This window comes from Rhodovulum sp. MB263 (assembly GCF_002073975.1).
GTDB lineage: Bacteria > Pseudomonadota > Alphaproteobacteria > Rhodobacterales > Rhodobacteraceae > Rhodovulum.
The window spans coordinates 2593565-2822040 of the sequence record NZ_CP020384.1 but is presented as its reverse complement, the minus strand read 5'-3'; the positions used below and the strand labels follow the sequence as shown (position 1 = coordinate 2822040).

Genomic DNA, 228476 nt, shown 5'->3' with positions numbered 1-228476 from the left:
GCACCGGCTGGCCGAGCTCGATGAAAAGGTCCGCGCGGGCTATGACGCCTATGACTTCCAGGGCGTGTTCCAGGCGCTGTTCAACTTCTGCACCGTGGATCTGTCGGCCTTCTATTTCGACATCCGCAAGGACGCGCTTTACTGCGATGCGGCCGACTCGCCCACCCGGCGGGCGGCGCGGACCGTGCTCGACATCCTGTTCCACCGGCTGACGACCTGGCTTGCGCCGATCCTCGTCTTCACCATGGAGGATGTGTGGCTCTCGCGCTTCCCCGAGGATGAGGGCTCGGTCCATCTGCAGGACATTCCCGACACGCCCGCCGACTGGCGCGACGAGGCGCTGGCGGCGAAATGGGCCGATATCCGTCAGGTGCGCCGCGTGGTGACCGCCGCGCTCGAGCTGCAGCGCAAGGACAAGGTGATCGGCGCCAGCCTCGAGGCCGCGCCGGTGGTGCATGTGCGCGATGCCGAGGTGCTGAAAGCGCTGAAATCGGTCGATTTCGCCGATATCTGCATCACCTCGGCGGTGCAGCTCAGCGGCGATCCGCGCCCGCAAGAGGCGTTCCGGCTGCCAGATATCGATGGCGTCGGCGTGGTCTTCGAGAAGGCCGATGGCGAGAAATGCGGCCGCTGCTGGAAGATCCTGCCCGATGTGGGCCAGCACGCGCATCCGCAGACCTGCGGGCGCTGCAGCGCGGCCCTGGGCTGAGACGATGGGGGCCGGGTCGATCCGGCCCCCTTCTTCCTTGTGCTGGATCAGGCCTTGTCGCGGGATCAGGCAGCGGCCCCCGAGAACAGCGCCTGGGCGTTCTGGAAGGTGGCGATGCCGGTCTGGAGCGCGAGCTGGTCCTTGAAGTCCGAGGGGTCGAACGAGCTGTCGGTCCGGAATTCGCCCTGAAGCTGGCCGGTGGCGGAGCCCGTCGGCATCTGCGCGCTGGCCTGGTCGTCCGGCCGGAGCGTCGCCGGTCCGTCATGGCTGCCCGAAACCGCCCGGCTGTCCGGATCGGGATAATCGGCGATCTGGCTCGTGGCGCGGTCCTGAGACAAGGCCCCACCGGTCCCGCTCGGATCGCTCGGGGAGGCGGCCTGTTGCCAGGGCTCCGCGGTGCCGGCTGCGATCTCCATCATGCTTTTCACGAGGTTCTCGGTCGCGTTTGACGTCCCGGCGCCGTCTCTGCGCCCCCCGGGATCCGACAGGGTCAGGGAACCCTCGTCCTGTCCCTCGGCCTTTGGTCTTGCATCGCGGTCGATCAGGTCGGTCAGGCCGGCCGTCGCGACATCGGCATAGGACAGGCCGGCAGGCTTGTCCTTCTCGGGCTGGCCCGGGATGTCCCGGGCGGAGTGTGCCGGACCGGATGGGGACGCCCCCGGCGGGCGCCCTTCGATATTCAGCGCCTTGCGGGCGGCGGCGAAGCCCCAGGCGGAAAAATCGCCTGCATTTGCTACGGTCATGGTCTCTCCTTCTGAGCAGACAGGTGGAGCCCCATGCTCGGAAGAAGTCCTTGGCCAAAGCTGAACGGGACCGTTGGGGCAACCTCGCTTGACGCGGGTTTTTCCAGAGGATTTTTCAGGATTTGAAAGTATTGGGGCGAAGGAGCCCGGGCGTACAGGGCGCTTTCGGGCCAGGGCCCCGGCATCCCCGGGGGGCGGCGTGTCAGGGGCAAAACGCCGACGCCCTCCGACCCCCGGCCGTCAAGCCAGGGGGGAGGAAGGGGGTGTCAAGGGGTAGGGCGCAGCCCGGGTCAGGCGGCGCTTTCCGTCAGCATCCGTTGCATCGCAGTGTACAGCGCTTCGGCCTGGGTCGTGGCCTGATCCGCCGAAGAGCCGGTATCGCTCAGGCTCGAGATGATGCCCTGCATGATCGATTCGGTCTGGCTGGGCGGCGGCGGGGGCGGCGGCGCATCATTGGCAACCTCGCTCCGCAGGTTCAGCGCGGCCGATGCGTCGGTCTCGCGGGTGGTTTCCGAGGTGTCGTCGGAGCGTGCCAGCGACAGCGTGGAGGTCGCGGTATCCTTGCTGTCTTGCGCCTCGAGGCGGTCGAGACGCTTTTCTTCGGCGCGCTGCGAGGTCCTGTCGGCGACCTCCGGGGGCGGAGACGCCGGCGGAGGGCTTTGCCGCGCAGCGCCAAGCCCGGTAAGTGCCGAGCTGGTCATCGAGATATTCATGGCGGTCCTTTCCAGCAGTCGCAATGGGCCGGCGCCGTGTCGGGGGATGTCGGGGGACACGATCCGGGCCCTGCCATTGAACAGCGGAAAGGTGGATCAAATTGGACATGATCGGGGCATCTATGTGCCGATGCGCCGATACGTGCCGGGCTCCGGTCCGCGGATGCCCGCCGCTCAGGCCTTGGGATGGGCGGCCTCGTATATCTCCATCAGCCGGGCCGTATCGACCGCGGTATAGGCCTGCGTCGTCGACAGCGAGGCATGGCCCAGAAGCTGCTGGATGGTGCGGAGATCGCCGCCCGCCGCCAGCAGATGCGTGGCAAAGCTGTGACGCAGCGCATGCGGTGTGGCCGAGGCGGGCAGACCCAGCCGGATGCGCGCGCCTTCCATCGCCCGGGCCACCAGCCGCGGGTTCAGCGCCCCGCCGCGGGCGCCGCGGAACAGGGGCGCCTCGGGGGTCTTCTCGAACGGGCAGAGCCCGAGATAGGCCTCGACCGCCTGGCGCGCCACCGGCAGCACCGGCACCAGCCGCTCCTTGCCGCCCTTGCCGCGGATCCGCAGCACCTCGGGCAGCGGCGCATCGCGCCCCCTCAGCCCCAGCGCCTCGGAAATCCGGAGCCCCGAGCCATAAAGCAGCGTCGCGACCGCCGCGTCGCGCGCCGCGATCCAGGGTGCGGCCGGGGTCGTGCCGAGATCGGCGATCACCTCGCGGGCGGCCTCCTCGGCCAGCGGGCGGGGCAACTTGCGGGTGAATTTCGGCGCGCGGACCGACAGCACCGCGGTCGGCTCGAAGCCCTCGCGCCTGCCGAACCAGCGGAAGAACCCCTTCACCGCCGACAGCGCCCGCGCCAGCGAGCGCGGCCCGAGCCCGCGGCCGCGCTCATGCGCCATCCAGGCCCGCAGATCGCGCAGCCCGACCTGTTTCAGCCGGGCCGGACCGGCGGGCGCGCCGTCATATTCGGCGAGAAAGCCCAGAAATCCGCGCAGATCGGTGGCATAGGCCCGGATCGTGGCCTCGGAGGCGCCGTCCAGGGCGCGCTCTTCGGCCAGCCAGGCCTCGAGCGCGTCGCGCAGCGCCGGGCTGAGCGCGAGGCTCACGCCAGCCAGCGCCGCAGCACCCGCTCGACGGTGCCGGCGAAGAAATCCATCAGGTCGGTGCCCTGATTGGGGGTGAATTGCTGCGGATCGGCCGAGCCCAGCGCCAGCAACGCGGGCCGCCGCTCCGGCCCCAGATCGAGCGTCAGCAGCGCCTCGGAGCGCAACGCGCCCGCCTCGGAGCCGTAGACCTGTTCGCAATGCGGGCCGGTGCGGCGCAGCACCACCCGGCGGGGCGGCCGGCTGGTGCCGTTGCCGGCATAGCCGCGGGCAAAGCCCGGGCCCATCATCCGCAATGCCTCGCCGGGCACGGCCGGCGCCGCCCCGGCCTGGTCGCCGTCGGTCTCAAGGACAAGCCGCACGCAATCGACGCGCAGGGTCGCGGCCAGATCGTCGTCGAGAAGCCCCAGCAGGGTCTCGAAATCGGGCGCCTCCAGAAGCCGCAGCACGGCGCGGTGGATCTGGTTGGTGCCCGCGAGATTCTCGTAGGCCGCCGCGATGACCGAGCGGTGGGTCTCTTCGAGCTGGTCGAGCCGCGCCTCGAGCCGGTCCATCGCGATGCCGCGCAGATCGACGATATTGGCGCCCATCATCTTGTCATTGGCCGCGACCAGGGCGCGCATCACGTCCGGGTCGTCGAGGATCACCGTGGGTTCGTTGATGATCCTCGCGCGAAGATCGTCCGCTATCGCGGCATTGCTGCTCATGTTTCCTGCCTCATGGGATCGTGTTTTGAGGCAGGATACACCAGGCTCAGAGGATTTTCTGCCCCGTTTTTTGCCAGTCGGCCATGAAGGCGGCGAGACCCTTGTCGGTCAGCGGATGCGCGGCCATCTGCTTGAGGACCGAGGGCGGCGCGGTCACGACATCGGCGCCGATCTTGGCGGCCTCGCTGATATGGTTGACCGAGCGGATCGAGGCGGCGAGGATCTCGGTCCTGAAATCGTAGTTGTTGTAGATCGTGCGGATATCGGCGATCAGGTCCAGACCGTCGAGGTTGATGTCGTCGAGACGCCCGATGAAGGGCGAGATGAAGGTGGCACCGGCCTTGGCGGCAAGGATCGCCTGCGCGGCGGAGAAACACAGCGTGACATTGACCATGTGCCCTTCGCCGGAAAGCGTCTTGCAGGCCTTCAGCCCGTCCCATGTCAGCGGCACCTTGACCGCGATGTTGGGCGCGATCTTCGCGAGCTTGCGGCCTTCCTCGATCATCGCGGCGGCCTCGGTCGCCACCACCTCGGCCGAGACCGGGCCCGCGACCAGATCGCAGATCTCCTTCGTGACCTCTAGGATGTCGCGGCCCGATTTCAGGATCAGCGACGGGTTGGTGGTCACGCCATCCACGATCCCGAGATCGTGGAGTTCGCGGATCGCCTCGATATCGGCGGTATCGACGAAGAATTTCATGGAAGAAGCCTCCCCGGGCCTTGCTGCAATCTGTCGCGCCGGTGATAGCCGATGCCGGGCCGGGCCGAAACCCCGCCCGGCACACGGGCTGAACCTCCGATCGGGCGGGGCGGCGCGATGAGGGAGGACTTTCCCGAGGGCGCGCGGGTGGGCGTGCTGACCGCGCAGCCGCTGGGCCGGGTGCTCGACTATCTGGCGCCCGAGGGCGGCTGCGGGCCTGGCGATTATGTCGAGGTGCCGCTGGGCCCGCGCCGGGTGATGGGCGTCGTGTGGGGGCCGGGCGAGGGCAGCTTCGATGCCGCCAAGCTGCGCCGGGTCGGCCGGGTTCTCGATGCCGTCCCGATGCGGGACGAGATGCGGGCCTTCCTGACCCGGGCGGCCGATTACACGCTGACGCCCTTGCCGCTGATGCTGCGGCTTGCGACCCGGACGCCGGGGCTGGGCGAGGCGCCGGGGGCGCTGCGCGTCTATCGCCGGGGCGAGGGCCAGCCCGAGCGGATGACCGTCCCGCGCGAGCGGGTGCTGGAGGTGCTCGAGGCCTCCGGCGGGCTCTCTTTCACCCTGTCCGAGCTGGCGACCGAGGCCGGGGTCTCGCCCGGCGTGATCAAGGGGCTCCTGCCCTCGGGCGCGGTGCTGGAAGAGGATCTGCCGCGCGACCGGCCCTATCCCGGGCTCGACCCGACGCGGCCCGGCAAGGCGCTGGCGGGCGATCAGGCCCTGGCCGCGCAGGCGCTTCGTGACGGCGTCGCCTCGGGGGGCTATGGCACGACGCTGCTGAAGGGGGTGACCGGCTCGGGCAAGACCGAGGTCTATCTCGAGGCCGTCGCCGCCTGCCTGCGGCAGGGCCGTCAGGCGCTGGTGCTTCTGCCCGAGATCGCGCTGACCGCCGAGTTCCTGACCCGGGTCGAGGCCCGTTTCGGCGCGCGCCCCGCCGAATGGCATTCGGGCGTGACCTCGGTCGAGCGGCGCAGGCTCTGGCGGATGGCGGGCGAGGGCGGGGTGCAGCTTGTGGTGGGCGCGCGCTCTGCGCTGTTCCTGCCCTATCGCGATCTGGGCCTCATCGTCGTCGACGAGGAGCATGACAGCTCCTACAAGCAGGAGGAGGGCGTTCTGTATAACGCCCGCGACATGGCGGTGCTGCGGGCCTCGCTTTGTTCCGCGCAGGTGGTTCTGGCCTCGGCCACGCCCTCGCTGGAAAGCTGGGCCAATGCCGATGCCGGGAAATATGCCCGGCTCGACCTGTCCTCGCGCTTCGGCACCGCAACCCTGCCCGAGATGAAGACCATCGACATGCGCGCCGAGGATACGGGCCCCGGGCGCTGGATCTCGCCCGCGCTCGAGGCCGAGGTGCGGGCGCGGCTGGGGGCATCGCGGCAGTCGCTTCTGTTCCTGAACCGGCGGGGCTATGCGCCCCTGACGGTCTGCCGCGCCTGCGGCCACATGATCGGCTGCGAGCATTGCGATGCGCGGATGGTCGAGCATCGCTTCCAACATCGCCTGGTCTGCCATCAATGCGGCGAGAGCCGTCCGATCCCCGAAGCCTGCCCGTCCTGCGGGGTCGAGGGCAAGCTGGCGCCGGTCGGACCGGGGGTCGAGCGGCTGGCCGAAGAGGCGGTGGCGCTTTTCCCCGAGGCGCGGGTCGCGGTGCTGTCCTCGGACCTGTTCGGCTCGGCCCGAGCGCTCAAGGCCCAGATCGAGGCCATCGCGGGGGGCGAGGCCGATATCGTCATCGGCACCCAGCTGGTGGCCAAGGGCCACAACTTTCCGCTGCTGACGCTGGTCGGCGTGATCGATGCCGATCTGGGCCTGCAGGGGTCTGACCTGCGCGCGGCCGAGCGCACCTTCCAGCTGATGCGCCAGGTCGCGGGGCGGGCCGGGCGCGGGGCCGAGCGGGGGCTGGCGCTTTTGCAGACCTATCAGCCCGATCATCCGGTGATCCGTGCGATCCTGACCGGCGACGAGGAGGGCTTCTGGCGTGCCGAGGCCGAGGCGCGCCGCGCGGCGGGCGTGCCGCCCTATGGACGGATGGCGGGGATCATCCTGTCGGCGCCCGAGGCGAAACCCGCCTTCGATCTGGGCATCTGGCTTGCCCGCAATGACGGCGCGCTTCGCCGGGTGGGGGCGCAGGTCTTCGGCCCGGCGCCCGCGCCGGTCGCGCGCATCCGCGGGCGCCACCGGGTCCGGCTTCTGGTCAAGGCGCCGAAGGGTGCGCCGCTGCAGGCCGCCATCTCCGACTGGATCGCGCCGGTCAAGCTGCCGCCGAACCTGCGGCTCGCGGTCGATATCGACCCGCAAAGCTTCATGTAAGGCCCAGACATGTAAGGTTCAGACGGGTCGGGCTCAGACTGGTCGCGCGGCGCCGGTCGGCCGGTCGAGCAGGTAATCGGTCGCCATCGCGCCGATCCACATGCTGAACAGCGCCAGCCAGGCGGTGCCCGCGAAGATCGAGCTGCCGGTCACGCCCGCCCCGATCGAGCAGCCGCCTGCCAGCATGCCGCCGAACCCCATCAGCGCCGCCCCGATCATCGCCTTGCGCATGTTGACCTCGGATTCGAAGCCCTGCAGCCGCAGATCGCCCCCGATCCAGGCGGCGGCGAAGGCACCGAGGAAGACGCCCGGCACCAGCCCGATGTCGAATTGCAGAAGCGCCGGGCGTTCGAGAAAGAACATCAGCATGTTGGCCGAGGGGCCGGTGAAGGTCAGGCTTTGCACCTGGACCGGGTCGAAGGCCACCTGCGACAGCCCGAAGGTCAGCACCCAGCCGACCGCGACGGCAAAGCCCACCCCCGCCCCGAAGACCAGCCTGCCACGCGAGATCCGGTTGCGCCGTGCCAGATACAGCGCCAGCACCGCGATCATGAGGCCAAGTCCCAGCCCGCTTTCGCGCGGCAGCCCCAGCTCGCGCAGCAGATCGCTGTTGCGCCCGCCCGCGGTCACCCAGAGCGCCGCGATCCGGTCGCGCAAGGGCGCCAGCCAGCCATGCAGGCTCATCTGTCCGACGACGGCGAAGATCAGCCCCGAGACGACCGAGCGCAGGTTGCCGGTCGCGGCCAGCACCAGCAGCCGCCCGGCGCAGCCCCGCGCCAGCACCATGCCGATGCCGAAGAGCAGCCCCCCCGCGATGGCCCCCGACCACGAGCCCGGCACCGCCATGATCCGCGCATCCCCCGAGCGCATCAGCCCCGACAGCTCGGCCGCCTGCACCCAGACCAGCGCGGTCGAGAAGCACAGGAGCCAGACCGACAGCCGCGCGCCCAATTGGCCGCGCGCGACCTCGACCGTCGCCGCGCGCAGGCAGAAGGCCGAGCGTTGCGCGGCGACCCCGAAGATCGCGCCGGCGATCAGGCCGAACAGCGCGGCCGTCGGCCCCTCGCCGAACCGCTCCACCAGCTGGACCATATCCATGCGCTTCTCCTCTCTCCCTCAGGCGCTTGTCTGCGTGGGTCCGGCCTGTCCCGCCTTGATCTGGGTCAGGGCAGGCGACGGCGGGAATCGTCTCGCCAAGCCGGGATTTCGCGGATAATGGAACGTCATGGCCCTGCATTTTCGACCTGTCCGTCTTGCTGACGCCGGAACCCTGCCGTTCTGGCGCCGCCCGGTTTCGCTTCTGTTCGTGATGGCCTTTGCCATGCCGGTGGGCTTCGCCACCTGGTCGGCGCTTCTGAACAATTTCGTCATCGAGGCCGCGGGCTTCACCGGGGTCGAGATCGGCTGGCTGCATACCGTGCGCGAGGTGCCGGGCTTTCTGGCGATCGGGGTGATCGCGCTGATCATGTTCATGCGCGAGCAGGTGCTGGGGCTGGTCGCGCTTCTGCTTCTGGGGGCGGCGACGGCCGTGACCGCCTGGTTTCCCTCGCTCGGCGGCATCCTCACCATCACCATGCTCAGCTCGATCGGGTTCCACTATTACGAGACGGTGAACCAGTCGCTGCAGCTGCAATGGATCGAGAAGGACCGGGCGCCGCAAACGCTGGGCTGGCTGATGGCGGCGGGCTCGGCCGCCTCGCTTCTGGCCTATGGGCTGCTGGTCGTCACCTGGAAGACCTTCGATCTGTCCTACAATTTCGTCTATCTCGCCTCGGGCGGGTTCACCGCCGCGGCCGCGCTGTTCTGCCTTCTTGCCTATCCGCAATTCGAGGCGCCGAACCCGCAGCTCAAGCGGCTGGTGCTGCGCCGCCGCTACTGGCTTTACTACCTTCTGCAATTCATGTCGGGCGCGCGGCGGCAGATCTTCACCGTCTTCGCGGCCTTCATGATGGTCGAGCGGTTCGGCTTCGAGGTGCATGAGGTCACGGCACTTTTCCTCATCAACTTCCTGGCCAACATGCTCTTCGCGCCGCTGCTGGGGAAGGCGGTCGCACGCTGGGGCGAGCGGCGGGCGCTGGCCTTCGAATATGTCGGGCTGATCTGCGTCTTCCTCGCCTATGGCGGGATCTACTACCTGGGCTGGGGCGTGGTGCTGGCCGCCACGCTTTACGTGATCGACCACATGTTCTTCGCGCTTGCCTTCGCGCTCAAGACCTATTTCCAGAAGATCGCCGATCCGGGCGACATCGCCCCCACCGCCGCCGTGGCCTTCACCATCAACCACATCGCGGCGGTCTTCCTGCCAGCGGCGCTGGGCTATCTCTGGGTCACCTCGCCGGGCGGAGTGTTCCTGCTGGCGGCCGGCATGGCGGCGACATCGCTGGCGCTGGCGCTGATGATCCCGCGCCATCCCGCGCCCGGCAACGAGACTGTGTTCTCGCGGCTGATGCCCGCTCCGGCCGAATAGGCCCCGCGGCCCAGAGGGGCTCCGTGGCAGTGCGATCTCTCTGGAGGGGCAGGGCTGTCGGGGCCCGCGCATGGATGCAGAAGAACCGGGCTTCAGGCCATGGCGCGGCGCTGGCGCCGGACGTCAGAGCCGGAGAGAGGCGTCTCTCCGGCCCGATCCGCCCGCCGATGTCCTAGGCGGCGGGCTTTTGCATGCACAGCGTCGTCCAGTCGCCGATCTGCTCGGAGCCCTGCAGGCCGAGGCCGCAGGCGGCATAGGCCGCGGCCACATCTTCGGCCTGTTCGTTCAATAGCCCCGACAGGATCGCGATGCCGCCGGGCGCCAGTCGCGCGGCGATTTCGGGGGCCAGCTCGATCAGCGGCGCCTTCAGGATATTGGCGAAGATCAGACCGAACGGCGCCTCGGCCGCCAGCGCGGGATGATCGAACCCGGTCGCCTCGAGGCAGCGGATGCGCCCGGACAGCCCGTTGGCCGCGACATTGGCCTCGGCCACCTCGACGGCCACCGGATCGATGTCTGAGGCAAGGACCGGCACCTGCCACAGATGCGCCGCCGCCATCGCCAGAACCGCCGTGCCGCAGCCGATATCGGCCACCGCGCGCGGCGCGAAGCCCGCCTCGGCCAGCCGGTCGACGGCGCAGAGGCAGCCCAGCGTGGTGCCGTGATGCCCGGTGCCGAAGGCCATCGAGGCCTCGATCAGAAGCGGCACCGGCCCCTCGGGGACGCGGTCGGCATCGTGGCTGCCATACAGGAAGAACCGTCCGGCCTCTACGGGGGCGAGATCGCGCCGGACCTTGGCCACCCAGTCGGTCTCGGGCACTTCGGACACCATGAAGGGGCGTGCGCCGTGAAGCGCCGCCAGGAGCGCCAGCCCGGCCTCGTCGGGCGGCTCGGTGAAGAAGGCGCCAAGTTCCCACAGCCCCGAGCCATCCTCGATCTCGAAGACGCCCACGCCCATGGGCTCGGGATCGAGCCGCTCCTCGATGGCCTCGGCCAGCGCCTCGGCGGCCTCCTGGGCGGTCAGCGTGGTCAGCGCGGAATAGGTGGGCATCGGGGCGGCCTTTCGGGTGGTCGGAAAACAGGACCCAGCGCCTAGGCCGCGCCGACGGTCTGGTCAAGCGCCGCGATCGCCGCCTCGACCAGCGCCTCGGGCGGTTCGGAGGCGTCGAACCGGATCACCGGACAGGGCAGCTCTCCGAGCCAGAGCTCGTGCTTGCGCCGGGTGCGCCCGGTGAAGTCGGGGAAATCGTAGCCCATCGCATAATCCATGAAGGCCTGATGAGGCTCTGCCCTGGGCCCGCCCGGCAGGATCGCATCGCCATAGCGCAGATGCTCGCGCCGCCTGAGCCGCGCCAGCCGCCGCGCGGGCGGCAGGGCCAGGAAAACGACATGGGTGAAGCGGGGGGCAAGCCGGTCGCCCCAGCCCAGCATGGACCCCGCCAGGATCCAGTCGGGACGCGGCAGGAACACGTCCTGCATCAGGGCCAGCCGCTCCTCGGGCGGGCGTTTGCGGGTGAAGGGCGGATCGGAGGGATGCCAGTAGAAATCGTCCGTGTCGAAACATTGCGAGGCCAGCCGGATGGCCAGCCCCCGCGCCAGCGTCGAACAGCCCGCGCCGCTGGCGCCGGTGATGTGAATGCGTAGCCCCATGGTCTTTGCCGATGGCCCCTCGGATCAGGCGTCCTTCCCCCCGGGACAAGTTACCCCGGTGCCGCCGAGCCCGCAATAACCGCCCGGATTCTTGGCAAGGTATTGCTGGTGATAGGCTTCGGCATAAAAGAAGGGCGGTGCGGCCCGGATCTCGGTGGTGATCGCGCGGTAGCCCGCCGCCCGCAGCCGCTCCTGATAGGTGGCGAGACTGGCCTCGGCGGCGGCCCTTTGCGCCTCGGTCAGGGTGAAGATCGCCGAGCGGTACTGGGTGCCCCGGTCATTGCCCTGGCGCATGCCCTGGGTCGGGTCATGGCCCTCCCAGAAGGCGGCCAGAAGCCGCCCGAGCGAAATCTCTGCCGGGGCATGGACGACGCGCACCACCTCGGCATGACCGGTGCGCCCGGTGCAGATCTCCTCATAGGTCGGGTTCGGGGTGAAGCCCCCGGCATAGCCTGCCGCGGTCATCCAGACCCCCGGCAGCTTCCAGAACAGCCGCTCGACGCCCCAGAAACAGCCCATGCCGAAGACGATCTCCTGCATTCCCTCGGGAACCGGGGCCTTGAGCGGGCGCCCGAAGACGTAATGGGTCTCGGCGGTCGCGATCGGCTCGGCGCGGCCTTTCAGCGCCTCGTCTTCGCGGACCATCTCTGTCTTGCGTCCCGTCAGGGAAAACATGCGCCACCTCCATCGCTTGAGTTGACGATGCATATAGGTGCCCCGCGCGGCCCGCCCATGCCCGGCATCTGGAATTGATCGAATTCCGGCCCGGACTGTCCCGGGCCGCGAGGGAGCGTCCGGTGCACGGGGCGGGACGACGGCACTGGACGACGGCCTCGGCCGAGAAACGGGTGGGCCGGTCCGGCCTTGCCAAAGGTCAGGGCTGTTCGCCCGGCTTGGCGCGTGGCCGCGCCGGCACATCGGGACGGTCAGGCTCGGCGCGCTCAGATCCCGGTTGCGCGCAGGCCGCGGCCAGCTTGGAAGGGCGGACGATCCGCCCGTGCCGAAGGCGCGGCCGAAAATCCGGCTGCCCGGACCCGGTCCTTCTGCGCGGCCGGGCCTGGCTGCGACCATCGGTCCCGAGGCAGGGCGCCGCCGGATAGCGTCCGGGACTGGCGCCCGGTCGCGATCGGGCGCCGAAGCGGTGCCGCGATCCGGCTCGGGCTGACGGTTCAATCTGGCACAGGCCGGCACGCGGCGGGGAATGGGCCTCCCCGGTGGCTGATGCCGGGAGGGAAAAGGCGCAGGATCTCGCCCGAGCCCCGCACGGTTGCGGCCTCTCCTCCCGAGCCATGTAGCCCCGGAGCGGTCGCCCCATGACCGATGCGCAAGAATCCATCCGCGATACCGGGCTGCGGTGGGCGCATGGGCGTGCAGAGGTGCCGTTCGACCGGTCGGGGCCCTGACAGCCGTCGCGACGGGGGCGGGAACATGCGGCACAGGATCGGCGAGCCGCGCGCACGCCGCAACGCGCCAGGCTTGCGGCGACAGGAGATGTCGTTGGAATCAACCGCTCAGGCTGCAGGGTGCAGAGTGCAAGGGGAGGCGGCATGCCCGGCCCCGGGGCGCTGCCCGCGCCCCGCTTTGCGCGGCCGGGAAATGTCGGCTGCTTCTCGATGTGTCGCTGGACGTATTGCGCCAGGCCTGCGGTCGGAGGGGCTTTCCCTGCCCGCGCCGGAGACCGCGACCCCTTCTGCAAGAAACTCGTGATGAAGACGCTGAAGATCACCGGGATCAAGGCCGGGCCATCTCTTTTAGGTCCTGCCCGGAGAGATCGGGTGGGTGGGACGTGCCGGGTAACGCTGCGTCATCTTGTGGCGCGTGGCTTTTTCCTTTTGAACCGTTCCGGTTTTCAGAGAACATTTTTCCGGTCCTTTCGATTGCGGACGAAGGACGGCGCCTGCATCGGCAGAATTGAAGCCGGGGCCGGTTGCCGTTTCCCGTTCTTTTTCGGGGGTTCGGTAATTTTTGCCAAATTGAAGCTGACATTTTTAAATCGAAGGTTGAAACCAGATGCGCATTGCAATTGTCGATCTCAATAATTTTTCCCGTTATCCAACGCTTTCGGTCGGCCAGATCGCCGCCATCCTGCGCCGGGCAGGGCATGAGGTCGAGGTGATCTCTCCCTTTGCGGTGGGGGTCGGCAGCTACCGGCGTGTGACGCGGCCGCATGCGCTGGGCTATTACGAATCGGTCCTGCGCCATGCCACGGCGGTCAGCGGAGCCCGGGCGGTGCGCGAGCTGCGCCGGAAGGTCGCCGCTGCCCGCAGTCCCGCCCGCGCCCGCAGCCAGGCCGCGACCCTGGCCGAGGTGCAGGGCGCGCTCGGGCGCGGCACCGATCTTCTGCTGATCTCGGCCTACAGCATGTATCGCGAGGTGTGCGGGGCGATTGCCGCCAAGGCGGCGCGCCGGGGCGTGCCGGTGGTCGTCGGCGGGCCGATGTTCGGCATGCCCGAGATTGCGGCGCACTGGCTCGAGCTGCCGGGGATCTCCGGCGTCTTCGCCGGCGAGGCCGAGGGCCATCTGCTGGATCTCGTCGACAGCGTCATGGGAGGCGGTCACCCGGTGCCCGGGCTGGCCACGCCCGGGCGGCCCGAGCTTGTCCCGGCGGCGCCCTTCGCCGATTTCGACGCGCTGCCCTTTCCCGACTATGCCGACTTTCCCTGGGACCGCTATCCCAACCGGATCGTGCCGATGATGACCGGCCGGGGCTGCGGCTGGGGGGTGTGCACCTTCTGCAGCGATGTGCGGACGAGCGCGGGCCGCACCTTCCGCAGCCGCTCCTTTCCGAATGTGCGCGACGAGATGGCCTGGCAAAGCCGCCGCCACCGGACCGGGATCTTCACCTTTCTCGACCTCAAGCTGAATTCGGACCTCGCGGTCTGGCACGGGCTGATCGACGAGGCCCAGAGCGTGGCGCCGGGCTGCGAATGGACGGCCTCGGTCCATGTTCAGGCCAATGGTGGGAACGGGCTGGAGCCGGACGTGCTGAAGGCGGCGCGCCGTGCCGGGCTGTCGCGCATCACCACCGGGCTCGAATCCGCGGCGCAGGGGGTGCTGAACGCGATGGGGCGGGGCACCAATGCCGAGGCGCTGTCGCGCTTCGTGCGCCAGGCTTCCGAGGCCGGGATCAGCGTGCGGATGACCTCGATCCTGGGCTATCCGGGGGAGACCGCCGAGGATGTGCGGCTGACGGCCCGGTTCCTGGCCGAGCACCGGCCCTATATCGACCGCGTCGTGGTCAACCGGCTGGCCATTGTCGGCGACACGCCGCTGGGTCAGGCGATCCGGCGCAATCCGGCGCGCTATCCGCAGATCGGCGCGCTGGCGCAGAATCTCGAGACCGGGCTGATGGACCACGAAAACGCGACCTTCCGCAGCCCCGGGCATCTCTCTGCCGCGATGCGGATGCTGCGCGAGGTGCACAGGATCAACCGCAAGCCGCTGAAGGGCGCGTCTCTGACCTTCGAAGGGGTGATGTAGCCCGTCTGGCCCTGCGCCGCGCGGCCATCGAAGGGGCGAGAGCCGGTCTGTCGCCCCTCAGTCGGCGGGTCAGTCGGCGGGCAGCGGCGCGCTGGGGGCCTCGGGGCGCGCGGCCGCGTCCTCGGGCCCGGTCGTCAGCATCCCGTTGGTCCAGGTGCCCGAGCGGATCTCGCCATCCGAGTATTTCATCACGCCCTTGCCCTCGTAGCGGCCCTCCGCGAACATGCCTTCATAGACGTCGCCATTGGCATAGGTGGCGCGGCCCTTGCCGTCGAACTTGCCCGCCTTCCAGCCGCCGGTATAGCTGAACCCGTCGGGCATGGTGATGGTGCCCTGACCTTCGCGCTGGCCCTTGACGAAGCCGCCCGAATAGACCGAGCCGTCGGCATAGGTCGCGGTGCCCTCGCCATGGCGAAGCCCGCCCTTCCAGTCGCCGGTATAGCTGTAACCGCCGGCATGGGTCATCGTGCCCTTGCCGTTATAGGCGGCGTCCTTGAACTGGCCTTCATAGACCAGCCCGTCGGGGAAGGTCGCGCGGCCCGCCCCGCCGATCACGCCGCCGGTCCATTCGCCCTCATAGGTCGAGCCGTCGGCATAGGTGACCTTGCCCGTGCCATCGGGCATGTCGGCGCGGAACTGGCCCTCGTAGACCGCGCCGTCGGGATAGGTGAGCCGGCCCTCGCCCTCGATCCGGCCCGCGACCCAGTCGCCCTCGTAGCGGTAGCCGTCGGCCCCGATCAGCGTGCCCTTGCCGTGGCGCTTGTCGTTGCGGTACTCGCCCTCGTAGACATCGCCATTGGCGAAGGTGACCTTGCCGCTGCCATGCCGCTCGCCATTGACGAACTGGCCCTCGTAGATGTCGCCATTGGGCTGGGTCAGGGTGCCGAGACCGTTCATCTCGCCATCCTTCCACATGCCGGCATAGCTCAGCCCCTCGGGCGTGGTCAGCGTACCCTTGCCCGAGCGCTGGTTCTGGGACATCTCGCCCTGATAGACGCGCCCGCCCGGATAGGTGATCCTGCCCTTGCCGTCCTTGACGCCGTTGACCCAGCTGCCCTCGTAGACATAGCCGTTTGGGCTGGTCATCTTGCCGATGCCGTGATGGACCGCATTGCGGAATTCGCCCTCGTAGCGCACCCCGTTGGCATAGACCGCGACCCCGGTGCCGGTGATCTTGCCATCCTGCCAGTCGCCCTCGTAGGTGCCGCCATCGGCGAAGGTGATCTTGCCGGTGCCGTCGGGCTTGCCATCGGTGAACCCGCCCTCGTAGACCGAGCCGTTGACCAGCCGCGCGACGCCCTTGCCCTCGATCCGGCCATCGACCCACTGGCCCGAATATTCATAGCCGTTGGGCAGCCGGTAGGTGCCGGTGCCGTCCTGCTTGCCGTTCTTGAAGGTGCCTTCGTAGATCCCGCCATTGTCATATTGCCGGGTCACGACATTGCCGTCGTCCTGGGCGAGTGCAGCCCCGCCCGCCGCCAGCGCCGCAACCAGAGCCAGACGCGCCGTCATCCTGCCTGTTTTCTGCACCAAAGCCCCCATCGCCCTGACTTGCCGCGGTTCTTTTTGAAAGCGCGGAAACCCTAGTGGAGCCTCGGCGGGCTTACAACGGTTTTCGCCACCGGACGGCTTTCACTTGCCTGTCAGTCTGCTAAGAGGCGGGGCAGGATGCGACGAGGAATGCCATGGCCGACGACCGGTTCCGCCTCACCCTTGCCCAGTTCGACCCGACGGTCGGGGCGCTGGAGGACAATGCCGCCAAGGCGCGTGCCGCCTGGGCGGCGGGGCGCGATGCGGGGGCCGACATGGTGGCGCTGCCCGAGATGTTCCTGAGCGGCTACCAGCTGCAGGACCTGGCGCTGCGGCCCGCCTTCCTGGTCGATGTCGCGGCCCGGCTCGAGGCGCTGGCCCGGGACTGCGCCGATGGCCCGGCGCTCGGGATCGGGGCGCCGGTTCTCGAGGACGGATGCCATCACAACGCCTATTTCGTGCTGCACCGGGGCCGGGTGCTGGCACGGGTCTGCAAGCATCACCTGCCCAATGACGAGGTGTTCGACGAGAAGCGGGTCTTCGACGGTGGCCCGATCGACGGGCCGGTGCGGGTTGGCCCGCTCCGGATCGGGATGCCGGTCTGCGAGGATGCCTGGTACGAGGACGTGGCCGAGGCGCTGGCCGAGACCGGGGCCGAGATCCTCCTGGTGCCGAACGGCTCGCCCTATCACCGCGGCAAGCACGATACCCGCATGACCATCATGGTCTCGCGCGTGGTCGAGACCGGGCTGCCGCTGGTCTATCTCAATCTGGTCGGCGGGCAGGACGATCAGGTCTTCGACGGCGGGTCGTTCGTGCTCAATCCGGGCGGCGCGCTCGCGCTGCAGATGCCGGTGCTGGAAGAGGGCCTTGCCCATGTCGATTTCCGCCGCACGCCTGAAGGCTGGCGTGCCGATCCGGGCGCGCGCGCGGTCCCGCCCGATGCCTGGGAGCAGGACTACCGGGTGATGGTGACGGCGCTGCAGGCCTATGTCGCGAAATCGGGCTTCTCGAAGGTGGTGCTGGGGCTGTCGGGCGGCGTCGACTCGGCTCTGGTGGCGGCGATCGCGGCAGACGCGCTGGGGCCGGAGAACGTGCATTGCGTGATGCTGCCTTCGGACTTCACCTCGGCCGGGTCGCTCGAGGATGCGGCGGCGGTGGCCAGGGCGCTTGGCTGCCGGCTCGACGAGGTGCCGATTTCGGGGCCGCAGGCGGCCGCGACCGAGGCCCTGGCGCCGCTTTTCGCGGGGACCGAGACGGGCGTCACCGAGGAGAACCTGCAATCGCGGTTGCGCGGGCTTCTCCTGATGGCGATCTCGAACAAGTTCGGCGAGATGCTCCTGACCACCGGCAACAAGTCGGAAGTGGCCGTCGGCTATGCCACGATCTATGGCGACATGGCGGGCGGCTACAATCCGATCAAGGATCTCTACAAGACCCGAGTCTTCGAGACCTGCCGCTGGCGCAATGCTCATCACCGGCCCTGGATGAAAGGCCCCGCAGGCGAGGTGATCCCGTCCCGGGTGATCGAGAAACCGCCCTCGGCGGAACTTCGCGCGGACCAGAAGGACGAGGACAGCCTGCCGCCCTATCCGGTGCTCGACCGGATCCTCAAGGGGCTGGTCGATGACGCGCGTCCGGTCGCGGATCTGGTGGCCGAGGGGTTTGATCGGGACATGGTGAAACGCGTCGAACATCTGATCTATGTCAGCGAATACAAGCGCTTCCAGTCGGCGCCCGGGGCCCGGCTGACACAGCGGGCATTCTGGCTCGACCGCCGCTATCCGATCGTCAACCGCTGGCGCGACCCGTCCTGAGCGGGGCGGCGATTTTTCGGCGAAAAATCGGGTCCGGCCGCACCGTGCCGCGCCGCTGACCGGTCCGGGCGACTGGACCGCGCCGGTCCGGGCCATATCTCAGGCAGAGCCGAAACCCGAACGAGGTATCTGCCATGACCAAACCCAAACTCGCCGTCATTTTCTATTCGACCTACGGAACCAATCACCAGATCGCCGAAGCCGCAGCCGGGGCCGCCACCGAGGCCGGCGCCGAGGTCCGCCTTCGGCGCGTGGCCGAGACTGCGCCCGAGGATGTCGTGAAGGGCCAGCCAGACTGGGCCGCGCAGCTCGAGAAGATGGCCGACATCCCGGTCGCCACGCCCGAGGACATGGCCTGGGCCGATGGCTATTTCTTCTCGGCGCCGACCCGGTTCGGGGTCGTGGCCAGCCAGATGCGGGCGTTCATCGACACGCTGGGCCCGGTCTGGCAGGACGGCAAGCTTGCCGGCAAACCCGTGACCGCCACCACCAGCGCGATGAATGTGCATGGCGGACAGGAAGCCACGCTGCTCACGCTTTATCCGACCTTCATGCATTGGGGCTCGATCCTGGTGCCGCCGGGCTATACCGATCAGACGATCTTCGAGGCCGGCGGCAATCCCTATGGCTATTCCGCCAAGGCCGGGGAGTTCGACGACAAGGGCAGGGCGGCCGTCGCCCATCAGGCCCGGCTCCTGGTCGAGATCGCCGGAAAGCTGATCGCCTGACGACAGCCGGGCGGGGGGCAGGAGGGTCCCCTCCTGCCTCAGAGTTCCGTCACCGCGCAGCGTTCGAGAAGCGCCTCGGTATCCTCGCGGGTGCAGAGCGCGGTGGCATCCGTCATCACCGCCGCGCTGGCCGCCGCCGCGCCCCATTGCAGCGCCCGGGCGAGGCCCTCATCCCGCGCCAGCGCCAGCACGAAGGCGCCGACGAAACTGTCGCCCGCCCCCACCAGCGAGCGCACCGGCACCCTGGCCGCCGCCACATGCAGCCTGAGCCCCTCGGCGGCCAGCACATTGCCCTCGGCGCCCCGCGCGATCACCACCACCTGGGCCACGCCCCGCGCCACCAGCTCGGAGGCGAAATCGACGCTGTCCCTGCGGTCGGGCAAGGCGCGCCCGGCCAGGTCCTCGGCCTCGAGCCCGTCCATCCTGAGCACATAGGGCACCGCGTCGCGAGCCTCGGCCAGCCGGGTCAGCGCGGGCCCCGAGGTATCGGCGATGACACGCGCGCCGCGCGCCCCGATCTTGGCACAGACCCGTTCGGTGAGATCCTCGGGCAGTCCGCGCGGCAGGCTGCCCGAGACCACCACATAGCCTGCCTCGGGCACCGCCGTCGTCACCGCGGCCAGCGTGGCCTTCAGCCCGGCCTCGTTCCAGATCGGTCCCGGCAGCACGAAGCGGAACTGCTCTCCGGTGGCACTGTCGGTGACGGCAAGGCTCATCCGGGTCTCGCCCGGCGCCACCAGCGGAATGAGCCGGATGCCCTCATGTTCCAGCAGCGCGCGCAGCTTGTCGCCGTTATGGCCACCCAGCGCCACCAGCGCGAGGCTTTCGCCGCCCAGCAGCCGGATCGCGCGCGAGACATTGATGCCGCCTCCGCCCGGATCGGTCACCGGCGGGGCGCAGCGCAGCTTGTCGCCGGGCACGACATGGGCGACCGAAGTGGACAGATCCACGGTCGGGTTGAGCGTGACGGTCAGGATATCGTGCATGAGTGGGGGGTCCTTGGCATTCGCGGGGCGACACTGCCACCCCGGCCGCCCGAGGCCAAGCCCGTTTCCGCCCGGCCGCGGGGGATCGGGCCGGCCGCGCCGGGGCGGCTGCCTTCTTCGCCCCGGCCTCGCCGATTATTCGAGCATCATCTGGTAACTGGCAGGCAGGTAGCGATAGCCGTCCCCTTGCGTCTCGACATAGCCCAGCGCCGGGAACGGCATGTGATAGCCGATGAAGGGCATCCGCTCGGTCGCGAGCATGTCCAGAAGCCGGCGCCGCGTGGCCGCCGCCGCTTCCTTGTCGCGGTCATAGAGCACCTCCCAGTCGGGATGGGCCAGCGACCAGACATAGTGATTGGCGAAATCGGCGCCGATCAGAAGCACCTTGCCGCCGCTTTCCAGCCGGTAGGCCATGTGCCCGGGCGTATGGCCGAAGGCGGCGACGGCGGTCACGCCCGGCGCGGCCTCGCCGCCATCGTCGAGAAAACGCGTCTTCTCGGCCAGCGGGCGCATCTTCTTTTCGAACCCCTCGTCGCCCGACATGTCCCAGGCATCGAACTCGACCGCGCCGGTGACATAACGGGCCCCGGAAAAGGTCTCGGTCCCGTTCTCCATCAGCCCGCCGATATGGTCGCCATGCATATGTGTGATGACGACGGTGTCGATCTGGTCGGGGCTATAGCCCGCAGCCTCCAGCGCGGCGACGGTGCCCTCGGGCGCCAGCCCGGTATCGAAGAGGATCAGCTCGGCTCCGGTATTGACCACGGTCGGGGTGAAGAAGAACTGCGCCTTGTCGGCCGGGATCATCGCCGCCCGGGACGCGGCGGCGAATCGCTCGGGGGCGACATTCAGTCCGAAGATCGTCTGCGGGTCGGGCACGGTGCGGTTGCCCGCAAGGATCGTCGTCACCTCGAAGCGTCCCAGCATGAAGCGGTTGAAGACCGGCCGGGCCGGGCCCATCATCGGCGCCGCGGCCCGGGCCGGACGGGCGAGGGCGGCGGCCAGCGGCAGCGCGGCCCCGGCCAGAAGCGCGTGGCGGCGGGTCATCTCGGTCATGGCAGGTCTCCCTTTGCTGACCCGGCCCCGGGGCCGGATCTTCCCCGCGCGGAAGGATAGCGGCGATCCGCGGGCCTGCCATTTCACGAGGGCGCGAGGCGGGACCTTTCCCCGGACCGTCCCATGGGCCGGTCCGTCAGGCGGGCCGGGGAGGGGGGACATGGCGCCTCATTCCCACCAGCGGTCGATCGAGGCGATGTCCTCGTCGGACCAGCCGAAATGATGCGCGATCTCGTGGATCAGCACATGGGTCACCAGGTCGGCCAGGGTGACCTCCTCGCGCTCGACCCATTCATCCAGCAGCGCCCGGCGGAACAGCCAGACCGTATCGGGCCGCTCGGGCTGGTCCATCACCGATTTCTCGGTCAGCGGGATGCCGTCGTAAAGCCCGGTCAGCTCGAACGGGTTCTCCATCCCGAGATCGTCCAGCATCTCGTCAGGGGCCAGATCCTCGACCCGGATCGCGACCTCGGAGGCCGGGCCGCGGAACGGCTCGGGCAGGGCGGCGCGGGCGGCGGCTGCGAGATCGGCGATGTCGTCGAGCGATGGCGGAAGGCGATGGCGGTTCGGGTCGGTCATGGGCTCGATATGGACAAAACCGCGCCGTTGTGGAAGAGCGGGCGCGCAAGGAGAATACCCATGACGACCGTCACCCGTTTCGCTCCGTCGCCCACCGGATACCTGCATGTGGGCAATCTGCGCACCGCGCTGTTCAACTACCTGATCGCCCGCAAGGCCGGCGGGACCTTCATCCTGCGCCTCGACGACACCGATCCGGAACGCTCCAAGCAGGAATATGCCGACGGGATCCGGGAAGACCTGGAATGGCTGGGTCTGACCTGGGATCGCGAAGAGCGGCAATCGGCCCGGCTCGACCGCTATGCCGAGGTTGCCGCCGAGCTGCGCGCCTCGGGCAGGCTCTACGAGTGTTTCGAGACCCCGACCGAGCTGGACCTGAAGCGCAAGAAGCAGCTCAACATGGGCAAGCCGCCGGTCTATGACCGCGCCGCGCTCGAGCTGTCCGAGGACGAGAAGGCCGCGCTTCGGGCCGGGCGGCCCGGGCATTGGCGCTTCCTGCTCGACCGTGAGCGGATCGAGTGGACCGACGGCATTCTCGGCGACATCTCGATCGACGCGGCCAGCGTGTCGGACCCGGTGCTGATCCGGGGCGACGGGCAGGTGCTGTATACCTTCGCCTCGGTGGTCGACGATGTCGACATGGGCGTGAGCTATATCGTGCGCGGCTCGGATCACGTCACCAATACCGCGACCCAGATCCAGATCATCGGGGCGGTCGGCGGCACGGTGCCGCGCTTTGCCCACCATTCGCTGCTGACCGGGCCCCAGGGCGAGGCGCTGTCCAAGCGGCTGGGGCATCTGTCGCTGCGCGATCTGCGCAAGCAGGGGGTCGAACCGATGGCGCTCCTGTCGCTGATGGCGCGGCTCGGCTCGTCGCAGCCGGTCGAGCTCATCGAGAGCCTCGACGAGCTGATCGAGAGCTTCGATATCGGCACGTTCGGCGCGGCGCCGACCAAGTTCGACGAACAAGACCTGTTCCCGTTGACCGCCCGGCATCTGCACGGGCTGCCCTTCGGCGCGGTCAGGGACGAGATCGCGGCGCTGGGCGTGCCGGACGATCAGGCCGAGAGGTTCTGGCTGGCGGTGCACGAGAACATCGTCACCCGCCACGATCTGGCCGGCTGGTGGGCGCTTTGCCGCGACGGCGCGGAACCGCTGGTGGAGGACGAGGACCGCGACTTCATCGCCGAGGCGCTGTCGATGCTGCCCGAGCCGCCCTATGACGAGAACAGCTGGTCGGCCTGGACCCAGGCGGTGAAGGAAAAGACCGGCCGCAAGGGCCGCAAGCTGTTCATGCCGCTGCGCAAGGCCGTCACCGGCCGCGAGCGCGGCCCGGAACTGGGCGACCTGCTGCCCTTGTTCCAGAAGAAGCCGGGCTGAGCCCCGGACCTCTGCGCCATCCTGCCGGGCGGCGGCCCTCCGCCTTGCCGCCCGGCTCTCCCCCGCAGCCGCTCTTCCTGCCCTTTCCGGGCCTTCCGGGAGGCGCAGGCCCGGCTGAGGGGCATGTGCATGCGATGGGCCGGCACGGGGCGCGCGGTGACGTCATCCGGTGACGTCATCCGGCGGGCGCAGCTCCCTTCGACCCTCCGGCAGAAACCACCTGCTCCGGCTAGCCGGTCCCGCCCGTTCCGGTCCCTTCGCAGACAGGTTCAAGGGGCAGGGGCCCGCGCGGGGCTGTGCAAGCCCTTGCCCGTTCTTCGCCCATGATCTAGATCAAGCGCCAACCGTCCACGGGAGAATCCGGCCGCAAGGCCGGTGCCGAAGGAGCAACCGCCCCGGTAAACTCTCAGGCCGCAGGACCGCGGACGGGCACAGACTCTGGAGAGAGGCGCGCAAGGCGTCCGCCGAAGGGATAGCGATCTCAGGCAAAGGGACAGAGGGGGCATCGGAAGGGACGTCCATCGGGGGCGTCCGCGATGCCGAGATGCATGCACGCATCCGGCCAGGGGAACGGGTTGCCATGTCGGGCTTGCAGCGCACTGCGCTTTACGATCTGCATCTGGAACTGGGCGCGAAGATGGTGCCTTTCGCGGGCTACGAGATGCCCGTGCAATACGGCCTCGGCGTGATGAAGGAACACCTGCATTGCCGGGCGCGTGCGGGGCTGTTCGATGTCAGCCATATGGGCCAGGTCAGCCTGCGCCCGAAATCGGGCGTCGTCGAGCATGCGGCCATCGCGCTGGAACATCTGGTGCCGGTGGATCTGGTCGGGCTGAAGCTCGGCCGTCAGCGCTATGCGATGTTCACCAACGAGGCCGGCGGCATTCTCGACGACCTGATGGTGGCGCGGCGCTGCGACGATCTGTTCGTCGTGCTCAACGCCGCCTGCAAGACAGGGGACATCGCCCATCTGCACGCCTCCATCGGCTGCGATTGCGACATCGTCGAACTGACCGACCGCGCGCTTCTGGCGCTGCAGGGGCCTGAGGCCGAGGCGGTGCTGGAAACCCTGGCGCCCGGCGTTTCCGACATGCGCTTCATGGATGTGGCGATCATCGACACGGCCGATGGCCCGCTCTGGGTGTCGCGCTCGGGCTATACCGGCGAGGACGGGTTCGAGATCTCGGTGCCGGTCGAGCGCGCCGAGGCGCTGGCCCGGCAGCTTCTGGCCCATGAGGCGGTCGAGCCGATCGGGCTTGGCGCCCGCGACAGCCTGCGGCTCGAGGCCGGGCTCTGCCTCTACGGCCATGACATCGACACCGAAACCACGCCGGTCGAGGCCGATCTGGCCTGGGCGATCCAGAAGGCCCGCCGTACCGGCGGCGCGCGCGAGGGCGGTTTTCCGGGGGCTGAGCGCATCCTTGGCGAGCTCGCCACCGGCGCGGCGCGCCAGCGGGTGGGGCTCTGCCCCGAAGGCCGCGCGCCGATGCGCGAGGGCACGCCGCTTTTCGCGACCGAGACCGGTGGCGATCCTGTCGGCACGGTGACCTCGGGCGGGTTCGGCCCGTCGGTCGGGGCGCCGGTCTCCATGGGCTACGTGCCCGTCGATCTTGCCCTGGAAGGGGCCAAACTCTGGGGCGAGGTGCGCGGCAAACGCCTGCCGGCCGAAATCGTGCGCCTGCCGTTCCGCCCGTCGACCTACAAGCGCTGAGGGACAATAGCGATGAAATTCACCGAACAGCACGAATGGCTCCGCGTCGAGGACGATCTCGTCGTCGTGGGCATCACCGATCATGCCGCCGAACAGCTTGGCGACGTGGTCTTCGTCGATCTGCCCGAAGAGGGCAAGACGGTCTCGAAGGATGACGAGGTCGTGGTGATCGAAAGCGTCAAGGCCGCTTCCGACATCCTTGCGCCCCTGGATGGCGAGATCGTCGAGGTCAACCAGGCGCTGACCGACGCGCCCGCCAAGGTCAACGAGGACCCGACCGGCGATGGCTGGTTCTTCAAGATGAAGATCGCGGATCTCTCGGAGCTCGACGCGTTCATGGACGAAGCCGCCTACCGCGCCTTCATCGACTGATTTCGGGACAGCCATGACCTATACCCCCAGCACCTACCTGCCTTACGATTTCGCGAACCGCCGCCATATCGGCCCCTCTCCGGAGGAGATGACCGAGATGCTGGAGGTGCTGGGGCTTGACAGCCTCGAGGCCCTGATCGCCGAAACCGTGCCCGACAGCATCCTGCAGGCCGAGCCGCTCGATTTCGGCAAGCCCAAATCCGAACGCGAGATGCTGTGGTCGATGCGCCAGATCGCCCAGAAGAACAGCGCCTTCACCACGTTGATCGGGCAGGGCTATTACGGCACCGTCACCCCGCCCGCGATCCAGCGCAACATCCTGGAAAACCCGGCCTGGTACACCGCCTACACGCCCTATCAGCCGGAAATCAGCCAGGGTCGGCTCGAGGCGCTGCTGAACTACCAGACGATGGTGTCGGACCTCACCGGCCTTGAAATCGCCAATGCCTCGCTTCTGGACGAGGCCACCGCCTGCGCCGAGGCCATGACCATGGCCCAGCGGGTGGCGAAATCGAAGGCGGGCGCGATCTTCGTCGACCGCGACTGCCATCCGCAGAACATCGCGGTGATCCGGACCCGGGCCGAGCCGCTGGGCATCGAGGTGATCGTCGGCGATCCCTTCGCCGATCTCGAGCCCGAAAAGGTCTTTGCCGGCATCTTCCAGTATCCCGGCACCTATGGCCATATCCATGACTTCACCGGCCCGATCGCCGATCTGCACGCGGCCCAGGCGCTGGGCATCGTCGTGGCCGATCCGATGGCGCTTGTCGTGCTGAAGGAGCCGGGCGCGATGGGGGCCGACATTGCCGTGGGCTCGACCCAGCGCTTCGGCGTGCCGATGGGCTTTGGCGGCCCCCATGCCGCCTACATGGCCTGCCGCGGCGCCTACAAGCGCGCCATGCCTGGCCGGATCGTCGGCGTCTCGGTCGATGCGCGCGGCAACAAGGCCTACCGCCTGGCGCTCCAGACCCGCGAGCAGCATATCCGCCGCGAGAAGGCGACCTCGAATGTCTGCACCGCCCAGGCTCTGCTTGCGGTGATGGCAGGCTTCTATGCCGTCTTCCACGGGCCCAAGGGGCTCAAGGCCATCGCCCAGCGCATCCACCGCAAGGCCGTGCGCACCGCACGCGGGCTGCAGGAGGCGGGGTTCACCGTCGAACCGGCCGAATTCTTCGACACCTTCTCCGTCGAGGTCGGCCCGATGCAGGGTGTGATCTACAACGCGGCGCTGGCCGAGAAGATCAACCTGCGCCGGATCGGCAAGACCAAGCTCGGCATCGCGCTGGACGAGACCACCCGGCCCGCGTCCATCGAGGCGCTCTGGCGCGCCTTCGGGATCGAACGCAAGGACAAGGGCGGCGACGGCGAATACCGCTTCCCCGAGGGCATGATCCGCGAGAGCGATTTCCTGACCCATCCGGTCTTTCAGATGAACCGGGCCGAGACCGAGATGATGCGCTACATGCGCCGTCTGGCCGACCGCGATCTGGCGCTCGACCGGGCGATGATCCCTCTGGGGTCCTGCACCATGAAGCTGAATGCCGCGGTCGAGATGATGCCGATCACCTGGCCGGAATTTGCCAATGTCCACCCGCTGGTGCCGGCCGATCAGGTCCGGGGCTATACCGAGATGCTGGAGGATCTGTCCGACAAGCTGTGCCGGATCACCGGTTATGACGCGATGTCGTTCCAGCCCAATTCGGGGGCCTCGGGCGAATATGCCGGGCTCTTGACCATCGCCGCCTATCACCGCGCACAGGGCGAGGGGCACCGGAATATCTGCCTGATCCCGACCTCGGCCCATGGGACCAACCCGGCCTCGGCGCAGATGGCGGGGATGAAGGTCGTCGCGGTCAAATCGGCAGAGAACGGCGATATCGACCTCGAGGATTTCCGCGCCAAGGCCGAGGCCGCGGGCGGCGATCTGGCGGCCTGCATGATCACCTATCCCTCGACCCATGGCGTCTTCGAGGAGACCGTGCGCGAGGTCTGCGAGATCACCCATGCCCATGGCGGCCAGGTCTATCTGGACGGGGCCAACCTGAACGCGCTGGTCGGGCTCGTCCGGCCGGGCGAGATCGGCTCGGATGTCAGCCACCTCAACCTGCACAAGACCTTCTGCATCCCGCATGGCGGCGGCGGTCCGGGCATGGGCCCGATCGGGGTCAAGGCGCATCTGGCGCCCTTCCTGCCCTCGGATCCGGTGACGGGCGAGGCGGGCGCGGTCAGCGCGGCGATGAACGGCTCTGCCTCGATCCTGCCGATCAGCTATGCCTATGTGCTGCTGATGGGCGGCGCGGGGCTGACCCAGGCGACCAAGGCCGCAATCCTGAACGCCAATTACATCGCCAAGCGGCTCGAGGGCGCCTATGACGTGCTGTTCAAGGGCCGCAACGGCCGGGTCGCGCATGAATGCATCATCGATACCCGCGATTTCGTGGAAACGGCGGGGGTCACGGTCGATGACATCGCCAAGCGGCTGGTCGATTGCGGCTTCCATGCGCCGACAATGAGCTGGCCGGTGGCGGGCACGCTGATGATCGAGCCGACCGAGTCCGAGACCAAGGCCGAGCTCGACCGCTTCATCACCGCGATGCTGGCGATCCGCGACGAGATCCGCGAGATCGCCGAGGGCCGGATCGAGAAGGGCAACAACCCGCTGAAGAAGGCGCCGCATACGGTCGAGGATCTGGTCGCCGACTGGGACCGCCCCTATTCCCGCGAGCAGGGCTGTTTCCCGCCCGGCGCGTTCCGGGTCGACAAGTACTGGCCGCCGGTCGGGCGCGTCGACAATGCCTATGGCGACCGCAACCTGATCTGCACCTGCCCGCCGGTCGAAGAGGTGGCCGACGCCGCCGAATAGGCCCGCTCGGGTCATGGAAACGGCCCCGGCTTCTGTCCGGGGCCGTTTTCATGAGCAGCACCTGATGGTTCGGCCCGTTTGGTCAGAAGCCTGGCCTTCCGGCGGGCGCTCTGTGCCGAACCGGCCTTCCGGCGCGACGCGGGCGTCAGACATGCGGACCGAAGTGGACCCTGGCGCTCACTTGGCCAACGTCCGCTTCTTGCGCCTCAGAGTTTGTTGATCGAGTTTCCGCCATCCGCGATCATTGCGCTCCCGGTCACGAAAGACGCATGATCGGACAGAAGGAAGAGAGCCGCCCGCGCGATCTCAGACGGTTCAGCCATGCGCTTAAGCGCATGGAAGCCTCGCACGACCTCGTGAAAACCAGTATCTTCTCCTGCCATCGGTGTCATAGTTCCCCCCGGCAAAAGCGCGTTGACACGAATGTTCTCAGCCCCGTGTTCCGCTGCGAGAACCTGGGTCAAACCAATCAGTCCCGCTTTTGCCGCGGCGTAGGCTCCCATGCCGGGCAGACCGATCGTGTGCCCTACGAAGGAGGACGTGAAGACAATCGAGCCACCGCCGCGTTTGCGCATGGCCGGTATCTGGTATTTGGCAGCGTGGAATCCGCTGTTGAGATTCACCGCCATCACCTTGTGCCAGTTGCTTTCATCCATGTCGGGGATCGGACCCATTTCTCCGGTCACGCCAGCATTGTTGAACGAACCATCAAGACCACCGAATCTCGTTTCTGCGCGTCGAACCAGCTCTTTCGCGTATCCACTCTCCTCGACGTCCCCTGCCACATAGTCGGCTTCGCCACCATCGGCCAAAATCTCGTTGGTAATTTCGTCGAGCCGTTCGGCACGACGCGCCCCGAGGACCAGTCTGGCGCCCTCCGCCGCGAAAATCTTCGCCGCTGCTGCCCCGATGCCACTGCTTGCGCCAGTAATGATGATAGTCTTTCCGTCCAGAAGCATTCCCGTCTCCGTTTGCTGAAGTGTCGGAAAATTCCTAGTCAAATGGCGCCGTTCGACCGACCCGTTTCTTGCGCAAACACACCCTGTCGAGGGGCCTAAGCAATCATGCGTTTAGGTCGCAGCATCGGCGACACTGGGCTCGGCGTTGTCGTTCTCCGCTTTCCGGCTGAACGGCTGCGCCGAGCGTGCCCGTGAGGGGCAGACATTTCTGAGGGCAAAGCCAGTTCCGGCCCCGCGCCGAGATTTCACCGCCCTGTTTCCAGACGACATTTTTCCTCCGGGAGGCCGGTCTTCGAACCCCGCGCCAGCTCGCTTGCGCCTAGATCTCGGCCAGACGACGGAGCGCGGCCTTGTCCTCCTCGATGACCAGCGCGGCCTCGGCATGGGCCAGCGCCCGCCGGGTCATCGCCTCGGCGGCCCGGGCGAGGCCCGGATCGTCGCCCTGGCGCAGCGTGTTCAGCGCATGGATCAGCCGGCGGGCCACCTCGCGCATCGGCGCGCCGTCGCGGGCGATGGCGGCGAAGGCATCCTCGACCAGGTCTTCGTCCCGCAGCGCCGGGGCATGGAGCTTCGGGTAGCGGATCTCGTCGCCCGGGGGGGGGCATTCGGCCAGCAGCCGTTCCAGCCGCCCGAGGACGTCTATGGCGGTGCCGGGGTCGTTCAGCCCCGGCGAAAGCGCCCGCGAGGCGATTTCCGACAGCACGATCAGCGCGAAACGGACATCCTGCTCGAAGCTGCGGATCGGTTTGATCTCGAAGGCGGCCGACACCCGCGCAGTGTCGAGCGCGCCCGGCGGATGGATATGGGCCAGCGCCCGCCCGGCGACGAGAAAGCAGCCGGGCACGGCCGTGATCCAGATCTGGGCCCCGGCCTTCTCGGCCTGCTCGGACAGCGCCGCCATGTCGACAAGCTGCACATAGCCGCCCTGCGGCGCGGGCACGGGCTCGGCGCCGTCGGGTGGGGGCGCGCCATCGGGCAGGGGGGTGGCCAGCAGGCTCGGGGCGGCACGGGCAACGGCAAGGGTTTCGCGGGCGCGAGTGGCGGCCTGGGCAATGGTCTCGTCCATGCTGCCCAGCCGCGACAGATGGTCGATCCAGCGCAGGATCGCCACCACGACCAGCACCACCACCAGCACGGTGAAGGCAAACAGCACGAAGGCGGAGGCGCCGGTATAGGCACCGGCCCGGAACAAGATTATCGAGACCAGCGCGAAGATGAAGGCGCCAATGAAGGTCGCCAGCACGGTCTGGGTCGTGGTGTCCTCCAGAAGCAGCCGGTGCGAGCGCGGCGTCACCTGCGACGAGGCCTGGTGATGCGTCGTGACCATGATCGACAGCGAGAAGGTCGTGACCGCCAGCATCGACGAGGCCAGCACGTCGAGCACCGGCATCACGGCGTCCTTGCCCAGCCGGTCGGCCAGCTCTTGCGGAATGACCGGCCCCAGCAGCGCCGCCGCCCCCGCCGCGACGATCCCGAGCACCGCGATCAGGCTGGTGCGCACCCAGAGCCGACGCGACAGGCGCAGAACCTGCCAGAGCCGAAGCGATCTCATCCTTGGGTCTCCCGCTGCCGCTGCATCCGTTCGATCCTAGCCCGTGGCGCGGAGGGGTAAAGCCGGTTGCGGCCCAGAGGCGCGGGAGGCCTCTCGCCCGGACGGGTGGATTCGTTCCGGTGCCTGCGCAATACGGAAAGCCGTGGCTGGCCCCCGGGGGCGATGCGCCGCAACCGACAAGCCCTCTCTTTCTGCCCGCGGGCTGGTTGGGGCTGGCCTCGGAATAGGGGCCGGGGCGTTGGGGCGTACGCATGGGCGCGGGGCGGGCCGAAAGGACGATCGGCCGCGTCCGGTCGGTATCGGGGAGGGCTGCTGGCAGGCCTGCCGGATGAGGCCGTTGCAGGTCCCAGGGATCTCGGATCGTACCTTCTGCGGCCCCCGGAGCGACAGGAGGGCGGACCGCGTCGGCGCCTGTCTGCGAGGGGGCGAGCTTTTGCTTGGTTGGTCCCGGCGCGGCCGCTGCTGAAGATTGCGAAATTTCTGCATCATCATATGGGGCAGACCGCTTGACATCCCCCGCGCCATACTGCAAATGACCGCTCACCGGGGCCGTAGCTCAGTTGGGAGAGCGCGTCGTTCGCAATGACGAGGTCAGGGGTTCGATCCCCCTCGGCTCCACCAGATATACTTGTGCAAATGTGAAATAACTGTGCGTTTTGAACGCATAAGCGTGCCGAACGCTTTTCAGCATGTTTGATGACATAAAGCGGCCGGTCTGGTGGGTTTTCCCGTGAACCTGTCGTCTTCGGGTGCCGAGCTGCGATCCATGGATTTTTGCCCGTCATCAGGTGTGATCCGCACGACACGGAGGTCCCGTCGCATCGAAGGATAGGGCAGGGCCGCCCTTGGGGTATTTTGTCCCGTATCACGCAGGACGACGACGATGGCCGGCAAACCAGAGAAGCCCTAAATCACCCTCATGAATCTGTGGCAGTTCCACGTGCTGCGAGCTCGGGGAGTGAAGATTGCCGACGTGGTTCGGCAGATCGGCGTGGGCGCCCCGCTCGAAGAAGGGGCGATAGGGTGCGCCGTGTTTGACCACGGCGTGTACGGTGCGCGCCATCTTTGCCGCGATTGCGGTGTAGGCTTCACGGCGAAGACGGCCTCGGGAAAGTAGAGCGGCAGGTAATGCGTCGGAATGCGGTGCCAGAGCTCGGTCTTCGAACGCGAGACGATCTCATGCGTCTTCGACAGCTCCTGAATGTCGGCGATCCCGACGACCAGGGGATCATGAAAGAACTGCACGGCGCCGTTCTCCAGCATGTGCAGGATGACCTGGGCGTCCTTCGGGTCGTTCTTGTCCCAGCTGTCGTGCAGGGCCTCGCGCGTTCGAGCCAGGCCGACAGAAGAGACGAGCTTCAACTCGAATCCGGCCTGGCCGGGATGATGTGCCAGAGGCCGGTGATCGGTGCCGGTGGCCTCAGACCCGAGCAGCAGTACTCAACGCGTCTACTCAACCTTCTTTCCATGCCATTCTGGAGAAGCAGGCCTCCGCCAGTGATAGGGCACCGGTCCCGATCCACCAGATGAGGGGAGTGAACGCCCAGGCAGGAGGGTGGGGACAGTGTGGAATGAGATATGAGCGACCAAGGAATCTCGATTTTGGCCTTGTTTCTCCTGTCCCGGATCTCTAAACGAGGCGGCGGAGACGTGGCCGAGTGGTCGAAGGCGCTCCCCTGCTAAGGGAGTAGGCGGGAAACCGTCTCGTGGGTTCGAATCCCATCGTCTCCGCCATAAAACTCAATAAAAGCAAAAAGATACAGCGGGGCCGGCGCCGTTGATCTAGGCTCTTGTTTCTCCCTAGATTCCCAGAACATCGCAGGAACTCACACGGTATTCTGGCAAAGAAATGGCAAGGTGGAATCAACCAAGTTAGAGGGAAGGAAAGGGCTCGCGATCAGGCTTGCCGCACCTGTCCGCCGAAGGACGGCACTGGCTACCGCCTCACGCGCTCGCACTTCGGCCCAGATCCAGGTGGGGTCTATGCGATCCGCGTGAACTGAGCCGACCCGCAGCCCCGGCAGCCCCGCAGAAGCAGAATATCACCATCTGCATCTGGTGCCCGGGCAGACGTCCAAGATCGGGTCGCAGGCGTAGATTTCCACACCGTGATTAAACACATCTGTTGACTTAAACAGATGTGTTGACTATGTTATATCCATGAACAGCAAAGAACTCGAAAAGCTCCTGCGCTCCAAAGGCTGCACCTTCGAAACCCACAAAGGGGGCAGCGGCCACAAGACTGTTCGATTGGGCGACAGGAAAAGCCAGATCCCGATGCACGGGGCCCGCAAGGAACTCGGTACGGGGTTGGTGAACAAGATACTCAAGGATCTCGGCCTCAAGTGAGGCCGGGATCTCCCGAAGGAGGCGATCCCCTGATGCTGGCCTATCCCGTAGACCTGACCCCTGACGACAACGGTACCTTTTTGGTGACCTGCCCGGATCTGCCGGAGGTGACCAGCTTCGGCGAAACCGAAGTCGAAGCCCTGAGCATGGCCAAAGGAGCGATCTCCGAAGCGCTGGCATCACGCCTATCGGGTTTCGAGGACATCCCGCGGCCGAGCGACGGCCCGCGCCTCGTGGCGGTTCCGCTGCAGCTCCAGATCAAGGTCCTGCTGTTCTGGGCCCTGTCAGATGCGGACAAGACCCGCGCCGATCTGGTCCGGGATCTCGGCTGGCATCGGCCCCAGGTAGATCGGCTGTTCGATCCGAACCATGCTACCCGGCTGGAGCAATACGATGCGGCGTTCGCTGCGTTGGGACAGGCTCCCGGGTTCGCGTTGGAAGCTGCGGCTTGAGGCGCAGAATGTGATAGCGCAACGACGCCGGGTCCGGTCCACTGCGCCGCTAGGGCATCATCTCCTGCCTCAGCGCGCACACCGCGCAGATGGCCGCCGTCTGGTTGGCATCTGCCGATAGCCGACGTTGAGCGCCTCAAGCCCGAGCAGCCAAAAAAATACGGAAGCGGTCATTCGTGGAAAGCCACGTGAGCACAGGTGAACCAATTTCCGATATCGGCTCTGTAGGTTCTGGAAGCTGTCCCTGATCGCTTTCCTGACAGTGTCCACTCCAGCACCTTCCATTGCTTTGCAGCATTCTGCAAATCGGCATGATACTGCCAATAGCCAAGCGTCCCTGAAGGTAAGGGGATGCCTGGGGTTGCCATGACGCGCGGGGACTTACTACCTTCGCGGCAATTCAAGAGGGTGTTTCATGAGAGGCTTTTTCAATCAGGAGCTCCGGATTGGCCGGATTTCCTCCGCCCTAGGCGAGGGCGCCTTGGCGCTCTGCCACTTCGAGAGCGCTGACCAACTGAACGTATTTTCCGCGTCACGCTCCGGCGACCGGATGCGCCACGCAGCCGCCGGGACGGCCTTGTATGCTGGCCTACGCAGTCGCAGCGGGCCTTCTGGCATGGACCTTTTAAAATGACGGCCGATTTCTGGATGGACCTTTCCGGAGGTAAACCGGGTGGACAGATGTCCTCGGACGGCCTGTCGGCCCTTCACATCGAGACTCTCACGAATTTCAGGCCGCTCGACAGCCAGTTCGGAAAATGGCCGACAAGGACGGTTCCCGAGGACCTGATGCCGCATCTGTTCCCGGCTGGGGATGACGGCGATAGCGTCCTTGCGTTGATAGATGCGGCCCGGATGCCGATGCTTCCCGAGGTTCTGGAAGCGTCGGGTCTGGACCATAGATGCCTTTTCAAGGGGGACGCACGCGACGAATGGGGAGACGCCGCGCCATGGCTCGTCCGTCTGGAACAGGAGTCCGACCTGACCCGGAAGCTGTTCACCGGGGGAAAGTCTGCCGGCCAATATTGGAACAATGCCGCAGCGATCTTCATCAGGAGCAGTCGGTCGCTGGACATGATCTGGTCCCATCTCCGGAAGTTCACAAAATTTCAGGACGCGGGAGGAAGGTGGATCTTTTTCCGCTTCTGGGCGCCGCCTTATCTGGCGCGCTATCTGAAGGGCCATGACGAAGCCGCGACACCGTTCCTGGAACACTTCCTTCTGGACATGACCTTCATACTGCCCGAACCGGTAAGGGGGATGGTGTCGATCGCCCACGTGTCGCATCCGGACCTGCGCCGGGACATTCGGACGGGAAACTCTCCGGGCAGATGGCCCGGTTTCCGGCGCGACATTGCACGCATCCGCCTTGACCTGTTCGTCGAGAAACTCGACCGGAAACTGACAAAGGTCATACCTTCCACGACCAGCGTGTCCGAAGACAGGAGGCTGACCAGTCTTCACCGCATGGCAAGATCGGCAATCTCTCTGGGATTGCGCGAGGAGCGCGCGGTCGAAAGATATTGCCTGAGTAGGCTCATGCTCGGCTTTCCGCCGGAACAGGACCGGCGATTCGACGGCATCCTTCAAGGCTCTGCTCATGATCTCGACAGGTCCAGGGATATGCTTGCCCTCGCGATCTCGATCGGGAAGGAGGCGTAAGTGACGACGGTAAACTGCGACGACCCGCTGGCGCGATGCGAGATGGGGAACCTGTTTCGGGTAAACTCGCCGTCCGGTGGCCTGCTGATGGAAGGCGTCGTCAATGGCGAAGCTACCGGCATTCTGCCAAGCGGCGAGCGCATGATCCTGCCCAATACGCTTACGGGCACGACAAACAGACTCGACGTCATCCTGAATGGCACCACGTATCCTGTCTGCTCGAGGCTTCAGGAGTTCACCTATTCACGCCCGCAGGATCTGGGGGTTCTGCTCAGCGAGATCGACGAGAACGCCAAAGCGGGAGGGCAAAGGCCTGAACAGGAAATTCTGGTGCTTCAGGCCCCGCCTTCGCTGTCTTTGGACGAGGGCGAAATAGATGTCGATACCGCGCCGGATGACGTCTTGCTGGCGATTGCAAGGGCAATTCTCGTCACCCTGGAGATTATTGACGAAATCTCGGGCGCGCAGGACCTTTACGAAAGCTCCGGACATGACATCGACCTGAGAATGACCGGAACGGACGGTGCGCCCGCAATTGCCGAAGTGGTCGCTGCCGTACGGAGCATGAACGGACGGAGGGCGATCAGGGCGCTTGTCGACGGAGGCAAGGGCGCGCTGCGCGTCGCGCGCGACAGTTCGGGGGCCCTCGTGATCGTCGCCCGGATGAAGCCGGGTATCGGCCGACAGCTGATGACGGGGGTCGTTGCGGCGATGACGCGCTCGCGGTTGGCACAGGTCGTCACCGCCACCCGCGGAAATCTGAGAACTGCGGCCGTACCCTCTGCAGAAGGTGCGGCAAGCAAACTTCCCGTCGTCGGCTGGTTCATCGTCGGCACGATCGATTTCGTCGAGTGGTACGGCAATCCGCAATCCCGAGGAGACTGGAGCCTGTTGCTGAGCACCCTGACCGTCGACGGTATCGCGTTGGGGATCTCGGCCATCGCAGCGGAAGCGGTCATTTCGGCGGTCGCAATCGCTTTCGGTGGCGCTGCCGCGCTGACCCTCGGGACGGCCGCGATTGTCGTCGCGGCCGGCATCGGTACCGGACTGGCCGTCGGAATGGTGCTGACCTGGATCGCCAACCGATGGGATCTGGGGACCAAATGCGACCAGCTCTACACCGCCATCGGGAACGGGCTGGAGGCGATCGCACAGGGTGCCGTCGAGGTGACGGGAGATTTCGCCGACTATCTGATGCTCAAGTATGACGCCGCCCGGCAATGGGCCGGCGACACGGCGGCTGAAGCAGGCCGACAGATGGAGCGCGCGGCGGACTGGACTGCGAAAAAGGCCGGAGAAGCCGCCGACTGGGCATCCGAAGCCGCGCAGGATACTGCCGACTGGGCCTCCGAGAGCGCGCATGATGTGGCCGACTGGGCGGTGGAAACTGCCGAAGGGGTAGAGGATTGGGCGAATGAAACGGCGGACGATATACGGGAAGGCTGGAATGTCCTGCAAAACAGGGCAGCGAAAGCGGTTCCCGAAGGATGGTTCTGATGTCGGTGCTGCGTAATCTCTGGTCGGTGCGCCTGGTACTGGGATCTGCACCGGAATGCTGGGACGGAAAACTGCGCAGCGCGGCTCTTCTGGGCGCGGTCCTGTTCGGGGTTTTCTACTTTGCCGCGCTGCTTCAACTCAACGACCCGCTCGCCCTGTTCCGGCCCGAGGCCGTTTCCTGGCGCGCCTGGGTCAGTTGGGCCGCGATCTGTCTGCCCGCTACGATTTTCCTTTCCAGCTGGCTGCTTGTCGTCTTGCGTCGCGCTGTCGGCTACATCGTCTTTTCCGTCTCGATGATCTATCTCGGCCCCATGGTAACCGCAGTCGCGATTTCGCTGGTGGCCTTCGAGACGATGCGGATGGCACTGGGAACGGCGGCCTTGATCTGCATCTCGCTGGCCTCCCTTTCGCTTGCGGTCTGGAATGCCAGACATGATCGCATGGTGGTCCTGGCGCAGGAACGAATAGGAACCGCGGAAGGTGTGCCGTATTTGCGGCCGGTCTCTTTGGCCGCCGAACCGGTCGACCTGCTGCCGCCGCCCAATCTTGCCGTCACCTTTCTGGAATACGGCATGGTCGTCCTGATTCTGGTCTTCGGCCCCGGCTTCTGGATCGCCGCGATCACCGACGACCTGTCCGAGCAAGGGCTGGCCTCGTCGCTGATCTGGTTCGTGATGGTCGCGCTCTTCCTTGCCTCGCGGCGATCAGTTGCGCGAACCCTGCTGTTGGCCAGGGCAATGGCGCTTAACACGCCTGCGGTCGGCTGTCCTGCTGCCGGTTCTCTGGACACGGGGATAAGATCGAGGCCGTGACGCAGGTGCGGGAATGCCGCGTCACTGTGGTTCAACCCAGCAGGGCTCTCGAGGTCGCAGAAAGTGTCTGCGACGATTGATCAGGGAAATCAACGCAGCTCTTGCTTCAGCCTTACCGGGCAATCGGCTGCAATGCGCGGAGCTGGTCTGGTCTGCCCCTATCGGGTGGTCCGGTTTCAGCCTTAGTGCATGACGGGTCTCGGTGCCAAGGTAGATGCATGCGGCGGGGCTGATCCCGGAGCTCGAAACGGTGCCCAGTGAACGGCCTCCGGCGCTGGTGGCCGATAGCCCAGGGACGAGTGAGGCCGCGCGGTGTTGTAATGGACCCGCCACGCCTCGATCACCACGCGTGCCTCGGCCAGCGAGTAGAAGATCTCGCCGTTCAGCAACTCGTCCCTGAGCTTCGAGTTGAAGCTCTCGCAGTAGCCGTTCTCCCAAGGACTACCCGGTTCGATGAACGCGGTGTTAGCGCCCACCGCGTCGATCCAGTGCCGCACGGCCTTGGCGATGAACTCGGGGCCGTTATCGGATCGGACGTGGCAGGGCACACCTCGCAGGATAAACAGGTCGGTCATGTGCGATGTCGATGTGGAAACTGCGGAGTATCATGAGCTACGTGTGCAGCTGCTTCGCGAATTCGTTCGTTTACGGGCTGGACAGAACCTGCTCGAACGCCTGCGACCGATCCAAGATCAGGTTGACCGCATGGGAGCGCGAGACCCTGATTTTGATCTCAAGAGCTTCTTGGATGACGGTTGGGAGTAGCAAGCGAAGGCGGTTCGTCGCGTCGTCCCTGGACGGCACGAAATCGCAGAAACCTGTCTTTGCGACGTCGAGCGCGCGCTGATCCGCCTGAACCGCAGCACATACTGGCAGCGGAAGCCCGGATCCGGCGGCAACCAGTCGAGCGGCCCGCGCGCGCCCTTGGAGCGGTTCGCCGACGCGCTGACCGGCAGCAGGTTGCCTGCAGCGCAGAGCGACTGACCAGCTCGGCCCGCTTGAAAGCGCGAGGCCCGCGGTGAGCTACACCATCTCTCGGGACATCATCGTTTCCGGCTTGGATGTCCAGATGGGGTCAAGGACCGCTTCTATGTCGTCTTGGTGTATCTCGGAAACGGCCAGGTTGCCCAGCGTTGGGAAGGAGTATGTTTCGAGCGTCCGAATCCGCTGCGCGATATGCTTGCCGTTGTTGGCGTTGTCCTTGTACTTCCTTTCGTGAACTTTCCGGGCAAGCTCCTCGAATGTCGTTGCCTTATCTCAACCCTCATTCTGTCACACATTTTCTGCGGGAGGATTGGGGCCAGATGTTGATGAGAACCTGTCAAAAACCAGTAAATGTGGGCTGTTTTGGTGCCCACCCCGGAAGAAACCGGGAAATCTGGCGGAGGGGACGGGACCGGGATCCAACGTTCTCCAGGTCTGTCGGGCTGGCTGCGATTCAGATTTTATCCAGAAATTCCATTTTTGGACAAAGGCTTAACCGAAATCCTCCTTGAAGCGGTCCATCTGATGCATCCGCTCGTGAAGGATTGTGACGATGCCGATGTCGCCATTTGACAGCCGTCGCCAGTACACGAAATGCCGCTCGTAGCGGAAGAAGTACCCTTTCACGCCGAACTCGGCCGGTACGGGTCTCGACATGACACCGCGTGTGTCGATCTGCTCGAAGGCGGCGAACAGACCGGTGATGTAGGTTTCGGCCTGTGCCTCGCCCCACCGGTCGCGGGTGTATCGGTAGATCTCGTCGAGGCGGATCGAAGCCGCCTCCTGGATCCGGATTGCCATGCGGTCAGGTCCGGTTCCGAGCGATCACATCGGCGGCGGTCAGCGGCTTGTAGGTGTCCTCGGGCGCAGCGAAGGCTCGGTTCAGTTCGGCCCTCAATCGGTCGAAAGCCTCGTGCTCCGCGCGCTCCTTGTCGCGACGGATCAGGTCCCGGATGTATTCGCTGACGTTCTCGTAGGCGCCGTCTTCGCCGACATTGGTTGCGACGAACTCGCTCAGGGCGCCGCTGACGCGGACGGTCATGGTGGTGGTGCGAGGCATGACGCTCTCCCTTCTCGGTACGTATTCAAGATAACCAAAAACGAACACGAGACAAGGGTGCGCTTTCCACGCCCCGCCTTCACCTGTCAGCGCTCCCGGTTCTCGGCATCATCCAGGATCAACCGGTCCGACAGCGCAAGCAGCGCGGTCAGAACGGCATCCGAATGACGCGCGAGCGACACGAGGTGCTCGCCGCTCGGTCCCCGCTCGCCTGCGAACCAGTATTTCACGGTCCGCTCGCTGGCGCCGGTCCACCGCATGGCGGACTTGATCGCCCGGTGGGTCGATCCGAGCTCCGCTTGCAATGCCATGGCCATGGCGGCGCGATAGTTAGCCGGAACGTCCTCGGGGTGCACAACTGTGCCCATCTTCACGCGCATCTTCATGTTTCTCTCCGTTAAATCTTTGGAGAGCCATGAAAACGGCAGAATCCATTTGTTCCCGCGGTGGTCTTGTTCGGCCGCCTGTGGGAACCGACCATTCACTTGAAGGTGGCCGATATGAACTGCGAAACGGGACCGCAGATTATCAAGCGCGTGGACGGCCGCGCGCCGCAGGCGATCCGCCAATGCGCCGGGCATGGAAAGGGATTGCCCTTTTTCGGAAACGACTTTCAGGCGCTCGCATGCTCGAATGATCGCGGCAGCATGCGCAACGGTCCGGACCGTCCCGACCGGATTGCTGCGACGTGAACCGGAGCCGGGCAGATGCAAGGGCGTGAGGCAAGCAGGGAGACTGGCGCCAGCCCATCAGAGCCCGACGTGCCCGCTGTCGCCTACGTCCGGATGTCGACAGACCACCAGAAGTATTCCACCGAGAACCAGCTGGACGTCATTCGGAACTACGCCGCTGCGCGGGGCTTGCAGATCCTGCGCGTGTTCGAGGATTCCGGGCGATCCGGGCTGCGGCTCGACGGCCGCGAGGCGTTGCAGAACCTCATGGCCGAGGTTCAATCCGGCAACGCCGACTTCAAGGCCATCCTCGTCTACGACGTCAGCCGTTGGGGCCGGTTTCAGGATGCCGACGAAGGCGCCTATCATGAGCACGTCTGCTCACGCGCCGGCATCCGGGTCCACTACTGCGGCGAGCAGTTCGAGAACGACGGCAGCATCGGCTCGAACCTCCTGAAGACCGTGAAACGCGTGATGGCCGGCGAGTACAGCCGCGAGTTGTCGGTGAAGGTCTTCGCCGGGCAATGCCGCCTCGTGGAGCTGGGCTATCGCCAGGGCGGCGCGGCAGGATACGGGTTGCGGCGGGTGCTGATCGACGAGCATGGCAATCCGAAGGGCGAGCTGTCGCGCGGCGAGCAGAAGAGCCTCCAGACCGACCGCGTGATCCTGGTCCCCGGACCGGAGGAGGAACAGCGGGTCGTCCAGCGCATGTACAAGATGTTCGTTAACGAGGGGCGCACGGAGCGCGAGATTGCGGATGTCTTGAACGCCGAAGGACACTGGACCGATCTCGACCGGCCGTGGACCCGGGCAACGGTGCATCAGGTGCTGACCAACGAAAAATACATCGGGAACAATGTCTTCGCGAAGGTGTCGTTCAAGCTGAAGCAGCGCCGCGTGGTGAACCCGCGCGAAATGTGGATCCGCGCGGAGGGCGCCTATCCCGCCATCGTCGATCAGGCGCTCTTCATGCGTGCGCGAGAGATCGTGGATGCCCGCAGCCGCCATTTCTCGGACGAGGAACTGCTCGACGCGCTGCGCGCGATCCTCCAGCGACAGGGCATGCTGTCGGGCCTGATTATCGACGAGGAGGACGACCTGCCATCCTCCAGCGCCTATCGCAGCCGCTTCGGCAGTCTCCTGCGCGCCTACCGGCTGATCGGCTACGAGCCGGATCGCGACTACAGTTACATCGAGGTGAACCGGGCGCTGCGGCAGGCGCATCTGCAGGTCGTGGCCGAAATCATCGCCGGCATCACCCGGCACGGCGGGTCGGCCGTACAGGACCCAGACACCGACCTGGTGCGCGTCAACGACGAGTTCACTGTGTCCATCGTTCTGGCCCGCTGCACCGCGACGGGGGCAGGGTCGCTGCGCTGGCGCATCCGCCTCGACACTGGCTTGGTGCCGGACATCACCATCGCCGTGCGCATGGACGAGGTGAACGAGGCGCCGCGCGACTATTACGTGCTTCCCAGCATCGACATGACCTTCAGTAAACTGAAACTCGCCGAGCAGAACGGGCTCGCGCTCGATGCTTACCGGTTCGATACGCTCGATTTCTTCTACGCGCTCGCTTCGCGGGCCAGGAACCCGGAGGTGGCGTGATGCCCGAAGACATGGAGCCGACCAGCCAGAAGCAGGTGATGCTGATCCCGACCGACAGGATCCGGGTCCTCAATCCCCGCGTCCGCAACCGTCGCACTTTCGAGGCGATGGTCGACAACATCGCCCGCATCGGCCTGAAGCGGCCGATCACCGTGGCGCCGCGTGCGGGGACCGCCCCGCAGGACTACGACCTGGTCTGCGGTCAGGGCCGCCTCGAGGCCTTCATCGAGCTCAAGCAGGGCCTCATCCCCGCCATCGTGATCGAGGCCGACGAAAGCGATTGCCTCGTGATGAGCCTCGTGGAGAACTGCGCGCGCCGGCAGCACAACCCCATCGACCTGATGCGCGAGATCGGTGCGCTCCGCCAGCGCGGCTATAACGACCGCCAGATCGGAGAGAAAATCGGGGTCTCGACCGAATATGTGAACATGATCGCCGGCCTGTTGGAGAAGGGCGAAGAGCGCCTGGTCTCGGCCGTGGAGACCGGGGTTCTTCCGCTGAACCTGGCTATCCAGATATCCAAGACGGACGCGAAGGGCGCGCAGAAGGCGCTGATGGACGCCTACACGCAGAACAAGCTGCGGGGACGGAAGCTGGCTCTCGTTCGCCGCCTGATCCAGCAACGCGAACTGCGCGGTCCGCAACTCCACAGCAATCCGCTCGGGCGCAAGCCTCCAAAACGTGCCCTAACAAGCGAGGGGCTTGTCCGGGCGTATCAGCAGGAAGCCACGCGCCAGAAGCTTCTGATCAAGAAGGCCGAGCTCACCCAGAGCCGGCTGATGTTCGTGCGCGAGGCCTTCCGAAAGCTCTGCGCGGATGCGCATTTCATGACCCTGCTCAGCGCGGAGGGTCTCGAGACGATGCCCGCTGATCTCGCGCGGTCCGTGGCTGACGGAGCACCGGCATGAAGCGCGACGCACGCGACACCCCGAAGAGCGTCACGCTCGGGTTCGAGGACGACTGCGTGACTCTCCCCTTAGACGCGATCCTGCCGCTCCGCGCCCTCGGCAAGTCCGCGAAATCGGGCCGTAAGTACCGGCAGATCGTGGCCTCTATCGCCCAGATCGGGATCGTCGAGCCGCCCGTTGTCGTCCGAAACCCCGACAAGTCCGCGACCTGGTTGCTGCTGGACGGCCACCTGCGGATCGAGGCGTTGAAGGACGCGGGCGAGAGCGAAGTGGAATGTCTCGTTTCCACGGACGACGAGGCTTTCACCTACAATCGGCAGGTCAGCCGCCTCGCGCCGATCCAGGAACACAAGATGATCCGCAAGGCGATCGAGCGCGGCGTGCCTGAAGAGAAGATCGCGCTCGCCCTCGACCTCAACATGAGCAGCATCCGGCGCAAGGCGCGCCTTCTGGACGGCATCTGCGAAGAAGCCGTCGCGATCCTGAAAGACAAGCCGTGCACGAACGCCGTGTTCGATGCGCTGCGCAAGATGAAGACCATGCGCCAGATCGAGGCGGCCGAGCTTCTGCTCAACGTGAACAACTATTCCGTCGCCTACGTGAATGCGATCCTGGCAGGAACGCCGCAGGCCCAACTGGTCGAGTCCTCCAAGCCGAAGAAGGTCAAGGGCATCACGCCCGAGGCGATGGCGCGCATGGAACAGGAACTGGCCCGGCTGCAGGAGGGGATCGACTCGATCCAGGACACCTACGGGCAGGATCACCTGCACCTGACCGTGATCAAGGGCTATGTCGGCAAGTTGCTCGGGAACGCCCGGGTCGTGCGCTACCTGGCGCAGAACCATCCCGAGTTCCTCGGCGAGTTCCAGACCATCACCGAGATCGCGCCGGCCGAGGCCGCCGACGCCGGGTAGCCGTTCGCGGCGAATGAAGGGGACCCGGACCCGATAAGCGCGGGGACCGCAGGAGACGCCGGACTGTGGGCCGGATCGAGCGCGGCGGTGGGGATGGCGGCGAACCCGCTCGGAGCCCACCAGGCTGGCTTGAGTTTTCGCCGGCCGCGCGGTCGCGCAGGCGGCCGCGTTCCATTCGGGGCGTGTCGGAGACGGGGCCACTTCGGCACGCCCACTTGGCCCATTGCAAAACATGGTGAATCCGCGTCGACTTACCACGAAACTTCGTCAGGGATTGATCTCCTCAAACCGACGGCACTCGGTCAGGAGACTGACCGCCGTTTCAAGCCGATCAGGTGTGGGCTGGGGCGGATTTCCCATCGTTGTCGTGCCGGGGGTCAATGTCCAACCGCCTTCATCCATAATGATGCGCAGACGCATGATCTGCTTCCCACGGGTTCTTGCATCGGCAAGGCCCCTCCTGACCGACCAATAGGCATGTTGAGCCATGATCCAGTTCTCGATCACCCGAATAAGAAATTCCCCTGGAGCCAGATGTTTCCAGGAATCGGCGTCTTTTCGAGCGCGCGCCAACGGGAGCCTGTCTGAGCTTTCAAACTGATGCGCCTCTCTCGGTGCCTCGGCTAAGCTGAATGCCAAGCCGTGAATAAGAGCCGCAACAAGTTGCGTAGGATCACGTGGTCGTCTTTGCAGTTTAGTCTGGATGTCTCGCAGGAGTGTTACCGGATTTCCGGCAAGCCCGGTCCCGGGCACCCAACTTACTGCTGATTTTGGGAGGTCAGAACCTGCGCTGAGCTCATCGAGGAACGAACGCGCAATCTGTCGCGTTGTCATCGGCCCTTTCACCAACGTGCCGACCTTCCAGAAAAACAAACCTTCGAGAGTGAGGCGAAACAGCTGTCTGACCTGGAGTTCTCGCCATTGCGTCGATATCTCCGGACGAAGCGCCGCCTCGCGCCAAGACGCCGGCAGGTCCGCCATCCGAGTGCGCAATGCGTCAGCAGTCGGCGCGGCCTCCGCCAGGTCCTTATGCGCGGCTATAATCAGGGCAATTCCCTTGCGGCGGACGCTCGACGCGCGAGCGCCACCCAAACGAGCAAACGCGACCTCTTCGTGTCCACTTAACCTTCTTTCCATGCTATTTTGGGAAAGGAGGAGCCCGCCATGGATGGAACACCAAAAGCGACGAAACCCAAGGCTCGTGACGCGAAGACCAAGATCGCGCAAACCCGCATGAGCGTTCTGGAACTGGCGAAAGAACTCGGCAACGTGGCCGAGGCCTGTCGCCAGCGCGGCATGGACCGCACCAGCTTCTACGAGTGGAAACGTCGGTTTTGGGTTTGAGGGACCGTGGCGCCGGTGGCGCCGCGTAAGCCCGAGAACGGGCTTCGAGGGGCTGAAGGACCTGCCGCCGATCCACAAGACCCACCCGCAAACGACCCCGCCGGAGACGGTCGAGCGGATCAAGGCGCTGGCGCTCGAACATCCGGCCTATGGCTGCAACCGCTTCGAGGCGATGCTGGCGCTCGAGGGCGTGCGGGTCTCCTCGATCACCATCCAGAAGATCCTGAACGGTCGCCAGCGTGGCGCCACCGGTTCGAGCCCGCTGGCGACGGCCTGGGCACGCGCTACGACCGCTGGCTGGCGCTCGAGGACGCCCATGCGGGCCAGACCATCGAGATCACTGCCGAACAGGCCGCCTTCCTCGAGAAGCAGAACCCGTGCTTCCGGGAACGACACGTGGAATCAGGCACTCCCGGCGAGCTGCTCTCGGCCGACACGTTCTTCGTCGGCACGCTGAAGGGGATCGGCAAGGTCTATCTGCACGCGGTCGTCGATACCTTCGGCAGCTACGCCTTCGGCTTCCTGCACGTTTCCAAGCAGCCCGAGGCGGCGGTCGCAGTCCTGCACAACGACGTGCTGCCCTTCTACCGCGCCCTGGACCTGCCGGTGAAGGCGGTGCTGACCGAGCGAGCCATTGAAGGCGCCATTGGTTCGAGCCCAATGGCGAGCGGCCGCGAATTCTGCGGCACCGAGCGTCACCCCTACGAGCTCTATCTCGACCTCAACGCCATCGAGCATCGCCGCACCAAGGTCCGCACGCCGAAGGCCAACGGCTTCGTCGAGCGGTTCAATGGCACGGTGCTGGAGGAGTTCTTCCGCGTGAAGATGCGCGAGACCTTCTACGAGACCGTCGAGGCGCTCCAGGCCGATCTCGACGCTTGGCTCGTCCACTACAACACCGAGCGCCCGCATCTGGGTTGCCGAAACATGGGGCGACGTCCCATCGAAACCGTAATGTCATTCGTTAGCCAAGAAGGTTAAGTGGACAGGTGTAGGGCGAAGACCGCGTACATAGAGCCGGGGTCACCTTGGGAGAACGGCTATTGCGAGAGCTTCAACAGCAGGTTCAGGGACGAGCTCCTGAATGGCGAGGTCTTCTACTCGTTGAGGGAGGCGCAAATTCTCATCGAAAGATGGCGAAAACACTACAACATGGACCGGCCGCATAGTGCCCTCGGATATCGGCCACCAGCGCCCAAGGTCTTCATTCCAGTAGATCGAAGGCCGACCATGCTTTAGCAGTTAACCCGGACCACTCGCTGGGGTCAGCTCAGAAACTTATTCGGCCTCCATTCCGAGAATTCCGATCGACACCGCTGCCCGAGCGGTTCACGAGCGTCGAACCGAGTTTCCGCCAGCGATGATCGTGTTGATCAATTCGGCGACGGCCCGGTGGTTTTCCATTTCGAGTTCGGTGCCAACGGCATTCTCGTGGGCCGCCGCGGCATCGCGAAGAACCTCCACGATCTCGTGCTCCGGCAGCAACCCGCGATCGTTCATGGCAAGCAGGAGCGCCTCGCAGATTGACAGGGCGGCCTGGCCTGCATGTTCGCTCGCGGTCGACATCTGGCGTCCCTTCCTTGGCATCGTGATCCCCGTGGAACACGAGTTTCAGATACATCCGTACTTCTCGCAGGAAATTGCCTATGCTGGGCTGATCCAGAGCAGTGTCCGGGCCGATTTCCGCTATTCGGTCACGACACGACGCGAGGCCCCGTGACATCAGTTGAACACAGCCCCCTGACCCGCAAGCTTTCGGCCTTTGTCGCCTTGTCTGATGTCGAGCTGGCCATACTTGAAAGTCTGCATCAGCGTCGCCGCTTCTTTGTTCCGGGACGCGACATGGTGCATCAGGGGCAAGTCGATCAAGCCGCGTATATCCTCTCAGACGGTTGGGTCTGTTCCTACAAGCTTCAACCTGACGGAACGCGCCAGATCGTCGATTTCCAGGTGCCGGGGGATTTTCTGGGATTGCGCAGCGTCCTGCTGCGCACGTCGGACCACAGCTTCGAACCCATCGTCAACATCGAGGCCGCCGAAGTGCTGGCGAGCGACCTTCTCGATGCCTTCGCGCGGACGCCGCGCCTTGCGACCGCCATCCTCTGGGCGGCGTCAAGGGACGAGGCGATGGTGGTGGAACATCTCGTCGGGATCGGCCGGCGCGATGCGGAGGCCCGCATGGCGCATTTCCTGCTGGAGCTGGGATCGAGGCTTGCGCTGGTCGGCATCGGCAGCAGGGAAGGTTTCGACTGCCCGCTGACGCAGTTCCACCTCGCCGATACGCTGGGGCTGAGCGCGGTTCATGTGAACCGCGTCCTGCGGCAGCTCCGCGAGAGCGGACTGGTCACCTTTCGGGACGGCCGCGTGACGTTTCACGACCATGGCGGGCTGGTGGACCTTGCCGAGTTCGATCCGGCATATCTGGACCAGACCGGGCCGCTCCTGAAGTGAGAGGGGCCGCCCTCCTTTGCTCGGCAGGCGGCCCCGTGTTCACGTCAGATGCCGGAGGTTACGCAAGGGCGTTGGTCGCCGCATCGAGTTCCTGGTCGGTCTCGGCTTCGTTCTTTGCCGTATGTGCCTTCTCGGCTGCATGGTAATGCCTCATCGCCGTATCCTTCTTGGATCCGGCAGGGGCGTTCACGCAGGCGGCCTTCACGGATTTCATCTTGTCGGCGGTCTTGATCTGTTCGGGTGTCATTGGAATTATCCTTTCTGGACTATCCGAGAATAAGAAGCGTGCCGACATGCCGATCTTTTGGGGAACGGTACGCCCACACGCTTCTCGGGTACTCGGAAAAATGCACCACCAAGTATTCGGCGGGCAGGTCTAACCTAACAGGCATCTGCGCGACACCGCACTTACGCAGATTAGTCCCGGCGCCTGCGGCAGGTCGTATGCCTCTGCGCTTCTCAAGTCACAACAGTTTGCTGGTGGGAAATCCTCAGCCATCTTTCGTCATCGTTGAGGTAGGTAGAGGCACAGAGGGCCTTGTAGATCGGCACATCGGCCTTCTCCGACGAGACGCGATAGGTGAGAATGGCGATGTCATGACACCGCATTACGCGCCGTTCGGCCATGACGACGGAGCGCCAGCCAGTCCTTTCACGAAGGTGGGTCCAGATCTGGTCACCCTGGAGGATGCCGGGCGGATAGGGGAAGACCATGACGGCGTTGGTCGCAGTCGTTGCCCGCGCGTTGTCGGCGCCACTGGTCCAGAAGTGCTCCTCCATGTCCCACAGAACGCTCTGTTCGCGCGGCGATAGCGTGCCGGACTTGTGTGCGGCATGGGGCGGTGTCCTTGCGGTCGCGGTTGAGACGGTCATTCGCCTGCCCCCGACCCGCCAATCATGAACATCTGAAACAGAGCAAAGACGATCGCCAGCACCACCCAGATCGCTCCGCTTGTTCCCGGGCGGCCGCCGGCCACTGTGGAGGCAGCGCGCTGCAGGGCACCTGACGTCGGTCCTTCGGGGAGCAGCTGGCTCAGGTCTCGTGCGATCCTGCCGTGATCGCTGGCGAGCGCAGGAACGTCCCGAAAACGAGCAAGCAGTGTCCCCAATCGCGCCCGCGCGGCGTCGCGCCCCAGCGTGACCAGTTCAGCTGTTTCCTTCCATGGATCGAGGCCAAGCCGCGCAAGCGCGGAGAGCACGGTCACGGCAAAGCCGTTCCGGTCCTCGCCGACGGATGCATGGAGAAACCGATCGAACTCGGGCGGGTGCGGGTCGAGAACATTGGGGGCGGCCATCGCCAATCCTTTCAAGAGTTGCAGGAACGCAGATCATCCCTGTTTCCCAAAGGATACGCGCAGGCCGGTCTCGCCGCCCTTGCACAGGTCAGTGCTGGCGACTGCCCCCCCCAAGGGAAGGCCGCAACGGGTTCTGCGCCCAAGGCTAACATGCGTCAGCGCCGGTCGGACGATCCCGAGGTACAAGGCACGCTATCGTTCGACTGGTCCGTCCCGCACTCCAAGGGGCCGTCACCCGTGGTGAGCGACGGATCTGCCAACATCGCGGAGACCAGAGATGAACATGCGGTCGACCAGATCGACGGTGACATTTTCGAACCCGTTCACGTTGCCGGGACACCCGGGAGATTTGCCCGCGGGCGACTACGAGGTTCTTGTCGAAGAAGAGCTTCTCCAGGGGCTCAGCTTCGAGGCGTATCGCCGGACGGCGACCTACCTGAAGGTGCGCGGAAGGGGCGGTCATGCGGGACGTACAGAGTTACGGGCGATTTCCGACAGCGACCTGAAAGAGGCGCTGAGCCGGGATCAGACCGCGACCGAGGCCAAGAAGGGCTACAGCGATGCGGCGCTTTCCCCGCAGGAGGACAGAACATGAACACTCCCGAATGGCTCAAACCCGGCATTTATGGCGCACTGATCGGCGCGGTCTGCGTCGGTGTCGTCGGATTCACGTGGGGCGGCTGGGTGACCGGCGGAACCGCAAACGAGAGGGCGATGGCGATGTCCCAAGACGATGTCGTCGCCTCCATGGTGCCGGTTTGCCTCGACATGGCGCGGTCGGATCCGGCGCGGGCGGAAAAGATGGCAACGATCAAGGTCGCCTCGACCTATCAGCGGCGCGACGCGCTCATGACGGCCGGCTGGGCGACAATGCCGGGAACCGATGCCCCCAACCGAGACATTGCGGAAGCCTGCCTGAAGGAACTGGATCTGTGAGGGCAGGGCGCAGGACGTTCCCCGCGCATGTCGATTTGGGCCGATAGCTTCGTGACCAAGGGCCGCAATCATGAATAGAGCGCATCAAGCGGGAGCGGCAGCGGTCGACAGGGCGGTGCCCCTGAAGGAAGACGACGGGGCAGGGCGTGGCGAAAGGCTGTTTGCCCTGGGTCTGTTCCACTTCATCGAGCGTCTGTTGCTGGTTGTGATCGTGGCCATGACCCTCCTCGCCGTCGCCTTCGAAATCGTGGCCATCTATCGCCTTGGCACAATCCTGCTGGCCGATATTCTGCTGATGTTTCTCTATCTTGAAGTGATCGGAATGGTTGCGGTGTATTACGCCAAACGCAATTCCGTTTTCGTGTATCCAATTTTTATTGCGATCACTGCGGTCGGACGGCTGGTCGTCCTGCAGGGCAAGGAAATGGCCCCGGAAAACATACTGATCGAGGCGGCCGCCATTCTCCTCCTGTCATTGTCCGCGCTCGTAATCATCTGGGCGATCGGCAAGCAGGCAGCATGATTACGCCCAGGCAAGGTCCTGCGCAGTTCCTTTGGGTGGGCTCTGGTTTTGGTAATGAACACCTATTCTCCAATGAAGGCTGACGGCCATAGTCATGGCCGGGGCACCTTAATGACACTTGGACTGCCAAGGCCGGCTTCTTTCCGCTTCCGAGCAAGACACGCCCACTTTATTTCCGTTCCCTTAACCTGCGTCAGCACCCGATGTCCGCCTGACTGGTAGGTGGATGGCAAGACCTGGATCGCGATGAGGCGAGAGCTGGCCCGCCGACGCCCGAGCACTCGACATCCAGCGTCGCATCACGCAGCGTGAAGGACGATACGCCATGACATCAGTGGAATATCTTACCAAGACGGCAGCAGAGACGACCGATCTCGAACGGCGCGTGCTGGCCCATGAACGGATTCTGCAGGCTCTGATCGCCTACATGGCCCGTACCGAGCCGCGTTTCGCCGACCACCTGCGAGAACGGTTCGTAGAGCCGATGAAATTGACGCAGCGCGAACACGACCACCGTGGGACCGACGAGTACGCGGAAGAATTCATTCGCGCCGTGATGCTTCTCGGAGAAGCGCGCGCGCCCGACGCGAAGGAGCCGGAAATGACCAACGTGAAAACCGTGCCGCCGAAAAGCAGAGGTGCAAAGGATTCTTCCATGAACCGGCCGGCGCAGCGCGGTGGGGTTCAGGTACGCGAAAGAAACGGCATCTGGGAGGTGCAAGTCGATGGCAAGTTTCGCGGCGACTACCATCAGAAGGAAAATGCCCTTGCGGCTGCGGCCTTGCTCAAGCTGTCCCTCCGATGACCAGCAGCACCCGCCCGACAGTCCCGACGGACTTCTCGATCCATGTGACCGAGAACGAAGGCATGCCAACGAGATCGAATTCCAGGGTCTCCCCGCTACCGGCCGCGCCCACTCGACGGCTGACAGGAACGCTCACGCTTGGCCTATCGAGGACTCATGAGGCAACCGGCGGACACTGGTCCGCCAGGGAGCAAGTTGCGATGAGAAATCCCTTGGCGAGGCTGATCGCGAGGACGGCCGTCATAGCCGGTGTGATCGCCTCCTTCGCCTTCCCCGTGCTTGCGCAGGATGGCACCGGCCCAATGCCGGAGAACGCCCATCCGCGCAGCTATGGCGGCGGATGGGTGTGCGACCTAGGTTACCGGGTAGAGGCCGCTGAATGCCTGGCTCTCAACATCCCCGAGCATGCCTATCCAACCGGGCGCTCCTACGGGACGGGGTGGGAGTGCGACCGTGGGTATGAAGAGGTAAACGGGATATCCTGCAATCGCATCCCGGTGCCCGCCAATGCCTTCCTCCGGTCTTCCGGTTACGATTGGCAATGCGAACGCGGGTTCCGGCAGGAGGACGAGACATGCGTGCCCATCGTTCTTCCCGAGCATGCCTACCTGACGGACGATCACTCGGGGGCCGGATGGACCTGTGATCGTGGCTATGAGGCTGTTGCAGGGACATGTTCGCCGATTGCCGTGCCAGAGAACGCTTATCTGACCAACGCAGACTACGGCGCCGCCTGGGCTTGTGAGAGAGGCTTCGTCAAGATCGACAACCGATGCGACGCCGTTGTCGTGCCATCGAATGCCTATCTGGACGAGGCATCCTATGGACTGGGATGGAGTTGCGAGCGCGGATACGAGCTGCTGAATGGCGCCTGCGTCGCCATCGATCTGCCAGAGAACGCCTATCTCGACCGATCCGGCAACCGGTGGAGCTGCAATCGAGGCTTCCGGCTCTCTGACGGGATGTGCATCCTTGGACGGTAATGCGGATGTTTCTCGTCGTGGCGCGTCTGGCATGCGCGTCAGTATCGGGTGCCGGCTGCGATACAGCTTCCCGCAACCGACGCCGCTGATTGCGATGCTGAACGTCCACTACTCGCGCTTCGGCGATCTGGAGCGTGCCGACTATCTCGTGACCTCGCCGAGCGTGCCGCTTGAAAGCTACCGTGACGGTTTCGGCAACTGGTGCACGCGTCTCGTGGCTCCGGCGGGCGACTTCTGCCTGTCGACGGATGGCATCTTCCGCGACACGGGCCAGCCTGATCCCTCCATTGCCGGCGCGCGGCAGCACGCGGTCCAGGATCTTCCTTTCGAGACGCTCGTGTTTCTTCAGGGCAGCCGGTATTGCGACACCGACCTTCTGTCGGAGGAGGCGTGGCGCCTTTTCGAGGCCGCGGATCCCGGATGGTCACGCGTCCAGGCGATCTGCGATTTCGTGCATGGACATGTCCGCTTCGACTATATGCAGGCGAAGGCGACGCGTACCGCATCGCAGACCCTCGCCGAGCGACAGGGCGTATGCCGCGACTTTGCCCATCTCGCCATCGCGCTGTGTCGTTGCATGAACATTCCGACCCGCTACTGCACCGGATATCTGAGCGACATCGGTGAACCTCTGCCTCATCCGCCAGGGGATTTTGCCGCGTGGATGGAGGTATTCCTTGACGGAGAATGGCACATGTTCGACCCGCGGAACAACAAGCCGAGGTTTGCGAGAATCCTGATCGCGCGCGGTCGCGATGCCGCGGATGTCCCTTTGACCCAGACATTCGGCCAGAACACTTTGGTGGAATTCAACGTCTGGACGGATGAATTGACCTGACTGACCTTGGCTTTCTTTTAGATGCGCCATCGTAAATCGGGTCGGCAATCCCCATATGGTTTGTACTGGTGCCAGGCATCCCGGTCCGACATGGACGAGGAGTTGGCGTCGGCAATCAAAGGATCGATGACATGTCCTTCAAGGATCTGACCGCAAGGGCTGCGGCCGCGTTAAAGCCGAAGCCGGCGAAGACAGCGACGCCCCCCGCCAAGGAGACCGAGCCCAAGGTCGCTGGCAAGGAAGCAGCCGCGAAGTCCAAGACATCTTGAGACCGACACAGGTTACGCGCCTCATTCCAGTGAGGGGCGCGAACCATCCACAGCAACAAGGGAAGGGAACGCGCCGATGGAAGATCTGACGTGCAAGACCATTGCGGTTTTTTCCCGACCCTTCACCGTTCCGGGCTTTGACGAGACTCTCCCGGCGGGAGAGTATGAGATCGAAACCGAGATGGCTTCGCCCCCTGATCAACGGGATCCCGCAACCTGGAAGGCCTCTGTCCTGGTGAAACTTCATCCCAGGATATCTCATCCGGGACTTGCGCGGATTCTGACCGTTTCCCTTGCCGACCTCGATCAAGCACGCGCCAGGGACAAGCTGACGAGAAGGGAGTTGGCCGACTTCTTCCTTGAAGAAATGCTGGCTGATCCGATGGTACAGCTATTGATGAAGGCCGACGGGGTTTCCGAGGCACACCTGCGACATCGCTATTCCGGGTCTGGGACGTCTGATCCGAACCTGGGCGCGCCGTCTTCGAAGATGACCGCCAGAAGAGCGCGGGACGAAGAGTCGATCCGGGCCGCCGAAAACGAAGGCATGCCTGCGCGACCGGACACGCCGCCGCCCTTGCGCACCGGTCTGGCCGCGGAGCAAACGTGATGGCGGACAAGGCCATTGCCGAAGCTGCTGTTCCGGACATCAAGACCGCGAAGGCTTTGGGCGATGTTGCGCAAGAACGCCGATGCCTGCGATGCGAAACGTCGTTCTGGAGCGAAGGCTTCGGAGAACGGATTTGCCGGCGCTGCAAGGGGTTGAATGCCTGGCGGAACGCCGTGGCCGCTGGCCCGGGCGCATCTCGCCGCCGTTGATCCCCACAGACGCGCGCCGTCTTCCTCGAACCGTACTGGAACACAATTCTGGCCTGTCTGGACATCGTTCACACCACAACCTACCGATACCGTAACGCGGTCTCTCTCGGACCGCACAGGTTGATGGTGCGTCCCCGAGAAACGCGGGACCTGCGACTACTTGCGCATGTCCTCTCCATTTCTCCGACGGCAACGGTAACCTGGGCGCATGATGTGGCCGGTAACGCCGTCGCCACCGCCGTCTTTGACGGCCTGACAGATCATCTGGTGATCGAGAGCCGCGCCACCGTGGAACTCACCGCGCCAGCGTGGCCGGTCTTTGCCATTGCTGCCTTGGCCGCCCAGTATCCCTTTGTCTACGCCGCAGATGAGTGGACGGATCTGGGGGCATTGACAGTACCACAATACTGCGACCCAGACGGGCGGCTTTCCCGATGGGTCGAGGACTTTGTCATGGCGCGTCCGACCGACACCCTGTCTCTGCTGAAGGACATCAGCAATGGTGTGTTCACCCAGATTTCCTACCAGAGCCGCGACACTGAAGGCACCCAGGCACCGATCGAGACGCTCGACCGGCGATGGGGCTCGTGCCGTGATCTTGCGGTCCTGCTCGCCGAAGCCGCGCGCACACTTGGACTCGGTTCCCGCATCGTATCCGGCTATCTGTCAGATGCGGAAGAATGCCTTTTGGGGTCTGCGGGTTCCGGGTCCACCCATGCCTGGGTCGAGATATTTGTACCCGGTGCCGGATGGATTGCCTTCGATCCCACGAACCGAAGCTTCGGGTCTCGGAACCTGATACCACTCGCTGTGGCCCGAAACATCGCACAGGTGACCCCGGTGGCAGGCAACTTTATCGGAACGAACGTCGATTTGCTCTCGATGGAGGTATTCGTAAGAGTGGAGAGTGATCCCGCTCAAGACAACTCGCTCCTGGCCCCGAGAGGCGGGGCGGACATCGCGCTTGTCTGATGGCGCTTCGGTGGGGCAGGCTTGCGGCTTCTGGTTTAAGCATTTTAATAACAATGTCTTAACGGCTGGATAAGGTTCGGCATCGGACCCATCTCCTCCGCCACTTTCCTCACCGAAGGCGCTCTCCCGATCCGGCCGCGGCCGGATTTTTCCGTTGTTTTCGAGGGTTGTAGGGGAGGAGGCGGAGCGCCGCCCCCAGGGCCAGGTGACGCGATGATCCTCCCCAAGGTTAAGGGGATGCGCAGGTAGAATTTTCTCGGCAAGATGAACGAGGAGATTCTGATGAAGAAGAGCCGTTTCTCCGCGATGTGTCCGGCTTTTCCCTTGCCTTCTCCTGCTCGAGAGCGTTGACGAGTTCGATGGCCGAGAAGAAGCGCACCTTCCGGCGACGATGCTCGATGGCATGGATGCCGGGCGCGGTTGCAACGTGGGTCTTCCCGGTAGCGATTGCGCTCGAAGCTTATCAGTCAGGTCGGTGACATGCGCTTGCTCTGCTCGACAAAGCCGTCGAAGGCGGGTGACAACTGCATGAGCGCCGCTTGCTCCGAGCCCCAGGCATCCGCGAGGGTGGCATGGGGGATTTCGCGCCAGAACTCCATGCAGCGCCGTTCCAGTCATGCGTTCAGCGCACCAAGGTCGGCGACGTTCGGCATCGACTGCCACAAGCGCGGTTGGTCGTCCTGGACGTTCTTTTCGATCTGACCCTTTTCCCAGCCGGCCGCTGGAGTGCAGAACTCCGGCTCGAACACGTAGTGGTTTATACCATAGCCGGGAAGCGCATGTTCACCTGGCGCTCTTTTCCGCGGCCAACCCGGTCAGACCAGCTTCACAGATCATGTCGAAACGCATCTGCCGAAAACTGGCGGATCTATGGTGTCCGCAAGGTCCGGAGGCAGAACATGCAGTCTTGAGCGCCTCAGGAAGCTTGATGCGGTCCGGTCCGGACACGTCCTGCGACGACTGGATATTGGCGGCTTCCTGAAAACAATGGGCCCTGAACCGCACTCGCCGCGCCGTCTGGGGCGATGCCATTGAAGGCCTCTCTTCGCCGGATCGCGCCAGGTCGCCAGACTCTCCGGCCGGGTCGTTCTCCGATGTCGCGCGATGCAGTCCCGGCCGGACATGTCGGTCCTCCCAGGCGCCCAACAGCATCTTCGGGGGCTATCGCGCGCGGGCCGGTCGACGTCGCCATGCCATCTCTCGGCCGGGACCGCCCGGCAGCACGGCCGGTGCCGGGATGCAGCGCAAGGGGGCCGTGCGGACCGGCTGGCTCGGTACAGGGCAGGGCAGGGCGGGGCAGGGCGCGCCGTGGCGGTTGCCGCGTTCGTCACGGATCTGCGGCATCGGCGCGGCATGCGCTTCGGCTGTTGGATGCCGATGGGAGGGGCGCTTTGCGCCTTGTTCCGCTCATCCGGCGCGCGGGTCGGCTCGTGGCTTTGTCGCGAGGCGATTCCTGTGCTTATCTGCCAGAGGTTCGTCCGGCGCTGGCCTCCCCTCGCCCGCAGGACAGGCCGGGGCGTAACCTGGGTGCGCCTCGTTTGTTGGACGAGTGGCCGTGACGTTTCTTCCCCTAGCTACCCTGGATCGCAAGCCATGACACACCGTTCCCCGAACGGCGGCGCCGTGGTGCCCCCATGCCATGAAGCGGTGCTCGAAGCGGTTGCCGCGATCCGCGCCGCCGGGGTGCTGGGGCGCAGTCCCCGCCGTGCCAGACTGCTGGAATACCTCGTCGACCGCGAGCTTTCCGGTCATGGCGACGAAATTAAGCCGCATGCCATCGCGGTCGAGGTCTTCGATCGCGACCCGGGGGGCGAGCCCGGCCGCGCAGGTCTCGTGCGGAGCGAGATCGGCCGGCTGCGCGAGGCGCTGGCCCGGTTCTACGCCCTGGCCGATCCCGAACTGCCGGTGATCGAAATTCCCAAAGGCAGCTGCCGTCCGACCCTGCGTCCCGGACCCGGCGAGGCGGGGCCGCCGCCATCGCCCGGGCTGTGGCGGGGGGTGCTTCTTGCGGGGCTCGTGCTGCTGCTGATCCTGCCCGTTCTCTGGCGGGCGCATCTCCGACACGACCGGGACGAGATCATCGCGGCCGCCGCGCGGCCCATCGAAGAGGCGCCCTATCGCGTGTTGCGGGTGGCGGTGTTGCCGATGCGGGCCGAGGGACAACTGAGCGGGCTGGAGGATCTTGCCTTCGGCCTCGGGGCCGAGATCGCAACCGATCTCGCCGCCCGTTCCTGGATCGCGGTCAGTGCCCCGTCCGATGCGGAGCGGGCGGCGGAAACCGCCGATTATCTGCTCAGGGGGCGCCTGATGTGGCGCAGCGACGCCCTGCTGGCCCAGTTCGAGCTGATTTCCTTTCCCCAGCGGCGCACGGTCTGGACCATGTTCCAGCGTGTCGGCGACAGCGCCGAGGCGGTGCAGGCGGCCCGGCGTGACGCTGTCGGCCAGATCCTCCGGCGGCTCGGCGCGGCGCATCACAGGGCGCCCGAACAGGCCTCGCCGCCCGCGTCCGGCTATGGCGGTGTCGGTTTGCCGGAACTCTCCTGCCTGATGGGGATTCACCGCTATCTGGTCAGGCCCGGGGGCCCTGCCCATGCCGAACTGGGAGCATGCCTCGGCCGGCTCGTCGACCGCCATCCGGGGCTTGGCGAGGCCTGGGCGGCGCTGGCGCTCGTGCATCTCGACGAGGCGCGGTTCGGGCGCAATCTGAGGCCCGGCCCCGACGCGGTTGCCGCAGCCTGGTCCGATGCGGCGGGGGCCAGCGCTCAGGCGATGCGGCTTGCGCCGCGCGGTCTGATGACGCTGCAGGCGGCGGCGATGCTCGCGATCGAGGGGCCGGCGCACGATCCGGAAAGCTTCCGCAGCCATGCGGCGCGGCTGCTCGAGCTGTATCCGCACCACCCGCCGAGCCTTGCGCTGATCGGCTCGCGCATCGCCGCCTTCGAGGGGCGCTGGACAGAGGGGCTGGCGCTGGTGGCGCAGGCGCTGCGGCTCGAGCCGGATCCGCCGGGCTGGTTTCATGTCGCGCCGGCCTTCCATGCGCTGATGGGGGCGGATGCGGTCGCGGCCCGGGAGGCGGTGCGTCCGCTCGATCCGTCGGGCTCGCCGGTCGAGCGGCTGCTGGTCGGTCTTGCGGCGGCCCGCGATCCGGTCGCGCCGCCCGAGCCGGTGACGGGGCTTGTCGCATGGACCGAGCCGGGGCGGCTCGCAAGGGTGGCCGAGCTTGGTGCCGGGGCGGCGGCCTTCGTCCGGAGCCGCGGCTACGCGCCCGCCCTCGAGGCCGAGATCCTGCGCCAGATCGCGGTTGCGGGTCCGATCGCGCCCGCGCCCTGAGCCGTAAGCCCCGGGCTTTACGCCCTGAGGCCTGTGGGCCGGAGCGCGACCGATGCGCCGACACATGTCGGCGTCGTCCGTGAGCCCCGTCCCTGGTGAGGCAAGGAGGCTGCATGCCGCGTTCCAGCGGCGCTGCGGCGCATTGAACTCGGCAATTGTTTGCCTATTAATCTCCCGCTATGGCAGAGTCCTGCGTATCCGGTGTATGGCAAGCACCGGAAACCTGCCTGTGGTTCGGTCGGAGGAATTGCCGCCATTGGCAGATGCTCCAGTTTCTGCGCAAGCATCGGGTTCTTCCGGCATGTTTCTGCCATGCTGCACGTGCAGGGTGCATCGGGTCGGGACAAATGGAGGGCCAGGTGGCAATCAAGAATGACGAGCCTTGCTTAAGGGGTCCATCAATGTTTCCAGACAGTTCGAGTTCTTCGGTGGGTATCGGAGAGACCGGTCCCTCCCGTCGTCGCCTGCTGGCGGCTCTGGCTGGCTCTGCCGCGGTGGCGGCGCTGGGCCTGCCTCGCCATGCTGCGGCGCAGGATACGGCGGCCGAAGCCGAGCCGTCTGCACCGGCACCCGAGGTCGTGGCTGAACCGGCGCCCGAACCGGTTCCGTTCTCCTTCGACGTGCTGAGCGACCGGATGCAGGCGCTCTCGAAAGAGGCTTACAAGCCCGTGGCCCTGCCGGGCGGGCCGCTGTCCGGGCTCGATTACGATGCCTATCGCGCGATCCGCTTCCGGCCCGATCATTCGCGCTGGGCCGATGAGGGCGGGTTCTTCCGTCTGCAGGCCTTCCATCCGGGCTGGCTCTACAAGGAGCCGGTCGAGATCTACGAGCTGGTCGAGGGCATCGCCGAGCCGATGCATTTCTCGGCCGCCGATTTCGAGTATGACGGCAAGGCCGCCGAGCTGATCCCGCCCGATTTCGAGATGCCGGGTGTTGCGGGCTTCCGGCTGCATGCGCCCTTCAACCGCGCCGATACCTTCGACGAGGTCGTCGTCTTCCAGGGCGCAAGCTATTTCCGGGCGCTCGGGCAGGGCAATGTCTACGGGCTCAGCGCCCGTGGTCTTGCGGTCAACACCGCCTCGGGCAAGACCGAGGAATTCCCGCGCTTCAGTGCCTTCTGGCTGGAACGTCCGGCGCCCGGCGCGACGTCGATGACGATCTATGCCGCGCTGGACAGCAAGTCGCTGACCGGCGCCTACCGCTTCATCGTCACGCCGGGAGCGACCACGGTGATGGACGTGACCGCGCGACTGTTCCTGCGCGAGGATGTCGATCAGCTGGGTATCGCGCCGCTGACCTCGATGTTCCTGCTGGGCGATAACGACCGCGGCGATTTCGACGATTTCCGCCATCGGGTGCATGACAGCGAGATGCTGATCATGAATACACGCGAAGGCGAGACCTTCGTGCGGCCCTTGAAAAACCCGCCGCGGCTTGCCAGCTCCTATCTCGGGGCGCAGGATCCGGTCAGCTTCGGTCTGATCCAGCGCAACCGGAGCTTCGACGACTATCTCGATGCGGGGGCGCATTACGAACGCCGTCCCTCGCTGATCGTCGAGCCGGTCGGCAATTGGGGACGCGGCACGGTGCGGCTGGTGGAGATCCCGTCCGATCTGGAGGCCAACGACAATATCGTCGCCTTCTGGGTGCCCGAGCAACGGGCGCGCAAGGGCGACGCGATGGAATACGATTACCGTCTGCACTGGGGCACCAATCCCCCCGGTGCCGTCGGGACGCGCGCCCATGTGGTGCGCACGCTGGTCGGGCGGGGCGGTGTCGCCGGCGCCGCCGGTAGCCCTGGACTGCGAAAATTCGTGGTCGATTTCGAAGGCGGCACTCTCGGGGAACTTCCGGCCGACGCGGACGTTACTGCCGAGGTGTACGCAAGCACGGGCCGAATGGAGAAACCCGTGTTCAGCCGTATCCCGGATACGAAGACATGGCGCCTTGTCGTCGACATAACCGCCGATACCGGCGCTCTGGTCGAACTCAAGGCTGAAATAACGGGGTACGGGCAAAACCTGACCGAAACCTGGCTCTACCAATGGATCAACGAATGAGTGCAGATACCACCTTCGATGCGCAGAACGCGATTGCGGTAGAAGGCCCTCACTGGGCTCCTCCGGTCGCTCCGATGGACATGCCCCAGCAGGTGCTGGAGGCGCGGCGGGAGCTGCGTCTGCCGATCTGGCTGGCCCGCCTGCTGCGACCGCTGCAACTGGGCTGACGGCAAGCCAGATGTCCCGCATCCTTGCGTCCGGTTTCCGGACCCGCCTGCTGCGCGGGCTGGCGATCGGCTTTTCCCTCGCCGCGGCCTCCGTGGCAGCGTCCCTTCTGGCCGAGGCCTCTGCACAGGATGGCGTCGATCCCTGGGACTTGGCCCGGACCACACTGATCTTCATCACCACGGCCTGGCTGGCCTGGGGCGCGGCCGGGGCCTTTATTGGTCTTCTCGGCCATCTGCGCCGGACCCCCGAGCCGCAGCTGAAGCTGCCGCATCAGCCGACCGTGGTGCTGGTGCCGATCTGCAACGAGGATCCGCTGACAACCTTTGCCCGGATCGCGGCCATGGACGGCTCGATCCAGGCGGTCGGCCTGCGCTGCGACATCGCGGTGCTGTCCGATACCCGCGACCCGGAAAATGCGGTGCGCGAGCGCGACGCCTTCGCGCGGCTTCTGGCCGAGACAGGCGGGGCAGGGCGCATCTTCTACCGTCGCCGCACCGACAATCGCGGCCGCAAGGCGGGCAATATCGAGGATTTCATCCAGAGCTCGGGCGGCGCCTACGAATTCGCCCTGATCCTCGATGCCGACAGCCTGATGGAGGGCGTGACCATCCGCCGGATGATCGCGCGGATGCAGGCCGACCCGAGGCTCGGGCTGTTGCAGACCCTGCCCAAGATCATCGGCGCGGGCTCGCTGTTCGGCCGCGCGATGCAGTTCTCGGCAAGCTTCCATTCGCCGGTCTTCGCGCGGGGCCTGGCGCGGCTGCAGGGCAATACCGGCCCGTTCTGGGGCCATAACGCCATGGTGCGGGTGCGCGCTTTCGCCGAAAGCTGCGGCCTGCCCGCGCTGCAGGGCAAGCCGCCCTTCGGCGGTCATATCCTCAGCCATGACTATGTCGAGGCGGCGCTTCTGGCGCGGGCCGGCTGGCGCGTGAAACTCGACGAGACCATCGAGGGCTCGTTCGAGGAGGGCCCCGACAACATCCTTGCCTATGCCAAGCGCGACCGCCGCTGGTGCCAGGGCAACCTTCAACACATGCGCCTTTTGCTGGCGCCGGGGCTTGCCGGCTGGAGCCGCTTCGTCTTCCTGCAGGGCATCTTCGCCTATCTGGTGTCGCTGCTCTGGGGCGCCTTCCTGATCGCCTCGCTGCTGGCCACCGTCTTCGCGCCCGCGCCCGATTATTTCCCCGAACCCTATCAGCTTTTCCCGGTCTTCCCGTCGGACCGCACGAAAGAGATCATCACTCTTCTGATCGGCATCTGCGGGCTGCTTCTGCTGCCCAAGCTGTCGATCCTCATCGGTGCGGTGCTGTCGCGGCGGGCGAAGGGCTTCGGCGGCGGCAGGCGGGCCGCAGCTTCGGTCCTGACCGAGATCCTGCTGACCTCGCTGCTGGCGCCGCTGATGCTGATGTATCAGTCGCGCGCGGTTCTGCAGGTGCTGTCGGGGCGCGATGGCGGCTGGCCCGCGAACCAGCGCGGCGAGGGCAAGCTGAGCTTGTTGCAGGGGCTGCGCGCCGGGCTCTGGATCACCCTGACCGGGGCGGCGGCGCTGGCGATTGTCACCCGGATCGCACCCGATCTGACGATCTGGCTGCTGCCCGTATGCCTGCCGATGCTGATCGCACCGCTGCTGATCGCCTGGACCTCGCGGCCGCTGACCCACAGCCTGTTCGCCGTTCCGCAGGAAGCCGATGCCGCCCCCGTCATCCGGGCCTATCGCGATCTGGTCCGGCGCTGGATGGCGGAAGATGCCAGCAAGGAGGCGGTCGATGTCGCGGCCTGAGCCCGTATCCGTTCCCGTCAAGCGTCCGCGCGATCCCCGGATCGACGCGTTCCGCGGCCTCGCACTGGTGATGATCTTCATCGACCATGTGCCCGGCAATCCCTATGAACACTGGACGATCCGCAATTTCGGCTTTTCCGATGCGGCCGAGGCCTTCTTCGTGATGTCGGGTATCGCCGCCGGGCTGGCCTATTCCGGTCGCTTCGCCGCGCCGCAGATCCGGCTGAACGGGCTCTGGGCCGCGATCCGTCCGATCTGGGGGCGGTCCTGGACGCTTTACATCGTCCATGTGCTGCTGAGCGCCTGGGCCATCGCGATCTTCGCCTGGGGGGCGATGGCGCTGGGCGTGCCCGAGCTGCTGACCAAGATCAACCTCCGGCAGGTGTTCGAGAATACCGCCGAGGCGCTGATCGGCATTCCGCTCCTGACCCACCAGTTCGGCTATGTGAACATCCTGCCTGCCTATTCGGTGCTGCTGCTCTTCGCCCCGCTGGCGATCTTCATCGGGATGCGGGCGCCGCGGCTGATGGTCTCGGTCGCGATCGCGATCTGGTTCGTCGCCGGGATGTGGCGGCTCGATCTGCCGAACTATCCCAATCCGGGCGGCTGGTTCTTCAACCCGCTCTCTTGGCAGATCATCTTCGTGCTGGGGCTTCTGACCGGCATCCATATGCGCCGGGGCGAGCGCTTCGTTGCGCGGCGGCGCTGGCTGTTCTGGTTGGCCGTGGCCTTTCTCGGGGGCGTCTTCCTCTGGGCGCAGATCCCCGCGCTGGGCCAGCAGATGAACGCACTGATGCGGCAGGCAGGCCAGGCGGGGCTGCCATTCCACCTGGTAGGCTTCGACAAGACCTATGTCTCGCTGCCGCGGATGCTGCATGTGCTGGCGCTGTTTTATGTTCTGTCCTGCCTGCCTGCGGTCGTCCGGCTCGCGGGCAGCCGGGTGGCGGCGCCGCTGCGGCTGATGGGCCGGCACGGGCTTCTGGTCTTCTCCTTCGGCACTGCGGTCTCGCTGCTGTTCCAGGTGCTGATGGCGGGCTATCCCGATCTGGCGCTGCTGCCCTGGCTGCTGCCGCCGCTGGGCGTGGCCGCGATGCTGGTCGCGGCGATGCTGGCCCAGGCCGCCCGACGCGAGCCTCGCCGCGTGCCGCTGCCCGTGGCCCAGCCCGTGACCGATCCGGTGCCCGAGCCGCTGACCGACCCGGTGACGGCGCCTGCCGGTCCGCTACCCGAGGCGGCGGCGGTCGCGGCGGCCGTTCCCTGTCCGGACTGCTCTGCCGATCCGCTTCCGGCGACGGTGCTGCCCTCCGGGGGGCGGGCGCCGGGGCTGCAACCGGCCGAATAGAAGACCGCCCCCGGGCCGCCCTGAGAGGGCAGAGCGTCTGACCCCGCCCGGGGGGCTGTTCTTCCCGGTACGGCGATTTGCCCGTCGACCCCGGCGCTCCGGTTCCGGGCGTGGCCCGGGACCCGAGGCAGGCATACGTATTGCCGGCGGCATCGGCCCGGGGTCCGGCAGAGGCCGGAGTGAACCGCTCAGCCGCCCAGAGCGCCTGGCAGCCAAAGCACCAGCGCCGGAAAGGCCAGCAGGAGGCCGACGCGGAAAAGCTCGGCCAGGAAGAAGGGCAACACGCCCCGGAAGGTCTCGGCCATCGGCACGTCGCGGGCGAGCGACGAGATCACGAAGACATTCATGCCGACGGGCGGGGTGATCAGACCCAGCTCGACCACGATCAGCGCGAGGATGCCGAACCAGATCTTCAGATCCTCGGTGCCCATGCCGAAGCCCGCGCCCTCGGCCATCTGGTAAAGCCCGCCATTGACCTCGACCAGCACCGGCCAGAAGAACGGGATCACCAGCAGGATCATCGACAGGCTGTCCATCAGGCAACCCAGCACGATCAGCGCGGCCAGCACCAGCACCAGCACCGCGAGCGGCGCAAGCCCCGCGCCCGCGATCCATTCGGCGCCCGCCTGCGGCAGGCCCGCGCGGGACATGAAGATCTTCATCAGTTCGGCGCCCAGCAGGATCAGGTAGATCATGCCCGAGGTCGCGGCGGTCTCGAGCACCGAGGCGCGGAGCGCGCCAAGGCCGAGCCGTCCGCGGAGCGTGCCATAGGCCCAGACCAGCGCGACACCCACGCCCCCCCCCGGCGTGGGGTTGTAAAGCCCCAGATAGATGCCGCCCAGCACCAGCGCGAAGATGCCCAGCACCGGCAGCACGCCAAGGGTCGCGGCGCGGAACTCGGCCCGCCCGGCCGGGGCATGGGCGGGACCTGCGCCGGGGCGGAGCGCGACATAGCCCGCGATGGTCAGAAGGAACAGCAGGACCGCCAGTGCGCCCGGCACGAGGGCTGCCATGAACATGGTGACGACATTGGCCTCGACCAGGACCGCATAGAGGATCAGCACCACCGAGGGCGGGATCAGGATGCCGAGCGTACCGCCCGCAGCCAGCGTGCCGGTCGCCAGCGCGCCCGAATAGTTCTGGCGGCGCAGCTCGGGCAGGGCGACCTTGCCCATGGTCGAGGCGGTGGCCAGCGACGAGCCGCAGACCGCGCCGAAGCCCGCGCAGGCGGCAATGGCGGCCATCGCGGTGCCGCCCCGCATCCAGCCGAGCCAGGCCGCCCCGGCCCGGAACAGCGCGGCCGACAGTCCAGCCCGCCCGGCAAGCGCCCCCATCAGCACGAAGAGCGGCACGACCGTCAGATCGTAGATCGAGAACTGGCCCCAGGCCAGCGTCTTGAGCTGGTTCAGCAAAAGCGCCGGGCCGTTCAGCGCGGCGATGCCCGCGCCGCCTACGAGGATCATCGCATAGGCGATGGGCATCCGCCCCGCGATCAAGAGGACCAGCGCGCCAAGCCCGGTCAGGCCCAGCATCATCGGGTCAGGCATGCCCCCTCCCGCGCGCGGCGGCGGCATCTTCGGTCAGCGTCGCCACCGCCGCCAGCGCCAGCAGCGCGAGCGAGGCCAGCACCGGCAGGAAACAGGGCCAGAGCGGGATCTGCAGGATCGCGGTGGTGTAGCCATAGGCCTGCTGATCGCCGAGCCCGAGGCTCATGCGCCAGAGCAGGACCCCGGCCACGGCAAGGGCGGCCAGCGATCCGGCAAGGCTCATCCGCGCGGCCCAGATCCGCGAGGCGCCCATGGTGAAGACATCGGCGGTGACATTGGCGCGGGTCAGCTGGCACCAGGGCAGGAAGGCGAAGACGGCGATGGCGGTGCCGATCTCGGTCAGCTCGAAATCGCCCGGGACCGGATGGCCGAGCAGCCCGCCGAGGATCGAGATCACGTTGAGCGCGACCACGCCCGCAAGCACCAGTCCGCCGAGGATCGCCCAGAACGCGACCGCAGCGGCCAGCGCGCGCCGCAGCCTCATCGGCTGGCATGGGCCGCGATCGCGGCGCGGGCGCGGGCGACCAGACCCGCGCCGTCGATGCCACGACGGTCGGCATCCTCGATCCAGCGCGCGACCACGGGCTCGAGCGCGGTCCGGAAGGTTTCGGTTTCCTCGGGGCTCAGAACCTGATGGGCCTTGCCCGCGGCGGTGGTGATCGCGACCCCGGTCTCTTCGGTGCCGCGCCAGATCCGGCCGAGCTCGGCCAGCCAGTCGGGGCCCGAGGCCTCGCGGAACGCGGTCCGGATCTCGGGCGGCAGACTGTCCCAGCGCGCCTTGTTCATCGAAAGCTGGAAGGTGGTGGTGCCGAAGCGGGTATTGCGGTCGCCCTCGATCAGCCGGTCGGTCTGGTCCTGCAGCTTCAGCGCGGGCACGATCTCGAAGGGCACCAGCGCACCGTCGACCACGCCCTTCTGCAGCGCCTGCGGCAGCTCGGGCACCGGCATCGCCACCGGCACCGCGCCCAGCGCCTCGAGCACCCAGGCCCCCGTGCGCGACGGGATCCGCATCTTGCGGCCGGCCAGATCGGCCGGGGCGTGCACCTCGGGGCCGCGCAGCGCGATGCCGTTGCCGGCATGGACATGCAGGAACATCACCTCGAGGCCCTTGTAATCGGGTTTGAGGTCGGTCTCGAACAGATCGGCCAGCGCCAGATTGGCCGCCCCCGGATCGTTCACATAGACATTCGGCAGCTCCATCACCTCGGTCCGCGGAAACAGGCCCGGCGTGTAGCCGTTCACGACCCAGATAAGGTCGACCACCCCGTCGCGGGCCTGGGTCACCAGTTCGGGCGGGCGTCCGCCCAGCGTCATCGAGGGGTAGATCTCGATCCTGACCCTGCCGCCCGAGCGTGCCTCGACCGCGCGGGCCCAGGGCTCGAGCGTCTCGGTCTGGGTGGGCGAGGTCGCAGGCAGGAAATGGTGCAGCTTGAAGGTATAGTCCTGCGCCAGTGCCGCGCCCGCGGTCCAGATCGCGGCCGTTGCCGCGGTAACTGCGCCGAGCAGCCTTGCGATCGGTGTTCCGGCCAGCCGTCCTGCTCTGCGTTCCGCTGCCATTCCGTTCTCCCCCCGTCTGCGGCCGCGCGCCGCCGATTGTCCCGGGCCTACACCGGGAAGGGGAAACCGGTCAACGTTGTGGGCAGGGAGAGGACGGGGCAGCCCTTGCCGGTGTAGGCCCGCCGCGCGGATACGGAGCGTTGACAGCTCTTTGACGCAAGGCTGCGAAGATCGAACGGTCGGGGCGACATGACGGTATCGTGAGGCCATGTGATCCCGCCTGTGAAACAGGACCGCTCGGCGATGCGTTGTCCCCATGCCGAGCAGAAAGGCAGAAAAGGAGATCCGGATGAGCCGCAAGAGCGACAACGAGCAGAGCGCGCGCCGCGCGCCGAAGCCCGCGAATGACCGGGGCATGCCAAGCGCGCCGACCACCTGGCGCTTTACCGACTGGGCCATGATCTGAACCGAAAAACCCCGCGGCAGGTGCCGCGGGGTCGGATATTTCAAAGCTGTGACGCGGTCGGGCCGGGCGCTATCGGAGCGCCGCCAGCCCGTCTGGCCTCAGATCTCGGCCAGTTTGGTCGCCGATTCACGGCCGTCGCGGCCGGCTTCGATTTCGAACGACACTTTTTGACCGTCTTGCAGGCCGGCCAGGCCAGAACGTTCGACGGCAGAGATGTGCACGAACACGTCTTTCTTGCCGCCGTCGGGAGCGATGAAGCCGAAGCCTTTGGTGCTGTTGAACCATTTCACGGTGCCGGTAGCCATCCCGTGTGTCTCCTCAAGTAGTGCCGCTCGCGGAAGTGCAGCGGCTTGGCTCGTCAGGTATCGATCGATGAACTGACAGCCGCGTAAGGGAAGACAGTGGTCGATAGAGATAACGTCGCGAACCGCTCTATGCGGCTTTTCCCGAGTCGCTGCAAGAAAAATTCGCGGCCTGGCGGGGGGCGGGACGGCCTGTCGCAGTGGCGGCCCGCAGCAAGGGCCGCCACTGCGGTTGCCCGACATTGCCCGCGAACCGGACGGGACCGGCAGGCGCCGGGACGGAACGCGGAGAAAACCGCGCCGGTGCCGCCTGTTATTCTGGCCATCGCTTCCTAATTAAAGGACATTGCGGCCGGATGAACCGGCAAGACGCGCGAACGGGAAGGTGCATGGCACGGCAAATAGGTCTCTCCGTCCTGCTTCTGGCTGGCACGCTTGCGCTTTGGGTTGTCTTCGTTCCGGGGGCACGACCCTGGCTCGACCGGATCGGTATCGGTGCCCTGCTGGGGCTGGCGCCTTCCGCACCCGAGGCGGGGACGGGCCCCTCGGGGCCGCGTGCCGGGCCTGTGGCCGTCACCGTCGAGGAGGTCGCGGAAGGTCGTATCCGGGACCGGGTGGCCGCCATCGGCGACGGCCGCGCGCTGCGCTCGGTCATGCTGCGTTCGAAGGTCACGGGCGAGGTGGTCGCGATCGGTATCCGCGACGGCGATCGGGTGGCGGCGGGCGATCTGATCGTGCAGCTCGACGACGAGGCCGAGCGGATCGCGGTCGACCGCGCGCAACTGGTTCTGGAGGATGCCCGCGACGAGGCCCAGAGGGTGAGGCGCCTGGAAACCACCGGGGCCGTCACCGAGGTCCGGCGCCGCGAGGCCGATCTGGCGCTTAGAACGGCCGAGCTGGAGCTGCGCCAGGCCGAATTCGATCTGTCCGAACGCACCGTTCGCGCGCCCTTTGCGGGCTGGGCGGGGGTGCTCGACATCGCTGTCGGCGACCGGGTTTCGAGTCAGGACGCGCTGGCCAGCATCGTCGACCGCAGCCGCATCCTGATCGACTTTCACGTCCCCGAGCGGGTGGTCGGAGAGGTCAGGGAGGGGCTGGCCCTGAGCGCGCGGCCGCTGGGCATGCCGGGCCGGGTGCTGGAGGGGCGCGTCCATGCCGTCGACAATGCCGTCGACCCGGCCAGCCGCACGCTGCGGGTGCAGGGCGAGCTGGACAATGCCGACGATCTTCTGCGCGGCGGCATGTCCTTCGAGGTGGTGCTGAATTTCGAGGGCGAACCGCTGCCCATGGTCGATCCGCTGGCGGTGCAATGGTCGAGTTCGGGCGCCTATGTCTGGGCGCTGCGCGAGGGCCGCGCGGCGCGGGTGCCGGTGGCGATCCGTCAGCGCAATGCCGACAGCGTGCTGGTCGAGGCCGATCTGGCGGTCGGCGAGCCGGTAGTGGTCGAGGGGCTGCAGACGCTGCGCGAGGGCGCCGAACTGCGCGTCGTCGGGCCGCAGGCGGGGCGGGCCCTGCCGCGTACGGCGCGCGACGCGGGCTAGGGAGGGGGCCATGCTGCAGGAAGCGCTCCGCGAGGCCGAATCCGGCGGTACGTCGCTTTTCGTAAGGCGTCCGGTCCTGGCCCTCGTGCTCAGCGCGCTGATCGTGCTGGCCGGGCTGGCGGCCCTGTTCGGGGTCGAGATCCGCGAGCTTCCCAATGTCGACCGCCCGGTCGTCACCGTCACCACCGAGTTCACCGGGGCCGCGCCCGAGACCATCGATCAGGAGATCACCAGCCGGATCGAGGGCGCGGTCGGCCGGGTCTCGGGCATCCGCTCGATCGAGTCGAATTCGCGCTTCGGCCGCAGCCGGGTGACGCTGGAATTCGCCGAGGATGTCGATATCGACGTCGCCGCGACCGATACCCGCGATGCGGTTGCCCGGATCCAGCGCGAGCTGCCCGACGAGGCCGAGGATCCGCGCGTGGTCAAGGCCGATGCCGATGCCCAGCCGGTGATGCGGGTCGCGGTGACCTCGTCCCGGCGCTCGGCCGAGGCGCTGACCGAGATCGTCGAGGACCGGATCGAGGATCGGCTGGTCTCGTTGCCGGGCGTGGCCGATGTGCAGGTCTATGGCGACCGGGCGCCGATCTTCCGGGTCGATGTCGATCAGGCGCGGCTTGCCAGCCGCGGGCTGACGCTGGCCGACTTGGCAGAGGCGCTGTCCGATGCGGGCTTCAACGCCGCGGCGGGTGATCTCGAGGGCGGGCGGCAGAGCCTCAGCGTGCGCACCACCGCCATGGTCGTCTCGGCCGAGGCCTTCGAGGATCTGCGCATTGCCCCCAACGTCTTCCTGCGCGACGTGGCGCGGGTCGATCTGGGCCCCGAGCCCAACACTTCGGTCCTGCGCGCCAATGGCCGGACCGGGATCGGCATGGGCGTGATCCGGCAGGCGGGCAGCAACACGCTCGACATCTCGCGCGAGGTGCGCCGGACCGTGGCCGAGCTCGACCAGAGCCTGCCCGACGACATCTCGATCTTCGTCACCTCGGATGACGCGGTCTTCATCAAGGGCGCCATCGCCGAGGTGTTGAAGACGCTGGGGCTTGCCGTTGCCATCGTGGTTCTGGTGATCTTCTTGTTCCTGCGCGATCTGCGCGCGACGCTGATCCCGGCGCTGACCATGCCGGTCTCGCTGATCGGCACACTGGCCGCGATCTATCTGGCGGGCTTCTCGGTCAATATCCTGACGCTTTTGGCGCTGGTGCTGGCCACCGGCATGGTGGTCGACGATGCCATCGTGGTGCTGGAGAACATCGTCCGCCGCCGGGCCGAGGGCATGGGGCCGCGCGCGGCCGCCGTGCTTGGCGCCAAGCAGGTCTTCTTTGCGGTCGTCACCACCACCGCGACGCTGGCCGCGGTCTTCGTGCCGCTCTCGTTCCTGCCGGGGCAGGCGGGGGGCTTGTTCCGCGAATTCGGCTTTACCCTCGCGATTGCGGTCGGGATCTCTTCGGTCGTGGCGCTGACGCTTTGTCCGGTGCTGGCCAGCCGCATGCTGGCGCGCACGCCCGGCACCGGGACCGGCGCCATGGCCCGGCTCGGCGCGGCGCTGGCCGGGTTCTACCGCCGGAGTCTTGCCGGCGCGCTGGCGCTGCCCGTTGTGGTGGTGACGGCGGCGCTCCTGTTCGCCGCGACCGCCCTGCTTGTGGCGGGGGGCGTGCGGCAGGAACTGACGCCGCAGGAGGACCGCTCGGTCGCGCTTCTGAGCATCCGGGCGCCGCAGGGCGTGTCGCTCGACTATACCCAGTCCAAGATGGCCGAGATCGAGGACGCCATCGCGCCGCTGCGCGAGGCGGGCGAGATCGTCAACCTCTTCTCGATCGCGGGCTCGGGCGGTTCGGACAGTCGCGGCTTCATGGTCTTCACCCTCGCCCCCTGGGAGGCGCGAGACCGCAGCCAGAACGAGATCGTGACCGATATCAACACCCGGTTGCAAGACGTGATCGGGGTGCGCGCCTTCGCGATCCAGCCCAATTCGCTGGGCATTCGCGGCGCGGGCAGCGGCATCAGCGTCGCATTGACCGGCGAAAGCTATGACCGGCTGGCCGAGACCGCCCAGGCGCTGGTCGAACGGATGCGGGATGACGGCGCCTTCGGCGAGGTGCGGCTCGATTTCGAGCGTACCCAGCCCGAGCTGTTCGTCGAGGTCGACCGCACCCGCGCCGCCGATCTGGGGATCGACATCTCGGGTCTGGGCGATGCATTGAGGGCCTTCCTGAACGGGCGCAGCGTCGTGTCGGTCTTCGTCGGCGACCAGAATTACGACGTGCAGCTTGTCTCGTCGGCCGAGACGGTCGATGACCCGGGCGATCTCGAGAACATCTTCGTGAAAAGCGCGGGCGGGCGGATGGTGCCGATCTCGACCTTCGTGCGGCTCGAGGAACGCCCCGTCGCGCCCGATCTCGACCGGCTGGATCAAAGCCGCGCGGTCTCGATCTCGGCCGATCTGGGGCCGGGGCAGTCGCTGGGCGGCGCCTATGAGCGGATCGTCCAGCTGTCGGACGGGCTTCTGTCCGAGGATAACCGCATCCTGCCCAAGGGCGCCGCGGCCACCATGGGCGAGACCAATTCCGGGCTGTTGCTGATCTTCGGCTTCGCCATCGCGGTGGTGTTTCTGGTGCTGGCTGCGCAGTTCGAAAGTTTCATCTCGGCCATCGTGGTGATGGCGACGGTGCCGCTGGGGCTGGCCTGCGCGATCTTCGCGCTGCTCGTGACCGGGCAAAGCCTCAATGTCTACAGCCAGATCGGGCTGGTGATGCTGGTCGGCATCATGGCCAAGAACGGCATCCTGATCGTCGAATTCGCCAATCAGTTGCGCGACGGGGGCGCGACGGTGCGCGACGCCATCTTCGACGCGGCGACGATCCGGTTGCGCCCGGTGATGATGACCATGGTCTCGACCGTGCTGGGCGGCGTGCCGCTGATCCTGTCCTCGGGGGCGGGGGCAGAGGCCCGCGAGGCGCTGGGCTGGGTCATCGTCGGCGGGCTGGGACTGGCCACGCTCTCGACGCTTTACCTGACGCCGGTCGCCTATCTGCTGCTGGCGCGGTTCTCGCCGCCCCGGGCTGAGGAAAAGCAGCGTCTCGTGCGCGAACTGGAGGAGGCACTGGCAGGATGAGAGTGCGGGCAGGGTCTTGGTCCCGAAAACATGAGGCCCGGGCGGGGGTAGACGCCCGGGCCGTGTCAGCGGCGGGAGGCGCCGGTGAGGGAGCCGGCCAGAGGGGGGGCTTCGAACCTCGCCGATCCGCTGTCATCCATGGTGGAACGCGTCAGAACGCCGCGGGTTCCGGTGGCTGTGCGACATTGTCTCCGGGTCCGGCCCGGATCCGGCGGAGCTGCGGGGCCCGTTGGGGCCGGGCATCGGGCGCATCGGGCCGACGCTTCCCGTCGTCCCCTGGCCATGGTCTTTCCGGCGGTGCCCGTGCTGGCCGCCGGAGCCGCCGATGATGGGCGGCTGGGGCGAATTCGCGGCCGCCTATGCGGCGTTCCTGCTGTCGCATGCGCTGCCGGTCCGGCCCGGGGTGCAGGCCCGGCTGAGGCGCTGGCTGGGGCGGCGGGGTTATCTGGCGGCCTATGTCGCGGTGTCGCTGGCGGCCTTGGGCTGGCTGATCGTGGCCTCGGGCCGGGCGCCCTTCATTCCGCTCTGGGCGCCTCTGCCCTGGCAGCTCGGGCTGCCGGTTCTGGTCATGCCCTTCGTCTGCCTGCTGATCGCGGCGACGCTTGGCGCCCCCAATCCGCTGAGCTTCGGCGGCGCGGGGAATGCGCGCTTCGACCCCGAGCGGCCGGGCATCGTCGGGCTGACGCGGCATCCGCTGCCGGTGGCGCTGACGCTCTGGGCGCTGGCCCATGCCCTGGCCAATCCCGATCTGGCGCATCTGCTGATGTTCGGCGGCTTTGCGGTCTTCGCGATGACGGGCAGCCGGGCCATCGACCGGCGCAACCGCCGCCTGATGGGGGCAGAGTGGGACCGGCGTGCCGCCCGCACCGCGACCCTGCCTTTCGCGGCACTTCTGAGCGGGCGCTGGCGCCCCTCGGGGCCGCCGCCGCTTTGGCGGATTGCCCTGGGCCTTGCGCTCTGGGCAGGGCTTCTTGCCGCCCATCGCCCGGTGATCGGGGTCTCGCCATTTCCGTTCTGACCTGCGTCGTCCGGTCTCTGCCGGACGATGCGTCGATCACGGCCGAGGGCGCGGGAACCGATGGCGTCATCACTGTCCTGATAGGAAGTCCCCTGGAGCGGGCGATGAGATTCGAACTCACGACCCTTACCTTGGCAAGGTAATGCTCTACCCCTGAGCTACGCCCGCATCCATTGGGTAGGCGGGATGTATAAACTCTGGCCGGGGGCTGCAAGTGGAAAAATAACCTCTCGCCTGCGGCGAGATTGCCGACAGGAGGGATCGCGCGCCAGGACGCGCCTCCGGCCAGAGGCCGGTTCCAGTCATCGGTGCTGTTCGAGAAAAATTGGAGCGGGCGATGAGATTCGAACTCACGACCCTTACCTTGGCAAGGTAATGCTCTACCCCTGAGCTACGCCCGCATCCATTGGGTAGGCGCGATGTATAAATTCCGGCCGGGGGCTGCAAGTGGAAAAAGCGGCCCGGGACGGAAAAATTGCTTTCGGGGATTTGGAAGGCCTGTGGGCAGATCCCGGGCACGGATAAGGTCGTGCGGGATATGCGCAGGCAGGGGCTGTCCGCGCGCTCCGAGATGGCCGGTCGCGCGGGGCTAGAGCCGGAAGGTCTCCGACCTGAGGCGGCGCAGGCGATCCATGATCTTGAGCTTGCCCATCGCGTTCGCCTGTTCCGGCTTCTTCCAGGACTTGCGTTTGGGTTTTACGTGCGCCTTGCGGATCACTCCGGTCGGGTCGATCGTGCTTTCTAGGTCGGGCGCCTGCAGGAAGAGGCCGGGTTCGGAGAACAGGAGATGCTCCTGGCTTCGGTTCCTGAAATGATCGGCCAGCGTCCTGATCGGGGTCTCGGCCGCAACGGTGCGCCGCGCGGCTTCGCGCGAGATGACATAGGCATGAGCACGCCAGATATTGTGATCCTTCCCGGCATCGCGCACGATCCAGCGGTGCCGGAAGCCGACGCCGCATCCGGCCAGAACGCGGTTGACGTTCCTGGGGCGCCGTCGCCGCTTGACGCCGAGATGCAGGATGAAGGATGCGCCCTGTCGGCCATGTTCGACAACGGGCTTGAGGAGGTCCGGCAGCACGTCAAATGCCCGCGGGTCGGCGGGGCGGGCATCATCCTCGAAGATCAGGGCGAGAGGATGGTCCGAATTCGCGAGCCATTCCAGGACGCGCCTGTGGGACAGCGCGCATCCGATTTCGCTGGGAAGGGGCCTGCGCCCGATCGACCTGGCAAAGTAGTCCATATCCGCGATCCGGCCAGCTCGGCCTCATCGGCCTTGCGCAGATCCGATGCCGGCCAATAGCCCCCGACCAGGTCCGGGGGAAAGCCCGCCTGTCTGAGATGGTCGCGACGCCCGGTTGCATCGTCGAGCGAGATCAGCGCGACAGGGATGATATCGGTCTGGGGGCTGTCGCGCGCGGCTTCCGCGTCCCGCCAGCTGGCGAGACGCGGCCGGTTCTTGCTCTTTGTCATTCGAACTCTATCAAGAGGTCCTTGGCATCGATCTGCTGGCCCGGCGCGACATGGACGGCCTTGATCCTGCCGTCGCGTTCCGCGTGCAGGCCGGTTTCCATCTTCATCGCCTCGATGGTCAGCAGCAGATCGCCCTCCTTGACCTCCTGCCCGGCGGCCACGGCGACGGTCGCCACCGCCCCCGGCATCGGCGCGCCGACATGGGCCGGGTTGCCGAGCTCGGCCTTGGGACGGCGGGCGACGCTGGCCTTGGCCCTGCGGTTCGGCACCCGGATCACCCTGGGCTGGCCGTTCAGCTCGAAGAAGACCCGCGCCTCGCCATCCTCGGCGGTCTCGCCCACCGCCTGCAGCCGGATCACCAGGGTCTTGCCTGGGTCGATCTCGGCCTCGATCTCCTCGCCCGGCTCCATCCCGTAGAAGAAGGTGCGGGTGGGCAGGGTGCGCACCGGCCCGTATTGCAGGTGCCGCGTGGCATAATCGGTGAAGACCTTGGGATACATCAGATAGCCGTTCAGGTCCTCGTTGTCGAAGGTCAGGTCCTCGAACTGGGCCTCGATCTCGGCGCGGATCTTGCCGATATCGGCCGCGGGCACATGCTTGCCGGGCCGGTCGGTGAAGGGTTCCTCGCCCTTGAGCACCTTCCGGCGGATCGCCTCGGGGAAGCCGCCCGGGGGCTGGCCGAGATTGCCGCGCATCATGTCGATCACGGAATCGGGGAAGGCCACGTCATGCGACGGGTCCTCGACCTCGGCCCGGGTCAGGCCCTGACTGACCATCATCAGCGCCATGTCGCCCACCACCTTCGAGGAGGGCGTCACCTTCACGATATCGCCGAACATCTGGTTCACCTCGGCATAGGTCTCGGCGACCTCGTGCCAGCGCTCCTCGAGCCCGAGGCTGCGGGCCTGGGCCTTGAGATTGGTGAACTGCCCGCCGGGCATCTCGTGCAGGTAGACCTCGGAGGCGGGCGCGGACAGGCCCGATTCGAAGGCCGCATATTGCTGGCGCACGGCCTCCCAATAGGCCGAGATCTCGCGCACCGCGCCCATGTCGATGCCGGTCTCGCGCGGGGTGTTGCGCAGCGCCTCGACGATCGAGCCGAGGCAGGGCTGCGAGGTGCCGCCCGAGAAGGCGTCCATGGCGGCATCGACCGCATCGACGCCGGCCTCGGCCGCGGCAAGGATCGTGGCGGCCGAGATGCCCGAGGTGTCATGGGTGTGGAAATGGATCGGCAGCCCGACCTCGTCCTTCAGCGCCTTGATCAGCACCGTCGCCGAGGCGGGTTTCAGGAGCCCGGCCATGTCCTTGAGCCCCAGGATATGGGCGCCCGCGGCCTTCAGCTCACGGCCCATGGCGACGTAATATTGCAGGTCGTATTTGGCCCGGGCCGGGTCGAGGATGTCGCCGGTATAGCAGATCGTGCCTTCGCAGAGCTTGCCGGTCTCGAGCACCGCATCCATCGCGACGCGCATGTTCTCGACCCAGTTCAGGCTGTCGAAGACGCGGAAGACGTCGACCCCGGTCTCGGCGGCCTGCTTGACGAAGCCCTGCACGACATTGTCGGGATAGATGGTGTAGCCGACGCCATTGGCGCCCCTCAGCAGCATCTGCGTCATCACGTTCGGCATCGCCGCGCGCAGGTCGCGCAGCCGCTGCCATGGGCATTCCTGCAAAAACCGGTAGGCCACGTCGAAGGTCGCGCCGCCCCAGCATTCGACACTGAAGAGCTGCGGCAGGTTGTGGGCATAGGCGGGCGCCACGCGGATCATGTCGATCGAGCGCATCCGGGTGGCCAGCAGCGACTGGTGGCCGTCGCGCATCGTGGTGTCGGTCAGCAGCAGCTGTTTCTGCGCCGCCATCCATTCGGCCAGCCCCTCGGGGCCCGACTGTTCCAGGATCTGCCGCGTGCCGGGCGCGTAGCTTTCGCGCCGGGCAAGCGGCGGGCGCGGGTCGCGCGCCTCGGCCGGGGGCTTGGCCCGGCCCGTCGTCTCGGGATGCCCGTTGACGGTGATGTCGGCGATATAGGTCAGGATGCGGGTCGCCCGGTCGCGCCGTTTCTCGAAGCTGAACAGCTCGGGCGTCTCGTCGATGAAGCGGGTCGAATACTCGTTGTTCAGGAAGGTCGGGTGCTTCAGCAGGTTCTCGACGAAGGCGATGTTGGTCGAGACGCCCCGGATGCGGAATTCGCGCAGCGCCCGGTCCATCCGGGCGATGGCGGCCTCGGGCGTCGGTGCCCAGGCGGTGACCTTCTCCAGCAGCGAGTCGTAATAGCGGGTGATGACCGCGCCCGAATAGGCGGTGCCGCCATCCAGCCGGATGCCCATGCCGGTCGCGCCGCGATAGGCGGTGATGCGGCCATAGTCGGGGATGAAGTTGTTCAGCGGGTCTTCGGTCGTGATCCGGCATTGCAGGGCATGGCCGCTCAGATCGACATCATACTGGCTGGCCACGCCAGTCGCCTCGACCAGGCTTTTCCCTTCGGCGATCAGGATCTGGGCGCGGACGATGTCGATGCCGGTCACCTCTTCGGTGACGGTATGCTCGACCTGGACGCGGGGATTGACCTCAATGAAGTAGAAATTGCCCGTCTCCATGTCCATCAGGAACTCGACGGTACCGGCGCATTCGTAATTCACCGCCTCGGCGATCTTCTTGCCGAGATTGCACAGATGCTCGCGCTGGGCGGCCGACAGATAGGGGGCGGGGGCGCGCTCGACGACCTTCTGGTTGCGGCGCTGGACCGAGCAGTCGCGCTCCCACAGATGGTAGATCGTGCCATGCTTGTCGCCGAGGATCTGCACCTCGACATGGCGGGCGCGGGTGATCATCTTTTCAAGATAGCCCTCGCCATTGCCGAAGGCGGCCTCGGCCTCGCGCCGGCCCTCGCGGACCTTCTCGGCCAGTTCCTCGGGGCCGTGGATCGGTCGCATGCCGCGCCCGCCGCCGCCCCAGGAGGCCTTGAGCATCAGCGGATAGCCGATCTCCTCGGCCTGGCTGGCGATGGCCTCCATGTCGTCGCCCAGCACCTCGGTCGCGGGAATGACCGGTACGCCGGCCGCGATCGCGACCTTGCGGGCGCTGGCCTTGTCGCCGAGCGCGCGCATGGTCTCGGCCTTCGGACCGATGAAGGCGATGCCCTCGGCGGCGCAGGCCTCGACGAAGGCGGGGTTTTCCGACAGAAGCCCGTAGCCCGGATGGATCGCGTCGGCGCCCGACATCTTGGCGACGCGGATGATTTCCTCGATCGAGAGATAGGCCTGGACCGGGCCCAGCCCCTCGCCGATCTTGTAGGCCTCGTCGGCCTTGAACCGGTGCAACCCCAGCTTGTCTTCTTCGGCATAGACCGCGACGGTGCGCTTGCCCAGCTCGTTGGCGGCGCGCATCACGCGGATGGCGATCTCGCCTCGGTTGGCGACGAGAACCTTGTTGAAGTCGGTCAAGTTGGGGCCTCCCTGGGGTCGTTTCGGGCCGTGACATCGGATCGCGGCTGATTTCTGTCGGTATAAAGCTGCGTTGCGGCGAAGCAAGTGTGAACGGGGCTGTAGACCATGATGGGACCGGTCGCTTGACCTCCGGGGCGGGCAGGGTATCGGTTCCGCATGCCCAGCGAAGTCGAACTTGCCGCGATCCTCTGTGCGCTCGTCCTCGGGGGCGAGACCGAGACCCGCCACGGCTATGTCGTCGCGGGCGAGGCGCGCCATGTCCGGGTCGATTGCGAGACCCCGACCCATGTGATCGAGGTTGGGCTCGACGGGCGCCGCTCCGCCTACGATTCGCTGCATCAGTCGCTGTTCGCGGCGCATCTGACCGGCAAGCTGCCGATGATCGTGATGATCGACACCGATGGCCGCGAGGAACCGGCCGAATTCCAGGTTCGCACGGTGGCAGGGATGGCGGGGGTCAGCTACCTGGCGCTCGATGCCGGTTTCCTGCTGCGCTGGCAGCGAGAGCGGCCTGGGCGCAAGGGCCCGGACCTGCCGGTCCTTCGCGACGGCGCCACTTCAGGACATTGACAGCGGGGTGACGGTGAGGACGCGGCCGTCGCGGGTGGTCTGACAGCGCCAGGTGCCGTCGCGTCCGGCCATCTTCATGTCGATCCAGAACCCGGCGGCGGTGCGGCCGCTGCCGATCCGGAAGATGCCCGCTTCGGGCTGATGGAAACGGGCGGCCATCTCGGCGGTGCAGGCGGGGGCCGAAGCCTCGGGCGGCTGCGGCAGCATTTCGGGGGTGATGACCTTCGGAACGCCGTTTTCCGGCCGTTCCGGCGTGCCGCAGGCGGCCAGAGCGGCCAGTGCCAAGCCTGACAGAAGGATGCGGTATCGACTCATTCTCTTTTTCGCCCCTGTTTGTTCCGACTATTCGCCTTATGCGCGAAATTGCAACGACGGCGGCAAAAAATGCCCGAAAACAGGAACGGAATGGGAACACTTCTTTAACTCATCGCCGGGCCGCGCTAGATTGGTCGCCATGTGCCCGATCGACGACTCCGACGCTTTCGAAACCGCCGCTGAGGCGCCCCTTTCCGTTCGTGCCTCCGTTCGCGGCATGGCCGCGCGCGCGGCGCCCTATCTCGACGGGCTGAACCCGGCGCAGCGCCAGGCGGTCGAGACTCTGGACGGCCCGGTCCTGATGCTGGCGGGCGCGGGCACCGGCAAGACCCGGGCGCTGACCGCGCGGATCGCGCATCTGCTCTGCACCGGCGCGGCCCGGCCGAACGAGATCCTGGCGGTGACCTTCACCAACAAGGCCGCGCGCGAGATGAAGGAGCGGGTCGGGCGGCTGATGGGCGAGACCGTCGAGGGCATGCCCTGGCTCGGCACCTTCCATGCGATCTGCGTCCGGCTTCTGCGCCGCCATGCCGAGCTGGTGGGGCTCAAGTCGAATTTCACCATCCTCGATACCGACGACCAGATCCGGCTGCTGAAACAGGTGATCGCGGCCGCGAATATCGACGAGAAACGCTGGCCCGCGCGGCAGCTGGCCGGGCTGATCGACCACTGGAAGAACCGCGCCTGGACCCCCGAGACCGTGCCGGCCTCGGAAAGCTCGGGCTTCGATGGCCGGGGCGTCAGGCTCTATGCCGCCTATCAGGACCGTCTGAAGACCCTGAACGCGGCCGATTTCGGCGATCTGCTGCTGCATGTGGTGACCATATTCCAGGCCCATCCCGACCTTCTGGAGCAGTACCGGCGCTGGTTCCGCTATATCATGGTCGACGAATACCAGGACACCAACGTGGCGCAGTATCTGTGGCTGCGGCTTCTGGCGGGCGGGCACAGGAACATCTGCTGCGTCGGCGACGACGATCAGTCGATCTATGGCTGGCGCGGCGCCGAGGTCGGCAACATCCTGCGCTTCGAGAAGGATTTTCCCGGCGCCGCGGTGATCCGGCTGGAACAGAATTACCGCTCGACCCCGCATATCCTCGCCGCCGCCTCGGGGCTGATCGCGGCCAACAAGGGGCGGCTTGGCAAGACGCTCTGGACCGAGGCCGAGGCGGGCGAGAAGGTCCGGCTGATCGGTCACTGGGATGGCGAGGAAGAGGCCCGCTGGATCGGCGAGGAGGCTGAGACGCTGCAGGGCGGCAGCCGCGGGATGCGGCCCTTCTCGCTGGATGACATGGCGATTCTCGTGCGCGCCAGCCACCAGATGCGTGCCTTCGAGGATCGTTTCCTGACCATCGGTCTGCCGTACCGGGTGATCGGCGGGCCGCGTTTCTACGAGCGGATGGAGATCCGCGATGCGATGGCCTATTTCCGCCTCGCCGTCAGCCCCGCCGACGATCTGGCCTTCGAGCGGATCGTGAACACCCCCAAGCGCGGCCTCGGCGACAAGGCCCGGCAGAAGATCCAGGCCATGGCCCGGGCCGAAGGCGTGCCGCTGGTCGAGGGTGCCCGGATGCTGCTGGAAAGCGGCGGGCTAGGCGGCAAGGGCGGGGCCGAGCTGCGCAGGCTGATCGAGGCGATCTGGCGCTGGCATGGCGAGGTGCTGGACACGGCGCCGACGGTGGTGGCGGGCGACGACGCCATGCTGATCGACGACGAGGCCGTGCCGCTGGAGGCGGGGCAGGGGGCTCTGAGCCATGTCGGGCTGGCCGAGCGCATTCTGGATGAGGCGGGCTACACGGCGATGTGGCAGGCCGACAAGACGCCCGAGGCGCCGGGGCGGCTGGAGAACCTCAAGGAACTGGTCAAGGCGCTGGAGGAATTCGACAATCTTCAGGGCTTTCTCGAACATGTCGCGCTGATCATGGACAATGACAGCGAGGCGACCGGGGCCAAGATCTCGGTGATGACGCTGCATGCCGCCAAGGGGCTGGAATTTCCGGTGGTGTTCCTGCCGGGCTGGGAGGACGGGCTTTTCCCCAGTCAGCGCGCAATGGACGAGACCGGGCTGAAGGGGCTCGAGGAGGAACGGCGGCTTGGCTATGTCGGGCTGACCCGGGCCGAAGAGCTTTGCACCGTGTCCTTCGCCGCCAATCGCCGGGTCTACGGGAAATGGCAGTCGCAACTGCCCTCGCGCTTCATCGACGAGCTTCCCGCTGCCCATGTCGAGGTGCTGACGCCTCCCGGACTGTATGGCGGGGGCTATGGCGCGGCGGCGCCGCAGGTGGCGGTCTCGGATATCGAGGCGCGGGCCTCGCGCGCCGATGTCTATAATTCGCCGGGCTGGCAGCGGCTGCAAAGCCGCACCGCCGGTCGGTCAGGCTCCACGCCGTCGCACGGCGCCCGTGGCATCACGATCGATGCCGAGGCGCTGCCGGCCTTCGAGCTCGGTGCGCGGGTGTTCCACCAGAAATTCGGCTATGGCACGGTGACCGGGATCGAGGGCGACAAGCTCGACATCGCCTTCGACAAGGCCGGGGCCAAGAAGGTCGTGGCCCGGTTCGTGGTGGCGGCCGCCAGTGCCGGCGATGTTCCCTTCTAGAGGCCGGGCCGTTCAGGCGCGGCCTTTCCCCGATAAAGCCCCTTCCGGAATCTGACGACAGGCGCTCGGCGTCGGTCGTGGCATTGCGCCGCCCGGCTGGCGTCTGCCTGCGGATCTGTCTTCGGGGCTGTTCGGGAAAAGAGAAACGGCGACGCCAGGGAGGAGGGGGCGCCGCCGTTCTGCACAACGGCAGTGTCAGGGAGGAGGAGACATACTGCCGTATCCGGTGGGGCCGAAGCCCCGTATGAAAAGTGCGGCGGCACCTGGGAGGAGGTAGGTGCCGCCGCGAGATGAGGAAACCCAGGGAGGAGGAGGGGTTTCCTTTCTCTGGGCGGTGGGTTGCCGGTCGATGCCGTTGCGTCCCGTCCGCGCCGTTGGTCCTATAAATACCCTTTTGCTGCAGTTGCACAATGGCTCGCGGCCGAATTGCTGCCATGCGGAAACTGCATAAGTCATTCTGACATAGTTTTGGGCGGGTTCTGCCCGGATGGCGCGGGAATGGGCGGGGAAGAAACGACTCTTGCCCTTTTGGGGCATACGGCCAAGTAAGAGGACAGGTCTCGCGCGAAACGGAGTCTCTGATGCCTCTTTCCAATGATGTGATTTTAGCCGAACTGTCCCGAATCGCAGTGCCGGGCGGCGGCGATCTGGTCTCGCGCGATCTGGTCCGCGCGCTCTCTGTCGAGGGTGATACGGTGCGCTTCGTGATCGAGGCCGAAACCGCCGAGGCGGCCCGGGCGATGGAGCCGGTGCGGGCGGCTGCCCAGGCCGCGGTCGAGGCGATTGCGGGCGTTGCGCGGGCCTCGATCGTACTGACGGCGCATGGCGGGGCGGGGGCGGCGCAGAAATCGGCGCCGCAACCGGGGCCGCAGGCGGGGGCGCAGCCGGGCCCCCGGATCGGCCGCCACCCCACCCCCGATGACGGGCCACGCAATCCGTCGGGGGTCGACCGCATCCTGGCTGTGGCCTCGGGCAAGGGCGGCGTCGGCAAGTCGACGGTGGCCAGCAATCTCGCGGTGGCGCTGGCCCGTCAGGGGCGCCGGGTCGGGCTGCTCGATGCCGATATCTACGGTCCGTCTCTGCCCAGGATGATGGGCGCGACCCGTCGCCCCGCCTCGCCCGACGGCAAGATCATCGAGCCGGTCTCGGCGCATGGCGTGACGATGATGTCGATCGGCCTGCTGCTGAAGGAAGACGAGGCGGTGGTCTGGCGCGGTCCGATGCTGATGGGCGCGCTTCAGCAATTGTTGGGCCAGGTCAACTGGGGGCGGCTCGACGTGCTGGTGGTCGATCTGCCGCCGGGCACGGGCGACATCCAGCTGACGCTGTGCCAGCGGACGAAACTGACCGGGGCCCTGGTGGTCTCGACACCTCAGGATGTGGCACTGCTGGATGCGCGCAAGGCGCTCGACATGTTCGCCAAGCTCCAGACTCCGGTACTCGGGCTGATCGAGAACATGTCCACCTATATCTGCCCCAATTGCGGGCATGAGGCGCATATCTTCGGCCATGGCGGGGTCGAGGCCGAGGCGCAGAAGCTGGGGGTGCCCTTCCTCGGCGCGCTGCCCCTGGCGCTCGAGGTACGCGAGGCGGGAGATGCCGGGCGTCCGGTGGCGCTGGGCGAGGGGGCCATCGCCGAGGCCTATGCGCAGATCGCTGTCCGGCTGATCGGCGGCGGCATGGCCTGAGCCGCGAGGCGGAACGGGCAGGGGTGGTCCCGCCCCCGCGCTCACGGGAATTCATGGTCAAATTTGGGTCGGAGGCTCCGGATCGGTGATTCGGGGCCTTTTTCTTGCCGGTTCCGACGGCACCTGTTCACGCGCATTCGGCGAGATCATCCTTTCCGAGAAAATTTTTATCAGATGCACTCAAGGGGTGCATTCTGTCTGGTGTCTACGATATGTGGGGTTTTTATAAAATTTCAGCACAAATTGAGGTGCCTGCATCCCAATCCGGTGTCGATTTCCGGGTGGATTCCCGCCTCGACGGCGTGATCTCTTCAACACATTCCCGCCAAATTCAGTTGATCTCCATGAATTCCCATGTCATAAGGGTCCTACAAGGGCGATGGCGGACGATACGGATTAAGGGGCGCATAAAGAGACCCCGGAAAAACCAAAACGGTTTCATACAGGCACCCGCCACAGCCCCCATACGAGATCCGGCGCGCGAGCGAGCAAACATCCCCCAGGTGGTGCGCGCAGCCGGGCAACCCGGAACGGGACGAGGGCGGCGGATTGGGCGGTGGCAGCAGCTCAGTCCGCCGTTTTCGTCGGAGCGGTCTCAGAACCGGTCGTTGGCGAAGACGGTGAGGGTAAAGGAGCGTCGGGCAGGTGGCGCGCAGGTTCAGAGGCGAAAGCCAGCACAAGGTGGATGCCAAGGGTAGGGTCTCGATCCCGGCCCTGTTTCGCCGTGTGCTCGAGGCTTGCGACCCGGACTGGACCGAGGGGCTCCGCCCGCAACTGGTCATCGTCTATGGCGATCACCGCCGCAAATATCTGGAATGCTATACCATCGAGGCCATCGACGAGGTCGATGAGAAGATCGCGGCGCTGCCGCGCGGCTCGATGCAGCGGCGGATGCTGGAACGGATGTTCCACGGCCAGTCGCATCCGACCGAGGTCGACAATGACGGCCGGCTGACCCTGCCGCAGAAGCTGCGCGACAAGATCGGGCTCGAGGGCGAGGCCTTCTTCATCGCCTCGGGCGATACCTTCCAGATCTGGAAACCCGAGACCTACGAGACCGAGGAACTGGCCAAGACCGAGGCCTGGCTCGACGAACTTCCCGACGATGTCGATCCGCTGAGCTTCCTCGACGGGGCCGTGGCGGGCGTCGGTCTCGCCGGGGACGGCTAGGCCATGGCTGCTGCGGACCGTTCCGCCCCTGCCGACCCGCCGCATATCCCGGTCCTGCTGCGCCCCCTGCTTGGGGCGGTGGCGCCGGTCTCGGGGCTGTGGCTCGACGGCACCTTCGGCGCGGGCGGCTACAGTCGCGGGCTGCTGGAAGCCGGGGCCGACCGGGTGATCGGGGTCGACCGCGACCCCAGCGTCGCCGATCTGGCCGCCTCCTGGGCTGCGGACTGGGGCGAGCGGCTGCGGCTGGTCGAGGGGGTTTTCTCCGAGCTCGACCTCCATGCCGATGCCCCGCTCGACGGGGTGGTGCTGGATCTCGGCGTCTCCTCGATGCAGCTCGATCAGGCCGAGCGCGGGTTTTCCTTTGCCAAGGACGGTCCGCTCGACATGCGTATGGGCGCCGGGGGCCTGTCGGCCGCCGATCTGGTCGCCACCGCCTCCGAGACCGCCCTGGCCGACATCCTGTTTCACTATGGCGAGGAACGCGCCTCGCGCCGGATCGCGCGGGCCATCGTCAAGGCCCGGGCGGTTGCGCCCATCGTGACCACGGCGCAACTGGCCGAGGTGGTGGCGCGCTGCCTGCCGCCCCACCGGCCGGGCCAGACACATCCGGCGACCCGGAGCTTCCAGGCGATCCGGATCGCGGTGAACGATGAGCTTGGCGAGCTGGTCCGTGGGCTGGAAGCCGCCGAGCGGGCGCTGAAACCCGGCGGAAAACTGGCGGTCGTCACCTTCCATTCCCTTGAAGACCGCATCGTCAAGCGGTATCTGCAGGCGCGCTCGGGGCAGGGCGCGGGCGGCAGCCGCTATGCGCCCGAGACCAGGCCCGAGCCCGCGCGTTTCGATCTTGTCACCCGCCGCGCGGTGGCGCCCGATCCGGTCGAGCTCGAGGCCAATCCGCGCGCGCGCTCGGCCAAGCTGAGGGTGGCGATCCGTACCGACAGGCCGGCGGGGGCGGCCGATCGCAGCCAGCTCGGTCTGCCGAAGATCATGGAGGAGTAGATGCGCAGCCTCGTCTATGTTCTGACGGCGATGGCGGTTATGGCGCTGGCCTTCTGGGCCTATCGCGAGAATTACCGGACCCAGGCGGCGCTCGACAATGTCGAGCGTCTGAACCGTGCCATCGGGTCGCTGCGCGAGCAACTGGCCATGCAGAATGCCGAATGGGCCTATCTGAACCGGCCCGAGCGGCTGCGCGAGCTGGCGGCGCTGAATTACGACCGGCTCGGGCTCGGGCCGCTCGCGCCCGAGCAGTTCGGCCAGATCGATCAGGTCTCCTATCCCGAGATGGTTTTGCCCGATATCGTGCTGCCCGACGAGCTGTTCCAGGAGATCATGGCCGAGGCCGACCGCCCGGCCCAGACCGCCGCACCCACCCTGCCCGTCGAGGAGGCCGCCGCGGCCTCGGCCGTGCCCGAGGCGCTCGATGCCGGCGATGCCGGGGATGCGGAGGAGGGGCGATGATCCGGACACCGCTGCGCCCGCTGGCGCGCATTCTGGAAGCCCGCGCCAGGGGCGAGAATCCCGATGCCATCGAGCGCGAGAACAAGCGCCTGCGCCACGAGAAGATGCGCGACCAGGCCCGGGTCCGGGCCGAGGGGCGCCTGCTGGTGCTGGGGGTGGTGTTCTGCGCGGCCTTCGCGGTGGTCGGCGTGCGGATGGGGATTCTGGCGGGATCGGTTCCCTCCGAGCCGCGCGCCACCGCCCCGGGCGCCTCGATCGTGGCCCAGCGCGCCGATATCGTCGATCGCAACGGCAATATCCTTGCCACCAATCTCGCCACCCATTCGCTTTATGCCCAGCCGCCGCTGATGATCGATCCGAAGGCGGTGGCGCGCGAACTGGCCGCGATCTTCCCCGATCTCGACGAGGCGCGGATGGTGAAGGATTTCACCGGCAACCGCAAATTCGTCTGGATCAAGAAGAAGCTCAGCCCCGAGCAGATGCAGCTCGTGCATGACATCGGCGATCCGGGCCTGTCCTTCGGCCCGCGCGAGATGCGGCTCTATCCCAACGGGGCGCTGGCTGCGCATATCCTCGGAGGCGCCGGCTTCGGCCGCGAGGGCGTGCAGTCGGCCGAGGTGATCGGCGTGGCCGGGGTCGAGCGCTATTTCGACGAATATCTGCGCGATCCGGCCAATGGCGGCCAGCCGCTCCGGCTGTCGATCGACCTGACGGTGCAGGCCGCGGTCGAGCGGGTTCTGGCGGGCGGCATGAAGCTGATGAGCGCCAAGGGCGCGGCCGCGATCCTGATGGATGTGCATAGCGGCGAGATCCTGTCGATGGTCTCGCTGCCCGATTTCGATCCGAACGAGCGTCCGCGCCAGCTGGTCAAGGGCGATCCCTCCGACAGCCCGCTTTTCAACCGCGCGGTGCAGGGGGTCTACGAGCTTGGCTCGACCTTCAAGCCTCTTACCGTGTCGCAGGCGCTGGACGAGGGCATCGTCAACCCGAATACCATGATCGACACCAAGGGGCCGCTGGTCTGGGGGCGGTTCCGGATCAACGACTTCCACAATTACGGTTCGAGCCTGTCGGTGACCACGGTGCTGGTGAAAAGCTCGAATATCGGCACCGCCCGGATCGCACAGCGGATCGGCGGCGAGCGTCAGCGGGCGTTCCTCACCCGTCTCGGGCTGCTGGACCCCTCGCCGGTCGAACTGGTCGAGGCGGCCGGGACCAGGCCGCTCTTGCCCGCGAACTGGAGCGAGCTGTCGACGATGACGATTTCCTACGGGCACGGGGTGTCGACCAGCCCGCTCAATCTGGCGGCGGCCTATTCGACCATCGCAAATGGCGGTCTTCTGGTCCGGCCGACGCTTCTGGCGGGCGGCGACAAGCCGGGCGAGCGGGTGATTTCCGAGGAAACCTCGCGCCAGATCCGCAAGATGCTGCGCGAGGTGGTGGTGCATGGCACGGCCTCCTTCGGCGAGGTGCCGGGCTATCGGGTGGGGGGCAAGACCGGTACTGCCGACAAGCCCAAGCCCACCGGCGGCTATTACGACAAGAAGGTGATCGCGACCTTTGCCAGCATGTTCCCGGCCGAGGCGCCGCAATATGTGCTGATCGTCACCCTCGACGAGCCGCAGGACACCACCGGTCCCAAACCGCGCCGCACCGCGGGCTGGACCGCGGTGCCGGTCGCCGCCGAAGTCATCCGGCGCGCCGCGCCGCTTCTGGGGCTCCGGCCCGAGATTGAACAGGCGCCGGGCTTCGGCGTAACACTGACCGCGAACTGAGGGGCGCGGAGATCATGACAATCCGGACCGAAACGACGCTCGGCGATCTGGGGCTTACCGCCCAGGGCGGGCGAAACGTGCATATCACGGGGCTGTCGGTCGACAGCCGCGACACGAAACCGGGCCATCTCTTTGCGGCGATGCCGGGCACGCGGGCGCATGGCGCCGAATTCGTGCCCTTCGCGCTGCGGATGGGGGCGGCCGCCGTGCTGACCGACCGCGCCGGCGCGCGGATCGCCGCCGAGGCGCTGGCGGGCAGCGATGCCGCGCTGGTGGTGGCCGAGGATCCGCGTCAGGCTCTGGCCTGCGCGGCGGCACTGTTCTACGGCGCCCAGCCCGCGACCATGGTCGCGGTCACCGGCACCGCGGGCAAGACCTCGGTTGCAAGCTTCACCCGGCAGATCTGGGCCGGGCTCGGACGTGCCTCCTGCAATCTCGGCACGATGGGAGTGCAGGGGGCCTATCAGGCGCCGCTCTCGCATACCACGCCCGAGCCGATCATGCTGCACCGGCTGCTGGCCGAGATGGCAGGCGTGGGCGTCACCCATGCCGCGATGGAAGCCTCGAGCCACGGGCTTGAACAGCGGCGGCTGGACGGGGTCGCGTTGAAGGCTGCGGCCTTCACCAATTTCAGCCAGGACCATCTCGATTATCACGCGGGTTTCGAGGAATATTTCGCGGCCAAGGCGGGGCTGTTCGACCGGGTGCTGCCCGAGGACGGGACCGCGGTGATCAATATCGACGATCCGCGCGGTGCGCAGATGCTGGGCCATGCCCGGGCGCGAGGCCAGACCATCCTGACAGTCGGCCGCGCCGAAGAGGCGGATCTGCGCATTCTGGCGCAGCGCTATGACGCCACCGGCCAGGATCTGCGCTTTGCCTGGGAGGGCGTGGCGCAGCAGGTCCGGCTCGATCTGATCGGGGGCTTCCAGGCCGAGAACGTGCTGGCCGCCGCCGGGCTGGCCATCGCCGCGGGCGAGGCGCCGCGGCAGGTCTTCGCGGCCCTGCCCGAGCTTGCCACCGTGCGCGGCCGGATGGAGCTGGCTGCGACCCGCGCCAATGGCGCCACCGTCTTCGTCGATTATTCGCACAAGCCGGGCGCGTTGGCGGCGGCCATTGCCTCGCTCAGGCCTCATGTGATGGGCCGGATCGTGGTCGTCTTCGGCGCGGGCGGGGATCGCGACCGGGGCAAGCGGCCGCTGATGGGGCAGGTGGCCTGCAAACAGGCCGATGTCGTGATCGTGACGGATGACAACCCCAGATCCGAAGAGCCGGCGACGATCCGGGCGGAGATCCTGCAAGGCTGCGCCGAGGCGATCGAGGTCGGCGACCGTGCCGAGGCGATCCTGCGCGGGGTCGATACGCTCGAGCCGGGCGATGCGCTCCTGATCGCAGGGAAGGGCCACGAGACCGGCCAGATCGTCGGCGACGCGGTTTATCCCTTTGACGATGCCGAACAGGCCAGCGTCGCGGTCGCGGCGCTTGACGGGCGGCTGGCATGAGCGCGCTCTGGACGGCGGCAGAGGCGCTCGGGGCAACTGGCGGGCGCGTCACCCGGGACTGGTCGGTCACGGGCGTCAGTATCGATACCCGCAGCCTGAACCCCGGCGATCTCTTCGTGGCGCTGAAGGATCAGCGCGACGGCCATGATTTCGTCGCCGATGCGCTGGCGCGCGGCGCGGGGGCTGCGCTGGTGTCGCGCCTGCCCGAGGGGGTGGACGAGACCGCGCCCCTGCTGATCGTGCCCGATGTGCTGGAGGCGCTTTGCGCGCTGGGCCGGGCCGGACGCGCGCGCAGCAGGGCCCGGGTGGTCGCGGTCACGGGATCTGTCGGCAAGACCTCGACCAAGGAGATGCTGCGCGCGGTTCTGGCCGGACAGGGGCGGGTCCATGCCGCCGAGGCCAGTTTCAACAACCATTGGGGCGTGCCGCTGACGCTGGCGCGGATGCCGCGCGAGACCGATTTCGCCGTGCTCGAGATCGGCATGAGCCATCCCGGCGAGATCGCGCCGCTGGCCCGGCTGGCGCTGCCGCATGTGGCGCTGATCACCACCATCGCGCCCGCGCATCTGCAGGCCTTCGACGGGCTGGCGGGCATCGCGTCCGAGAAGGCCGCGGTCTTCGGGGGGCTGGAGCCCGGCGGGATCGCGGTCTATCCTGGCGATCTGGACACAAGCCCGGTGCTGGCCGCGGGCGCGGCCGGGCGGGCTGCGGCCGAGACCCGGTTCGGGACGACGGAGGGCTGTGATTTCCGTCTGTTGCAGGTGGATCTGCATGACGACTCGACGGTGGTGCGGGCCGAGGCGCGCGGGCGCGCTCTGCTGTTCAAGATCCATGCCCCGGGGCGCCATTTCGCGACCAATGCGCTGGGCGTGCTGGCGGTCGCCGAGGCGCTGGGCATCGATCTCGTGGTCGCGGCCTGCGATCTTGGCCAGTGGCGCCCGCCCGGCGGGCGCGGCGCGCGGCTCAGGATCCCGCTCGACACGGTCGAGGAAAGCCTCTCGGTCGAGGTGATCGACGACGCCTTCAATGCCAATCCGGCCTCGATGGCTGCTGCGCTCGAGGTGCTGGCGGCGGCCAGTCCCACCGACGGGCTCGGACGGGTGGCGCATGGCCGGCGGATCGCCATTCTGGGCGACATGCTGGAACTCGGCCCCGACGAGCAGGCGATGCATGCGGGGCTGGCCGATCTCGAGGCGATGGCGCATGTCGATCTGGTGCATTGTGTCGGGCCGCGGATGCGCGCGCTCTATTTCGCGCTGCCGCTTTCGCGCCGGGGGCAGTGGTTCGACGAAGCCGACCCTCTGGCCGCGAGGGTGCACTCGCTGGTCGATGCCGGCGATGTGGTGCTGGTCAAGGGATCGAAGGGCAGCCGCGTCTCGGTCGTGGTCGAGGCCCTGAAAAGGCTGGGGCAAGGCGACCCCGGCAGCGACGAGGAAATGTCCTGATGCTTTACTGGCTTGCCGACCTGTCCGATGGCGGTGGCGTCTTCAACCTGTTCCGCTACATCACCTTCCGGGCGGGCGGCGCGTTCTTCACCGCGCTGATCTTCGGCTTCCTGTTCGGGCGGCCGCTGATCAACCTCTTGCGCAAGCGGCAGAGGAACGGCCAGCCGATCCGCGCGGACGGCCCCGAGGGCCATATCGTCTCGAAGGCGGGCACCCCCACCATGGGCGGGGTGCTGATCCTGGGCGGGCTGATCGTCTCGACCCTGCTCTGGGGCCGGCTCGACAACCCCTATATCTGGATGCTGCTGTTCGTGACCCTGTCCTTCGGCGCCATCGGCTTTGCCGACGACTATGCCAAGGTCTCGAAGAACAACACCAAGGGCGTGCCCGGTTTCGTCCGCTTCGGGCTGGGCCTGCTGATCGCGGCCATTGCCGGATACTGGGCGTCCTGGGCGCATCCCGATGATCTGAGCCACAATCTGGCGCTGCCGGTCTTCAAGGACACGCTGCTCCATCTGGGGATGTTCTTCATCCCCTTCGCGATGCTGGTGATCGTGGGCTCGGCCAATGCCGTCAACCTGACCGACGGGCTCGACGGGCTGGCGATCATGCCGGTGATGATCGCGGCGGGCACGCTGGGCGTCATCGCCTATGCGGTCGGCCGAGTCGACTTCACCGATTATCTAGAGGTCCATTACGTCCCCGGAACCGCCGAGATCCTGATTTTCTGCGCAGGGTTGATCGGCGCGGGGCTTGGCTTCCTGTGGTATAACGCCCCACCCGCCGCCGTCTTCATGGGCGATACCGGGTCTCTGGCGCTGGGCGGCGCGCTGGGCGCGATCGCCGTCGCGACCAAGCACGAGATCGTTTTGGCCATAGTAGGTGGGCTTTTCGTGGTCGAGGCGCTGTCGGTGATCATCCAGGTCGCCTATTTCAAGGCCACCCGCAAGCGGGTCTTCCTGATGGCCCCGATCCATCACCACTTCGAGAAGAAGGGCTGGGCCGAGCCCCAGATCGTGATACGATTCTGGATCATCAGCCTGATCCTTGCGCTGATCGGTCTGGCAACCCTCAAGGTCCGCTGAGTGGTCGGGCCGGGGTGGCCGAGGAGATAGAGAGATGCAGATGAACCCGGTCGAAGACACCTACAGCTATCTTTCGCCAGCCGCCCGGCTCGGCACCCCGTCCCTGCACGCGGTCACGCCCGACGTGAAGCTCAAATCCTGGAACGGCGTCCCGCCCTATGCGGTCTGGGCGGGCCTTGGCTATCTTCTGATTCTGGCGGTGATCTTCTCCGATCAGATCGTGCCCTATTGCGAGGCGAATTTCGCCCAGCCGCAGAACTGCGCGCCGATCTTCGGCAAGATCATCCCGATCTTCGTGGCGGGCATCATCCTGGCCCCGGCGCTTGCGGGCGCGGTGCAGCGCATGGGCGGCAACAAGGCCACCGGTCTGGTCTTCTCCTTTGCCGTGGCGGTGGTCCCGCCGGTGATGCTGGGCTGGTCCTACCTGCTGGGCTGAGCCGCAGAGACCCTGCGCGCGCCCTGAAAGGCGTCCGCCTGTCCCCGACGATGGCAAGGGGGCGGGCCGCCCGTCCTTGAAGCGACCGGTCCGGACCGTCTGCTGTGTCTTGCACCCGGCCCGTGCCGGGGGCATCGTCTCGCCGCTGAAAGCGAAAGGACAGGGCATGATTCCGGTGCGTGGTGTAGAGGGTCAGAAGCTGGCCGTTCTGGGGCTGGGCCGGTCGGGGCTGTCGGCGGCGCGGGCACTGCGCGCGGGCGGGGCCGAGGTTCTGGTCTGGGACGACAACGAGGCCGCGCGCGCCGCGGCCGGGGCCGAGGGCTTTGCCGTGGCCGATCCGACCCGCGCGGGCGGTTTCGAGGGCGTGAGCGCGCTGATCGTGAGCCCCGGCATCCCGCATCTCTACCCCGGCCCGAACCGCGTGATCGCCGCCGCCTGGGCTGCGGGCGTGCCGGTCGACAACGATATCGGGCTGTTCTTCCGCTCGCTTGCGACCCCGGACTGGGACAGTTTCGACGCCCCCCCCAAGGTGATCGCGGTGACCGGCTCGAACGGCAAGTCGACGACCTCGGCGCTGATCCATCACCTGCTGGAAAGCTGCGGCCGCCCCAGCCAGCTGGCCGGCAATATCGGCCGCGGCGTACTGGATATCGATCCGCCGGGCGAGGGGGCGGTGGTGGTGCTGGAGCTGTCCTCCTACCAGACCGATCTGGCGCGGGCGCTGACCCCCGATATCGCGGTCTTCACCAATCTCTCGCCCGACCATCTTGACCGGCATGGCGGCCTTGGCGGCTATTTCGCGGCCAAGCGCCGGCTTTTCGCCGAGGGCGGGCCGGATCGCGCGATCATCGGCGTCGACGAGTCCGAGGGGATGTTCCTCGCCAACCAGCTGGCCGAGGGCGCGGCCGACGACCGGGTGATCCGGATCTCGTCGGGCCAGAAGCTGGCCGGAACGGGCTGGATGGTCTTCGCCCGCAAGGGGTTCCTGACCGAATGGCGCAAGGGACGGCAGGTGGCCAGCATCGATCTGCGTGCCATCGCCGGACTGCCGGGGGCGCATAACCACCAGAATGCCTGTGCCGCCTATGCCGCGGCGCGTTGTCTGGGGATCGGACCGAAACAGATCGAGGAGGCCCTGGGCTCCTTCGCGGGGCTGCCCCATCGCAGCCAGCTGGTGGCCGAGGCGGGCGGCGTGCGCTTCGTCAATGACAGCAAGGCCACCAATGCGGCCAGTGCGGCGATGGCGCTGGCGGCCTTCCCGAAGATCCGCTGGATCTGCGGCGGGCTCGAGAAGGAGGGCGGTCTGGCGCCGCTTCTGCCCCATCTCGGCCATGTCGCGAAGGCCTATGTGATCGGGCGCGAGGCGGCGGGTTTCGCGCTGCATCTCAAGGATATCCCGCATGAGGTCTGCACCACGATGGAGGCCGCGGTCGCCCGCGCCGCCGACGAGGCGCAGCCGGGCGAGGTGGTGCTCCTGGCGCCCGCCGCGGCCAGCTTCGATCAGTATGACAGCTTCGAGCGCCGCGGCGAGGATTTCATGGCCCGGGTGCAGGCGCGGCTCGGCGCCTGAGCCAATCTATAGTCCGAGTGCGTCCGAGGTCTCGCGCAGCATCCGCGCACTGGCCGTCAGCGCCGCGACCTCTTCGGTATCGAGCGTCGGCATCAGGGTCGAACGGATGCCCTGCGCGCCGACCACGCGCGGCAGCGACAGCGCCACATTGCGCACCCCCGTCACCTCGGGGGTGACCAGCGACAGCGACATCACCGCGCCCTCGTCGCGGCCGATGGCCTCGACGATCCGGGCAAGCCCCGCGCCGATGCCGTAATTGGTGGCGCCCTTGCCCTCGATGATCCGGTAGGCCGCGCGCCTGACGCCGTCATCGATCCGGGCGCGGACATCGGCGGTGATCGCCGAGCCAAGCTGGGCCGCGACCGAGTTCAGCGGTTCCGAGCCGACCCGCGCGCCCGACCAGCCCAGCACCTCGCTGTCGCCATGCTCGCCCAGCACATAGCCATGGATCGATTGCGGCGCGATGCCCAGGTGATGCGCGACGAGGCTGCGGAACCGGGCGGTGTCGAGGATCGTGCCCGAGCCGAAGACCCGCCCCGGGGCGAGCCCGGCGAGCTTCGCCGTCACATGCGTCATCACATCGACCGGATTGGTCGCGACCAGGAGGATCGGGTCGGGGACGGCGCGCAGCACCGCCCTGATCACGTCCTCGAAGACCGCCGCATTGCGTTCGAGCAGCGCCAGACGGCTTTCGCCGGGCTTCTGGCCCACACCCGCCGCCAGGATCACCACATCGGCCCCCGCAAGCGCCTCATAGCCGCCCGCCTCGACCGCAACCGCCGCGGTGAAGGGCGCCGCATGGGCGATGTCCTGGGCCTGGGCAAGTGCCAGCGCCTCGCTGCGGTCGACCAGTACGATCCGGCTGGCGGCCCCGGTCAGTGCCAGCGCATAGCCCGCTGCCGAGCCCACCATGCCCGCGCCCACGATTCCAACCTTCATCAGTCGCTCCTGTCTGACAGAGATACAACCCTGACGGTTCTGGACGGCCGCGTCGCCCGGTGCAACGCTTTCTTAACAACCCTTTGTTCTTCGTGATGAAAATACCCGATTCCGTGGGGCCGTGCCGACCCTTTGGTTCACGGTTTCGTGTGGCGCGTAGAAAAAAACGACTCGCTCCGGATTTTCTATTGAACCGACTCAGCACCGGCCCTATGTGGCCGCCTTACAGACGCCAACGCACGCGCCTCTGGCCCTCATGGTCACGTAGCGACGGTAACGTCTCCCTTGGAACTGAGCGGTCATATATGGCCGGGTCTATTGGAGATGACCATGTACGCTACGCAAGCCGATTTCGTCGGCGGCACCGATATGCTGTCGCCTTCCCGCGTCGAAACCTTCATCCGCGCCAACAGCTTCGAGCGTCCGACGCTGGTGCTTGACACCGACCGTGTCGCCGACCGCTTCCACGCCCTGCGCGCGGGCCTCGGTCAGGCCGCCATCCATTACGCGGTCAAGGCCAACCCCGCCCGCGAGATCGTCGAACGTCTGGTCGGCCTCGGCTGCCATTTCGACGCCGCCTCGCGTGGCGAGATCGAGCTGTGCCTCGGGCTCGGCGCCGCGCCGCATCAGATCTCCTTCGGCAACACCGTCAAGCGCGTCGCCGATATCGCCTTCGCGCATCGCGCGGGCATCACGCTTTTCGCCGCCGATGCCGAGGAAGAGCTGGACAAGATCGCCGAGCACGCCCCGGGCGCCGAGGTCTATATCCGCGTCCTTGTCACTGCCACCGAGGCCGACTGGCCGCTCAGCCGCAAGTTCGGCTGCGCCCCCTCGAAGGTCGCGCCGCTGATGGCGCGGGCGGTCGCGCTGGGCCTTCGTCCGGCCGGGCTGTCCTTCCATGTCGGCAGCCAGACCCGTCGCGCCGAGATGTGGGTGCCGGTGCTGAACGAGGTGGCCGAGATCTGGCATGCCGCGCGTGCCGAGGGCTACGATCTGGACCTTCTGAACATCGGCGGTGGCTTCCCGGCCTACTACGGCGAAGAGGTGCAGCCGCCCGCGCTTTACGCGGCCGAGGTGATGCGGCTGGTGAGCGAGCGTTTCGGCGCGGTGCCGCGGGTGATGGCCGAGCCGGGCCGTGGCATGGTGGCCGAGGCGGGCGCCATCGCGGCCGAGGTGATGCTGGTCTCGCAGAAATCCGACGACGATACCTATCGCTGGGTCTATCTGGATATCGGCAAGTTCTCGGGGCTCGCCGAAACCATGGACGAGGCGATCCGCTACCAGTTCGCGACCGATCGCGATCACGAGCCCACCGCGCCCTGCATCCTTGCCGGTCCGTCCTGCGACAGCGCCGATGTGCTTTACGAAAAGCGCCCGGTGCAGCTGCCGGTGGGGCTTCGCTCCGGCGACAAGGTCATCATCCGCAATTGCGGGGCCTATACCTCGACCTATTCCTCTGTCGGCTTCAACGGCTTCCCGCCTCTGGACGTCGTCGTCATCTGATCCGACAGCGCGATGACCGGGCCGCCTGCCGCCTCGGCATCGGCCCGGTCATGGGTGACCAGCAGGACCGGCAGGCCACGCTCCCGCGCGCGGGCAAAGACCAGCGCGCGGATCTGGTCCCTGAGTGCCGCGTCGAGCCGTGAGAAGGGCTCGTCCAGCAACAGGGCCCGCGGCTCGGCGAGTAGCATCCGCATCAACGCGACCCGTGCCTTCTGCCCGCCCGAGAGCGTGGCCGGATCGCGGCTGGCAAATCCGGCCATGCCGATCTCGTCCAGGGCGGCCTCGATCCGCGCGCCGCGGGCCTTGCGGCCGCGAAGCGCCCGGGGCAGGGCGAAGGCGAGATTGCCGCCGACGCTGAGATGGGGAAACAGCAACTCGTCCTGATAGAGGATGCCGATCCGCCGGTCTTCGGGCGGCAGCCCCGTCACCTCGCGCCCGTTCAGCACCACGCGGCCGGTCATGGTGAAGGCCGGGGGCAACGTGCCGATCACCGCCGCCAGCAGCGTCGACTTGCCCGAGCCCGAGGGGCCCATCACGCTGAGAACCTCGCCGGGGGCGACATCGGCCTCGACCGCGATCAGCGGCACGGGCCCCCGGGCGATGGTGATATTCTCAAGCCGCAGCCCCGTCATCCGGCCCCTCGCATCCCGCGGCGGTGGCGGTAGATCAGCCGGGGGGCTGCCAGCGCAAGCGCGAAGGGGGCTGCGACAAGGACGGTCTGGACCAGCACGGTCACGCCGATGATCCGCCGGTCGCCGCCTGCGGCCAGTGCCACCGCCTCGGTCGTGAGGGTCCTGATCCGCCCGCCGCCGGGCAGCAGCGTCGGCAGATATTGCCCGACCGAGACCGCGAAACCCACCGCTGTGGCGGTCAGGACCGGCGCCAGCAGCATCGGCAGCCGCACGTTCCGGAAGATGCGGCCGGGACCGGCGCCAAGGGCAGCGGCTACGGTGGCATGGCGCGGGTCCCAGGCCCGCCAGGGCGCAGAGAGCGCGAGAAAGACATAGGGCAGCACGAAGACCAGATGGGCCAGCACCACCGTGCCGCGCCCGGTTCCCGCGCCGAGGCTCAGCGCAAGGGTCTGAAGCCCCGGCAGGAAAGCCACCTGCGGCACCAGCAGCGGCAGGTACAGAAGCCAGAGGCTGCGACTGCCGGGGGCAAGCCCGAAGCGATGCTCTGCCTCGAGGCAGGCCAGCGTCAGGGCCAGCGCCAGGGCGGTGGCCAGACCGGCCAGCAGCAGCGTCTCGCGCGCGGGTACGATCAGGGCCGGGCCGTGGCGCGCCCAGCTTCGCAGCCCGATGCCGTCGGGCAGGGCGTCGGGAAAGCCCCAGAAGCCCGCGACCGACCAGAGCGCGAGCCCGGCGAGCCCGAGGATCACTGCTGCCGCGGCCAGCGCCGCAAGTCCCAGACCGGCGGCGCGCAGCACCGGCTCGGCCAGCCGGCGCGCGCCGCCCTCGGCCCAGCGGCGCCCGAGCCGGGCCGCCGCCAGCTCGCCCAGCCGCCAGAGCCCCAGCGCCGCGAGGACCAGCCCCAGTTGCAGCACCGCGCCGGCGGCGGCCTGGAACCTGAGGCTCAGGTCGGGATCGGACATCCAGCGCACCACCTGCACCGACAGCGGCGGCGGCGTCGAGGGGCCAAGCACGATCGCCACATCGACCGCCGACATCGAATAGGCCAGCACCGCATAGACCGGCAGCCGGATCTGGGCATAGACCGCCGGGAAGACCGCCTTGAGCCAGCCGGTCGTCCGCCCGTATCCCAGCGCCCGGGCGATGGTCAGCCGGCGGGCGGGCGCGGCCTGCGGCAGGGCGGCCAGCGTCATCAGGACCAGGAACGGGATCTCCTTGGCGGCGAGCCCGGCGATCATCGCGAGCCCCATCGGGTCCTGCAGGATCAGGAGATCGGGCGGGCGCTGCCAGCCGGTGGCCCAGGGCGACAGTGCGCGCAGGATCCAGCCCGAGGGCGCGATCAGGAAGGCCAGCCCCAGCGCGGCGGCCACATGCGGCACCGCCAGAAGCGGCGCAAGCAGCCGCTCGAGCAGGGCCATCGCCCGCGTGCCGGACCATCCGGCGGCAAACAGCGTGACCGTGCCAAGCGCGATCAGCGTCGCGGCCAGGCCGGTGCCGACCGACAGCCCGATTGCGCGCGGCAGGCCCGGCCAGGCGGCCAGGGCGCGGGCAGGTTCGAGGCTGAGCGCGTGGCCTCCCAGCGCCGGCAAGACCCCCAGCGCCGGGCCCAGCGTCCCGGCGAGCCCGGCCAGGACCGGCCCCAGCATCAGGACAAGCGTCAGCGCGGGCGCGGCGCGCAGCGGGCGCATGGGGCTCAGGGTGCCACGCCGTAGCGCGCGATCCAGTCGGCCTCGAGCCGGGTCGCCCAGGAGGGATGCGGCTCGGGCAAAGCGGGGCCAAGCTCGGCGGGCGAGAGTGTGGCGATGCCAAGATCGAGCGCCTCGAACCGGGCGCGGTCCCCGGGGGCAAGCTTGTCCATCGCCAGCACCGTGCCATAGCCCAGAATGTCGGGGTCCTGGGCCTGGGCCTGCGCCTCGGGCGACAGAAGGAAATTCGCCAGCACCATCGCGCCCGCCCTGGCCGAAGCGTTGTAGGGGATGGCGACGAAGCTGGCATTGCCGATGGTGCCGCCCTCCAGAACGAAGGTCCGGACCGTGTCGGGCAGTTGCCCATTGGAAATGGCGGTCGAGGCCTCGCCCGGGCTGAACGAGATCGCGAGGTCGATCTCGCCATCGGCCATCAGTTGCAGCTGTTGCGGGCCGGATTGCGGATAGGCCCGGCCCTGCCGCCACAGATGCGGGGTCAGTTCGTCGAGAAAGGCCCAGAGCGGCGCGGTGACGGCGGCGTAATCGGCCTCGTCGGTGGGCTTTTGCAGAACCGACGGGGCGGGGGCCAGTTCGTACAGCGCCTGCTTGAGGAAGGTCGTGCCGAGAAAATCGGGCGGCTGCGGATAGGTGAAGCGGCCCGGATGGGCGCGGGCCCAGTCCAGAAGCGCGGGCATGGTCTTCGGCGGTTCGGCCAGCCGGGCGGTGTCGTGATAGAACACCACCTGCGCCATCGCCCAGGGCGCCTCGAAGCCCTCGGTCGGGACGGTGAAATCGGCGGTCACGGCGGGCTTGCCCTCGGTATCGACATAGCGCCAGTTGGGCAGATCCCAGGCCCAGGGGCCGTAAAGGAGCCCGGCCTCTTTCATCGCCGCGAAATTGGGGCCGTTGATCCAGATCAGGTCGATGGCGCCGCCGGTGTCCTTGCCGGCGGTCTTTTCTGCCAGCACCCGGCTGACCGCGTCGGCGGTATCGGCCAGCTTCACATGTTCGACCGTCACGCCGTAGCGGTCCCCAACCTCGTTTGCGGCCCAGCGGATGAAGTCGTTCGTCGCTGCGGCGCCGCCCCAAGCGTTCCAGTAGACGGTCTGCCCCTCGGCCTCAGCCAGCAGGGCGGGCCAGTCGGCCGGATCGGAGGCGAGGTCGGAGGAGGGGGCAGGGGAAGCCAGCAGGCCCAGCGTGACGGCAAGGGGGGCGAAGCGGCGCATGCGGGGTCTCCTGAAGAAGGGCCGGGGCGTTGCGGATGTCCCGGCCGGTTATGGCTGACGGGGCGGACGCCGCCAAGACGCGCATTTCCGGGGCGCCCGTATCGACCGGCCCTCCGGATGATCGGGGCGACCGTCATCTGACAGGGTAAGCGGACAGCGATGCATGACAAGGGCAGAGAGCGAGAGAGGCGGGCGGAGCAGCGCGCGGCCGTGCACGTTTTACCGAAGGGCCAATCAGGGGGTTTTCCCCAACTTGCGCCAAAGGCCGAATTGCGCGAGAATAATTCAAGAAAAGGAACTGTCGGCCGGGGTGCAGTCGTTCTTTCTGGGTTATTTGGTCGAGTTTCGTGCGTTGTTTTGCACAGCTTCGACCGACGGTTCCTTTTCTATATGTCCCCTTTTTACGATGCGCCCGGAGATCCCTTTTCGCAGGGGGCCGTTTCGTGGTGGCATCCGTCTTTTCGGCGGGGGCGCCCGGCCCGTGCTTCGAACGCAAGCGGTGCCATGTCTGATCCCTGCCGATTGCGCGACGCGCAGGGGGCGCGACCGGCCCCTCGTTTCCCGGGACCGCAGGGCGGGCCACAGGCGAAGGCGCGGCGCTTTGGGTTTACATCTCAGATGCATAACGCGTTTTTCGGGCAAGGCGGTTGCCAGCCGAAGCACATGGGGGCCGCCGGAGCGGGGGCCTCAAACGGGCCCGGGAGGCGTAATCGCAAAGGAACAGGCGCCGGCGTCCGAAGCCGAAAATGAAATAACTTCAGGACAGGCGAGATCGCAAAAGCGGGGCGGCAGATGCCGCAACCGCATCGGGTTCCGCTTTTGCAGGCTGATGAAATCAAAGCGGGTCGCGGCCCGATATGACCGCGACCCGAAGCTCTTTTCGCGGCGCTGACGCTTGCCGCAACCTTTCCCAACTGGCCAAAAGGCCCGACCGGCGGACGAAGGCGGCCGTCACGGGCCCCCCGCCGGGTCAGGCGGCAATTGCCTCCTGCTGGCAATCTTCTTCGACCAGGGCTGCATGCAATGCCCGGATCGCGGGTTCCATGTCCTCGCGCGGGACCACGAACTGGGCATCGACATCGCGCGTGGTCTGCTGCACGGCAACCGGCTCGATCCCGGCCGCATCGAGCGCCGAGAGACCGCGGGCCAGCACCTTCAGCCCCTTCAGGTCGCGCCCGATCGCCGCCACCACCGCGAGATTGCGCGCGGTCAGCGTGGCGCCCGGGAACCTGGCCTCGAGATCGCGCTCGACCCGGCGCACCAGCTTCAGCGGCGCGTCGAGATAATGGGTGATGGTGTTGGCATTGGAGGTCTTGGCGACGATCCGCACCTTGTGCCGGGTCAGCACGTCGAGGATGGCGCTGTCGTAGCCTTTCACGCCGACCATGTCCTGTTCGAACAGTTCGAGCGCATAGACCCCGAGCCCGGTCACCATCTCGACCCGCGGCGCCTCGCCCTCGGCATCGTCGATCAGCGTGCCCGGATCCTCGGGCTCGAAGGCGTTGGTCACGCGCAACGGAATGCCCGCCTGCCGGAGCATCTTGGCGGCCTTCGGATGAACTGCCTCCATGCCCATGTTCGACAGCTGGTCGGCCACGTCGTAATTGGTATGGCCCATCTTCACCACCGCCTCGGCGCCGACCAGTTTCGGATCGGCCGAGGAGAGGTGGAACTCCTTGTGGATGATCGCCTCGCCGGCGCCGGTGAGGGCAGCGATCCGGGCGAAGGTCACCTCGGAATAGCCGCGGTCGAATTCGGCCATCAGCCCCTCGGAGCATTGCGCATAGCCGGTCACGATCGGCATCTCGTGGAAGATGTCGACATCGCGCAGGCCCTCGATGATGCGTTCCTCGAGGGTGCATTCGGTCTCGTCGCGCCAGCCCGACAGATCGACGAAGCGCGCATCGATCCCCCGGCGGCGCAAAAGCGCTGCGGTCACGAAAGCCGACTGCGCCTCGCCCAGCCCCGACAGCAGCTCGCGGATCAGCCCCATGTGATGGGCCAGCCGGAAATGGCCGTAGGAACAGAGCCGCTGCAGGTCGATCAGGCAGGACCGCGCGCCCTCGATCCGCTCGCGCACGAAATCGTCGGCGGCGGCGATGTCGGCGGGATGGTCGAGGACCCGGCCATGGGCCTCGCGCATCGCGCCCGCGACGCGGTTCAGCGCGTCCGACCAGGCATGATCATTGTCGGCATTGGAAAACAGCCCGTAGACCCCGGGCTCTCCGGTCTTCTTCTGTTCGAGCAGCAGGTCGGTGATGCCGCCGAAGGCCGAGACCACGAAGATGCGGCCGTATTCCGGGGCCTCGCGGCCGCGGGTGAAAAGCGTGTCCACAAGCTCGTGGACGCGCGCCATGGATGTGCCGCCGATCTTCTCGACGGTATGCTGTCGCTTGGTCACTGTTGTTGCGCCCGCCGGGTTGCCCCGGGGCGTCCTGTCATTGGGGCCGGTCTCGGGCCGACCCGCGGGCTGGCCCGGGGCCAGCCAGGGGCCGGTCTCCTGCGGGTTCAGTCGGTAAGCTCTTCCACGGGGGCATAGGAGCCATCCTCGCGGTGAACCTCGGTGCCGGTGACCGGCGGGTTGAAGCAGCAGGCCATCACCAGCTCCTCTTCGGCACGGAGGGTGTGGTGGTCGTGCTGGTCGAGCGCGTACATCACGCCCGGGCGGATCTGATAGGTCTCGCCCGAGGCCAGATCGGTGATCGAGCCCTTGCCCGAGATGCAGTAGACGCTTTCGAAATGGTGCTTGTAGTGGAACGTGTGTTCCGAACCGGCCTGCAGCACCGTGATGTGGAAGGAAAAGCCCATCCCATCATCGGCCAGCAGCATCCTTACCGAGGTCCAGCGCGCATCCGAGACCGCGCGGTCAGTATCCTTGAGTTTGTGAAAATCTCGAATAATCATTGTCTTACTCCGCTGCCATGGCGAAAGGGACGCAGGCCTCCACGGCCGCGTCGAGAATATCGAGCCCCTTGCGGAACTGCTCCATCGGGATGGTCAGCGGCGCCAGCACCTTGACCACCTCGTCATGCGCGCCCGAGGTCTCGATGATCAGGCCGCGCCGGAAGCATTCGGCGCAGATCCGTCCGGCGAGCGCGCCGTCGCCCAGGTCGATGCCGCGCATCATGCCGCGGCCCTTGAGCGTCGCGCCCCCGACCCGGTTACCGATCTGGCTCAGCCGCTCTTCGAGCACCTGCGATTTCAGCGCGACCTCGTTGCGCAGGTCGTCATCGGCCCAGAATTTCTCCAGCGCGACGCGGGCGGTCACGAAGGCATGGGTATTGCCGCGGAAGGTGCCGTTATGTTCGGCCGGCTTCCAGATGTCGTGTTCGGGCCGGATCAGCGTGCAGGCGAAGGGCAGCCCGAAGCCAGACAGCGACTTGGCCAGCGTCACCATGTCGGGGTCGATGCCCATATGGTCGAAGCTGAAGAAGCTGCCGGTGCGGCCGATCCCGGCCTGGATGTCGTCGACGATGAAGAGCGCGCCGTGTTTCTTCGCCAGCCGCTCCAGCCCCTGGGCCCATTCGCAGGAGGCGGCATTCAGCCCGCCTTCGCCCTGCACCAGCTCGACGATGAAGGCGGCGGGGGCGTCGATGCCCGAGGAGGGGTTTGACAACATCGCGTCGAGATGCTCGAGCGTGTCGAGATCGCCCATCGAATTCTCGAACGGCATATGGGTCACGTCGGGCAGCGGAACGCCCGCGCCGCCGCGCTTGCCGGAATTCCCGGTCAGCGCCAGCGCGCCCAGCGTCATGCCGTGAAAGCCGTTGGTGAAGGCGATCACATTGCGCCGTCCGGTGACCTTGCGCGCGAGTTTCAGCGCCGCCTCGACCGCATTGGTCCCGGTCGGGCCGGTCATCATCACCCGATGCTCCATGCCGCGGGGATGCAGGATGTGGTGCTCGAAGGCGGTCAGGAAGGCGGCCTTCTCCTCGGTGTGAAGATCGAGCGCATGGGCGAGGCCGTTCTGCTCGAGATGCGCGATCAGCGCGGCCTTCATGTCGGGATCGTTATGGCCGTAATTCAGCGACGAACAGCCCGCCAGGAAGTCGATATAGGTATTGCCATCGGCATCGGTCAGCGTCGCGCCCTCTGCGCGGGCAAAGCTGACGGGGAAGTTGCGGCAATAGGACCGGACCTCCGATTCGCGTCGGTCGTAAATGGTGGGTTCGGCAATGGTGGTTTCGGCTGTCTCGACAGTCGACATGGGAACGTCCTCGGATTTCTGAAAAAGGAAAAGGTGAAAGACGGAACGCGTTGGCTTACGCGGCCCGGGACAGCGCCTCGGCCAGACGGATCGTCACCATGTGCTCGGTGGCGTGGCGACCGTCGAAATGCTCGCTCCTGGTGAAATGGGGCGTATCCTCGATCCGGGCGCCGAGCCTGCGGGCAAAGCCGCGGAACAGCCCCCAGGACGCGTCGTTGTCGCGGGTGATGGTGGTCTGCAGCCGCATCACGCCGTCGCAGGCCTCGCGTTCCAGCAGCTCGGACAGCATCCGCCGCCCGAGGCCGCGACCGCGCGCCTTGTCCGACACGGCGACCTGCCAGACGAACAGGGTCTCGGGGGCGTCCGGAAGCCTGTAGGCCGAGATCCAGCCCACCGCTTCGCCGTCCATTTCCGCCAGGATGCAGGTGTCGGCGAAGTGGTCGCACTGGATCAGATTGCAGTACATCGAATTCTCGTCGAGCGGCTTGCAGGCGCGGACCAGAGCCCAGACCGCGGCCCCATCCTCGCCGGTTGGCGGTCGGAATGTGATGGGCGCCTCGGCGCGCCGGGGGCTGGACTGGATCGTGAGTGCCATGGTTCTGCTGTCCTCCTTGTGGCTCGGGTATTTCAATATAGTTAGTCTTGCGAAATTTCAATATGCCGATGCAAAAGGCACAAAATTTGGTATAAAGCCGCCTAAATGAGCTAAGAAGTACGGATCATCTAGGCAGGAAACAACCCCGGATTGCGCGATCTTCTTCGGGTCAGTTTGTCTTGCGAAGCTCATTGCCCTTGCGCCCGTCCGCGATTGATGAAAATCGTTCTCCGTCAGTGTGCTGCCGGAAGATGGAGGTGGTATGAAACGGTCCGAACTGAGCCTTGTCGCGTTGCGGCGGATCCTGAGGGCAACCGAGCTTTACGGCCGGGAATTGGCGCGTGCCGCGGGGCTGACCGCGGTACAGATTCGCGTGTTGCAGATCGTGGCCGAGACCGGGCAGAGCACGCCGAAGACCATCGCCACCCGGATGGGGGTGTCGCAGGCGACGATGACCACGCTGATCGACCGGCTGGTCGCCAAGGGGCTTGTCGACCGGCGGCGCTCGGAAACCGACCGGCGGCAGATGATCATCGCCATCACCGGGCTTGGCCGCGAGTCGATCGACCGCGCCCCCGATCCGCTGCATGATCGCTACGTGATCGCCTTCGAGAGGCTGCCGGACTGGGAACAGGCGATGCTGGTGGCCGCGCTCGAGCGGGTCGCGTCGCTGCTCGATGCGGGCAATCTCGATGCGGCGCCGGTTCTCGATCTGGGCGATATCCGGAAGACACTGCCCGAATAACAGGCACAGCGAACACGGCGCGCGGGCCGGCTTGGTCCTGCGTCGCGATGTTGCGGTGCCGCCCGATCTTCCGCCGAACCCCGTCCTTGCCGCGTTGGTGCCGCGTGCCCTGCGCTTAGCATCGCGGTCGGGGCGGGCGTCGCGGCCCGGGGGGCGGAGAAAGGAAAAGCGGCTATGGCCCTTGCAGGGAGTCTGGTGCGAAACTAAGACTCTTCCGACACGCGGGCTGACAGGCCGGACCCGTCAGCATCCAACGGCCGAATGTACCCAGAGGCAGGCGACTATGACCGACATGATCGAGCATTACATGAACAACCTGGTGCCCATGGTGGTCGAGCAGACCTCGCGCGGCGAACGGGCCTATGACATCTTCTCGCGCCTGCTGAAGGAGCGGATCATCTTCATCACCGGCCCGATCCATGACGGCATGTCGAGCCTGATCGTGGCCCAGCTCCTGCATCTCGAGGCCGAGAACCCGTCCAAAGAGATCTCCATGTATATCAACAGTCCAGGCGGCGTTGTGACCTCGGGGCTCTCGATCTACGACACCATGCAGTACATCAAGCCCAAGGTCTCGACCCTGGTGGTGGGGCAGGCGGCCTCGATGGGCTCGCTGCTTCTGACCGCGGGCGCGCCGGGAATGCGCTTCTCGCTGCCCAACAGCCGGATCATGGTGCACCAGCCCTCGGGCGGCTTCCAGGGCCAGGCGACGGACATCATGATCCATGCCCAGGAGACCCAGAAGCTGAAGGACCGGCTGAACCAGATCTACGTGAAGCATACCGGTCAGGATCTTCAGAGCGTGATCGACGCGCTCGAGCGCGACAACTTCATGGATGCCGAGACGGCGAAGGACTGGGGCCTGATCGACGAGATCGTCGAAAGCCGCAGCGCCCTCGAAGAGAAGAAGTAACCGCCGCCACCCCGGGGCGGGGCCGGACCGGCCCTGCGCCAGGGTGAGGAATTTGACATTGTGCCCCGCTCCGCCTTGCCCTACCCTGATCGGAAGGCCGAGGTGACCGGGGAAGGCGAGGCGTTCCTGCCCGGTGCAGGACCGCACAGACCACGACCGCAGAGGACCGACATGGCGACGAATTCCGGCAGCGACTCGAAGAACACGCTTTACTGCTCGTTCTGCGGCAAGAGCCAGCATGAAGTGCGCAAGCTTATCGCCGGGCCGACCGTTTTCATCTGCGACGAATGCGTCGAGCTGTGCATGGACATCATCCGCGAGGAGACCAAGTCCTCGGGGCTGAAGTCGACCGATGGCGTGCCCACCCCCCGCGACATCTGCGAGGTGCTGGACGATTACGTGATCGGCCAGATGCATGCCAAGCGGGTGCTGTCCGTCGCGGTGCACAATCATTACAAGCGGCTCAATCATGGCGCCAAATCCGCCGATATCGAGCTGGCGAAATCGAACATCCTGCTGATCGGCCCGACCGGCTGCGGCAAGACCCTTCTGGCGCAGACACTTGCGCGCATCCTCGACGTGCCCTTCACCATGGCCGATGCGACCACGCTGACCGAGGCGGGCTATGTCGGCGAGGATGTCGAGAACATCATTCTCAAGCTGCTGCAGGCGTCCGAATACAATGTCGAGCGCGCACAGCGCGGCATCGTCTATATCGACGAGGTCGACAAGATCACCCGCAAGTCCGACAATCCCTCGATCACCCGCGACGTGTCGGGCGAGGGCGTGCAGCAGGCGCTCCTGAAGATCATGGAGGGCACTGTCGCCTCGGTGCCGCCGCAGGGCGGGCGCAAGCATCCGCAACAGGAATTCCTGCAGGTCGACACCACCAATATCCTCTTCATCTGCGGCGGTGCCTTCGCTGGCCTCGAGAAGATCATCTCGCAGCGCGGCAAGGGCTCGGCCATCGGCTTCGGCGCCGATGTGAAGGATAACGATTCGCGCGGAATCGGCGAAGTGTTCACCGAACTCGAACCCGAGGATCTGCTGAAATTCGGCCTGATCCCCGAATTCGTCGGCCGTCTGCCGGTGATCGCCACCTTGACCGATCTGGACGAGTCCGCGCTGGTGCAGATCCTGACCGCGCCGAAGAACGCGCTGGTCAAGCAGTATCAGCGGCTGTTCGAGCTGGAAGATACCCAGCTGACCTTCACCGAGGATGCGCTGTCCGCCATCGCCAAGCGCGCCATCGCGCGCAAGACCGGTGCGCGCGGTCTGCGGTCGATCATGGAGGATATCCTGCTCGACACCATGTTCGATCTGCCGGGCATGGATGCGGTGCAGGAGGTCGTGGTCAACGAGGAAGCGGTCAATGCCGATGCCGCGCCCCTGATGATCTATGCTGACAGCAAGAAGGAAGGAAAGACCGCGGGCTGAGGTATGGCGCGCCGTCTGATCTCGACCGGATCGCCCTTCGAGGCGAAGATCGGCTATTCCCGCGCCGTCATCGCCGATGGCTGGGTCTTCGTGGCCGGCACGACCGGCTATGACTATGCCACCATGACCATGCCCGACGCGGTCGAGACCCAATGCGCCAATGCGCTGGCCACGATCGCGTCTGCGCTGGCCGCGGCAGGGGCCTCGCTCGACGATGTCGTCCGGGTCCGCTACATCCTGCCCGACCGGGCCGACTGGCCCGCCTGCTGGCCTGTCGTCTCCGAGGCCTTTGCCCGGGCCCGGCCCGCGGCCACGATGATCACGGCCGGGCTGATGGAGCCCGAGATGAAGATCGAGATCGAGGTCACCGCCCGACTTCCCGCCTGAGCCCTGACGGTTTCCCATTCCCCGCCTTTCACCGCTTCGTGATGCGTCGTGCCCCGGGCGACGGCATCCGGATCTGCGGTCGCTGCGTATTTCCCTTGCGTTAACCATGACAAGGGAGGGAAATCATGGACCGTCTGAGCCTGCTCCTGACCCCGATGAGCGGGGCCGTGATCACCGGGGCGATCGTGATCGTCATGTTCTCGCTGGGCTTCTACAGCTGGACCGCCATCGCCATCGGCGCCGGGATCGGCTGCATTCTGGCCTGGCCCGCAGCCTATGTCGTCTCGCGCCGGATCAAGGAGGCCGATCCGCGCTGGTCGGTCCGCTCAAGGGAGGAACGCCTGCGGGGCGGCCTGCCGGAGGTCTGAGCCTGTTTCCGCCCCCCGGCGGTGCTTACAAGAGGCATCTCGGGGGCGGCCTTCGGGTCGCGGTGCTCGGGCTAGGACGTGCCTTGCGCGGCTTCGGGATGGCTTGCCAGGAAAGAGTGTAGCACCGCGTAAAGCTCGGCTGCGCGGCGGGTATCGTCGCGATGGAGGGCGGCGCGGATATCCTCGCAGATCATCGCCTGGACCCGTTGCGGGCCGTGATGCAGATGCATCAGGTAATCGCCCAGAAGCGATGCATCGGCCTCGGGCAGGTTCTCATGTTCGGCAATGGCCGAGATCTCGTCGCGCGAGAGATCGGTCATGTCTTCGATATCGTCGAGTGAGATCATCTGCTTCGCGCTCCCCCGCCCGGCAATCACCGCCGCTGCCGCGTCGCCGATGGGCCAGCCTAACATGGGCCCCGGCAGGCCGGTTTGATCCGCATCAAGGCGGGCTTCCCCAACGTCAGGCGCGGAGGCGCGCGCGCCATGCCCGGTTCTGTGCCTTTGTCACCGCCGGGGCACGCACCCATGCCCTATCACCTGTCCGAAGATCACCAAAGACAGGGAGATGGGCCATGACCCTCGCAAAGACTTTCCTCAGAGCCCCGAGAATGGCGGCGCTCGGGCTGACGCTGACGCTGGCACTGGCGGCCGCTCCGGCGGCGGCGAAGGATGTGCGCCGGCTCGTCACGGTGCTGACCGATGCCGCGCCGCAAACCCAGCTGATGGCGATGGTACTGACGCTGCAGGCGCTTGAGCGCGGGGTCGAGACCGAGATCCTGCTCTGCGGTCCGGCGGGTGATATCGCGCTTGCCGCGCCACCCGAGACGGCGCTGGCGCCCCAGCCTCCGGCCGGTCTGAGCCCGCAGGCCGCGCTGCGGACCGCGATCGGCAAGGGCGCGCGGGTCGGGGTCTGCGCGATCTACCTGCCCGGGCGCGGCGCCGGGCCCGAGGCGCTGATCGAGGGGGTGGGCGTCGCCCGTCCCGGTGCCATGGCCCGCGATCTTCTCGACCGCCGCGCCCGGGTCTGGTCGTTCTGAGCCGCGGTGCCGGGACCCCGGGATGCTTCGCCAGGCCGCACTCCCGGGCGCATGGAAATCCTCTAGCCTGACGGGCATGAGCCTTGCCGCGGTGACGCAGACGAGCGCCGGCATGCCGATGCCCGTCGCTGTCGCCCCGGCCAGAGGCCGTCTACCGGCCGCCGGTCCCCGGGCGGTCGCTTCAGGAAACGGATCATCGGAGGTCGTCGATGTCGGTTACGGGTTATTCACGGATGCAGATCCGTCTGCATTGGGCGGTGTTCGGTCTTGTCGTGCTGCAATTCCTGTTCGCAGAGGGCATCGGGCAGGCCTTCGGGCGCTACATGGAGACGGGCGAGAAGGGCGTCACCGTTCTGGTTGCGCTGCATATTCTGATCGGGCTGGCGATTCTGGTGCTGGCCTTCTGGCGGCTGGGACTGCGCTTTCTGCATGGCGTGCCCGCTCCCGATCCAGGCCATACGCCCGCCCAGGTGATGCTGGCCCGGGTGATCCATGGCGCGCTTTACGTGCTGATGGTGGCGCTGCCAGCGACCGGCATGCTGGCCTGGTGGCTGGGCTCCGAGCTGGCGGCGGGGCTGCATGCCGGGTTCCGGGTGATCCTGGTGCTGCTTCTGCTGCTGCATGTGGCGGCCGCGCTGATGGGGCAATACATCAAGAAGGACGGCACGCTGACGCGGATCCTCAGGCCCGAGGGCTAGGCGGCATCTCGAGGAAGGCCCGCACCGCCGCTTCGAATTCCCGCGGCTTGTCGGCATGCAGCCAGTGGCCGGCACCGGGGATCCTGGCGAAGCGGGCCGCGGGGAACAGCGCCTTGATCCGGTCCCGGTCCCCGGGGCCGACATAATCGGACAAGGCCCCCGTCAGCATCAGCGTCGGGCCGTCGAACCGGCCTTCGACAGTGTCGGGCCAGCCGGTGATATGGGGCATCTCGGCTTCGAGCGTGTCGAGATTGAGCCGCCAGCGCGGCGGCTCGGCGCGCAGATCCAGCGATTGCAGCAGGAAGGCCCGGGTCGACGGGTCCCCGATAGCGGCCGCCAGCGCCCGGTCGGCCTCGCTGCGCCGCGAGATGGCCGAGAGGTCGAGCCCGCGCATGGCCTGGATCAGCCCGGTCTGGCTGTGGCCATAGGCGACCGGCGCGATATCGGCCACGATCAGCCGTCCGACCGTCTCGGGCCGGGTCAGCGCCAGCATCATCGCGGCCTTGCCCCCCATCGAATGGCCGATGACATCGGCCCGCCCGCCTTCGGCCGCGATCACCTCGGCCAGGTCGGCGGCAAGTTCGGGATAGCGATGGGTGGCGGTCCAGGGGCTGTCGGCATGGTTGCGCATGTCGACCGCGACGACCCGGCGGCTGTCGGACAGGCGGCGTGCGACGGCCCCCCAGTTGCGGGCCGAGCCGAACAGGCCATGAACGATCAGGATGGGCGGGACGGCGCTGCGGTCGCCGTGGATCTGTGTCGCGAGCATGGGGCAGAGATACCCCCGGGCGGCGGCCGGTGCCAGAGTGCGCGGGCCTTTTCCAGAAAGGAAAAGGGGCAGCCGGGGCTGCCCCTTCCGGTCCGGGTCCTGTTATGCGCTCAGAGCGCGGGATAGATCGGGAAGCGGGCGCAGAGCGCCTCGACCTCGGCCTTGACCCGGGTCTCGACCTCCGAGTTGCCCTCTTCGCCATTGGCGGCCAGACCGTCCACGACCTCGGTGATCCAGCGGCCGATCTGGGCGAATTCCTCTTCGCCGAAGCCGCGGGTCGTCCCGGCGGGGCTGCCCAGACGGATGCCGCTGGTGATCGTGGGCTTCTCGCTGTCGAAGGGGATGCCGTTCTTGTTGCAGGTGATATGGGCCCGTCCCAGCGCCTTTTCGGTGGCGTTGCCCTTCACGCCTTTGGGTCGCAGATCGACCAGCAGCACATGGCTGTCGGTGCCGCCGGTGACGAGGTTCAGCCCGCCCTCGACCAGTGCCGCGCCCAGCGCCTTGGCATTCTTGATGACCTGTTCCTGATAGGTCCTGAAGTCGGGGCGCAGCGCCTCGCCGAAGGCCACGGCCTTGCCTGCGATCACATGCATCAGCGGACCGCCCTGGATGCCCGGGAAGATGGCCGAGTTGAACTTCTTGGCCAGCGCCTCGTCATTGGTCAGGATCATGCCGCCGCGCGGACCGCGCAGGGTCTTGTGGGTGGTCGTCGTTGCGACATGCGCATGCGGGAAGGGCGAGGGGTAGAGCCCGGCCGCCACCAGCCCCGCGAAATGGGCCATGTCGACCATCAGCCAGGCGCCGACCATGTCGGCGATCTCGCGGAAGCGCTTGAAGTCGAGGATGCGCGGAATGGCCGAACCGCCCGCGACGATCAGCTTGGGCTGATGCTCTTTCGCCAGCGCCTCGATCTGGTCGTAATCGACCTCGAGATCGCTTTCGCGCACGCCGTACTGGACCGCGTTGAACCATTTGCCCGACTGGTTCGGGGCGGCGCCATGGGTCAGGTGGCCGCCCGCGTCGAGGCTCATGCCGAGGATGGTGTCGCCGGGTTTCAAAAGCGCGGTGAAGACGCCCTGGTTGGCCTGGCTGCCCGAATTGGGCTGCACATTGGCAAAGGCCACGTCGAACAGCTTGCAGGCCCGCTCGATCGCCAGGTTCTCGGCGATGTCGACGAACTGGCAGCCGCCGTAATAGCGCCGGCCCGGATAGCCTTCGGCATATTTGTTGGTCATCACCGAACCCTGTGCCTCCATCACGGCGCGGCTGACGATGTTCTCGGAGGCAATCAGCTCGATCTCGTCGCGCTGGCGGCCAAGCTCCAGACCGATGGCACGGGCGATCTCGGGATCACGGGTGGCAAGGTCATCGGCGAAAAAGCCGCTGTCTTGGTGATGGGCGTTCATGTTGGGTCTCCTCGGGACAGCCAGAGCCGGATGCCGTGGGTTCTATCGGAAGGCCGGGCATTGAAAAAGCCCGATCTGGCCCGGTTCGGCCGCTCCCGCGGGTCGGATGCGGGCCTTGTGTTTCCGATCGGCGCGCGCGAAGACTTGGCCGGAAACGCGAGGGAACAGGACATGGCCGGACCGACGAGGATTGCCTTTCTGGCAAGCGAGACCGCAAGCGCCGAAGGGGCGCTCGGCCGGCTGACGGTGCGCTACGGACAATGCAGGCCGGAACAGGCCGAGGTGATCGTGGCGCTGGGCGGCGACGGGTTCATGCTGCAGACGCTGCATGCCACCCAGGGGTTCGATCTGCCGGTCTACGGCATGAATTGCGGCACCATCGGTTTTCTGATGAACGAGTATCACGAGGACGGGCTGGCCGACCGGCTGGCGGCGGCGGAGGAAGAGATCATCAACCCGCTGCGGCTGAAGGCGACGCGGCCGGACGGGACCGTGGTCGAGGCGCTGGCGATCAACGAGGTCAGCCTTCTGCGCGCCGGGCCGCAGGCGGCCAAGCTCCGGATCTCGGTCGATGGCAAGGTCCGGCTCGAAGAGCTTGTCTGCGACGGGGCGCTGGTGGCGACGCCGGCGGGCTCGACCGCCTATAATTATTCCGCCCATGGTCCGATCCTGCCGATCGGGTCGGATGTTCTGGCGCTGACCGCGGTCGCGCCCTTCCGGCCGCGGCGCTGGCGGGGGGCGCTGCTGCCCAAGCGGGCGACGGTGACGATCGAGGCGCTCGAGCCGCGCAAGCGGCCGGTGATGACAGAGGGCGACAGTCGCGGGGCAGGGGTGGTCAGCAAGGTCGAGATCCGCTCGGAAGCGACGATACGGCACCGCATCCTGTTCGATCCGGGCCACGGGCTCGAGGAACGGCTGTTGCGCGAGCAGTTCCTCTGAAGCCTTTCGCCTGAAACCCGCAAGCTGGTGGATGCCCGTGAAGGGCCCGATAGGCTTCACCCTTTTCAGCAGGATGGATCCTGTCGGCACCATTGCATCCCCGCGTCCGACAGGGGCCCGGAGGTGCATCCTGGAAGGTTCGAGCGGGCGGGCCTCGGCCGCCTGGCCGGGATGTCGCCCGGGACCGGAGCAAGCCGGGCGCGTCGGATCGGACTGACAGGCCATGCCCGAGCGGCAGTCCGGCAGTCCGGGGGCGAGCGCCCGGACCCGGCAGGCAGGCTGCTCGTCCGGCCGTCATCGAGGAACCGGTCGCTCAGGCCCCTGACATCCCGCGTTTCGAACCGGGCGATGCGCTTGCTGAAGCGGAAGGGGTAAGGTTCAGTCCGCGTCAATAGCCGGGGTGCCGAGCGGCGGTCCCGGCTTCAGCGGCAAGACAAGTCGCTGCGCGTCACCGAACGCTTCCGCGCCCGCGTGCGGCATCAGCCTGCGGACCGGATAACGTGGCGCCTCTCCGCCATGGTCGCCCGGCCCGAAGGCGTCGTGTCCCTGGATGGCAAGGACAACAAGGAAACGATCCGGGGATCGTTTTCCGGTCACGCTCACCGCCGAGCTTCCGGCTCAGCGCCGCACTCGGGCTTGCAATCGGCTCATGTTGCCACTCTGACACGGCGCGCGGTCGTGGCACCGCCATGACGAAGCTCGGCCATGGGGTTCCATTTCGACGAATGGACCGCATCCTCAAACCATGGGATCAAACATCCGGGCGCGGTCTGCATTCAGAGGCTGTTCGTTCCGGTCCCCGCCTCGGGGCCGATCGGAGACGGGCCCCCCGGTGGCGGTGCAGGCGGAGCGTCAATGCGTGGTGTGAAGATCCGCTTCGGTGCCATCGGTATGGGTGTCCTGCTGCTTGCGCGCCCAGGCTTCGCGCTTGCGATAGAGGGTCGAGGGGGACACGTCGAGCACGCGTGCCGCGCGCGGCAACGAGCCGCCTTCGCGGGCGATGGTGCCCTCGATCACCACTTGCTCGATTTCGGCCAGCGTCCGTCCGATCAGATCCTCGATCTGGATCGGTTCGGCATCGCCGTCCATGGCCCGGGACATGCCCCGTCCCGAGGCGGTGATCCGGTCATGTTCCTGCTGCAGCGCGATCGGCAGCATCTCCAGCGTGATTTCCGGCCCCTGGTTCAGCACCACCGCATGGCGCAGCACGTTCAGCAACTGGCGCACATTTCCCGGCCAGGGCAGGCGTCGGAACAGCTGCGCGACCTCGGGCGCCAGCCGGTCGAAGCTGCGCTCTTCCTCGGCCGAGAGCTTCTCGAGCGCCGATTGCGCGATCTCGACCACATCCTCGCCGCGCTCGCGCAGCGGCGGCAGATGGATCGGCACCACATGCAGCCGGTAATACAGATCCTCGCGGAACCGGCCCAGCCGGACCTCTTCCAGCGGATCGCGATTGGTGGCGCAGACGATCCGGACATTGACCTTGCGCGGATGCGAGGCACCGATGGGCTGCACCGTCGAGGTCTGCAGGAAGCGCAGGAGCTTGGTCTGAAGCCCCATGTCCATTTCGCAGATCTCGTCGAGGAAGAGCGTGCCGCCATCGGCCACCGCCGCCGCCCCCGGCTTGTCGGCCAGCGCCCCTGTGAAGGCGCCCTTGAGATGACCGAAGACCTCGGATTCCAGAAGATCGCGCGGGATCGCGGCGCAGTTCAGCGGCACGAAGGGCCCGTCGGCACGGGCCGATGCGGCATGCACCGCCTGCGCGCAGATCTCCTTGCCGGTGCCGCTTTCGCCGGTGATGAAGACGGTGGCTTTCGAGCGGCCGACCGAGGCGATCCGGTCATAGACCGCGACCATCTGGGGCGAGCTGCCGACGAAGCCCGAGGGCGGCTCGAACGTGGTCCGGGTCGGCGCCGGGGCAGGCGGTGGGTCGGCCGCCCTGCGCTCGGCCAGCGCGGTCTCGACCGCATGCAGGAAGCGCTGTTCGTTGAAGGGCTTGAGCAGGAATTCATAGGCCCCCGCGCGCATCGCCTCGACCGCGCGGTTGATCGAGCCATTGGCGGTGACCACGATCACCCGGGTCTCGGGGACGAGCGCCAGGAATTCCTGCAACAGTTCCTGCCCGGGACGGTCGGGCAGCATCAGGTCGAGCAGAACGACCTGCGGTCGCAGCTCGCGGAAGGCGGCCAGTCCCTCTGCGGCGGTCGAGGCCGAGACCACCTTGTAGCCGGCATTGCGCAGCACCGTCTCGTAGATCATCTGAAGCGAGGGCGTGTCCTCGATCAAAAGAAGCGGGGGGACGGTCATGCGCCTGCCTTGCTGTAACGGGTGGCGAATTCGGCCTCGAGCGCGGTGCAGAGCTCTTCGATATGCGCGACGATCTGCGGACCGAGCTGTCCGACCTCGGTGTTGTCCTGCCTGCGGGCGGCGGAGTTCAGATGTTCCGCAAGCGCCTGCAACGTGCCATTGCCCACCGCGCCGGCCAGCGAGATCAGCACATGGGCCTGCGACAGCAGCATCGTCCGGTTGCCACGTTCGAGTGCCTCGACCAGGCCGGCGCGCACGGCCTCGAGATCGTCATGCATCCGGGTCAGAAGCTCGCGCCCGTCTTCCGGTCCGGCCAGCGCCAGCAGCCGGTCGAGATGCAGCGCGTCGAAGGGTACGGGGCGCTCGGAGACGTGGGCGCAGTTGCAGGGCCGCCGGTTCAGCACCCCCATGATCGCCTCGCCGAAGGCGTCGAGGCTCATGATCGGCTTGGCCAGAATGCCGTCGGCGCCGGCGGCATAGATCTGGTCCCGATTGGCGGCAAGCACGAAGGCCGTCACCGCCAGCACGGCCGTTCCCGGACTGTCGCCCTCGGACGTCCGCAGCCGCCGGATCACGTCGATGCCCGACAGGCGCGGCATCTCGATGTCGATCAGGGCCAGGTCGAAACGACGCGCCGCCAGGATCTCGGCTGCGGCCTGACCGTCCTTGACCATGGTGCAGCGTGCCCCCAGCGTTTCGAGCATCTGCCGCATCAGCAACTGGTTGGTCGGGTTGTCCTCGGCCAGAAGCACGTCGCAGCAGGACAGGTCGGGCAGGTCGCGCAGATCGCCCCGCGTCTGCACGCCCGGCGCCCAGGCCGAGCGCGGCAGGATCACCGAGACCTCGGCGCCGCCCTCGGCAAGATTGACCAGCTGGAGCTGGCCGCGCACCCGCCGGGCCAGGTCGCGCACGATATGCAGGCCCAGACCGCTGCCCGGCTGGCTGCTTTCGGCCGGGCGCCCGGCGAATTCGAACAGCCGGGCCATGGCCTCCTCGGAAAAACCCGGTCCGGTGTCGCGCACCCTGAAGCAGAGCGATTCCCGCGGGCCCATATGGGTTTTCAGCCGCACCGTACCGGCGGCGGAGTATTTCATCGCATTGCTGATGAGATTCGAGAGAATCCGTTCGAGCGCTGCCGGATCGGTGCCGATGATGCCGGGCAGGTCGGTATGGATATCGAGCGCGAAAGCCAGGCCGTGTTCCTCGGCATGGGCCTGCCAGCGCCCGGCGATGCGCTCGAGGAAGGGCAGCAGCGCGGTATGGATCGGCGCCTCAAGCTGGTCGATCTCGTCGCCGGTGATCAACGCCAGGGTCTCGTCGGTCAGGCGCGCCAGCTGTTCGGCGGCGCTTTGGACCCGTTTGAGCTGCAGCCTGGAATCAGGGTCGAGGGGCCCCAGCTCGGCCAGTGACAACCCGCCGAGAATATCTGCGATCGCCGAGCGCATGTCATGACCCAGCATCGCCGCGCGCTTTTGCGCGCCACGCCCGGTCTCGGACAGATCCGCGCGAAAGCCGCGGTCCGCCAAGCCTAGACCCCTGTCGCCAGGGGGGGTGCGTTCCGGCATCGGCAACATTGCTGCACTCGCATGAGTTGCATTTCTATCTTATTATCCCGCATGAGGCCGCATACCAACCTGTCTATTGGTTGGTTTACGCGGTATCGCGGAAAAAACCTGCAGTAATGGTAAAAAATACGAGAGCCGACGCAAGGTTGTCCATGCGCCGGCCCCGGTTTTCGGTTTTTTTTCCGCTCAGGGGCCCGATGCGGGGCCCCTGAGGCAGGGGGATGCGGGGGCTCAGGCCGCCTGCGGATAGCCCAGCCGCTTTACCGCATCGGCGATCTCGTCGAGGATCGCGGGGTCGTCGATGGTCGCGGGCATCTTGAAATCCATCCCGTCGGCGATCTTGGACATGGTGCCGCGCAGGATCTTGCCCGACCGGGTCTTGGGCAGGCGGTCGACGATGCAGGCCAGCTTGAAGGCAGCGACCGGGCCGATCTGGTTGCGCACCAGCGTGACGCATTCGCGGAGGATCTCGCCGTGATCGCGGCTGCAGCCCGCATTGAGGCAGAGAAAGCCCATCGGCAACTGCCCCTTCAGCTCGTCGGCCACGCCGATCACCGCGCATTCGGCGACGTCGGGATGGCTGGCCAGCACCTCTTCCATCGCGCCGGTCGAGAGCCGGTGCCCGGCGACGTTGATGACGTCATCGGTCCGCGCCATGATGTAGAGATAGCCGTCCTCGTCCTTGTAGCCCGCATCGCCCGTCTCGTAATAGCCGGGGAAATGGGTCAGGTAGGATTTCTCGAACCGCTCATGCGCGTTCCACAGCGTGGGCAGCGTGCCCGGAGGCAGCGGCAGCTTGACCGCGATGGCGCCCAAGGTGCCCGGGCCGACCTCATGACTGCCCTCGTCGAGGATGTGGATGTCATAGCCCGGCATCGGCACCGAGGGCGAGCCGACCTTCACCGGCAGCTTCTCGATCCCCAGCGGGTTGCCCGCGATGGCCCAGCCGGTTTCGGTCTGCCACCAATGGTCGATCACCGGCACGCCCAGCATCCGCTGTGCCCATTTGATGGTGTCCGGATCGGCGCGCTCGCCCGCGAGATACAGCGCCTTCAGCCCGGTCAGGTCGTATTTGTTGAGGAATTCGCCGTTCGGATCCTCGCGCTTGATGGCGCGGAAGGCGGTTGGCGCGGTGAAGAAGCTTTTCACCTTGTGTTCCGAGATCACCCGCCAGAACACGCCGGCATCGGGGGTGCCCACGGGCTTGCCCTCGAAGACGATGGTGGTGTTGCCGTGGATCAGCGGGGCATAGCAGATATAGCTGTGGCCCACGACCCAGCCCACATCCGAGGCGGCCCAGAACACGTCGCCGGGATCGAGGTTGTAGATGTTCTTCATCGTCCAGTTCAGCGCCACCAGATGGCCGCCGGTCGGACGGACCACGCCCTTGGGCTGGCCGGTGGTGCCCGAGGTGTACAGGATATAGGCGGGGTGGTTGCCCTCGACCGGCACGCATTCGGCTGGCCGCACGCCGTACTGGAAACCGTGCCAGTTCACGTCCCGGCCCTCGGTCAGCTGCGCCACTTCCTGTTCGCGCTGGTAGATCACGCAGAATTCGGGCTTGTGCTTGGCCTGCTCGATGGCGCCGTCCAGCAGGGGCTTGTAATGGACCAGGCGACCCGGCTCGATCCCGCAGGAGGCGGCCATGATGCATTTCGGCTTGGCATCGTCGATCCGCACCGCCAGCTCATGCGCGGCAAAGCCGCCGAACACCACCGAATGCACCGCACCCAGCCGCGCGCAGGCCAGCATCGCCTCCAGCGCCTCGACGATCATCGGCATGTAGATGATGACCCGGTCGCCCTTGGTCACGCCCTTGTCGCGCAGAGCCCCCGCCAGCGTCGCCACGCGGTTGCGCAGTTCCACATAGGTGATCTCGCGCTTGGTATGGGTGATCGGGCTGTCATAGATGATCGCGACCTGCTCGCCGCGGCCCTGCTCGACATGGCGGTCGACCGCGTTCCAGCAGGTGTTCACCATGCCGTCGCTGAACCATTCGTAATTCGGGGCATTCTCGTCGAACAGCGCCTTGGAGGGCTTTTCCACCCAGTCGATCGCCTCCGCGGCTTCCATCCAGAAGCCGTTGGGGTCCGTTTTCCAGTGCTCGTAGACCTCGGCATATGACATGACTTTCCTTCCCTCCGCGTAGCTGGCGCAATTCTGTTACGCACCGACTTTGAGTTGCGCAAGATAGAAACTCTTCCATCTGCGAATGTTAGCGCAATCGCCCGCCAGGCGCGCTGAATCGTCGCAATTCCGGGCGGGCTTGCATCGGTCGCGGCGGCACCGCAGATTGTCCTGGAAACGGAGGATCCGATGCCGCTACTGACCGCTGCCCGCGCGGTGCGCGAAAACGCCTATGCCCCCTATTCGCGCTTCAGGGTCGGGGCGGCACTGCTGGGGGCGGACGGGCGGATCCATGTCGGCTGCAATGTCGAGAATGTGGCCTATCCCCAGGGCACCTGCGCCGAGGCTGGCGCGATTGCCGCCATGGTGGCCGCGGGCTGTCGCGAGATCCGCGAGGTCGTGGTCATCGCCGACAGTCCCGATCCGGTGCCACCCTGCGGCGGCTGCCGCCAGAAACTGGCCGAATTCGCCGCGCCCGGGGTTCCGGTGACGCTGGCCACCACCGGCGGCGCCACCCGGCATGTCACCATGGCCGAGCTCTTGCCCGGCGCCTTCACGCCCGCGCATATGGGCCGCTGAGATGGATGCCCGCAGCATCATCGCGCGGGTCCGCGATGACGAAACCCTGACCGAAGAGCAGCTGCGCTGGTTCGCCGACGGCCTCGCTTCCGGCGCGGTCACCGATGCCCAGGCCGGGGCCTTCGCCATGGCGGTGCTCCTGAACGGGCTGACCGATCCCGAGCGGGTCGGGCTGACGCGGGCGATGCGCGACAGCGGCAAGGTGCTCGACTGGGACCTGCCGGGCCCGGTGCTCGACAAGCATTCCACCGGCGGTATCGGCGATTGCGTCTCGCTGGTGTTGGCGCCCGCGCTGGCGGCTTGCGGGGCGTTCGTGCCGATGATCTCGGGGCGGGGGCTCGGTCATACCGGCGGCACGCTCGACAAGCTCGAATCGATTCCCGGCTATCGCGGCGAGGTCCCGGTCGCCGCGCTGAAATCGGTGACCGCCCAGGTCGGTTGCGCCATCGTCGGCGCCTCGGAGGATATCGCCCCCGCCGACCGCAGGCTTTACGCGGTCCGCGATGTCTCGGGCACGGTCGAGAGCATCGACCTGATCACCGCCTCGATCCTGTCGAAGAAGCTGGCCGCCGGGCTCGAGGCGCTGGTGCTCGACGTCAAGGTCGGCTCGGGCGCCTTCATGAAGGACATGGAAGAGGCCGAGGATCTTGCCCGCGCGCTGGTCGCGACCGCCCAGGGGGCAGGCTGCATGACGGCCGCGCTGATCACCGACATGTCCCAGCCGCTGGTGGGCGCGGCGGGCAATGCGCTCGAGGTGATCGAGGTGATGGAGACCCTGACCGGGACCGGCGTCACGCCCGCGCTCTGGGATCTGACCTGCGCGCTTGGCGGCGAGGTGCTGGCGCTGGGTGGGTTGGCCGCGGATGCCGCCGATGGCGCGCAGCGTATCGGCCGGGCGATCGAGACGGGCGATGCGGTGCTCAAATTCGGCGAGATGGTCGCCGAGCTCGGCGGCCCGGCCGATTTCATCGAGCGCTGGCCCGACCGGCTGCCGGCCGCGCCCGTCCTCTACGAGGTCACGGCCGCCGATGCCGGCATCGTTCAGGAAATCGACGGCGCGGCGCTGGGGCGTGCGGTGGTGGCGCTTGGCGGCGGGCGGCGGCGCGAGGGCGACCGGATCAATCCGGCGGTGGGGCTGGCCGAGATGGCGGCGCTGGGCGACCGGATCGCGCCGGGCGAGCCGCTGGCCATCGTCCATGCCGCCAGCGAGGCCGATGCCGAGGCGGTTCAGGCCGGGGTGCGCGCGGCGTTCCGGATGGGCGACGAGATGCCCGATATCCCGCCTCTGGTGCATCAGAGGGTCCTGCGATGACGCGGGCCTTCCTGGTGGTGATGGATTCGGTCGGCTGCGGCGGCGCACCCGATGCGGCGGAGTTCTTCAATGACGGTCTGCCCGATACCGGCGCCAATACGCTTGTTCATATCGCATGGGCCTGTGCCGAAGGCCGCGCCGAGACCGGCCGGTCCGGCCCGCTGAAATTGCACAATCTCGACACGTTGGGCCTTGGCGCCGCGATCCGTCTGGCCTCGGGCGAGGCTGCGCCGGGGCTTGGCGCCCGGCCGCAGGGGCTCTGGGGCGCGGCGACCGAGCTGTCGCGCGGCAAGGACACGCCCTCGGGCCACTGGGAACTGGCCGGGGTGCCGCTGCCCTGGGACTGGAGCTATTTCCCGCGCGAGATCCCTGCCTTTCCCGAGGATCTTCTGGCCGAGATCCGCCGGCTTGCGGGCACCGGGGGTACGCTCGGCAATTGCCACGCCTCGGGCACCGAGATCCTCGAGCGGCTCGGCGCCGAGCATATGCGGACGGGCTGGCCGATTCTCTATACCTCCTCCGACAGCGTCTTGCAGATCGCGGCCCATGAGGAACGCTTCGGGCGCGACCGGCTGCTGGCGCTCTGCGCGGCGATCGCCCCCCGGCTCCATGCGATGCGGATCGGCCGGGTCATCGCGCGCCCCTTCATCGGCAGCGCCGCAGCGGGCTTCACCCGGACCGCCCACCGCCACGATTATGCGATGGCGCCGCCGGCCCCCACGCTGTGCGACTGGGTGCAGGCCGAAGGGCGGCGGGTGCAGGCCATCGGCAAGATCGGAGACATCTTCTCGATGCGGGGCATCGACGAGGTCCGGACCGGTCCCGATGCCGAGTTGATGGAGCATTGGGCCGATCTGATGGAAGCGGCCCCCGAGGGCAGCCTGACCTTCGCCAATTTCGTCGAATTCGACAGCCTCTACGGCCACCGCCGCGATGTTGCGGGCTATGCCCGGGCGCTGGAGTGGTTCGATGCCGCCCTGCCGCGCATCCTCGGGCGGATGCGGCCCGGCGATCTCGTGCTGATCACCGCCGATCACGGCAACGACCCGACCTGGCGCGGCACCGACCATACCCGCGAGCGGGTGCCGGTGATCGGCGCTGGGCGCGGCACGCGCGCGCTGGGCCTGCGCGCCTTCGCCGATACCGCCGCCAGCATCGCCGCCCATCTGGGCGTTTCCCCCCAAGGCCCCGGACGGAGTTTCCTGTGACCGAGTTGCCCAAGATCGAATTGCACCACCACCTGGAGGGCGCGGCGCCGCCGGCCCTGATCCGCGATATGGCCCGGGCGCGAAACCTGGACATTTCCCGCATTTTCGATGCCGGGGGCGGCTATGTCACCGGCGATTTCCTGCAGTTTCTCGACATCTACGAGGCCGCGTCCTCGGCGCTGAGGACACCCGAGGATTATGCCCGGCTGACAGCGGCCGTGCTCGAGGAGACGGCGGCCGAGGGGGTGATCTATCTCGAGACCTTCCTCGCGCCCGATTTCTGCGGCGGCTGCGATCTTTCGGCCTGGGTCGAGCATCTCGAGGCGATCCGCGAGGCGGCCGGACGGGCCGAGGGCCAGGGTATCCTGCTGCGCGCCAATGTGACCTGCATCCGCCATTTCGGCCCCGAGCGGGCGCGCGAGGCCGCGCTTTGCGCTGCCGAGACCGCGGGCGATTTCGTCGTCGGCTTCGGCATGGCGGGCGACGAGCGCCGCGGGCGGGCGCGCGATTTTGCCTATGCCTTCGACATGGCCCGCGAGGCTGGGCTGGGGCTGACTGTGCATGCCGGCGAATGGTGCGGTCCGGCCTCGGTGCGCGAGGCGCTGGCCGGTCTCAGGGTCGACCGCATCGGCCATGGCGTGCGCGCCATCGAGGATCCGGGTCTCGTCGATCATCTGGTCGAGGCGGGCACGGTGCTGGAAATCTGTCCCGGGTCCAACGTGGCGCTGGGGCTATACCCCTCGCTGGCCGCGCATCCGGTCGAGCGGCTCAGGCGCGCGGGCGTCAAGCTGACCGTCTCGACCGACGATCCGCCCTTCTTCCACACCTCGATGCGGCGCGAATATGCCCGGCTGGCCGAGGTCTTCGGCTGGGAAGACAGCGATTTTGCCGCGATGAACCGGGTGGCGCTCGACGCCGCCTTCTGCGATGCGGAGACCCGCGCAAAGCTAAAGACACGCCTGGAGGCCGCCGATGTATGACCATCTGACCGTCGTTACCCACCCGCTGGTGCAACACAAGCTGACGCTGATGCGGGACAAGGCCACATCGACCGCCGGGTTCCGGCAGCTTCTGCGCGAGATCAGCCAGCTTCTGGCCTATGAAATCACCCGCGAGCTGGAAATGACCACGCGGCGGATCGAGACCCCGCTTCGCGAGATGGACGCGCCGGTTCTGGCGGGCAAGAAGATGGCGTTGATCTCGATCCTGCGGGCGGGCAACGGGTTACTGGACGGGGTGCTGGAACTGGTGCCCTCGGCGCGGGTGGGCTTCGTGGGTCTCTACCGCGACGAAGAGACCCTGCAGCCGGTGCAGTATTACTTCAAGGTGCCGCAGGATCTGAAGGACCGGCTGGTGATCGTGGTCGACCCGATGCTGGCCACCGGCAATTCCTCGGCCGCTGCGGTCGATCTGCTGAAGCAGGCCGGGGCCAATGACATCCGTTTCATGTGCCTTCTGGCCGCGCCCGAAGGGGTTGCCCGGATGAAGGAGGCCCATCCCGATGTGCCGATCGTGACCGCCTCGCTCGACGAGCGGCTGGACGAGCAGGGCTATATCATGCCCGGGCTCGGCGATGCCGGCGACAGGATGTTCGGAACGCGGTAGCGGAGTTCCGGCTTTACTCCTTCCGGAGGCGGTGGCAGCATTCCCTGCAAACGGGTGAGATCGACATGGGCTTTCCGAGATATTGTCAGGCCGCGACCGTCGCGCTTGCGCTTTGCGCGGGCGGCACCGGTGCGCTTCGTGCGGAACCGGTCACTGCCGGGGTGGCGCCGTTGCAGGTGCCCCCCGGCTATCGCGAGGTCTGGGAAGACGATCGCCTCAATCCGCTGCGCGGGCCGCGCACCGAATGGGGCGATGCCCAGATGCGGAGCGTCTGGACAGAGCAGGTTCCGCAGCGCCTTGTCGATCCGGGCCGGAGGAAGGCGGTATCGGCCGTGGCGCCGGTGGCTGGCGCTTCCGCTTCGGGCCGTCGCTATATCCAGGTCGGAGCCTTTCCCGAATCCGATGCGGCCGCCGAGGCCGTCGCCGATCTGCGCCGCCTGGGCCTGCCCGCGCGGCAGGGGCGGGTGATGGCCGATGGCGCGCTGGTGACCATCATCTTCGCCGGGCCCTTCGGCGATCGCGACAGCATGGGCCGGGCCCGCGGTGCGCTGATCGGGGCGGGCTACGCGCCGGTCGCGACCGGTCGCTGAGGCCCTGTCGGCCCGAGGGGCGCCAACCGGCCGGCCCGCGGTCGAGATCCGGCCCCCGCGCCACCGGGGTCTGCGGCGCGATGCGCTGTCAGAGCGGGCGGAAGCGGCGAGGCATTACCCGTACGGGATGGGCGCCGGGCGCGCGGCGTACGTGAGAGCTTTCCCTTGAGCCATTCGTTGCGGAGCCGGGCGTCGCGGCTTTCCCGGCATCCGGTCTTCCCGGATCGCCCGGCCCGAAACAGGCGGGGTTCTTGCTTCTGGCCGTCCTCCGCGCGCGGGTTTTCGGCGCGACGGGGGCGTGCCAATCCCGGGCTTTGTGACCGCGGGTGGCCGCCGCCGCTGCAAGCGATCCGGCCGGGCATCGAGCGGATCGTATGGCGGTGCGTTCTGCGGATCCGGACCTTTCGCGCCTCCCCGCCGGGCGATGGCGGGAAAGGCCTGCGGTCAGGTCTCTGCCCCATAATGCTGCTGCACGGCCTCCGGACGCGAGGGGCGGGGGGCAGGCCGCCTCTCGGCGCGGACTGTCTTCTCTCGCCTGCGCTATCGCGGGATCATGCGGCCTGCGTTGGTCCTCGAAGGCCCTGTCGCGCGATGCCAGACCGTAATGCCGGATCCGGCGCAGCCTTCGGACGATGTCTTCCGCCGTCTGGCCATCGGCCGATCTGCCGCTGGCGGGAACAGTCCATCCCGGCGGGCATTCCGGATCATTCCGGCCCATTCCGGCGCGGCGCGGGCGGGGCTCACCCGCCGCAGATCGCCTGCAGCCGCAGCCAGTCGCCATCCGAAATCGGCGGATCGGTCTCGCGTCCGCGCAGCGGGTCGCCCTCGATCAGGCCGCGCTGGCTTTCGCCGGTGACATCGAGGGCCAGCGCATAGGGGGTCGAGGGCAGGCCCGCCTCGCGGAACCGGGCCAGCAACTCTGCCTCGGGCAGGGGGGCCTCGGGGGCGATCAGCACCTCGCGGGCATAGGCCGACAGCGCCGCCTCGGGCAGGGTGCCGGTCGTCAGCAGCCGGAAGGTCGCCAGCGGCCCGGCCGCGCGCAGGAGGTCTCCCAGCGGGTCGGAGCGGGTGGCGCGCAGATCCTCGGCCAGGATGAAGCCCGCCACGGCGGCGACGTCCTCGTGATCCTCGACCAGCGCCCGGTTCAGGAGGATCAGCCCGCCGGGCAGATGCAGCGCCCTGGGCAACCCGCCCGGCAGGACCCGCACCCGCTTGCCGCTGCCGGGCAGGAGCCGCTCGCTCAGCCGGTCGAGCGCGCGCTGCCCGCCCGCCCGCTCGCAGGGCGTTCCGGCGGCGCGGGCCATGTGGCCCAGCACCGCGCGGCCGATCTCGGCGCGGATCTCGGGCGGTGCGACCGCCACGGTCTGGCGCACCAGCGCACCCGGCAGCCAGAACAGCGCCAGCGCGGCGATGCCCGCGACCGTGGCCGCGACGATCCAGATCCGCAGCCGCCCCGGGCGCGGCCGGGTGCGGCCGATGGCCTTACGCACGGTCTCGAGCGCATCGACCATCAGCTCATCCTCGATCTCGAGCGTTTCGTCGCTGTCGGCGCCGGGGGAATACAGCGCGGGGCTCTGGCCCGGGTTCAGCCGTTCGAGCGCGGCCAGCGACCAGTGGGTCAGCACCCGTTCGGCACTGTCCGAGACCACCAGCGAGGCGTTGCCGAAGGACAGGATCACATCGCGCCGCTGGGCTTCGGGGCTTTCGCGCCAGAGGCCCGGGCTTTCGAGGCGTTGGAATTTCTTGAGCGCCGTCATGGGCGACCGGTCTGGCCTTCTGCTTGCGCGGGGTTTGCGGCCGGACGATAGCCCACCCGGCCGCGGCCCACAATGTCACAACGGCAAGCTGCGGCGCAGAGGCGCCTGCGGGCCTAAAGCGCCCTGGCGACCTTTCTCAGCTCGAATTTCTGGATCTTGCCGGTCGAGGTCTTGGGCAGATCCTGGAACACCACGCGCTTGGGCGTCTTGAAGCCCGCGAGCCGCTCGCGGGCAAAGGCGATCAGCGTGTCGGCATCGACCTTGTGGCCGTCCTTGAGTTCGACGAAGGCGCAGGGCACTTCGCCCCATTTCTCGTCGGGCTTGGCCACCACCGCGCATAGCAGCACGTCGGGATGGTGCATCAACACGCCCTCGATCTCGACCGAGCTGACATTCTCTCCGCCCGAGATGATGATATCCTTGGCCCGGTCGGCGATCTCGAAATAGCCGTCCTCGTGCTGATGGGCCAGATCGCCCGAATGGAACCAGCCGCCCTTGAAGCTTTCGCGGGTGGCGCGGGGGTTCTTGAGATAGCCCTTCATCACCCCATTGCCGCGGAACATGATCTCGCCCTGATGCTGTCCGTCCATCGGCACCTGTTCGAGGCTCTTGGGATCGAGCACGGTCACCTCTTCCATGAAGGGCATGGCCACGCCCTGACGGGCCTTCAGCCGGGCCCGTTCCTCGGTCGGAAGCGCGTCCCACTCCTCGGCCCGCCAGGTGCATTCGGTCGCCGGGCCATAGGTTTCGGTCAGCCCGTAGACATGGGTGATGTTGAAGCCCAGGGGCTCGATCGCGGCGAGCGTCGCGGCGGCGGGCGGGGCGCCCGCGGTGAAGACCTCGACCGAATGGTCGAACGCGCGCCGCTCCTCGTCCTTCGCGTTGACGATCATGTTCATCACGATCGGGGCGCCGCCGAAATGGGTCACGCCCTCGTCGGCGATGGCATCGTAGATGGCGCGGGCGGTGATGTCGCGGCAACAGACGACAGTGCCGCCAAGCGCCGCGATCATCCAGGTGTGGCACCAGCCGTTGCAGTGAAACAGCGGCACGATGGTCAGGTAGGTCGGGTGCATCACCAGACGCCAGCTCACGATCTGGCCCATCGCGTTCAGATAGGCGCCGCGATGGTGATAGACCACGCCCTTGGGCCGCCCGGTGGTGCCCGAGGTGTAGTTCAGCGCAAGGCTTTCCCATTCGTCCTCGGGCATGATCCAGTCGAAATCCGGATCGGCCCCGGCCAGGACGTCCTCGTATTCCGGGAAATCGCCGAAATCATGCACGCCCTCGGGGTCGTCGCCGACCTCGATGATCACCGGCCGCTCGCCCTCGAGATCCTCCAGCGCATCGGCCGCGAGCGGCAGGAATTGCGGGTCGACCAGCAGCACTTTCGCCCCGCCATGGTCGAGGATGTAGCTGACGGTATTGGCGTCGAGCCGGATGTTGATGGTGTTGAGCACCCCTCCGCAGGCAGGCACGGCCCAGGTCGCCTCGGCCTGGGCGGGGACGTTCGGCAACAGCGTCGCCACCACGTCGCCGGGTTTCACCCCCATCGCGGCCAGCGCCGAGGCCAGACGCGTCACCCGGTCATGATATTGCCGGTAGCTGTAGCGCCGCTTGCCATAGACCAGCGCGGTCCGGTCGGGAAATACCCGCACCGCCCGCTTGAGAAAAGACAATGGAGTCAGCGGCACATAATTCGCCGCACATTTCTCCAGACCGGTTTCATCAGACAGCCATCCCATGGCCCACCTCCCTCGCTCGATACGCGCTCCCGGTCCGATCTTGGCCAGAGCATCCGCCGGAGGGAAGGGGGCTCGTCCCCTCGGCGGACCGCGACCGCGCTTTTTTGCCGGCTGTCGCGCAGCGGGAGGGACGCGCCCTTGCCGCAATGCCGACCTTGTCGCGTCCAAATGGGGTCTGGTTTCTGGCCTAGAACAGGTCGCGCCGCGTCTTCGGCCTGACGCGGCCTTGAACGCGCCGCGCCGCCGGGCAGGGTCCTGATCCGGCGACCGCCCGGAACTGGGAGGCAATCGCGATGGTCTTCAGTATCAGCTTTCTCGGTGCACGCCCCGTCGGTGAGATGGCGGAGGCTGCCGGGAACGGCGTCGGAACGCCGCTGCCGGTCGGTCTCGTCCGCGGCTTCACTCTGGGAACGCGGGTCGCGACCGGGGCGGGGTGCCGTGCGGTCGAGCTTCTGGAGCCGGGCGATTGCGTGTTGACCGTCGAGCGGGGGGCGCAACCGGTCCGCCGGATCGAGCGGGGCTATCTCTGGCAGGGGCCGTCGGCCTGTCCGCCGCCGCTCTGGCCGCTCGAGGTGCCCGCCGGCGCGCTTGGCAACAGGCGCAGGCTGATATTGCTGCCCGAACAGAGGGTGTTGATCGGATCCGCCCTCGCTGCCGAGATCCATGGCACCCCCTTCGCGCTGCTGCCCGCGCGCCTGCTCGATGGCGTGATGGGCATCCGGCGGGTGGCGCCTCCTGCGGGGGAGGCGGTCGGGGTCGTCTCGATTGCCTTCGAGGCGCCCGGAACCGTTTATGCCAATGGGGCGGCACTGGTGCAGTGTTCCTCGTGGCAGGCGGAGGGCGCCGGGGCGGCAGACCGCCCCGAGGATCCTCGTCCGGGGGCACCCCGTTGCGGCATCACGCCCGGGCTGGAGAAGGCCCGGCGGATCGTGGCAGCGCTCGAAGGCGCGCATGCCGGGGCGGCGATCCCGCCCCGGCTGCCCATGGTTCGGACCGTTCCGCTGCTCGACGCGCTGCTCCGTCACGCGGCCTGAGCGTCGGGGGCGAAGCGGGCGTAGAAGGTCTCGCCCTTGTCAGCCATCTCTTCCAGCAGGGCGGGCGGCGCGAAGCGCTTGCCATGCCGCGCGGCCAGATCCTCGCACAGCGAGGCGGCCCGGCCTGGCCCGATCATGTCGAGCCAGGACAGAGGCCCGCCCGACCAGGGCGCAAAGCCCCAGCCGAGGATCGCGCCGACATCGCCTTCGCGGATGTCCATCAACACGCCCTCCTCCAGCGCCCGCACCGCTTCCAGCACCTGTGCGAAGAGCAACCGGTGCTGCACCTCGTGCACATCCGGCTGATCCGCCGCGGGCGGGAATTTCGCCGACAGCCCGTCCCAGAGCCCGGTCCGCTTGCCCGCATCGTCATAGGCATAGAAACCTGCCCTGGCCTTCCGACCCAGGCGTCCCTCATCGGCCAGCCAGAAGATCACCTCGTCCACCGCGTCGTCGGGATAATCCTCGCCCATCGCGGCCTTCGTGGCCTTGGCGATCTTCACGCCCAGATCGATCGAGGTCTCGTCCACGAGTTGCAGCGGCCCCAGCGGCATGCCCACCAGTTTCGCCGCATTCTCGATCAGCGCGGGCGCGACGCCCTCGGCCACCATCCGGATGCCCTCGTTGATATAGGGAATGATGCAGCGATTGGCGTAGAAGAAGCGTGCATCATTGACCACGATGGGGGTCTTGCGGATCTGGCGCACGAAATCGAGCGCCTTGGCCACGGCCCGGTCGCCCGTGGCCTTGCCCTTGATGATCTCGACCAGCAGCATCTTCTCGACCGGGCTGAAGAAGTGAATGCCGATGAAGTCTTCGGGCCGGTCCGCAGCCCTGGCCAGATCGGTGATCGGCAGGGTCGAGGTGTTGGTCGCAATAATGCAATTCTCGTCCACCACGGCCTGCACCTTCTTCGTCACCTCGGCCTTGATGCCCGGGTCCTCGAACACCGCCTCGACGATCAGATCGGCGCCTTTCAGCGCGTCATAATCGGTGGTTGCGGTGATGCGGTTCAGGATCTCGGCCTTCTTCCCGGGGCTGGCCTTGCCGCGCTTGATGCCCTTGTCCATGTAGGATTCGGTATAGGCGCGGCCACGGTCGGCGGCCTCCTGGCTCTGGTCGACCAGCACCACCTCGATCCCGGCCTGGGCCGAGACCAGCGCGATGCCCGCGCCCATCATGCCCGCGCCGAGGATGCCGAGCTTTTTCACCGACTGGTCGGGTACGCCCCCGGGCCGCACCGCGCCCTTTTCCAGCGCCTCCTTGTTGATGAAGAGCGAGCGGATCATCGCCGAGGAAGACGGGTTCATCAGCACATGGGTGAACCAGCGCGCCTCGATCTTCAGCGCGGTGTCGAAGGGCACCAGCGCGCCCTCGTAGACGGCCGACAGCAGCGCCCTGGCTGCCGGGTAGACCCCCTTGGTCTTGCCATGCACCATGGCCGAGGCGCCGAGGAAGGTCATGAAGCCCGCCGGGTGATAGGGCGCACCGCCCGGCATCTTGTAGCCCCTCTCATCCCAGGGCTTGACGATGTTCGGTTCGGACAAGACCCAGGCGCGGGCGGCTGCCACCGGGTCCTCGGCCACCTCGTCGATCAGCCCCGCGGCTTTCGCCTTCTTCGGGTCGGACAGCTTGCCTTCCAGCAGGAAGGACGAGGCCCCCATGGCGCCCAGCTTGCGCACCAGCCGCGTGGTGCCGCCGCCGCCCGGGAAGATGCCGACCATGATCTCGGGCAGGCCGATCTTGGCCTTGGGATTGTCGGCGGCGAAGATCCGGTGACAGGCCAGCGGCAGTTCCAGCCCGATCCCGAGAGCTGTGCCGGGCAGGGCGGCGGCAATCGGCTTGCCGCCCTTGTTCCTGTCATCCATCCCCGCGCGCTCGATCTTCCGCAAGAGACCGTGCAGCCGCATGGTACCGTCGAAAAGCCCGCGCGCCGGATCGTCGCCCGCCTCCTGTTTCATCCGGGCGATGATATTCAGGTCCATCCCGCCCGCGAAATCCTTCTTGCCCGAGGTGATGACCACGCCCGTCACGGCATCGTCCGCAAGCGCGCTGTCGATATGGGCGTTCAGCTCCTCGATGCCGGTCAGGCTGAGCACGTTCATGCTTTTGCCGGGCACGTCCCAGGTGATGGTCGCGATGCCGTCCGTGTCGGTCTTGTAGTGAAATTCGGCCATTCTCGCCTCCCTCAGACCCGTTCGATGATGGTTGCGGCGCCCATGCCGGAGGCCACGCAAAGCGTGGCAAGCCCGGTGCCCTTGCCGCTGCGCTCGAGCTCGTCCAGCAGCGTGCCGAGGATGATCGACCCCGTCGCGCCCAGCGGATGCCCCAGCGCGATGGCCCCGCCGCAGGGATTGACCACGGCCGGGTCGACATCGAAGGCCTGCATGAAGCGCAGCACCACGGCCGCGAAGGCCTCGTTCACCTCGAAGAGATCGATGTCGGAAATCTGCATGCCGGCATCCTTCAGGATCTTCTCGGTCGCGGGCACGGGGCCGGTCAGCATGATGGTCGGATCGGTGCCGATCTTGCAGGTCGCCCTGATGCGGGCCCGGGGCTTCAGCCCATGCGCCTTGCCGAATTCGGCATCGCCGATCAGGATGCCGGCCGCGCCGTCGACGATGCCCGACGAGTTGCCCGCATGGTGGACATGTTCGATCCGTTCAAGATGCGGGTATTTCATCAGCGCCAGCTGATCGAAGCCCGGCATCATCTCGCCCATCTCCCTGAACGAGGGTTTCAGCGAGCCCAGCGTCTGCATGTCGGTGCCCGGGCGCATGTATTCGTCGCGCCCGAGGATGGTCAGTCCGTTGACGTCCTTCACCGGCACGATCGAGCGGGCAAAGCGGTCCTCCTCCCAGGAGGTCGCCGCGCGCTTCTGGCTCTCGACCGCCAGCCCGTCGACATCGTCGCGCGAAAAGCCGTATTCGGTCGCGATGATGTCGGCCGAGATGCCTTGCGGCACGAAATAGGTCTTCATGGCAAGGCTGGGATCGACCGCGATTGCGGCGCCGTCGCTGCCCATGGCGACCCGGCCCATCATCTCGACCCCGCCCGCGATATAGGCCCGGCCCGCGCCGGCCTTCACCTGGTTGGCGGCGAGGTTCACGGCCTCGAGCCCGCTGGCGCAGAAGCGGTTGATCGAAAGCCCCGGGATCGATTCATCTAGCCCCGAGGCCAGCACCGCGCTGCGCGCAAGGCAGCCGCCCTGTTCGCCGACCTGGGTCGCATTGCCCCAGATCACGTCCTCGAGGGCGTGGCCCTCCAGCCCGTTGCGGTCCTTCAGTGCGTCGAGAACCACGGCCGACAGCCGGAGCGAGGTCACCTCGTGCAGGCTGCCATCCTTGCGGCCCTTGCCGCGCGGGGTCCGGACGGCATCGTAGATGAAAGCGTCTGTCATATGTCCTCCTCGTCAAACTTTCAGGCCCGGTCGGCGGGCGAGCCGGGCATCATGTCATAGGGGTGCTTCCAGCCGGGCAGGGCCTCGATCCGGCCAAGCCAGGCGTCGATGGCGGGAAAGACCTTGCGATCGAAGCCGAAGGGTTCGGGGTAGAACAGATAGCCGCAGCAGGCGAAATCGGCGATGGTGGGGCCGTCGCCCACCAGCCAGCCGCGGTCCTCCAAGACCCGCTCGAGCGTCTGCAACGCGGCCTTCACCCGGCCCGACAGCCAGCGGATCGCCTCTTGCGGTCGTTTTTCTTCTGGCAGGAAGTTCATCATGAAGCGCAGGCTGCCGGCCTGGCCCGACATCTTGTGATTGTCCCAGAACATCCAGCGCAGCACCTCGCGCTTCTCGGCGGCATCGCGCCCGCCGAACCGGCCGCTTTGCTCGGCGGCCCAAAGCTGCATGGTGCCCGATTGCGAGAAGGTCTCGCCACCGGCGACCATGACCGGCACCTCGCCCATCGGGTTCAGGGCCAGAAAATCGGGGCGCCGCGCGGCGCCATTGAAGAAATCGACATAGACCGGCTCCCAGTCGAGCCCGCTGAGGGTCAGGGTCAGCGCCGCCTTGTAGGCATTGCCGCTTTCGCCGAAGCAATAGAGCTTGATCGTCATTCCAGGCCTTTCCTGTTTCTGCCGGTTTCGCGTCGTTTCGCCGTGTCGACCGGTCGCTCCGTGCTGCCATGGGTATTTGTGCCAGGAAGAAGGCCCGGACTTCGGTCCCGGAAACCCCGCATTAACGTTACCGCGCGCAGGATCGGAGCGCGGTACAGGCTGGGGAGCCGATGACCGCCCAGGGAGAAGGCCCTCCGTTCCGCGCCTCCACCCCGGGATCGCCCGGGGGCGCCGTCGGGATGGAGGGCTGCCCCCACCTGTCTTCTTCCTGGCGAAAATACCCATGGCGCGACATCCGCCGCCCGGGAGGGTCGTCCGGGGCGGCGCAGGGCGCACCGACAGGGGCGCAAGCAGGGGCGCAGGCGTTTCGGCATGTCTTTCCGGTCCGATGAGGCGGAGGCGGGCGGCCCTGAGGCCGCACCGATCAGAAATTCGCCGCGTCGAGGGCCATGACCGGCTCTGCGCCGCTCCGGATACGCGCGAGGTGCAGGGACGTGGCGGGCAATTGCCGGGCCATGTAATAGCGCCCGGTCACGAGTTTCGCCTCGTGGAAGGCGGCATTGCCTTCCTTTGCCGCCAGCGCAGCCCGCGAGGCCACTGCCATTTTCGACCACATCAGCCCGAGGCAGACATGGCCGAAGAGATGCATGAAGTCGTAGCTTCCGGCGAGCGCGTTCGCCGGGGTCTTCATGCCTTCCGCCATGAAATAGGTCGCGGCCGCCTGCAGATCCTTCGAGGCGGATTTCAGCGGGTCGAGGAAGCCTTCCTTCAGCGCGGCATCGGCATCATGTTCCGCGATGAAGGCCTTGACCATATCGAAGAAGGCCATCACCGCCTTGCCGCCATTCAGCCCGAGCTTGCGGCCGACCAGATCGAGCGACTGCACCCCGTTGGTGCCCTCGTAGATCATGGCGATGCGGGCATCGCGCACGAATTGCTCGGCGCCCGCGGCGCGGGTGAAGCCGGTGCCGCCATAGGTCTGCTGCGCCAGCACCGTGGTCTCGAAGCCCTTGTCGGTCAGGAAGCCCTTGATGACCGGGGTCAGGAGCGAGATCATCGCCTCGGCCTCCGGATCCTGCCTCCGGTGGGCGCGGTCGATCATCTGCGCGCCCCAGAAGGTCAGTGCCCGGGCGCCCTCGACGAAGCTTTTCTGATCCATCAGGTTGCGGCGCACATCCGGGTGGACGAGGATCGGGTCGGCCGGGCCGTCCGGATTGGCGGCATCGCCCAGCGCCCGGCCCTGAAGCCGTTCCTGCGCGAAGGCCAGCGCGTTCTGATAGGCGACCGCCCCTTGCGCATAGCCCTGAAGGCCCACGCCCAGCCGGGCCTCGTTCATCATCGTGAACATGGCGCGCATGCCCTTGTGTTCCTCGCCGACGAGGAAGCCGGTCGCCCCGTCGTAATTCATCACGCAGGTGGCATTGGCATGGATGCCCATCTTCTGTTCCAGCCCGCCGCAGGCCACGCCGTTGCGCCGGCCCGGAGCGCCGTTCTCGTCGGGCAGGAATTTCGGCACGATGAAGAGCGAGATGCCCTTGATCCCTTCGGGACCGCCTGGGATCCGCGCCAGCACCAGATGGACGATGTTCTCGGTCAGATCGTGCTCGCCGGCCGAGATCCAGATCTTGGTGCCGGTGATGGCGTAGGTTCCATCCTCCTGCGGCTCGGCGCGGGTCCGGATCAGGCCGAGATCGGTGCCGCATTGCGGCTCGGTCAGGTTCATCGTGCCCGACCAGGTGCCCGCGACCATCCTGGGCACATAGGTGGCCTTCTGCTCGTCCGAGCCATGGGCGAGGATCGCCGACATCGCGCCGTGGCTCAGCCCCTGATACATGTTCAGCGCCATATTGGCCGAGACGAACATCTCGCCCACCGCCGAATTGATCAGATAGGGCATGTTCTGCCCGCCGACCTCTTCGGGCATGTCGAGCCCGATCCAGCCGCCCGCGCAGATCTGGTCATAGGCGGCCTTGAAGCCCTCGGGCGTGCGCACCACGCCGTTCTCCAGCTGGCAGCCCTCGGCGTCTCCACTCGCATTCAGCGGCGCCAGGACCTCGGCGGAAAGCTTCCCGGCCTCGCCCAGGATCGCCCCGGTGAAGTCGCGGTCGAGCTCGGCATAACCGGGAATGTCGGACGCGCCGATCTTCAGCACGTCATGCAGCAGATACTGCATATCCTCGGTCGGTGGGGTGTAGATCGGCATGCGCTCCTCCCTTGAACGTCATCCCAACCGCATCTGTCACTCGGCGGCGGGTTTCCTTTTTCCCAAATGCTCCAGCCTGGCCTCTCCCCAGGCAAGCTGGCGTCTCAGTTCCGAAATGGCATCGTCCAGTTCGATACGTTGCCGCTCCATCGCCGCCAGCCTTTCGCGGGCCAGCTCGCAGGTGCGGCGGAACTGGGTCTCCTGTCCGTCGTCAAGATCGTAAAGATCCAGCATCTGCCGGATTTCCTCGAGGCTGAAGCCGAAGCGCTTGCCGCGCAGAATCAGTTTGAGCCTCGCGCGGTCGCGCCGGCCGTAAAGCCGCCGCTGGCCCTCACGCAGGGGAGAGATCAACTCTTTGGACTCGTAGAACCGCAGGGTACGCGCGGTTACCTCGAAAGCATCGCACATCTGGCGAATGGTCATCAACTCGTCGGTCATTGGTCGTCCGGATACGTCACACAGACCTCTGTCCTGCGCGCTTTTGCGACAGGTTTCAAGGTTTGTTTACGTTTACGTAAACGTAACGCCACGTCGCGAGTTGTCGAGGGGATGAACGGTCACACCCTGCCGCCTATGCCCGGCCGGCGGCGGCGGCGTCTCTCAGGGTCTGCAGCTCTTCGATCGAGGCTTCGAGCTGGACAAGCTGATCGCGCAGCACCTTGAGCTGGCGGTCGGCCATCTCGACCAGCGCCACCATCTGCGCCTCGCTGCCCTGTTCGTCATAGATCAGCAGCCATTGCCGGATTTCCTCGAGGCTGAAGCCGAAACGGCGGGCCCGGAGGATCAGCGTCATGCGCGCCACTTCGCGCGGGCCGTAAAAACGCGACCGTCCGTTTTTTGTCGGGCTCAGAAGCTCGATATATTCGTAATAACGCAATGTGCGGGGCGTCACATCGAACCTGGCACACATCTCTTTGAAATTCAGACGATCATCCGACATTGCCTCAAATCTACCAGCTATTTCCGTGCTAATAGCTAAGGCATTTCTGGGGCGTGGATCAATTCGGTTATATGCCTCATCCGGCTTGTTTTTTTGCCTTTTGCTCCGGCGGGTATCCTGCCGTAGCGTCAACATGCGTGCGGGGTTCCGAAAATCGGAACTCCCGTTCCGGTCGGTCCGAGACAGACGCCACCCGACCAGCTCTGGCCAGCCCCTGCCTATGCCGGCACAGAGCGCGGGCGCTCCGCATCCGGACAGGAGAGCGCCCGGTTCGCCACCGGGGCGGGCATCGCCGCGGGGCCATTGATTTTCAGCTTGCAGGGACCGGGGGCAGCCCCAATAACCGGGGCAGAGGGAGACCAGCATGAGCGATCTGAAAACCGATGTCGCGCGCCGCTTCATCGAGGCCATTCCGCATTCCCATGCGCTGTCGATGCAGGTCGACGCGCTGGGCGACGGCCGGGCCGAATTGTCGATGCCCTACGATTCGCGCCTGGTCGGAGATCCGCATGGCGGCGTGATTTCCGGCGGCGCGGTTTCGGCTCTGCTCGACACCTGCGGCGGGACCGCCGTGATCAGCCATCCCGAGGGGCCGGGCCAGACCGCGACGATCTCGCTCCGGATCGACTACATGCGCGCCGCGACCCCGGGCCAGCGGCTGGTGGCGCGGGCCGAATGCTATCACGTGACCCGCTCGGTCGCCTTCGTGCGCGCGACCGCGACCGATGACGACCGCGACCATCCGGTGGCGACCGCGACCGGGACCTTCACCGCCGACGGGGGCGCTGCATGAGCCGCCGTCCCCCGGAACCCGTCCAGATCGTCAAGCAACGGCGCGATGCGGCGCTGGCGGCGCTGGTCGAGGGCCTGCCCTATGCGCGCTTCCTCGGGATCTCCTTCGACCGCCGCGGCGACGAGCTGACCGGGGTGATGGTGTTTCACGAGGCGCTGATCGGAAATCCGGCGCTGCCTGCGCTTCATGGCGGCGCGACGGCGGCCTTTCTCGAGCTGACGGCCATTGTCGGTCTGTCCTGGGCGATGATCTGGGACGATCTGGAAAGCGGCAGGCTGGAGGCCGCGACGCTGACCCCCGAGACCCTGCCGCGCCTGCCCAAGACCATCGATTTCACGGTCGATTACCTGCGTCCGGGCCTGCCGCGCGATGCCTATGCCCGGGCCCGTGTCAACCGCTCGGGACGGCGCTATGCCAGCGTCCATGTCGAGGCCTGGCAGGACAACCGCGCCCGGCTTTTCGCCCAGGCGACAGGCCATTTCCTGATGCCCACCTGACATGACCGAGGCCGTTGTCCGCCCTGACATGACGCCGCCGCCGCGGCTCGGTCATCGCCGGGTCCTGGCCATCGCGCTGCCGATCGTGCTGTCGAATGTCACCGTGCCGATCCTGGGCGCGGTCGATACCGGCGTCGTCGGCCAGATCGGCGAGGCCGCCCCCATCGGCGCGGTCGGGATCGGCGCGGTGGTGCTGGCCGCGCTGTACTGGATGTTCGGCTTTCTGCGGATGGGCACGACCGGGCTGACCGCACAGGCGCTGGGCGCGGGCGACCGGGCCGAGGTGGCGGCGATGCTGACCCGGGTCCTGATGATCGCGGCCGCGGCCGGGCTGGGCCTGATCGTGCTGCAGGGGCCGCTTTTCGCCGCGGCGCTGGGCCTTGCGCCCGCCAGTGCCGAGGTCGAGGGCCTGGCCAGCCAGTACATGGCGGTCCGGATCTGGTCGGCGCCTGCGACCATCGCGCTTTACGGGCTGACCGGCTGGCTGATCGGGCAGGAGCGGACCGGCTCGGTGCTGGCGATCCAGCTCTGGATGAACGGGCTCAATGTCGCGCTCGATCTGGGCTTCGTGCTGGCGCTGGGCTGGGGCGTGCCGGGGGTGGCCGCAGCCACGGTGATTGCGGAATGGTCGGGGCTGGCGCTTGGGTTCTGGCTGTGCCGTGCGGCGTTTCGCGATGCCGCTTGGCGCGCCTGGGCGCGGGTCCTCGACCCGGTGCGGCTTCGGCATATCGCCGGGGTCAATACCGACATCCTGATCCGGTCGCTGCTGTTGCAGGGGATCATGCTGTCCTTCCTGTTTCTCGGCGCGGGGTTCGGCGACGTGCCGCTGGCGGCCAATCAGGTGCTGCTGCAATTCCTCGAGATCACCGCCTATGCGCTTGACGGCTTCGCCTTTGCCGCCGAGGCGCTGGTCGGTCAGGCGATGGGCGCGCGCTCGGTCGCGGCGCTCCGGCGCGGGGCGCTGCTGACCAGCGGCTGGGGGCTTCTGGCCGTCATCGGGCTGGCTGGGGCCTTTGCCCTTGGTGGCGGGGCCATCGTCGACCGGATGACGACCGCGCCCGAGGTGCGGGCCGAGGCGCGGGTGTTCCTGCCCTATATGGTGGCCGCCCCGGTCGCGGGGATTGCGGCCTGGATGCTCGACGGTATCTTCATCGGCGCCACCCGCACGGCCGACATGCGCAACATGATGGCCCTCTCGGCCGCGATCTACGCCCTCGCCGTGGCGCTCCTGGTGCCGGTCTTCGGCAATCACGGGCTCTGGCTTGCGCTTTTGGTGGCCTTCGTGGCGCGCGGCGTGACGCTCGGGCTGCGCTATCCCGCGCTCGAGGCGGCGGCGCGAGGCGGGCAGGTCGGCTAGGGGGCGGCCTCCCCCTAGCCATGTCCGGCAGTCTTGGCGGGGGAGGTCCTGCCTGCAGTCACCTGAGCCCGTCTAGGGCGGAGACGGGATGAAGGCAGCCCATGCCCCCTGCGCGGGCTTTCTCGCAGCGCATATTTCCTGCCGGACCTGTGCGGCCCTCTGGAAGAAATTCCCGAGCCCGTGCCGCTTTGCATGAAGGCGGGGATCGCACCTTGGCGTGGCTGCGCGTGGGGGATTGGCCGGTCTCCGGGCCTTGGTGCCGGGATCGCGCGCGATCAGCTTGCGCAGATGTCCGGTGTCATGGGCGGCACCCGCGATCGCGTGGCTGCCCCTTGCAAGCCCATGATCAGCGCCGCAGTCTGCGGATGATCCCACGTAGTCTCCGGTCGCTGAAGCAAGGCGCCCCGGCCTTGCGACGGCATCGGCATTGGCCTGAATTTTCGTCGTCGACCGCCGCGCGGGCGACCGATGCCTAGAGGCTGAGCTGCCCTTCTGGCCGGGTCCATCGCCCTAGACCTTGCAGATCGTGCTGTCGATCAGATCATGTCCGGCGTTGGGATCCTCGGATAAACGGCTGAAAAGACCGTCGCTGACCCCGGAGATCGCCTGTCTTCGGAACCGTGCCTGGTCCGCTCTTCCCTTGCCGAACTCCGCCGGACGACCCCGTCAGAGAGCTGCTCTGCGCGCCAGCCACGATACGGCATCCTCGAACGACCGGTTGTCGATGCGGGGTGGCCGGGAAGGCCTTCCCGCGCCGGAAGCTGGCCCTGGATCTGCGCCCATTGCACCTCCGCCAAGGCGCGTCTGCCCGGGATCGTCTTCGGTCTCGGTTCTGGAACAGAGCTCGGCCTGCTCCGGGGTGACTCTGACGGCGTGCGTGGTCGTGGCGCTGCCATGACGAACTTGTCCCATACGGCTTCCTTCCAAGCTTGAGAAAGGATCACACCATCAAACCGTGGGATCAAACACCTAGAGGATCTCGTCCTCGTCGAAAAGCTGCCCGGCCGCGACCTCGCTGGCCCAGGCGTCGATCCGGTCCTCGGCGCGGTCGGCGGGGGCGATCGCGGCCAGATGAAAGACCGCATTGCCCTCGTTCACCACCGGCAGGATGGCGCGGCCGACGATGATGCCCGGCTCGGTGGCGCGGATCTCGGCCTCGATCTCGCCGAACGGGTCCGAGACCACCGCCAGCAGATCGCCCGCCGCGACCACGTCGCCTTCCGAGCGGTAGGTACGCAAAAGCCCGCCCTGTGGCGCGCGCAGCCAGTGCGACACCCGGCAGTCGAGCGGCGCGCGCCGCGCCTTCGGCACACCCTTGGCGGGGATCATGCCGCGGTCGAACATCACCCGCAGCACGCCCGAAAGCCCGGCCCGGACCGCGACCTCGTCGAAGCGCAGTCCCTCGCCGCCCTCGTATAGCAGCATCTGGACCCCCATCCGCGCTGCGGTCTCGCGCAGCGAGCCCGGCCGTGCCCCGGAGCTCAGCACCACCGGGGCCGCGAAGACCCGGGCCAGCCGGGCCAGCTCGGGCGCGTCCGGAACCACGCGGATCTGGGGCAGGTTGGTGCGATGCACTGCCGCTGAATGCAGGTCGATGCCGATCTGGCAGCGCCCGACCACCTCCTCGACCAGAAGATGCGCCAGCCGCGCGGCCATCGAGCCGCCCGACGAGCCGGGAAAGCAGCGGTTCAGGTCGCGCCGGTCGGGCAGGTAGCGCGACAGGTTGAGAAAGCCGAAGGCGTTGACGATTGGGATCGCGATCAGCGTGCCGCGCAGCGCGCCGAGCGCGGGCAGGCTCAGAAGCCGGCGCACGATCTCGACCCCGATCACCTCGTCGCCATGCACGCCTGCGGTCACGAACATCGCGGGGCCCGGGCGGCGGCCATGAACGACATGTGCCGAGAGCGTGACCGGGGTGTGGTCGGACAGCACCGAGACCGGCAGATCCACGGTGCGGCGGCTGCCGGGCGGAACGGTTTCCGAGCCGAGCGTGAAGCCCGCCCGCGCCGTCATCTGGTTTCTGTCGGAAAGAAGGTCATGGGCGCAAGGTAGCGCCTTGCCGGGGCCGCTCGCAAGAGCCCCGCGGATTGACAGCGGCCGGCCGGGACCCCATTGATGGGGGGCGTTCTGGTGCTCCCGCGAGGGAGTGAAAAGGGAAGCCGGTGCAAATCCGGCGCTGCCCCCGCAACTGTCAGCGGCGAGCCACCGCCCCGAACCGCCACCGGAACCGGCATCGCCCGGGCCGGGAAGGCGGGCGGACCGGCCGAGACCCGCCAGCCAGGAGACCTGCCAGCGCGCCGAACCGCCCCACGGGTGGCGTGTCCGGTCGTCCGGGCCGGGCGCCATTGCCGGGGCAAGCGGCCGCGATCTGCCTTCGCTTCGCGGGCGGGTGCGGCCTTCATCCCGCCGCTGACCGGCCCGGGGCGGGTCCGTCCGCGGCCGCCGACCGGAAGGAGTTGCGCCATGCAACCCAAGGACCTGACCGATAACGAGGCCTTCAAGGGCTTCACCAACAGCGCCTGTCCGTTCCTGCCCTGCCACAAGGGCGTGGCACGCGAGTTCAACTGCCTGTTCTGCTACTGTCCGCTGATCGCCTATGAATGCCCCGGACCCTATCAGACCTATACCGATGCCAACGGGCTGACCCGGAAGGACTGCTCGGCCTGCACGCTGCCGCATGACGGCTATCTGCAATCCTGGAACTTCATCCAGCGCTGGCTGGAATATCCGCAGCCCTGGTCGGGCCGGCCGCAGACCGACCCGCCGGTCCGGCGCCCGCGCCCGCCGCAGCCGACCGGCGCGGACGAGATCCACCGGCTTCGCCGCGAGGATGGCGCGGCAAAGGACGATCTGGCAAAAGACGACGGGGTAAAAGACGGCGGCGACTGAAGGCGCCGACCGCAGGCTGCGACACCGAAGGTGGGGCGCGTCAGGCCGGGGCGGGCGGGACCGCCAGCACGTCGGCCGTGGCGCTGCGCAGCACCTGACGGGCGACGCTGCCCAGAACCATGGTTTCGAACGCGCCGCGGCTCTGGGTGCCGACAACGATCAGATCGGCCTCGGCCTCGGTCGCGGCGGCGAGGATCTCGGAGGCCGCGCTGCCGCTCCGGTGGCGCACCAGTTCGATCATCGGACCCTGCGGCAGCTCGCGCAGGAACTCGGTCAGGGCGCGGGCCGCCTCGGCCCCGGCCTCGCGCAGATGCGCCTCCCGGTCGTCCTCGCGGGTGGCGTGGATCCGCATCATCGCCGCTTCGGTCGCGTCGAAGACATGCAGCACCGAACTGCGCAGCCGATGGCCGAAGCCCAGCCCGTCCAGGCGCCGGAACGCGCCCTGCGAGCCTTCCGACAGGTCGGTCGCCAGCAGCGCATGGCGATAGGGGCCGACCGGCGGCGCATTGGCCATCAGCACCGGGCAGGCGGCGGCGCGGATCGTGCGCTCGGCCGTGGTGCCGACGAAGACATCGCGCAGGATCTGGCGCCGGTGCGGCCCGATCACCAGCAGGTCGGCCCCAAGCTGGCGCACGGCCTCGATCAGCCCGGCAAAGGGATCGGCCAGCACCACATGCGCCGCGCAGTCGAGCCCGTCATGCTCGCGCAGCGTCGCCGCCTGCTGTTGCAGAAGCCCGGCCGCGGCCTCGCGCTCGGCCTCGACGATCCTGACAGGCTGATCGTCATCGACCACATGCACCAGCCGCAGCGCGGCGCCGGTCTGGCGGGCCAGCAGCGTGGCGCGGCGCAGCGCGCGATCGGACCGTTCCGAGAAATCGGTGCCCACCAGTATGGTTTTCATGCCTGCCTCCCTCCCTTCGGGCAGCCCCCCGCCGCCTGCTGCCGATGGCGCTGCGTCAAATCTGATCGGGGGCGTTCATCTTTCCGCAGAAGTACTTATGTGAGCCCAGATCATTTTGAAAGGCGTGCCCCCGACGATGACCCTCTTGCCGCACCGGACCCCGCATCCCGACACGACCATTCCTGTCGCCTTCATCGCCACGGGCCCGGATCGGGCCCTTCCGGAACGGAGGGTATCGTGATGGAGACGTTGCTGCATTCGCAGTTCGGCGAGATCGCGACGCTTCTGGTGCTGGCGGCGGCCATCGGGTTCGCGGGGCTGCTGCTGCGCCAGCCGCTGATCGTGAGCTTCATCGCCGTCGGGCTGGTCGCGGGGCCCTCGGCGCTCGACATCGTGCGTTCGTCGGACCAGATCGACCTTCTGTCGCAGCTCGGGATCGCGGTGCTGCTGTTCCTCGTGGGCATCAAGCTTGACGTCAAGCTGATCCGCTCGCTCGGGGCGGTGTCGCTTCTGACCGGGCTGGGGCAGGTGGCCTTCACCTCGGTCTTCGGCTACCTGATCGGGCTGGGGCTGGGGCTTGGCCATGTCACCAGCCTTTACGTCGCCGTGGCGCTGACCTTCTCCTCGACCATCATCATCGTCAAGCTGCTCTCGGACAAGCGCGAGATCGACGCGCTGCATGGCCAGATCGCGCTTGGCTTCCTGATCGTGCAGGATCTGGTGGTGGTGCTGGCGATGATCGTGCTGTCGGCCATCGGGATCGGGTCGGCCGAGGGCGGCGGGCATGGCGGCGGCAACGTGCTGTCGGTTCTGGGCTTCGGTCTGGCGATGGTGGGCGCCGTGGTTCTCTTCGTGCGCTATGTCGCCGATCCGCTCTCCGAGCGGCTGGCCCGCGCGCCCGAGCTGCTGGTGATCTTTGCCATCGCCCTGGCCGCGATCTTCGCCGCGGTCGCCGATTTCGTCGGGCTCGGCAAGGAGGTCGGCGGGCTGCTGGCGGGGGTGTCGCTGGCCTCGACCCCCTATCGCGAGACCATCGCCGCCCGGCTGGCGCCGCTGCGCGACTTCCTGCTGCTGTTCTTCTTCATCGCGCTGGGGGCCGCGCTCGATCTGTCGCTGCTGGGGGCGCATGTGCCCGGGGCGATCCTGTTCTCGCTGTTCGTGCTGATCGGCAACCCGCTGATCGTGCTCGCGATCATGGGGGCGATGGGCTATCGCAAGCGCACCGGCTTCCTGGCCGGGCTGACCGTGGCCCAGATCAGCGAGTTCTCCCTGATCTTCGTCGCCATGGGGGTCTCGCTCGGCCATGTCGCGCCCGACGCGCTGGGGCTTGTCACCATGGTCGGGCTCGTGACCATCGCGGCCTCGACCTACATGATCACCTATTCGCACCGGCTTTACGATCTCTGCGAACCGGTTCTGGGCCTCTTCGAGCGCCGCGGCACCCCGCGCGAACCGGAGACCGAGGCCACAAGCTGCAGGCGGCGGGCCGGAGTCCTGATCTTCGGGCTTGGCCGGTTCGGCACCGCCATCGGGCTGAGACTGCAGAAGCGCGGCATCGACGTCCTGGGCATCGACTTCAACCCGCAGGCGGTGCGCCGGGCCCGCGAACTTGGCATCGAGGCCTGCTATGGCGATGCCAGCGACCCGGAATTCGTGGCCGAACTGCCGCTGGCCGAGGCCGCCTGGGTGGTGTCGAGCGTGCCGATCCTGCCCAAGGGGCTGACCGAGGAAGACACCCGCCGCACCCTGATCCAGCTTGCGCGCGGCGCGGGCTTCCGGGGCCGCATCGCGGTGGCCTCGCATAGCGCGGCCGATACCCGCGATCTGATGGGGGCGGGCGCCGATCTGGTGCTCGAGCCGTTCCAGGACGCGGCCGACCGCGCCGTCGAGCTGCTGTCGGGTGCGCCCGAGACAGAGCGCACCGCGATCCCGGGGATCGACAGCGAGGCGCCGCAGCCCGCATGACCCGCGGCCGCCCTTCCGGGGGCGGCCGACCGTATCGCGGCCGCAGAAGGCGGCTGCCAGACCGGCTCGACAAGGGAGACCCCCATGCCAGACCGTTCCGACCGTCCCTTCCATGCGCTGAGCGCCGACGAGACCCTGGCCGGGCTGTCGGCCGTGCCGGGCGGACTTGCGCCCGACGAGGCCGCCCGGAGGCTGGCCACCCATGGCCCCAACCGTCTGCCCGACCCGCCCGGGCGCAATGCGCTTCTGCGCTTCCTCGCGCAGTTCCACAACGTGCTGATCTATGTGCTGATCGCCGCCGCCGGGGTGACGGCCGCGCTGCAGCACTGGGTCGATACCGGGGTGATCCTGGCGGTTGTGCTGGTCAATGCGGTGATCGGTTTCGTGCAGGAGGGCCGGGCCGAGCAGGCGATGGCCGCGATCCGCGACATGCTGGCGCCGCGCTCGGCGGTGCTCAGGGGCGGGCGCCGGGTGACGGTCGATGCGGCCGATCTGGTGCCGGGCGATGTGGTGCTGATCGAGGCCGGCGACCGGGTGCCGGCCGATCTGCGGCTGATCGAGGCGCGCGGGCTGCGCGTCGAAGAGGCGATCCTGACCGGCGAATCCGTTCCGGTCGAGAAGGCGGTGGCCGCCGTCGCGCCCGAGGCGGCGCTGGCCGACCGGCTGCCGATGCTGTTCAGCGGCACCCTGGCCGCGGCGGGCACCGGGCGCGGCGTCGTGGTGGCGACCGGTCCCGCCACCCAGATCGGGCGGATCAGCGGCATGCTGGCCTCGGTCGAGACGCTGACGACGCCGCTGGTCCGGCAGATGGATCTGTTCGCGCGCTGGCTCACGGTCTTCATCCTGCTGGTCGCGGGCAGCCTGCTGGCCTACGGCTTCCATGTCGGCCACATGTCCTTCGGCGAGCTGTTCATGGCGGTGGTCGGGCTGTCGGTCGCGGCCATCCCCGAGGGGCTTCCGGCGGTGCTGACGATCACGCTGGCGGTGGGGGTTCAGGCGATGGCGCGGCGCAATGCCATCGTCCGCCGGCTGCCCGCGATCGAGACGCTGGGCTCGGTCTCGGTGATCTGCTCGGACAAGACCGGCACGCTGACGCGCAACGAGATGATGGCTGCGCGGCTGGCGCTGGGCGAGGCCGATCTGGCCGTCGCGGGCGAGGGCTATGCACCCGTGGGAGAGTTGCGTCCTGTCTATGTTGCGGCCGATGTCTGGTCCGGGGCTGAGCCAGGGGCCGAGGCTGGGGCCGGGGGCAGGGAAGGGGGCAGGACAGCCGCCGATCCCGGCCTGCTGGCGGCGCTGGCAAGATGTGCCGCGCTTTGCAATGACGCGGTTCTGCATGAGGGCGGCCATAATAACGGTGGCCTGCAGGAGGCGGGCGGCCTCTGGCGGGTCGAGGGCGACCCGATGGAGGGCGCGCTGCTGGCGCTGGCGGGCAAGATCGGGACGCCCGTCGGCGACCGGGCCCGCCTCGACGCCATTCCCTTCGATGCCGCGCATCGCTACATGGCCGTGCTGGTCGACGATCCCGCGGGCGGGGCGGAACTTCTGGTCAAGGGCGCGCCCGAGGCGGTGCTGGCGCTTTGCTCCGACCGGATGGCGCCGGGTGGCGGCACCGCTCCTTTCGCGCCCGGGGAGTGGCACCGCAAGGTCGAGGAGCTGGCCGCAGACGGGCTGCGGGTGCTGGCGTTGGCGCGCCGCGCGATGCCCGCCGGGCAGGAGGGGCTGTCGCAGGACGATCTCGACGGGCGGCTCAGCCTGATCGGACTGGTGGGGCTGATCGACCCGCCCCGGCCCGAAGCCATCGCGGCCGTGGCCGACTGCCATTCGGCGGGGATCCGGGTCAAGATGATCACCGGCGATCACGGCGCGACCGCGCGCGCCATCGCCGCCGAGATCGGGCTGAAGAACACCGACCGGGTGCTGACCGGGGCCGATGTCGAGGCGATGGACGATGCCGAGCTGGCCGCGGCCGCGACCGGCACCGACATCTTCGCCCGCACCTCTCCGGCGCATAAGCTGCGGCTGGTGAGCGCGCTGCAGGCGCGCGGGCTGACGGTGGCGATGACCGGCGACGGGGTGAATGACGCGCCCGCGCTCAAGCGCGCCGATGCCGGCATCGCCATGGGCCGGAAGGGCAGCGCCGCTGCCCGCGAGGCGGCCGAGCTGGTGCTGGCCGACGACAATTTCGCCTCGATCGCGGCGGCGGTGCGCGAGGGGCGCACGGTCTATGACAACATCAAGAAGGTGATCAGCTGGACCCTGCCCACCAATGCGGGCGAGGCCCTGACCATCATCGTGGCGCTGTTCGCGGGCATGGCGCTGCCGATCACGGCGGTGCAGATCCTCTGGGTCAATCTCATCACCGCGGTCACGCTGGGCCTTGCGCTGGCCTTCGAGCCCTCCGAGCCCGGCACCATGCGCCGTCCGCCCCGCGCCCGGACCGAGCCGCTTCTGACCGGTGGGCTGATCTGGCATATCCTGCTGGTCTCGGGGCTCTTCGTGCTCGCGGTCTTCGGCATCTTCGCCTATGCGCTCGAGCGTGGCCACGATCCGGTGCTGGCCCAGACCATGGCGATGAACACGCTGGTCGTGCTCGAGATCTTCCACCTGTTCTTCATCCGCAACATCCATGGCACCTCGCTGACCTGGGCCGGTGTGCGGGGCACCCGCGTCGTCTGGGCCTGCGTGCTGACGGTGACGGGGGCGCAGCTTGCGGTGACCTATCTGCCGGTCCTGCAGTCGGTCTTCGGCACAAGGCCGGTGCCGCTCGGGGACGGGCTGCTGATCCTCTGCGTCGGCGCGGTCTTCTTCGCGCTGATCGAGACCGAGAAGCAGATGCGGCTGGCCTTCCGCCGGGCTCTGCCCGAGCGCTGAGAGGTGCGGAGGCGCTGCCGGTCCGGATCCATCTGTCGGGCCTGCGGCGCCCGGGCTTTCGGGGGTGGGTCGTTCGGCCACCGCCGCCACGCATCGGGAAAGCCGGTGGCCTGTCCCGGATCGGCTCCCGACCGGGGTGGCCTTCCGGGGCTCCGCTCGCCGAGGCCCCTTCGGGCATAACGAGAACGCAGGCAGGGCCTTGAAGGCCGGAACCGGCGGGGTGGGGCAGAGCCGCCCTCGGGTGCGGCCGGTAAATCCGGTCAACGGCTCAGCCCATCAGCCCGGGGGTCGTCCCGATTCCCACGTCGCGAGCCTCTGTCTGGCGATGCCGCGCGACGGCGGATGTCTGTGCTTGCTTTGATGAGGGCGGCACCTGTCTTCCGCTCCCTCTGCCGGACCTGCCCTGGCCGGGGCGCAGCTTCTGCCCCCTGTCTGTATCCGTGCCCGTGCCCTGTCCGGGGACAGGCCCCGCCGCCGCCTTTCCTGCGCCATCGCCTGCCGGGCTGTCGCGGAGGGCCAGAGCCCCCGTGCATTCCCGTGCATTCCCTCGACCGGGCAGCTAGCTTGGCGCCCGTCCGACGTGCCGGGATCAAGACGCGCCGGGATCAAAAGGAGACATGTCATGCGCCTGTTCGCGCTTCTTTCGCTTTTCTGCCCGGCCGTCGCGCTGGCCGGGCCGGTGCAGATCGAGGGCCCTGCGGGTCCGCTCGAGGCCGAGGCCCTGGCGGTGGCGGGCGCGCGGGCGGCGGTGGTGATCGTGCCGGGCTCGGGGCCGGTCGATCGCGATGGCAACGCCCCGGCGCTGGGACTGCGCTCGGACAGCTACCGGCTTCTGGCCGAGGCGCTGCAGGCGGCGGGCGTCGCCTCGCTCCGGATCGACAAGCGCGGCTTCGGTGGCAGCGCGGGCGCCATCGCCGACCCGAATGACGTGACCATTGCCGCCTATGCCGGGGATCTGCGCCGCTGGGTGGCACGCGCGGCCGGGCTTGCGCCCTGCGTCTGGATCGCGGGCCATTCCGAGGGCGGGCTGGTCGCTCTGGTGGCGGCCGGGGAGCCGCCCGAGGCGCTGTGCGGGCTGATCCTGATGGCGACGCCCGGCCGCCCGGTCGGGCAGTTGATGGTCGAGCAGATGCGGGCGCTTCCGGGCAATGCGCCGCTGATGCCCGAGATCGAGGCCATGGTCGCGACGCTGGAGGCGGGTGGCCGCCGCGATCCCGAGACCTTGCCGCCGCCGCTGCGGCAGCTGTTCGCGGCCGGGCTGCAGGACTACATGGCTGATCTCTTCGTCTATGATCCGGCGGCGCTGGCAGAGGGCTGGCACGGCCCTGCGCTGATCCTTCAGGGCGGGGCCGACATGCAGGTGCGGCCGGAGGATGCAGACCGGCTGGCGGCGGCGATGCCGCAGGCGCGGCGGGTCGACCTGCCGGGCGTCACCCATATGCTGAAGGCCGATCTGCCGGGTCGGCCCTACGTCACCTATACCGAGCCCACGCTGCCGCTGGCCCCGGGCGTCGTTGCGGCGATCCTGGAGGCGGTCGAAGGGACCGCCGAAGGGCGGTAACGGCGCGGTCAGAAGTCGAGCGAGTTGCGTTCGCGATAGCCCTGCAGGAAGCTTGCCAGCCGCTGATCGGTCGGGTGCTGGAAGATCTCGCGCGGGGCGCCGGCGGCAACCAGTTCGCCGCGCTCCATGAACACCACGCGGTCGGCCACATGGGCGGCAAAGCCCATCTCGTGGGTGACGACGACCATGGTCATGCCCTCGGCGGCAAGCTGCTTCATCACCGCCAGAACCTCGCCCACAAGCTCGGGGTCGAGCGCGCTGGTCGGCTCGTCGAACAGCATGATCCGGGGCTCCATGGCGATGGCGCGGGCGATGGCCACGCGCTGCTGCTGGCCGCCCGACAGCCGGCTGGGATGGTTGCCCTCCTTGTCGGCCAGCCCGACCTTGGCCAGCGCCTCGCGCGCGCGTTCGGTCGCCTCGGCATGTTTCAGCCCGCGCACCCGCTCCAGCCCCTCGGCCACGTTCTGCAGCGCGGTCATGTGCGGCCAGAGGTTGAACTGCTGGAACACCATGCCGATGTCGCGCCGCATCTCGCGCAGCCGCCGCCCGGACATCCGCTTGCCGCCGGGGGTCTCGTAGCCGATCAGCCGGTCGTCGATGCGCACCTCGCCGCTGTCATATTCCTCGAGGAAGTTGATGCAGCGCAGCAGCGTCGACTTGCCCGATCCGGACGGCCCGATCAGGCAGGTCACCTTGCCGGGCGGGATGTCGAGCGTGATGTCCTTCAGCGCATGGAAATCGCCATAGAACTTGTTGACCGCGCGCAGATGCGCCGAAGCAGGGGTGGTGGCGGTGGGCTCGGGGGACATCGATCAGCTTTCTTCGAGAAGATAGTGGGTGAAGCGGCGTTCGAGGCGGCGGCCAAAGCGCGAGATGACCTCGACGAAGCCCCAGAAGAACAGGGCGAGGATCAGGATCGGCAGGACGAATTCGAAGGTCTCGCTCATCATGGTCTGGGTCTGGAACATGATCTCGGGCACGGTGATCATCGACAGGATGACGGTTTCCTTGGTCAGGATGATCGCGAAATTCACCAGTGCCGGCAGGGCCGAGACCATCATCACCGGCAGCATGATGCGCCAGACGATGGTGCGTCCGGGCAGGCCGATGGCGCGGGCGGCCTCGATCTGGCCCCTGGGCACGGCATCGAAGCCCGCGCGCAGGATCTCGGTGAAATAGGCCGCACCGTAAAGCGACAGCCCAAGCACGCCCGCGGGCAGCGCGTCGAGCCTCAGCCCGATCAGCGGTCCGCCATAGTAAAGAACGAAAAGCTGAACGAGGAAGGGCGTGCCGCGGATGAATTCGACATAGGCCCGGATCGGCCAGCCGACCCAGATCCGGGGCCCGAAGCGGCGGGCCATTTCCAGCAGGAAGCCCAGCACGAGCCCGCCCGCGGTGCCCAGCACCCAGGTCAGAAGCGTCAGCCCGAAGCCGGTCAGAAGGTCGGGGCCATAGCGGTGGAGCATCTCCAGCATCAGACCGTCAGCCTCCGTTCCAGCAGCCGCCCGGCGGCGGCGATCACCAGGTTGATCGCGAGATAGAGCAAGGCGGCGGCCAGGTAGATCTCGAGATAGCGATAGGTCGAGGAGGCGATCGACTGGCTCATCCGGGTGATCTCGACGATGCCGACGACGGTCACCAGCGAGCTGGCCTTCACCAGCAGGATCAGCTCGTTGACGATGGCGGGCAGGCCGATCTTGAGCGCCTGCGGCAGCAAGACCCGGACCCAGAGATTGCCCGGGCTCATGCCGATGGCGAGCGCGGCCTCGGCCTGGCCCTTCGGAATGGCGTTGATCGAGCCGCGCAGCACCTCGGCCAGATAGGCCGCGGCGCAGAGCCCGACGGTCAGGACGGCGGCGGCCAGCGGCGGCACGTTGATGCCGATGACCGGCAGCAGGTAATAGGCGACCAGCAGCTGGATCAGCAGCGGCACGCCCCGGAAGAAGCTGACGTAAAGCCCGGCCACGCGGCGCAGCGCCCTGCGTTTGGACAATGCCGCCGTGCAGAGGATCGCGCCGAGGATCAGCCCCTGCAGGCAGCCAAGGACCGAGATCAGCAGCGTGTAGCGCGCGGCGCCCAGAAGCACCGGCAGGTTCTCGATGATGGTCTGAAAGGAAAACACGGGCGGACCGCTCCCTGGCTGGTGGGCGGGCCGGCACCTGTCCGGCCCGCATGATGCCTGTGGAAAAGGCGCGAGCGCTCAGAGCTCGGGCATTTCCTGCGGAAGCTCGGTCGCGGTGCCGAACCATTTCTCCTGCAGCGCGGCCATCCGTCCGTCATCCTGGATCTTGATCAGCGCCTCGTTGATCGCGGCGACCAGCGTGTCGCCCTCGCCCTTGCGCGCGACCCAGGCGAAATAGGTGGGCTTGCCGAAGGGCGGCTTGACGACCGCGAACTGCTCGGGCCGGCTCTTGGCGAGATAGTCGAGAAGCGGCGCCGAGCCCGCCACCGCGTCGAGACGGCGGGTCATCAGATCGGCATAGGCCTCGTCGGGCGTGCCGTATTCCTTGATCTTGATGCCGCCGATCTTCTCGGCATAGGCCTCGAGCTGGGCCTGCTGGGCGGTGCCCTTCTGCACGCCCACAGTCTTGCCCTTGGCGTCTTCGGGCGTTTCCATGTCGCCGCCGGTGCGCTGCACGAAGGCCACGGTCGAATCCGAGATCGGCAGGGTGAAGGCATAGCGTTCGGCGCGCTCGGCGGTCATCGTCACCGGGGCCAGAACGAAATCGAACTTGTTGACCTCGAGACCGGGCAGGATCGAGGTCCAGGGCAGGTCCTGATATTCGGGGGTGACGCCCAGCTCCTTGGCGATCTCGTCGAAGAGGTCGCGGTCGAAGCCGACATATTCGCCCTTCTCCAGCATGTCGAACGGCGCGTAATGCATCTCGGTGGCGGCCACGATCTTGCCGGCGGCCCGTATGTCGGACAGCTGGTCGGCCAGCACGCCGGAGGCGCTCAGCGCCAGGGCGCTGAGCCCGAAAAGCGCGGATTTCATCGAAAGACGAAGCGTCATGGTTCTCTCCTGTTGGCGGGGCCGGTCGTGTTGGCCGGCGCCCCGCCCCGGAAGGCGCCGGAAGTCTCGGGCCGGGCGCCGTGTATCCGGCGTCCCGGCAGGGTCATGGCCGGGTCATGGCACAAGTCGCAGGCAGACCGCCAGCACCGGCGCATCCCCGACCGTTCCACCCAGGTCCCGCCCCGGATCGGACATGAGCGCCTCGCCGGGTGCAAGGGCAAAACCGCCGACGGCGACCGGGTTTTGCCGCGCGAGCAGCACCCGCGTGTCGCGCGGGGCCGGTTCGCCTGCCGAAAGGGCATGGACCGCATGAACGGCCCGGCCGCGTCGGGTCATGACGTTGAAGTCGAGGATCGCGCCCGCGTCCAGCCGGGCCGTCACCGGGGCTTCGCCGGGGAAGGAGAGGGGGGCCGAGTCTTCGCCCAGCTTGACCTCTCCCGCGCCGAAATCGAGGCGCATGCCCCGGCCCTCCAGCACCGTCAGGGTGCGGTCGATGCCGGGAAAGGCCGAGAACGGTCCGTCAGAGGCGACCTCGGCCAGGCTCATCCGCCACAGCATGTCCTGAAAGCCCGCGCCTTCGGGGAAGGCCGCCAGTTCCCAGGTCAGCCCGCCCCCGTTCTTCCAGGGCGTCGGCGTCAGATCGCTGCGGCGGATCTGCCTCATTTCAGGATGCCCGGAAGGGTCAGCCCGTGCTCGCGCGCGCAGTCGAGCGCGATCTCGTAGCCCGCATCGGCATGGCGCATGACGCCGGTCGCCGGGTCGTTCCAGAGCACGCGTTCAAGCCTGCGGTCGGCCTCTTCCGTGCCATCGCAGCAGATCACCATGCCGGCATGCTGGCTGAACCCCATGCCGACGCCGCCGCCATGATGCAGCGACACCCAGGTCGCGCCCGAGGCGGTATTGAGCAGCGCGTTCAGGAGCGGCCAGTCGCTGACCGCGTCCGAGCCGTCCTTCATCGCCTCGGTTTCGCGGTTGGGCGAGGCGACCGAGCCGCTGTCCAGATGGTCGCGGCCGATCACGACCGGCGCCTTCAGCTCGCCATTGCGCACCATCTCGTTGATCGCAAGCCCCGCCCGGTGGCGTTCGCCAAGCCCGATCCACATGATCCGCGCGGGCAGGCCCTGGAAGGCGATCCGCTCGCGCGCCATGTCGAGCCAGCGATGCAGCCCGGCATTTTCCGGGAACAGCTCCTTCATCTTGGCGTCGGTCTTGTAGATGTCCTCGGGATCGCCCGACAGCGCCGCCCAGCGGAACGGCCCCACGCCGCGACAGAAGAGCGGGCGGATATAGGCCGGCACGAAGCCCGGGAAGGCGAAGGCATCCTCGAGCCCCTCTTCCAGCGCCATCTGGCGGATGTTGTTGCCGTAATCGAGGGTCGGGATGCCCGCGTTCCAGAATCCCACCATCGCGGCGACATGCTCCTTCATGCTGGCCCGCGCGGCCTTGGCGACGCCCTTCGGGTCGCTCTCCTGCCTGGCGCGCCACTCGGCCACGGTCCAGCCCTTGGGCAGATAGCCGTGGAACGGGTCATGGGCCGAGGTCTGGTCGGTGACGATGTCGGGGCGTCCGTTCGGCAGCGTCTCGCCCGCCTGCATCCGGCGCAGGATCTCGGGGAAGACATCGGCGGCATTGCCGATCAGCGCGACCGACTTGGCCTCGCCCGCTTCGGTCCAGCGCCCGATCATCGCCAGCGCCTCGTCAAGGCTGTGGGTCTTCTCGTCGCAATAGCGGGTGCGGATGCGGAAATCGGCATGATCTTCGTCGCATTCGACCGCCAGACAACAGGCGCCCGCCATCACCGCGGCCAGAGGCTGCGCGCCGCCCATGCCGCCAAGACCGCCGGTCAGGATCCATTTGCCCTTGAGATCGCCGTCATAATGCTGGCGCCCGGCCTCGGCGAAGGTCTCGTAGGTGCCCTGCACGATGCCCTGCGCGCCGATATAGATCCAGGACCCGGCCGTCATCTGGCCGTACATCGCCAGCCCCTTGCGGTCGAGCTCGTTGAAATGCTCCCAGGTGGCCCAGTGCGGCACGAGGTTCGAGTTGGCGATCAGCACGCGCGGGGCGTCGCGATGGGTGCGGAAGACGCCCACGGGCTTGCCCGACTGCACCAGCATGGTCTGATCGTCCTCGAGCGATTTCAGGGTCTCGACCATCAGGTCGAAATCCTGCCAGGTGCGCGCGGCGCGGCCGATGCCGCCATAGACCACCAGCTCATGCGGGTTCTCGGCCACGTCGGGATGCAGGTTGTTCATCAGCATCCGCATCGGGGCCTCGGTCTGCCAGCTCTTCGCGGTGATCTCGGGCCCCGTCGGCGGGAAGATGTCGCGGGTATTGTGGCGCGGATTGGTCATGGATCGGGTCCTTTCGGAAGCTCAGGCCAGAAGACGGCCGGCAATGATGTTGCGCTGAATTTCGGACGAGCCCTCGTAGATGCGCATGATGCGCAGGTCGCGGGCATGACGTTCGAGCGGGAAATCGTGGGTGAAGCCATAGCCGCCATGGATCTGGAGCGCGGTATCGGCGATCCGGCCGGCGGCCTCGGAGGCGTAGAGCTTGGCCTTCGAGGCGGCGGTGGTGAAGCGCAGCCCCGCCTGCCGCTGCCGGGCGGCCTCGTGGCCCAGAAGCTCGGCCGCCGACAGCTCGGTCGCCATGTCGGCCAGCATCCACTGGATGCCCTGCCGGCTGGCGAGCGGCTCGCCGCCGATGATGCGGGTTTTCGCCCAGTCGCGGGCCTCGGACAGGGCCGCGCGGGCGATGCCGACGGCCATGGCCGCGACCTCGGTCCGGCCGTTGTCGAGCACCTTCATCGCGGTCTTGAAGCCCGAGCCCTCGGGGCCGACGCGGTTTGCATCGGGCACGGTCACGTCGAGATCGAGTTCCCAGACATGGCCACCCTTCAGCCCCATGGTCTGCTCGACCCGGCCGGGCACCAGTCCGGGCGTGCCCTTCTCGACCACGAAGGCCGAGATCCCGCGATGGCCCGCCTCGGGGTCGGTCACGCAGAAGACGACGACGAAATCGGCAACGCCGCCATTCGAGATGAAGCATTTCCGGCCCTTGATATGCCAGCTCTCGCCGTCCCGCGTGGCGCGGGTGCGCATGTCGGCCGGGTCCGAGCCGGCATTGGGTTCGGTCAGCCCGAAGGCGCCCAGCATCCGGCCCTCGGCCGCCGCCGGAAGGAAGCGCGCGCGGATCGCGTCATCGCCGCCCAGCAGCAGGCTGTCGGTCGCGAGGTAATGCGCGGTCAGCGCCGAGACCGTCGAGCCGCAGCCGCCCGCGACCGCCGCGACTGCCTCGAACAGGGCATGGGCCGAGATGTCGGCACCGCCCCAGCGCTCGGGCATGTTCGCGCCCATCATTCCGGTCTCGGCCAGCGCCGCCAGCTGGGCATGGACGAAGGCGCCCGTGCGGTCGGTCTCACCCGCCTGCGGGGTAAGCACCTCGGCGGCAAACCTCTCCAGCATGTCGAGGAACTGGCATTCCTCGGCGCTCAGCAGATGGTCGAACTCACGCATCCTCATACTCCCTGACAATTCCGGCGGCCACGAGCCCCGCGATCTGGTCCCGATCGAGCCCGAGCCCTTCCAGCACCGCGCGGGTGCCGCTGCCCAGTGCGGGCGCGCCGGTCCCGGCCAGCGGCGCCTGCCCGTCGAAGCGGACCGGCTGGCCCACCACCGGGGCCTTGCCCAGCCGGGGATGGGGCAGCTCGCTCACCAGCCCGCGCGCCGCGGCATGATCCGAGGCAAGCTGATCGGCCAGCGTCAGGATCGGCGCGGCAGGCACCTTGGCGGCCGACAGCGCTGCGACCGCTTCGGCGGCAGGGATGGGGCCGGTCCAGGCCTCGATCATGGCGCGGATCTCGGGCTCATGCGCGGTGCGCAGTTCGTCGGTGGCAAAGCGCGGATCCTCGGCCGCTTCGGGCCGGCCGATCGCAGCACAGAGCCCCGCGAACTGGCGCGGGCTCAGCACGGCGATGACGACATGGCCGTCGGCGGTACGGAAGGCGCCGAAGGGGGTCGAGAACGGATGGCGGTTGCCGACGCGGGGCACCGGGGCATTCGCGTAAAGATGAAGCGCGTGGCTCGTCGGCAGCATCGCCACCAGACAATCGAGCATCGCGACATCAAGCGTCGCGCCCTTGCCGCTGCGGGCCCGGCCGACCAGCGCCGCGAGGATCGCGATGACGGCGTAAAGCCCGGCCGCGACATCGCCCAGCGCCTCGCCCACCTTCAGGGGCGCGCCGCCTTCCTCGCCGGTCGCGGCCATCCAGCCCGACATCGCCTGCACGACGATGTCATAGGCGGGCAGGTCCGCCGCGGGGCCGTCCTGTCCGAAACCCGAAATTGCGCAATGGACGAGGCCGGGATTGTCGCGGCGCAGATCCTCGGCGCCGAGGCCCAGCCTTGCGGCGACGCCGGGGCGGAAATTCTCGACCACCACGTCGCAACCGGCGGCAAGCCGGCGCGCCAGGGCCTGCCCCTCGGGCGCCTTGAGGTCCAGAACGACCGAGTGCTTGCCGCGATTGCTCAGCGAGAACAGCGCGGATTCGCCGTCGCGGAACGGGCCGATATGGCGGTATTCGTCTCCCCGGGGCGGCTCGATCTTGATCACCTCGGCGCCCAGATCGGCAAGGATCGCGGTCGCGAAGGGGCCTGCAAGGACCCGGGTCAGATCGAGGATGCGGAGGCCTTCCAGCGGCTTCACAGGGCCAGCTCCGGCGCCAGCGCCTCGATCCGGGCAAGGATCCCGGCCAGATGCGGGCGCAGCCGCGCTGCCTTGTCGGGGTCGAGCGCGAAGGGCGCGGCCTCGGCGGTCAGATGGGTCGATTGCGCCAGTTCCATCTGGATCGCGTGAACCCCGGTCTCGGGCCGCCCGTAATGGCGCGTGGTCCAGCCGCCCTTGAAACGGCCGTTCTGCACATGGGTATAGCCCTCGGCCCTGGCGCAGACATCTGCAACGGCCTCGGCGATCCCGGGCGCGCAGGTCGTGCCATTGGCGGTGCCGATGTTGAAATCGGGCAGGGTGCCCTCGAACAGATAGGGAATGACCGAGCGGATCGAGTGGCAGTCATAGAGGACCGCGACGCCATGGCGGGCACGGACCCGCGCGATCTCGGCCGCCAGCGCCGCGTGATAGGGGGCGTGGAATTCGGCCAGCCTACGGGCGGTCTCGGCCGCGTCGGGGGGCGTGTCCCAGATCTGCTCGCCGTCGAAATCGGTCAGCGGCACCAGACCGGTGGTGTTCTGCCCGGGATAGAGGCTTTCATCCTCGGGTGGGCGGTTGGCGTCGATCACGTAGCGGTGGAAGGTGGCGCGCACGGTGGTCGCCCCGGGCAGGAGCCCGTCGTAAAGCTCATGCACATGCCAGTCGGTATCGGTCAGCTCACGCCCCCGGTCATTCAGCCGGTCAAGGATGTCCTCGGGCACATGGGTGCCGGTATGGGGCAGTCCGAGGATGACGGGGCTGTCGCCCCGGGTGATCTCGACGGGGGTCATGCGGGCATCTCCAGTCCTGCGGCGGCGACGAGGCTGCCGGTTTCGATCAGCGCCTGCGCCCGGGCAAGGTCGGGGGCGAGGTAGCGGTCCGCCCCCATCGTCGCGACCTCGGTGCGGATCGCGGCCAGCGCGCGTTTCAGCGGCTCGGAGGTCGTCAGTGGCGCGCGGAACTCGATGCCCTGGCCCGCGCAGAGCGCCTCGACGCCAAGGATCACGGCAAGGTTGCGGGTCATGCCGCCCAGACGGCGCGCGGCATGGGCGGCCATGCTGACATGGTCTTCCTGATTGGCGCTGGTGGGCGTGCTGTCGACCGAGCAGGGCGCGGCCAGATGCTTGTTCTCGCTCATCAGCGCGGCGGTGGTGACCTCGGCGATCATCAGCCCGCTGTTCAGCCCCGGTTCGGGCGTCAGGAAGGGCGGCAGGCCGAAGCTGAGCGCGGGGTCGACCATCAGCGCGACGCGGCGCTGGGCAATGGCGCCGATCTCGGCCACGGCAAGCGCGATCTGGTCGGCGGCGAAGGCCACGGGTTCGGCGTGAAAATTGCCGCCCGAGACAATCGAGCCGTCCGACAGCACCAGCGGGTTGTCGGTCACCGCATTGGCCTCGGTCTCAAGCGTCTGCCCGGCAAAACGCAGCAGATCGAGCGCCGCGCCCGTCACCTGCGGCTGGCAGCGGATGCAGTAGGGGTCCTGCACCCGGGCATCGTCCTCGCGGTGGCTTTCGCGGATCTCGCTGCCCTTCAGGAGCCCCCGCATCGCGGCGGCGACGTCGATCTGGCCGCGATGGCCGCGCAGGGTGTGGATCTCGGCGCGGGTCGGCGCGGTCGAGCCCATGATGGCATCGGTCGACATCGCGCCGGTGACGATGGCGGCGCGCAGGCACGCCATGGCGCGGAACCAGCCGGTCAGGGCCAGCGCGGTCGAGACCTGGGTGCCATTGATGAGCGCGAGCCCCTCCTTGGCGCCGAGCGTGACGGGGCTCAGCCCCGCGCGGGCCAGGGCCTCGGCCCCGGGCAGGGTCTCGCCCTGATAGATGGCCTCGCCCGCGCCGATCATGACGGCGGCCATATGCGCCAGCGGCGCCAGGTCGCCCGAGGCGCCGACCGAGCCCTGTTCCGGGATCGCGGGGGTCACGCCCGCCTCGAGCATCGCCTCGATCAGCGCGACGATCTCGGGCCGGACGCCCGATGCGCCGCGCCCGAGGCTCAGGAGTTTCAGCGCCATCACCAGCCGCGCGGTCGCGATGTCGAGAGGCGCGCCGACGCCGCAGCAATGCGACAGGATCAGGTTGCGCTGCAGCGTGGCGGTGTCCTCTGGGGGAATGCGGACCGAGGCGAGCTTGCCGAAGCCGGTATTGACCCCGTAGACCGCCTGCCCGCCACCCGCTGCGGCGGCGATGCGCGCGGCCGAGGCGGCGATGGCGGGGCGGGTGTCCTCGGCAAGCCGGGCGGGGCGTGCGTCGCGCCAGAGCGTTTCCAGTTGGGCGAGCGTGGTCTCGCCCGGTATCAGCGTCAGCATTTGCATCCCTCGAAATAACGGGCGTGAAGCGGGTTGAAGCCGATCCGGTAGGTCAGTTCGGCCGGTTCGGCGATGTCCCAGACGGCAAGATCGGCGCGCAGGCCCGGCGCCAGCTGGCCGCAATCGGTCAGCCCCAGCGCCCGGGCGCCGTTCGCCGTGACGCCGCGCAGGCATTCGTCCGGGGTCAGCCGGAACAGCGTCGCGGCCATGTTCATGCTCAGCAGAAGCGAGGTCAGCGGCGAGGTGCCCGGGTTGCAATCGGTCGCCAGCGCCATCGCGGTGCCCGCCTCGCGGAAGGCGGCGACGGGCGGCATCTGCGTCTCGCGGAGCGTATAGAAGGCGCCCGGCAGCAGCACCGCGACCGCGCCCGCCCGGGCCAGCGCCGCGGCATCGGTGGCATCGGCATGTTCGACATGATCTGCCGAGAGCCCGCCGCGTTCGGCCACCAGCAGGCTGCCACCCAGATGCGAGAGCTGCTCGGCATGAAGCTTGACCGGCAGGCCCAGCTCGGCCGCGACGTCGAAGATCCGGGCCATCTGGGCAGGAGAGAAGGCGATGCCCTCGCAGAAGCCGTCGACCGCATCGACCAGCCCCTCGTCATGGGCGACCCGCAGCCCCCCGATCACGATCTCGTCGATATAGGCCTCGGCACGGTCCTTGTATTCGGGCGGCAGGGCGTGGGCGGCGAGCCAGCTGGTCACGATCCGGACCGGGCGTTCGCGGCCCAGCCGCCGCGCCGCGCGCAGCATCTTCAGCTCGTCCTCGACGGTCAGCCCGTAGCCCGACTTGACCTCGACCGTACCCGCGCCCTCGGCCAGCAGGCAATCCAGCCGGGGCAGGGCGGAGGCCACAAGTTCATCCTCGGAGGCCGCGCGGGTCGCGGTGACGGTGGAAAGGATGCCTCCGCCTGCCCGCGCGATCTCTTCATAGCCGGCGCCTTCCAGCCGCATCTCGAATTCGCGGGCGCGGCTGCCGCCATAGACGAGATGGGTATGGCAATCGACCAGCGCGGGCGTGAGCAGACGGCCGCCCAGATCCTCGACCGGGCCGCCCTCGGGGGCCGGGCCCTCGCCAAGCGCCGCGATGCGGCCGCCCTCGATCCTGAGCCAGCCCCGCTCGATCCGCCTCGGCGCGTTCTGGCCGAGTGGCAGGATGGTCGCATTGGCAAGGGTGAGATCTGTCATGTTATCGGCTCCTCCTTGATTCGAGATTATATGTCTGCACATAATAATCAAGTCAAACTCGGAGGGTCAGGCGATGCAGAGGGTCTGGGCGCGGCATGCGCTTGTGATGAATTTCTGGGCGGAGAACGTGGAAATCGCCGTGGAAAGCGGCGGCAAGATCGCGGAATTGCGGGAAAACGTGCCTTGTCCGCTCGGAGCGACGGTCGTCGGGACGCTTTTGCCGGCGCCTGCGAACCTGCACAGCCATGCCTTTCAGCGGGCGATGGCGGGGCTGACCGAATCCCGCGGTCCCGATCCGCGCGACAGTTTCTGGACCTGGCGGCGGCTCATGTACCGCTTTCTCGACCGGCTCGGTCCCGAGGATGTCGAGGCCATCGCCGCCTTCGTGCAGATGGAGATGCTGGAGGCGGGCTATGCCACCAATGTCGAGTTCCACTACCTGCATCATGGCCCGGGCGGCGCGCCCTATGCCGATCCGGCCGAGATGTCGGGCCGGATCGCGGCGGCGGCGACGGTCTCGGGCATCGGCCTGACGCTGCTGCCGGTGCTTTACACCTATGGCGGGCTCGACCGCCGACCGTTGGTTGCGGGGCAGGACCGCTTCGGCAACGATCCCGACCGGTTCGCGCAGCTTTTCGAGGGCGCGGCGGCCCATGTCGCGGCCCTGGCCCCCGATTGCCGGATGGGCGTCGCGCCGCATTCCCTGCGCGCGGTCGATGCCGCGGGGCTGGCGGCGGCCGAGGCCCTGGCGCCCGACGGGCCGATCCATATCCATATCGCCGAGCAGCAGGCCGAGGTCGACGAGGTGCTGGCCGCGACCGGCCGGCGTCCGGTCGAATGGCTGCTGGAAAATGCGCCTGTCGATGCCCGCTGGTGCCCGATCCACGCGACCCAGATGGAGCCTGCCGAGACTCTGGCGCTGGCCGCGACCGGTGCGGTCGCGGGGCTTTGCCCGATCACCGAATCGAGCCTCGGCGATGGCATCTTCGACGGCGTGCGCTGGGTCGCGGCGGGCGGGCGCTTCGGCGTGGGCTCGGACAGCAATATCCGGATCTCGCTGAGCGAGGAGCTGCGCACGCTCGACTATTCGCAGCGGCTGCGCGACCGCACCCGCGCGGCGCTGGCGTCCGAAGACCGCTCGACCGGGCGGGTGCTGTTCCAGGGCGCGGCCGAGGGCGGGGCGCAGGCGGCCGGGCGCGCCAGCGGCGGGCTTGCGGTGGGCAACTGGGCCGATCTGCTGGCGCTGGGCGACATGGGGGCCGACGGCATCGGGCGGCAGGGCGATCTGCTGCTCGACACCTGGATCTTCGCGGGCGACGACCGCGCCGTCAGCGATGTCTGGGCCGCCGGGCGCCATGTGGTGCAGGGCGGGCGGCATGTCCGGCGCGACGAGATCGTGGCGAGCTACGGCGCCGCGATGCGACGTCTTCGCGACGGTCTGTAGCCATGGCCGGGGACCGGGCGATGACATGGCAGTCGATCCGCGACACGATCATGTTGCGGATCCGCGACCGGACCTATCCGCCGGGGGGCTTCATCCCGAACGAGGCCGATATCGCGGCCGAATTCGGCTGTGCCCGGGCGACGGTGAACCGGGCGCTGCGCGATCTGGCCGAGGCGGGGTTCCTCGACCGGCGCCGCAAGGCCGGGACCCGGGTGCTCGAGGCGCCGCAGCGCAAGGCGACGCTGGATATTCCGCAGATCCGGCGCGAGGTCGAGGCGCGCGGGCATGTCTATGGCTACCGGCTGCTGACACGTGCAACCGGGCCCGCGCCCGAGACGGTGCGCGCCCGGCTGAAGCTGCCTGAGGCGGAAGAGACGCTTTACATAGAAAGCCTGCATCTCGCGGATGGCGCCCCCCATATGTTCGAACGCCGCTGGGTCGTGCTGCGGACCGTTCCCGGTATCGCCGGGGCCGATCTGGCGGCGGTCAGCGCCAATGAATGGCTGGTGCGCGAGGCGCCCTATACCCATGGCGGGATGGCGTGCCATGCCGAACCGGCCGGGCAGGCTGCGGCCGCCGCGCTGGGCTGTGAGCCCGCCGACCCGGTGCTGGTGATGGAGCGGCAGACCTGGCTTTATGAGGCGCCGATCACCTATACGCGCGAGCATTTCGCGCAAAGCTACCGGCTCTGTCTCGGGCTTTAGGGCGGGCCCGGGCAAGGGGGCTCAGACCACCAGGACCGGGCAATCGGCCAGCCCCGTCACCTTGTGCGAGACGCTGCCCAGCAGATAGTTCTCGACCGAGCCGAGCCCGCGGCTGCCGATCACGATCAGGTCGTTCTCGTGCTCGCGGGCGAAGCGGATGATGGTGCGGGCGGGCGGCCCGGCCTTGATGAAGGCGCGCGCGCTCTCGGCGCCGGCTTCGCGTGCCAGCCTCTTGGCATATTCCGCCACCTCGCGGGCATAGCCGCGCATCGCGTCGTCAAGTGGCCCCGGCTCGTCCTTGCGGACCATCGAGAGCGAGGCCTCGAGCATCGAATGGTGCCGGAACACGGTCAGCACCGAAAGCTGGGCGTCGCAGAGCCTTGCCAGCTCGACCGCCTGGCGCAGCGCGCGCTCGGCGCCGGCCGAGCCATCATAGGGAACGAGGATCGACTTGAACAAACAGGTCTCCTTTCCGCCGTCACCCGGCCTCGCCGGCGAAGGCGAGGTCGCGGAGGAAAAGCGCAATCTGAGGGAAGAAGATCAGCGCCACCGAGACGCCGAGCAGGATGAGGATGAAGGGCGGCGTGCCCCGGATCACCTCCATGTAGGGACGTTTGAAGACGGCGATGGCGGTGAAGATATCGCAGCCGAAGGGCGGCGTGGCCGAGCCGATGGCGACCTGCAGCGTGATCAGCGTGCCGACCAGCACCGGGTCGAGCCCGACATCCGACACGACCGGCGCGAAGATCGGCACCAGGATCAGGATCACCACGATCGGGTCGACGAACATGCACCCGATGAAGAAGGCCACCGAGATCGCGAACAGCACCCCGATCTGGCCCATCTGGTCGATACCGACCGCCGAGAGGATGGCCTGCGGGATCTGGGCGAAGGAAATCACCCAGGAGAAGGCCGCGCCCGCCGCCACCAGGATGAAGACGACCCCGGTGATGAGCCCGGTCGACTTGGCGGTGCGGTAGATGTCGCGAAGGCCCATCTCGCGGAAGACGATGGTCTCGAGGATCAGCGCGTAGAGCACGCAGGCCGCGGCCGCCTCGGTCGGGCTGAAGATGCCGCCATAGATGCCGCCGATGATGATCACCGGAAACCCGAGCGGCCAGAGCGCGGCGCGGACCGCGCGCAGACGCTCGCCCCAGCTGACGCGGGGCTCGGTCGGAACCCCGTTCCTGACAGCATAGGCCCAGGAATAGATCGCGAACAGCACGAGGATCAGCAGCCCCGGCCCGATGCCCGCGATGAAGAGCTCGGCAATCGAGGTATTCGAGACCACGCCATAGATGATCATCCCGATCGAGGGCGGGATCAGGAAGGCGATGTCCGAGGCATTGACGATGAGGGCCAGGATGAAGCTGTCGCCATAGCCCGCCTTCTGCATCCGGGGGCGCAGCGGGCCGCCGATGGCCACCACGGTGGCCTGGGTCGAGCCCGAGACCGCGCCGAACATGGTGCAGGCGGCGGCGGTCGAGATCGCGAGCCCGCCCTTGAGGTGGCCGACAAAGGCCATCACCATGTCGATCAGCCGTCCCGCGCTTTGGCCCCGCGTCATGATATCGGCGGCGAAGATGAACATCGGCACCGCGATCAGCGAGGCGGGACGGATACCCGCCATCATCTGCTGGATCATGGTCTCAAGCTGGCCGAGACCGCCGAAGAGCGTCACGAAGCCCACCAGCGCCCCCGCGATCAGCGGGATCATCATCGGAAAGCCCAGCAGAAGCAGCACGATCATGATCGAGAAGATTGCAGCTGCCATGGTTCAGACCTCCGTCTCGTCGTCGTCATAGCCTTCCAGAACCGCCGTCGACAGGTAGACGTCGCGCGAGATGGCGTTCTTCACCGCCGTCAGAAGGTATTGCATGCCGGTCATGAAGAGGCCGATGGGCACGATCACCAGCGTCGTCCAGACCGGGATTTGCAGGGCGGGCAGGACCCGGCCGCGCCCGGCCTGGGTCAGAAGATAGGCGACCGCGAACCAGCACAGTCCGAACATCAGGACGGCCGTGGTCAGCGCGATCACGATCATCAGGATTTTGCGCGCGCGGACCGGAAGGGCGTCGTAGATGGCCGACATCCGGATATGGCGGCCCTGGCGCGCGGCATAGCTGATGCCCGCGAAGGTGATCACCACGATCAGGATGCGGTTGAGTTCCTCGGTAAAGAAAAGGCTCGACTGGAACAGATAACGCCCGACCACATTGGCGACCGTGTTCAGTGCCATAAGCAGCACGCCGGTGGCCAGCAGCACGGACTCGACCATGGCGATGGCGGTGTCGATCGTCCCGAGTGCCCCGGGAAGCGTCGAGACATAGGCGACCTCGTCGGGATCGTCGGCGGCGGTCGTGTCGGTCTGGGACTGGGTCTGTGACTGGTCGTGTGACTGGTCGTCTGACCGGGGCTGGGGCCGGGATTGGGAACCGGCCCGGGACGGGTCGTGCGGGCGGGGTCGGAGAGATTGGTCCGAGTTCAAAGGCAGTTTCCTTACGTTCCTCCCGCCGGGCGGGGGTCGGTGCGGGTCGGGAAAGGGGCGGGTCGCGAAATGGACGGGTCGGGAAAGACGTGGTGCGGGAAGCAGGCGGGGACGAGAGGCGGGCCGGACCGGGCCGCATGCAGCTTCGTGCAGCGCCCCCCGGTCCGGCCCTGTCGGATCAGCTCGGGCTGGCGTCCTGGGCTGCCTTGAGATCCTCTTTCATCTGATCGAGGATCCGCTTGCCGCTCTCGCCCGTCATCTCGAGGAACCTCGCCTCGACCTCGCCGGCCGCGTCCTTGAAGGGCTGGCGTTCCTCTTCCGAGAGGGTGGTGAAGGTCATCGAGGGCTTGGCTTCCTTGATCTTCTCGACCGAGGCCTCGGTCAGACCCTTCTGATAGTCGATGATATGGGCGAAGGCCGCCTGGGCCGCCGCGCGGATCGCCGTCTTGTCCTCGTCGGGCAGCCCGTCGAAGAAGTCCTTGTTGGCCATCACCGCGGTGGTGAAGTTGTTATGCCCGATCCGGGTCACGTAATCGGTGACCTCGTACATCTTCGTCGACTCGACGTAGAACATCGGGTTTTCCTGGCCCTGGATGATGTTGGTCTGCAGCGCGCCATAGACCTCGCCCCAGGGCAGCGGCGTCGGCGTCGCGCCGAAGGCCTTGTAGCTTTCCACCAGAAGCGGGTTGGTCATGGTGCGGATCTTGACCTCGTCCAGATCGGCAGGCGTCCTGAACGGCTCCTTGGTGGTGATCGCCACCTCACCCTCGGGGAACATGGTCAGAAGCTCCAGCCCCTGATCGGCGTAAAGCGCGGGGAACATCTCGTTGATGGCCTTCGAATTCTCGAAGAAGCTGGCCAGCGTCCCGGTCTCCTGCGGCAACAGGTAGGGCACGAAGAAGACCTGCGCCTCGGGGATCAGCGAGCCGGTGAAGCCCGGCGACTGGTCGACGAATTGCAGGATGCCGTCCTGAGCCTGTTCCATGATGTCGGCGGATTCGCCGAGCGTGCCATAGGGAAAGAGCTGGATCTCGTGGTCGGTATTGGCCTCGATCTCTTCCTTGAATTTCTGTGCGTAGATCCCCTGGACCTCGTCCATCGCCTCCTCGAAGGCATAGCGCCATGTGTCGGCATGGGCCATGCCCGCGCCAAGCGCGAAGGCGGCGGCCGACAAGGCCAGGATGCGGGTGCTGAATGTCATAAACTGTCTCCTCTGGTTGCTTGCGCACGAGCCGGACGGCCCGAACCTTCGGGGCGGTCGGTGAACCGGAAGAGCAGTGCCGCGCGAGACGCGACCGGAACCGGCGCTGTGGCCGTCACCCCCCCGAAACGCGCCCGGCCCGGGACCGGGGGTAATCCCCCGCTCCGGGCCTCCGGAAAAATGCGTTTCCCTGCGAGGCGCCCCCGAATGGGGGGCTGTCCGCAGGGCGTTTTCCGCAATTCGGCGCGCCACCTGTCCAGTCTCAACGCGGGGTGCGGAGGACCGGTTCCGAAAAAAATCGAGAAAATGTGAGACGCTGCCTGCGGGCAGATCAGGGCGGCGCGCCGGTCCGGGTCTCCGGCAGGGGGCCGCGCCGCGGGGCGGGCAGGGTGGCGGCCAGTATCGCCTCGGCGCCTGCGCGGGCATCGGCGACGGGGTCGTCGGCATGGCCCAGATGCGCGGCGAGGGCGGCACCGTCCTTCAGCATCAGGAGCGCCCGGCTCAGCCGGCCCGGATCGGGCGTGCCGGCCTCGGCCGCCACGCCTTCGACCTGCCGGGCGAGGCGGCGCTTGTGCCCGGAGGCCATGCGATGGATCGGATGCGCCGGATCGGGATATTCGGCCGCCGCACGCAGAAAGAGGCAGGACCGGAACCCCGGCTCGGCCACCCACTCGCCGAGGGCGTCGTAAAGCGCCATCAGCCGGGCCCAGGGCGGCCCGGCGGCCTCCATCCGGCTGTGCAGCCAGGCCCGGACGCGCTCGTCGCGCCGCTGCATCGTGGCCAGGATCAGGTCGTCCTTGCTGCGGAAATGCCGGAACATCGTGGTTTTCGAGATCCCGGTCTCGTCCGAGAGACGGTCCAGCCCGGTGGCGTGGAAGCCGTCGCGATAGAAGATGTCGAGTGCCTTTCGCACCAGTTCGTCGCGCTTGTCAGAACGCATGTCGGCTCCTTTCGGCGGCCGCTTGTGGCGGCGGTCCCCGAACCGAACGGGCAGAGCGCACCGTCGATCCCGCGTGACGTGGCATCGCACGCAGATGTGAAAATGACGCCGGGTTCTGCGGATCGTCCCGGCCCGGGATGGCGGCCGCGCGCCCGGCCTGCCCGGCGGGCTCCTGCGGGCATGGCCGCTTCCGAGAGCCTGTGAAGAGGCGCTTCGGTCTGCCGGTCTTCACGTTCGGCCTGGCCCTGACGATCAGGACGGGGGAGCCAGGCCGGAGTGGCGCATCGAAAGCGTGACGGACGAGGCGAGCGGTGCGCTTCGGGTGCTGCCGTTTGGGGCGTTCGACCCTGTTCCGCCAGCGGCAGGTCCGGTCTGGTGGCCGAAGGGGTCCCGAGGCGGACCCTCGTTGCCCTCGCCATCTTCACCCCTTCGGGCAGGGGGCGTCCATCCCCGGATCCGGTCTCTCTTCCGGCCCGGCGCGCTGCGTCATGGGCGGCAGGCGGTGGCCGAGGCAAGGGCCTTCAGGCGCCGTTCGCGCAATGTGCAAGGGCGCTCTAGGTGTTCAGTCCCGGCATTTGGTGGATCGGGTTCAGGATGAATCTGTCCGGCTCTGAAGTCCAGACCTTGCAGGCGTATTCGTAAGGTGTGAGACGCGCTGAGCGTCTTGAGCCGGCGCGCGAAGTTATATGCTGCTATGAAGTCCAAGAGGTGCGTTCGCAGCTGATCATGGCTGTCGTAGTGGAAGCGTTTGACGTTCAGCGGGGAGACGCGCCACTGGCGCCTCTCCTGATCCGCTTCACCCTCCTTGATCGTGCGGTTCATCCGCTCGACCTGTCCGTTTGTCGGGAAAACAGTCCCCCGGACTGTTTTCTGATCCTCCAAACTCCAGGGATGGTTGGGTTTGGTCAGCCGGTGCTCGATCCCGTTTGCCTCGCAGATCATGTCAAAGCGCATCGGCCGTGGATACGCGGTCTTCCGGTTCCGAGGCTGCTCTGCGAATTGGATGCCCCTCGCCATTGTCACTCGGACCGATGGCGTTCCGATGGCTCGATCGGTTAGGACGGTGTGGACCTGATAGGGCACCGCTTCGAGCATGTGCTGCAAGAACTCCCAAGCAGTCTTCCTGTCTGCCTTCTCGACCAATGGGGTACGGCAAACTTGCTTGTGCGGTCGATGCCTGCGAACAGGTAGAGCTTTCCTTCAGCTGTCTGCTCCTCGGCGATGTCGATGTGGATCGAGCCTGCGTGGTCGCCATCGGTTCGAGACCCGCTGGCGAGGGCCGATAGGGGCGCGCTTGAACTTCGACCGCTTCGGCTTGTCGCCCTCAACCTCAGGCAGGCGCGAGATGCATTCGCCATCGTGCTTGAACCGGTGGCGCACAATGGCTCATCGCTGAAGGCACCGATGCAGCGCCGAGCGTGTCAGATGCGGGATGGACGGCTGCAGGGCATGGAGGCAGTCGTCCAGCGGCAGCAGCGTATGGCGTCGGAACGCGATGAAGGCCGCCTCCTCCGCCTCCGTCAGGCTCGTCGAACGTGGCTCCTTCGGCCCCGTCTCAAGATCCTCGAGCGTCGCTCGCTTGCGCCACTTCGCAACCGTTTTGGGGTTCGTCGGGAAAACGATTCACTGGATCGTTTTTCGATCCTCCTCACTCCCGAGATCCCGGCTCAACGTCGCGAGCGAAGCTTGCGATCGCTGTATTGCGGCTCTGACAGCGTGCGTGGTCGTGGCGCTGCCATTATGAACCTGGCCCATAATGCTTCCTTCCATTCCTGAGAAAGGATCACACCATCAAACCGTGGGATCAAACACCTAGTGCGGGCTTCTCGCGCCCGCAGGAAGTGATGAAATCGGCACAGCCGAAGGCGGCCGAGAACCGCTTCGACGACATCGGGGACAAGACGGGCCGGGGTCCGCTGCGGCATCCGGCGGGGCATCCGGGGCCCGGCATCCGTCAAAAGACCCGGACCGGTGCGTGGCTTGGAACAGCGCGGCGAAGGGCGTCTTGTCCGCATTCAGTTTCCCTGCGCCTCTGACGGGGACAGCCTCGGTGCTGTTGCGCGGGGACGGGCGCGGGGGAGCGCCCCCCATGCGGCGGTCGGTCTCCGATCTCGGTGACCGGCCCATCTCGGTGAGCGGCCCGAAGGAGCTCGGGCTCGCCGAAAGCCGGGGGACACCCAGGCCTTTCCGGGACAAGCTCAACAGGGTCTCCGTCATCGAGGTGGAGACGGCGACCGATCCCATCCCTGGCCGCCGCTTGCCCCCGGCGACAACCGCCTGGCCTCCGCCAGGCCGCCGTCAGGCCGGACCGGCGGTGCGCGCAGCGCCGGGCGCGGCCCGCTCCAGAACGCCCTCGGCCCAGCGATGGGCGGAGGCGCCAAAACAGTCATGGATCGAGTCGACCGCGATCACGCTGCCGAGCGCGGCCCGGCCAAGCAGGCACAGCCCGGCCTGTACCTGCCCGCTTGCGTCGATGACCTGTGCGTCGGGCCGGGTGCTGACGCCCAGGCCCTCGCTCATGGCCGCGACCCGTCCGGCATCGCGCAGGCCGGCCAGGACGGGCTCTTCCAGCCGCTCGAGCGCGGGCGAGGGCAGCACCGCGTCAACCATGACCGGGACCCGGGCGCTGTCATCCTCCTCGAGCAGTTGCCAGCCCTCGGGCGTCAGCAGGATGTCGGGGTCGTCGACCGTTCTCAGATCGACGATCCCGGCCTCGATCAGGATCAGGAGCTCCTCGGCCGTTTCGGCGGGCGGGCCGTAGGAATAGCGCTTGAGCCCCTCGTCGAAACCGATCAGCGCCGCGACCGTCCCGGGGCTGGTGGCGCCGGGATTGACGCCCCGCCGCAGCGCGTTCTGCCAGTGCCGCCAGATCTGCCCGATGGCATAGCCCGCCGATGGCGGCAGGCTGCCCCGCGCCATGGCAAGCCCGTCGCGCAGCAGCCCGGTCGCGTTGCGGGTCTCTTGCGAGGCGGCGGAGGCGCGTTCTGCCGCAAGCCATGCCGCGACCCCGCCCGTGTCGCCGCCCGTTGCAGCCAGCACCCGGCGGGCAGCGGGTTCGAGTGCGGCCGAGATGGCCTCGAGCGCGGCCTCGGGCGCGGCGCCCAGCGCGCGGTCCAGTGCGGCTTCGAAGGCGCGGCTCTCCGGGGGCAGGGGCGCGAAACGGGCGTCGATCCCGGCGCTGGCAGGCTTGGGCCAGGGCGGCAGGCCGTTCAGCGAGAAGGGCAGAAGCCGCGCGGGCTCGCGCCCCGAGGGCCGATAGCGTCCGTCCTCGAACCGGCCGCCGAGCCCCAGCGTCAGCAGCCGCACCGCATCGAGGGTCGAGAGCCCCAGCCCCCGGATCGCGACCGAGGCGCCGGCCCAGTCTTCGGCCACCTTCAGCAGCCGGTCGGCCGGATAGGCGGGCAACAGCGTCGCCGCCGTCCGCCGGGCATGGCCCTGCCAGCGTGCAAGCTGCGGGTCGGGCGCGCTGCGGGGCTGGCCGGGCGCCAGCAGCACCTCGTCATAAGGGCCGAAGCGCCCGGCCTCGCTTTCGAGATACCAGCCGGATCCGCTCCGCTCCAGCCCGAGGATCGCGGTCTCGTGCCGGCTGAGCGCGACCTGCCCGGGCAGGGTCGCCGCCAGCGTCCGGAACCTTGCCGCCAGATAGGCGCCAAGTTCGGCCCGCGCGGGAAAGCGTTCGTTGTCGGGCGGCGATGACAGCCAGCTCTCGAAAGAGGAAACCCGCGCCGGTGCCGGGCCGGGCGGGGCGATCCGGACTGCCCGGATCGGGATGTTCAGAAGCATCAGCGGGCTTTGGCACGGGTCGAAATTGGGCCCGGCGCCGGGCCAGGGGCCGGGCTCGAAGATGTCGAGCGTGACGGCATGGCGCTCCTGCGGCAGCCGGGCCGCCAGTGCCGCGATCAGGGCCTCGAGCGCGCCAAGACCGCGCGGACCCATTCCCGCGATGGCAAGCCTGAGCGGGCGTGGCTGGAGCGGGCGTGGCTGGGCCGAACTGGGGAAAGCGATGGCGGGGCGGTTTCCGGCGCGGTCGGTTGGCTGGGGCATGGGGGCTCAATGCCTGAAGAGGGGTGTTCGGTTCCCTCATGGCCGGAAGGGCGGGTTCGGCCATCACGTTCCCGTGATCCGCGCAACATCCGAGCGCTCCGCGCGTTTGATCCCCGCAAAGCCTGCGCTTTGCATGGCCCGACAAAAGACAGGACAGGAGGCCCGGCAGGAACGCGCGGTGGCCATCCAGACGCCTGCGGGCAGACTAAGAGGACGGGCGCTGAGGACAAGTTCAGACCGGGCCAGTCCGCCAAACGATACAGAACCGATACCGATCCAGAACCGACGATCCAGAACTGACAGGGACATACGTGAACCGATTTTTCCCCCGCCTGCCTCCGCTTCGCCTGCTTCCGCTTCTTCTTGCCGCCTTGTTCCTGTCACCGCTGCCAGCCCTGGCACAGGGCGCGCCCGCCACGCCGGAGGCGCCCGGCGCAGAGGCCCGGGCGCTGATCGACATCCTGCGGGATGACAGCGCCCGCGAAGCGCTGATTGCCGAACTGGAACAGGCCGCCGGGCGCGGGTCGCCGGATCAGGAGGAAGCTGCGGCACCGCCATCCGGGGCGGCCGCGCCGGGCATCGGGCGCCAGGTCGCCGAGGCCACATCGGCCGCCGTCGAGGATATCGCGGCGCGGCTCGCGGCCGGATGGGCCGCGCTCGGCCGGGCCGGGCAGGCCTTCGACGGGCTGGATGGCGGGACCCTCGAGGCCTTCGTGGCCGCGATGCGCAACCTGCTGGCGATTGTCGTGGCGACGGTTCTGGTGCAATTCGCATTGCGCCTTGCCGTCAGGCCGCTGCACCGGAGGCTGGGGCGGAAGGCGGACGGACAGGGGCCGCTGCGCAGGCTGGTCTCGGCGGGCCTCGCGGCGCTGCTCGATCTCGGCGCGCTGCTTCTGGCCTGGGCGTCGGGCTATGCGCTTACGGCGGCCGCTATCGGCAGCGCGGGCACGGTCGGGTTGACCCAGTCGCTCTATCTCAATGCCTTCCTCGTCGTCGGGGTGGTGCGTCTGGCCTTCGCCATCCTGTTCGCGCCGGGGGCGCCGCCCTTGCGGCTCCTGCCGGTCTCGGATGCGGGCGCGAAACGGACCGTGGCGCTGGGCATGACGATCGCGGGGCTTCTGGCCTATGGCCATCTGCTGGCGGTGCCGGTGGTGGCGCGCGACGTCTCGACGCTGGCCGCGGCAAGCCTGGGCGTGCTGATCACCGTGCTGGCGCTGCTGTCGCTCGGGGCCTTCGCGATCCTCTATCGCAGGCCGGTCGCGCATTGGATGCTGACCCGGCTGGCCCCGCCGCTTCCCTCTGTCACCGAAACGGAAGAGAGCCCGGAGGTCTGGTCCGCGCCGCCGCCCGAAGCCCAGACCGATACCCAGACAATCGCCCAGACCAATGCCCAGACCAACGCCCAGACCAATGCCCAGTCCGAGCCCGGTACGGCCCCGGGCGCCGGGGCTGGCAGTGTGCCGCGCCGTCATGGGCGGCTGGCGCTCGCCCTTGCGCAGAACTGGCACTGGGCGGCGCTGGCCTATCTGGCGGTCCTCGCCGCGATCGTCCTGACCGGCCCCGCCGGCGTGGTGCTGGCGGCGCTGGCGGGCTCGGCCAGGCTTCTGGCGGCGCTGCTCCTGGCGGGGGTCGTCTCGGCCGCGCTGGCCCGGGCCGCGGCGCGTGGCGTGCAGCTTCCGGAGCGGCTCAGCGACCGGCTGCCGTTGCTCGAGCCGCGTCTGAACCGCGTGATCCCGCTGGCCATGGTGGCGCTGCGTTACCTGATCGTGCTGGCGGTGGCCCTTTTCGCGCTGGATACGCTCGGGGTTCTGGCGGTCGGGTCCTGGATGGAAAGCCAGTTCGGGCTGCGGATGACGGCGGCGCTGAGCGCGGTCCTGCTCATCCTCGCGGTGGCCTACGGGCTCTGGCTCGCGATGACCTCCTGGGTCGATTACCGGCTGGCCCCGGCGTCCGGCCGGAGCGCGACGCCGCGCGAGGCGACGCTGCTGTCGCTGTTGCGCAATGCGCTGACGATCGTGATCGCGGTGCTGGCGGCGATGTTCTGCCTGTCCGAGATCGGGCTCGATATCGGCCCGCTTCTGGCCTCGGCCGGGGTGCTGGGGCTGGCCATCGGCTTCGGCGCGCAGAAGCTCGTGCAGGATGTCATCACCGGCGTCTTCATCCAGCTCGAGAACGCCATGAATGTCGGCGATGTGGTCAGCCTCGGCGGCACCACCGGCACGGTCGAGAAGCTCACGATCCGCTCGGTAAGCCTGCGCGACGTGAGCGGAACCTATCACATCATCCCGTTCTCCTCGGTCGACATGGTCTCGAACCTGACCCGCGATTTCTCGTATTACGTCTGCGACATGGGCGTGGCCTATCGCGAGGATGTCGACGAGGTGAAGACAGCGATGGAAGATGCCTTCGCCGAGCTCGGACGCGATCCCGAGGCGCGGGCCGCGATCCGGGGCGAGCTGGAATGGTTCGGGCTGAACAGCTTCGGCGACAGTGCCGTGGTCGTCCGGGCGCGGATCCGGACCCTGCCGGGCAAGCAATGGGGCATCGGGCGGGCCTATAACGGCATTCTCAAGCGGCTCTTCGACGAGCGCAATATCGAGATCCCCTTCCCGCATCAGACCATCACCTTCGCCGAGGCCAAGGATGGCCGCACCCAGCCGGTGCGGGTCATCAACGGCGCGGCGCAGGAGGCAGAGTAGGCCCGGGGGCTCCTCCAGCGGGCATCGGCGACAGGAGAGACGATGCGGCGGTATCATTGCCCGTCCTGCGGGGCGGAGATCTGGTTTCACAACACCGCCTGTCTGAGCTGCGGGACCGGGCTGGCATTTCTGACCGGGCGGGGCTTCGGTCCGCTCGGCACCGGCGGGACATCCGCCTGCGCCAATCGTGCGGTCATCGGCTGCAACTGGGCGGCGACAGGGCCCGGCGGATTGTGCCTGTCCTGCGCGCAGAGCACGGTGATCCCGGATCTGTCGGTGCCGGGCAATGGCCGGCGCTGGGCCCGGATCGAGCGCGACAAGCGGGCGCTGATCCGCATGCTCGATGCGCTGGGGCTGCCGCTTCGCGACGCGGCCGGGGCACCCGCCCCGGTCTTCGAGCTGCGCGGCGATCCGATCGGCCCGGCGCCGGGGCCGAAGGTGATCACCGGCCATGCCCATGGCACGATCACGCTCAACATCGCCGAGGCCGACGATGCCGAGCGCGAGCGCATCCGCGCCGAGATGGGCGAGCCCTATCGCACGCTCGCGGGCCATCTTCGCCACGAGGTGGCGCATCACTACTGGGACGTCCTGGTGGCCTCCGATCCGGGCGCGCTCGACCGGCTCCGCCCGATCTTCGGCGACGAGCGGGCCGATTACGGGGCGGCGCTGGAGCGGCATTACCGCGAGGGCCCGCCGCCGGGCTGGGAGGCGACCCATGTCACCGCCTATGCCACCTCTCATCCCTGGGAGGATTTCGCCGATACCTGGGCGCATCTTTTCAACATCCTCGACAGCATGGAGACGGCGCTGGCCTATGAGCTTCTGCATGATGACGGCCTGCAGGGGCTGGAGATCGCGGCCCTGGCCGCGCTGCCGGTCGGGCGGCTGGCCGAGCGCTGGATTGCGCTTTCGGTCGCGCTGAACGCGGTCAACGAGGCGATGGGGCATGGCAGTTTCAACCCCTTCGTCCTGAGACCGGCGGTCCTGGAAAAGCTCGAGGCGGTCCGGCGGCTTCTGCCGGTCGCGAACTGAGCCCGAGACCCGAGCCGGAGAACCGAAGCCGGAAACCGAGGCGCGGAACTGAGGCGGGTTTCGGGCGTTTCCGAGGAGACCAGTCCCCGGCTCGGGTCATCCGCCATTGCGGGCGACAGGGTCGCAGCGAGGAGAGAGTTCCGTGCGCAGCCCCTTCACGACAGGCCCTGTCTCGACCGGCCCCCGCCTTCTGATCGGTTTCGGCGCGGTATTGCTGGTGCTGGGGATGGGCGCGGCGGCGACGGTGATGTATTTCGGGCTGGTCCCGGTCTCGGCCCGTCCGCCGCATACCGCCGTGACGGCGGCGGTGCTGCATGACACGTTCCGCGCCTCGGTTGCGCGCCGCGCGCGCGAGCTCGGCACCGCGCCGGGCACGGTCCCGGACCTGGAAGATCCGGGGCTGATCGCGCTCGGGGCCCGGCATTACGGGCAGGTCTGTTCGTCCTGTCATGGCGGTCCCGGCCTCGGGCAGAGCCCGGTGGCTCTGTCGATGCGGCCGCGTCCGCAAAGCCTGCCCGCCGTCGTCGACAGCTTCTCGGCCCCGGAACTCTATGTGATCCTGCGCGACGGGGTCCGGTTCACGGCGATGCCGAGCTGGCCCTCGGACGGCAATTTCAACGAGATCTGGGCGGTCGTCGCCTTCCTGCGGCAGTTGCCGGAGATGACGCCCGAGGCGTATCGCGCGGCGACGGTGACGGATGTCGCGGGAACGGATGCGCCGGCCATGGCCTGGACCCGTCGGGGGCCGCAGAGGCCGCTGAAGCTGCATGACGCGGCGGATTCGGCAGATGCGGCGGGACCGATCGAGGAATATCTCTATTCCGTGCCCTCCACCGGCTGGCGCCCGATCGGGCTTCAAGACGTGCCGGTGGCCTATTGCGCGGCCTGTCACGGCACCGACGGCACCGGTGCGCCGACCGGGGGGCAGGCGCCCAACCTCTCTCTGCTCGATGCCGACACCATTGCCGCGCGGTTGCGGGCCTATGCCGACGGCACGCGGGAAAGCGGGATGATGGCGACGGTGGCCAGCAGCCTTTCCGGGCCGCAGATCGAGGCGGTGGCCGCCTATTACGCCGATCTGCCCGACCGCACAGCCGGCGCGCCGGCGGATCGGGGCGATCCCGAGCTGGGCGCGGTTCTGGTGCGGCAGGGCGATTTCGCCCGGGCTCTGCCGGCCTGCGGCGCCTGCCATGGCGCCGATGCGGGGGCGTCGGGGCTCGATGTGCCGCGCCTGGCCGGGCAGGGTGCGGGGTTCCTGAAACGCCGTCTCGACGGTTTCGCCGCCGGAGACGGCCCCGACCCGGAGGGATGGAACCCGATGCCCGCCATCGCCCGGGCGCTGAGCCAGCAGGAACGCGCGGCCGTTGCGGCCTATCTGGACGGCCTTCCGGTCGACGATCCGCTGATCCCGGCCCGGCCGCCGGCCCCGCCTGCCGAGGGTCCGGACAAGGAGATCGTGGACCTGCTGCTAAATTGCTCGGCCTGCCACGATCCGGGGCCCGCGCTTGGCGCCGACCGCGATCTCTCGCCCAACCTGACGCTGCAATCCGCGGCCTATCTCGACCATCAGATGGCGCTGTTCGATGCCGGGCGGCGGCCGGTCGGAACGATGCAGCAGGCGGCCCACGAGATGACCTCGGATCAGATCGGGCGGCTGTCGGCGGTGCTTGGCGCCGCGCCGGTGGCGCAATCGGGGCTGGATCCCGAGCGCGCGCAGCGCCCCGATTTCGAACTGGCCGAGGCCGGGACGCTGGCCGAGGAGGGCGATCCGGCGCGGGGGCTGCCATCCTGTCTCTCCTGTCACGGCGCCCGGCCCACCGCCGCGGTCGGGCTGATCCCGCGCCTCGACGGCCAGCGCGCGCGCTATATCGAGGGACGTCTGGACTATTTCGCCGAGACGGCCGCGCCCGAGGTTCTGGCTCCGATGACCGAGATCGCCGCGCGGCTGACCGGGGATGAGCGCGCGGCCCTGGCCGACTGGTTCGCGGCCCGCCCGCCCTTGACCAAATGAGACCGGTCCAGCCCCGATCGCCCAGCCCTGATCACTTGCCCTTGATGGACCGCCCTTGATGGACCGCCCTTGATGGACCGCGCCTGACCCCCGGCGCGGGCCGGAATGAGGCGGGCGGGGGCCGAAACGGCCGGGAGATGCCTTGAGGGGGGCTGAAAAACGCCGTCTGCCCTTGCCGGGATAGCAGCTGCGCCCTACCCATCAGGAACCCCCCGGTTCCGAACGCCCCGCCCGTGAAAGCCCCGCCCGTGACAGCCCCATCCGTGCCCGACCGCCCCTCCGCTCTCGCCCCGTTCCGCAAGGCCACCTACCGCAACCTCTGGCTTGCCTCGAACATCTCGAATTTCGGCGGGCTGGTGCAGACCGTGGGCGCGGGCTGGATGATGACCGAGCTGACCCATTCGCCGGTCATGGTGGCGCTGGTCCAGGCCTCGAACACGCTGCCGATCATGCTGTTTTCGCTGATCGCGGGGGCGCTGGCCGACAGTTTCGACCGGCGCCGCATCATGCTGACGGCACAGATCTTCATGCTGGCGGTCTCGGCGGTGCTGGCGGCGGCGGCCTTCCAGGGTGCGCTGACGCCCTGGCTGCTGCTGGCCTTCACCTTCCTGATCGGCCTCGGCAGGGCGCTTTACAACCCGTCCTGGCAGGCTTCGGTCGGCGATATCGTGCCGCGCTCGGACCTGCCGGCCGCGGTCGCGCTGAACAGCATGGGCTTCAACCTGATGCGCAGCGTCGGTCCGGCGGTGGGCGGGCTGATCGTGGCGGCGGGAGGGGCGGCGGCGGCCTTCGCGGTCAATGCGCTGAGCTACCTGCCGCTCTGGCTGTCGCTGTTCCTGTGGCGCCCGGCGCTGCCCGAGCGCCGCTTGCCGCGCGAGGCGCTGGGCCCGGCGATCTCGGCCGGGCTGCGCTATGTCTCGATGTCGCCGGTGCTGCTGCGGGTGCTGTTCCGCGGCTTCCTGTTCGGGCTTGCCGCGGTCGCCTTGCTGGCATTGCTGCCCATCGTCGCGCATGAGCTGCTGGGGGAGGGGGCCTTCGGCTACGGCGTCCTTCTGGGCTGTTTCGGGACCGGCGCCATCGGCGGCGCGATTGCCAGCGCGCGCCTGCGCGAGCGCTTCGCGAACGAGGCCATCGTGCGCGGCGGCTTCCTGGGCTTTGCGGCGGCGCTGACCGGGCTGGCCTTCTCGCAGGAACTCTGGATCTCGGGGCTGCTGCTTCTGCCCGCGGGGGCGTCCTGGGTGCTGTCCCTGTCGCTGTTCAATGTCTCGGTGCAGCTCTCGACCCCGCGCTGGGTGGTGGGCCGGGCGCTGGCGCTTTACCAGACCTGCACCTTCGGCGGCATGGCGGCGGGCAGCTTTCTCTGGGGGCAGGTCGCGGCGGGGGCGGGACTGGCCGAGGCGCTCTGGGCGGCCGCTGCGGTGCTGGTCTTCGGGGCGGTGGTCGGGCTGAGGCTGCCGCTGCCAAATTTCGGCAATGACGATCTGGCGCCGCTGAACCGCTTCGTCGAGCCCCGGCTCGGTGTCGATCTCCGGGCGCGGTCGGGGCCGATCGCGGTCACGGTCGAATATGACATCGCGCCGGGCGACGTCGACGCCTTCCTTGCCGCGATGACCGAACGGCGCCGGATCCGGATCCGCGACGGCGCGCGGCAATGGGTGCTCCTGCGCGATCTCGAGCGTCCGACGGTCTGGGCCGAGAGCTACCATGTCGCGACCTGGGCCGAATATCTGCGCCATCAGGAACGCCGCACCATGGCGGATGCCGAGGTCAGCGACAGGCTGCTGGCCCTGCATCGCGGGGCGGGCAGGCCAAGGGTGCGCCGCATGATCGAGCGCCAGACGGTGCCGCGCCGCGACGAACTGCCGCTGAAGCCGGTCGATATCTCCTGAGATCCGCATCGCGGCCGGGCTGTGCTGGGCTGTGGCGGGCGGTGCTGGCGCGCCCGGGGCCGGCCGATCCCCTAAGGTGACGTGGCGCCGAGCTTGCCCCTGTCTGTCCCGCATGCGACACAACCCCGATGAGCGAGAGACGGCCGCTGCCGCTCGTGCTCCCCGTGTGCTGGTCAATGCCGACGGGGCAGACGGGCCGAGGCCGCGCGAAGGTGATCCCGATGAGCGACAGACAGATCTTTCCCGACCTTTCCGACAGCCTTTCCCCGCGCGGGCCGCGCCGCGCCCTGTTCGAGTCCGCGCTTCTTGCGCTGAGCCTGGCCGTCGTCGCGGCCCCGGTCCCGGCCCATGCCGATGGCGGGTTCGCGGGGCTGTGGCACAGGCTTGTGGGCCCGGCCGAGCCCCGCGGCATTGCCAGTTCGAACGGGCGGCTGGAGGCCCAGAGCGTCGATGTCGCCACCAAATATGCCGGCCGCGTCGCGGCGGTCGAGGTCGCGGAGGGCGCGACGGTCGAGGCGGGGGCGGTGATCGCCCGGATCGACGATCGCGATACCCGGGCGCAGCTTCTGGGCGCGCGGGCGGCGGTTCTGCGCGCCAAGGCCGCCCGCGAGCTGGCCGAGGCCAGCGTGATGCAGGCGCAAAGCGCGCTGGACGTGGCGCGGACCAATCGTGCGCGGGTCGAGCGGCTGCATGCCGATGGCCATGCCAGCGACAGCGCCTATGACGATGCCAGAAATGCCTTCACCTCGGCCGAGGCCTCGCTGGCGATGGCCCGGGCCCAGGTCAGCGATGCCGAGGCGCTGATGGCCTCGAGTTCGGCCGAGGTCGATCGGCTGGAAATCGCGCTTGACGATCTGACGATCCGGGCGCCGATCCGCGGACGGGTGCTGTACCGGCTGCACGAGCCCGGCGAGGTGTTGGCGGCGGGCACGCCGGTCGTCACCCTGCTCGACCTGACCGATGTCTACATGAACATCTATCTGCCCGCGACGACGGTGGGGCTGATCTCGGCCAATGACGAGGCCCGGCTGATCCTCGATCCGATCCCGCAATATGTGGTGCCGGCGCGGGTGACCTTCATCTCGCCCGAAAGCCAGTTCACCCCGAAGAGCGTCGAGACCATGGCCGAGCGCGAGGATCTGGTCTTCCGCGTCAAGCTGACGATCCCGCGCAACCTGCTCGAGCGCTTCGAGGATCAGGTCAAGACCGGCGTCCGTGGCCGTGGCTTCGTGCGCACCGCGCCCGCGACGCCCTGGCCGGCCGATCTTCAGGTCCAGCTTCCGGACTAGGTCATGGCACCGGTTCCGGAGCATTCTCCCGAGGCGGGTGGCATCGCCGCCGAGATCGTCGGGCTGACCCACCGCTATGGCGGCAAGGCGGCGCTTTCGGACATCGGTCTTGCCGTGCCGGCCGGCTGCATGACCGGGCTGATCGGCCCTGACGGTGTCGGCAAGTCGACGCTGCTGGGGCTGGTCGCGGGCGTCCGGCGGCTGCAGGAGGGCCAGCTGCGCGTGCTTGGCCGCGACATGTCGGACCCGGCCGCCCGGCGCGCGCTTGCGCCCCGCATCGCCTATATGCCGCAAGGGCTGGGGCGAAACCTCTATCCGACGCTTTCGGTACGCGAGAACCTTGAATTCTTCGGGCGGCTCTTCGGGCAGGGCGCGGCCGAACGCGGGCGACGGATCGGGATGCTGCTGGAGGCGACCGGGCTTGCGCCCTTTCCGGACCGGCCCGCGGGCAAGCTGTCGGGGGGGATGAAGCAGAAACTCGGCCTGTGTTCGGCGCTGATCCACGACCCCGACCTGCTGCTTCTCGACGAGCCGACGACCGGGGTCGACCCGCTTTCGCGGCGCCAGTTCTGGGAGCTGATCGATCATATCCGGGCCGAGATGCCGGGCATGAGCGTGCTGGTCGCCACCGCCTATATGGAAGAGGCGGACCGTTTCGACTGGCTTGCGGCGATGAATGCGGGCCGGGTGCTGGCCTCGGGAAGCCCGGCCGAGCTGAAGGCGCGGGCGGGGGCTGCCACGCTGGAAGAGGCCTTCGTGCAACTGCTGCCGGACCGGTCCGGGGCGCCGCCGCTGGTGGCGCGCCCGCTTGGGCAGGGCAGCGGACGTGTCGCCATCGCGGCCCGCCACCTGACCCGGCGCTTCGGCGATTTCACGGCCGTCGACGATGTCAGTTTCACCATTCCCGAGGGCGAGATCTTCGGCTTTCTCGGCTCGAATGGCTGCGGCAAGTCGACCACGATGAAGATGCTGACCGGGCTGCTCGATCCGAGCGAGGGCGAGGCCGAGCTGTTCGGCCGGAAACTGCGCGCCTCCGATATCGAAAGCCGGATGCGGATCGGCTACATGTCGCAGGGGTTCTCGCTGTATTCCGAGCTGACGGTGCGCCAGAACCTCGAGCTGCATGCCGATCTCTACCATCTGCCGAAAGAACGGCGCGGTCCCCGTGTCGACGAGGTTCTGGCCGAGTTCGAGCTCGGCGCGCTGGCCGACCGCCTGCCCTGGGATCTGCCGCTGGGCCAGCGCCAGCGCCTGCAGCTGGCGGTGGCCACGCTGCATGCGCCGCAGGTGCTGATCCTCGACGAGCCGACCTCGGGCGTCGATCCGGTGGCGCGCGACGCCTTCTGGCGCACGCTTCTGTCCTTGTCGCGCGACAAGGGCGTCACGATCTTCATCTCGACCCATTTCATGAACGAGGCCGAGCGCTGCGACCGGATCTCGCTGATGCATGCGGGCCGGGTGCTCGATGTCGGCACCCCCGCCGAGATCGTCGCCCGGCGCGGCGCAGCCTCGCTGGAAGAGGCCTTCATTTCCTGCCTCGAGGCCGAACTGGCGCCCGGTCAGGCCGCCCCGGCCGCCACGGCGGTCCCGGTTGCGGCGTCGCAGGCGCAAACCGTGCCGCGCTTTGGCGGCATGACCCGGCTCTGGGCCTATTGCTGGCGCGAGACGCTCGAGCTGATGCGCGACCCGATCCGGGTCTTCTTCGCCCTGGCGGGTCCCGCGATCCTGCTGCTGACGATGGGCTACGGCATTTCCTTCGATGTCGACCGGCTGAGCTTTGCCGTCCGCGATCAGGATCACAGCCCGGAAAGCCGCGAGCTGGTCGAGCAGTTCACCTCGATCCGGCAATTCGCCGAAACCGCGCCGCTGGGCGGTACGTCCGATCTGGGCGACCGGATGGTGCGTGGCGACCTGACGGTCGCGCTGGAAATCCCAGACGGCTATGGCCGCGATCTCAGGCGCGGCGATGTGCCCGAGGTCTCGCTCTGGATCGACGGGGCGATGCCGTTCCGGGCCGAGACCGCGCGCAGCTATGCGCTGGGGCTGATGTCGGATTATGCCACCCGCCGCGCGGAGGGCCAGGCAGCCAAGGTCGGCATCGAGAGCCGCTTCCTGTTCAACCAGTCCTTCAAGAGCGCGCATGCCATGGTGCCCTCGATGATGATGGTGATCCTGATGCTGATCCCGGCGATCATGTCGGCGATCAGCGTGGTGCGCGAGAAGGAGACCGGCACCATCGCCAATTTCCGCTCCACCCCGGTCACCCGGTTCGAATTCCTGCTGGGCAAGCAGCTTCCCTATCTGGCGATCGCCTGGGCGAGCTTCTGGATGCTCTATGCGATCGGACGCACGGTTTTCGGCGTGCCCTTCACCGGCAGCCTGGCGGCGCTGGCCGGGCTGTCCTTCCTCTATGTCTTCGCGACAACGGGGTTCGGCCAGCTGGTCTCGTCCTTCACCCGCAGCCAGGTCGCGGCGGTCTTCGCGACGGCGGTGCTGTCGATCATCCCGGCGGTGAACTTCTCGGGGCTGATCCTGCCGGTCGCCTCGCTCGATATGCCCGGGCGGCTTGTCGGGCAGGGCTTTCCCAGCGCCTGGTATCAGGCGGTGACCAGCGGCACCTTCCTCAAGGGCTTCGGCTGGGCCGATGTGGCGCCGAATGCCGCCGTGCTGGCGGGGTTCTGCCTGATCTATCTGACCCTCGCGATCCTCGGGCTGCGGAAACAGGAGGCCTGAGCCGATGCGAAGCCTGCTCAACACGCTGCGCCTGACGCTGAAGGAGCTGAGCGCGATCCGCCGCGACCGGGTGATGGTGGTGCTGATCCTCTATGTCTTCACCGTCGCGACCTGGATGGTCGCCAATGCGGCCTCGACCGAGATCCGCGATCTGGCGGTCGCGGTGGTCGACGAGGACCGCAGCCCGCTGTCGCACCGGCTGACCGACGCGATCCGGCCGCCGCTGTTCAGCGAGGCGCCGGTGCTGTCGCCCGAGGCGGCGGCCCGGGCCCAGCTGAAGGGGCGCTATGTCCTGGTGCTCTCGATCCCGCCCGATTTCGAGCGCGACCTGCTGTCGGGCCATGCCCCGAAGCTGATGCTGCTGGTCGATGCCACCGCCATGGCCCAGGCCGGCAACGGCGCGGCCTTCCTGCAGCAGTTGCTGGCGGCCGAGCTGCAGGACTATGCCGATCCGGGCGGGGACGGGACGGCCCCGGTCGATGTGGTGTTCCGCAACCGCTTCAATCCGAACCTGACCGCGACCTGGTTCACCTCGGTGATGCAGCTGATGAACAACGTCACCATCCTGACCCTGATCCTGTCGGGGGCGGCGATGATCCGCGAGCGCGAGCAGGGCACCATCGAACATGTGCTGGTGATGCCGGTCCGCCCGCACGAGATCGTGCTGTCGAAGATCCTGGCCTCGGGGCTCGTCATCCTGCTGGCCTCGGTCGCGAGCCTGGTGACGGTGATCCACTGGGGGCTTGGCGTGCCGCTGACCAATTCGCTCGGGCTCTATGCGCTGGGGGCGGCGGTCTATGTGGTCGCCGTCGGCAGCATCGGGCTGTTGCTGGCCACCTTCACCCGCAACATGGGCCAGTTCGGGCTGCTGGTGATCCCGGTCATCGTGGTGATGCTGCTGCTGTCGGGCGGGGTGACGCCGCTTGAATCCATGCCGGTCTGGATGCAGGCGGTGGTCCGGGCGGTCAGCCCCGCGCCGCATTTCGTCGCCTTCGCGCAATCGGTCCTCTATCGCGATGCGGGGGTCGCGCAGGTGGCGGGCGAGCTCTTGTGGATGGCGGCGATGGCGGCGCTGGCGCTGAGCGTGGTGCTGGTGCGGTTCCGCAAGGTGCTGTCGGGCTGAGCCGGAACCGCGCCGCCTTGCCCGGCGCCTCGTGCCCATGCCGCGATGAGGTTGGCCTGTCGGCGGAATGGGCATGGGCGCTTCCCTGCCGGATCAGCCTCCCTGGGGGCAATCGGGCTCGCGACGGCGCCGCCTTCGAGAGCGCCGCGCCGGGGTGGGCCCGCCCCGCCGCGATGCCGGGCTGCGGGTGGGATCTCCCGCGCCCCGCGCCGCCGGCGATGGTCCGCGTTCCGCACCGGATGCCTGTCCGCGCGCCCCGGAACGGGCGCGGCCGTCGCTTCACCGGGACGCTCGCCCGAGGCCCTGACAGAGGGCTTTCCGGGGCCGTCCGGGTCGTCTCGCAAGGCGCATCCGGACAGGGAATGGCCGACAAGGGCGCGGGCCTTGCCAGCCAATCCCGAAGGCCGGGTGCCGGGGCCGGGGCAGGGGCAGCGGCGGCTATTCGACGGTCACCGATTTCGCGAGATTGCGCGGCTGGTCGACATCGGTGCCCTTGGCGACGGCGGTGTGATAGGCCAGAAGCTGCACCGGCAGCGCATAGAGCATCGGCGCGAAGAGATCGGGCGCCTCGGGCAGGACCAGCGTTTCCCAGACGCCGCTCCCGGCTTCGGCCGCGCCGCGGGCATCGGTGATCAGCAGAACCGGGCCGCCACGCGCCATCACCTCCTGCATGTTCGAGACGGTCTTGTCGAACAGCCGGTCATAGGGCGCCATCACGATCACCGGCACGGTCTTCTCGACAAGCGCGATCGGGCCGTGCTTGAGTTCGCCACTGGCATAGCCCTCGGCATGGATATAGCTGATTTCCTTCAGCTTCAGCGCGCCTTCCAGCGCCAGCGGGTACATCGCGCCACGGCCGAGGAACAGCACGTCGGTGGCTTCGGCCAGGCGCGCGGCCAGACGCCGGATCGGCTCGTGCAGCGCAAGTGCCGCGTTGAACCTCCCCGGCATCGCCCTCAGCGCGGCGAGATGCAGGGCCAGATCCGCCGGGGCGAGCCGCCCGCGCTGCCGCGCGGCCTCGAGCGCCAGCAGCGCCAGCACGGCCAGCTGGCAGGTGAAGGCCTTGGTCGAGGCGACGCCGATTTCGGCGCCCGCAAGGATCGGCAGCGCCAGGTCGCTTTCGCGCGCGATCGAGCTTTCGGCGACATTCACCACCGAAACGATCCGGTCGGCCCGGTTCTTGCAGTAGCGCAGCGCGGCCAGCGTGTCGGCGGTTTCGCCCGACTGGCTGACGAAGATCGCCAGCGTGCCCTCGGGAATGGGCGGCTCGCGGTAGCGGAATTCCGAGGCCACATCTACATCGACCGGCAGCCCGGCCAGCCGCTCGACCCAGTACTTGGCGGTGAGGCAGGCCAGATAGGCGGTGCCGCAGGCGACCATGGTGATCCGGGTGATCCCCGAGAAGTCGATGCCGCCGCCGGGCAGGGCGATCTCGGTGCCCTCCTCGCCCAGATAATGGCGCAGCGCATCGCCCAGCACCGCGGGCTGCTCGGCGATCTCCTTGGCCATGAAATGCTTGTAGCCGCCCTTCTCGACCCGGGTGGCGTCGATCTCGATGGTGCGGATCTCGCGCGGGACCAGATCGCCCGTGGCGTCGAAGATCTCGACGCCCGCGCGGGTGACGACGGCGCGGTCGCCCTCTTCGAGATAGGTGATCCGGTTGGTCAGCGGGGCCAGCGCGATGGCATCCGAGCCCACGAACATCTCACCTTCGCCATGACCCACCGCCAGCGGCGAGCCCTTGCGGGCGGCGATCATCAGATCGTCCTCGCCCTCGAACAGGAACAAGAGCGCGAAGGCGCCTTCCAGCCGGTCGATGGCGCGGGCCGCGGCCTCGCGCGGCGTGAGCCCCTCGTCGAGATAGGTCTGGGCCAGATGCGCCACCGTCTCGGTATCGGTATCGCTTTCGAAGCCGATGCCGCGGGCGCCGAGCTCGTCACGGAGCGCGCGGAAATTCTCGATGATGCCGTTATGGACCACCGCGACCCGGCCCGCGCGCTGGGGATGGGCATTGGCGAGGGTGGGCGCGCCATGGGTGGCCCAGCGGGTATGGCCGATCCCGGCCTTGCCGGGCAGGGGCTCGTGGACCAGAAGGTCCGAGAGGTTGACAAGCTTCCCCACCGCCCGGCGGCGGTCGAGCCGCCCGGCATTGACGGTGGCGATCCCGGCGCTGTCATAGCCCCGGTATTCGAGCCGCCCCAGTGCCGCCACCAGCAGCGGCGCGGCCTCGTGATCTCCCAGAACGCCGACGATTCCGCACATGCGATTTGCTCCGTATGAGGCGGGATATCCCGCCTTCTGTCCCTATCGTTTTGCTTTTTCGGCCCGAAGGCGGTCCATCAGCCGCCGCGCGAGCCCCGGCTTGACTTGCTGGCGCGCGCGGCCGAGTGCCAGCGCGTTCTCGGGCACGTCCGAGGTGATGACAGAGCCCGAGGCGGTCATGGCATGGGCGCCGATCCGCACCGGCGCCACCAGCATCGTGTCCGAGCCGATGAAGGCATGGGCGCCGATCTCGGTGCGGTGCTTGAAGACGCCGTCGTAATTGCAGGTGACGGTGCCCGCGCCGATATTGGCCTGCTCGCCGATGGTGGCGTCGCCGATATAGGTCAGGTGGTTGACCTTGGCGCCCTCGGCCACCTGCGCATTCTTGATCTCGACGAAATTGCCGACCCTCACATCCTCGGCAAGTTCCGCGCCGGGGCGCAGGCGGGCGAAGGGCCCGACCACGGCGCCGCGGCTGACATGACAGCCTTCGAGATGCGAGAAGGCCCGGATCCGGGCACCGGATTCGACGGTGACATCGGGGCCGAAGATGACATCGGGCTCGATCACCGCGTCGCGGCCGATCACGGTGTCGAAGGCGAAGAAGACGGTTTCGGGCGCTGTCAGCGTCACGCCGTTCTCCAGCGCCTCGGCGCGGGCGCGGGCCTGGAAGGCCGCCTCGGCCGCGGCCAGGTCGGCGCGCGAATTGACGCCCAGCGTCTCGGCCTCGTCGCAGATCACGACACCGGCCGACAGCCCGCGCGCGCGGGCCAGCCCGACCACGTCGGTCAGGTAGTATTCGCCCGCCGCATTGTCGTTCGACAGCGCGCCGATCAGCTCGAACAGGGTCGCGCAATCGGCCGCGATCACGCCCGAATTGCACAGGGTCAGGGCGCGTTCGGCCTCGGTCGCGTCCTTGTATTCGACGATCCGGTCGAGCGTCTCGCCGGCCATCACCAGCCGCCCGTAGCGCTTGGGGTCGGCGGCATGAAAGCCCAGCACCACCACCGCATGATCGGCGCGCGCCGCCATCATCGCCTCGAGCGTCTCTGGCCGGATGAAGGGGGTGTCGCCGTAAAGCACGATCGCGTCGCCCGAAAACCCGTCCAGCGCGGGGCGGGCCTGGGCCACGGCATGGCCGGTGCCAAGCTGCTCGGTCTGCTCGACGACGGCGACCTCGGGGTCGATGTCGAGTGCCGCGACGCGCACCGCCTCGGCCTGATGTCCGGTCACGACGACGGTCAGGGCCGGGTCGAGCGCGCGGCCGGCCGCCATCGCATGGGCCAGAAGCGGCGCTCCGGCGACCTCGTGCAGCACCTTGGCACGGTCGGACATCATCCGGCTGCCCTGGCCGGCGGCCAGGAGGATCAGGGCGGTGGGCATGGGGGTATCTGCTCTTTCCTTTTTCTCGTCCCCCTTTTATCGCGGTTCCTGCGGTTCGCAACCGGCGGCCGGTTCACTTGGCATTTCGCTCTGTTACAGAGGCACGGACGGGAAAGAGAGGCACGCATGAGGACGGTGATCTTCGATCTGGACGGAACGCTGGCCGATACCAGCCGCGATCTGATCGACGCGGCCAATGCCTGCTTCGAGGCGCTGGGGCAGGGCGCTTTGCTCGATGCCGAGGCCGATGCGACGACCGCCTTCCTGGGCGGCCGGGCGATGCTTCAGCTCGGCTTCGAACGGCTGGGGCTGATCGGCGAAGACGCGCCGGTGGCCGAACAGTATCCGTTGTTCTTCGATCATTACGCGGCCGGGCTCGACCGCCATACCCGGCTTTATCCCGGTGCCGTCGAGGCGGTCGAGCGACTGCGCGAGGCGGGCATCGGGGTCGGGATCTGCACCAACAAGCCCACGGCGCTGGCTGAAGAGCTGATGACCCGGCTTGGCGTGCGCGGGCTGTTTGCCTCGCTGGTAGGTGCCGATACGCTGCCGGTGCGCAAGCCCGACCCGGCGCCTTATGCGCTGGCGGTCGAGCAGGCGGGCGGGCAGGTCGGCTGCTCGCTTCTGGTCGGCGATACCTTCACCGACCGCGCAACCGCGCGCGCCGCGGGCGTGCCCTGCGTGCTGGTCAGCTTCGGTCCGGCGGCGGACGAGATGCCCGGGCTGGAACCCGATGCCCTGATGGCCGATTATGCCGAGCTCGACGGCCTCGTCGCGAAGCTTCTGCCCGCGGCCTGAGCCATGGCGCCGCGCTTTTCCCGCAGCTTCACCCAGCAGGAGCCGCTCTCCGAGGCGGCGATCGAGGCGGCGGTCGCGGTGCTCCGGCACGGGCGGCTGCATCGCTACAATCTTGCCGGGGACGAGGCGGGCGAGGTGGCGCTGCTCGAAGAGGAGTTCGCGGCCTTCACCGGGGCGCGCTTCGCGCTGGCTGTGGCCTCGGGCGGCTATGCTCTGGCCACCGCGCTTCGCGCCCTGCAGGTCGGCCCCGGCGAGCCGGTCCTGACCAATGCCTTTACGCTGGCGCCGGTGCCGGGCGCGATTGCCAGCCTCGGCGCGCGGCCGGTGCTGGTCGAGGTCACGCCCGATCTGGTGATCGATCTGGGCCATCTCGAGGCCCGGATCGCCGAGACCGGGGCGCGGGTGCTGCTGCTGTCGCATATGCGCGGCCATATCTGCGACATGGACCGGCTGATGGCGATCTGCGACGGCGCGGGGGTCGCGGTGATCGAGGATTGCGCCCATACGATGGGGGCCGCCTGGAACGGGGTGCCGTCGGGGCGGCATGGCGCGATGGCCTGCTATTCGACCCAGACCTACAAGCATCTCAATTCGGGCGAGGGGGGCTTGCTGATCTCGGACGATCCCGGATTGATGGCCCGGGCGGTGCTGCTCTCGGGGTCCTACATGATGTATCCGCGCCACCGCGCAGCCCCGGCGCCCGAGCATTTCGAGGGGCTCCTGGCCGAAGTGCCGAATGTCTCGGGGCGGATGGATGCGCTGCGTGCCGCGATCCTGCGGCCGCAACTGGCCGGGCTGCCGGACCGTGTCGCGCGCTGGGAGGCGCTTTACCGCGCGCTCGAGGCGGGGCTTCGCGCCACGCCGGGGATCGCGCTGATCGCGCGGCCCGCCTGCGAGCGTTTCGTCGGCTCGTCCTTCCAGTTCCGGCTGCCCGGCTGGCCGCCCGGGCGCATCGCGGCCTTCCTGACCCGCGCCGCCGCGCGCGGGATCGAACTGAAATGGTTCGGCGCCGAGCAGCCGCAGGGCTTCACCTCGCGCTATGTCCATTGGGGCTATGCCGCGCCCGAGCCTTTGCCCCGGACCGACCGGGTGCTGGCCGGGCTGATCGATCTGCGGCTGCCGCTGACCTTTTCGTCCGCCGATTGCCGCGAGATCGCGGCGATCCTCGTTGAGGAACTCGCCGCGGATCGGGCCTAGGCGTCCCTGCTGCCGGCCCCGGCGACAGGCGGTCGGGCCTCGGCCCGTCCGGTCCGGGCGCGCCTGCGTTGTCCGCCTCTCGGGCAGGGGCTTCGCATCCTTCTTCCAAAAGCCCGGGCGCGCAGCGCAGGCCCGGGGCGTTCGCTGCAAGGGTGATGTCGAAAAGGGCATCATCCGGGCCGTGCAATGGCGTTGACGGGCGCTTTTTGCAGGAATATGATTTCCATATGGAAACCAATAATATCGATCCTCTCGAAAGCGCGCTGTCCTTGTTGCAGTGCGAGCTGGTTGCCCGACGCAATCGGTTCACACCCGAGACGGTGACCTGGGCCCAGTATGACGTTCTGGATGTCCTGCGCATCGAGGGGGCCCTGCGCCCGTCGGTCCTCAGCGACCGGCTTGGTGTCGCGCGTCCGCAGCTTTCGAAGGCATTGCGGGTGCTCAAGGATCTGGGGCTCGTGGATCAGGTCCCGGATGATGAGGACCGGCGTGTCCAGGCGACCATGCTCAGCGCAGAGGGCAGGGCCTTCATGGACCGCGCGGCCCTGCAGCGGCATGACGCCGCGCAGCGGGTGGCCTCGGTGATGACGCAGGGGGAACAGGCGATCTTCGCCGAGCTCTGCCGCAAGGCGGTCAGCGGGTTGCAGGCAGAGGTCTGCGCGGATGACTGACAGGCCGATGCGCATCCTGCGCGCACGCACGAACAATCTCCGGAATGTCTCGGTCGACATCCCCAAGGGCCGGATCGTGGTCTTCACCGGCGTTTCCGGTTCGGGGAAATCCTCGCTTCTGTTCGACACCATCGCCGCTGAATCCCAGCGCCAGCTGGCCGAGACCTATCCGAGCTTCGTGCGCAACCGGCTTCCGCATCATGTCCAGCCGGATGCGGATCGGCTAGAGAACCTGCCCGCCTCGATCATTGTCGATCAGCATCGTCTGGGCGGGAACCGTCGATCCACGGTCGGGACCGCAACCGAGATATATGCCCTGCTGCGGCTGCTCTTTTCCCGCATCGGCACGCCGCATGTGGGGGAATCCAGCCTGTTTTCCTTCAATAACCCCGACGGGATGTGCCCGCGATGTCAGGGGCTGGGAACGGTGCGCAGGATCGATCAGGCCGCCTTGTTCGACCGCGATCGCACGCTGGACGAGGGCGCGATCCTGTTCCCGGGGTTCGAACCGGGGGCGTGGCGCTGGAAACGCTATGCCCTGTCCGGCTTCTTCGATACCTCGAAGCCGCTTTCCGCCTATGGCGAGGCGGAATGGAGGCGCCTGACCGTCGAGGAGGGCACGCCGGTCACCGATCCGAAGCCGGGCTGGCCGAAAAGCACGGTTTACGAGGGCGTTCTGCCGCGCCTCCGGCGTTCGTTCCTCGACCGCGACGAGGCGGATCTGTCAGAGGCCGAGCGCGACGCCCTGAGCCGCATCACCCTCAGCGGGCCCTGCGAGGCCTGCGGCGGCGGCCGTCTCAATCCGGACGTGCTGTCCTGCCGGATCGCGGGGCGCAATATCGCGGATTGCGCGGCGATGGAGGCCAGCGATCTGCTGGAGTTCATTCGCGGGATCGATGTGCCGGAAATGCGTCCGGTTTTGTCCGCGCTGACCGAGAAGCTCGAGAGCATGATCGAGATCGGTCTCGACTATCTCAGTCTGGATCGCGGCACGTCCGGGCTCTCGGGCGGAGAGTCGCAGCGGATCAGGATGATCCGCCATCTCGGCAGCAGCCTTTCGGATATCGCCTATATCCTTGACGAGCCGAGCGTCGGGCTTCACGCCCGGGACGTGCATCATCTCGGCCAGTTGCTGCTTCGCCTTCGGGAAAAGGGCAACAGCGTCCTGCTGGTCGAGCATGACCCCGATCTGATCGCCATCGCCGATCACGTGGTCGATATGGGCCCCGGCGCCGGGACATCCGGCGGAACCATCGTCTATCAGGGGACGGTGGCCGGCCTGCGGCAGGCGGAGACCCCGACCGGCTGCGGCTTGCGCAAGTCTCATGACCTCAATCCGACGCCCCGCAGGCCAACCGGCTGGATCGGCCTGCGCAACCGGTCGATGTTCAACCTGCAGGATCTTTCCGTCGATATTCCCCTGGGCGTGATGACGGTGATCGCGGGGGTTGCGGGGTCCGGGAAATCCACGCTTGCCAGTCGCATATTGCCGGGATGCCGTGCCGATGTCGTCGTCATCGACCAGGCCGAGCTTCGCGGCTCGTCCCGCTCCACGCCTGCCAGCTATCTCGGCATCATGGACGATATCCGTCGGGAATTCGCCCGGTCGAGCGGAAAGCCCGTCGGGCTGTTCAGCACCAACGCGGCCGGTGGCTGTCCCGTCTGCAAGGGGCGCGGGACGGTCAGGACCGATCTGGCCTTTCTCGATGCGGTCGAGGCGCCATGCGAGGCCTGCGTCGGCTCGGGCTATGGCGTTGAAGCCCGGTCCATTCGGGTCGCGGGACATTCCATCGACCGGGTCATGGGGCTGCGCGCCCCGCAAGCCCGGGCCCTGTTTCGCAGTCACCGGGCGATCACGGAGGCGCTCGCGCGGCTGGAGCAGGTGGGGCTGGCCTATATGCAGATCGGGCAGCGCCTGTCGACCTTGTCGGGCGGCGAGCGGCAGAGGCTGAAACTGGCCGCCGAACTTGGGCGCGCTGGCCGTATCTACGTCATCGACGAGCCGACCTCGGGTCTTCACATGGCCGATGTCGAGCGTCTGATAAAGCTGTTCAGGACCCTCACCGAGCGGGGAATGACGCTGATCGTCGTCGAGCATAATCTCGACATGATCGCGGCTGCGGACCATGTCATCGAGATGGGCCCCGGTGCGGGGCGGCGCGGAGGTCGCATCATCTATCAGGGCGCCCCCGCCGGGCTGATCTCGGACAGCCTGTCGGTGACCGGGCCCTATCTGGCCAGGGCCTTCGGATGCCGTCCAGCGGCGGCGGCTTCCTCGTTGACATAGCGGCCGATCGCGGCGACGCGCCCGTCGGCCCGTGACATGGCGGATCGCCCCTGTGACCTGATCCTCGCCGAAGGAGGCTTTCGAACCCGATGGCGGGCGAAGGCATGGAGCAAGAGAGGCCGTTCGGTTTCGGAAGCCGTGGGGCCTGATCGACGCTGGATCTGTCCGGCTTGACGGCCCGGACTTTGCAGAACGCGTCGCGTGGCCCCGGAGGCATGGCGTGGGCGTCAAGGCCAGAGGATCGGCCATGTCCCATTGGTCCCGGCAGAATGGGCGAGGAGGCTCTGGCGCCGGACTGCGAAGCTGCAGGCCGTGTGCTGCCCCACGGACGGCATCCGCGATCTGAAGCAAGCCTTGCCTTCCGGCGGGCAGGCCGGTGGCGCGGGCGGGCAGGGCCAGCAACAGGCGTCGGCCGCGTGGGCATGTCAGCGGTCGAGGTGGTCGAGCGGGCGTCGGTCGCGGCCTCTTCGGCGCAGCACCGGAGCAGGGGGCATCTGCCCTTGTTGCCCCTATCGCGGCCGGCGGGGGCCGTCGTCCCGGGGGCGGTCGACATCCCCGGGCGGTCGGGTGCCGGGAGCGTCCTTCGGGCCGGATGGGCTCTGCCCGTAGCCGTCTCGGCGGCGCGCTCGATCCGGGCAGGATGGGCCATCCGCGACGACCCTTTCGGTCATCATTGGAACGCCGGATCTCCCGGCACTCCGACACCCCGTGGATGCCGGGGGCCGGCCGCATCCGGGTTCCCGCGCATCTGCAGGACCGCCGTTCGGGCGATCGCCTCCGGGGTCCGTTGCGGTTTCACTGTCAGCGCCGATCAGCCGGGGAAATCTGTTTCGTTGCGCCGGGCCTTCCCCTGGCGTCCTGCGCGCCAAGGCAATGAAAACTCCAGGGAGAGGGCCTTTGGAAAGAGGCGGCATTCCGGTCTCTACCTTTCGCAGAAATGATCGGCATCCGAATGACGGCGTCGATCCGGGTGTCTGCTTGCCTGATGCGGTATCTTCCAGCTGGACGGCGCCACGAACGCGCGCGTCCCGCCCGGAGGATCGGGGCGGCTGGACGCGCCAGACTGCAGCAAATCACGGGTTTCAGAATGCCTGCGGAGGGCAAGGCTCAGGGCCTGCCGTCCTCCGCCTCCCCGGTGGGCGTCGGGTCGTTGTAGTCATCGGGGTTGAACTCTTCCGGATCGAAAGCCTCGTCTTCCTGGCCGATTCCGGTCACGTAGGATGTCCCCGTCTCTTCATCGAACACCAGGCCATAGGTGGCACGGCCGTCCGATTTGAACCGGAGGTATTCGTGGAAGCCGGCATAGAGGAAAGCCAGCACGAACGGGGTCAGGATCAGGGCGGTGAGCATATGAGCGTCGATGGATGGCTCCTTTCAGGGCTGATCCGCAGGATGGGCTTTGTGACGGCGATATAGCACCAATCCGGGGAAGATTCGAATCGTCCTCGCTGAAGACGATCCGGGGCTCCCGTCGGTTCGGGCGCAGCAGGCGTTGCACCGGCCTGCCGAGCCCTCTTCCGAAGGTCCGGCATGGCGCAAGGTTGCCCGTGGGATCGGGGGATATCGGCTGGCCTTCGGCCCGGGGGCTTCGCAACATCCCTCGAATGGCGATCAGCCCCTCCCGCTCCGATTTCGGCCCTGCATCAATCGGCCCCGGTCGCCTCGGCCCTCCGCAGAAAAGATATGTCCGACTGTCCCGCAAGCATGCGGCCCTCTGTGCGACCCGTGGGACGGCCCTCGGTGCCGGACCGGGCCGCGATCCGGGCCCCCGCGCGAGGGGGCGATTGCGCGCCTTCCGTCCGGAGGGCATCTGTCCTGCAGCACTGCCGTGAGATCCGAATTCTCCGGCGAGAGTCCGGTGCCGTCGCGGGCATGGATCGGCGCCTTGCAGCCCTGTCCTGCCCGCTCTTCCAAACCGGATGCGCTCGGATCGGAAGCCTGGCCCCCTGACGCGAGCGCGGCTGCGATGCCCCCCACCGCGCGATCCTTGCGCCTCGCAGCCCTGTCGACCAGCGAAGGGGGCTTTCCGGCGGGAGGGCAGCGCCGCCGAGACGGTGCGCTGCGAGAGCCTGCGCGCCACCCGGCTCGCTGGCGCCTGCTTGCCCGGAGATCATCTGTCCGCCCCGGAAGGCCGCCGGATGGCAAGCGCCGCAAGCATGGCGCAGGCGAGGAGGAGAAGATCCAGCCTCTGCCCCCAGCCGGCGATTGCGAGGCCCAGCCCGAGGAGCGTGTAGTAGAGCAGGCTCAGGATCGCGCCCGCGGTGCCGAGCCTGTCGGCGTAGTTCCGCAAGGCCTCTGCAAGGATGTTCGGGATTGCAATGGCATAGGCCAGGGCGACGATGGCCGTCCCGATCAGGAAGGCCGGGCCGGATGCCAGCAGGGTCACCAGAAGCGCACCGAGTGTCAGCAGAAGGACACCATATCCGACGATCTGTCCGGGGCTTTTGCCGCGCCGCAGCAGACGTGAATTCGCATATGCGCCCAGCAGCGAGGCCGCCGCCAGCACAAGGCCGCTTTGCCCGAATTCCAGCCAGCGGTTTTCCAGGCGCTCGAACAGGAAGGGGCCGAGCTGATAATATCCGAAGATGGCGAGGTTGAAGGCCGCGATCAACACCGCATTGCGCCAGATTTGGCCGTCCCGCGACATGTCCCGCACTGTCGGCAGAAACCGCTGCGGCGGAATTTCGGCAGGCCGCGTTTCGGGCCAGAAGGCAAGGCTCAGGGCGAACAGGGCAATCGCAAGCAGGCCAAGCCCGGCGAACAGGCCCCGGTGACCGGCATGGGAGGAGATCGCCTGCCCGAGGAGCATGCCGATGGCCGGGCTGACCGCGAGGGCGAGGCCCAGCAGGGCGAAGACGCGGGAGAGCTCGGTGCCGCGGTAGCTGTCGCGCAGCGAGGTCTGCGTGACGATCGAGCCGACCGCCGCGCCGAAGGCCGAGAGGAGCCGTGCGATCAGGAGGTGCGGAAACGCCGTCGCGATCAGGGCCCAACCCGCGCCGAGGGCATAAAGCGCAAGGCCTGCAAGCAATGCGGGACGGCGGCCGATGAGGTCGCAGAGCCGTCCCCAGCCGACCACGCCGAGGGCGAAGGCGACGAACCACAAGGACAGGGTCTGCGCGGCCTCTTCGGGCGTGGCGCGATAGGCCGAAGCGATCAGCGGCAGGGCGGGGCTGTAGATGGTCTCGACGATCTGAGGGAAGCTCAAAAGGAGCATTACAAGCGCGAGGGGCGGATGGCGGAACATGGCGGAACCCGGATTCTGTTGCGTTCCGCGTGCTCTATCGCGTTGCCATTTCGCCGGTTACAAACATAATGTCAAAATACATCTGAAATCGGACATGGGGGGAAGCGCCGTGGCATGGCTGGCACCGTCGGACCCGTTCGATGTCGACCGACTGGCCCGGCCGGTCGTCGGCATCGCCTCGCGCATGGTTCAGCACGATTCCGGTTGGCACAGCCATGCGCGTGGCCAGCTGCTTTTCGCCCATGCAGGATCGATCCGGATCAGGCTGCCTGACGCGACCTCGATCCTGCCGCCGATCCGGATGGCATGGATCCCGCCCGGAACGCCGCATCGCGTCACCATCCGCAGCGAGGTTGAATACCGTTCCATCTATCTCGACGGGACCCGTGTCGCCGTACCCTTTGCCGGGACGGCGATCGTCGCGATGACCCCGCTGTTGCGCGAGGTGTTCGAACGCATGAGCCTGCAGACCTTCGACACGGACTGGTCTGCGGGAGTGGCGCGGAATTTGCTGGCGGTCTGTCTGGATGAGCTTGCCACGGCGCGGCATGAACCCATGCTGCTGCCGGTGCCCTCCGATCCGCGTCTGGCCCGGCTCGATCTCGACGAGCTTCCGCCGGGGCTGGAGGTCCTGTCGGGCCGCATCGCCGTCACCGCGCGGACGATCTCGCGCATCTTCCGCCGCGAGACGGGCATGAGCTATCAGGCATGGCGGCAAAGCTGGCGGCTCCTGCGGGCGGTGGACCTGCTTGCCTCGGGGCTTGGCGTGACGCGGGTGGCATCGGAACTGGGCTTCTCGAGCGACAGCGCCTTCATCGCATTCTTCCGGCAGATGACGGGCGAGACGCCCAGGCGCTATATCGACAAGGAGGGATGATGGGGATTGCACGAGGGGCGACGACCGAGGGGAAGGTGCGAAATCGCGGCCGCGCGGCAAAACGGGACAGGCGTCGTGGCGAAGGGCCTGTCTGGTGTCGCGGTTGGCGCCGGTCTCCCGTTGGTGGCGCTTTCCCCTGACCGGTGGAAGACCCGGCCCGCGCCGAGGGTCTCACCGGATCGCGGGTTTGATGCGGGGTGGCCTTTCGTCCCGGTTAAATCAATGTCTTATGGATCTTGGCGGATGAGGTGGGATTCGAACCCACGGAACCTTTCGGTTCGCTGGTTTTCAAGACCAGTGCCTTCGACCGCTCGGCCACTCATCCTTATGTCGCTGTCGCATTTTGGGCCTGACCCAAGGAGAGGTGGCCGCCGGTCCGGACAGTGCAGATCAGACTTACCCGCTCGGCCCCGGGGCGACAACTGCCTTCTCTCTCCCCAAGGGGCGTTGGGGGAATCGCGGCGCGGGGACGGGGATGGGGACGGGAAAAGCGATGGGGAGGCGGCTTTTCTTGCAGGCGCTCCGGGGCTATGCTTTCAGACATCGTCCCGAGGCGCGGGCCGGTCGGCCCGGCACCCCGGGCGCGAAGACGACGCAGCATGGTGAACCTGCGCGAAAGAGGGGCAAGGCATGCAAGCATATCGGATGGCGCCTGTGGCGGTCCTTCCGGGCGCTGCGGGCGGTTTGGCCGCCTGCCAGATGGGCGCCGGTACCGGGTTTTTCAGGACAGGCGGCCCCCGTGCTGCGCCTGCCCATCCTGCGCCTGTCCGGGTCGAGCCTGCCATTGCCGCGGCGGCGGAAGACGAGAAGGTCGAGGCGCCGGAGATCTTCCATGTCGAGAAGGCCGGGTTCCGGGACGGACGGTCCGCGCCGGCCGGGCTCCGCGGTGCGCCTCCCGATGCGGCCGTTCCCGGAGGCGTTCCGATCCTCAATTCCGGAACCGGCCGGTCGGCTGCGGGGACGCTGCTCCGACGCGAAGGCGCCCCCCGAGGGCGGCGGCTGCGGGTGTCCTTGAAAGCCGCGGCGCAGATCGGGCTGCCGGAAGGGACGCCGTCCGGGATCGCCGTCTCCGCGCTCCGGCGCGCGCCTGTGCGGCAGGCTGCGGTCCGGAGAGCAGAGGCCCCGGGCGCGGAAGCGGGCAAGGGCGGTTTCGTGCTGCTGGCCACGTCCGAGAGCGCCGACGGGGCAGCGGCGAGGGGCGTGCGGTTCGGCAAGGCCGGGCTCTCGGCCGAAATCCGCGCGCCGGATCCGGGAGGGCGGCGGCTCTGGCGCGTCGTCGCCGGTCCCGCTAAGACCGAAGCCGACCGGACGGCGCTGATCGGGGCGGTGCGCGGGCCGGGCCGGGCCGTGACGATGCCTGTGCCGTCAACCGCTGAGCCGTCCCTGCGACGCCGGACCCAATGCGAGAGGTGACCATGCGACCGACCTTCCTGTCCGCCCTTGCCGGGGCCCTTTCCCTGCTGGCGCTTGCCGCTCCGGCCCAGGCCAGTTTCGAGACCCGGGCGGGCGCTGCCTATGTCGTCGACCAGTCGACCGGCACCGTGCTCTTGTCGAAGAATGCCGATCAGCCGGTGCCGCCGGCCTCGATGTCCAAGCTGATGACGCTGAACATGCTGTTCGAGGCGCTGCGCGACGGCCGGGTGACGCTCGAGACCCAGTTCTCGGTCTCGTCCAGGGCGATGGCGATGGGCGGCTCGACGATGTTTCTCAACGAGCGCGACCGGCCGACCGTCGAGGACCTGATCCAGGGCATCATCGTGCAGTCGGGCAACGATGCCTGCGTGGTGGTGGCCGAGGGGCTGGCGGGCACCGAAGAGGCCTTCGCCCGGCTGATGACCGAGCGCGCCCATGTGCTGGGCATGACCAATTCGACCTTCGCCAATGCCAGCGGCTGGCCGCATCCCAACCAGCGCATGAGCATGCATGATCTGGGCGTTCTGGCGATGCGGCTGATCGACGAGTTTCCCGAATATTACGGTTTCTTCGGCGAGCAGGAATACGATTATGACGGCCGCGCGCCGCAGAACCGCTTCAACCGCAACCCGCTTCTGAAGCTCGGGATCGGCGCCGACGGGCTGAAGACCGGCCATACCGAGGAGGCGGGCTATGGGCTCGTCGGTTCGGCGCTGCAGAACGGGCGGCGGGTCACCTTCGTGGTCTCGGGGCTGGACAGTTCCGAGCAGCGCGCCGAGGAAGGCGAGCGGATCATCAACTGGGCGTTCCGCCAGTTCGTCCAGCGCGACGTTCTGCGCCGGGGCGAACGGCTGGCCGAGACCGATGTCTGGATGGGCGAGATCGAGAAGGTCGGCCTTGTCGCCCGCGACGATCTGGAAGTGCTGCTGCCCGCCGTCGTGCGCGACACGGTCGAGGCCGAGGTGCATTACCACGATCCGGTGCTGGCGCCGATCGCGGCCGGCCAGGAGCTGGGCGAGCTGGTGATCCAGCGTCCCGACATGGAGCCCCTGAGGGTGCCGCTGGTGGCCGAGCGCGACGTGGCGCGGGGAGGCTTCGTGCCGCGGCTGCGGACCGCGACCGAGGTGATCCTGCGCTGGGCCGAAGAGAAGGCCGCCGATCTCTGAGATGGGCAGGGGCGCGCGGTTCATCAGTTTCGAGGGTATCGACGGTTCGGGCAAATCGACCCAGGCGCGCCGGCTTGCCGAGCGGTTGCGCGGCCAGGGCCGCGAGGTCGTGCTGACGCGCGAGCCCGGCGGCAGTCCGGGGGCCGAGCAGATCCGGCGGCTGGTGCTCGAGGGCGACCCCGACCGCTGGTCGCCCGAGACCGAGCTTCTTCTGTTCACGGCGGCCCGGCGCGACCATCTGGAAAGGACGGTCCGTCCCGCGCTCGATCGCGGTGCGGTGGTGATCTGCGACCGCTTCGCCGATTCCACCCGGATCTATCAGGGCATCACCCGGGGAGACCTGCGGGCCATGGTGGACCGGCTGCACGATCTGATGATCGGCTGCGAGCCCGACCTGACCTTCCTTCTCGACATGCCCCCCGAGACCGGGCTTGCGCGGGCCAGGGGGCGCAACGGGCATGAGGAGCGGTTCGAGGATTTCGGCGAGGCGTTGCAGGCCCGCAGCCGCCAGGGCTTTCTGGACCTTGCCGCCGAGTTTCCCGGCCGCTGCCGCGTGATCGCGGCCGACCGCGCGCCCGAAGAGGTTGCCCGCGACATCGCCCGGCTGACGGACGAGGCGCTGGCATGAGCGAGGCCGAGCTTCCCGAACCCGACCGGATCGAGGGCGCGCCGCATCCGCGCGACACGCTCCGCCTGATCGGCCAGGAGGCCGCCGAGGCCGCGTTCCTCGAGGCCTTCGCGGGCGGGCGGATGCATCACGGCTGGCTGATCACCGGGCCGCGCGGGGTGGGCAAGGCGACGCTGGCCTGGTCGGTCGCGCGCTTTCTGCTGACCCGGCCCGCAGCGGCAGAGGGCGCGGGGCTTTTCGGGGCCGCGCCCGCGCCCGACAGTCTTGCGGTTCCGGCAGATCACCCGGTCGCGCGGCGGATGGCGGCGCAATCCGAGCCCGGGCTTTTCGTGCTCCGGCGGGGGTCCAACGACAAGGGCAACGCGCTGTCGGCCGAGATCCGGGTCGACGATGTGCGGCGGCTGAAATCCTTCTTCGCGCTGTCCTCGGCCGAGGGCGGACGGCGGGTGGTGATCGTCGATTCCGCCGACGAGATGAATGTGAGCGCGGCCAATGCGCTGCTGAAACTCCTGGAGGAGCCGCCCGCGAATGCGACGCTGCTGCTGGTCAGCCATTCGCCCGCGCGGCTTCTGCCGACGATCCGCTCGCGCTGCCGCGAGCTCCGGCTGGGGCCGCTCGGGCCTGCCGAGATGGCAGAGGCGCTGGCGCAGGCGGGGCAGGATGACAGCCATGGCGCCGCGCTGGCCGAACTGTCGGGCGGCTCGGTCGGCGAGGCGATCCGGCTGGCCCGGCAGGACGGTCTTGCGCTTTATGCCGATCTGGTGGCGCTTCTGGCCGGGCATCCCCGGCTCGACCGGATGCGGCTTCTGAAAATTGCCGAAAGCACGGCGGGGAGGGGCGCGGAAGGGCGTTTCGATCTGGTGCTGAGGCTGATCGAACTGGCGCTGACCCGGCTGGCCCGGACCGGCGCCACCGGCACCCCCCCGCCCGAGGCCGCGGCAGGCGAGGCCGCGCTTCTGACCCGGCTGGCCCCCGATGCCCATGCGGCGCGGGTCTGGGCCGAAGCCGCGCAGGAACTGACTGCGCGCGCCCGCCAGGGCCGGGCGGTGAACCTTGACCCGGCTTCCCTCATCCTCGATACGGTTCTCAGACTGGACGAGACCGCCGGCCGACTGGCCGCCTGAGGCGAGATGAGCGACACCGAGACCCCCCAGATTACCGACAGCCACTGTCACCTCGACTTCCCCGACTTCGCGAATGAACTGGACCAGGTGGTGGCCCGGGCCGAGGCCGCTGGCGTCACCCGCATGGTGACGATCTGCACCCGCCTGCGGCAGGAGCCGCAGGTGCGCGAGATCGCCGAGCGCTATGCGCCCGTCTTCTACGCCGCCGGCACCCATCCGATGAGCGCGGCCGAAGAGCCGATGGCCACGCTCGACGAGCTGCTGGCGCTGACGACGCATCCGAAATTCGTGGGCATCGGCGAGACCGGGCTCGACTATCACTACAGCGCCGACTCGGCCGAGGTGCAGAAGCAGAGCCTGCGTATCCATATCGCCGCCGCGCGCGACAGCGGGCTGCCCCTGATCATCCATTCCCGCGCAGCCGATGACGACATGGCGGAGATTCTGGCCGGGGAATATCGCAACGGCGCCTATGGCTGCGTGATGCATTGTTTCAGCTCGTCGCCCGAACTGGCCCGTGCCGCGCTCGATCTCGGATTCTACCTATCGATGTCGGGTATCGCCACCTTCCCGAAATCGAAGGAGATCCGCGAGATCTTTGCCGCAGCCCCCCTCGAGCGGATCCTGGTCGAGACCGACGCTCCCTATCTGGCGCCGCCGCCCCATCGGGGCAAGCGCAACGAGCCCGCCTTCGCCGCCCATACCGCGCGGGTCGGGGCCGAGGTCTTCGGTCTCGAGCCTGCCGAATTCGCGGCCCGGACCCAGGAGAATTTCGACCGGCTCTTCGCGAAGGCCGCCGGCTGGCGGGCCGCGGCGTGAGCGCCGAGCTGCGCTTCACCATCCTTGGCTGCGGCTCGTCGGGCGGTGTGCCGCGGCTGGGCGGGCATTGGGGCGCCTGCGACCCCGACAATCCTAAGAACCGCCGCCAGCGCTGCTCGATGCTGGTCGAGCGCGAGACCGCGGCGGGCGTGACCCGGGTGCTGATCGACACCTCGCCCGATCTGCGCGCGCAGCTGCTGCAGGCGCGCGTGGGAGAGATCGACGCGGTGGTCTATACCCATGCCCATGCCGATCATGTCCATGGCATCGACGATCTGCGCCAGATTGTCTTCAACATGCGCCGGCGGCTGCCGGTCTGGGCCGACGGGCCGACCCAGGAGGCGCTGATCTCGCGCTTTGGCTATGCCTTCATTCAGCCCGAGGGCTCGCCCTATCCGCCGATCCTCGATCTGCACCCGATCGACGGGCCGGTGACCGTGATGGGGGCAGGGGGGGCGCTCACGCTGATGCCGTTCCGCGCCCGTCACGGTGCCATCGACGCGCTGGGCTTCCGGATCGGGGGGCTGGCCTATCTGCCCGACGTGGCCGAGCTTTACGAGGAAAGCTGGCCGCTGCTCGAGGGGCTCGAAATCCTGGTGCTGGATGCGCTGCGCTATGCGCCCCATCCGACCCATCTGAACCTCGAGGCCGCGCTTGGCTATATCGAGCGCGCCGCGCCGCGCCGCGCGGTGCTGACCAACATGCATATCGATCTCGACTATGACCGGCTCGAGGCAGAGACCCCCGACAGCGTGACCCCGGCCTATGACGGCATGGTTCTGCGCCTGGCCGATTGATGGAAGCGCTGATCGAGGTCATCCTTCCGGTCTTCCTAGTGCTCGGTTTCGGCTATGTCGCTGTCTGGCGCGGGCTGTTTTCCGATTCCGGCGTCGACGGACTGATGAAGTTCACCCAGCATTTCGCCATTCCCTGCCTGTTGTTCCGCGCGGTCTCGACGCTGGATCTGGGGCAGAATTTCGACTGGCGGTTGCTTCTGAGTTTTTATACCGGGGCGCTGTCGGGCTTTGCCGCGGGGCTTCTGGGCGCGCGGTTCATGTTCCGGCGGACCTGGGAGGACAGCGTCGCGATCGGCTTCATCGGGCTGTTCTCGAATTCGGTCCTGCTGGGCATCCCGATCACCGAGCGCGCCTTCGGTGCCGAGGCTCTGACCCCCAACTATGCCATCATCGCGGTGCATTCGCCGATCTGCTACGGTGTCGGGCTGACCGCGATGGAGATCGTGCGCAATCGCGGCGCGGGGCTGGTGCGGACCTCGGGCGCGATCTTTCGGGCGATGTTCCGCAACGCGCTGGTGATCGGCATCGCGCTGGGGCTGGCGGTCAACCTGGGCGGCATCCCGGTGCCGCTGGTGGTTCAGAATGCGGTCGATCTGATGGTGAAGGCGGCGCTGCCCGCCGCGCTGTTCGGGCTGGGCGGGGTGCTGGCGCGCTACCGCCCCGAGGGCGATCTGCGCACGGTTCTGTTCGCCTGCGCCGTGTCTCTGGTGCTGCATCCGGCGGTGGTCTGGGGCATGGGCACGATGCTGGGCCTGTCCACCGGACAGTTCCGCTCGGCGGTGCTGACGGCGGCGATGGCGCCGGGGGTCAATGCCTATATCTTTGCCAACATGTATGGCGCGGCGCGGCGGGTCGCGGCCTCGGCGGTGCTGTTCGCGACGCTGGGCTCGATCCTGACGGTCTGGGTCTGGCTGGCCCTGATGCCCTGAGCGGACGGGCGCGCGCCCGGAACGCTGCTGCGGCCCGCGGTCACGACGGGTGCGGCCAGGCCCGGATGGTGCGTATCGCGCGCTCGACTTCGCCCCGGTAAAGGCCGCCCGGCCCGCCGCAGGCGAGGGGCTGACCGAGCCGGCCTTCGAGATAGGGCAGGACACCCTCGCCCCGGGCATCGAGCGCATGGGGCCGGGCGCCGTACCGGAGCAGGCAGTCGACCATGGCATGATCGGCCGCCGCGATCTGCAACGGCAGACGGCCGGGCGTGAACCAGGGTTCGGAGCGGTCGTCGAAGGGGCGGTCGGGATCGGCCCCGAGCGCCAGCAATGCCTCCAGCACCGGCGGCGTGCCTTCCAGCACGGCGCGATGCAGCGGGGTCCAGCGATAGGCCTCGGTCTCGGCCTCGAGCGCGGCCCCGGCCTCGACCAGCAGCCGGGCGAGCCTGGCCGTGATCTCGGGCGGTTCCCAGGGGCGGGGATAGATGCCAAGCGCATGGAGCGGGGCATGGCCGCCCGCAGCGCCCTCATTCGGGTCGGCTCCGGCGGCGATCAGCTGCCGCAGGACCGCGGGCGAGCGGCGCTCGACCGACAGCGCCCGGCCAAGCGCGGTCTCGCCGCGACTGCCGTAGCGGGCATTGGGATCGGCATCGCGCAAGGCCGCGCCGAGCCCTGGGAGATCGCCGGTGGCGATGGCGTCGAACAGCGCCCGGGCGGGGCCGGGCAGGAGTTCATGCCGTGCCTCGGGGGCGCGCAGCGCGGCCAGCAGGACCGCGTTCTGACGCCGCAGCGCCGCCGAGAGGGTCTGCAGGCGCCCGCTGTCGCCGCAGCGTTCGGCTGCCGCATGGGCGTCCCGGAGCCGGGCATTCAGATCCCGGAAGGCCGGAGTTGCAGTGAGCCGGCATCTTTCCGCGGCAATCTCGCGAAGGAGCCCGGGCCGCAGTCGGTCCTCGGCCACGGCCCTGTTCCGCAAGGCGTCGGAAATCGCCTCGAAGCTGTCGATATCCGCCTTCGTTGCCGCCTCGGCGAGCCTGTCGAGGGAAGGTCGAGTGCCCGAAACCATTTCCACACACCGGATACAAAGGGGCACTCAGCCCGACCGCGCCCGCGATGATCGTGGAATGGGGCGCTTCCCTGAACGGACAACACGAGGTCCGGGCGTTTCCTGCCCGCTCATGTCGGGCCATGTCAGCCCAGGTCAGACCGTGTCACACCCGTGTCACACTTGGGCAAGCAGACCTTTCTGGCTGGCGAGATCCTTCATCCGCTTCTGCAGCTTCTCGAAGGCGCGAACCTCGATCTGCCGGATCCGCTCGCGGCTGACATTGTAGACTGCGGACAGATCTTCCAGCGTCACCGGCTGTTCCTTCAGCCGGCGCTGCATCAGGATGTCCTTCTCGCGGTCGTTCAGCACATCCATCGCCTCGGTCAGAAGCGCACGGCGGCTGTCAAGCTCGTCCTTCTCGGCATAGGCATCGGCCTGGTTGGCATCCTCGTCCTCGAGCCAGTCCTGCCATTCGGTCGTGGTGTCGCCATCGCTGCCGACCATCGCATTCAGCGAGGCGTCGCCCCCCGAAAGGCGCCGGTTCATGGAGATGACCTCGTCCTCGGTGACGTTCAGGTCATGGGCGATGCGCTGCACGTTCTCGGGCCTCAGGTCGCCGTCTTCCAGCGCGCCGATCCGGGCCTTGGCCTTGCGGAGGTTGAAGAACAGCTTCTTCTGGGCCGAGGTGGTGCCAAGCTTCACAAGGCTCCAGGACCGCAGGATGTATTCCTGGATCGCGGCGCGGATCCACCACATCGCATAGGTCGCGAGCCGGAAGCCCTTTTCCGGATCGAACCGCTTGACCGCCTGCATCAGCCCGACATTGGCCTCCGAGATCACCTCGGCCTGGGGCAGGCCGTAGCCGCGATAGCCCATCGCGATCTTGGCCGCGAGCCGCAGATGCGAGGTCACCAGCCGGTGCGCGGCCTCGGTGTCGTGATGGTCGACCCAGCTCTTGGCCAGCATGTATTCTTCTTCCGGCTCCAGCAGGGGGAATTTGCGGATCTCCTGCAGGTACCGGTTCAGCCCCTGTTCCGGGGACGGGGCGGGAAGGTTGGCATAGTTGCTCATTCTGGTCCCTGTTGCTCCTGCATCTTTCCTAGGCAGGTAATGATCGAACCCACCGGTTCAACTCCCGCCTCTCTGCATAATGACACGGACAATGTGCGGAATTCCGTCGAAAAAGGGTCAATGCTACATCCGCTCACGCATCTGTGCAGAAAACGGATCGTCGCCGTCTCAACGTTCGAGGCTCCGGACCAGTTCCTGCATGTCGGCGGGCAGCGGGGCGGCAAAGCGCAGGGTCTCGCCGGTCTCGGGATGCACGAAGCCCAGCGTCGCGGCATGGAGCGCCTGCCGCGGGAAAGCGGCGGCAGCGGCCGCCGCCTCGCGTCCCAGGGCCTTTTCCGAAAGCCGCCGCCGCCCGCCATAGACCGGATCGCCGATCAGCCCGTGCCCGGCATGGGCCATATGGACCCGGATCTGGTGGGTGCGTCCGGTTTCCAGCCAGCAGGAGACCAGCGCCGCCGCCGGGGGCGTGCCGAAGGGGCTGATCACCCGGACCCGGGTCACCGCATGACGCCCGCCCGCGGCCAGCACCGCCTGGCGCTGCCGGTCGGTGCGGTGGCGCCCGATCCGGGTGGCGATCCGCAGCACCCCGCCGGGCTCGAAGCTGGTCCCGGCGATGCCCCTCAGGCGCGGGTCCGAGGCGTCGGGCAGGCCATGGACGAGGGCGCTGTATTGCCGCTCGACGGTATGGGCCGCGAATTGCGCGGCGAGGGCGGCATGGGCCTTGTCGGTCTTGGCCGCGACCAGAAGGCCGCTGGTCTCCTTGTCGATCCGGTGCACGATGCCCGGCCGCCGCTCGCCGCCGATGCCCGCGAGGCTTGCGCCGCAATGGGCCAGCAGCGCGTTGACCAGCGTGCCCGAGGGGCTGCCCGGCGCCGGATGGACCACAAGCCCCGCAGGCTTGTCGATCACGATCAGCGCGTCGTCCTCGTAGACCACGCTCAGCGGGATGTCCTCGGCAAGGGTCTCGGTCTCGACGGGCTCGGCCAGCTCGATCTCGAGCTGCTCGCCCTCGGCCACCTTCGCCCGGGCATCGGTCAGCGCCATGCCGTTTCGCCGGACCGCGCCCGCGGCGATCAGCTTGGCCAGGCGCGAGCGGGTCAGCCCGGCCTGCTCTGGCACATCGCGGGCAAGCGCCTTATCAAGGCGGCCGGGCGGGGCCGGGCCGATGATGACGGCGAGGCGACGAGGCGAGGAGAGCGGCGTGGACATGGATGACAAACCCGAACCGGAGGCGCTGCCCCCCGATCTCAAATTGCTGCGGATGCTCGTCACCCTGTTGATGGTGACGATGATTGGCGGCTTTCTAGTGATCGTCGCGCTCTTTGTCATCCGGATGCCGGGGCAGGAGGAGACATTGCCGCTGCCTTCGGCGCTGACGCTGCCCGAGGGGGCCGAGGCCGAGGCGGTGACGCGCGGTCGCGACTGGGTGGCGATCGTCACTCGCGATGACCGCATCCTGATCTACGATGCCACGAGCGGTGCGCTGCGCCAGACCGTCGAGATCCGTCGCTGAGCCGGTCCGGGCGCGGCGGCAGTGGCTATTTCACCCGCTTCCAGCGTCCGCCATCGCGGCAGATGCCGATGACGCAGCCCGAGACCGAAAGGACATCGCCCTCGAGCGCCATCTTGCCATTGTAGGTCTTGTCGCGGTCGGGGGCCCAGACCTTGCCCTTGCCGTAGCGCCCCCCGCCCTGGGGTTTCATGTCCCAGAGGATCTGCCGCCCGATCTTGCCGCTTTCGACCTGGCGGCCCTCGCGGTCATAGGCGCGGACCAGCGTGCCGCAAATGGCGTCTCCGCAGGGGGCGATCCGGATATGGCCGAAATGGCCGCTATCGTCGAGCGGCGTCTGCCAGACCCCTTCGACCGGGTCGGCAAGGGCGGCGGTGGCGGCCAGTGTCAGGGCCGCGAGCGGAATTGCGATACGCATCGTGCTCCTCCCAAAGCATATGAGGGGAATCTGGCAGGTCGGCAGCGATCCGGCAAGGGGCATGGCCTGCGCGTCCCGCGTCGCGTCCCGTTGCAATCTGCGGGCGTTCCTGCCACAGAGCCTTGGCTCTGAACCGGAAAAGGACGCTGCCGATGATCCTCTATCCCGCCATCGATCTGAAGGACGGTCGCTGTGTGCGGCTGCTCAGGGGCGACATGGACAAGGCCACGGTATTCGGCGAGGATCCGGCCGCGCAGGCGCTGGCCTTCCAGAAGGCGGGCTGCGACTGGCTGCATCTGGTCGATCTGAACGGCGCCTTCGCTGGCGCGCCCGTCAATGCCGATGCCGTCGAGGCGATCCTTGCCGCGGTCGAGGTTCCGGCCCAGCTCGGCGGCGGTATCCGCGACATGGCGACGATCGAGATGTGGCTGGGCAAGGGGCTTGCCCGGGTGATCCTCGGGACGGTGGCAGTCGAGAACCCGGACCTGGTGCGCGAGGCCGCGCGGGCGTTTCCGGGCCGGATCGCGGTCGGCATCGACGCCCGCAAGGGCCGGGTCGCGACCAAGGGCTGGGCCGAGGAAACCGACGTGATGGCGACGGATCTGGCGAAATCCTTCGAGGATGCCGGGGTCTCGGCCATCATCTATACCGATATAGACCGCGACGGCGCCATGGCGGGCCCGAACCTGGCCGCGACCGAGGCGCTGGCGCGCGCGGTCTCGATCCCGGTGATCGCCTCGGGCGGCGTCTCGTCACTGGCCGATCTCAGGGCGCTTCAGGCGACGGGGGTCATCTCGGGGGCGATCTCGGGACGCGCGCTTTACGACGGCGCCATCGACCTTGCCGAAGCGCTGGCCGCGCTGAAGGGCTGAGGCAAGGGGGGCGCTGCCCCCCGTCCTTCGGACTCCCCCCCCCGGGGTATTTCGGCCAGGAAGAAGACGGCGCTGTTTCTTCTTGGCGAAAATACCCCCGGGGTGCGGGGCAGAGCCCCGCCGGGGACGCTTTCCACCGGAGCGGCGGCAGGGTATGAGGGCGCGAAAGGAGCCGCCATGCTGAAGATCCGTATCATCCCCTGTCTCGACGTGGCCGAGGGGCGCGTGGTCAAGGGGGTCAATTTCGTCAATCTCGTCGATGCGGGCGATCCCGTCGAGGCCGCCAAGGCCTATGACGCGGCCGGGGCGGACGAGTTGTGCTTTCTCGACATTCACGCGACTCATGAAAATCGCGGCACCATGTTCGACGTGGTGCGCCGGACGGCCGAGCAGTGCTTCATGCCTCTGACCGTGGGCGGCGGGGTGCGGACGGCCCAGGATGTGCGCGCACTGTTGCTGGCGGGCGCCGACAAGGTCAGCTTCAACTCGGCGGCGGTCGCCAACCCCGATGTGGTGCATGAGGCGGCCGACCAGTTCGGCAGCCAGTGCATCGTGGTCGCCATCGACGCCAAGACCGTGGGCCCCGGCAAGTGGGAGATCTTTACCCATGGCGGGCGTAAGTCCACCGGCATCGACGCGGTCGATTTCGCAAGGACGGTGGTCGCCAAGGGCGCGGGCGAGATCCTTCTGACCAGCATGGACCGGGACGGCACGCGCGCCGGCTTCAATCTGCCGCTGACCCGCGCGATTTCCGATGCGGTCGATGTGCCGGTGATCGCCTCGGGCGGGGTCGGCACGCTCGATCACCTGGTCGAGGGCGTCACCGAAGGCGGGGCCAGTGCGGTTCTGGCCGCCTCGATCTTCCATTTCGGCGAATTCACCATCGGCGAGGCCAAGGCCCATATGGCCGCCGCCGGCATCCCCGTGAGGCTGACATGAGCGCATCCGATCTCGAGGCGCTGGCGCGTCTTGCCGCCACTGTCGAGGCGCGCAAGGGCGCCGATCCGGATACCTCCTGGACCGCGAAGCTGTTCTCGAAAGGCCCCGAGAAATGTGCCGAGAAATTCGGCGAGGAGGCGGTCGAGGCGATCATCGAGGCGGTCAAAGGCGACCGTGTCCGGCTGACCGCCGAGGCGGCCGATGTGGTCTATCACCTGCTGGTGATGCTCGCTGCCCGCGATGTGAGCCTGGCCGATGTCGCGGCCGAGCTTGCCCGGCGCGAGGGGGTCAGCGGGATCGCCGAGAAGGCGGCACGCTGAGGGGGCGCGAAGGGCTGGCCGCGACCGCACGCCGCTCTTGTCTGTGGCAGCCGACGGTGCCACTTTCCGGCGCATGGACAAGGACAGCAAACAGCCTTCGACAGGGCGGATCGCCTGGGGCGTGGGCATCGCGGTGACGCTGGTCACCCTTCTCATGACCGACTGGGGCTATCTGACCGCAGGGCCGGTCCATACCGTGACCTCGATCGCGGCGGCGGTCTTCTTCGGGTTTCTGGCCGCGCAGACCGCGATCTTCGCGGTCGAGTTCCGCGAGAAGCGGCGGCGCCAGAAGGACTGAGCCAAGCAGCCTGAGGACGGGACCGGGCTGCGCGGGGCTCAGACCCCGCTCTTCTTCCGCTCGGCCTTCGAATAATTGCTGAAATGTCCTTCCTTCCGGGCGAGGCTTCGCGCGCCTTTGAGAAGTTTCGCGCTGCCGCCCGGGGTCGCCACGCGCGACAGCAGGCGCCTGAGATCGGGACTGCCGCAATCGGGGCAGGCCGGGGCGCTGTCGTCGCTGAGGCTGCGCAGAAGCTCGAACTCGGCCTCGCAGGCGGTGCAGCTGTAATTGTAGATCGGCATCGTCAGGTCCTTTTGCGCGGGCATCGGGTCCATCTTGGCGGCTTCGCGGCCCGGGGCAATCCGTCCCGATGCCGCGCGCCCCGCCTCCCCGGATCTTCCCTCGGCCCCGTTTTCAACCCTGCGCGGCGCAGAGATCGGAGGCCTGCGCCTCGGCGGCCGCCAGCGCGTCGGCAGGGGGCAGCGCCACCATCAGCCCGCGGCGGCCGCCATTCAGCACGATCTCGGGCACGTTCAGCGCGCTGACCTCGAAGGCCACCGGCGCGCGGCGTTTCTGGCCGAAGGGGCTGATGCCGCCGGTATGAAAGCCGGTCAGGCGTTCGGCCTTGTCGGGTGGCATCATCTGCGCCGATTTGGCGCCGAAGGCCGCCGCCACCTTCTTCATCGACAGCGTGCGGTCCGAAGGGATCACCGCACAGGCGGGCTTGCCGTCGATCTCGACCATCAGGGTCTTGAGCACCCGGCCGGGATCGGTTCCGATGGCTTCGGCCGCGTGCAGCCCGATCCGGTCCTGACCGGCGACATAGTCGTATTCGAGCGTGCGAAAGCCGACGCCCGCGCGTTTCAGCGCCTGGGTCGCGGGGGTGGCGGTGCTCACGCTTGCGCCCCGATACCGGCAAAGACCTCGCCCAGCGCGGCCTCCAGCTTCGTGAACATCTCGTCCATCTGGCCCTCGGTCAGGATGAAGGGCGGGCACAGCACGATGGACTGGCCCAGCGGCCGGCAGATCAGCCCATGATCGGTGCAGGTATTGGCGATCCGCTCGCTGACCGAAAGGGTCGAGGGGAAGGGCGTCCGGGTCGGCTTGTCGGCGACGGCTTCGAGCGCGCCCATCAGGCCCTTGCCGCGGAACTCGCCGATATTGGGGTTCTCGGCCAGGCGTTTCATGCCGTCTTCGAACAGCGGCGTCAGGCGGCGGACATTCTCCAGCAGGCCCTCGTTCAGGATCACGTCGATGGCCTTCAGCGCGATGGCGCAGCCGACCGGATGGCCCGAGGCGGTGAAGCCATGGGGGAATTCCTCGACGGCCTCGGATGCCCTGTGCAGCCGGTCGGCCAGATCGGGGCCGAGGATCACCGCGCCCATCGGGAAATAGCCCGCCGTCAGCGCCTTCGACGAGATGATGGCATCGGGGACGAAGTCGTAGGTCTCGCAGCCCCAGACATGGCCGGTGCGCCCGAAGCCGCAGATCACCTCGTCCGAGATAAGCGGGATGCCGTGTTTCTTCAGGATCGGCTGGATCGCCTGGAAATAGCCCGCGGAGGGCGGGATCACGCCGCCCGCACCCATGACCGGTTCGGCGAAGAACCCTGCGATGGTCTCGGCGCCCTCGCGCGCGATGACCTCTTCCAGCTCGGTCGCCATGCGGGCGGTGAACTGGGCCTCGGTCTCGCCGGGCTGGCCCTCGCGCCAGTAATGCGGGCAGGTCAGGTGGATGAAATCGGGCAGCGGCAAGCCGAAGAGCTCGTTATAGGGCTTGCCGGTCATCGAGGCCGAGACCGCTGTGACCCCGTGATAGGCGTTCTTGCGGGTCAGGATCTTGCGGCGCCGGGGCTGGTCCTCGGCCCGGGCGAGGAACCACAGCATCTTGACCAGCGTGTCATTCGCCTCGGAGCCCGAATTGGTGTAGAAGACCCGGCCGCGATCATAGGGCGAGACCTCGATCAGCTTCTCGCTCAGCATCACGGTCTGGTCCGACATCCGTCCGAAAAAGGCGTGATAGCCCGGGAAGCGGTCATATTGCGCCTTGGCGGCCTCGGCGAGCCCGGGATGATCGAAGCCCGCGACCATGTTCCAGAGCCCGGAATTGCCATCCAGATAGCGGCGGCCATGGGTGTCGATGACATAGGGCCCTTCGCCATGGGTGATGACCACCGTGCCGCGTGCCTTGATCGAGGGCAGGTCGGTGAAGCCGTAGAAGCTGGACGATTCGGCGCGGGATTCCCAGCTGGCAGGGGCGGTATCGGGCATGTCGGGCTCCTTCGGAGATATGGCCGGGGCAGGCTAGCGCCGCCCTGAGGCGGGTGCAATCGGGCAGGTGGCACAGGTCCCGGGCACGGACCCCGGGGGCAGGCACTGGGCATGCGCACCGGGCGCAGGACCCGGCCGGGGGCCGCCGGGAACCTGGCGCTGGCGACGGGGTCAGCGCAGGCCGGTGCGGGCGATCCGGGTGGCCAGCTCGCCGAGGGCGGCGCCCCGGGCGGCGGCGATCTCGGCGGGACCGGCAGGGGCCGCGATCGGGGTCGAGATCGCGAAGGGTGCCGCGCGGTTCCGCCCGCCGACATCGGGCGCCACGAAGAATTGCCCGGTCAGGCGGTAGGTGCCATCGGGCTCTGCCAGCATGTCTGCCACCCGGACCTCGAGCGTCGCCTGGGCGCGGTCGAAGAAGGGCCAGGGCTCGGCCGCGACCTGGGCGCCGGTCATCTGCGCCAGCAGGCGGGCCAGATCCTGGGTGATGGCGCGTGTGGGATCGTCGGCCCAGAGCACATCCGAGGACGAGCTCAGCGCGCCGCTGGCGCTGCGGCTGTAGATCTCCTCCGAGGCGGCATAGGTCGGCAGCGACACGTCGCGGATCGCGATGCTGCGCCAGGCGACGGGCAGGCGCGGCCCGGCGACGGCGGTCTCGGGCACGGTATAGCGCTCGGGGCTGCCATTGCAGGCAGACAGCGCGAGGGCAAGCGGGACGAGGGCGGCAGGAAGCAGGAATTGTTTCATGTCAGCGTCCGAACAGGATCGAGTTGGGGTTGCGTTCCAGGGCCCGCGACAGCGCGGCCACGGCCTGGGCGGCGCGCTGGATCTCGCGCAGCGCGCTGTCGATCTCGCGGCCCATCCCGCGCGAGGCGTCATAGCCCTCGATGGTGCTCGAGGCCTGGCCCAGCACGCGCTGCGCCCGCTCCAGCAACTCGGGCAGGTCGCGCGCGGCGGCCGAGATGTCATCGGCGGCCGAGCGCGCCGAGGCGAGGGTGGCATTGGCATTGCCGACGATCCCGCCCTCGCGCAGCTCGGCCAGCATCGCGGCCAGCTCGCGCAGCGCGGCCGAGAGGTCGGTGGGCAGGTTGCGGGCCTGATCGGTGTCGATCAGCCGGTCGGTGCTGTCGAGCAGCGCCGAGATCCGCTGCGCAAGCTCGTCCAGCGGCAATGTCGTGGCCTGATCGGCCACCGCATTCAGCCGCGCGACCAGGTCGGGCAGCCCGGCCGCGGCGGTATCGATGGTCTCCGCGGCGCTGGCAGCGGCGTCGAGCGCGGTGGTGAGGCGGTTGGCGGCATCGGCCTCGGCCAGCTGGCGCGCCAGCGTCTCGATGGCCGCGACCGTGCCGTCGATCCGGCCGGGCAGGGCCTGCATCTCCTCCGAGCCGACAATGCCGCGGGCCTCTTCCAGCAGCGCGCGCACCTCGCCCGGCACGGCGCGGATCTCGTCGCTGCCGGCCAGCGTGCTGACGCTGTTCAGCGCGTCGATGGCGCTTTGCATCAGGTCCTCGATGGGCAGGTCGTTGATACGGTTGTAAAGTCCTTCAGCGGTGGCCGAGACGTTGGAAATGTCGCTTGCCGTGGTCGGGATCACCGGGTTCGGATCTGCGTCGCGCTCTATCTCGGCCGGTGCTCTCGCGGCGGTTTCGATCAGTTCGACCTTGAGCCTGGCGGTCAGGATCGAGGCGCTCGCGAGCCGCGCCCGCAGCCCCTCGCGCACCCGTCCGGCGAGATAGTCGAGCGCGTCCTCGGCGCTTGCAGGCGCCTTGAGCCCGAGCCGGGCGGGCTGGATGGCCAGCGTCGCCGCCAGCCGCACCCGGTCGTCGCCGAAGCGCTTCGCATCGACAATGCCGTTCAGGGCGGTGACGCGGCCGATCCGCAGACCGCCCAGCGTGACCGGCGCATCCACCGCCAGCCCTTCGACATTCTCCGCGAAATAGGCGGTCAGAGTCAGCGCGGCGCCCTCGTCGAGGGCGAAGACGCTGGCGCGCGCGGTCGATTCGTCGGGATAGACCTCGAAGCGGGTGTCAGGTTCGACCCGCTGGCCGCCCGAGACCACGCTCTGGAAGGTGACCCCGCCCGAGACCAGCGCCGCCACCGACGAGAAATCGACCCGCGCGCCGCCGGGGCCGAGCGAGAAGGAAAAGCCCGAACTGTCCCAGAACCGGGTCGAGCTCGAGATCAGCCGGTCATGCGGGGCGAAGACGATGGCATCGGCCTCGACGGTCGAGCCGTCCTGGCTGACCTCGGCCTTGCCGATCCGGCCGACCTCGATGCCGCGGTAGAGGATCGGGGCCTCCTCGGTCAGCCCGGCATCGCTGGCGGCCCGCAGCCGGAGCCGCAGGCCGGGGCGGCCCTCGCGGTTGAGCGGGGCCGCGTTCTTGCCGCGATGGCGTTCCACGAAGCCGTCGGGCGTGTCATCCCAGATGCCCTGGATGAACACGCCCGACAGAACGGTCGACAGCCCGGTCACGCCGCGGGCGCTGACCTCGGGCTGGACCACCCAGAAGGCGGCGCCGTCATCGACATAGGGCGCGACCGCCTTGTCGAGCCGCACCGAGACCAGTACCTCGTCGAGATTGTCGGTGAAGCCCACCTTCTCGACGAGGCCCACGGTCACGTCGCGGTAATGCAGCGCGGTCTCGCCCGCCTTGATGCCAGAGGCATTCTCGAAGGTCAGTTCCAGCAGCGGCCCGCGGTCGACATAGCTGTGCCAGGCCACGCCCAGCGCGATGGCCAGCGCCGCGGCCGGGATCACCCAGACGATGGAGATGCGCTCGAGCAGGCCGCGGCCTGCCGGTTGCACCGGGGTTTCGGGGGGCAGATCGGTCATGCCATATGGCTCCGGGGGGCAGGAGGAGGATCGGTCTTGTCCCAGAGCAGGCGGCTGTCGAAGCTTTGTGCCGACAGCATGGTCGCGATGACCGAGACGGCGAAGAAGAGGCTTGCGGGGCCGGGGCTGATCGAGACCACGGCGCCGAGCTGGACCAGCGAGGACAGGATGGCGACGACGAAGACGTCGATCATCGACCAGCGGCCGATATACTCGACCACCTCGTAAAGCTGCTGGCGCCGGACCCGGCTGAGTCGGCTGCCGCGGGTGATGCCGAGCGCGAGCCCGGCCACAGCGAGGAACTTGCCGATCGGGATCAGGACCGAGGCGGTGAGGATCACGGCCGCGATGCCCCAGCTGCCGTGACGGGCAATCTCGACCGCGCCGCCGATGATGGTGTTGTCCTGGGTGTCGCCCAGGGTCCGGGTCTCGAGCATCGGGTAGATGTTGGCTGGCACATAGGCGATCAGCCCGAAGCACCACCAGGCCCAGACCCGCTGCAGCGAAAGCGGTGCGCGCGGGCTCAGCTTCTGGCCGCAGCGCGCGCAATGCGGGGTCTCCGCCGGCCAGATCCGGGTGCAGCGGGTGCAGGCCACCAGGCCCATGTCGCGCGCGGTTCTCACCTGTCCAGAGACCTCCATACCGAATATCTGCACATGAAGGTGTCCTGTACCACGATCAGGATGACAAGGGCCGAGAACATCCAGAAGGCGGGGCCGAAGGCGACCTGGGCGAGATCCGAGATCTTGACCAGCGCGACCGCGCAGCCGATGGCGAATACCTCGGCCATCGACCAGGGGCGCAGGCTCTCGGACAGCCGGAAGGCCACGCGGGCATGCCGGGCGGGCGGGCGGTCGAGCACGATGGGCGTGAGCACGTAGAGGATCAGAAGCGCCCGCAGCACCGGCACGAAGACGATAAGTGCGGCCACGGCCAGCGTCAGCACCAGCAGCATCGGGCGCCCGGCGAAGGCCAGCGCCGCGTCGAGGACCGAGGTCGCGTTGCTCATGCCGCCCGCCTCGACCTTGAGAAAGGGTGTCAGGGTCGCGGCGCAGATCAGCACCACCACCGTCAGGGCGACCGCGATCAGCCGCTGCCCGGCCTGGCGCTGCGGCGCGATCAGCACGGTATGGCAGCGCGCGCAGACCGCGCGGGCCCGGGGCGCGGGCTGAACCGCCCGGTAGACCGCGTCGCATTTCGGGCAGGCGATCAGCCCGGAAAGGTCAGTCTCGGTGGGGAAGGGCTCGGTGGGTGAGGGGACGGTCATCTGGATCTATCGGGCCTTGGCAGCGCAGCCCTCAGCATAGACCTCTGTCGGCCCTATTCCAGAGCCAACCGGCCCGCGGCGGGCCACCGCGATCCCGACCTCTGCATTGCGGTGGCCGAATTGTGGCGGGCCCACCGGCAAGCTGCGCGGCCTTCCGGCCCTGGCGACGGTCATTTATGGCGCATTTCGAAGACGGTTCCTGCCTGTCTGCCATCACCGTTTCGCAATGCAGAACGGAATGTCCTTCGAATTCCTGAATGAAGCACCCCTTTCGCCGCATTTTCTACACGCGCCGGGGCTAGCCTTGTCGGCAAAGCGAGGGGGCGCTTCCGTCGAAGGGATGCGAAAGGACCGGCAATGCCAGGAAAAACCTTTTTTTCCTTGCCGTCTCGCTTTTGTCCCTGACAGGTCCGGCACTGGCCCGGAAAGCCGGCATCGGGGCCTGGGAGAACAGCCAGTACACCACGATCCGCTGGATCGAGGAGCAGCCCGCCCTGGAGTGGTATTACACATGGCGGACCGATCAGCTCTGGACCGCGATGCCGGTCCCCCGCAGCGTCGAATTCGTGCCGATGATCCATTCCGAACGCGACCTCGCGGCGGAGATCCGCCCGGATCTGCCGGTGGGCGCGCTCCTGACCTTCAACGTACCCAACGGCCATGGCGCCCATCAAGGCGGGTTGAGCGTCGCGCGCGCGCTCGCGCTGTGGCCGCAGGTCGAGGCCAGGGGGCGGGGCTCCGGATCGGCAGCCCCGCCACCACCCAGGCTGGAACGCTCGGCCCCGGCTCCTGGCAGCGCCGGTTCATGACCGAGGCCGGGCGGCGCGGCTTCCGGATCGACTTCATGGCGGTGCATTACTATTCGACCGACGGCGATGTGGTGGCCTTCCGGCGCTGGCTGCAGGCGGTCCATCGCGCCTATCGCCGCCCGATCTGGGTGACCGAATTCGCGCCGGTTGACTGGGATCGCCCGGGCGAGGGCAGCTATGCCGCCAGCGCGGCCTTTCTCGAAGGCGCGGTCCGGATGATGGAAGGGCTGCCTTTCGTCGAGCGGCATGCCTGGTTCGCGACCAATCCCTATCCGTGGCAGGGTGTGGTGCCGAAGATCACTCTTGTCGACGATCGCCTGCGCCCCACGCCGGCGGGGCAGACCTTCCGCCGCCTGCTCTCCGAGCTGGGCGGGCGCGAGATCGGCTGCACCGACTGATCCGCCTTGCCCCGATCCGGGGTCCGGCCCGGGGGGGCATTGTCTCCGATGCGGCTCTGCGCGGGCCTCTGTCCGGCCATGTTCCGATTTCCGGGGCCTGACCGCAGGCTTCCGGCAAGAGCGCGGGGCAGGCGGCGGAGTTTTGCCGGGGCGCCGAGTAAAAATGCGGCATCGGCTGAAACCTTTTGCGACCGGGCCCCGTTATGCTGCAGGTGCATTCAGTATTTCAGGAGTTTCACATGATCCCTTCGCCCGTGCGGACCGCCATCTTTCCCGTCGCAGGGCTCGGAACCCGCTTTCTGCCCGCGACCAAGGCGACGCCGAAGGAACTGCTTCCTGTCATCGATACCCCGCTGATCCAGTTCGCCATCGACGAGGCACGCGCGGCCGGGGTTGAACGCATGGTCTTCGTCAGCCATCCGTCGAAAACCGCCATCGAACGTCATGTGCGCGCCGATGCCGATCTGATCGAGACGCTGCGCGCCCGCGGCAAGGCGCGGATTGCCGCCGAGCTCGAGGCGGCGGCGCTGGACGAGGACGAGCACGAGGTCGAATTCGTCATGCAGCACGAGCAGCGCGGGCTGGGTCATGCCGTGCTTTGCGCCCGGGCGCATGTGCTGCCGGGGCCGGTGGCGGTGCTGCTGCCCGACGACCTGATCCTGTCCGAGCCGGGATGCCTTGCGCAGATGGTCGAGGCCTATGGCCGCGCCGGGGCCGGGCATATGGTCGCTGCGATGGATGTGACGCCCGAGACGGTTTCGCGCTATGGCGTGCTCGATCCGACCGCGCAGGAGGGCCGGATCACCCGGGCGCGCGGCATGGTCGAGAAGCCCGCCGCCGCCGAGGCGCCGTCGCTGAAGGCGGTGGTCGGGCGTTACATTCTCGATGCCGCGATCTTCGATGCCCTCGCCAGCCAGGGACCGGGCGCCAATGACGAGATCCAGCTGACCGATGCGATTGCCCGGGATGCGGCGCGGCTGGGGCTTGCGGGCTTCGGTTTCGACGGGGTGCGCTATGATTGCGGGTCCAAGGCGGGGATGCTGGACGCGACCCTGGCGCTGGCCAGCCGCGATCCCGATTGCGCCGAGGTGCTGGCGCGCTGGAGCGATGACAGCCCGGCCGCGATCGCGGCGGAATAAGCCGTCCATAAACCGCCTGCGACCGACGAAAAAAGGTCCCCCGGGCAGGGAGGGGTGGCCTGATGATGCGATGACCGCTCACCCCGGCACAGATGCCATTGGGGCGGGTGCAGCAGCAGGGCCGCAGACGGATCTGGAGTGAACCGGGCAGGAAGACGCTTCGATGGATCCGTTCCCGGCGAATGCGCCCGGCCTTTTCGCTTGTCTTCGCGGTGCTGGTCCGGGGAGTGTTCAGGTCCGGTGGATCTGGCCGAAGCGGCCGCGCGCCCCCGGGCATTGTTGTCGACCGGCCAATTCGTCGGCCGAAGCACCCGGGTTCGCGGCTGCTCATGCCATCCGTCCGAGCGCAGGACTGCGTGATGTGGCTCCGACGGATGAGCTCGGCAACAACGCCATTGCGATGGGGCGGCCATTCGGGGCCTCGGCCGGAGCTTGGCGGCTGCGGCCGAAACCCGATCCGGGGGAAGATTTTCAGGGCTTTTGCAGCCGGGCCCGTTCTGGTCAGGCGCTGACGCCCAGCGCGGCCAACATCTCGGTCGAGGCATGGGCGACGGTCAGCTCGCCTTCGGCCACCTTCGCGCCGAGATCGGCCATCCGCGCCCGCATCGCCGGGTCGCGGTCGAGCCGGGCGAGCAGACCGCGGCGGACTTCTTCCGCGAACCAGTAGCGGGCCTGGGCGGCGCGGCGGGCCGTGAAATGGCCGTTCTCGCGGCGCCAGTCGGCAAGGGTCTGCATGTCCTCCCAGGCCTCGCGAAGCCCGCGTTCCTCGACCGCCGAGACGGCGACGGCCTTGGGGAACCCCTCGGGATCCTGGGGGCGGCGGCGCAACAGGTGCAGCGCGCCCGCGTAATCGGCCCGGGTGCGTTCGGCGGCGGGCTTCAGATCGCCATCGGCCTTGTTGACGAGGATCAGGTCGGCCATCTCCATGATGCCGCGCTTGACCCCCTGCAGCTCGTCGCCGCCCGCAGGCGCCATCAGCAGCACGAACAGATCGGTCATCTCGGCCACCATGGTTTCGGACTGGCCGACTCCCACGGTCTCGATCAGCACGATGCCGAAGCCCGCCGCCTCGCAAAGCGCCACCGCCTCGCGGGTGCGGCGCGCGACGCCGCCCAGAGCCGACTGGCTGGGCGAGGGGCGGATGAAGGCATTCGGGTCGCGCGACAGCCGCTCCATCCGGGTCTTGTCGCCGAGGATCGAGCCGCCCGAGCGGGCCGAGGACGGGTCGACCGCCAGCACCGCGACCTTGTGGCCCTCGGCTGTCAGCATCCTGCCGAAGCTTTCGATCAGGGTCGACTTGCCCACGCCCGGCGTGCCCGACAACCCGATCCGGAGCGCCTGTCCGGGGGCGTCGGTCAAAAGGCCCAGCAGCTCCTGGGCCTGGGCGCGGTGATCCTCGCGACCGCTTTCGATCAGGGTGATCGCCCGGGCGAGGGCACGGCGTTCGCCGGATTTGAGGCGGTGGGCAAGCTCGGCTGGGGTCATCGGCGGCTCCGGATCTTCGGGGGCGGCTCCTGTCTTGCCCTGCCGGGGCCGGGCTGTCCAGCCCTCCGTCCGGGGCGTCGTCCGGGCCGTCGTCCCGCCAGGCGGCGCGCTCTGGCCGTGCGGGCCTGGATGACGCATAAGACGGCCATGACCAAGCTGCCCATCGACGCCGTCCTGCCCGAGCTGACCGCCGCCCTTTCCCGCGCGGGCCGGGCCGTGCTGCAGGCGCCGCCCGGGGCGGGCAAGACCACGCGGGTGCCGCTGGCGATGCTGGAGGCCGGGCTGACGGCGGAGCGGATCGTGATGCTCGAGCCGCGGCGCCTTGCCGCGCGGGCCGCGGCCGAGCGGATGGCCGAGGCCCTGGGCGAGCCGGTCGGCCAGACCGTCGGCTACCGTATCCGGGGCGAGGCGAAGGTGGGTCGCGCCACCCGCATCGAGGTCGTGACCGAGGGCATCCTGACGCGGATGATCCAGTCCGACCCGGGGCTCGAGGGCATCGGCGCGGTGATCTTCGATGAATTCCACGAACGCTCGCTGAATGCCGATCTGGGGCTGGCGCTGGCCTGGGAGGTCCGGGGGGTGCTGCGCGAGGACCTGATCCTCGTGGTGATGTCGGCGACGCTGGATGCCGCGCCGGTGGCGGCGCTGATGGCGGATGCGCCCGTCGTGAGCTCCGGGGGGCGCAGCTTTCCGGTCGAGACGCGCTGGTTGCCGCGCCCGCTGCCAAAGGGCAGGCGCCTGCCCGAGGCCACCGCCGATCTGGTGCTCGAGGCCGTGGCCGGAACCGAAGGGGGCGTGCTGGTCTTCCTGCCGGGCGAGGGAGAGATCCGGCGCTGTGCCGCGGCACTCGAGGGGCGGCTGCCCGAGGGCTGTCACATCCGGCCGCTTTACGGCGCGCTGCCCTTCGCCGAGCAGCGTGCCGCGATCCTGCCCGCGCGCGAGGGCCGCAAGGTGGTGCTGGCCACCTCGATTGCCGAGACCTCGCTGACCATCGAGGATGTGCGGGTGGTGGTCGATGCGGGCCGCGCCCGCCGGTCGCGCTTCGATCCGAATTCCGGCATGGCGCGGCTGGTGACCGAGCGCGTCACCCGCGCCGAGGCCGAGCAGCGCCGCGGCCGGGCCGGGCGGGTGGCCGAGGGCGTCTGCTACCGGCTCTGGACCAGGGGCGAGGAGGGCGCCCTTGCTGCCTATCCCCCGCCCGAGATCGAGGCGGGCGACCTTGCGGGGCTGGCTTTGGACCTCGCGGCCTGGGGGGCGTCGGGACCTGGCGATCTGGCCTTCCTGACCCCGCCCAATCCGGGGGGCTTCGCCGAGGCGCGGGCGCTTCTGGCCGGGCTCGGGGCGCTTGACGCCCTGGGCCGGATCACCGGCCATGGCCGCGCGCTGGCGGCGCTGCCCCTGCATCCGCGGCTCGGGCATATGCTGCTTTCGGCAGGGCGGCAGGCCGCGCCTCTGGCCGCGCTTCTGTCCGAACGCGACCCCTTGCGCGGGGCGGGCGCCGATCTGGCGCTGCGGCTGCGCTGCCTGACCGGGCCGAACGCCCCGAGCCCGGTGCCGCCCGACCGGGGCGCGCTTGCCCGGATCCGGGCCGAGGCGAAGCGGCTGGCCGCGCGCGCTCCCGAGGCCCCGCGTCCGATGAGCCCGGGCGAGATGGCGGCGCTCGCCTATCCCGACCGGATCGGCCTGCGCCGCAAGGGGGACGAGCCGCGCTATGTGCTGTCCGGCGGCAAGGGCGCGGTTCTCGAGGCCTCGGATCCGCTGGCCGGACAACGGCTGATCGTGGCGCTCGATCTCGATGGCGATGCCCGCGAGGCGAAGGTGCGGCTTGCCGCGCCGCTCTCCGAAGCGGACCTGCGCGCGGTCCATGGCGCGGCCATCGGCTGGCAGGATGTCTGCGAATGGTCGCGGCGCGAGGCCCGCGTGGCGATGCGGCGGCAGGAACGCTTCGGCGCGCTGGTGCTCGATGACCGCAACTGGCCCGATCCCCCGCCCGAGACGGTGGCGCGTGCCATGCTCGAGGGCGTCCGCGCGCTGGGCCTGCCCTGGAGCGATGCGGCACGCCGCTTCCGGGCGCGGGTCGAGCTTCTGCGCGCCGAGGGCGCGGAGTTGCCCGATTTCTCCGATGCGGGACTGATGGCCGGGCTCGAGGACTGGCTGCTGCCGCATCTGGGCGGGGTTCGGACAGCAGAGGATCTCAAGCGCTTCGACCTGCTGCCGGCGCTGAGCGCCCGGCTCGACTGGGAGACCCGGCAGAGCGTCGACCGCCTCGCGCCGTCCAGCTTCGAGACCCCTCTCGGCCGGAAGATCCCCATCGACTATGACGGCGAGGCGCCGGCGATCGCGCTGCGCCTGCAGGAGCTCTTCGGCGTGATCGAACACCCGAGGGTGGGGCCGAACCGGCTGCCGCTCCGGATCACGCTGCTCTCACCGGCCGGACGTCCGGTCCAGGTGACCATGGACCTGCCGGGCTTCTGGGCGACGAGCTATGCCGACGTACGCAAGGATATGCGGGGACGCTACCCGCGCCATCCCTGGCCCGAGGATCCGACCGCCGCCGACCCGACGCTCCGCGCCAAGCGCCGGAGCTGACCGCGCGCGGCCCTGGCGGCTGCCGCGACACAGGCCCTTTCTCCCGGCTCCGGCCCGACGGCTATCGTCCCGGCCATCGCTCCGGATTCCGCGCCTGCCCTTCTTCCTGGTGCCAATACCCCCGCCGGAGGCGCCGCGCGCATCTTGCGCGCGGCCCGGCCCAACCCCGGCCCAACCCCGGCCAAGCCGGGCAAAGCCCGGTGCGGGTCCGGGGGCGGGAGCGCCCCCAGTGCCTTCGCTGCGGCCCCGGAGGCCTGAGATCCGGATGCAGAAACCTCAGACGCCGAGGCAATGGCGCATGATCGCCTTTTGCGCATGGAGCCGGTTCTCGGCCTCGTCGAAGACCACCGAATTCGGCCCGTCCATCACCGCGTTGGTCGCCTCCTCGTCGCGATGCGCGGGCAGGCAATGCATGAACAGCGCGTCGGGCTTCGCCGCCGCCATCAGCCGCTCGTTCACCTGATAGGGGCGCAGCTGGTTGTGGCGCCGCTCGCGCGCCGATTGCGGATCGTGCATCGACACCCAGGTATCGGTCACCACCAGATCGGCCCCCTCGACGGCCTTGAGCGGATCGCGCTCGATGACGATCTTCGCGCCCTTCGCCCGCGCCGCCTCGACGAAGACCGGTTCGGGGTCCAGCGTCTGCGGGCCGGTGAAGGTCAGATCGAAGCCGAACTGCCCGGCGGCCTGGATGAAGGAGGCGCAGACATTGTTTCCATCGCCCGACCAGACCACCTTGCGCCCGGCAATCGGGCCGCGATGCTCCTCGAAGGTCAGCAGATCGGCCATGATCTGGCAGGGATGGGTGCGGTTGGTCAGCCCGTTGATCACCGGCACCGTGGCATGATCCGCCATCTCCTGCAGCGTCGCCTCCTCGAAGGTCCGGATCATGATCAGATCGACATAGCGCGACAGCACCCGGGCGGTGTCGGCGATGGTCTCGCCATGGCCCAGCTGCATGTCCTTGCCCGACAGCACCATGCTCTGCCCGCCCATCTGCCGCACGCCGACATCGAAGCTGATCCGGGTCCGGGTCGAGGGCTTCTCGAAGATCAGCGCCACCATCCGCCCGTCAAGCGGGCGCCCGTCATCGGGCGTGGCCTTCGTGCGCCCCTGCCGGGCCTGCTTCATCTCATGCGCGCAATCGAGGATCGCCCGCAGATCGGTCGGGGCGGTGCTGTCGATGTCGAGAAAATGGGTCATGTCCGGGCCTCCTTCGCGGCAACGGCCGTCGCGGCCGCATCGAGCCGGGCCACGGCCTCGGCAATCTCTTCGTCGGAAATCGTCAGCGGCGGCAGGATGCGGACCACATTATCCCCTGCCGGAACCGTCAGCAGATGCTGGTCATAGCCCGCCTGCACCACGTCGGTATTGGCCGCGCGGCATTTCAGCCCCAGCATCAGCCCGGAGCCGCGCACCGCCTCGAACACCTCGGGATGGCTCGCCACCAGCCCTTCCAGCCGTTGCCGCAACAGCCCGGCCTTGCGGTTCACCTCGTCGAGGAAGCCGGGATCGGAAATGATGTCGATCACCGTCTTGCCGACGGCGCAGGCCAGCGGGTTGCCGCCATAGGTCGAGCCATGGCTGCCCGCGGTCATGCCCGAGGCCGCGGCCTCGGTTGCCAGCACCGCGCCCAGCGGGAAGCCGCCGCCGATGCCCTTGGCGATCATCATGATGTCGGGCGCGGCGCCCGCCCATTCATGGGCGAAGAGCTTGCCGGTCCGGCCCATGCCGCATTGCACCTCGTCATAGATCAGAAGCGCGCCGGTCTCGTCGCAGAGATCGCGCAGCCCCTTCAGGCAGGGATCGGGCAGCGGCCTGAGGCCGCCCTCGCCCTGCACGGGTTCGACCATGATCGCGGCCACGGTGTCGTCGATGGCGTTCTGCAGAACCGAGCCATGGGCGCCGAAGGGCAGGTGGATGAAGCCCGGCAGAAGCGGTCCGAATCCCTTGGTCATCTTCTCGGTGCCCACCGCCGCGATCGCGGCCGAGGAGCGGCCGTGGAACGCGCCCGAGAAGGTGACGATGTTCACCCGGTCGGGCTGGCCCTTCTCGTACCAGTATTTCCGGGCCATCTTGACCGCGAGTTCGCAGGCCTCGGTGCCGGAATTGGTGAAGAAGACGGTATCGGCGAAGGTCTTCTCGACCAGCGCGTCGGCCAGCGCCTCCTGTTCGGGGATGTGATAGAGGTTCGACAGGTGCCAGATCCGGTTCGCCTGGGCGGTCAGTGCCGCCACCAGCGCCGGATGGGCATGGCCGAGCGCGTTGACCGCGATCCCGGCGCCGAGATCCAGGTATCGGGTGCCGTCGGTCGCGACAAGCCAGGAGCCTTCGCCGGTCTCGAAGCTGAGCGGCGCGCGGTTATAGATCGGCAGGACGGACGGAACCATCTGGGAAATCCTTCGGAAAAGAGGCCTTATGGGTGCCTCGGGCGACAGAACGTGTCAATTGTCTTCGGAAAGGTGCCAGGGCACGGAGGGGAAGGGTCGGGATGTCGCGTGGGCGCAAGCGGAGGCGGCCGGCTCAGAGACGGCGGCGGCGTCGGCGCAGGGAGATATGAACGCAACGGGTCATGACCTGCGCCTTTAGCGGGAAACGCCGGGCCTGTCCAGACGCTCTGTCGCCGCATCTGTCCGGGCGCCCCGGCCGGGCTTCACGGTCTCTGTATCGGGATCGGCGAGAGGCCTCCGGAGGCGGGCATCCGGGCGGCGGGGCCGTGCTGCCTGCGGCGGGCGCGGCGCCATGCCCGATTGCGGGGGCGGGCGCCGCCTGCCGGGGGCCGCACGCGCCTGTCCTGTCCGCTCGCAAAGGATCGACATGCGCACAGACCGATGGTCCGGGGCGCAGCCCAGGCGCTATGGCCACCGGCCTCGGGAAGGCGCCGGTCTGACAGATTTCGCTGACGGGATGTCCCGGCAGGAGGGGAGGACTGCCAGTTTGCCGCATGATGCGGGCGCGCAGGGGACGGGCAAGGGGGCCAGAGCGCAGCGATCCTCAGGATTGCAGAGAATGACCCGGCGGAGGGGCGTGCGACCGCCATGCCCGTCGCTTCGATGCGGCCCTCGCGAAGGAAAGCCGGGGCATGAGAGCGCAGCCGAAGGCGTGGAGCCAGGTGCCGGACAAGGGCATGAAACGGTCCCCCGGCGGACTGCGGCGCGCCTTTACTGGGCCGGATTTCACGCTCCCCACTTCTCGCCTCCGACTTCTCGCCCCCAACTTCTCGCCACCGTGGCAGCTTTCCGGCCGGGTGCTGTTCACAGCGGGCGGCGGAGGCATGTCACCTGCCGGATATGGTCTCGGGCGGGCCGGTCGGGCCTGCCCGGCGCTTTGCTGCGTTTGGGGCAAGGGCAGATGCGCACCGGTCTCGACCGTCGGACCGGTTTTTCTGTGCTGCAGGCGGCAGGCCGGGGCAGATGGGCGATGGACAAATGCGGCCGGCGCCTGCCTTAATCGAACGGGACCATGACCGGACCATGATCGGGCCATGGATCGGTCCAGAACGGAAAAGGAGCCCGCAATGCCCCCGGATCTGCCCCCGGATTTGCCCCTCGGCGCGCCGCTTCCCGGCTGGAGGCCACCGCCCCGCCCCGGCCGCGACAGCCTTGCCGGGCGCTATTGCCGGCTCGAGCCTCTGAGACGCGACCATGCGGCCGAGCTCCGTGCCGCCCATCTGCTCGATGCCTCGATCTGGACCTATCTGCCCTATGGCCCGTTCCCGGACGAAGCGGCGCTGGCCGACTGGATCGCGTGGGACGCCTCGGGCCCGGATCCGCTGTTCTTCGCGGTGCGCGAGGCGGTCTCGGGCCGGGCGCTGGGCGTGCTCAGCTATCTCAGGATCGCGCCCGGGGCCGGCTCGATCGAGATCGGCCATGTGAATTTCTCGGCGCCGCTGCAACGGTGCCCGGCCGCGACCGAGGCGGTGACGCTGCTGATCGGGCAGGCCTTCGCGCTGGGCTACCGGCGGCTCGAATGGAAATGCGACGCGCTGAACCGGGCCTCGCGCCGGGCGGCCGAACGCTACGGGCTGAGCCATGAGGGCGTCTTCCGTCAGGCCGCGGTGGTGAAGGGGCGCAACCGCGATACCGCCTGGTTCGCCGCCATCGATGCCGAATGGCCGGCGCTGAAGGCGGCCTACGAGACCTGGCTCGACCCGGCGAATTTCGATGCCGGGGGGCGACAGATCGTCCCGCTGTCAGAGCTGACCCGCCCGATCCTCGCGGCCCGCGACCCCGCGCTTGCATCCGGTCCCGAGGCGGGTCTTGCGTCGCGGGACGGCAGACCGGATAACCCGGGCGAACATCATCAGGAGGATCAGGGATGATCGGCCGTCTCAACCATGTCGCCATCGCCGTGCCGGATCTGCAAGCCGCCGCGGCGCAATATGCCGAAACGCTGGGAGCAAAGGTCGGCGCGCCGCAGGACGAACCCGATCACGGCGTGACCGTGGTCTTCATCGAGCTGCCCAATACTAAGATCGAGCTGCTTTCCCCGCTGGGCGAGGCGAGCCCGATCAAGGGGTTTCTCGACAAGAACCCCTCGGGTGGCATTCACCATATCTGCTACGAGGTCGAGGATATCCTCGCCGCCCGCGACCGGCTGAAGGCGCAGGGCGCGCGGGTGCTTGGCTCGGGCGAGCCGAAGATCGGAGCCCATGGCAAGCCGGTGCTGTTCCTGCATCCCAAGGATTTCAACGGCACGCTTATCGAGCTGGAACAGGTCTGAGCCTAGGGGAAGAGGCCCGGCGCTTAGGCGGGGCCTCAGCCGGTCTTGCGGCCGATCTTCGGCTCGGTTCCGGTCAGCAGGCGGCGGATGTTGGCGTGGTGGCGGATGAAGATCAGCACCGCCAGCACCGCCCCCAGCAGCACGGTTTCGCTCCGGCCCAGCAGGATCGCCCAGACCGGCGCCAGCGCCGCGGCGGCCAGCGCCGAAAGCGAGGAATAGCGGAAGGCGGCCGCAAAGGCCGCCCAGGTGGCACAGGCGGCAAGCCCGACCGGCCAGGCCAGCGCCAGGAGCGTGCCGAGGAAGGTCGCGACCCCCTTGCCGCCTCGAAAGCCCAGATAGACCGGGAAGAGATGGCCCAGGAAGGCCGCGCCGCCCGCGATCTGGGCCGCATCCTCGCCCGCCAGCGCCCGCGCGATCAGCACCGCGATGCCGCCCTTGCCTGCATCGAGCACCAGCGTCAGGAAGGCCGCCAGCCTGTTGCCGGTGCGCAGCACATTGGTCGCGCCGATATTGCCCGAGCCGATTTTTCTCAGATCGCCCAGCCCGAAGAGCCGCGCCATGACGATGCCGAAGGGAACCGCCCCCAGCAGGTAGCCGCAGAGCCCGAAAAGCGCCAGCAGCAGGAGGGGGGTGTCGATCATCGGCATCGGGTCAGTCTCCGCCGTGGACGCAGGTTCCGGCGACCCAGGTGCCGAGCACGCGGCCTTCCATCCGGGCGCCGTCGAACGGCGTGTTCTTCGATTTCGATTTCAGCGCGAAGCGGTCCAGCACAAAGGGCGCATCGGGATCGAACAGCACCAGATCGGCCGGGGCTCCCGCCGTCAGCCGCCCGGTCGGCAGGCCGAGCCGCGCCGAGGGGTTCAGCGCCAGCGCGCGCCAGAGCTGGGGCAGGGTGATCGCCCCGGCATGATAAAGCCGCATCGCCGCCGGCAGGATGGTTTCCAGCCCGACCGCGCCCGAGGCGGCCTCTTCATAGGGAAGACGCTTGGATTCCTCGTCCTGCGGCGTGTGCATGGACGAGATCACGTCGATCAGCCCCGAGGCCACGGCCTCGACCAGCGCGACCCGGTCGGTCTCGGCCCTAAGCGGCGGCTTGACCTTGAAGAAGGTGCGGTAATCGCCGACGTCGAATTCGTTCAGCGTCAGGTGATGGATCGAGACGCCCGCCGTCACGTCGCGGCCATTGGCCTTGGCGCGGTCCAGCGCGGGCAGGGCGCGGGCGGTGGTGATCTGGTCGGCATGGTAGCGCACGCCGGTCAGCTCGACGAGGCCCATGTCGCGGTCGAAGCCCATACGCTCGGCCAGGGCGGGCACCGAGGGCAGCCCGCGCAGCGAGGCGAACTTGCCCGAGGTCGCGGCGGCGCCCGCCGACAGGCCCGGATCCTGCGGATGCGCCATCACCAGTGCGCCCAGCGAGCGGGCATAGCTCATCGCCCGGCTCAGCACCTTGCTGTCGGTGACGACATGGTCGCCATCGGTGAAGGCCACGGCGCCGGCATCGAGCAGGAAGCCGATCTCGACCATCTCGCGGCCCTCGCGGCCCTTGGTCAGCGCTGCCATCGGCTTGATCCGGACCGGCGAGACCTCGCGCGCACGGCGGCTGACGAATTCCAGCACCTCGGGGGTGTCGATGGCGGGCAGGGTATCGGGGCGGATGACCATGGTGGTCACGCCGCCCGCCGCCGCCGCCAGCCCGGCCGAGCGGAAGCTTTCCTTGTGGCGTTCGCCCGGCTCGCAGACCTTGACGCCGATATCGACGATGCCCGGGGCGAGACAGGCGCCCTTGCAGTCGATGACCCGGTCGCAA

198 protein-coding genes, 5 tRNA genes, 8 pseudogenes and 2 riboswitches (2 of these 213 running past the window's edge) are annotated in these 228476 nt (G+C 67.9%); of the genes and pseudogenes, 110 read left to right on the top strand and 101 right to left on the bottom strand.

The features are described 5' to 3' along the window. Positions 1-709, top strand: partial view of an isoleucine--tRNA ligase gene (gene ileS, locus B5V46_RS13150; RefSeq protein ID WP_080617021.1) — the end only. It extends 2195 nt beyond the left edge of the window; only the last 709 of its 2904 coding nucleotides appear in the window; its start codon lies off the left edge, out of view; its stop codon occupies positions 707-709. A gap of 65 nt (positions 710-774) precedes the next feature. Here ileS and B5V46_RS13145 read toward each other — a convergent pair whose 3' ends face one another. From B5V46_RS13145 to fsa, 5 genes are all read right to left on the bottom strand, one after another. After that, entirely contained in the window at positions 775-1452 is a 678-nt protein-coding gene (locus B5V46_RS13145; protein WP_080617020.1) for a hypothetical protein, read from the bottom strand. Positions 1453-1742: 290 nt separating this feature from the next. Next, positions 1743-2165, bottom strand: coding sequence for a hypothetical protein (locus B5V46_RS13140; RefSeq protein ID WP_080617019.1), 423 nt, complete (start codon positions 2163-2165; stop codon positions 1743-1745). A gap of 174 nt (positions 2166-2339) precedes the next feature. After that, positions 2340-3263 (bottom strand): tyrosine recombinase XerC, encoded by a 924-nt coding sequence (locus B5V46_RS13135; protein WP_080617018.1) that lies wholly within the window; start codon positions 3261-3263, stop codon positions 2340-2342. After that, on the bottom strand, positions 3260-3967 hold the full coding sequence (locus B5V46_RS13130; protein ID WP_080617017.1) for a DUF484 family protein: 708 nt from the start codon (positions 3965-3967) through the stop codon (positions 3260-3262). Before B5V46_RS13130 ends, B5V46_RS13135 begins: the two co-directional genes overlap by 4 nt. 46 nt (positions 3968-4013) lie before the next feature. Next, complete coding sequence (gene fsa / locus B5V46_RS13125; RefSeq protein ID WP_080617016.1) at positions 4014-4667, bottom strand: fructose-6-phosphate aldolase; 654 nt, start codon at positions 4665-4667, stop codon at positions 4014-4016. Positions 4668-4784: 117 nt separating this feature from the next. On the opposite strand from fsa, the gene B5V46_RS13120 reads away from it, so the two are divergent. Then, positions 4785-6974 (top strand): primosomal protein N', encoded by a 2190-nt coding sequence (locus B5V46_RS13120; protein ID WP_080617015.1) that lies wholly within the window; start codon positions 4785-4787, stop codon positions 6972-6974. A 33-nt stretch (positions 6975-7007) separates the two neighbouring features. Here the strand turns inward: B5V46_RS13120 and B5V46_RS13115 are convergent, their stop codons facing one another. After that, positions 7008-8072, bottom strand: a complete 1065-nt coding sequence (locus B5V46_RS13115) for a YeeE/YedE family protein (protein ID WP_080617014.1) — start codon at positions 8070-8072, stop codon at positions 7008-7010. Positions 8073-8199: 127 nt separating this feature from the next. On the opposite strand from B5V46_RS13115, the gene B5V46_RS13110 reads away from it, so the two are divergent. Then, a complete protein-coding gene (locus B5V46_RS13110; RefSeq protein ID WP_080617013.1) occupies positions 8200-9441 on the top strand; it encodes an MFS transporter in 1242 nt (413 codons plus the stop codon). Positions 9442-9613: 172 nt separating this feature from the next. Here B5V46_RS13110 and B5V46_RS13105 read toward each other — a convergent pair whose 3' ends face one another. The 3 genes from B5V46_RS13105 to msrA are packed head-to-tail and all read right to left on the bottom strand — an operon-like array spanning position 9614 to position 11766. Beyond that, complete coding sequence (locus B5V46_RS13105; RefSeq protein WP_080617012.1) at positions 9614-10492, bottom strand: 50S ribosomal protein L11 methyltransferase; 879 nt, start codon at positions 10490-10492, stop codon at positions 9614-9616. Positions 10493-10533: 41 nt separating this feature from the next. Continuing rightward, positions 10534-11091, bottom strand: coding sequence for a hypothetical protein (locus B5V46_RS13100; protein WP_080617011.1), 558 nt, complete (start codon positions 11089-11091; stop codon positions 10534-10536). A 24-nt stretch (positions 11092-11115) separates the two neighbouring features. Further along, on the bottom strand, positions 11116-11766 hold the full coding sequence (gene msrA, locus B5V46_RS13095; RefSeq protein WP_080617010.1) for a peptide-methionine (S)-S-oxide reductase MsrA: 651 nt from the start codon (positions 11764-11766) through the stop codon (positions 11116-11118). Between the two features lie 1031 nt (positions 11767-12797). On the opposite strand from msrA, the gene B5V46_RS20260 reads away from it, so the two are divergent. Together B5V46_RS20260 and B5V46_RS13090 are read left to right on the top strand one after the other, a co-directional pair. Next, positions 12798-13130 (top strand): hypothetical protein, encoded by a 333-nt coding sequence (locus B5V46_RS20260; protein WP_196774246.1) that lies wholly within the window; start codon positions 12798-12800, stop codon positions 13128-13130. After that, entirely contained in the window at positions 13102-14571 is a 1470-nt protein-coding gene (locus B5V46_RS13090) for a radical SAM protein (RefSeq protein WP_080617009.1), read from the top strand. Before B5V46_RS20260 ends, B5V46_RS13090 begins: the two co-directional genes overlap by 29 nt. A gap of 69 nt (positions 14572-14640) precedes the next feature. Here the strand turns inward: B5V46_RS13090 and B5V46_RS13085 are convergent, their stop codons facing one another. Continuing rightward, the gene (locus B5V46_RS13085; RefSeq protein ID WP_155774055.1) at positions 14641-16083 is read right to left on the bottom strand and encodes an MORN repeat-containing protein; all 1443 of its coding nucleotides are present in this window, start codon (positions 16081-16083) and stop codon (positions 14641-14643) included. 173 nt (positions 16084-16256) lie between these two features. Between B5V46_RS13085 and B5V46_RS13080 the strand changes: the two genes are divergently transcribed. After that, positions 16257-17918 (top strand): NAD+ synthase, encoded by a 1662-nt coding sequence (locus B5V46_RS13080; protein WP_080617007.1) that lies wholly within the window; start codon positions 16257-16259, stop codon positions 17916-17918. Positions 17919-18052: 134 nt separating this feature from the next. Continuing rightward, a complete protein-coding gene (gene wrbA, locus B5V46_RS13075; RefSeq protein WP_080617006.1) occupies positions 18053-18646 on the top strand; it encodes an NAD(P)H:quinone oxidoreductase type IV in 594 nt (197 codons plus the stop codon). A gap of 38 nt (positions 18647-18684) precedes the next feature. Here the strand turns inward: wrbA and B5V46_RS13070 are convergent, their stop codons facing one another. From B5V46_RS13070 to B5V46_RS13060, 3 genes are all read right to left on the bottom strand, one after another. Continuing rightward, positions 18685-19632, bottom strand: a complete 948-nt coding sequence (locus B5V46_RS13070; RefSeq protein ID WP_080617005.1) for a 1-phosphofructokinase family hexose kinase — start codon at positions 19630-19632, stop codon at positions 18685-18687. Positions 19633-19767: 135 nt separating this feature from the next. Continuing rightward, positions 19768-20688: an MBL fold metallo-hydrolase gene (locus B5V46_RS13065; protein ID WP_080617004.1), complete on the bottom strand. Its 921-nt coding sequence runs from the start codon at positions 20686-20688 to the stop codon at positions 19768-19770. A 168-nt stretch (positions 20689-20856) separates the two neighbouring features. Continuing rightward, positions 20857-21267 (bottom strand): metallopeptidase family protein, encoded by a 411-nt coding sequence (locus B5V46_RS13060; RefSeq protein WP_080617003.1) that lies wholly within the window; start codon positions 21265-21267, stop codon positions 20857-20859. A 60-nt stretch (positions 21268-21327) separates the two neighbouring features. On the opposite strand from B5V46_RS13060, the gene gltX reads away from it, so the two are divergent. The 4 genes from gltX (at position 21328) to gcvP (ending at position 27593) form a co-directional block, all read left to right on the top strand. Then, the gene (gene gltX, locus B5V46_RS13055) at positions 21328-22647 is read left to right on the top strand and encodes a glutamate--tRNA ligase (protein ID WP_080617002.1); all 1320 of its coding nucleotides are present in this window, start codon (positions 21328-21330) and stop codon (positions 22645-22647) included. Positions 22648-22988: 341 nt separating this feature from the next. Further along, a riboswitch (glycine riboswitch) is annotated at positions 22989-23079 on the top strand. Between the two features lie 148 nt (positions 23080-23227). Beyond that, entirely contained in the window at positions 23228-24358 is a 1131-nt protein-coding gene (gene gcvT / locus B5V46_RS13050) for a glycine cleavage system aminomethyltransferase GcvT (RefSeq protein ID WP_080617001.1), read from the top strand. A gap of 12 nt (positions 24359-24370) precedes the next feature. Beyond that, positions 24371-24730, top strand: coding sequence for a glycine cleavage system protein GcvH (gcvH, locus tag B5V46_RS13045; RefSeq protein ID WP_080617000.1), 360 nt, complete (start codon positions 24371-24373; stop codon positions 24728-24730). 13 nt (positions 24731-24743) lie between these two features. Further along, positions 24744-27593 (top strand): aminomethyl-transferring glycine dehydrogenase, encoded by a 2850-nt coding sequence (gene gcvP, locus B5V46_RS13040; protein ID WP_080616999.1) that lies wholly within the window; start codon positions 24744-24746, stop codon positions 27591-27593. 206 nt (positions 27594-27799) lie between these two features. Here the strand turns inward: gcvP and B5V46_RS13035 are convergent, their stop codons facing one another. Together B5V46_RS13035 and B5V46_RS13030 are read right to left on the bottom strand one after the other, a co-directional pair. Continuing rightward, complete coding sequence (locus B5V46_RS13035) at positions 27800-28552, bottom strand: SDR family oxidoreductase (RefSeq protein WP_080616998.1); 753 nt, start codon at positions 28550-28552, stop codon at positions 27800-27802. Between the two features lie 319 nt (positions 28553-28871). After that, on the bottom strand, positions 28872-30104 hold the full coding sequence (locus B5V46_RS13030) for a DUF2254 domain-containing protein (RefSeq protein WP_080616997.1): 1233 nt from the start codon (positions 30102-30104) through the stop codon (positions 28872-28874). A gap of 545 nt (positions 30105-30649) precedes the next feature. Between B5V46_RS13030 and B5V46_RS13025 the strand changes: the two genes are divergently transcribed. Further along, positions 30650-30725: transfer RNA gene (locus B5V46_RS13025), tRNA-Ala, on the top strand. 480 nt (positions 30726-31205) lie between these two features. Here the strand turns inward: B5V46_RS13025 and B5V46_RS13020 are convergent. After that, positions 31206-31526: pseudogene (locus tag B5V46_RS13020) on the bottom strand (IS110 family transposase); the annotation flags it as partial. A 222-nt stretch (positions 31527-31748) separates the two neighbouring features. Between B5V46_RS13020 and B5V46_RS13015 the strand changes: the two are divergent. From B5V46_RS13015 to B5V46_RS12985, 6 genes are all read left to right on the top strand, one after another. Further along, positions 31749-31838 (top strand) — tRNA-Ser (locus B5V46_RS13015). A 426-nt stretch (positions 31839-32264) separates the two neighbouring features. After that, positions 32265-32453 carry a type II toxin-antitoxin system HicA family toxin gene (locus B5V46_RS13010; protein ID WP_080616996.1) on the top strand — a complete coding sequence of 63 codons (189 nt, stop codon included), beginning with the start codon at positions 32265-32267 and terminating at the stop codon, positions 32451-32453. Positions 32454-32485: 32 nt separating this feature from the next. Then, positions 32486-32905, top strand: a complete 420-nt coding sequence (locus B5V46_RS13005) for a type II toxin-antitoxin system HicB family antitoxin (protein ID WP_080616995.1) — start codon at positions 32486-32488, stop codon at positions 32903-32905. Positions 32906-33535: 630 nt separating this feature from the next. After that, complete coding sequence (locus B5V46_RS12995) at positions 33536-34567, top strand: DUF4123 domain-containing protein (protein ID WP_080616993.1); 1032 nt, start codon at positions 33536-33538, stop codon at positions 34565-34567. Further along, positions 34568-36064, top strand: coding sequence for a hypothetical protein (locus B5V46_RS12990; RefSeq protein WP_080616992.1), 1497 nt, complete (start codon positions 34568-34570; stop codon positions 36062-36064). Continuing rightward, the gene (locus tag B5V46_RS12985; protein ID WP_080616991.1) at positions 36064-36876 is read left to right on the top strand and encodes a hypothetical protein; all 813 of its coding nucleotides are present in this window, start codon (positions 36064-36066) and stop codon (positions 36874-36876) included. Before B5V46_RS12990 ends, B5V46_RS12985 begins: the two co-directional genes overlap by 1 nt. Positions 36877-37058: 182 nt before the next feature. Here B5V46_RS12985 and B5V46_RS12980 read toward each other — a convergent pair. From B5V46_RS12980 to B5V46_RS12960, 4 genes and pseudogenes are all read right to left on the bottom strand, one after another. Then, a pseudogene (locus B5V46_RS12980) lies at positions 37059-37451 on the bottom strand (integrase core domain-containing protein); the annotation flags it as partial. Positions 37452-38352: 901 nt separating this feature from the next. Then, positions 38353-38661, bottom strand: a complete 309-nt coding sequence (locus tag B5V46_RS12970; protein ID WP_080616989.1) for a type II toxin-antitoxin system RelE/ParE family toxin — start codon at positions 38659-38661, stop codon at positions 38353-38355. Positions 38662-38665: 4 nt separating this feature from the next. Then, entirely contained in the window at positions 38666-38920 is a 255-nt protein-coding gene (locus tag B5V46_RS12965; protein ID WP_080616988.1) for an addiction module antitoxin, read from the bottom strand. A gap of 86 nt (positions 38921-39006) precedes the next feature. Next, the gene (locus B5V46_RS12960) at positions 39007-39306 is read right to left on the bottom strand and encodes a hypothetical protein (RefSeq protein ID WP_080616987.1); all 300 of its coding nucleotides are present in this window, start codon (positions 39304-39306) and stop codon (positions 39007-39009) included. A 66-nt stretch (positions 39307-39372) separates the two neighbouring features. On the opposite strand from B5V46_RS12960, the gene B5V46_RS20255 reads away from it, so the two are divergent. The 4 genes from B5V46_RS20255 to B5V46_RS12940 are packed head-to-tail and all read left to right on the top strand — an operon-like array spanning position 39373 to position 43021. Next, positions 39373-39612: a hypothetical protein gene (locus B5V46_RS20255; protein WP_231119115.1), complete on the top strand. Its 240-nt coding sequence runs from the start codon at positions 39373-39375 to the stop codon at positions 39610-39612. A 15-nt stretch (positions 39613-39627) separates the two neighbouring features. Further along, positions 39628-41199, top strand: a complete 1572-nt coding sequence (locus B5V46_RS12950; protein WP_080616986.1) for a recombinase family protein — start codon at positions 39628-39630, stop codon at positions 41197-41199. After that, positions 41199-42107 (top strand): plasmid partitioning protein RepB C-terminal domain-containing protein, encoded by a 909-nt coding sequence (locus B5V46_RS12945; protein ID WP_080616985.1) that lies wholly within the window; start codon positions 41199-41201, stop codon positions 42105-42107. Before B5V46_RS12950 ends, B5V46_RS12945 begins: the two co-directional genes overlap by 1 nt. Continuing rightward, the gene (locus tag B5V46_RS12940; protein WP_080616984.1) at positions 42104-43021 is read left to right on the top strand and encodes a plasmid partitioning protein RepB C-terminal domain-containing protein; all 918 of its coding nucleotides are present in this window, start codon (positions 42104-42106) and stop codon (positions 43019-43021) included. The genes B5V46_RS12945 and B5V46_RS12940 overlap by 4 nt, the downstream gene beginning before the upstream one ends. Positions 43022-43288: 267 nt before the next feature. On the opposite strand, the gene B5V46_RS19855 is transcribed toward B5V46_RS12940, so the two are convergent. Continuing rightward, positions 43289-44158: a hypothetical protein gene (locus B5V46_RS19855; protein ID WP_155774054.1), complete on the bottom strand. Its 870-nt coding sequence runs from the start codon at positions 44156-44158 to the stop codon at positions 43289-43291. Positions 44159-44185: 27 nt separating this feature from the next. Here B5V46_RS19855 and B5V46_RS12935 point away from each other — a divergent pair. Both B5V46_RS12935 and B5V46_RS12930 read left to right on the top strand, forming a co-directional pair. After that, a pseudogene (locus B5V46_RS12935) lies at positions 44186-45346 on the top strand (integrase core domain-containing protein). Positions 45347-45361: 15 nt separating this feature from the next. Further along, positions 45362-45604: pseudogene (locus B5V46_RS12930) on the top strand (transposase); the annotation flags it as partial. A 90-nt stretch (positions 45605-45694) separates the two neighbouring features. Here the strand turns inward: B5V46_RS12930 and B5V46_RS12925 are convergent. Then, positions 45695-45931 (bottom strand): hypothetical protein, encoded by a 237-nt coding sequence (locus B5V46_RS12925; RefSeq protein WP_080616982.1) that lies wholly within the window; start codon positions 45929-45931, stop codon positions 45695-45697. 150 nt (positions 45932-46081) lie between these two features. On the opposite strand from B5V46_RS12925, the gene B5V46_RS12920 reads away from it, so the two are divergent. Beyond that, positions 46082-46816 (top strand): Crp/Fnr family transcriptional regulator, encoded by a 735-nt coding sequence (locus tag B5V46_RS12920; RefSeq protein WP_080616981.1) that lies wholly within the window; start codon positions 46082-46084, stop codon positions 46814-46816. A gap of 58 nt (positions 46817-46874) precedes the next feature. Here the strand turns inward: B5V46_RS12920 and B5V46_RS12915 are convergent, their stop codons facing one another. The 3 genes from B5V46_RS12915 to B5V46_RS12905 all read right to left on the bottom strand — a co-directional run bounded on the left by B5V46_RS12915 (position 46875) and on the right by B5V46_RS12905 (position 48111). Continuing rightward, the gene (locus B5V46_RS12915; protein ID WP_080616980.1) at positions 46875-47063 is read right to left on the bottom strand and encodes a hypothetical protein; all 189 of its coding nucleotides are present in this window, start codon (positions 47061-47063) and stop codon (positions 46875-46877) included. Positions 47064-47275: 212 nt separating this feature from the next. Then, complete coding sequence (locus B5V46_RS12910; protein ID WP_231119114.1) at positions 47276-47689, bottom strand: hypothetical protein; 414 nt, start codon at positions 47687-47689, stop codon at positions 47276-47278. After that, positions 47686-48111, bottom strand: coding sequence for a hypothetical protein (locus B5V46_RS12905; RefSeq protein WP_080616978.1), 426 nt, complete (start codon positions 48109-48111; stop codon positions 47686-47688). Before B5V46_RS12905 ends, B5V46_RS12910 begins: the two co-directional genes overlap by 4 nt. Before the next feature lie 349 nt (positions 48112-48460). Here B5V46_RS12905 and B5V46_RS12900 point away from each other — a divergent pair, with 349 nt between their 5' ends. The 10 genes from B5V46_RS12900 (at position 48461) to B5V46_RS12865 (ending at position 54256) form a co-directional block, all read left to right on the top strand. Continuing rightward, positions 48461-48706, top strand: coding sequence for a hypothetical protein (locus B5V46_RS12900; protein ID WP_231119113.1), 246 nt, complete (start codon positions 48461-48463; stop codon positions 48704-48706). Then, positions 48703-49047, top strand: coding sequence for a hypothetical protein (locus B5V46_RS12895; RefSeq protein WP_080616977.1), 345 nt, complete (start codon positions 48703-48705; stop codon positions 49045-49047). The genes B5V46_RS12900 and B5V46_RS12895 overlap by 4 nt, the downstream gene beginning before the upstream one ends. Before the next feature lie 70 nt (positions 49048-49117). Beyond that, positions 49118-49570, top strand: a complete 453-nt coding sequence (locus B5V46_RS12890) for a phosphate-starvation-inducible PsiE family protein (RefSeq protein WP_080616976.1) — start codon at positions 49118-49120, stop codon at positions 49568-49570. A gap of 325 nt (positions 49571-49895) precedes the next feature. Then, positions 49896-50375 carry a hypothetical protein gene (locus B5V46_RS12885; RefSeq protein WP_231119112.1) on the top strand — a complete coding sequence of 160 codons (480 nt, stop codon included), beginning with the start codon at positions 49896-49898 and terminating at the stop codon, positions 50373-50375. 212 nt (positions 50376-50587) lie between these two features. After that, positions 50588-51358, top strand: coding sequence for a hypothetical protein (locus B5V46_RS12880; protein ID WP_155774053.1), 771 nt, complete (start codon positions 50588-50590; stop codon positions 51356-51358). 31 nt (positions 51359-51389) lie between these two features. Further along, positions 51390-52196 carry a transglutaminase family protein gene (locus B5V46_RS12875; protein WP_080616974.1) on the top strand — a complete coding sequence of 269 codons (807 nt, stop codon included), beginning with the start codon at positions 51390-51392 and terminating at the stop codon, positions 52194-52196. Between the two features lie 131 nt (positions 52197-52327). Then, a complete protein-coding gene (locus B5V46_RS19850; protein WP_155774052.1) occupies positions 52328-52465 on the top strand; it encodes a hypothetical protein in 138 nt (45 codons plus the stop codon). A 76-nt stretch (positions 52466-52541) separates the two neighbouring features. Next, the gene (locus tag B5V46_RS12870; RefSeq protein WP_080616973.1) at positions 52542-53075 is read left to right on the top strand and encodes a hypothetical protein; all 534 of its coding nucleotides are present in this window, start codon (positions 52542-52544) and stop codon (positions 53073-53075) included. Next, positions 53075-53284, top strand: a complete 210-nt coding sequence (locus B5V46_RS19845) for a hypothetical protein (protein WP_155774051.1) — start codon at positions 53075-53077, stop codon at positions 53282-53284. The genes B5V46_RS12870 and B5V46_RS19845 overlap by 1 nt, the downstream gene beginning before the upstream one ends. A 45-nt stretch (positions 53285-53329) precedes the next feature. After that, complete coding sequence (locus B5V46_RS12865; RefSeq protein WP_369822841.1) at positions 53330-54256, top strand: transglutaminase N-terminal domain-containing protein; 927 nt, start codon at positions 53330-53332, stop codon at positions 54254-54256. Positions 54257-54555: 299 nt separating this feature from the next. Here the strand turns inward: B5V46_RS12865 and B5V46_RS20535 are convergent. Together B5V46_RS20535 and B5V46_RS20530 are read right to left on the bottom strand one after the other, a co-directional pair. Then, a pseudogene (locus B5V46_RS20535) lies at positions 54556-54698 on the bottom strand (ATP-binding protein); the annotation flags it as partial. A gap of 28 nt (positions 54699-54726) precedes the next feature. Next, a pseudogene (locus B5V46_RS20530) lies at positions 54727-55073 on the bottom strand (IS21 family transposase); the annotation flags it as partial. A 776-nt stretch (positions 55074-55849) separates the two neighbouring features. On the opposite strand from B5V46_RS20530, the gene B5V46_RS12855 reads away from it, so the two are divergent. From B5V46_RS12855 to opgC, 5 genes are all read left to right on the top strand, one after another. Continuing rightward, positions 55850-57586, top strand: coding sequence for a hypothetical protein (locus tag B5V46_RS12855; protein WP_155774049.1), 1737 nt, complete (start codon positions 55850-55852; stop codon positions 57584-57586). Positions 57587-57987: 401 nt separating this feature from the next. Beyond that, positions 57988-59646 (top strand): glucan biosynthesis protein, encoded by a 1659-nt coding sequence (locus B5V46_RS12850; protein WP_080616970.1) that lies wholly within the window; start codon positions 57988-57990, stop codon positions 59644-59646. Beyond that, a complete protein-coding gene (locus tag B5V46_RS19840) occupies positions 59643-59813 on the top strand; it encodes a hypothetical protein (protein WP_155774048.1) in 171 nt (56 codons plus the stop codon). The genes B5V46_RS12850 and B5V46_RS19840 overlap by 4 nt, the downstream gene beginning before the upstream one ends. 11 nt (positions 59814-59824) lie before the next feature. Further along, entirely contained in the window at positions 59825-61594 is a 1770-nt protein-coding gene (gene mdoH / locus B5V46_RS12845) for a glucans biosynthesis glucosyltransferase MdoH (RefSeq protein WP_080616969.1), read from the top strand. Beyond that, positions 61581-62936: an OpgC domain-containing protein gene (opgC, locus tag B5V46_RS12840; protein ID WP_080616968.1), complete on the top strand. Its 1356-nt coding sequence runs from the start codon at positions 61581-61583 to the stop codon at positions 62934-62936. The genes mdoH and opgC overlap by 14 nt, the downstream gene beginning before the upstream one ends. A gap of 188 nt (positions 62937-63124) precedes the next feature. Here the strand turns inward: opgC and B5V46_RS12835 are convergent, their stop codons facing one another. The 4 genes from B5V46_RS12835 to B5V46_RS12820 all read right to left on the bottom strand — a co-directional run bounded on the left by B5V46_RS12835 (position 63125) and on the right by B5V46_RS12820 (position 66751). Next, complete coding sequence (locus B5V46_RS12835) at positions 63125-64483, bottom strand: TRAP transporter large permease (protein WP_080616967.1); 1359 nt, start codon at positions 64481-64483, stop codon at positions 63125-63127. Beyond that, the gene (locus B5V46_RS12830) at positions 64476-64967 is read right to left on the bottom strand and encodes a TRAP transporter small permease (RefSeq protein ID WP_080616966.1); all 492 of its coding nucleotides are present in this window, start codon (positions 64965-64967) and stop codon (positions 64476-64478) included. The genes B5V46_RS12835 and B5V46_RS12830 overlap by 8 nt, the downstream gene beginning before the upstream one ends. Next, positions 64964-66040 carry a TRAP transporter substrate-binding protein gene (locus B5V46_RS12825; protein WP_080616965.1) on the bottom strand — a complete coding sequence of 359 codons (1077 nt, stop codon included), beginning with the start codon at positions 66038-66040 and terminating at the stop codon, positions 64964-64966. Before B5V46_RS12825 ends, B5V46_RS12830 begins: the two co-directional genes overlap by 4 nt. Before the next feature lie 504 nt (positions 66041-66544). Beyond that, the gene (locus tag B5V46_RS12820) at positions 66545-66751 is read right to left on the bottom strand and encodes a cold-shock protein (RefSeq protein WP_080616964.1); all 207 of its coding nucleotides are present in this window, start codon (positions 66749-66751) and stop codon (positions 66545-66547) included. A 386-nt stretch (positions 66752-67137) separates the two neighbouring features. Between B5V46_RS12820 and B5V46_RS12815 the strand changes: the two genes are divergently transcribed. The 3 genes from B5V46_RS12815 (at position 67138) to B5V46_RS12800 (ending at position 72422) form a co-directional block, all read left to right on the top strand. Then, positions 67138-68289, top strand: coding sequence for an efflux RND transporter periplasmic adaptor subunit (locus tag B5V46_RS12815; protein WP_080616963.1), 1152 nt, complete (start codon positions 67138-67140; stop codon positions 68287-68289). A gap of 10 nt (positions 68290-68299) precedes the next feature. Then, entirely contained in the window at positions 68300-71404 is a 3105-nt protein-coding gene (locus tag B5V46_RS12810) for an efflux RND transporter permease subunit (protein WP_080616962.1), read from the top strand. A 325-nt stretch (positions 71405-71729) separates the two neighbouring features. Next, positions 71730-72422 carry an NnrU family protein gene (locus B5V46_RS12800; RefSeq protein WP_369822783.1) on the top strand — a complete coding sequence of 231 codons (693 nt, stop codon included), beginning with the start codon at positions 71730-71732 and terminating at the stop codon, positions 72420-72422. A 93-nt stretch (positions 72423-72515) separates the two neighbouring features. Here the strand turns inward: B5V46_RS12800 and B5V46_RS12795 are convergent. From B5V46_RS12795 to B5V46_RS12780, 5 genes are all read right to left on the bottom strand, one after another. Then, positions 72516-72590: transfer RNA gene (locus B5V46_RS12795), tRNA-Gly, on the bottom strand. Between the two features lie 158 nt (positions 72591-72748). Next, positions 72749-72823 (bottom strand) — tRNA-Gly (locus B5V46_RS12790). A 188-nt stretch (positions 72824-73011) separates the two neighbouring features. Continuing rightward, entirely contained in the window at positions 73012-73662 is a 651-nt protein-coding gene (locus B5V46_RS12785) for a glycosyltransferase family 25 protein (RefSeq protein WP_080616960.1), read from the bottom strand. After that, positions 73545-73892 carry a hypothetical protein gene (locus B5V46_RS19835; protein ID WP_155774046.1) on the bottom strand — a complete coding sequence of 116 codons (348 nt, stop codon included), beginning with the start codon at positions 73890-73892 and terminating at the stop codon, positions 73545-73547. The genes B5V46_RS12785 and B5V46_RS19835 overlap by 118 nt, the downstream gene beginning before the upstream one ends. After that, positions 73889-77332 (bottom strand): pyruvate carboxylase, encoded by a 3444-nt coding sequence (locus tag B5V46_RS12780; protein ID WP_080616959.1) that lies wholly within the window; start codon positions 77330-77332, stop codon positions 73889-73891. The genes B5V46_RS19835 and B5V46_RS12780 overlap by 4 nt, the downstream gene beginning before the upstream one ends. A gap of 159 nt (positions 77333-77491) precedes the next feature. Between B5V46_RS12780 and B5V46_RS12775 the strand changes: the two genes are divergently transcribed. After that, entirely contained in the window at positions 77492-77905 is a 414-nt protein-coding gene (locus B5V46_RS12775; RefSeq protein ID WP_196774245.1) for a hypothetical protein, read from the top strand. Here the strand turns inward: B5V46_RS12775 and B5V46_RS12770 are convergent. Then, positions 77894-78220 carry a hypothetical protein gene (locus B5V46_RS12770; RefSeq protein ID WP_155774045.1) on the bottom strand — a complete coding sequence of 109 codons (327 nt, stop codon included), beginning with the start codon at positions 78218-78220 and terminating at the stop codon, positions 77894-77896. The genes B5V46_RS12775 and B5V46_RS12770 overlap by 12 nt on opposite strands. Positions 78221-78359: 139 nt before the next feature. Between B5V46_RS12770 and B5V46_RS12765 the strand changes: the two genes are divergently transcribed. From B5V46_RS12765 to murD, 11 genes and pseudogenes are all read left to right on the top strand, one after another. Further along, positions 78360-80819, top strand: a complete 2460-nt coding sequence (locus tag B5V46_RS12765) for an ATP-dependent helicase (protein WP_080616957.1) — start codon at positions 78360-78362, stop codon at positions 80817-80819. 581 nt (positions 80820-81400) lie between these two features. Next, entirely contained in the window at positions 81401-82507 is a 1107-nt protein-coding gene (locus B5V46_RS12760; RefSeq protein WP_080616956.1) for an Mrp/NBP35 family ATP-binding protein, read from the top strand. Positions 82508-83152: 645 nt separating this feature from the next. After that, positions 83153-83677, top strand: coding sequence for a division/cell wall cluster transcriptional repressor MraZ (gene mraZ, locus B5V46_RS12755; RefSeq protein ID WP_080616955.1), 525 nt, complete (start codon positions 83153-83155; stop codon positions 83675-83677). A gap of 3 nt (positions 83678-83680) precedes the next feature. Further along, positions 83681-84676, top strand: coding sequence for a 16S rRNA (cytosine(1402)-N(4))-methyltransferase RsmH (gene rsmH / locus B5V46_RS12750; RefSeq protein WP_080616954.1), 996 nt, complete (start codon positions 83681-83683; stop codon positions 84674-84676). After that, positions 84677-84965 (top strand): annotated as a pseudogene (locus B5V46_RS12745) (cell division protein FtsL); the annotation flags it as partial. It lies immediately after the preceding gene. Between the two features lie 169 nt (positions 84966-85134). Then, positions 85135-86913, top strand: a complete 1779-nt coding sequence (locus B5V46_RS12740) for a penicillin-binding protein 2 (RefSeq protein WP_080616953.1) — start codon at positions 85135-85137, stop codon at positions 86911-86913. Between the two features lie 14 nt (positions 86914-86927). Further along, on the top strand, positions 86928-88415 hold the full coding sequence (locus tag B5V46_RS12735) for a UDP-N-acetylmuramoyl-L-alanyl-D-glutamate--2,6-diaminopimelate ligase (protein WP_080616952.1): 1488 nt from the start codon (positions 86928-86930) through the stop codon (positions 88413-88415). Beyond that, a complete protein-coding gene (murF, locus tag B5V46_RS12730; RefSeq protein WP_080616951.1) occupies positions 88412-89860 on the top strand; it encodes a UDP-N-acetylmuramoyl-tripeptide--D-alanyl-D-alanine ligase in 1449 nt (482 codons plus the stop codon). Before B5V46_RS12735 ends, murF begins: the two co-directional genes overlap by 4 nt. Beyond that, positions 89860-90945 carry a phospho-N-acetylmuramoyl-pentapeptide-transferase gene (gene mraY, locus B5V46_RS12725; protein ID WP_080616950.1) on the top strand — a complete coding sequence of 362 codons (1086 nt, stop codon included), beginning with the start codon at positions 89860-89862 and terminating at the stop codon, positions 90943-90945. The genes murF and mraY overlap by 1 nt, the downstream gene beginning before the upstream one ends. Before the next feature lie 34 nt (positions 90946-90979). Next, on the top strand, positions 90980-91381 hold the full coding sequence (locus B5V46_RS12720; RefSeq protein WP_080616949.1) for a hypothetical protein: 402 nt from the start codon (positions 90980-90982) through the stop codon (positions 91379-91381). A 166-nt stretch (positions 91382-91547) separates the two neighbouring features. Beyond that, on the top strand, positions 91548-92951 hold the full coding sequence (gene murD / locus B5V46_RS12715) for a UDP-N-acetylmuramoyl-L-alanine--D-glutamate ligase (RefSeq protein WP_080616948.1): 1404 nt from the start codon (positions 91548-91550) through the stop codon (positions 92949-92951). Between the two features lie 6 nt (positions 92952-92957). Here murD and B5V46_RS12710 read toward each other — a convergent pair whose 3' ends face one another. Continuing rightward, positions 92958-93890, bottom strand: a complete 933-nt coding sequence (locus B5V46_RS12710; RefSeq protein WP_080616947.1) for an L-lactate dehydrogenase — start codon at positions 93888-93890, stop codon at positions 92958-92960. A gap of 330 nt (positions 93891-94220) precedes the next feature. Here B5V46_RS12710 and B5V46_RS12705 point away from each other — a divergent pair, with 330 nt between their 5' ends. Next, entirely contained in the window at positions 94221-95393 is a 1173-nt protein-coding gene (locus tag B5V46_RS12705) for a type III PLP-dependent enzyme (protein ID WP_369822840.1), read from the top strand. Here the strand turns inward: B5V46_RS12705 and B5V46_RS12700 are convergent. The 7 genes from B5V46_RS12700 to ectA all read right to left on the bottom strand — a co-directional run bounded on the left by B5V46_RS12700 (position 95339) and on the right by ectA (position 103735). Then, positions 95339-96025 (bottom strand): ATP-binding cassette domain-containing protein, encoded by a 687-nt coding sequence (locus B5V46_RS12700; RefSeq protein WP_080616945.1) that lies wholly within the window; start codon positions 96023-96025, stop codon positions 95339-95341. The genes B5V46_RS12705 and B5V46_RS12700 overlap by 55 nt on opposite strands. Continuing rightward, positions 96022-97710 (bottom strand): ABC transporter permease, encoded by a 1689-nt coding sequence (locus tag B5V46_RS12695; RefSeq protein ID WP_080616944.1) that lies wholly within the window; start codon positions 97708-97710, stop codon positions 96022-96024. The genes B5V46_RS12700 and B5V46_RS12695 overlap by 4 nt, the downstream gene beginning before the upstream one ends. A gap of 5 nt (positions 97711-97715) precedes the next feature. Beyond that, complete coding sequence (locus B5V46_RS12690) at positions 97716-98933, bottom strand: ABC transporter substrate-binding protein (protein WP_080616943.1); 1218 nt, start codon at positions 98931-98933, stop codon at positions 97716-97718. 970 nt (positions 98934-99903) lie between these two features. Beyond that, on the bottom strand, positions 99904-101334 hold the full coding sequence (locus B5V46_RS12685) for an aspartate kinase (RefSeq protein ID WP_080616942.1): 1431 nt from the start codon (positions 101332-101334) through the stop codon (positions 99904-99906). 107 nt (positions 101335-101441) lie between these two features. Beyond that, positions 101442-101837, bottom strand: a complete 396-nt coding sequence (locus B5V46_RS12680) for an ectoine synthase (protein WP_080616941.1) — start codon at positions 101835-101837, stop codon at positions 101442-101444. A 4-nt stretch (positions 101838-101841) separates the two neighbouring features. Then, the gene (ectB, locus tag B5V46_RS12675; RefSeq protein WP_080616940.1) at positions 101842-103140 is read right to left on the bottom strand and encodes a diaminobutyrate--2-oxoglutarate transaminase; all 1299 of its coding nucleotides are present in this window, start codon (positions 103138-103140) and stop codon (positions 101842-101844) included. 55 nt (positions 103141-103195) lie between these two features. Beyond that, positions 103196-103735, bottom strand: coding sequence for a diaminobutyrate acetyltransferase (ectA, locus tag B5V46_RS12670; RefSeq protein ID WP_080616939.1), 540 nt, complete (start codon positions 103733-103735; stop codon positions 103196-103198). Between the two features lie 262 nt (positions 103736-103997). On the opposite strand from ectA, the gene B5V46_RS12665 reads away from it, so the two are divergent. The 5 genes from B5V46_RS12665 to B5V46_RS12645 all read left to right on the top strand — a co-directional run bounded on the left by B5V46_RS12665 (position 103998) and on the right by B5V46_RS12645 (position 107585). Further along, entirely contained in the window at positions 103998-104480 is a 483-nt protein-coding gene (locus B5V46_RS12665) for a MarR family winged helix-turn-helix transcriptional regulator (protein WP_080616938.1), read from the top strand. Between the two features lie 283 nt (positions 104481-104763). Then, the gene (locus tag B5V46_RS12660; protein ID WP_080616937.1) at positions 104764-105393 is read left to right on the top strand and encodes an ATP-dependent Clp protease proteolytic subunit; all 630 of its coding nucleotides are present in this window, start codon (positions 104764-104766) and stop codon (positions 105391-105393) included. A 171-nt stretch (positions 105394-105564) separates the two neighbouring features. Next, a complete protein-coding gene (clpX, locus tag B5V46_RS12655) occupies positions 105565-106830 on the top strand; it encodes an ATP-dependent Clp protease ATP-binding subunit ClpX (protein WP_080616936.1) in 1266 nt (421 codons plus the stop codon). 3 nt (positions 106831-106833) lie between these two features. Next, positions 106834-107217: a RidA family protein gene (locus B5V46_RS12650; RefSeq protein WP_080616935.1), complete on the top strand. Its 384-nt coding sequence runs from the start codon at positions 106834-106836 to the stop codon at positions 107215-107217. Between the two features lie 125 nt (positions 107218-107342). Further along, a complete protein-coding gene (locus tag B5V46_RS12645; protein WP_080616934.1) occupies positions 107343-107585 on the top strand; it encodes a hypothetical protein in 243 nt (80 codons plus the stop codon). A gap of 71 nt (positions 107586-107656) precedes the next feature. Here B5V46_RS12645 and B5V46_RS12640 read toward each other — a convergent pair whose 3' ends face one another. After that, positions 107657-107932 carry a hypothetical protein gene (locus B5V46_RS12640; RefSeq protein WP_080618051.1) on the bottom strand — a complete coding sequence of 92 codons (276 nt, stop codon included), beginning with the start codon at positions 107930-107932 and terminating at the stop codon, positions 107657-107659. Between the two features lie 227 nt (positions 107933-108159). Here B5V46_RS12640 and B5V46_RS12635 point away from each other — a divergent pair, with 227 nt between their 5' ends. Together B5V46_RS12635 and B5V46_RS12630 are read left to right on the top strand one after the other, a co-directional pair. Next, positions 108160-108624 carry a hypothetical protein gene (locus B5V46_RS12635; RefSeq protein WP_231119110.1) on the top strand — a complete coding sequence of 155 codons (465 nt, stop codon included), beginning with the start codon at positions 108160-108162 and terminating at the stop codon, positions 108622-108624. 209 nt (positions 108625-108833) lie between these two features. Further along, on the top strand, positions 108834-109322 hold the full coding sequence (locus B5V46_RS12630; RefSeq protein ID WP_080616932.1) for a cytochrome b: 489 nt from the start codon (positions 108834-108836) through the stop codon (positions 109320-109322). On the opposite strand, the gene B5V46_RS12625 is transcribed toward B5V46_RS12630, so the two are convergent. Then, the gene (locus B5V46_RS12625; RefSeq protein WP_080616931.1) at positions 109306-110091 is read right to left on the bottom strand and encodes an alpha/beta fold hydrolase; all 786 of its coding nucleotides are present in this window, start codon (positions 110089-110091) and stop codon (positions 109306-109308) included. The genes B5V46_RS12630 and B5V46_RS12625 overlap by 17 nt on opposite strands. A gap of 110 nt (positions 110092-110201) precedes the next feature. After that, the gene (gene glyA, locus B5V46_RS12620) at positions 110202-111497 is read right to left on the bottom strand and encodes a serine hydroxymethyltransferase (RefSeq protein WP_080616930.1); all 1296 of its coding nucleotides are present in this window, start codon (positions 111495-111497) and stop codon (positions 110202-110204) included. Between the two features lie 171 nt (positions 111498-111668). Between glyA and B5V46_RS12615 the strand changes: the two genes are divergently transcribed. Beyond that, a complete protein-coding gene (locus tag B5V46_RS12615) occupies positions 111669-112436 on the top strand; it encodes an NAD kinase (RefSeq protein WP_080618050.1) in 768 nt (255 codons plus the stop codon). 378 nt (positions 112437-112814) lie between these two features. Here B5V46_RS12615 and B5V46_RS19830 read toward each other — a convergent pair whose 3' ends face one another. The 4 genes from B5V46_RS19830 to prpE form a co-directional block, all read right to left on the bottom strand. After that, positions 112815-113039 carry a hypothetical protein gene (locus tag B5V46_RS19830; RefSeq protein WP_155774043.1) on the bottom strand — a complete coding sequence of 75 codons (225 nt, stop codon included), beginning with the start codon at positions 113037-113039 and terminating at the stop codon, positions 112815-112817. Between the two features lie 249 nt (positions 113040-113288). Further along, on the bottom strand, positions 113289-114743 hold the full coding sequence (locus tag B5V46_RS12610; protein WP_080616929.1) for a sigma-54 dependent transcriptional regulator: 1455 nt from the start codon (positions 114741-114743) through the stop codon (positions 113289-113291). Beyond that, complete coding sequence (locus B5V46_RS12605) at positions 114740-116269, bottom strand: response regulator (protein ID WP_196774244.1); 1530 nt, start codon at positions 116267-116269, stop codon at positions 114740-114742. Before B5V46_RS12605 ends, B5V46_RS12610 begins: the two co-directional genes overlap by 4 nt. Before the next feature lie 270 nt (positions 116270-116539). Then, positions 116540-118435 carry a propionate-CoA ligase PrpE gene (gene prpE / locus B5V46_RS12600; protein WP_080616927.1) on the bottom strand — a complete coding sequence of 632 codons (1896 nt, stop codon included), beginning with the start codon at positions 118433-118435 and terminating at the stop codon, positions 116540-116542. A gap of 189 nt (positions 118436-118624) precedes the next feature. Between prpE and B5V46_RS12595 the strand changes: the two genes are divergently transcribed. From B5V46_RS12595 to B5V46_RS12570, 6 genes are all read left to right on the top strand, one after another. Next, the gene (locus B5V46_RS12595) at positions 118625-119014 is read left to right on the top strand and encodes a cytidine deaminase (protein WP_080616926.1); all 390 of its coding nucleotides are present in this window, start codon (positions 118625-118627) and stop codon (positions 119012-119014) included. 1 nt (position 119015) lies between these two features. After that, the gene (locus B5V46_RS12590; RefSeq protein ID WP_080616925.1) at positions 119016-120326 is read left to right on the top strand and encodes a thymidine phosphorylase; all 1311 of its coding nucleotides are present in this window, start codon (positions 119016-119018) and stop codon (positions 120324-120326) included. Next, positions 120323-121534 (top strand): phosphopentomutase, encoded by a 1212-nt coding sequence (locus tag B5V46_RS12585; protein WP_080616924.1) that lies wholly within the window; start codon positions 120323-120325, stop codon positions 121532-121534. Before B5V46_RS12590 ends, B5V46_RS12585 begins: the two co-directional genes overlap by 4 nt. After that, complete coding sequence (locus tag B5V46_RS12580; RefSeq protein WP_080616923.1) at positions 121531-122514, top strand: adenosine deaminase; 984 nt, start codon at positions 121531-121533, stop codon at positions 122512-122514. Before B5V46_RS12585 ends, B5V46_RS12580 begins: the two co-directional genes overlap by 4 nt. After that, positions 122507-123139, top strand: coding sequence for a uracil phosphoribosyltransferase (gene upp, locus B5V46_RS12575; protein WP_075782631.1), 633 nt, complete (start codon positions 122507-122509; stop codon positions 123137-123139). Before B5V46_RS12580 ends, upp begins: the two co-directional genes overlap by 8 nt. Positions 123140-123204: 65 nt before the next feature. Next, positions 123205-123729 (top strand): SPOR domain-containing protein, encoded by a 525-nt coding sequence (locus B5V46_RS12570; protein WP_080616922.1) that lies wholly within the window; start codon positions 123205-123207, stop codon positions 123727-123729. Positions 123730-124469: 740 nt separating this feature from the next. On the opposite strand, the gene B5V46_RS12565 is transcribed toward B5V46_RS12570, so the two are convergent. Beyond that, positions 124470-125486: a hypothetical protein gene (locus B5V46_RS12565; RefSeq protein WP_080616921.1), complete on the bottom strand. Its 1017-nt coding sequence runs from the start codon at positions 125484-125486 to the stop codon at positions 124470-124472. 113 nt (positions 125487-125599) lie between these two features. Continuing rightward, positions 125600-127231: a long-chain-fatty-acid--CoA ligase gene (locus B5V46_RS12560; RefSeq protein ID WP_080616920.1), complete on the bottom strand. Its 1632-nt coding sequence runs from the start codon at positions 127229-127231 to the stop codon at positions 125600-125602. Between the two features lie 293 nt (positions 127232-127524). On the opposite strand from B5V46_RS12560, the gene B5V46_RS12555 reads away from it, so the two are divergent. Beyond that, the gene (locus B5V46_RS12555; protein ID WP_080616919.1) at positions 127525-128265 is read left to right on the top strand and encodes a Hint domain-containing protein; all 741 of its coding nucleotides are present in this window, start codon (positions 127525-127527) and stop codon (positions 128263-128265) included. Here B5V46_RS12555 and B5V46_RS12550 read toward each other — a convergent pair. The 6 genes from B5V46_RS12550 to B5V46_RS12525 form a co-directional block, all read right to left on the bottom strand. After that, positions 128253-130442, bottom strand: coding sequence for a 3-hydroxyacyl-CoA dehydrogenase NAD-binding domain-containing protein (locus B5V46_RS12550; protein WP_080616918.1), 2190 nt, complete (start codon positions 130440-130442; stop codon positions 128253-128255). The genes B5V46_RS12555 and B5V46_RS12550 overlap by 13 nt on opposite strands. 11 nt (positions 130443-130453) lie before the next feature. Beyond that, positions 130454-131665 (bottom strand): acetyl-CoA C-acetyltransferase, encoded by a 1212-nt coding sequence (locus B5V46_RS12545; RefSeq protein ID WP_080616917.1) that lies wholly within the window; start codon positions 131663-131665, stop codon positions 130454-130456. Between the two features lie 20 nt (positions 131666-131685). Further along, complete coding sequence (locus B5V46_RS12540) at positions 131686-132321, bottom strand: glutathione S-transferase family protein (protein ID WP_080616916.1); 636 nt, start codon at positions 132319-132321, stop codon at positions 131686-131688. Positions 132322-132745: 424 nt separating this feature from the next. Beyond that, positions 132746-134524, bottom strand: coding sequence for an acyl-CoA dehydrogenase C-terminal domain-containing protein (locus B5V46_RS12535; protein WP_080616915.1), 1779 nt, complete (start codon positions 134522-134524; stop codon positions 132746-132748). 36 nt (positions 134525-134560) lie between these two features. Further along, on the bottom strand, positions 134561-134962 hold the full coding sequence (locus B5V46_RS12530) for a MerR family DNA-binding transcriptional regulator (protein WP_080616914.1): 402 nt from the start codon (positions 134960-134962) through the stop codon (positions 134561-134563). Between the two features lie 133 nt (positions 134963-135095). Next, the gene (locus B5V46_RS12525) at positions 135096-135464 is read right to left on the bottom strand and encodes a MerR family DNA-binding transcriptional regulator (RefSeq protein WP_080616913.1); all 369 of its coding nucleotides are present in this window, start codon (positions 135462-135464) and stop codon (positions 135096-135098) included. Positions 135465-135828: 364 nt separating this feature from the next. Between B5V46_RS12525 and B5V46_RS12520 the strand changes: the two genes are divergently transcribed. Genes B5V46_RS12520 through B5V46_RS12510 form a run of 3 tightly spaced genes read left to right on the top strand, consistent with a single transcriptional unit; the run spans position 135829 to position 138111 of the window. Continuing rightward, on the top strand, positions 135829-136257 hold the full coding sequence (locus tag B5V46_RS12520; protein ID WP_080616912.1) for a PaaI family thioesterase: 429 nt from the start codon (positions 135829-135831) through the stop codon (positions 136255-136257). Then, a complete protein-coding gene (locus tag B5V46_RS12515; RefSeq protein WP_080616911.1) occupies positions 136254-136754 on the top strand; it encodes a PaaI family thioesterase in 501 nt (166 codons plus the stop codon). The genes B5V46_RS12520 and B5V46_RS12515 overlap by 4 nt, the downstream gene beginning before the upstream one ends. 1 nt (position 136755) lies before the next feature. Beyond that, a complete protein-coding gene (locus B5V46_RS12510) occupies positions 136756-138111 on the top strand; it encodes an MATE family efflux transporter (RefSeq protein ID WP_080616910.1) in 1356 nt (451 codons plus the stop codon). A 969-nt stretch (positions 138112-139080) separates the two neighbouring features. Here the strand turns inward: B5V46_RS12510 and B5V46_RS12505 are convergent. Continuing rightward, positions 139081-140124, bottom strand: a complete 1044-nt coding sequence (locus B5V46_RS12505) for a succinylglutamate desuccinylase/aspartoacylase family protein (protein WP_080616909.1) — start codon at positions 140122-140124, stop codon at positions 139081-139083. 98 nt (positions 140125-140222) lie between these two features. Next, a riboswitch (cobalamin riboswitch) is annotated at positions 140223-140420 on the top strand. Positions 140421-140574: 154 nt separating this feature from the next. Here B5V46_RS12505 and B5V46_RS12500 point away from each other — a divergent pair. Beyond that, the gene (locus B5V46_RS12500) at positions 140575-141000 is read left to right on the top strand and encodes a cysteine-rich small domain-containing protein (protein WP_080616908.1); all 426 of its coding nucleotides are present in this window, start codon (positions 140575-140577) and stop codon (positions 140998-141000) included. Positions 141001-141040: 40 nt separating this feature from the next. On the opposite strand, the gene B5V46_RS12495 is transcribed toward B5V46_RS12500, so the two are convergent. Continuing rightward, positions 141041-141901 carry a universal stress protein gene (locus B5V46_RS12495; protein ID WP_080616907.1) on the bottom strand — a complete coding sequence of 287 codons (861 nt, stop codon included), beginning with the start codon at positions 141899-141901 and terminating at the stop codon, positions 141041-141043. A 240-nt stretch (positions 141902-142141) separates the two neighbouring features. Between B5V46_RS12495 and B5V46_RS12490 the strand changes: the two genes are divergently transcribed. The 3 genes from B5V46_RS12490 to B5V46_RS12480 all read left to right on the top strand — a co-directional run bounded on the left by B5V46_RS12490 (position 142142) and on the right by B5V46_RS12480 (position 148301). After that, positions 142142-143866 (top strand): cation:proton antiporter, encoded by a 1725-nt coding sequence (locus B5V46_RS12490; RefSeq protein WP_155774178.1) that lies wholly within the window; start codon positions 142142-142144, stop codon positions 143864-143866. Positions 143867-143950: 84 nt separating this feature from the next. Then, the gene (locus tag B5V46_RS12485) at positions 143951-146740 is read left to right on the top strand and encodes a cation-transporting P-type ATPase (RefSeq protein ID WP_080616905.1); all 2790 of its coding nucleotides are present in this window, start codon (positions 143951-143953) and stop codon (positions 146738-146740) included. Between the two features lie 622 nt (positions 146741-147362). After that, complete coding sequence (locus tag B5V46_RS12480; protein WP_080616904.1) at positions 147363-148301, top strand: alpha/beta hydrolase; 939 nt, start codon at positions 147363-147365, stop codon at positions 148299-148301. A gap of 8 nt (positions 148302-148309) precedes the next feature. Here B5V46_RS12480 and B5V46_RS12475 read toward each other — a convergent pair whose 3' ends face one another. The 11 genes from B5V46_RS12475 to hutI form a co-directional block, all read right to left on the bottom strand. After that, positions 148310-149110 (bottom strand): amino acid ABC transporter ATP-binding protein, encoded by an 801-nt coding sequence (locus B5V46_RS12475; protein ID WP_080616903.1) that lies wholly within the window; start codon positions 149108-149110, stop codon positions 148310-148312. A gap of 3 nt (positions 149111-149113) precedes the next feature. Further along, positions 149114-149776 carry an amino acid ABC transporter permease gene (locus B5V46_RS12470; protein WP_080616902.1) on the bottom strand — a complete coding sequence of 221 codons (663 nt, stop codon included), beginning with the start codon at positions 149774-149776 and terminating at the stop codon, positions 149114-149116. Further along, complete coding sequence (locus B5V46_RS12465; RefSeq protein ID WP_080616901.1) at positions 149776-150423, bottom strand: amino acid ABC transporter permease; 648 nt, start codon at positions 150421-150423, stop codon at positions 149776-149778. The genes B5V46_RS12470 and B5V46_RS12465 overlap by 1 nt, the downstream gene beginning before the upstream one ends. 78 nt (positions 150424-150501) lie before the next feature. Next, on the bottom strand, positions 150502-151314 hold the full coding sequence (locus B5V46_RS12460; RefSeq protein ID WP_080616900.1) for a transporter substrate-binding domain-containing protein: 813 nt from the start codon (positions 151312-151314) through the stop codon (positions 150502-150504). A gap of 114 nt (positions 151315-151428) precedes the next feature. After that, on the bottom strand, positions 151429-151977 hold the full coding sequence (locus tag B5V46_RS12455) for a HutD family protein (RefSeq protein ID WP_080616899.1): 549 nt from the start codon (positions 151975-151977) through the stop codon (positions 151429-151431). Next, positions 151974-153668: a urocanate hydratase gene (hutU, locus tag B5V46_RS12450; RefSeq protein WP_080616898.1), complete on the bottom strand. Its 1695-nt coding sequence runs from the start codon at positions 153666-153668 to the stop codon at positions 151974-151976. The genes B5V46_RS12455 and hutU overlap by 4 nt, the downstream gene beginning before the upstream one ends. A gap of 21 nt (positions 153669-153689) precedes the next feature. Continuing rightward, a complete protein-coding gene (locus tag B5V46_RS12445; RefSeq protein ID WP_080616897.1) occupies positions 153690-154832 on the bottom strand; it encodes an acyl-CoA dehydrogenase family protein in 1143 nt (380 codons plus the stop codon). Then, positions 154825-156021 carry a CaiB/BaiF CoA-transferase family protein gene (locus B5V46_RS12440; protein WP_080616896.1) on the bottom strand — a complete coding sequence of 399 codons (1197 nt, stop codon included), beginning with the start codon at positions 156019-156021 and terminating at the stop codon, positions 154825-154827. Before B5V46_RS12440 ends, B5V46_RS12445 begins: the two co-directional genes overlap by 8 nt. Then, a complete protein-coding gene (gene hutG / locus B5V46_RS12435; RefSeq protein ID WP_080616895.1) occupies positions 156018-156812 on the bottom strand; it encodes an N-formylglutamate deformylase in 795 nt (264 codons plus the stop codon). The genes B5V46_RS12440 and hutG overlap by 4 nt, the downstream gene beginning before the upstream one ends. Then, the gene (gene hutH / locus B5V46_RS12430; RefSeq protein WP_155774042.1) at positions 156809-158329 is read right to left on the bottom strand and encodes a histidine ammonia-lyase; all 1521 of its coding nucleotides are present in this window, start codon (positions 158327-158329) and stop codon (positions 156809-156811) included. Before hutH ends, hutG begins: the two co-directional genes overlap by 4 nt. Next, the gene (gene hutI / locus B5V46_RS12425; RefSeq protein WP_080616893.1) at positions 158323-159513 is read right to left on the bottom strand and encodes an imidazolonepropionase; all 1191 of its coding nucleotides are present in this window, start codon (positions 159511-159513) and stop codon (positions 158323-158325) included. The genes hutH and hutI overlap by 7 nt, the downstream gene beginning before the upstream one ends. 73 nt (positions 159514-159586) lie before the next feature. On the opposite strand from hutI, the gene B5V46_RS12420 reads away from it, so the two are divergent. Both B5V46_RS12420 and B5V46_RS12415 read left to right on the top strand, forming a co-directional pair. Further along, on the top strand, positions 159587-160957 hold the full coding sequence (locus B5V46_RS12420; RefSeq protein ID WP_080616892.1) for a formimidoylglutamate deiminase: 1371 nt from the start codon (positions 159587-159589) through the stop codon (positions 160955-160957). Between the two features lie 2 nt (positions 160958-160959). After that, positions 160960-161661: a GntR family transcriptional regulator gene (locus tag B5V46_RS12415; protein ID WP_080616891.1), complete on the top strand. Its 702-nt coding sequence runs from the start codon at positions 160960-160962 to the stop codon at positions 161659-161661. A gap of 21 nt (positions 161662-161682) precedes the next feature. Here the strand turns inward: B5V46_RS12415 and B5V46_RS12410 are convergent, their stop codons facing one another. From B5V46_RS12410 to B5V46_RS12380, 7 genes and pseudogenes are all read right to left on the bottom strand, one after another. After that, complete coding sequence (locus B5V46_RS12410) at positions 161683-162120, bottom strand: universal stress protein (protein ID WP_080616890.1); 438 nt, start codon at positions 162118-162120, stop codon at positions 161683-161685. Positions 162121-162139: 19 nt separating this feature from the next. After that, positions 162140-163435 carry a TRAP transporter large permease gene (locus tag B5V46_RS12405; protein WP_080616889.1) on the bottom strand — a complete coding sequence of 432 codons (1296 nt, stop codon included), beginning with the start codon at positions 163433-163435 and terminating at the stop codon, positions 162140-162142. A gap of 3 nt (positions 163436-163438) precedes the next feature. Further along, on the bottom strand, positions 163439-163939 hold the full coding sequence (locus tag B5V46_RS12400; protein WP_196774399.1) for a TRAP transporter small permease: 501 nt from the start codon (positions 163937-163939) through the stop codon (positions 163439-163441). A 388-nt stretch (positions 163940-164327) separates the two neighbouring features. Next, a complete protein-coding gene (dctP, locus tag B5V46_RS12395) occupies positions 164328-165350 on the bottom strand; it encodes a TRAP transporter substrate-binding protein DctP (RefSeq protein ID WP_080616887.1) in 1023 nt (340 codons plus the stop codon). Between the two features lie 331 nt (positions 165351-165681). After that, positions 165682-166290 (bottom strand): TetR/AcrR family transcriptional regulator, encoded by a 609-nt coding sequence (locus B5V46_RS12390; RefSeq protein ID WP_080616886.1) that lies wholly within the window; start codon positions 166288-166290, stop codon positions 165682-165684. Between the two features lie 554 nt (positions 166291-166844). Beyond that, positions 166845-167913 (bottom strand): annotated as a pseudogene (locus tag B5V46_RS12385) (IS481 family transposase). A 675-nt stretch (positions 167914-168588) separates the two neighbouring features. Continuing rightward, entirely contained in the window at positions 168589-170334 is a 1746-nt protein-coding gene (locus tag B5V46_RS12380; RefSeq protein WP_080616885.1) for an FAD/NAD(P)-binding protein, read from the bottom strand. Between the two features lie 371 nt (positions 170335-170705). Here B5V46_RS12380 and B5V46_RS20735 point away from each other — a divergent pair, with 371 nt between their 5' ends. From B5V46_RS20735 to B5V46_RS12345, 7 genes are all read left to right on the top strand, one after another. Next, positions 170706-173033 carry a mechanosensitive ion channel domain-containing protein gene (locus B5V46_RS20735; RefSeq protein ID WP_304442520.1) on the top strand — a complete coding sequence of 776 codons (2328 nt, stop codon included), beginning with the start codon at positions 170706-170708 and terminating at the stop codon, positions 173031-173033. A 42-nt stretch (positions 173034-173075) separates the two neighbouring features. Continuing rightward, the gene (locus tag B5V46_RS12370; protein ID WP_080616884.1) at positions 173076-174068 is read left to right on the top strand and encodes a putative zinc-binding metallopeptidase; all 993 of its coding nucleotides are present in this window, start codon (positions 173076-173078) and stop codon (positions 174066-174068) included. 142 nt (positions 174069-174210) lie between these two features. Continuing rightward, positions 174211-176079 (top strand): c-type cytochrome, encoded by a 1869-nt coding sequence (locus B5V46_RS12365; protein ID WP_080616883.1) that lies wholly within the window; start codon positions 174211-174213, stop codon positions 176077-176079. Positions 176080-176342: 263 nt separating this feature from the next. Next, entirely contained in the window at positions 176343-177968 is a 1626-nt protein-coding gene (locus B5V46_RS12360; RefSeq protein ID WP_080616882.1) for an MFS transporter, read from the top strand. A 221-nt stretch (positions 177969-178189) separates the two neighbouring features. Then, positions 178190-179257 carry an HlyD family secretion protein gene (locus B5V46_RS12355; protein WP_080618048.1) on the top strand — a complete coding sequence of 356 codons (1068 nt, stop codon included), beginning with the start codon at positions 178190-178192 and terminating at the stop codon, positions 179255-179257. A gap of 3 nt (positions 179258-179260) precedes the next feature. Then, positions 179261-181990, top strand: coding sequence for a ribosome-associated ATPase/putative transporter RbbA (rbbA, locus tag B5V46_RS12350; protein WP_080616881.1), 2730 nt, complete (start codon positions 179261-179263; stop codon positions 181988-181990). A 4-nt stretch (positions 181991-181994) separates the two neighbouring features. After that, positions 181995-183113: an ABC transporter permease gene (locus tag B5V46_RS12345; RefSeq protein WP_080616880.1), complete on the top strand. Its 1119-nt coding sequence runs from the start codon at positions 181995-181997 to the stop codon at positions 183111-183113. A 438-nt stretch (positions 183114-183551) separates the two neighbouring features. On the opposite strand, the gene glmS is transcribed toward B5V46_RS12345, so the two are convergent. Both glmS and glmU read right to left on the bottom strand, forming a co-directional pair. Further along, positions 183552-185375: a glutamine--fructose-6-phosphate transaminase (isomerizing) gene (gene glmS, locus B5V46_RS12340; RefSeq protein ID WP_080616879.1), complete on the bottom strand. Its 1824-nt coding sequence runs from the start codon at positions 185373-185375 to the stop codon at positions 183552-183554. A gap of 42 nt (positions 185376-185417) precedes the next feature. After that, a complete protein-coding gene (glmU, locus tag B5V46_RS12335) occupies positions 185418-186758 on the bottom strand; it encodes a bifunctional UDP-N-acetylglucosamine diphosphorylase/glucosamine-1-phosphate N-acetyltransferase GlmU (RefSeq protein WP_080616878.1) in 1341 nt (446 codons plus the stop codon). A gap of 126 nt (positions 186759-186884) precedes the next feature. On the opposite strand from glmU, the gene B5V46_RS12330 reads away from it, so the two are divergent. The 4 genes from B5V46_RS12330 to B5V46_RS12315 all read left to right on the top strand — a co-directional run bounded on the left by B5V46_RS12330 (position 186885) and on the right by B5V46_RS12315 (position 191711). Continuing rightward, entirely contained in the window at positions 186885-187556 is a 672-nt protein-coding gene (locus B5V46_RS12330; RefSeq protein WP_080616877.1) for an HAD-IA family hydrolase, read from the top strand. 3 nt (positions 187557-187559) lie between these two features. Continuing rightward, positions 187560-188753: a DegT/DnrJ/EryC1/StrS aminotransferase family protein gene (locus B5V46_RS12325; RefSeq protein ID WP_080616876.1), complete on the top strand. Its 1194-nt coding sequence runs from the start codon at positions 187560-187562 to the stop codon at positions 188751-188753. A 227-nt stretch (positions 188754-188980) separates the two neighbouring features. Continuing rightward, the gene (locus B5V46_RS12320; protein WP_080616875.1) at positions 188981-189424 is read left to right on the top strand and encodes a MarR family winged helix-turn-helix transcriptional regulator; all 444 of its coding nucleotides are present in this window, start codon (positions 188981-188983) and stop codon (positions 189422-189424) included. After that, positions 189417-191711, top strand: a complete 2295-nt coding sequence (locus tag B5V46_RS12315; protein ID WP_080616874.1) for an excinuclease ABC subunit UvrA — start codon at positions 189417-189419, stop codon at positions 191709-191711. The genes B5V46_RS12320 and B5V46_RS12315 overlap by 8 nt, the downstream gene beginning before the upstream one ends. Before the next feature lie 1107 nt (positions 191712-192818). On the opposite strand, the gene B5V46_RS12310 is transcribed toward B5V46_RS12315, so the two are convergent. Continuing rightward, positions 192819-193061 (bottom strand): hypothetical protein, encoded by a 243-nt coding sequence (locus B5V46_RS12310; protein ID WP_231119109.1) that lies wholly within the window; start codon positions 193059-193061, stop codon positions 192819-192821. Between the two features lie 760 nt (positions 193062-193821). Continuing rightward, entirely contained in the window at positions 193822-194916 is a 1095-nt protein-coding gene (locus B5V46_RS12305) for an MFS transporter (RefSeq protein WP_196774243.1), read from the bottom strand. Positions 194917-195049: 133 nt separating this feature from the next. Between B5V46_RS12305 and B5V46_RS12300 the strand changes: the two genes are divergently transcribed. After that, complete coding sequence (locus B5V46_RS12300; protein ID WP_196774242.1) at positions 195050-195832, top strand: helix-turn-helix transcriptional regulator; 783 nt, start codon at positions 195050-195052, stop codon at positions 195830-195832. A gap of 237 nt (positions 195833-196069) precedes the next feature. Here the strand turns inward: B5V46_RS12300 and B5V46_RS12295 are convergent. Then, positions 196070-196157, bottom strand: a tRNA-Ser gene (locus tag B5V46_RS12295). Positions 196158-196462: 305 nt separating this feature from the next. Here B5V46_RS12295 and B5V46_RS12290 point away from each other — a divergent pair. The 7 genes from B5V46_RS12290 to B5V46_RS12260 are packed head-to-tail and all read left to right on the top strand — an operon-like array spanning position 196463 to position 202708. Then, positions 196463-197245, top strand: coding sequence for a hypothetical protein (locus B5V46_RS12290; protein WP_196774241.1), 783 nt, complete (start codon positions 196463-196465; stop codon positions 197243-197245). 2 nt (positions 197246-197247) lie between these two features. Next, positions 197248-198411: a D-alanyl-D-alanine carboxypeptidase family protein gene (locus tag B5V46_RS12285; protein WP_196774240.1), complete on the top strand. Its 1164-nt coding sequence runs from the start codon at positions 197248-197250 to the stop codon at positions 198409-198411. Position 198412: 1 nt separating this feature from the next. Next, entirely contained in the window at positions 198413-199039 is a 627-nt protein-coding gene (tmk, locus tag B5V46_RS12280; RefSeq protein ID WP_080616870.1) for a dTMP kinase, read from the top strand. Continuing rightward, a complete protein-coding gene (locus B5V46_RS12275) occupies positions 199036-200163 on the top strand; it encodes a DNA polymerase III subunit delta' (protein WP_080616869.1) in 1128 nt (375 codons plus the stop codon). The genes tmk and B5V46_RS12275 overlap by 4 nt, the downstream gene beginning before the upstream one ends. A gap of 6 nt (positions 200164-200169) precedes the next feature. Further along, positions 200170-200982 (top strand): TatD family hydrolase, encoded by an 813-nt coding sequence (locus B5V46_RS12270; RefSeq protein WP_080616868.1) that lies wholly within the window; start codon positions 200170-200172, stop codon positions 200980-200982. Further along, a complete protein-coding gene (locus B5V46_RS12265; RefSeq protein ID WP_080616867.1) occupies positions 200979-201779 on the top strand; it encodes an MBL fold metallo-hydrolase in 801 nt (266 codons plus the stop codon). Before B5V46_RS12270 ends, B5V46_RS12265 begins: the two co-directional genes overlap by 4 nt. Next, complete coding sequence (locus B5V46_RS12260) at positions 201779-202708, top strand: AEC family transporter (protein WP_080616866.1); 930 nt, start codon at positions 201779-201781, stop codon at positions 202706-202708. The genes B5V46_RS12265 and B5V46_RS12260 overlap by 1 nt, the downstream gene beginning before the upstream one ends. Positions 202709-202748: 40 nt before the next feature. On the opposite strand, the gene B5V46_RS12255 is transcribed toward B5V46_RS12260, so the two are convergent. The 3 genes from B5V46_RS12255 to B5V46_RS12245 all read right to left on the bottom strand — a co-directional run bounded on the left by B5V46_RS12255 (position 202749) and on the right by B5V46_RS12245 (position 206033). Next, positions 202749-203771: an ankyrin repeat domain-containing protein gene (locus B5V46_RS12255; RefSeq protein ID WP_080616865.1), complete on the bottom strand. Its 1023-nt coding sequence runs from the start codon at positions 203769-203771 to the stop codon at positions 202749-202751. A 156-nt stretch (positions 203772-203927) separates the two neighbouring features. Next, positions 203928-204824, bottom strand: a complete 897-nt coding sequence (rpoH, locus tag B5V46_RS12250; RefSeq protein ID WP_080616864.1) for an RNA polymerase sigma factor RpoH — start codon at positions 204822-204824, stop codon at positions 203928-203930. 168 nt (positions 204825-204992) lie between these two features. After that, on the bottom strand, positions 204993-206033 hold the full coding sequence (locus tag B5V46_RS12245; protein WP_080616863.1) for an RluA family pseudouridine synthase: 1041 nt from the start codon (positions 206031-206033) through the stop codon (positions 204993-204995). Between B5V46_RS12245 and B5V46_RS12240 the strand changes: the two genes are divergently transcribed. Further along, positions 206032-206337: a DUF6476 family protein gene (locus B5V46_RS12240; RefSeq protein ID WP_080616862.1), complete on the top strand. Its 306-nt coding sequence runs from the start codon at positions 206032-206034 to the stop codon at positions 206335-206337. The genes B5V46_RS12245 and B5V46_RS12240 overlap by 2 nt on opposite strands. A 25-nt stretch (positions 206338-206362) precedes the next feature. On the opposite strand, the gene B5V46_RS12235 is transcribed toward B5V46_RS12240, so the two are convergent. Beyond that, positions 206363-206752, bottom strand: coding sequence for a DUF2147 domain-containing protein (locus tag B5V46_RS12235; RefSeq protein ID WP_080616861.1), 390 nt, complete (start codon positions 206750-206752; stop codon positions 206363-206365). A gap of 152 nt (positions 206753-206904) precedes the next feature. Here B5V46_RS12235 and hisA point away from each other — a divergent pair, with 152 nt between their 5' ends. The 4 genes from hisA to B5V46_RS12215 all read left to right on the top strand — a co-directional run bounded on the left by hisA (position 206905) and on the right by B5V46_RS12215 (position 209181). Then, a complete protein-coding gene (hisA, locus tag B5V46_RS12230) occupies positions 206905-207624 on the top strand; it encodes a 1-(5-phosphoribosyl)-5-[(5-phosphoribosylamino)methylideneamino]imidazole-4-carboxamide isomerase (RefSeq protein ID WP_080616860.1) in 720 nt (239 codons plus the stop codon). Positions 207625-207801: 177 nt separating this feature from the next. Next, positions 207802-208563, top strand: a complete 762-nt coding sequence (gene hisF, locus B5V46_RS12225) for an imidazole glycerol phosphate synthase subunit HisF (protein ID WP_080616859.1) — start codon at positions 207802-207804, stop codon at positions 208561-208563. Next, positions 208560-208883: a phosphoribosyl-ATP diphosphatase gene (locus B5V46_RS12220; RefSeq protein ID WP_080616858.1), complete on the top strand. Its 324-nt coding sequence runs from the start codon at positions 208560-208562 to the stop codon at positions 208881-208883. The genes hisF and B5V46_RS12220 overlap by 4 nt, the downstream gene beginning before the upstream one ends. A gap of 73 nt (positions 208884-208956) precedes the next feature. After that, positions 208957-209181, top strand: coding sequence for a hypothetical protein (locus B5V46_RS12215; protein WP_080616857.1), 225 nt, complete (start codon positions 208957-208959; stop codon positions 209179-209181). Positions 209182-209219: 38 nt separating this feature from the next. Here B5V46_RS12215 and B5V46_RS12210 read toward each other — a convergent pair whose 3' ends face one another. From B5V46_RS12210 to B5V46_RS12180, 7 genes are all read right to left on the bottom strand, one after another. Next, positions 209220-209486 (bottom strand): zinc ribbon domain-containing protein, encoded by a 267-nt coding sequence (locus tag B5V46_RS12210; RefSeq protein ID WP_231119108.1) that lies wholly within the window; start codon positions 209484-209486, stop codon positions 209220-209222. An 88-nt stretch (positions 209487-209574) separates the two neighbouring features. Further along, the gene (gene ybaK, locus B5V46_RS12205) at positions 209575-210057 is read right to left on the bottom strand and encodes a Cys-tRNA(Pro) deacylase (protein WP_080616856.1); all 483 of its coding nucleotides are present in this window, start codon (positions 210055-210057) and stop codon (positions 209575-209577) included. Further along, positions 210054-211430, bottom strand: a complete 1377-nt coding sequence (locus tag B5V46_RS12200) for an aminotransferase (protein ID WP_080616855.1) — start codon at positions 211428-211430, stop codon at positions 210054-210056. Before B5V46_RS12200 ends, ybaK begins: the two co-directional genes overlap by 4 nt. 171 nt (positions 211431-211601) lie before the next feature. Beyond that, entirely contained in the window at positions 211602-212174 is a 573-nt protein-coding gene (locus tag B5V46_RS12195) for a membrane integrity-associated transporter subunit PqiC (protein WP_080616854.1), read from the bottom strand. Between the two features lies 1 nt (position 212175). Continuing rightward, the gene (locus B5V46_RS12190; protein ID WP_080616853.1) at positions 212176-214260 is read right to left on the bottom strand and encodes an MlaD family protein; all 2085 of its coding nucleotides are present in this window, start codon (positions 214258-214260) and stop codon (positions 212176-212178) included. Beyond that, entirely contained in the window at positions 214257-214865 is a 609-nt protein-coding gene (locus tag B5V46_RS12185) for a paraquat-inducible protein A (protein ID WP_080618044.1), read from the bottom strand. The genes B5V46_RS12190 and B5V46_RS12185 overlap by 4 nt, the downstream gene beginning before the upstream one ends. Before the next feature lie 14 nt (positions 214866-214879). Next, positions 214880-215527: a paraquat-inducible protein A gene (locus B5V46_RS12180; protein WP_080616852.1), complete on the bottom strand. Its 648-nt coding sequence runs from the start codon at positions 215525-215527 to the stop codon at positions 214880-214882. A gap of 395 nt (positions 215528-215922) precedes the next feature. Between B5V46_RS12180 and B5V46_RS20685 the strand changes: the two genes are divergently transcribed. The 3 genes from B5V46_RS20685 (at position 215923) to B5V46_RS12170 (ending at position 217873) form a co-directional block, all read left to right on the top strand. Next, positions 215923-216336 carry a glycosyl hydrolase gene (locus tag B5V46_RS20685; protein WP_255377923.1) on the top strand — a complete coding sequence of 138 codons (414 nt, stop codon included), beginning with the start codon at positions 215923-215925 and terminating at the stop codon, positions 216334-216336. Next, entirely contained in the window at positions 216234-216734 is a 501-nt protein-coding gene (locus tag B5V46_RS20680) for a glycosyl hydrolase (RefSeq protein ID WP_255377922.1), read from the top strand. Before B5V46_RS20685 ends, B5V46_RS20680 begins: the two co-directional genes overlap by 103 nt. Positions 216735-216973: 239 nt before the next feature. Next, positions 216974-217873: a UTP--glucose-1-phosphate uridylyltransferase gene (locus tag B5V46_RS12170; protein ID WP_080616851.1), complete on the top strand. Its 900-nt coding sequence runs from the start codon at positions 216974-216976 to the stop codon at positions 217871-217873. A gap of 501 nt (positions 217874-218374) precedes the next feature. Here the strand turns inward: B5V46_RS12170 and meaB are convergent. Further along, complete coding sequence (gene meaB / locus B5V46_RS12165) at positions 218375-219358, bottom strand: methylmalonyl Co-A mutase-associated GTPase MeaB (RefSeq protein WP_080616850.1); 984 nt, start codon at positions 219356-219358, stop codon at positions 218375-218377. A 147-nt stretch (positions 219359-219505) separates the two neighbouring features. Here meaB and hrpB point away from each other — a divergent pair, with 147 nt between their 5' ends. Continuing rightward, the gene (gene hrpB / locus B5V46_RS12160) at positions 219506-221947 is read left to right on the top strand and encodes an ATP-dependent helicase HrpB (RefSeq protein WP_080618043.1); all 2442 of its coding nucleotides are present in this window, start codon (positions 219506-219508) and stop codon (positions 221945-221947) included. 276 nt (positions 221948-222223) lie between these two features. Here the strand turns inward: hrpB and argF are convergent, their stop codons facing one another. Both argF and B5V46_RS12150 read right to left on the bottom strand, forming a co-directional pair. Continuing rightward, a complete protein-coding gene (gene argF, locus B5V46_RS12155) occupies positions 222224-223150 on the bottom strand; it encodes an ornithine carbamoyltransferase (protein ID WP_080616849.1) in 927 nt (308 codons plus the stop codon). Then, positions 223147-224337, bottom strand: coding sequence for an aspartate aminotransferase family protein (locus B5V46_RS12150; protein WP_080616848.1), 1191 nt, complete (start codon positions 224335-224337; stop codon positions 223147-223149). The genes argF and B5V46_RS12150 overlap by 4 nt, the downstream gene beginning before the upstream one ends. 1127 nt (positions 224338-225464) lie before the next feature. Between B5V46_RS12150 and B5V46_RS12145 the strand changes: the two genes are divergently transcribed. Together B5V46_RS12145 and mce are read left to right on the top strand one after the other, a co-directional pair. Further along, positions 225465-226268, top strand: coding sequence for a GNAT family N-acetyltransferase (locus B5V46_RS12145; protein ID WP_080616847.1), 804 nt, complete (start codon positions 225465-225467; stop codon positions 226266-226268). Further along, complete coding sequence (gene mce, locus B5V46_RS12140) at positions 226265-226669, top strand: methylmalonyl-CoA epimerase (protein WP_080616846.1); 405 nt, start codon at positions 226265-226267, stop codon at positions 226667-226669. The genes B5V46_RS12145 and mce overlap by 4 nt, the downstream gene beginning before the upstream one ends. Positions 226670-226704: 35 nt before the next feature. Here the strand turns inward: mce and plsY are convergent, their stop codons facing one another. Beyond that, on the bottom strand, positions 226705-227316 hold the full coding sequence (gene plsY, locus B5V46_RS12135) for a glycerol-3-phosphate 1-O-acyltransferase PlsY (protein ID WP_080616845.1): 612 nt from the start codon (positions 227314-227316) through the stop codon (positions 226705-226707). A 4-nt stretch (positions 227317-227320) separates the two neighbouring features. Further along, positions 227321-228476: the 3' portion of a dihydroorotase gene (gene pyrC / locus B5V46_RS12130; RefSeq protein WP_080616844.1), read on the bottom strand. The gene runs 119 nt beyond the window's last position; the window shows 1156 of its 1275 coding nt (coding positions 120-1275); its start codon lies beyond the right edge, outside the window — the gene reads right to left on this strand; its stop codon occupies positions 227321-227323.

Coding starts and splice junctions, on each gene's coding strand:
- B5V46_RS13145 (WP_080617020.1), bottom strand. CDS start 1,452: ATGACCGTAGCAAATGCAGGCGATTTTTCCGCCTGGGGCTTCGCCGCC.
- B5V46_RS13140 (WP_080617019.1), bottom strand. CDS start 2,165: ATGAATATCTCGATGACCAGCTCGGCACTTACCGGGCTTGGCGCTGCG.
- B5V46_RS13130 (WP_080617017.1), bottom strand. CDS start 3,967: ATGAGCAGCAATGCCGCGATAGCGGACGATCTTCGCGCGAGGATCATC.
- fsa (WP_080617016.1), bottom strand. CDS start 4,667: ATGAAATTCTTCGTCGATACCGCCGATATCGAGGCGATCCGCGAACTC.
- B5V46_RS13120 (WP_080617015.1), top strand. CDS start 4,785: ATGAGGGAGGACTTTCCCGAGGGCGCGCGGGTGGGCGTGCTGACCGCG.
- B5V46_RS13115 (WP_080617014.1), bottom strand. CDS start 8,072: ATGGATATGGTCCAGCTGGTGGAGCGGTTCGGCGAGGGGCCGACGGCC.
- B5V46_RS13110 (WP_080617013.1), top strand. CDS start 8,200: ATGGCCCTGCATTTTCGACCTGTCCGTCTTGCTGACGCCGGAACCCTG.
- B5V46_RS13105 (WP_080617012.1), bottom strand. CDS start 10,492: ATGCCCACCTATTCCGCGCTGACCACGCTGACCGCCCAGGAGGCCGCC.
- B5V46_RS13100 (WP_080617011.1), bottom strand. CDS start 11,091: ATGGGGCTACGCATTCACATCACCGGCGCCAGCGGCGCGGGCTGTTCG.
- msrA (WP_080617010.1), bottom strand. CDS start 11,766: ATGTTTTCCCTGACGGGACGCAAGACAGAGATGGTCCGCGAAGACGAG.
- B5V46_RS20260 (WP_196774246.1), top strand. CDS start 12,798: ATGAAGACGCTGAAGATCACCGGGATCAAGGCCGGGCCATCTCTTTTA.
- B5V46_RS13090 (WP_080617009.1), top strand. CDS start 13,102: ATGCGCATTGCAATTGTCGATCTCAATAATTTTTCCCGTTATCCAACG.
- B5V46_RS13085 (WP_155774055.1), bottom strand. CDS start 16,083: ATGACGGCGCGTCTGGCTCTGGTTGCGGCGCTGGCGGCGGGCGGGGCT.
- B5V46_RS13080 (WP_080617007.1), top strand. CDS start 16,257: ATGGCCGACGACCGGTTCCGCCTCACCCTTGCCCAGTTCGACCCGACG.
- wrbA (WP_080617006.1), top strand. CDS start 18,053: ATGACCAAACCCAAACTCGCCGTCATTTTCTATTCGACCTACGGAACC.
- B5V46_RS13070 (WP_080617005.1), bottom strand. CDS start 19,632: ATGCACGATATCCTGACCGTCACGCTCAACCCGACCGTGGATCTGTCC.
- B5V46_RS13065 (WP_080617004.1), bottom strand. CDS start 20,688: ATGACCGAGATGACCCGCCGCCACGCGCTTCTGGCCGGGGCCGCGCTG.
- B5V46_RS13060 (WP_080617003.1), bottom strand. CDS start 21,267: ATGACCGACCCGAACCGCCATCGCCTTCCGCCATCGCTCGACGACATC.
- gltX (WP_080617002.1), top strand. CDS start 21,328: ATGACGACCGTCACCCGTTTCGCTCCGTCGCCCACCGGATACCTGCAT.
- gcvT (WP_080617001.1), top strand. CDS start 23,228: ATGTCGGGCTTGCAGCGCACTGCGCTTTACGATCTGCATCTGGAACTG.
- gcvH (WP_080617000.1), top strand. CDS start 24,371: ATGAAATTCACCGAACAGCACGAATGGCTCCGCGTCGAGGACGATCTC.
- gcvP (WP_080616999.1), top strand. CDS start 24,744: ATGACCTATACCCCCAGCACCTACCTGCCTTACGATTTCGCGAACCGC.
- B5V46_RS13035 (WP_080616998.1), bottom strand. CDS start 28,552: ATGCTTCTGGACGGAAAGACTATCATCATTACTGGCGCAAGCAGTGGC.
- B5V46_RS13030 (WP_080616997.1), bottom strand. CDS start 30,104: ATGAGATCGCTTCGGCTCTGGCAGGTTCTGCGCCTGTCGCGTCGGCTC.
- B5V46_RS13010 (WP_080616996.1), top strand. CDS start 32,265: ATGAACAGCAAAGAACTCGAAAAGCTCCTGCGCTCCAAAGGCTGCACC.
- B5V46_RS13005 (WP_080616995.1), top strand. CDS start 32,486: ATGCTGGCCTATCCCGTAGACCTGACCCCTGACGACAACGGTACCTTT.
- B5V46_RS12995 (WP_080616993.1), top strand. CDS start 33,536: ATGACGGCCGATTTCTGGATGGACCTTTCCGGAGGTAAACCGGGTGGA.
- B5V46_RS12985 (WP_080616991.1), top strand. CDS start 36,064: ATGTCGGTGCTGCGTAATCTCTGGTCGGTGCGCCTGGTACTGGGATCT.
- B5V46_RS12970 (WP_080616989.1), bottom strand. CDS start 38,661: ATGGCAATCCGGATCCAGGAGGCGGCTTCGATCCGCCTCGACGAGATC.
- B5V46_RS12965 (WP_080616988.1), bottom strand. CDS start 38,920: ATGCCTCGCACCACCACCATGACCGTCCGCGTCAGCGGCGCCCTGAGC.
- B5V46_RS12960 (WP_080616987.1), bottom strand. CDS start 39,306: ATGAAGATGCGCGTGAAGATGGGCACAGTTGTGCACCCCGAGGACGTT.
- B5V46_RS12950 (WP_080616986.1), top strand. CDS start 39,628: ATGCAAGGGCGTGAGGCAAGCAGGGAGACTGGCGCCAGCCCATCAGAG.
- B5V46_RS12945 (WP_080616985.1), top strand. CDS start 41,199: ATGCCCGAAGACATGGAGCCGACCAGCCAGAAGCAGGTGATGCTGATC.
- B5V46_RS12940 (WP_080616984.1), top strand. CDS start 42,104: ATGAAGCGCGACGCACGCGACACCCCGAAGAGCGTCACGCTCGGGTTC.
- B5V46_RS19855 (WP_155774054.1), bottom strand. CDS start 44,158: ATGGAAAGAAGGTTAAGTGGACACGAAGAGGTCGCGTTTGCTCGTTTG.
- B5V46_RS12925 (WP_080616982.1), bottom strand. CDS start 45,931: ATGTCGACCGCGAGCGAACATGCAGGCCAGGCCGCCCTGTCAATCTGC.
- B5V46_RS12915 (WP_080616980.1), bottom strand. CDS start 47,063: ATGACACCCGAACAGATCAAGACCGCCGACAAGATGAAATCCGTGAAG.
- B5V46_RS12910 (WP_231119114.1), bottom strand. CDS start 47,689: ATGACCGTCTCAACCGCGACCGCAAGGACACCGCCCCATGCCGCACAC.
- B5V46_RS12905 (WP_080616978.1), bottom strand. CDS start 48,111: ATGGCCGCCCCCAATGTTCTCGACCCGCACCCGCCCGAGTTCGATCGG.
- B5V46_RS12895 (WP_080616977.1), top strand. CDS start 48,703: ATGAACACTCCCGAATGGCTCAAACCCGGCATTTATGGCGCACTGATC.
- B5V46_RS12890 (WP_080616976.1), top strand. CDS start 49,118: ATGAATAGAGCGCATCAAGCGGGAGCGGCAGCGGTCGACAGGGCGGTG.
- B5V46_RS12885 (WP_231119112.1), top strand. CDS start 49,896: ATGACATCAGTGGAATATCTTACCAAGACGGCAGCAGAGACGACCGAT.
- B5V46_RS12875 (WP_080616974.1), top strand. CDS start 51,390: ATGCGCGTCAGTATCGGGTGCCGGCTGCGATACAGCTTCCCGCAACCG.
- B5V46_RS19850 (WP_155774052.1), top strand. CDS start 52,328: ATGTCCTTCAAGGATCTGACCGCAAGGGCTGCGGCCGCGTTAAAGCCG.
- B5V46_RS12870 (WP_080616973.1), top strand. CDS start 52,542: ATGGAAGATCTGACGTGCAAGACCATTGCGGTTTTTTCCCGACCCTTC.
- B5V46_RS19845 (WP_155774051.1), top strand. CDS start 53,075: ATGGCGGACAAGGCCATTGCCGAAGCTGCTGTTCCGGACATCAAGACC.
- B5V46_RS12855 (WP_155774049.1), top strand. CDS start 55,850: ATGACACACCGTTCCCCGAACGGCGGCGCCGTGGTGCCCCCATGCCAT.
- B5V46_RS12850 (WP_080616970.1), top strand. CDS start 57,988: ATGTTTCCAGACAGTTCGAGTTCTTCGGTGGGTATCGGAGAGACCGGT.
- B5V46_RS19840 (WP_155774048.1), top strand. CDS start 59,643: ATGAGTGCAGATACCACCTTCGATGCGCAGAACGCGATTGCGGTAGAA.
- mdoH (WP_080616969.1), top strand. CDS start 59,825: ATGTCCCGCATCCTTGCGTCCGGTTTCCGGACCCGCCTGCTGCGCGGG.
- opgC (WP_080616968.1), top strand. CDS start 61,581: ATGTCGCGGCCTGAGCCCGTATCCGTTCCCGTCAAGCGTCCGCGCGAT.
- B5V46_RS12835 (WP_080616967.1), bottom strand. CDS start 64,483: ATGCCTGACCCGATGATGCTGGGCCTGACCGGGCTTGGCGCGCTGGTC.
- B5V46_RS12830 (WP_080616966.1), bottom strand. CDS start 64,967: ATGAGGCTGCGGCGCGCGCTGGCCGCTGCGGTCGCGTTCTGGGCGATC.
- B5V46_RS12825 (WP_080616965.1), bottom strand. CDS start 66,040: ATGGCAGCGGAACGCAGAGCAGGACGGCTGGCCGGAACACCGATCGCA.
- B5V46_RS12820 (WP_080616964.1), bottom strand. CDS start 66,751: ATGGCTACCGGCACCGTGAAATGGTTCAACAGCACCAAAGGCTTCGGC.
- B5V46_RS12815 (WP_080616963.1), top strand. CDS start 67,138: ATGGCACGGCAAATAGGTCTCTCCGTCCTGCTTCTGGCTGGCACGCTT.
- B5V46_RS12810 (WP_080616962.1), top strand. CDS start 68,300: ATGCTGCAGGAAGCGCTCCGCGAGGCCGAATCCGGCGGTACGTCGCTT.
- B5V46_RS12800 (WP_369822783.1), top strand. CDS start 71,730: ATGATGGGCGGCTGGGGCGAATTCGCGGCCGCCTATGCGGCGTTCCTG.
- B5V46_RS12785 (WP_080616960.1), bottom strand. CDS start 73,662: ATGGACTACTTTGCCAGGTCGATCGGGCGCAGGCCCCTTCCCAGCGAA.
- B5V46_RS19835 (WP_155774046.1), bottom strand. CDS start 73,892: ATGACAAAGAGCAAGAACCGGCCGCGTCTCGCCAGCTGGCGGGACGCG.
- B5V46_RS12775 (WP_196774245.1), top strand. CDS start 77,492: ATGCCCAGCGAAGTCGAACTTGCCGCGATCCTCTGTGCGCTCGTCCTC.
- B5V46_RS12770 (WP_155774045.1), bottom strand. CDS start 78,220: ATGAGTCGATACCGCATCCTTCTGTCAGGCTTGGCACTGGCCGCTCTG.
- B5V46_RS12765 (WP_080616957.1), top strand. CDS start 78,360: ATGTGCCCGATCGACGACTCCGACGCTTTCGAAACCGCCGCTGAGGCG.
- B5V46_RS12760 (WP_080616956.1), top strand. CDS start 81,401: ATGCCTCTTTCCAATGATGTGATTTTAGCCGAACTGTCCCGAATCGCA.
- rsmH (WP_080616954.1), top strand. CDS start 83,681: ATGGCTGCTGCGGACCGTTCCGCCCCTGCCGACCCGCCGCATATCCCG.
- B5V46_RS12740 (WP_080616953.1), top strand. CDS start 85,135: ATGATCCGGACACCGCTGCGCCCGCTGGCGCGCATTCTGGAAGCCCGC.
- B5V46_RS12735 (WP_080616952.1), top strand. CDS start 86,928: ATGACAATCCGGACCGAAACGACGCTCGGCGATCTGGGGCTTACCGCC.
- murF (WP_080616951.1), top strand. CDS start 88,412: ATGAGCGCGCTCTGGACGGCGGCAGAGGCGCTCGGGGCAACTGGCGGG.
- mraY (WP_080616950.1), top strand. CDS start 89,860: ATGCTTTACTGGCTTGCCGACCTGTCCGATGGCGGTGGCGTCTTCAAC.
- B5V46_RS12720 (WP_080616949.1), top strand. CDS start 90,980: ATGCAGATGAACCCGGTCGAAGACACCTACAGCTATCTTTCGCCAGCC.
- murD (WP_080616948.1), top strand. CDS start 91,548: ATGATTCCGGTGCGTGGTGTAGAGGGTCAGAAGCTGGCCGTTCTGGGG.
- B5V46_RS12710 (WP_080616947.1), bottom strand. CDS start 93,890: ATGAAGGTTGGAATCGTGGGCGCGGGCATGGTGGGCTCGGCAGCGGGC.
- B5V46_RS12705 (WP_369822840.1), top strand. CDS start 94,221: ATGTACGCTACGCAAGCCGATTTCGTCGGCGGCACCGATATGCTGTCG.
- B5V46_RS12700 (WP_080616945.1), bottom strand. CDS start 96,025: ATGACGGGGCTGCGGCTTGAGAATATCACCATCGCCCGGGGGCCCGTG.
- B5V46_RS12695 (WP_080616944.1), bottom strand. CDS start 97,710: ATGCGCCCGCTGCGCGCCGCGCCCGCGCTGACGCTTGTCCTGATGCTG.
- B5V46_RS12690 (WP_080616943.1), bottom strand. CDS start 98,933: ATGCGCCGCTTCGCCCCCCTTGCCGTCACGCTGGGCCTGCTGGCTTCC.
- B5V46_RS12680 (WP_080616941.1), bottom strand. CDS start 101,837: ATGATTATTCGAGATTTTCACAAACTCAAGGATACTGACCGCGCGGTC.
- ectB (WP_080616940.1), bottom strand. CDS start 103,140: ATGTCGACTGTCGAGACAGCCGAAACCACCATTGCCGAACCCACCATT.
- ectA (WP_080616939.1), bottom strand. CDS start 103,735: ATGGCACTCACGATCCAGTCCAGCCCCCGGCGCGCCGAGGCGCCCATC.
- B5V46_RS12665 (WP_080616938.1), top strand. CDS start 103,998: ATGAAACGGTCCGAACTGAGCCTTGTCGCGTTGCGGCGGATCCTGAGG.
- B5V46_RS12660 (WP_080616937.1), top strand. CDS start 104,764: ATGACCGACATGATCGAGCATTACATGAACAACCTGGTGCCCATGGTG.
- clpX (WP_080616936.1), top strand. CDS start 105,565: ATGGCGACGAATTCCGGCAGCGACTCGAAGAACACGCTTTACTGCTCG.
- B5V46_RS12650 (WP_080616935.1), top strand. CDS start 106,834: ATGGCGCGCCGTCTGATCTCGACCGGATCGCCCTTCGAGGCGAAGATC.
- B5V46_RS12645 (WP_080616934.1), top strand. CDS start 107,343: ATGGACCGTCTGAGCCTGCTCCTGACCCCGATGAGCGGGGCCGTGATC.
- B5V46_RS12640 (WP_080618051.1), bottom strand. CDS start 107,932: ATGATCTCACTCGACGATATCGAAGACATGACCGATCTCTCGCGCGAC.
- B5V46_RS12635 (WP_231119110.1), top strand. CDS start 108,160: ATGACCCTCGCAAAGACTTTCCTCAGAGCCCCGAGAATGGCGGCGCTC.
- B5V46_RS12630 (WP_080616932.1), top strand. CDS start 108,834: ATGTCGGTTACGGGTTATTCACGGATGCAGATCCGTCTGCATTGGGCG.
- B5V46_RS12625 (WP_080616931.1), bottom strand. CDS start 110,091: ATGCTCGCGACACAGATCCACGGCGACCGCAGCGCCGTCCCGCCCATC.
- glyA (WP_080616930.1), bottom strand. CDS start 111,497: ATGAACGCCCATCACCAAGACAGCGGCTTTTTCGCCGATGACCTTGCC.
- B5V46_RS12615 (WP_080618050.1), top strand. CDS start 111,669: ATGGCCGGACCGACGAGGATTGCCTTTCTGGCAAGCGAGACCGCAAGC.
- B5V46_RS12610 (WP_080616929.1), bottom strand. CDS start 114,743: ATGACCGTCCCCCCGCTTCTTTTGATCGAGGACACGCCCTCGCTTCAG.
- prpE (WP_080616927.1), bottom strand. CDS start 118,435: ATGTCATATGCCGAGGTCTACGAGCACTGGAAAACGGACCCCAACGGC.
- B5V46_RS12595 (WP_080616926.1), top strand. CDS start 118,625: ATGCCGCTACTGACCGCTGCCCGCGCGGTGCGCGAAAACGCCTATGCC.
- B5V46_RS12590 (WP_080616925.1), top strand. CDS start 119,016: ATGGATGCCCGCAGCATCATCGCGCGGGTCCGCGATGACGAAACCCTG.
- B5V46_RS12585 (WP_080616924.1), top strand. CDS start 120,323: ATGACGCGGGCCTTCCTGGTGGTGATGGATTCGGTCGGCTGCGGCGGC.
- upp (WP_075782631.1), top strand. CDS start 122,507: ATGTATGACCATCTGACCGTCGTTACCCACCCGCTGGTGCAACACAAG.
- B5V46_RS12570 (WP_080616922.1), top strand. CDS start 123,205: ATGGGCTTTCCGAGATATTGTCAGGCCGCGACCGTCGCGCTTGCGCTT.
- B5V46_RS12565 (WP_080616921.1), bottom strand. CDS start 125,486: ATGACGGCGCTCAAGAAATTCCAACGCCTCGAAAGCCCGGGCCTCTGG.
- B5V46_RS12560 (WP_080616920.1), bottom strand. CDS start 127,231: ATGGGATGGCTGTCTGATGAAACCGGTCTGGAGAAATGTGCGGCGAAT.
- B5V46_RS12555 (WP_080616919.1), top strand. CDS start 127,525: ATGGTCTTCAGTATCAGCTTTCTCGGTGCACGCCCCGTCGGTGAGATG.
- B5V46_RS12550 (WP_080616918.1), bottom strand. CDS start 130,442: ATGGCCGAATTTCACTACAAGACCGACACGGACGGCATCGCGACCATC.
- B5V46_RS12545 (WP_080616917.1), bottom strand. CDS start 131,665: ATGACAGACGCTTTCATCTACGATGCCGTCCGGACCCCGCGCGGCAAG.
- B5V46_RS12540 (WP_080616916.1), bottom strand. CDS start 132,321: ATGACGATCAAGCTCTATTGCTTCGGCGAAAGCGGCAATGCCTACAAG.
- B5V46_RS12535 (WP_080616915.1), bottom strand. CDS start 134,524: ATGCCGATCTACACCCCACCGACCGAGGATATGCAGTATCTGCTGCAT.
- B5V46_RS12530 (WP_080616914.1), bottom strand. CDS start 134,962: ATGACCGACGAGTTGATGACCATTCGCCAGATGTGCGATGCTTTCGAG.
- B5V46_RS12525 (WP_080616913.1), bottom strand. CDS start 135,464: ATGTCGGATGATCGTCTGAATTTCAAAGAGATGTGTGCCAGGTTCGAT.
- B5V46_RS12520 (WP_080616912.1), top strand. CDS start 135,829: ATGAGCGATCTGAAAACCGATGTCGCGCGCCGCTTCATCGAGGCCATT.
- B5V46_RS12515 (WP_080616911.1), top strand. CDS start 136,254: ATGAGCCGCCGTCCCCCGGAACCCGTCCAGATCGTCAAGCAACGGCGC.
- B5V46_RS12510 (WP_080616910.1), top strand. CDS start 136,756: ATGACCGAGGCCGTTGTCCGCCCTGACATGACGCCGCCGCCGCGGCTC.
- B5V46_RS12505 (WP_080616909.1), bottom strand. CDS start 140,124: ATGACGGCGCGGGCGGGCTTCACGCTCGGCTCGGAAACCGTTCCGCCC.
- B5V46_RS12500 (WP_080616908.1), top strand. CDS start 140,575: ATGCAACCCAAGGACCTGACCGATAACGAGGCCTTCAAGGGCTTCACC.
- B5V46_RS12495 (WP_080616907.1), bottom strand. CDS start 141,901: ATGAAAACCATACTGGTGGGCACCGATTTCTCGGAACGGTCCGATCGC.
- B5V46_RS12490 (WP_155774178.1), top strand. CDS start 142,142: ATGGAGACGTTGCTGCATTCGCAGTTCGGCGAGATCGCGACGCTTCTG.
- B5V46_RS12485 (WP_080616905.1), top strand. CDS start 143,951: ATGCCAGACCGTTCCGACCGTCCCTTCCATGCGCTGAGCGCCGACGAG.
- B5V46_RS12480 (WP_080616904.1), top strand. CDS start 147,363: ATGCGCCTGTTCGCGCTTCTTTCGCTTTTCTGCCCGGCCGTCGCGCTG.
- B5V46_RS12475 (WP_080616903.1), bottom strand. CDS start 149,110: ATGTCCCCCGAGCCCACCGCCACCACCCCTGCTTCGGCGCATCTGCGC.
- B5V46_RS12470 (WP_080616902.1), bottom strand. CDS start 149,776: ATGCTGGAGATGCTCCACCGCTATGGCCCCGACCTTCTGACCGGCTTC.
- B5V46_RS12460 (WP_080616900.1), bottom strand. CDS start 151,314: ATGACGCTTCGTCTTTCGATGAAATCCGCGCTTTTCGGGCTCAGCGCC.
- B5V46_RS12455 (WP_080616899.1), bottom strand. CDS start 151,977: ATGAGGCAGATCCGCCGCAGCGATCTGACGCCGACGCCCTGGAAGAAC.
- hutU (WP_080616898.1), bottom strand. CDS start 153,668: ATGACCAATCCGCGCCACAATACCCGCGACATCTTCCCGCCGACGGGG.
- B5V46_RS12445 (WP_080616897.1), bottom strand. CDS start 154,832: ATGCGTGAGTTCGACCATCTGCTGAGCGCCGAGGAATGCCAGTTCCTC.
- hutG (WP_080616895.1), bottom strand. CDS start 156,812: ATGACCCCCGTCGAGATCACCCGGGGCGACAGCCCCGTCATCCTCGGA.
- hutH (WP_155774042.1), bottom strand. CDS start 158,329: ATGCTGACGCTGATACCGGGCGAGACCACGCTCGCCCAACTGGAAACG.
- hutI (WP_080616893.1), bottom strand. CDS start 159,513: ATGACAGATCTCACCCTTGCCAATGCGACCATCCTGCCACTCGGCCAG.
- B5V46_RS12420 (WP_080616892.1), top strand. CDS start 159,587: ATGCAGAGGGTCTGGGCGCGGCATGCGCTTGTGATGAATTTCTGGGCG.
- B5V46_RS12415 (WP_080616891.1), top strand. CDS start 160,960: ATGGCCGGGGACCGGGCGATGACATGGCAGTCGATCCGCGACACGATC.
- B5V46_RS12405 (WP_080616889.1), bottom strand. CDS start 163,435: ATGGCAGCTGCAATCTTCTCGATCATGATCGTGCTGCTTCTGCTGGGC.
- B5V46_RS12400 (WP_196774399.1), bottom strand. CDS start 163,939: ATGGTCGAGTCCGTGCTGCTGGCCACCGGCGTGCTGCTTATGGCACTG.
- dctP (WP_080616887.1), bottom strand. CDS start 165,350: ATGACATTCAGCACCCGCATCCTGGCCTTGTCGGCCGCCGCCTTCGCG.
- B5V46_RS12390 (WP_080616886.1), bottom strand. CDS start 166,290: ATGCGTTCTGACAAGCGCGACGAACTGGTGCGAAAGGCACTCGACATC.
- B5V46_RS12380 (WP_080616885.1), bottom strand. CDS start 170,334: ATGCCCCAGCCAACCGACCGCGCCGGAAACCGCCCCGCCATCGCTTTC.
- B5V46_RS12370 (WP_080616884.1), top strand. CDS start 173,076: ATGCGGCGGTATCATTGCCCGTCCTGCGGGGCGGAGATCTGGTTTCAC.
- B5V46_RS12355 (WP_080618048.1), top strand. CDS start 178,190: ATGAGCGACAGACAGATCTTTCCCGACCTTTCCGACAGCCTTTCCCCG.
- rbbA (WP_080616881.1), top strand. CDS start 179,261: ATGGCACCGGTTCCGGAGCATTCTCCCGAGGCGGGTGGCATCGCCGCC.
- B5V46_RS12345 (WP_080616880.1), top strand. CDS start 181,995: ATGCGAAGCCTGCTCAACACGCTGCGCCTGACGCTGAAGGAGCTGAGC.
- glmS (WP_080616879.1), bottom strand. CDS start 185,375: ATGTGCGGAATCGTCGGCGTTCTGGGAGATCACGAGGCCGCGCCGCTG.
- glmU (WP_080616878.1), bottom strand. CDS start 186,758: ATGCCCACCGCCCTGATCCTCCTGGCCGCCGGCCAGGGCAGCCGGATG.
- B5V46_RS12330 (WP_080616877.1), top strand. CDS start 186,885: ATGAGGACGGTGATCTTCGATCTGGACGGAACGCTGGCCGATACCAGC.
- B5V46_RS12325 (WP_080616876.1), top strand. CDS start 187,560: ATGGCGCCGCGCTTTTCCCGCAGCTTCACCCAGCAGGAGCCGCTCTCC.
- B5V46_RS12320 (WP_080616875.1), top strand. CDS start 188,981: ATGGAAACCAATAATATCGATCCTCTCGAAAGCGCGCTGTCCTTGTTG.
- B5V46_RS12315 (WP_080616874.1), top strand. CDS start 189,417: ATGACTGACAGGCCGATGCGCATCCTGCGCGCACGCACGAACAATCTC.
- B5V46_RS12310 (WP_231119109.1), bottom strand. CDS start 193,061: ATGCTCACCGCCCTGATCCTGACCCCGTTCGTGCTGGCTTTCCTCTAT.
- B5V46_RS12300 (WP_196774242.1), top strand. CDS start 195,050: ATGGGGGGAAGCGCCGTGGCATGGCTGGCACCGTCGGACCCGTTCGAT.
- B5V46_RS12290 (WP_196774241.1), top strand. CDS start 196,463: ATGCAAGCATATCGGATGGCGCCTGTGGCGGTCCTTCCGGGCGCTGCG.
- B5V46_RS12285 (WP_196774240.1), top strand. CDS start 197,248: ATGCGACCGACCTTCCTGTCCGCCCTTGCCGGGGCCCTTTCCCTGCTG.
- tmk (WP_080616870.1), top strand. CDS start 198,413: ATGGGCAGGGGCGCGCGGTTCATCAGTTTCGAGGGTATCGACGGTTCG.
- B5V46_RS12275 (WP_080616869.1), top strand. CDS start 199,036: ATGAGCGAGGCCGAGCTTCCCGAACCCGACCGGATCGAGGGCGCGCCG.
- B5V46_RS12270 (WP_080616868.1), top strand. CDS start 200,170: ATGAGCGACACCGAGACCCCCCAGATTACCGACAGCCACTGTCACCTC.
- B5V46_RS12260 (WP_080616866.1), top strand. CDS start 201,779: ATGGAAGCGCTGATCGAGGTCATCCTTCCGGTCTTCCTAGTGCTCGGT.
- B5V46_RS12255 (WP_080616865.1), bottom strand. CDS start 203,771: ATGGTTTCGGGCACTCGACCTTCCCTCGACAGGCTCGCCGAGGCGGCA.
- rpoH (WP_080616864.1), bottom strand. CDS start 204,824: ATGAGCAACTATGCCAACCTTCCCGCCCCGTCCCCGGAACAGGGGCTG.
- B5V46_RS12240 (WP_080616862.1), top strand. CDS start 206,032: ATGGATGACAAACCCGAACCGGAGGCGCTGCCCCCCGATCTCAAATTG.
- B5V46_RS12245 (WP_080616863.1), bottom strand. CDS start 206,033: ATGTCCACGCCGCTCTCCTCGCCTCGTCGCCTCGCCGTCATCATCGGC.
- B5V46_RS12235 (WP_080616861.1), bottom strand. CDS start 206,752: ATGCGTATCGCAATTCCGCTCGCGGCCCTGACACTGGCCGCCACCGCC.
- hisA (WP_080616860.1), top strand. CDS start 206,905: ATGATCCTCTATCCCGCCATCGATCTGAAGGACGGTCGCTGTGTGCGG.
- hisF (WP_080616859.1), top strand. CDS start 207,802: ATGCTGAAGATCCGTATCATCCCCTGTCTCGACGTGGCCGAGGGGCGC.
- B5V46_RS12220 (WP_080616858.1), top strand. CDS start 208,560: ATGAGCGCATCCGATCTCGAGGCGCTGGCGCGTCTTGCCGCCACTGTC.
- B5V46_RS12215 (WP_080616857.1), top strand. CDS start 208,957: ATGGACAAGGACAGCAAACAGCCTTCGACAGGGCGGATCGCCTGGGGC.
- B5V46_RS12210 (WP_231119108.1), bottom strand. CDS start 209,486: ATGCCCGCGCAAAAGGACCTGACGATGCCGATCTACAATTACAGCTGC.
- B5V46_RS12200 (WP_080616855.1), bottom strand. CDS start 211,430: ATGCCCGATACCGCCCCTGCCAGCTGGGAATCCCGCGCCGAATCGTCC.
- B5V46_RS12195 (WP_080616854.1), bottom strand. CDS start 212,174: ATGAAACAATTCCTGCTTCCTGCCGCCCTCGTCCCGCTTGCCCTCGCG.
- B5V46_RS12190 (WP_080616853.1), bottom strand. CDS start 214,260: ATGACCGATCTGCCCCCCGAAACCCCGGTGCAACCGGCAGGCCGCGGC.
- B5V46_RS12185 (WP_080618044.1), bottom strand. CDS start 214,865: ATGGGCCTGGTGGCCTGCACCCGCTGCACCCGGATCTGGCCGGCGGAG.
- B5V46_RS12180 (WP_080616852.1), bottom strand. CDS start 215,527: ATGACCGTCCCCTCACCCACCGAGCCCTTCCCCACCGAGACTGACCTT.
- B5V46_RS12170 (WP_080616851.1), top strand. CDS start 216,974: ATGATCCCTTCGCCCGTGCGGACCGCCATCTTTCCCGTCGCAGGGCTC.
- meaB (WP_080616850.1), bottom strand. CDS start 219,358: ATGACCCCAGCCGAGCTTGCCCACCGCCTCAAATCCGGCGAACGCCGT.
- hrpB (WP_080618043.1), top strand. CDS start 219,506: ATGACCAAGCTGCCCATCGACGCCGTCCTGCCCGAGCTGACCGCCGCC.
- argF (WP_080616849.1), bottom strand. CDS start 223,150: ATGACCCATTTTCTCGACATCGACAGCACCGCCCCGACCGATCTGCGG.
- B5V46_RS12150 (WP_080616848.1), bottom strand. CDS start 224,337: ATGGTTCCGTCCGTCCTGCCGATCTATAACCGCGCGCCGCTCAGCTTC.
- B5V46_RS12145 (WP_080616847.1), top strand. CDS start 225,465: ATGCCCCCGGATCTGCCCCCGGATTTGCCCCTCGGCGCGCCGCTTCCC.
- mce (WP_080616846.1), top strand. CDS start 226,265: ATGATCGGCCGTCTCAACCATGTCGCCATCGCCGTGCCGGATCTGCAA.
- plsY (WP_080616845.1), bottom strand. CDS start 227,316: ATGCCGATGATCGACACCCCCCTCCTGCTGCTGGCGCTTTTCGGGCTC.